The sequence below is a fragment of the Cryobacterium ruanii genome (assembly GCF_004404055.1).
GTDB classification, from domain to species: domain Bacteria; phylum Actinomycetota; class Actinomycetes; order Actinomycetales; family Microbacteriaceae; genus Cryobacterium; species Cryobacterium ruanii.
Window position 1 is genome coordinate 1 of record NZ_SOHK01000014.1, and the last position, 228,020, is coordinate 228,020.

Sequence of the window (228,020 nt, forward strand, 5' to 3'; positions counted from 1 at the left end):
AGCCCTCATCGCACTCGCCCGACGCCGCTGTGATGTTCTATTCGCCATGCTGCGAGACGGCACCCTCTACGAAACTGAACACCAACTCGCCGCTTGACAAAAACATAGGGGCACCCCCCATCAAAAACCCACCTTTTACTCCACTCGGGAGCCGCCGAGGCGGCCCTCCCGTCCGGGGTGTGACGGGCTCATCCCGCAGGTAATCCGACCGATGACCGCGGAGATGCGCCAGGCGACACAGCGTCCGCGTGTCACCGTCGGTCCTCTGCCTGTTCTCTTCCAGCTCTAGTTGGCGGAGTCTTCATCGCAGGCTCAGTAACTCAGCCGTGGCACGGAATCATCCGCCGGTCCTGAGCTGGGCCTGATGAAGGTGGCAGCGAGTTTCTCCGAGGCACGGGCGAGGATGGCCACGTCGGCGCCAACGAGCACGAAGTGGGCGCCCGCCGCCAGGTAACGCGCGGCGGTCCCGGGTGCGAAGGCATTGACGCCAACGGGTTTGCCGAGCGTCGCGACGGTGCGAATGCACTGCTCGACCGAGGCCACGACATCGGGGTGGTCCTGCTGGCCGAGCAGGCCCATCGATGCGGCGAGGTCGGACGGACCGATGAACAGGCCGTCGATGCCGTCGACGCCGGCGATCTCGGCGACGTTGGCCACGGCATCCGTCGTCTCGATCTGCGCGAACAGTGAGATCGTGTCATCGGCGCGGGCCAAATAGTCGTCGATACGGTTCCACCGGGAGGCCCGGGCCAAGGCGCTGCCGACGCCGCGAACGCCTAGAGGCGGGTAGCGCACCGCCGCCACCATGTCGCGAGCCTGCTCGGCGGTATCGACCATGGGGATGAGCAAATTCTGCACGCCGAGGTCGAGGAGCTGCTTCACGATGATGCGATCTCCGATCGGAGCGCGCACTAACGGCACGATCGGGTAGCCGTGCACGGCCTGCAGCTGGCTGAGCGTCGACTCGAGGCCATTCGGGCTGTGTTCCGTGTCGATCAGCAGCCAGTCCAGACCGCTGCCGGCGCAGATTTCCGCCACCAGCGCACTGCCGGAGCACACCCACATTCCGATCTGCGCACGCGTGGTCCCGGCGAGAACGGCGCGGAAGGTTGGCTCTGCTGCTACTCGAATCGGCATGTGATGGCTCCCAGCTGTCCATAGTCGGCGTGCACGGTGTCGCCCTGTTCGACCCACATCGGGCGGGTGAACGAGCCGGCCAGTATGATCTCCCCGGCTTCGAGGCGGGTTCCGTGCTGGACCAGCTTGTTCGCCAGCCAGTAGACGCCGGCAGCGGGGTGGTTCAGCACGGCCGCGGCTACCCCGGATTCTTCGATGGTCTGGTTGCGGTAGAGCAACGCCGACACCCACCGCAGGTCGATATCGCCGACCTTCACGGCAGTGCCGCCCATCACCATACCGCCCATGGCAGCGTTGTCGGAGATGGTGTCGACGATCGTGCGGCCGGCCATCTCGATGCGCGAGCTGAGGATTTCCAGCGCCGGAACCACGTAGTCCGTCGCATCGAGCACGTCGAAGAGGGTGCAGTTCGGCCCCGACAACGGCTTGCCGAGCACAAACGCGAGCTCGACCTCGATCCGCACGTTCGAGAAGCTGTCGAAACGGATGCTTGCACCGTTCTCGTACACCTCGTCGGCAAAAATGACACCATAGTCGGGTTCGGTGATGCCGGTCGCGACCTGCATCACCTTGGAGGTCAGGCCGATTTTGCGACCGATGAGCCGCCGGCCAGCCGCGATGCCGCGCTCCTTCCACAGGCTCTGCACGGCATAGGCGTCGTCGACGGTCATGCCGGGGTAGCGGGTGGTCAGAAGGGGGACCGTCGATCGGGTGCGGCTGGCCGCGACGAGTTCGTCGGCGATCTCTTCAATGACTGACTGGTCAAGCATGCGCATTGTCTCCTAGAGGGTGGTACCGAGTTTGAAGCCGGCCAGTTCGTCGTCTTTGCGAGTGTAGGAGAAGCCGTCGGCGCCGACGGTGACGGCCATTTCGCTCGATTCGGTGCGTTCGATGACCGGCTGGGGGTTGCCGTCGAGGTCGAGCACGAGCGAGGCATCCGTGTACCAGCTGGGCACGACGGGGTTGCCCCACCAGTCGCGGCGCTGGTTGTCGTGCACGTCCCAGGTGACGACGGGGTTGTCGGGGTCGCCGGTGTAGTAGTCCTGCGTGTAGATCTCGACGCGGTGGCCGTCGGGGTCGCGCAGGTACAGGTAGAACGCGTTCGAGACACCGTGGCGGCCCGGGCCGCGCTCGATCAGGTCACTCTTGCGGAGTGCGCCGAGCTTGTCGCAGATGTAAATGATGTTGTGCTTCTCGTGGGTCGAGAACGCGATGTGGTGCATGCGCGGCCCGTTGCCGCCGGTGAGGGCGGTGTCGTGCACGGTGTCCTTGCGGCGCATCCAGGCTGCGTAGGTGACGCCGTCTTCGTCTTTGATATCTTCGGTGACGCGAAAGCCCAGGTCTTCGAGATATTTACGGCCGCGCCCGACGTCGGGCGTGACCTGGTTGAAATGATCGAGGCGCACGAGCGCGCCCGGTCCCTGCAGGTCGTAGCGCCAGGCGAGGCGTTCCACGTGAGTAGTGGAGTAGAAGAACTCATATGGAAAGCCGAGCGGGTCTTCGACGCGCACGCTGTCGCCGATGCCCTTCACGAAACCGTCGGTGCGGCGCTCGGTGCGGCAGCCGAGCTCCCGGTAGTAGGCCTCGGCCAGGTCGACGTCTTCGGGGCCGCGCACCCGAAAGGCCATCGCGGCGACGGCGGCGACCGGCCCCTGTCGCAGCACGAGGTTGTGGTGGATGAATTCCTCGAAGCTGCGCAGGTAGATCTCGGTGTCGCTCTCCTCGGTGACGACGAGGCCGAGAATATCGACGTAGAATTCGCGCGACTTGGCCAGGTCGGTCACGACGATGTCCATGTAGGCGCAGCGGAGGATGTCGGGCGGGGTATTGATGGGAGTGGCGATCGGATCGGTCATGAGTTTCTCCTCGTTGAGGGTGACGCGGGGTGGGTGCGGGGGTGCTGCGGGGGCGAAGCGGATGCTGGGAACGCCTACTTGCCGCCGAAACGGGGCGTGTGCACGGGGGCGAGCGTGATGTGCACGGCCTGCGAGTCGGTGTAGAAGTCAATCGATCGGTAGCCGCCCTCGTGGCCGAGTCCGGAGGCCTTGACGCCGCCGAACGGGGTGCGCAGGTCGCGCACGTTGTGCGAGTTCAACCAGACCATCCCGGCATCAACCGACTGGGCGAAGTTGTGCGCGCGGGTGAGGTCGGTGGTCCAGATGTAAGCGGCCAACCCGTACTTCACACCGTTGGCCAACGCGAGTGCTTCGGCATCCGTTTCGAAGGGGGTGATGGTCACGACCGGGCCGAAGATCTCCTCCTGAAAGATGCGGGCGGTCGGGGCGACGTCGGCGAAGACCGTGGGGGAGACGTAGTTGCCCTCGGAGAGACCCTCGGGGCGGCCGCCGCCCGCGAGCAGGCGCCCCTCGGACTTGCCGATCTCGACGTAGCCCATGACCTTGGCGTAGTGCTCGGGGTGTACGAGTGCGCCCACCTCGGTCTTCGGGTCGTGCGGGTCGCCGACGACGATGCTCTGGGCGCGGGCCGCGTAGCGGGTGCAGAAATCATCGTAGATCGACCGCTCCACCAGGATGCGGCTCGACGCGGTGCAGCGCTCGCCGTTCAGCGAGAACACGCCGAACAGGGTCGAGTCGATCGCGGCGTCCAGGTCGGCGTCGGCGAAGACCACAGCGGGTGACTTGCCGCCGAGCTCCATCGACATGCCCTTGAGATTCGCGGCGCAGTTGCGGTAGATGGTCTGGCCGGTGGTGGTTTCGCCGGTGAAGGAGATGAGCGGCACGTCTGGGTGCTTGACCAGCGCGTCGCCGGCCTCCTCGCCGATGCCGTTGACCAGGTTGAACACGCCGTCGGGCACCCCGGCGGTGCGAAAGATCTCGGCCCAGAGACTCGCCGACAGCGGTGTGAATTCGGCCGGCTTCAGTACGACGGTGCAGCCGGAGGCGAGTGCGGGGGCGAGCTTCCAGCTTTCGAGCATGAACGGGGTATTCCACGGGGTGATCAGCCCGGCGACGCCGACCGGTTTGCGGTTGACGTAATTGATCTGGCGGCCGGGCACCTTGTAGGTGTCGTCGGCCTGCGCCACGATCAGGTCGGCGAAGAATCGAAAGTTCTCGCTCGCGCGCTGGGCCTGGCCGAGCGCCTGCGTGATCGGCAGCCCGGTATCGAAGGTCTCGAGCTCGGCGAGCCGGGCATCCTGCGCCTCAACGGCGTCGGCGATGCGGTGCAGCACTCGGGCGCGAGCCCGGGGCAGCATGCGCGGCCAGGGTCCGTTGTCGAAGGCGTCCTTCGCGGCGGCGACGGCCAGGTCGATGTCGGTCTGCTGGCCGGCGGCCGCAGTAGCGTAGGTCTGATTCGACACCGGGTCGAGCACGTCGAAGGTCTCGCCGCCGACGCTGTCGACGAACTTTCCACCGATAAAATGACGGATGCTGGTGGGCAGGTCAGCGGGGACAAAGTGCGTGGTCTGGACAGACGTCTGCGTCATGGTCGGGGACTCTTTCTTGTGGACGGTTCGGATACGTCGTGGGGGTGGTGCGATTTCTGAAAGGCGAGGAAGGCATCCAGTGTGCCGGTGCGGTGCGCGCGCGCGGCCAGCTCGAGCGTGAGCGCATCCGCGCCCGCCTCGATCAGCTGCAGCAGGTTCTCGTGCTCCGCCACTGACTCGCGGGCGCGGCCGGGCACGAAGCTGAAGGTGGAGTCGCGCAGCACCTGCATGCGGTTCCAACCGCGGTGCACGAGGTCGAGGATGTGCGGGTTCGGGCAGTTCTCGAACAGGATGGAATGAAATTCAAGGTTGAGTTCGGTGAACCGGTGCGGGTTGAGGTCTTCGAGGCAGGTGATCATTGCTTGGTTGACGCTGCGGGCGCGTTCGATGTCAGCAGCGGTGATGAATGGAGCGGACAACGCGGTTGCGACGCCCTCGACCACGCTCAGGGTCTGCATCGTGTAAAGGTATTCGGTCTCCTCGATCATGGCGACCTGGGCGCCGACGTTGCGCTCGAAGGTGACCAGGCCCTCCGCCTCGAGTCGACGGATCGCCTCACGCACCGGGACGGCGCTCACGCCCAACTCCTTGCCGATCGCGCCGAGCACCAGACGGTAGCCCGGGGTGAACGTGCTGTCGGAGATGCGCGCTTTGATCCATTGATAGGAGAGTTGGGACTTGCTGAGGTCGGTCGACGAGCCGGCTACTTCAGCCATTCCAGGTACCGTGCCTTCCACTTCGCGTTCAGCGGGTACAGCCCGTCGACGCCCTCGCCCGCAGCGACCATCTCGGCGATGAAGGTCTCCTCGCGCTCCTGCTCGATCGCATCGGTGACGACCTCGGCGATCAGGTGTGGCGGAATCACGACGATGCCGTCGGCGTCCCCGACGATCACGTCGCCGGGTTGCACGGCCGCGCCGCCGCACGCGATGGTGAGGTCGGTGTCCCACGGCACGTGCTTACGGCCGAGGACGGCGGGATGCGCGTTGGCGAAGTAAGTGGGCATCTCGAGGGCGGTTACGGCGGCGACGTCGCGAACGCCGCCGTCCGTCACCAGGCCGGCGGCGCCGTTGACCTGGGCGCGCAGGGCGAGGATGTCACCCACGGTGCCGGTGCCGGTCTCGCCGCGCGCCTCGATCACGAGCACATCATCGGGGCGGAGAGAATCGAAGGCGCGCTTCTGCGCGTTGTAACCGCCGCCGTGGGAGATGAAGAGGTCTTCGCGGTTGGGGATGAACCGCAGGGTACGGGCGAGGCCCACCAGGCGTGCGGTCGGTCGGGTGGACTGGAGCCCATCGATCGAGACGTTGTTGAGGCCGCGTTTGCGCAGCTGGGAGCTCAGCGTGGCGGTGCCGACCGAGTTGATTTTCGCCTTGAGTTCGTCGGTCAGAATGGTGGCGGGGGCAGTCGGCGTCGCCACCCCGGCTGCTTCTGCGGACCCCCACGCCTCAGCCCGCTGCAGATCGTCGATCTTCGGGTCGGCGCCGTATTCGGCCATCGCGATCGTGCCCGCGACGACCGGCGTGACCAGTCGGCCCGTGCTGGGCGCGCCCGGCGCGGTGGGGGCATCCACTTCAACCTCGACCACGTCACCGGGCCGCACGACGGAGGACCCGGCGGGCGTCCCGGTGAGAATCACGTCGCCCGGTTCGAGCGTCATCAGCTGCGAGAGATCGGCGACCAGTCGGCCGAACGGGAAGACGAGTTGCGCAGTGGTGTCGTTCTGTACGAGGTCGCCGTTGACCCAGGTGCGCACGCGCAGGGCATCCGCTTGAATGTCGGCGGCGTCGATCACGGTCGGGCCGAGCGGGGTGAAGCCGTCACCGCCCTTGGACTTCAGGTTCGAGCCCTTGTCGGCGTAGCGCAGGTCGTAGACGCCGAAGTCGTTCGCGGCGGTGATACCCGAGACGGCGGCCCAGCCCTCCTCCGGGCTCACCCGACGGATGCTACGGCCGATGATCAGGGCGATCTCGCCTTCGAAGGCGAGCAGTTCGGTACCGGCCGGGCGTTCGATCGGGGTGCCCGACGCGCTCACCGACGTGCCGGGCTTCAGAAAGTACGATGGCTGTTCCGGCACGCGGCCACGCTGAGCGATGCGGGACGGGTAGTTGAGGTGCAGGGCGATCACCTTGCCGGGGGTGCCGGTAAACGGTGTGGGGTTCTGCATGTCATGTCCTCTCGCAGCGCTGCGTGTGTATTTGAAATAATATACGATCCTGCCGGCAAGGCAACCCTTGTTCGCCGCAGTATGCACGCCTGCCGTCCACCACGCCAGCAGGGGCCTCGCGATCCACAGGCGCAGCCACAGGCAGTATCGGTGGGCGCAGCTAGGCTATTACCGTCAGATCGACGGGCAGGCACAAGCATGGGAGATGCAATGACAGTTGTTACCGACGCGCGCACGAACGAATCCGAGCTGCTCGCTCGAGTGCCCAATCAGCTTTATATCAACGGGAAGTGGATCGCCGCTACGGGCGGTCGCACCCTCGATGTCACCGATCCGGCCACCGGCCGGGTCATCAAGACCATCGCCGACGCGAGCGTGGCCGATGGTGCCGCCGCCCTCGACGCCGCTGACGGCGCGCAGGCCGACTGGGCCGCGACCCCGGCCCGCGTGCGCGGCGAAATCCTGCGTCGCGCCTTCGACCTGCTGCAAGAACGCAAGCAGGAGTTCGCCCTGCTCATGACCATCGAAATGGGCAAGCCGCTGCAGGAGGCGCTCGGTGAGGTTGCCTACGGCGGCGAATTCCTGCGCTGGTTCAGCGAGGAAGCCGTGCGGATCAGCGGTCGCTACGGTGCCAACCCCGAGGGCACCGGTCGTATGATCGTCACCCAGCACCCGGTCGGCCCCTGCTTCCTGATCACCCCGTGGAACTTCCCGCTGGCCATGGCCACGCGCAAGATCGCCCCGGCACTGGCCGCCGGCTGCACCGTCGTGGTCAAGCCGGCCGCGCTCACTCCGCTGACCACCCTGCACTTCGTGGCCCTGCTCGAAGAGGCCGGCCTGCCCGCCGGTGTGGTCAATGTCATCACGACGACGCAGTCCGGCGCGGTCTCCGAACCGATCATCGCCGACCCGCGCCTGCGCAAGCTCAGCTTCACCGGGTCGACCGCGGTCGGCAAGTCGCTCATCAAGCTCTCCGCCGAGAACGTGCTGCGCACGTCGATGGAGCTCGGCGGCAACGCCCCCTTCGTCGTCTTCGCCGACGCCGACCTCGACAAAGCCGTCGACGGCGCCCTCATTGCCAAGTTCCGCAACATCGGCCAGGCCTGCACCGCGGCCAATCGCTTCATCGTGCACGAGTCCGTAGCCGCCGAATTCGCCCGCCGGGTCACAGAAAAGGTCGAGGCGTTCCAGATCGGTCGCGGCACAGAGGCAGGCATCACCATCGGCCCGCTGATCGACGGCAAAGCCATCGCCAAGGCCGATTCCCTCGTGCAAGACGCGATTACCCGCGGCGCTACCCTGCTCACCGGCGGCGCTGCGATCGAGCGCGAGGGTACCTTCTACGCACCGACCGTGCTCACCGACGTCAAACCGGGCAGCGATATCCTGCGCGACGAAATCTTCGGCCCGGTGCTCGCGATCAGCACCTTCACCGACGAAGCGGATGCCGTGCGCCTCGCCAACGACACCGAGTTCGGCCTGATCAGCTACGTGTTCACGACCGACCTCGCTCGCGGCCAGCGCATGATCGACAAGCTGCAGACCGGCATGATGGGCCTGAATACCGGCGTCGTCTCCAACGCGGCCGCGCCGTTCGGCGGCGTAAAGCAGTCCGGACTGGGTCGCGAGGGCGGGCTCGAGGGAATTCAGGAATACCTCTCGACGAAGTACACCCTCACGCCCGTGTCCTAGCCGGTATGTCGTAGCGAGCTGTGCCGTAACCCGCGCTTCGAATCGCGGCAGGGTGCATCCGTTTTGCCTTCGAAGAGAGAATTAACGGGTTAAAAGGTGACCTCGCAGGGAGGACCACAGCAGGAAACGTCGGGTTTGCTGCTGTGGCTCCCTGCACCGGTGGGGAAACCGCTACCGAGTCGAAGGAAACTCACTATGATGGTGCGCGCGGAGGTCGACACCCGAACGGTGCCGCAGCCGCAGCCGCATCCCTGCCCGGTTCGAGTTTCGGCCCGAAGGACCCACCCCGACGTGAGCGCACCCACCGACGATGACTCGGCACTGGCCCGAGCCTTTCAGGACGGCGATGAGCAAGCCCTGGCTGCCGCCTACGCTCGCTGGTCGTCGCTGGTCTTCACGATCGCCGTGCGCTCCCTCGCCATCGCGGCTGACGCCGAAGACGTCACCCAGAAGGTGTTCATTGCGGCCTGGCGCGGCCGTGCCGGGTTCGACCCGGCCCGGTCTCGGCTGCCGGCTTGGCTGATAGGCATCACCCGGCACGTGATCGCCGACACCCACGAGGCACGCAGCCGACAGCGGCGCATTGAGCAAGCGCTCGCCGCGACCATACCCGCGCACCGCGCCGACGACAGCATCAGCGTGGTCAACCGGGTGCTGGTCGGCGACGAAATCGATCGGCTCGAGCCGGTCCCGCGCCAGGTGATGCGCCTGGCCTTCTTCGACGATCTCACCCAGGTGCAGATCGCCGACAGCCTCGGACTGCCGCTTGGCACCGTTAAGAGCCACATGCGCCGCAGCCTGAGCCGGCTGCGCACCCGGCTGGAGGTGTCGGATGATTCCTACTGACCGCGCCCACCTCGACTGCACCCACATAGTCACCGATGACCTGCACCTGCTCGCCCTGGCCGAACTCGACGTGAGCGACCGGGAACGCACCCACCTCGCGGCCTGCGCCGCGTGCGCCGGCGAATACCTGGCCCTGCGACAGGTCGTGCAACTCGGTCGCGCGGCCGGGCCCGACCGTCTGCTCACGCCGCCCGGGGGAGTCTGGGTGGGCATCCACGCCGAACTCGCACTGAGCGAGGCCGTGCGCACGCCGCTGCTGCCCCCGAAGCTTCGCTACCCGACGGACGCTGCGACCCGGCCGGACGCATCCGCTGCCGACCATGCAGAGCCGGCCGCTTTCGCACCGGTTCGCCGGCTGCCCCGCCGCCGGTGGGTGCCGGTCGCGGCGGCCGTCGGTCTGATCGGGCTGGTCGGTGGCATCGCCATCGGCGTGGCAACCACCGCCGGAGGCGCCGAGCGGGTCGTGGCCGAAGCGGCCCTCGACGCCCTGCCCGGCTGGAGCGCGAGCGGATCGGCCAGGGTCGAAGAAGCCGCCGACGGTCGGCGCTCGGTCGTCGTCGACCTCGACGCACCGGCCGGCGCGAGCCTGCGCGAAGTCTGGCTTCTGAAAGCGGATGCCTCCGGCCTGGTCAGCCTCGGATTCCTCGACGGGTCCATCGGCCGCTTCACAGTGCCCGCCGGTGTCGACCTCACCCAGTACCCGCTCGTCGACGTGTCGGCTGAACCCGCCGATGGTGACCCGGCGCACTCTGGCGACTCGATCGTGCGCGGCGAACTGCATACGGGTAGCTGAGAATTACTTCCTGTCGGTGCATCCGAAACCCGCGAGGCCGGGGAAGGTGTTACCAAGGGAAGCCAAGCGGCCTTCCGTAACGACCCATGGAGGTAGCAATGCGCAAGTCCATCGCCGTCGGAATATCCGCCGGCCTCCTCGTAGCTCTCGCTGGGCTCGCGCCGGCGCAGGCTGCCGTACCCGCGGCATCCGCTGCACCGGGCACCGCGTCGGTGTCGGTGCTGCATGCCATTCCCGGCCTCACCCTCGACATCTCGGTCGACGGCCGCGTGGTCGTCAACGACTTCGCACCGGGAACCCTGCTCGGACCGCTGAAAATCGCGGCCGGCACGCACACCGTCGACATCTCCGCGTCCAACCCCCTCGAGCTCGGCGGCAGCGCCAACGGCTCTCCGATGGCGAGCATCGCGCTGAGCGGCTCGAGCACCGTGACCGTCACGGCGAATCGAAGCTTCACGGCCGTCGCCCACCTGACCGACGCCGGCATGCCCACCGCCACGCTGTTCAATGACGACACCACGCCGCTGGCTACCGGACAGGGCCGCCTCACCGTGCGCCACGTTGCGGCCGCTCCCGCCGTCGACGTGCTCGCGAACGGCGTCGTGGCCGTTGCCGGCCTGACCAACCCCTCGGAGGCTGTGCTCGACCTGCCGGTCGGCACGATCAGCGCCGTCGTCGCTGCCGCCGGAACCACCGCGCCGCTGCTCGGCCCGGCCGATGTCACGATCGCTCCGCGCACCAACACCATCGTCTACGCCTGGGGCAGCCTCGCCGAGGGTAACCTGGCCCTGTTCGTGCAGACGGTGCGCACGCGGGCCGCCGCACCGGCATCCGTTTCGGTGCTGCACGCTATTCCCGGCGTCGTGGTCGACGTGTACGTCGACGACAAGCTGGTCATCAACGACTTCGAGCCCGGCACCCTCACGAAGACGTTCCGCATTCCGGCCGGCAGCTACACCCTCGCCATCACCGCAGCGGATGCCGCCGACGCGAGCGCCCCCGTGATCGGCCCGATCGACCTCGCGGTCGCATCCGGCCTGAACTACACCGCGGTGGCACACCTGAGCGAAGCCGGAGTTCCGACCGCTGCACTGTTCACCAACGACATGTCGGCACCCGGCGACGGCCAGGGCCGCCTGACCGTGCGCCACGTTGCTGCCGCGCCGGCCGTCGACGTGCTCGCCAACGGCGCCCCCGCCATCACCGGCCTGACCAACCCGAACGAGTCCGTGCTCGCGCTGCCGGTCGGTACCATTTCGGCAGCGGTTGCCGCTGCCGGCACGACCGCGGCGCTCATCGGCCCCGCCGACGTCGAAATCGCCTCGAGCACGAACACCATCGTGTATGCCTGGGGTAGTCTCGCCGACGGCACGCTCGCGCTGGCCGTGCAGACGGTGCCCACGAAGTAGCTCCGCCCCCGTAGTTCGAGCCACTGTTGCGCATCACTCCTGCAATCTGAGGCGTGTGCCCGATCGACCCCCGGAATTTCGGGGGTCGATCGGCCATAGCCTGGAAAATACAGGAGTTTTGCGCAGCATGGTGGAGCGAGCAGGAAGGCAGCGCGGGCAGGGTGGTGGGCGCGCCCGGGCGCGGAACCGCTGGCTAGACTTTGCGGATGCCCCTGATCGTGATCGACGACCTCAGCGACCCGCGATTGGTCGACTACGCCCACCTCACCGACGTGGCCCTGAAGAAGGCCCGCGGCACCGAACACGGGCTCTACATCGCCGAATCGGCCCTCGTGCTCGAGCGGGCCCTGCGCTCCGGGCATGTTCCGCGGTCGGTGCTCGCCCTCGGCAACACGGCCGACGAGGCGCTCGCGGTGCTCGGAGCCTACGCGGCCGACGTTCCGGTGTTCGTCGGCCCCGGAGAAATGCTCGCCGACCTCACCGGATACATTCTGCACCGCGGTCTGATCGCAGCGATGAACCGGCCGGAGTTGCCGGAAGCCGACGCCCTGCTCGCCGGTGCACGCCGCATCGTCATCCTCGAAAACGTGTCGGACCCCACCAACGTCGGCGCCATCTTTCGTTCGGCCGGAGCGATCGGAGCGGATGCCATTCTGGTCACGCCACGCTGCTCCGACCCGTTCTACCGCCGAGCAATCCGGGTGTCGATGGGTACGGCGCTGCAGGTGCCGTGGACCCGGGTCGGCGACTGGACCGAGACCCGCGCCCTGCTCACCCGGCACGGATTCCACGTGGCCGCGCTCGCCCTGACCCGGGACGCGGTCAGCCTGCGCGACTTCGACGGCACCCGGCATGAGCGCCTGGCTCTGCTGCTCGGCGCCGAGGGCGAGGGGCTCACGTCCGAGGCGCTCGCCGCATCGGACACGGTCGTGCAGATTCCGATGAAGCACGGCATCGACTCGCTCAACGTCGCCGCGGCGAGTGCCGTTGCGATGTGGGCGCTGTCCGGGTAGCTCGCACGCATTCGCTTCTCAGCGCTGGGGAGCGCCCGCCCAGCGGGCCTAGGCTGGGGGCATGAGCAATGAAGCTGTCATCATCGACGTTCTGCGCACCCCGTCGGGCCGGGGAAAGCCCGGGGGCGCCCTCGACGGCATTCATCCGGCCGACCTTCTCGCCACTGTGCTGCGCGAACTGGTCAGCCGCAACAACCTCGATCCGGCGCTGATCGACGATGTGATCGGCGGCTGTGTCAGCCAGGTCGGCGAGCAGGGCGCCAATGTCACGCGCACTGCCCTGCTGAGCGCCGGATTCCCGCACACCGTTCCTGGCATCACAATCGACCGCCAGTGCGGCTCCAGCCAGCAGGCGGCTGCCTTCGCTGCCCAGGCCGTGATGAGCGGCAGCGCCGACATAGTCATCGCCTGCGGCGTCGAGTCGATGAGCCGGGTTCCGCTCGGGTCTTCGGCCGGCGCGCAGGACCCGTTCGGCACACTCATGCACGAGCGCTACCCCGACGGCCTCGTCAACCAGGGCGTTTCCGCCGAACTCATCAACCAGAAATGGAACCTCGGCCGCGACGCCCTCGACAACTACGCTGCCCGCTCGCACCGGCTCGCCGCCGCGGCCGCCGAACGCGGCGACTTCGGCGGCGAAATCGTGGCCGTCACCCGCCCGGACGGCAGTGTGTTCAGCGAGGACGAGACGATTCGCGCCGGCACCTCGCATGCCTCCCTCGCCGGCCTGCGGCCCGCCTTTCGCACCGACGAATTGGCCGCCCGGTTTCCGAAACTCGGCTGGCACGTCACCGCCGGCAACTCCTCACCGCTGACCGACGGCGCCTCAGCCACCCTGATCATGAGCGCGAAGCGGGCCGCGCAGCTCGGTCTCAATGCCCGCGCCCGCTTTCACGGCTTCACGGTCGTGGGGAGTGACCCGCTGCTCATGCTGACCGGCGTGATTCCGGCGACCCAGCGCATCCTCGCGCGGGCCGGCCTCGGCATCGACGACATCGACGCCTATGAGATCAACGAGGCCTTCGCGAGCGTTCCGCTGGCCTGGCTGCGCGAGCTTCACGCCGACCCCGATTGCCTCAACCCGCGCGGCGGCGCCATCGCCCTCGGCCACGCGCTCGGATCCTCCGGCACCCGCCTGCTCGGCACCCTGCTGAACCACCTCGAAATGACCGGCGGCCGCTGGGGCCTGCAGGCCATGTGCGAGGGCGGCGGCATGGCCAACGCCACCCTGATCGAGAGGCTCTGATGCACGCCGTCAATATCCTCAGTAGCGGATGCTCCGCCCTCATCACCGGAGGCGCCTCCGGCCTCGGCCTGGCCTGCGTCCGCTCGCTGCACGAAGCCGGAGCCTCCGTGGTGCTGCTCGACCTGCCCGGCGCTCCCGGTGAGGAGATCGCCGCAGCCCTCGGCGACCGCGCCCGGTTCGTGGCCGGCGACGTCACGAGCGCCGGTGATGTGCAAACCTCCGTCGACGCCGCAGTGGCGCTGGCGCCGCTTCGCATCGTGGTCAACTGCGCCGGCATCGCGCCCGGCGCCCGCACGGTCGGCCGCGACGGACCACTGCCGCTCGAAGACTTCGAACGCGCGATTCGCATCAACCTCGTGGGCACCTTCAACGTCGTGCGGCTCGCCGCCGCGGCGATGCAGCACACCGAACCCGTGGGCGATACCGACCGGCAGGGCGGAGCCGAACGCGGCGTCATCGTCAACACCGCCTCGGTCGCCGCGTTCGACGGGCAGATCGGGCAGGCGGCCTACGCCGCATCCAAGGGAGGCGTCGCCGCGATGACCCTGCCGCTCGCCCGCGAATTCGCGCAAAGCCTGATTCGGGTGATGTCAATTGCGCCTGGCATCTTCGACACGCCCATGCTGCAGGGCCTACCGCAACCCGTACGGGATTCGCTCGGCGCCCAGGTGCCGCATCCGTCCCGGCTCGGCGACCCCAACGAGTTCGCATTCCTGGTGCGGCATATCATCGAGAATCCCATGCTCAACGGGGAAACTATCCGGCTTGACGGTGCAATTCGGATGCAGCCGAAGTAGAACGTTAGGGTCGAGGCAACGACTCATAAGGGAGAACCACCGCATGGCAGTCATCTTCGGCACGATTCTCGTCCTCGCCGGGTTCGTCTGCGGTATTGGCTACGCCGTTCGGTTGTCCCGTGCCAACCCCGGGGTTGTGATCCCGCTGTTGCGCACAGCGCCGAGCCAGCCGCGGGCATCCACTCTCTTAAATATCGGGGCGGTCGCCCTGGTGATCTGGGGTGCGAACCTCATGACGGCCGATGTCGGCCCCTGGGCGTTCGTGCTGCTGATCATTGCCGTTCTGGTGCCCTTCAACCTGGTTCGGTTCTGGCACAATCGGCGGGTCGCCAACGCTTCCTGACCGATCAGGCCGGCGCGCGTTCGGGGCAGGTCGGCTGCTGTTGCGTGATGCAGTGGATGCCGCCCCCGCGCGCGAACACCGGCCGCGCGTCGACCGACACCACGCGGCGCCCCGGATAGGCGGCGGCCAGCAGGTCGCGGGCCAGGGCGTCGGCCCGTTCCTCGCCGAAGCTGCAGGCCACGACGCCGCCGTTGACGACGAGATGGTTGACATAGTTGTAGTCCACGAACCCCTCGTCGTCACGCAGCACGGCGGGCGCCGGCAGGTCGATGATCGTGAATGATCGCCCGGCGGCATCGTGCGCATCGGCCAGCAGGGCACGAAATTCGCGGGTGAGCGGGTAGTCGGGATGCGCCGTATTGTTTTGCGCGTGCAGCAGAATCGTGCCCGGCGACGGCAGCGCGGCGACCATATCGATGTGCCCGCGGGTGCCGAAGCGTGCCTGGTCGCGAGTGAGGCCGCGGGGCAGCCAGACCACGTGCTCCGCACCGATCGTGCGGAGAAGTTCCGCTTCGACCGTGGCGCGCGTGGCAGTGGGGTTGCGTCCGGGGTCGAGTTGCACGGTTTCCGTCGCGAGCACGGTTCCCTCGCCGTCGACGTGGATTCCGCCGCCCTCGTTCACGAGCTGCGACGACACTACGATTGCCCCGGCAGCATCCGCTACGAAACGGCCGACCGTCGCATCGTGATCCCAGCTAGCCCAGTCCTGGCCGCCCCAGCCGTTGAAGGTCCAGTCGACGGCGCCGAGGCGGCCGGTTTCGTCGTGCACGAAGCTCGGGCCGATGTCGCGCATCCAGCTGTCGTTCAGTGGCGCCTCGATGATCTCGATCTCGCTGCCCAGGTACCGGGCGGCGTCGGTGCGGGCAACCGGGTCGACCACCATGGTCACCGGTTCGAAGGCGGCCACGGCGTGCGCGACGGCCGCCCAGGTGCGGCGTGCCTCGTCGGCTGACTCCGCGGTGTCACCGAGCGTGTACCCGCCCACGGGGAACGCCATCCAGACCCGGTCCTGCGGCGCGGTTTCGGCCGGCATACGCCAGGTCATGCGGTCGCCGATCCAAACGGATGCGCCGGGTCGACCGCCGTCGTCAAGGCCGCATAGCTGTCGGGCCGGCGGGTGGTCAGGAACGGGAACAGGGTGAGCCACTCCTCACGCTGGGCCAGGTCGAGGTCGGCCACGAGCGCTACGGATTCGCCGCGCGGCGCCTGTACGAGCACGCGCCCGAAGGGGTCGGAGATGAACGAGGAACCGTAGAAGGTGAGGTCGCCTTCGTCACCGTGCCGGTTGGGCACCACCATGAACAGCCCGCTGGTGATGCCGTTGGCCACGATGACCTGCTGCCAGATCGGCTGGGTGTCGAAGTTCGGAAACAGGGGTTCCGACCCGATTGCGGTCGGGTAGGCCAGAATTTCGGCCCCGCCGAGCCCATACAGCCGAGAGACCTCGGGAAACCACTCGTCCCAACAGGTCGGCAGACCCAGGCGAGCGCCGGCGACGGAGTACACCGGGTAGGCGTCCTCGGCGGGCCCCGGCCGAAAATAGGTGTCCTCGTAGTAGCCGGTGGTGACCGGAATATGGGTCTTGCGGGTGCGGCCGAGCAGCTCTCCGCTCGGCGACACCAGAATGGCTGTGTTGTAGCCGCGCGGGTCGAGCGGGTCGTCATCGTCGGCCGGCTTCTCGAACAGCGAGGCGTGCACGATGACGTTGTGCAGCCGGGCCTGGTCGACCGCGAAGGCGAAGGTGGGGCCGGTCGTGAGGTGCTCGGCATCCGCTTTGGAAATTCCGGTGGCCCGCACGTTGCCGGGGTACTTGCTGAGGGTCAGTTCGGGCAGAAAAATGATGCGGGCGCCGGCCTCGGCGGCCACACGGATGCCGTCGGCCAGCTCCGCCCGAAGGGTCGCTGCGTCGGCGTACCAACGATGCTGCACGAGGCCGACGCGTAGGGCCGCGCGGTCGGGCACGTGCAGCCGGGTGGGCGACGGGCTGGATGGGGCTTCGATCAGGCGCATGCTGTTCTCCCGGTGTCTTGAGCGTTCAACTACCCGCTTCAAACTATAGAACCGGCTACTCCGCGGCGTGCGCCTCCAAGAATGCGTACACTTCGGAGTCGTCCACTCCCGGAAAGGTACCGGACGGCAGCGGCGACAGCACGTGCGCGTGCAGCCGCGCGCTCGGCCAGGCCCGGCCGGCCCAGCGCGCCGACGCCTCCGAATTGGGGCGTCGGCAGCACGATTCGTGCGGACAACGCGACACCGTGCGCTGGGTGGTCTCCCTCCCGCGAAACCATTTCGCCTGCGCGAACGGAACGCCGACGCTGATTGAGAACTCGCCGGCATCCGTTGAACCGGTCTGCGTCGCCGACCAGAACGTGCCGGCCGGAGTGTCGGTGTACTGGTAGTACTCCGTGGTGCGGTTGGTGTGGGTGAAGGCGCTGCGCGCGCTCCACTGCTTGCAAACATACTGGCCCTCGATCGACCCGGTGACGTCCACCGGAAACGGCAGGTCATCGTTCTCGTACCCCTTCTGCAGGGCGCCGTCGCCGTTCACCCGCAGAAAGTGCAGCGTCATGTCGAGGTGACTCGTCGCGAGGTTGGTCAGCCGCAAGGCGGCCGCCTCGTGGGTCACACCGAATGTGTCGCGAAAGTCCTCCACCGAAAGCTCTCGTTCCTGCTTGGCGTTGGACAGAAAGGCAACGGATGCTTCCCGCGGCATCAAACAGGCCGCCGCGAAGTAGTTGATCTCGAGTCGCTGCCAGAGGAACTCGGCGTAGCTGCCGGGCCGTTCGTGCCCGAGCAGCCGGTGGCCCATCGCCTGCAAGGCCATCGACCGCAGGCCGTGTCCGCCGGGGATCGAGGCTGGCGGCAGGTAGATGCGCCCGTTGGCGAGGTCGGTGACCGACCGAGTGGAGTTCGGCAGGTCGTTCACATAGATGAGGCTGAAACCCAGCTGATCAGCCATGACGCTGACCTCTCGGTGGGTGAGCGCGCCCGATACGTGCCCGCTCGCCCGCACCCGCTCCTCCACGAGCTCCTCGATCTCGGGCACGTAGTTGTCCTGCTCGCGCATGCGCTCACGCAATTCGGTATTGGCGCGACGGGCCTCCTCCGGGGTCGCGATGGCCTCGCTGGCCCGGCGCGACAGTTCGCGGTGCAGGCCGAGCAGCGATTCTAGGGCGGGCAGCGGCATCCCCTTGGTCACCTTCACCACGGGCAGGCCGAGTGCGCCGTAGAGCGGATTCTTCTGGGCACGATCGAGTTCGATCTCGAGCGCTGCCCGATTGTTCGGCGCTTCCCGGCGCAGCAGCTCGGCAAGGTCGACCGACAGCGCGCCCGCGAGGTCCTGCAGGGTCGAGAGCTTCGGCTCGCGGCGGCCGTTCTCGATCAGCGACAGCTGACTGCCGGCCAGGCTGACGCGTTCACCCAGCTGATCGAGGGTCAGGCCGCGCTCGCCGCGAAAATGGCGGATGCGATGGCCAAGGGTGATCAGATCGGAAGCTTGAGGCGACATTCCTTAACAATATCTAAAGAACGTGAATTCTTAACTCGCAATAACAAGGTTTCTCCACATCGGAGGGGAGCATCCTTGAAATGTGGTCAAAATTAAGGCTACACACGATGTCATCCCGCAATGCAGCCCGACATTCCATAGATTTGCACCTATCCCAACACCAGGAAAGGCCAGAATATGACCCTCACCAACTCTTCCCTCCAGGCCAACGGGGATGCCTACCCGACGCGTACGGGCAGCATCGATCCCGACCTGCAGGCCTGGGTCGATGAGATCGCCCGTCTGACCGAACCCGACGCGATCGTCTGGTGCGATGGCTCCAAGCGCGAGGCCAATGAGCTTTCCAAATTGCTCATCGCCTCCGGCCAGCTCATCCGCCTCAACCCGGAATGGCGCCCCAACAGCTTCCTCGCCCGCACCGACCCGAAAGACGTCGCCCGCGTTGAGAACCGCACCTTCATCTGCTCCAACAATGAAGCGGATGCCGGCCCCACTAACAACTGGGCCGAACCGTCTGCCATGCGCGCCGAACTGCGCGGTGTCTTCGCCGCCAGCATGCGCGGCCGCACCATGTACATCGTGCCGTTCTCGATGGGCCCGCTCGGCGGTCCCATCTCGCAGCTTGGCGTCGAAATCACCGACTCCCCCTACGTCGTGCTCAACATGGGCATCATGACGCGTATGGGCGAGACCGTGTTGGCCATGATCGAAAACGGCGACCCGTGGGTGCGCACCGTGCACAGTGTTGGTTACCCGCTCGTAGACCAGTCCGGCATCACCCGCCCCGAGGTGGAGTGGCCCTGCAACGACGACAAGTACATCGTGCAGTTTCCAGACACCCGCGAGGTCTGGTCCTACGGCTCCGGCTACGGCGGAAACGCCCTGCTCTCGAAGAAGTCCTTCGCCCTGCGCATCGCCTCGGTCATGGGCCGCGACGAAGGCTGGCTGGCCGAGCACATGCTGCTCATCAAGCTGATCTCGCCGGAAGGCGGCGTGTTTCACCTGGCCGCCGCGTTCCCGTCGGCCTGCGGCAAGACGAACCTGTCGATGCTGCGCCCGACCATCCCCGGCTGGAAGGTCGAGACAATCGGCGACGACATCGCCTGGCTGCGCCAAGGCGAAGACGGTCGACTCTGGGCGATCAACCCCGAGGCCGGCTTCTTCGGAGTCGCCCCCGGAACCGGTGAAACCACCAACCCGACCGCTGTCTCCACCATGTGGGGCAACACCATCTTCACCAACGTCGCCCTGCGGGACGACGGAGACGTCTGGTGGGAAGGCCTCACCGATAAGGCTCCCGACCACCTGATCGACTGGCAGGGCAAGGACTGGACGCCCGACTCCGGCCGCACCGCCGCCCACCCGAACTCCCGCTTCACCGTTGCGGCCGCCCAGTGCCCGTCGATCGCCGACGACTGGGAAGCCGCCGGTGGCGTGCCGATCGACGCCATCGTGTTCGGTGGCCGTCGCGCGACCAACGTTCCGCTGGTGGCGCAAGCTCGCAGCTGGAAGCACGGCGTATTCATGGGCGCCACGATCTCGTCCGAGAAGACCGCTGCCGCTGACGGCATCGTCGGCGAGCTACGTCGCGACCCGTTCGCGATGCTCCCGTTCTGCGGTTACAACATGGCCGACTACTGGGGCCACTGGCTCAAGGTCGGCAAGGAACTCGGCACCAATGCCCCGGCGATCTTCCAGGTGAACTGGTTTCGTAAGGGTCCCGATGGCGGCTTCATCTGGCCCGGTTTCGGCGAGAACTCCCGGGTTCTCGAGTGGATGATCCGTCGCATCGAGGGCACGGCCGATGCCGTCGATACCCCGATCGGCCTGCTCCCGGCCGAGAACGGCCTGAACCTCGATGGTCTCGACCTGTCGAAGGAGGCCGTGGATCAGCTGTTCGCGATCGACCAGACCAGCTGGCTGGCCGAGTGCGACCTGACCGAGGAATACTTCGATAATTTCGGCGACAAGGTGCCGCCGGCACTGCGTGCCGAGCTTGCAAGTGTGCGCTACCACCTCAAGGTCTAGTCTCCGCAGTGCAAAAGACCCCGTCACAACCAATGACGGAGTTTCGTGTGTCGGTCTCGCGCAGCCGTAGGATGCCATAATGCAACACGACAGCGCTGCGCAGGTGCGCCGCGGCACGAACCTGCCGAGGATGGGCGATTTCAACCGTGCCGTCATGCTGGACTGCATCCGCCGCTCCGAGGGTGGGCTCAGCCGGGGTGCGCTCGGCCGGCTCACCGGGCTCTCGGCGCAAACCGTCTCCAACATTTGCCGCAAACTGCTCGACCAGGGAGTGGTGCGAGAAGCCGAGAAAGAGATCACTGGCCCCGGCAAGCCGCGCACGATTCTGCGACTGAATCCCGGCGCGGTACTGGCCGTCGGCGTGCACCTGGACCCCGCCGTGATTACCTTCGTCATCATCGACCTCGCTGGCGGCGTGGTGGCGCACTCCCGCCGATACACCCCGGACGCCGCCGATCCGGCCCGGACCATAGCCGAAATGTCACAAGAAATTGAACGGCTGATCCGCGACTCAGGCGTCGACCGCACGAGAATTACCGGGCTCGGTGTCGCCAGCCCGGGGCCGATCGACCCCGTGCACGGCACCGTGATCGACCCGCCAAACCTCAGCGGTTGGCACCGCGTTCCATTGCGGTCTGCTCTTGCCGAAAAGACCGGGCTCCACACAATTGTTGACAAGGACGTCACGGCCGTTGCGGTCGCTGAACACTGGTTTGGTGGCGCCAGCGGTGCCGGCAGTTTTGTCTTCTTCTATCTCGGCACTGGGCTGGGGGCTGGGCTTGTGCTCGATGGCGAAATCGTGCGCGGTCGTTCACACAATGCCGGCGAGATCGGGCACATCGTGACCGACCCCAACGGCGCCCTGTGCGCCTGCGGGCTCCGTGGCTGTCTCGCTGTTACCTGCACTCCCGCGAGCCTCGTGGCAGAAGCCGAGGCGCTCGGCCTCAAACTGACGGGCCCCGCGGCGTCGGATGTACCCACGTCGTCGGTCAATGCCGCCCACGACATCGACGTGAAATTCAGTGCATTGTGCCAATTGTCCGATTCCGGTGACCCCGCCGCTGAGGAGGTCCTCGAACGGTCGGCGGTCCGGGTCGCCAACGCCGTCTCGATGATCACCAACCTTCTTGACGTCGATCGAGTCGTATTTGGTGGCCCGTACTGGTCCCGGCTCCGGGAACGCTACCTCCGGCGCATCCCACCATTGCTCGACGGTCTCACGGCGGCCCGCAGCATTCATCGCGTTGGCGTGGTTGGTACGGGCGTGGGTGAAGATGTGGGCGCCATCGGTGCAGCCTGCCTCGTGCTGGACCACACGCTCGCTCCACGGGCAGCTTCGCTTCTCCTCGCTCCGCGCGCAGCTTCGCTTCTGCTCGCTGAGTAACGGCTAGGTAAATGTCTCTGCAAAGGCTTGTCGAATATATCCATTCGATTTATTATTACCACGTATAAGGCCACATGGCTGGCAGCTGCCCGTGGGGGGCATCTTCGGAGCAAAGGAGTACCATGCGTAGCAACGTACGTCTCGCAGTGTCCGTGTTGGCAGTGACCTCGATGGTCGCGCTGGTCGGCTGCTCGACAGCCGCAGATGGCGACGGTGGCACGCAGACCCTGAAGATCGTGTACCAGGAGACCGATTCCTTCACCGCACTCGACACCCTCTTCACGAAGATCAAACCGGAATTCGAGGCATCTCATGACGGTGTCACCGTGGAGTTGCAGCCGATCCAGGCGAATGATGACGACTACTCCACGAAGCTCGCGCTGTCGCAGCAGTCGGGCGAGACAGCACCGGACGTCTTCTATGAAGACACCTTCCGTCTGCGCTCCGACATCGACGCTGGCTATCTGCTCAACCTAGATGAGCACGTCGCCGGCTGGGACGACTGGTCGCAGTTCAACGAAGGAGCCAGGGCTGCGGGTATGGGTGATGACGGCAGCATCTACGCGGTTCCCCTCGGAACCGATACTCGCGCCATCTGGTATAGCAAGCCGGTGTTCCAAGCCGCAGGGATAGCCGTCCCGTGGCAGCCGGAGACCTGGGACGATATCCTCCAAGCCGCGCGTGCCATCCAGGACAGTCAGGCGGGCGTCGTGCCATTCAACATGTACGCGGGCAAAGGCACCGGCGAGGGCACCGTCATGCAGAGCTTCTACGAGCTGTTGTACGGGACTGGCGACCAGCTCTACAACGAAGACGAGCAGAAATGGGTTGTCGGCTCCGAGGGATTCAAGGATTCGCTCGGATTCCTCAAGACGCTCTACGACGAAAAACTTGCCGTGACTCCCGCCGAGGCACTTGACGCCAATGTCTGGAAGAAGGTCTTCGGCGAACTCTTTCCGCAGGGCAAACTCGGCGGTACGGTCGAGGGCTCGTATACCCCGTCATTCTGGCAGGAGGGCGGCTCCTACGCCTGGCCCGAATACGTCGACGACATGGGCGTCGCAGCCTTTCCCACCCAGAACGGGGACGCCCCGCAGGGCGTGAGTATGTCGGGCGGCTGGACTCTTGCCGTCGGAGCCAAGACTGAGAACGCCGACCTCGCATTCGAATTTCTCACTCTCGCGCTCAATCGGGAGAACGCACTCTGGTACGACATCAACAACTCGCAGATCGCGGTGCGAGCGGATGTTGCGAGCGAACCCAGCTACCTCGAGGCTAATCCGTTCGTGGCAGCGGTCACGGATCTCGTCTCGGTGACGCACTTCCGGCCGGCGACATCGGATTACCCGAAGATCTCCGCTGAGGTGCAGGCCGCAACGGAAGCGGTCATCACGGGGCAGCTCAGCGTTGACGACGCGGCGGCCGCCTATGACGCGGCCGTGGAAGGTATCGTCGGTTCAGACAAGGTCACCGACTAAAGATGACCGCGGAGCTGATCGTACCTGCCCCGGCGGGTTCGGCGCCCGCCGGGCGGGCCGGTCGGCGGCACAAGCCTGCGACGCCTTGGCGGCTGCTACCGGTCGTGCCGGCAATCGTGTTGTTGCTGATTTTCCTCGCCGGACCAGTCGTCTGGTCGTTCTACGGTTCCTTCACCAACGCGTCGCTCACCGGTGTGAACGCACAAAATCCGGCTTGGATCGGGTTCGACAACTATCTGCGGCTGTTCTCCGATCCGGTCTTCCCGCTCTCGCTCGGACTCACCGTGGTGTTCGTGTTGGCGTCGGCGATCATCGGACAGAACTTCCTCGGCCTCGGCATCGCCCTGCTCATGAACCGTGCCCATCGCTTTGTGGCTGGCGTGGTCGGCACCTGCGTCGTTGCGGCCTGGGTTCTGCCCGAGATCGTGGCGGCTTTCGTGGCCTACGCCTACTTCAGCCAGGACGGCACGCTCAACCAACTGCTCAACGCGCTCGGTATGACCGGCCCGAACTGGCTCTACAGCTTTCCGATGCTCGCCATCGTGCTCGCCAACGTCTGGCGGGGCACCGCGTTCTCCATGATGGTTTACCGGGCAGCACTCAACGATGTGCCGATCGAGATCACCGAGGCGGCAATGATCGATGGTGCCGGTGGTGCCAAACGCCTGTTCCTGATCACCATCCCGATGATCAGATCGAGCATCACCACCAACCTCATGTTGATCACCTTGCAAACGTTGTCGGTGTTCACCCTGGTCTGGGTGATGACCGCTGGCGGTCCCGGCAACCAGAGCACGATCCTGCCGGTGATGGCTTTTCAAGAGGCCTTCCGGTTCAGCGACATCGGCTACGGCACGGCGATCGCGACCGTGATGCTTCTCATCGGCGCAGTCTTCTCCATCGTCTACATTCGCGCGCTGCGCCCGAGTAAGGGATGAGGGTGACTATTCTCCCGGCGGTGACCCCGGTTTCGACGCGATTAGCAGCATCCGTCGCCTCCCCGAACAAAGCGGTGAGTGCGCTCCTCGCCAATGGAATCCTCGTGCTCATCGCGCTGTGTTTTCTGCTGCCGCTAGCCTGGCTGGTGCTGGCCTCGATTGATGAGCGGGCGAGCTATCAGACGCAGCTTCCGACGGCGCTCTCGCTGGAAAATTTTCGGGCAGTGCTTACCCCCGACCTGACCTTTCGGCCGCTCTGGAACAGTTTCTTGCTGTCGGCGGGCGCGTCGGTCGTCACCGTGGTGACGTCCATTCTCGCCGCATATCCGCTCTCCCGATATTCGACCCGCTTCAACAAGCCCTTCATGTATTCCATTCTGTTCGGGACCTGCCTACCGATCACGGCGATCATGGTTCCCGTCTACAGCCTGTTCGTGCGGTTGCAGCTGATCGATTCGATGGGTGCCACAATTTTATTCATGGCGGCAACCTCACTGCCGATGGCCATCTGGATGACCAAGAATTTCATGGATTCGGTACCGATCGGCCTTGAAGAAGCCGCATGGGTCGATGGGGCGAGCGCCATGACAGCGTTGCGTCGCATCGTCGTGCCGCTGATGCGACCGGGCCTCGGGGTGGTCTTCATTTTCGTGTTCATCCAGGCCTGGGGAAACTTCTTTGTGCCCTTCATCCTGTTGCTGTCGCCGAGTAAACAGCCGGCTGCGGTGAGCATTTACAGCTTCTTCGGACAGTTCGGGGCGATTGCCTACGGCCAACTCGCGGCGTTCTCGATGCTTTATTCTGTTCCGGTAATACTTCTCTACGCACTCGTTTCGCGCGGCATGGGAGCCTCCTTCTCCATGTCGGGCGCGATCAAAGGTTAGGGCCAGCATGCATGACGACAGCGCACTCGTCGAGGCTCGGCTGAATCGGTTCGTTCGCGAACGGCTTCAGCCGGCGATCTATCGGGCAACCTCCCCACTCACGGTTACCGCCTGGATGGCGCCGGGGGAGCCGGTCTCGTTTGCCGAGGCGGTCTCGCATCCGTTCACGCCGTTCGAGGTGGGCGAGGCGTGGGGTCGACCGTGGGGGACCGTGTGGTTCCACCTCACCGGAATCGTGCCGCCGGGGTGGGGCGACGCCGCCGACACGCGCATCGAGGTCGTCATTGACCTGGGGTTTACGACCGCCGTGCCGGGGTTCCAGGCCGAGGGCACCGCATACAGTCCGGATGGTCGACTTATCAAGGGCGTGGAATCCTTGAACCGTACGGTCAGTGTTACCGGCAGCACCATCGACCTCTACGTTGAGGCCGCCGCCAACCCCAACATCGCCGCCGACTTCAGTTTCACTCCGACCCGATTGGGGGATATCGACACCGCCGGGAGCGCGCCCATCTATTCGCTGCGGCAAGCGGATGTCGCCCAGCGCGACACACAGGCCTGGCAGCTCGTGCAAGACGTCTTCGCCCTGGACGGCCTGCGCCTCGAGCTGCCGGCCGCGTCGCCGCGGCGGGCGAATATTTTGCGCGCCCTGGAACGTTGTCTCGATCTGCTCGACCCCGACGATGTGGGCGGTACCGCTGCGGCCGGCCGGGCCGAGCTGGCCGAGGTGCTCGCGAGCCCGGCCAATGCTAGTTCGCACCGGGTGCACGCGGTGGGACACGCGCACATTGACAGCGCCTGGCTCTGGCCGGTGCGCGAGACCGTACGCAAGGTCGCCCGCACCTTCTCCAATGTGCTCGATTTGATCGACCGGCACCCTGATTTTGTGTTCGCGGCCTCGTCGGCGCAGCAATACGCCTGGCTGAAAGACCACTATCCGCAGCTGTTTGAGCGCGTGAAGCGCGCTGTCGCGGCCGGCAACTTCGTACCGGTCGGCGGTATGTGGGTCGAATCCGACACCAACATGCCCGGCGGGGAAGCGCTTGCCCGGCAGTTCCTGGCGGGCAAACAGTTCTTTATGCGCGAGTTCGGGGTGGAACCCCTCGAAGTGTGGCTGCCCGACTCGTTCGGCTACTCGGCGGCGCTGCCCCAGATCGTGCGAGCGGCCGGCAGCCGCTGGTTTCTCACCCAAAAGCTGTCCTGGAACGACACGAACCTGTTTCCCCACCACAGTTTTTTATGGGAAGGTCTCGACGGCAGCCGCGTCTTCACGCATTTTCCGCCGGTCGCCGACTACAACGCGCAGCTCTCCGGCCTCGAACTGGCCCGGGCCGAACGGCTGTTCGCGGAGAAGGGTGTGGCGAACACCTCGCTCGTGCCGTTCGGCTGGGGCGACGGCGGCGGCGGGCCGACCGAGGAGATGATCGCCGCAGCCCACCGCACCCGGTCGCTCGAGGGATCGCCCACGGTCGAACTATCGAGCCCGCGGCGCTTCTTCGAGGCGGCGGAGGCGGAGTATGCGGCGCCGCCGGTCTGGTCTGGTGAGTTGTACCTGGAGTTTCATCGCGGCACGCTCACCTCGCAGGCCCACACCAAGCAGGGCAACCGGCGCAGCGAGCACCTGCTGCGGGAGGCCGAATTGTGGGCCACGACGGCGTTCATCCGGGCAGGGACAGAATATCCACGCGCAGCCCTCGAAAACGCGTGGCAGACGGTGTTGCTGCAGCAATTCCACGACATACTTCCGGGGTCGTCGATCGCCTGGGTTCATCGGCAGGCCGAGCGCGAGTATGCGCGGGTCGTGGGGGTGCTGGAGGGCGTGATCGAGGCATCCGTTCGTGCGCTGTGCGGGCCGGGCGACGCTGCCGTCGTGCTGAACGCGGGGCCGTATGCGAGCGCCGGCGTGCCCGCGCTCGGCGGCAGTGTGCACGCCGACGCCACCCCGGCCGATGCAACGCCCACGGAGGTGACGATTTCCCGCACGCCCGAGGGCTGGGTGCTCGCCAACCGGCACGTGGTCGTGACGATCGACATGGACGGACTTTTCACGTCGGTTTACGACCGTCAGCACAACCGCGAGGTGGTGCCCATCGGAGCTCGCGCCAACCTGCTGACGCTGCACCGGGACACCCCCACCGAGTGGGATGCCTGGGATATCGACACCCCGCACGCGCGCCTGTTCGAGGCGCTCACCGATGCCGATTCGGTTGAGAAGCTCGAACAGCTTCCGGTCGGTCGGGTCGGTGTGCGCGTCATCCGGCGGTTTGGGGCTTCCTCGCTCACCGAAGAGGTGACGCTCGCGGACGATTCGACCGCCATCGACCTCACGTTCACGATCGACTGGCACGAGCGGCAGAAGCTGCTGCGGCTGAACTTCGCGCTCGACGTCAAGGCCGATCAGGCAGCCTCCGAGATTCAGTTCGGTCATATTTTCCGCCCAACGCATGCGAACACCTCCTGGGATGCTGCCCGCTTCGAGACTGTCGCCCACCGCTGGGTGCACGTCGGTGAGCCCGGCTTCGGCGTGGCGGTCGCCAACGATTCCACCTACGGCCACACCATCATGCGCACCGTCTTCTCTGCTTCAAAAACGGATGCTGCACCCCGCGCCGGCACCACAGTGTCGCTGTCCCTGCTGCGCGCCCCGCTCTATCCCGATCCGAGTGCCGACCAAGGCCGCCATGAACTGCGGCTGACCGTGCGTGTGGGAGCGAATATTCCCGATGCGATATCTGAGGGCTATCGGCTGAACCTGCGGCTGCGCACGCTGACCGGCATGGGCGCAACGCCGATCGAGCCGCTAGTCACAGCCAACAATCCCGCCGTCGTCATCGAGGCGGTCAAGCTGGCCGAAGACGGCAGCGGAGACGTGATTGTGCGGGTCTACGAGGCGCACGGAACCCGGGTCCACGCCCGGGTCATCCGCTCGTTCAGCGCCGTCGAGGCGTACGAGACCGACCTGCTCGAACGCCGCGTCGCCCCGGCCGCTCTGATCGCAACGGAAGACGCCGCCCTGACGCTGGAATTGCGCCCGTTCCAGCTGCTGACTCTGCGCTATCGGCTCACGTGACGCCGGTATATTTTTTCGACACGCCGTAACCCCATGGAGATCGACACGACGTGTCGCATTTCTCCCGGTATCACGTACCGGCGCAGCGGTTTAGACCAACAGCTGGTGTTTGGCCAGGTCGCGATAGAGGGGGGTCGAGACGACGAGCTCGGAGTGCGTGCCCACGCCGACGACCTGCCCGTGGTCGAGCACCACGATCTGGTCGCTATCGACCACGGTCGACAGGCGGTGCGCGATCACGATGAGGGTGCGGTCGGCCGCGACGGCGTCGATGGCCTCGCGCATCATCTGCTCATTCTTGCCGTCGAGGCTCGACGTCGACTCGTCGAGCAACAGAATCGGCGGCGCCGCGAGTAGCGCCCGCGCGATCGCGAGCCGTTGGCGTTCACCACCAGACAGCTTCACGCCCGACTCGCCGACCGCGGCTCCCAGGCCGGCCGGGTCACGGTCAAGCACCTCGCCGAGATTGACCGCGTGCAGCACGGCGATGCACTCGTCGTCGGTGGCGTCGGGGGTCGCAAGGGTGAGGTTGTCGCGCAGCGACCCGGCGAGCACGGGGGCGTCCTGCTCGACATAGCCGATCTGGGCGCGTAGCGCGGTGCGATCCAGCGAGCGGATGTCCAGCCCGCCGAGCCGCACGGTGCCCGCCGAGACATCGTAAAACCGTTCGATCAGGGCCAGGATCGTGCTTTTTCCGGCACCGCTCGGCCCGACGAGCGCCGTGCGCAGCCCGCGCGGAGCGCTGAACGAGACGCCCGTGAGGACCGGGCGATGCTCCGTGGGGGCGGGTGAGTCTGCGGCGTCTGCGGTCGGCTCGGCAGCATCCGTTGGTACAGCATCCGTTGGTACAGCATCTGCCTCGGCGTCGACCTCGACCGGCGCGGCGGCATAGCCGAAGTGCACGTTCTCGAAGCTGATCGCGGGGGACTCGGGGTTGACCTTCTCGTTGGCGGCGCCGACGGTCATGGCGAGTGGGGCGATCTCGCGGTCGAACTGGTCCTCGGCGGGCAGATCGATGATCTCCTGGATGCGGCCGAGCGCACCGAGCGCCGAGTTGACCGAGGTGATCGCGCCGAAGAACTGGCCGAGCGGCATGATCATCATGAATAGAAAGAGGATGAACGCCACCAGGTCGGCGATGGTGATGGCGTCGCTCGCGACGCGAAAGCCGCCGACGCCGAGCACCACGAGGAACGACACCTGCAGGGCGATGCCGGCGATCGGCACGACGAGGGCGCTGATCTTGGCTACCTGAATGCCCATGCGCCAGGCGCCGCGGGCGTCTTCTTCGATCACGGCGACCTCGCGTTCGGTCGCGTTCGAGGCGCGCACCGTGCGAATGGCGCTGATGGCACGCTCGACGCTGGCCGCGAGGTCACCTACCTTGACCTGGGCCGCCGTGCTGGCGGTGCGTATTCGCCGCGACAGCAGGATGACGGTGACCACCGACACCGCGATCACGAGTACGGTCAGGCCGAGCAGCACCGGGTCGATGATGAGCATCGCCACGAGCGCGCCGATGAAGGTGAGCGACCCGCCGATCGCTTCAACCAGGCCCTGGGTGAGAACCGCGCGCAGCAGGGTTGTGTCGCTGCCGACGCGGGAGACGAGGTCGCCGGTGCGGCGTGCGTCGAACTCGCTGATCGGCAGGCGCAGCAGGCGTCCGACCAGTTTGCGGCGGCTGGAAAGTACGACGCCCTCGCCGGTGCGCTGCAGCAGGTAGTGCTGGTATCCGCTGATCAGGCCCGAAATTACGACGAGCGCGATGAGCACACCGACGAGGGACCCGAGCGGATCGCCGGCCTGCACGATCGTGATGACCTGGCTCACGAGCAGCGGCTGGGCCAGGCTCGCGGCGGCGCCGAGCACGCTCAACACGATGACGACACTCAGCACCTTCTTGTGCTCGAACAGGTAGGGCAGAAGCTGGCTGAATTTTGCGCGTGGCCCGGCGGGTGTGGGGCGGCCACGTCGGCCGCGGGGAGGTTTCACAGCGGTCGGCCTAGCGGGTGAAGCAGGAGTTTCAGGCATACGGGTAGCGGTAGTCACTCGTAGATCTTAACCTCCATCGCTGCGAACAATCCCCAATGTCGTCCCTGCGGTCTACAGTGGGGAACTGTGCCAGAGCCTGTTATCGTCACCCGGAATCTCGTCAAGAACTACCGAAATTTCGTCGCCGTTGACGGCCTCAGCTTCGAGGTGGCGCCGGGGGAGTCGTTTGGGTTGCTCGGCCCCAACGGCGCGGGAAAGTCCACGACGATGCGCATGATCGGCGCGGTCTCCACCCGCACGAGCGGCGACCTCGCGGTGCTCGGCCTCGACCCCAACACGTACGGCCCCGAGGTTCGGGCGCAGCTCGGCGTCGTTCCGCAGGAGAACAACCTCGACCTGGAACTGAAGGTGCGGGAGAACCTACTGGTCTACGGTCGGTACTTCGGACTGCCGCGCGCCCGAGTGGCCAGCCGCGCCGACGAACTGCTCGAGTTCGCCCAGCTCGCCGACAAGGCCTCGGCCAAGGTCGACGACCTCTCCGGTGGAATGAAACGCCGCCTCACCATCGCCCGGGCCCTCATCAACGAGCCGCGCATCCTGCTGCTCGACGAACCGACAACCGGCCTCGATCCGCAGGCGCGCCACATTCTCTGGGACCGCCTGTTTCGCCTGAAGGAGCAAGGCACGACCCTGCTTCTCACCACCCACTACATGGACGAAGCGGAACAGCTCTGCGACCGCCTTATCGTCGTCGACCAGGGGCGCATCATGGCCGAGGGTTCCCCGGCTGATCTCATTCGTCGCTATTCCTCGCGCGAAGTGCTCGAGGTGCGCTTCGGCTCCACCCAGAACGCTGAGGTCGCCGGCCGCATCGAGGGGTTCGGCGAGCGGGTCGACGTGCTGCCCGACCGCATCCTGGTCTACAGCGACAGCGGTGAGAAAGAATTAGAGCGGATGACCGCAGCCGGCCTCCGCCCGATCACCAGCCTCGTGCGCCGCTCCAGCCTCGAAGACGTGTTCCTGCGGCTTACCGGCAGAAACCTGATCGAATGAGTGACGTGAGCGACAGCATCCGCTCGCAGGCGCTGACGGCGGCCGTCGCGCAGGCTGAGCGCACCCGGCGCTTTGGCAGTTGGTACGTGGCCGAGCACCGGTTTCGGATCATGCGGTCGTACGCCCAGACCGTGCTGTTCACCGCGATCGGCAGCCCGCTGGTCTACCTCTATGCGATGGGGGTGGGGCTGGCCAGCCTGGTTGACGGCAACCTCGGTGCCAACGCCGTCAACGGGGTGGGCTACCTCGCGTTTCTGGCCCCGGCGCTGCTGGCGAGTAGCGCGATCGCGGTCGCGTCCGAGGAATTCACCTACCCGGTCATCCTCGGCTTCAAGTGGAATCCGACGTTCTTCGGCATGAATGCGAGCTCGATCCAACCCGGCCAGATCATCAACGGCATCGTTATCTCGGTCGCGGCGCGCATGCTGCTGACCTGCGCCATTTTCTACGTCTTTATGCTGGTCTTCGGTGCGGTACCGGGCCCGCTCGGGTTCATCTCGGTGCTGGTGGCGCTGCTCACCGGCCTGGCTTTCGGTGCCCTAGTGATGGCCTACACGGCCACCCTCAAAGACGACACCGGCCAACTCGCCATGGTGCAGCGCTTCGTGATCCTGCCGATGACCTTGTTCTCCGGCACGTTCTTTCCACTCGACGTGCTGCCGCCGTACCTGCAGTGGATCGGCTGGATCTCGCCGCTCTGGCACGGCACCGAACTGTCCCGGGTCTTCGCCTATGGCTTGTCGGAGCCGATCTGGCTGAGCGTCGTGCACGCGGTGTACCTGACGGTGCTGTTGGTGATCGGCTGGATTTGGGCTCGCCGCCTGACCGTCAGGAGATTGAACAAATGACCGGGCCGCAGCTGTCCCCGTCGACGATCGCGGCATCCGCTCGCCCGCCGCGCCCGTTCGGAAGCCTGTATGCCGGCAATGCGCGCAGTGTGATGGCGCGCGGCTGGCGGGCGACCCGCAGCACCAACGCGCTCGTCGTGCTCAGCGGAATCGTCGAGCCCATCTTCTACCTGCTGTCGATGGGCCTCGGCCTCGGGGCCCTGATCGGCCAGGTGCAGACCGAAGACGGCCAGACCGTGACCTATGCGGCGTTCATCGCACCCGCCCTGCTCGCCGTCGCCGCGATGAACGGTGCCATCTACGATTCGACCTGGAATGTGTTCTTCAAGATGCAGTTCGCCAAGCTCTACGAGGGCATGCTGGCGACCTCGCTCGGCCCGCTCGACGTAGCGCTCGGCGAGATCTCGCTCGCCCTGGCACGCGGACTGCTCTATGCGACCGGCTTTTTGCTCGTCATGCAGGCGTTGGGGCTCAACCTGTCGTGGTGGGCTCTGCTCGCCCTGCCGGCGGTGTTGCTCATCGCGTTCGGTTTCGCGAGCGTCGGCATGGCGGTCACGAGCTATATGAAGACGTTCCAGCAGATGGACTGGATCAACTTCGTGCTGCTGCCGATGTTTCTGTTCTCGGCCACGTTCTATCCGCTCAGCGTCTACCCGCCGGGCATCCAGTACGTGATCCAGGCCTTGCCGCTCTGGCACGGCGTTGAACTGGTGCGCGCCCTGACCACGGGGCAGGTCGACCCGGGGCTGCTGTGGCACGTGCTCTACTACGCGGTGATGATCGTGGTCGGCTTGGCTGCGACAACGCGCCGTCTGCGCGCACTCTTCCTCAACTAGCACGCGAAAACGGGTGAACGGTTGCCACGACCGATTCGAAGCAGCCATTCACCACTCTCGCGATCAAGCAGTTAGCGGTGCAGGTCGAGGTCTTTGGTTTCGCGGCTCAGGACCAGGGCGACCAGGGTGATGGCGCCCATGATCGAGAGGTAGATGCCGACCCAGAACGGGCTTCCCCCGCCGACCGTCCAGAGCCAGACGGCAATGAACGGGGCCACGGCAGCGCCCAGAATCGAGCTGACGTTGTAGGCGAAGGCCGAGCCGGTGTAGCGCACGCTGGTCGGGAACAGCTCGGGCAGCAGTGCGCCCATCGGTCCGAAGGTCATACCCATGAGCGAGAAGCCGACGATGAGGAACAGCATCACGCCCGGGAATCCAGCGCCGAGCAGAGGCACGAAGAGGAAACCGAACACGATGATGAACAGTGTCACGATGATGAGCGTCTTGCGACGTCCATGCTTGTCGGCCCACGGGCCCGAGGCGAGGGTGAAGATTCCGAAGAACACCACTCCGGCAATCATCATGAGAATGAAGGTGTTGTAGGTGAAACCGAGTCCGGGCAACGGGGCATCCGTTGCGGCGCGACCGTAGCTGAGCGTGAACGTGGTCATCAGGTAGAACAGAACGTAGGTCGCGAGCATGATGAACGTGCCGAGGATGAGTTCACGCCAGTTTGACTTGAACACCGCCGCGAGCGGCAGCTTCTCGACCCGGTCGGCCTTGACGACCTTGGTGAAGACATCGCTTTCGACCAGGCGCAGCCGCACCCAGAGTCCGACGATGACCATCACGGCCGAGAACAGAAACGGGATGCGCCAGGCCCACTCGAGAAAGGCCTCGGACGGGCGGGTCGGGTCGGTTGACGGCAGCGCGAGGGCGAGGCCAAGGAACAGCCCGTTGGCAATGATGAAGCCGAGCGGGGCGCCGACCTGCGGGAAGGTGCCGTACCAGGCTCGTTTGCCGACCGGGGCGTTCTCGGTGGCGACGAGGGCCGCGCCACTCCACTCGCCGCCGAGGGCGAAGCCCTGGGCGAGGCGCAGGATGACGAGCATCAGCGGTGCCCACCAGCCGATCATGGCGTAGGTCGGAAGCAGGCCGATCAGGAAGGTCGCGATTCCCATCGTGAGCAGCGCTCCGACCAGGGTGGCTTTGCGGCCCTTGCGGTCACCGAAGTGGCCGAAGAACAGTGCGCCGATCGGGCGGGCGACCATGGCGGCGCCGAAGACGGCGAAGGAGGCGAGCAGCGCGGTGGTTTCGTTGCCGGTGGGAAAGAACAGGTGCGGGAAGACCAGGACCGCGGCCGTCGCGTAGACGTAGAAGTCGTAGAACTCGATGGTCGTGCCGATGAGGCTCGCCATGATGACGCGGCTCTTTGGGTTGAGAGGTGTCGTCGGCGTCGAAACTGATGCTGTGCTTGTGGACATGAGGGTGGAACGCTCCGAAAGGATGGCTGAGCGCCAACGAAACCCGCAAGTCGATCTGACTTCCCGCGGAAGCGTTCACGCACGAATGATGGTGTGGCCGTGTGTAGAGGTCACACAGCACCCTACCCCCGGGGCCATCTCCTGCTAAATCAGTTACTTCCAGAGCACCGCAATGACAACGTTCGCGAAGGTCAGGGCGCCGATAGCCCAGAGCACGAGTGACGACACGCTCGGCTTCTTTCGGTTGACGATCACGAGCACGGTGATGACGATGAGAACGAGCAGCTTGACGCCGATTTTGGCGTTGTCGATGTGGCCGAGTGAGCCCATCTCGATGACGCCGACGAGCAGAACACCGGTGACCAACTGGGTCAGCGCGCCGTGGAACATTGCGGCGACGATCGTTCCCTTGCCGGCAATGATCGGCTTGATCTGCACGAGAAAGCCGCCGAGCAGCGAGGCGAGGCCGACGAAGTGCAGAATGAGCAGAATATTGCGTAGAAGGTCCATGCATTCAGCCTAGGCACTCACGTGCGCCGCGATTACCCGATGTGTCCGCGCAGCTGACGCAGCACCAGGGCGGTGGCCAGGGCAGCGGATGCCGCCTCCTCACCCTTGTCTTCTTTCGAACCGGGAAGTCCGGCGCGGTCGAGGCCCTGCTGTTCGTCGTCGATGGTCAGCACGCCGAAGCCGACCGGCTTGCCGGTGTCGAGGGCGACGCGAGTGAGGCCATCCGTTGCCGCATTCGAGACGAACTCGAAGTGGGGGGTGCCGCCGCGAATGATCACGCCGAGGGCGATGACCGCGTCGGCCCCGTTTTCGAGCGCGACCTTGCAGGCAACGGGCAGTTCGAAGCTGCCCGGAACGCGCACGAGTGAGAATTCGGTGTGGCTGGCCTGCAGTACCCGGGTGGCGCCGGCGATGAGACCGTCGGTGATCACGTCGTGCCACAGTCCGGCCACGATCACGACCCGCAAGCCCCGTCCGTCAACATTGATGGTGGGTCCTGTTCCAGCCATTAGGCGATTCCATTCATGATTTCGGTGTTCGTGATGTGGTGACCCATCCGGTCACGCTTGGTCGCGAGGTACTCCTCATTGAATTCGCCGATACCGACGACGAGCGGCACCCGTTCGGTCACGACAACGCCGTGCAGCTCGAGCTGACGCACCTTCTCGGGATTGTTGGTGAGCAGTCGCACCGACGTCAATCCCAGATCGTGCAGGATGCTGGTGGCCGCGCCGTAATCGCGACTGTCAATGGGCAGTCCGAGAGCAACGTTGGCGTCGAGGGTGTCGAGGCCGTCCTCCTGCAGCGCGTAGGCCCGCAGCTTGTTGGTGAGGCCGATGCCGCGCCCCTCCTGACCGCGCAGGTAGACGACCACTCCGCCTTCCTCCTGGATGATGTCAAGCGAGGCATCGAGCTGCGGTCCACACTCACACTTGAGCGAGCCGAAGGCTTCGCCGGTGAGGCACTCGGAGTGCACCCGTACGATGGCGCCGTTGACCGGGTCGCCGGCGACGAAGGCCACGTGGTCGGCGCCGGTGGAGCGGTCGCGGTAGGCGCGCACCCGGAAGGCACCGTGCCGCGTGGGTACCGTCGTCTCCACCTCGAAGTCGACCCGCGGTGCCTCGATGAGTGGGGCAAGCGTCTGTAGGGCCTCGTCGGGATGGAACTCGTTGAGGTAGCTGATCAAGTCTTTAATAGTGATGACGAGCAGGCCCTCGCGCTCGCCGAGCTCGAGCAGGCCGGGGAGGCGCATCATCTCGCCGTCTTCGGCGACGATCTCGGCGATCGCGGCGACCGGAAACAGGCCGGCCAGTTTCATCAGGTCGACGCCGGCTTCGGTGTGACCACCGCGCTCGCGCACGCCACCATCGCGGGCGCGCAGCGGCAGAATATGGCCGGGGCGGTGCAGACTCGCCGGAGCCGATGCCGGGTCGGCGAGCACCCGCAGGGTGTGGGCGCGGTCGGCGGCGCTGATGCCGGTCGACAGGCGGTCGGCGGCGTCGACGCTCACCGTGTAATTGGTGCCGAGCGGGTCTTCGTTGTTCAGCACCATCACCGGCAGGTCGAGCTGGTCGGCGATCTCGTTGGTCATCGGCGCGCAGATGAACCCGGACGAGTAGCGCACGGTCCAGGCGATCCATTCCTGGGTGGCGAGCTGGGCCGAAATGATGACGTCGCCCTCATTTTCGCGGCCCTCGTCGTCGGCGACGATGACCGGTCGGCCGAGGCGCAGGGCGTCCAGTGCGGAGGGAATGTCGGCGAGACTCATGATGCGCTCCTTGGTGCGGTTGCGTGCTGGGGTTCTGGGGGTGAGGCTTGCGACGGCAGTGCGGCGGCGGAAATAGCCAGCATCCGTTCGATGTGGCGGGCCAGAATGTCGGTTTCGATGTTGACTCGGTCGCCCACGACGAGGCCGCCAAGGGTGGTCGCGGCGAGGGTTTCGGGGATGAGGGAGACCTCGAACCACTGGCTCGCCTCGGTGGCGGGGCTGATGTTGCTCACGGTCAGGGAGACGCCGTCGATGGCGATCGAGCCCTTGTCAACGATGAGCTTGGCAAGCCGGTGGCAGACGTTGAATCGCAGTACTCGCCAAGCCTCGCCGGGCGTGATGGCGAGCACGGTGCTGGTGCCGTCGATGTGGCCCTGCACGATGTGGCCGCCGAGGCGTCCGCCGACGAGGGCGGCGCGTTCGAGGTTGACCGGGGAGCCGATGCGGGCGTCGGACATTGTTGACATGGTCAGGGTCTGCTTCATGACGTCGGCGGTGAAGGTGTCGGGCGTGTGCTCAACCACCGTGAGACAGACGCCCTGTACGGCGATGGAGTCGCCGTGACCGACTCCGTCGACGACGAGCGGGCCTCGGATGGTGAGGCGGGCGGCATCCGCTGTGTGGTCGATACGCTCGATCTGGCCGAGCTCCTCGATGATTCCGGTAAACATGGGTGGTCCTTAGGTCGAAGCGGGTTGGGGCCGGGCCACGATGAGAACGTCGTCGCCGAGCCGGTCGAGAGACTGAATAGAAAGGCGGCGTTGCTCGCCGATTGCGCTCACGCCGATGTCGCCGAGCACCAGTCGGGGCCCGCCGATCAGTGTGGGCGCGAGGTAGATGAGGTATTCGTCGACCAGCGCCGCGGCGACGAAGGCGCTCGCCAGGGTCGGTCCGCCCTCGATGAACACGCTGCGCAGGCCCTGGCCGTGCAGATCGGCGAGCAGGGCTGGCAGATCGAGGCCGTCAAAAAACAACGGTTGTTTCGGGTGCGCGAACAGGGCAGCGGATGTCGGCAGCGCACGACGGCCGACGACCACGGGCACGGGCTGCCGGGCGAGCAGCCCGCCGTCTTCGTTCCGTGCGGTCAGCGCCGGGTCGTCGGCGAGCACGGTGCCGGTACCGACCAGAATCGTGTCGCGGGCCGCGCGGCGTCGGTGCACGTCGAGGCGGGCCGCGGCGCCGGTGATCCACCGGCTGGATCCGTCGGTCGCGGCCGCGCGACCGTCGAGACTCGAGGCCCATTTGAGCGTGACGAATGGGCGGCCGAGGCGGGCGGCAACGAGCCAGTCACCGAGAAATGTTTCGCCTTGCTCGACGATCACGCCGCCTTGCACCTCGATGCCGGCGGCGCGTAGCCGGTCGGCCCCGCCGCAGGAGTGCTTGCCGGGGTCGCTCACGGAGTAGATGACGCGGGCGACGCCGGCGTCGATCAGGGCCTGCGCGCACGGACCGGTGCGGCCGACATGGTTGCACGGTTCGAGGGTGACGACGGCGGTGCTGCCGCGAGCCGCGCCGGGGGCGAGCTTCGCGAGGGCGTCCACCTCGGCGTGCCGACTTCCGGCGCCGCGGTGCCAGCCTTCGGAGAGGGTCTCGCCGTGCCCGTTCAGGATGATGCAGCCGACCTGCGGGTTCACGCCGGTGGCCGGGCCGTGGCCGGCGAGTTCGAACGCGCGACGCATGGCACCCTGTAGGGCTGGACCGGTCAGGCCCGTGCCGACTGCCGCGTTCTCGATCATCCCGCCCTCATCCGTATTGGACGAGCTCCGGGGGTGTGGGTCTGTGCACGGGAAATACCGCACGCAAAATTCCGTTGGTCGGCAGTAGGGGCCAACCAACTCGTGCGCCTCCCGTCCGGACTGTGACCGTCGGTGCTGGAGTTTCACCAGCTCAACCGCTTCGTCCCTCAAACGTTCTCGAGCAACTAACGGGTCGCGGACTTTAACCGCCGGTTCGGAATTACACCGACCCCGGAGCACGTGTTCTATTACTAGTTATAGTGCAACACCCTGCGCTTCAGCGTATTCCGTTCAATATCTGTCAGGCAGTCTCGATCAGGGCGCGGGCGGTGCTTTCGTCGACGAACAGGTCGGTGATGAGCTGTGCGGCGAGGGCTCCGCGCAGGCTCGCGAGCTTGGAGTGCCCCGCCACGACGCAGATGCGGCGCGGGGTTCGACGCAGCACGGTGAAGTCCGGGCCGGTGGAGCGTTCGTTCAAGGCAATGCCGTCGGCCGATCCGTCGGCACGGTAGAACACGGTCGCTACATCGCCGACCACCCTCGCCGCGCTGAGCTCATCGAATTCGGCCTGCTCGAGGTAGCCGCCGGCGTAGACGCGGCTGATCACGCCGGAGAACGGGGAACCGAGGCCGAACAGGGCTATGTCCATGATGGCTTGCATGTCGATCAGGCGGCTGATGCTTCGCTCCCGCCACAGCGCCTGCTTGGTCGCCGGGTTGTCGAAGAATGCGGGCACTGGAAACTGCTGCACGTGCGCGCCGAAGGCTGTTCCGAAACGACCGAGAATCTCACTCGCGTAGCCGAGACCGGTCGTGCGCATGTTTCCGGCGCCGTTGAGTTGCACGATCTGCGAGTTGTGGGTCTGTTTCGGGGTCACGTGCCGGCTGATGGCGTTCATGGTGGAACCCCACGCAATGCCCATAGTCATGTTCGAGTCGAAGTATCGGCCGAGAATTCGTGCAACCGAGAGGGCCACCCGCTCGAGCCGATCGACGTCGCTCGCGCTGTCGGGAACCGGAACAACGTGCGCGGTGATCTGAAATCGGGCCTCGATCTGTTGTTCGAGGTGACTCGGGGCATCCAGCGGAGACTTGATCTGGATGTCGACCAGACCGGTCGCGCGGGCGTGACTGAGCAGGCGAGAGACCGAGGAACGGGAGGTGTGCAGCTCCTGCGCGATGGCATCCATCGTGAGGTCCTGCATGTAGTACAGGTGCGCCGCGGTGAGGGCGTCGCGGTTACGATCGGACTGCACTGGATCGGTATCGACGGTCATTGGACTCCTTGCACGTATGTTCATTCCGGTTGAGAAATTGTGTCGGACTGTCACACTGAATCTATTCATTTGGCTTGCCCCGCGCAAATTGCCGGGCAACCCCCGAGACAGAGGTGACAACAATGTCGTTCTTAAACTCACAGACGTCGGCCGCGATCTCCGATCGTCCGCGCGCCCGGGTGCTCATCATCGGTGCCGGCATCAATGGCATCGCTACCTTCCGCGATCTAGCTCTGCAGGGTGTCGAGGTGGTCATCGTCGAGAAGAACGACTACGTTTCCGGCGCCTCGTCGGCTAGCTCGCACATGATCCATGGCGGCGTGCGCTACCTCGAAAACGGCGAGTTTCGCCTGGTCAAGGAATCGGTCGAGGAACGCAACGGCTTGCTCAAGATCGCGCCGCATTACGTCAAGCCGCTGCAGACGACCATTCCTATCTTTTCCACCTTCTCCGGCGTGATGGCCGCGCCACTGCGGTTCTTCACCCACAAGCAGGGCGCCAAGCATGTTGAGCGTGGGGCCATGCTCATCAAAATCGGGATGATGATCTACGACTCTTTTTCCCGCGACGGCGGCACGGTGCCCCGCCACGAGTTCAAAGGCCGTACGAAAGCGCTCGCTGCCTTACCATTCCTGAACCCCGGCCTCAAATACACGGCCACGTATTACGACGCCGCGATGCACGACCCGGAACGACTCGCCCTCGATGTGCTGCGCGACGGCCTCGACGCCGGACCGCACGCCCGTGCCGCAAACTACCTTGAAGCTGCCGGTATGGACGAAAATGGCGTGCTTTTGCGCAATACGATCACCGGCGAAGAATTCCGATTGCAAGCGGACGTCGTTGTCAACACGAGCGGGCCGTGGACCGACCTCACCAACGACGTCCTGGGCCAGCCGAGTAGCTTCATGGGCGGTACAAAAGGCTCCCACGTGGTGCTCGACAACCCGGAGCTGCTCGCGGCGACCGGTGGCGGCGAGATCTTCTTCGAGCACGAAGACGGCCGCATCGTGTTGATCTACCCGCTCAAGGGCCGCGTTCTGGTCGGTACCACCGACCTTGAGCATGACATGGCCCAGCCGGCGCGCTGCACCGATGACGAAATCGATTATTTCTTCGAACTTATCGCGCACGTTTTTCCAACGGTGCTGGTCAACCGATCCGATATCGTGTTCCGCTTTGCCGGCGTGCGCCCGTTGCCGCGCCACGACGACGAGGCCCCGGGGTTCGTCTCCCGCGACTACCGCATCGAGTCGCGGTCGCTGCCCGGCGCCGCCGACGGCACCCTGCTCAGCCTGGTCGGCGGCAAATGGACCACTTTCCGCGCCCTCGCCGAAAACCTGAGCACCGACATACTCAAGTTGCTCGGCCTGCCGCGAACCGTCTCCACTGAGGGGCTCGCCATCGGCGGAGGTCGTGACTTTCCCGCGACTGAGGCAGCCCGCCAAATCTGGGTCACCGCGCACGGCGACGAGGTCGGCGCTGTCCGTGCGGCAACCCTGCTCTCCCGCTACGGAACACGCGCGAGCGAGCTAATCGACTTTCTGTCCGATTCGACCGGTGAAGCGGATGCCCCGCTCCAGCACAACTCCGCCTACACCCGCCGCGAGATCGAATTCCTGGCTTCTACCGAGAGCGTCGTGCGCCTGATCGACCTGCTGCTGCGCCGCACCAGCATGGCCTTCGTCGGCGCCGTGACCACCCCGCTGATCGAAGAGCTCGCGCTCGTCACTGCCTCCGTTCTCGGCTGGGATGCCGGGCGCCGGGCCGAAGAGATCAAGCTGGCGCGGGGCATCCTGATCGACGAGCACGGGGTTGAACTCGCCCCGGTCAGTGCGCCGGTCATCGATGTCTAGCCCCATCCTCATGCGGTGATTGGCGAGAATCTGCACGAATGTGCAGTGCAAATCGGCCATTCCCGAGCCAAGCGCCGATACATTTTCTACAGAACAACCCGTACGACAGCCGCCCTCGACAACATCGTCAGGTGGTTACAGCCTCATCAGAAGGGTCAATGTGGACAATCTCGGTGTCGTCTTTATGTCAGAGGTCGTGGGAACGGCCATCCTCGTGCTCCTCGGCTGTGGCGTGGTCGCCAACGTCGCACTCGCCAAGAACAAAGGTTTGGGCGGTGGCTTTCTCATGGTCACGATCGGTTGGGGCCTAGCGGTCTACGCCGGTGTGATTGCCGCCTACAACTCCGGTGCCCACCTCAACCCCGCTGTCACGCTCGGCCTCGTCGCGAGCGGTGCCGAAACCTTCGGCTCCGGTGTTCCTGTCAACGTCGCGTCGACGCTCGCTTACATCGGCGCGCAAATGATCGGTGCCATTCTCGGCGCCGTCGTCGTCTGGCTCGCCTACAAGCAGCACTTCGACCAGGAGCCAAACCCGGCCAATAAGCTCGGTGTCTTCTCGACCGGGCCAGCCATCCGCTCCTACGGCTGGAACCTCGTCACCGAGATCATCGGCACCTTCCTGCTCGTTTTTGTGGTCATCGGTTTCGGCCGGAACGGCGACGCCGGCGGCCTGGCCGCCCTCGGCGCGCTGCCGGTGGCCTTGCTCGTGATCGCTATCGGTGCCTCGCTCGGCGGACCGACCGGATACGCTATCAACCCGGCTCGTGACCTCGGCCCTCGCATCGCGCACTTCCTGTTGCCGATCAAAGGCAAGGGATCAAGCGATTGGTCCTACTCCTGGGTTCCCGTTGTCGGCCCCATCATCGGTGGTGTCCTCGCCGGTGCCTCGTCGGGTGTGCTGCTGCCCATCCTGGGGTGAACCTGCCGACATAGGCATAGGCATAGGCATAGGCATAGGCATCCGCATCCACTTTCGTTATCGTTTCAACATCGTATTTCTCACCTGGAATAACAAAGGAGTTACACATGGCCAAGTACGTTCTCGCCATCGACCAGGGAACCACGAGCTCCCGCGCGATCATCTTTGATAAGGCCGGGTCGATCATTTCGACCGGCCAGCTCGAGCACGAACAGATTCTGCCGCAGGCCGGCTGGGTCGAGCACGACCCGAAAGAAATCTGGGACAATACGCGTGAGGCCATCGGCCAGGCGCTGTCCAAGGCAAACATCACCCGCCACGACATCGCATCCGTCGGCATCACCAACCAGCGTGAAACCGCTGTCGTCTGGGACAAGAACACCGGCGTTCCCGTCTATAACGCCATTGTCTGGCAGGACACTCGAACCCAGCCCATTGTCGACCGCCTCGCGGCTGATGGCGGTGTCGAACGCTTTAAAAGCAAGGTCGGCCTGCCCTTGGCCACCTACTTTTCTGGCACTAAAATCGTCTGGATCCTCGAAAACGTGGCGGGAGCACGCGCGAAAGCGGATGCCGGCGACCTCTTGTTCGGCACCACCGATTCTTGGGTGCTGTGGAACCTGACCGGCGGCACCGAGGGCGGCGTGCACGCGACGGATGTCACCAACGCGAGCCGCACCATGTTCATGGACCTGGAGACCCTGCAGTGGGACGACGAGATCCTTCGCATCTTCGACGTGCCAAAGTCGATGCTGCCCGAGATCAGGTCGTCGTCCGAGGTGTACGGCACTGCGAGCGGACACAGCCTGCTGCGCGAGGTGCCAATATCCGGAATCCTCGGCGACCAGCAGGCCGCGACCTTCGGCCAGGCCGCGTTCGACCAGGGCGAGGCGAAGAACACCTACGGCACCGGAAACTTTCTGATCTTCAACACCGGCACCGAGATCGTCCACTCCAAGAACGGCCTGCTCACCACCGTGGGTTACAAGCTCGGCAGCGCCCCGGTGCATTACGCCCTGGAAGGGGCGATCGCGGTCACCGGCTCGCTCGTGCAGTGGATGCGCGACCAGCTCGGCATCATCAAGAACGCCTCCGAGATCGAAGACCTGGCTAAGACGGTCACGGACAACGGTGGGGCCTACTTCGTGCCGGCCTTCTCCGGCTTGTTCGCGCCGTACTGGCGCTCCGATGCCCGTGGCGCCCTCGTCGGTCTCACCCGCTATGTCAACAAGGGCCACATCGCCCGTGCCGCGCTCGAGGCCATTGCCTACCAGACCCGCGAGGTGCTCGACGCGGTCAACGCCGACTCCGGCGTGCCGCTGACCGAACTCAAGGTCGACGGCGGAGCCACGGCGAATGACCTGCTCATGCAGTTCCAGGCCAACATTATCGGCGTTCCCGTCGTGCGCCCGGTCGTTGCCGAGACCACCGCCCTCGGCGCCGCCTATGCGGCCGGCCTCGCGGTCGGCTTCTGGAGCAGTCTCGACGACCTGCGTGCCAACTGGCAGGAAGACGCCCGCTGGGAGCCGTCCATGGACCCGGAAGAGGTCGCCCGTCTGCTGCGTAACTGGAAGAAGGCCGTCACGAAGACCCTCGACTGGGTAGACGAAGACGTGCTCTAACTAGCTCAACCTCGTGGCCCGGCACTCGTCGGTCGAGTAGCCGACCTCCGCCGGGCCACCCGGCATAGCTCCTGCAATCTGCTGTCCCGTTGCGGCTGACCTGCGTGATTCCGCGCCAATTTCTGCGGCGTGTCAGAAATTGCAGGAGTTATGTGGCACGAGGGTTGTACACAGGGCCGCAAGTTATTCCACAGACTCGTCGAAGACCGATCGCATCGCCCGAAGAATGACGACGATCGGCGACATGACTACCTTTCTGAACTTTCTTTCTCGCGAGTGCCGGAGAATCAGCCGCCAGGACCTGCCGGACGGCGGACTGCGACCGAAACACATCACGGCGGCCGTGCACAGCAGTGCACTCATCCAAGCGCGACGCGACCATTATGCTCTTCCCGGAACCGACCGACACACGCTTGAAGTGGTGTGAGTGGGCGACCGCGAAGCCTGCGGCTCAGCGGAACGCGAGACTGGATTCTTTGCCTCCGATTCGCAGTTCACACCCCTGCGCATTCCGCAGATGTCCTTATGGCTGCCAACATAATTCAACGGGTAGCTCGGCGAGAGTCTCGATCCGGAGAATACCGAGGCGCGAGGCGTCGACTGCGTCAGTGGGAGAGATCGGGGCAGCGGATGCCGCGGCTCGGTCCAGCCAGACCCCCGTTAGCCCCGCAGTGGCCGCGCCCACAGCGTCCGTGCGAAGCCGATCGCCGACATACACCGCTTCCTCCACAGGCACGTCGAACAGCGCGCAGGCGTGCTGGAAGATGCGGGCATCGGGCTTGGCGAAGCCGAGAGCACCAGAGGTGACGACATGTTCAAACCGTTGGGTCAGCCCGACCCGCCGAATCTTCTCGCCCTGAAAAACCGGGTCGCCGTTCGTGATGAGGCCAAAGTGCACCCCGGGCAAAAGCTTCGTGAGCGCATCGAGGCAGGGGAGCGCGTCGTCGTGCAGCCGCCAACTGGCCCGATAGCTCAGGAAGTAGTCGTCGAACCAGGAGTCAGCCTCGGCGTCAGTCAGGGAAATGTGGAACGATGCCGCGAAATCCTGGGCCCGGGCGCGCCGCTGTCCGGCAAAGTCCAGAGCGCCTGCGAGGTAGGAGTGGTAGTGCTCCTCCTCGAGCGCGTCCCAGAGCACGGTCGCGGCCGTGCGGTCGCCGGTCGCGAATGCGCCGCCCAGCCGGTCGAGATGGAGCAGGATGCCCGCCGCGACCGCCCCTCGGTGCTCGAACAGGGTGTCGTCAAGGTCGAACAGCATCAGACGAGGCGGAGTATCTCGTCGGCGAGAGTGCAAAAAGTGCCCGTATGACGGGTCCAATCGGGCACTTTTTGCGCTCTCACGGCCAGGCACAGGCACAGTCACGCGGCCCGCGCCGACGCGACATTGCCCACGCGGCCCTCCCCGTGCGGCACATCGATGATTCCCTCCGCGAACGCCCAATCGGCGTCGCGGCGTTGAGCTTCGGGTATGAGCCCGCGGCCCCGGTGCGTGGCGCCCAGCCAAAAACCGATCGACCCCACGCTGTGAACGGATGCGTCGGCCGCCACGGATTCCCCAGTCAAGCGCAGCCCAATCACGCCGACCAGCTCCGCAGCCGAAAGCTCGCGTACCGCCCAGGTGTATTCCCGATCCGACACCCAACCGGCGGGAACATACTCGCCGAGGAATTCTTCGGCGTGCTCAGAGCGATAGGGCCACGGATTGGTCAGGTAGCGCTCGAAAACCGGGTCCTGGCAGTACTCGAAGACCCGGTCGGCGTCGCCAGCGACAGCCTCATCGAGCACCACCAAAGAAGACGAGAGGGGCAACGGACGCATCAGCGGCGGGGGAGGAAGCCCACGCGGTCGTAGACAGTGGCTAGAGTCTCGTTCGCCACGTCAGAAGCCGAAGCGGCGTTCTGCGCGAGTACCCGGTCGAGCTCGGCCGGATCATCGAGCAGTTCGGCGACACGATCACGGATCGGGTCGAAGGTGCTAAGGACAACCTCGACGAGCCCCTTCTTCAGGTCACCGTAGCCACGCCCGGCATACTCGTTCTCGAGCGATTCGATCGACCGAGACGCCAGTACGGAATAAATGGTGAGCAGATTGGCCACGCCGGGCTTGTTCTCGCGGTCGAAGACCACGCCGCCGTCGGCATCCGTCACCGCTCGCATGATCTTCTTCTTCGTCACCCCCGGCTCATCGAGCAACCAGATGATGCCCGCGTGCGACTCGGCCGACTTCGACATCTTCGAGGTGGGGTTCTGCAGGTCGTAGATCTTCGCGGTCTCCTTCACGATGGCCACCTCGGGAATCGTGAAGGTATCGCCGAACCGCGAGTTGAAACGCAGCGCGAGGTCACGGGTGAGCTCCACGTGCTGGCGCTGGTCCTCCCCGACCGGCACCACCTCGGTCTGATACAGCAGAATATCGGCGGCCATGAGCGTCGGGTAGGCGAACAGGCCCACCGTCGTCGCGTCGGCGCCGTGCCGCGCGGATTTGTCCTTGAACTGGGTCATGCGGCTGGCCTCGCCGAACCCGGTGATGGTGTTGAGCACCCAGGCCAGCTGGGCGTGCGCGGCGACGTGCGATTGCACGTACAGGGTCGACGCCGACGGGTCGATGCCGGCCGCAATGTACTGCGCGGCCGTGCCGCGGGTATTCTCGCGCAGCTTCGCCGGCTCCTGCGCCACGGTGATCGCGTGCAGGTCCACGATGGAGAAGAACGCGTCGTGCGTCTGCTGCAGCGACTTCCAGTTGAGCAGCGCACCGATGTAATTGCCGATCTGCAGGGACTCGGCCGAGGGCTGCATGCCCGAATACAGGCGGGGTTTGGTCATGAGTGAGCTTCTTTCGAAAGGTCATAATCGACGACGACGGGGGAGTGGTCGCTCCAACGTTGGTCGTACGCCGCTGCCCGGTCGACTGCATAATTCACAACGGACGCCGCCAGCTGCGGGCTGGCCAGATGGTAGTCCAGTCGCCACCCGGTGTCGGTATCGAAAGCCTTTCCGCGCTGGGACCACCACGTGTACGGTCCCTCGACCTCTCCGGCCCACTTTCTTCCGACATCCACCCACCCGAGTCCGGCACCCGCGTTGTAGCGTTCGTCGCCTTCGCCGCCGAGGATACGGTCGAAATACTCACGCTCCTCCGGCAGGAAACCCGCGTGCTTCTTGTTGCCGCGCCAGTTCTTGATATCGAGTGTGCGGTGCCCGACGTTCAGATCGCCGAGCACAAGGGTGAGTGGGCTGTACGCGGTCAGCTCGGGCAGCCGTGCGATCATGGCGTCCAAAAACTTATACTTCTCGACCTGCTTGGGGGTGTCGGTCTCGCCGGAGTGCACGTAGGTGCTCACGACGGTGATGATGCGGCCGTTAACCTCATAATCGGCCTCGAGCCAGCGGCCGGCGCTGTCGAACTCCTCGGCGCCGAGAGCAACGCGATGAATGGATGCCCCGGCACGACTCGCGAGGGCAACCCCGGCCCGACCCTTGGCGGTGGCAGGGTCGTGCAGAATGTTCCAGTCCGGCCCGAGCAGCCCTTTGAGGTCTTCGGTGGAGGCGCGCACCTCCTGGATAGCGAGGATGTCGACGTCGCGGGCATCCAGCCAGTCGCCCATCCCCTTGCGGTACGCGGCTCGCACCCCGTTCGTGTTGATGCTGGCAATGCGAAGGGGTTTGGCGGAAGACATGGGTCAAGTCTAGTTAGCGCGCGTGGGCCGCATCCGCGCGGGCATACTCCGCCACCCGGTCTTCGGCCGTGGCCAACCGCCGCCGGGCAGCCCAGCGCGCATACCAGGGCGACGCGTCGAGGTCGGCCCTCGCCGCGGCGAGCTCGGCCTGCGCGGTCAGCCGCAGGGCATCGTGCATCCGTTTCTCCTGGTTAGCGGCGGCCTCATCGGCGCTGAGCGATTGGGGCGGAATTCCCGCATCGTTCATGCCGACCGCGATCCAGGAGGCGGCGATCAGGGTCACGGTGCTGACCAGGTTGAACCAGACCAGCAGGCCGATTATGACGGCGAAGGTCGCGAGCAGTGGGTTGCGACTGGCGCCGCCGAGCAACGCGCCGCCGAGAATCTTCAGCACACCGAGGGCGACCCCGCCGAGCAACGCCCCGGCGAACAGGCGCCGCACCGGGATGCGCACGCGCGACAGCACTCGGAACAGGCCGGCGAGGGTGATCGTGTCGATGATGAGCACCACCGCGAGGCCGGTGCCGCGGGCCGAGGCCTCGTAGAAGAACGAGTCCTGGGGAATCTGGAACAAGCCGAACAGGCCACCCAGCAGTGCGGTGCTGGCGAGGGAGACGAGCGCCGACACGACCAGGGCGAGGCCGAACAGCAGCCCGAGGCCGAGCTCGCGCAGCTTGACCCAGACGAAGAACGTGGTCTGGGGAGGCATGCCGAAGACGGTGCGCACGGCCTGAGCGGTGGTCGACAGCCAGCCGAGGGCGGTCAGCAGCAGCCCGGCCAAGGCGATCGCGCCGGTCCAGGTGAGGATACCGGCGGTGGCGAGCACCGCAGGATCGATGATGCCTTCGGAGCCGATCAGCCCCGGAACGGACTGGTTGATGATCGCGTACAGGGCGTTCAACAGATCTTGGTTCGCGGTGAGGAATAGGCCGGCGATGGAGAACCCAACCCAAACGGCCGCGAAGATGGCGAAGATCGCCTGGTATGACATTCCACTTGCGAGGATGCTGCCGCCCACGTTGTTGAAGTGGTTCACGACCCGCACGGGGCGCCATGCGAGGATCCGTTCCACAAGCTCTTTCACCGTGCCAGCTTATTCGACCAAACAAAAACACCCCCGTCATATCGACGGGGGTGTTTTTCAGCAAACGGGCTGTTACGCCTTGCCACGCATAATGGCCTGCTTGACTTCGGCGATGGCCTGGGTCACCTGGATGCCGCGGGGGCAGGCATCCGTGCAGTTGAAGGTCGTGCGGCAACGCCACACGCCTTCCTTGTCGTTGAGAATGTCGAGGCGCACGGCCGCATTCTCATCGCGGGAATCGAAGATGAAACGGTGCGCGTTGACGATGGCAGCCGGACCGAAGTACTGGCCGTCGGTCCAGAACACCGGGCAGCTCGACGTGCAGGCGGCGCAAAGGATACATTTCGTCGTGTCGTCGAAGCGGGCACGCTGGGCAACGGTCTGCTGGCGTTCCTTGCCGTCGACCGGCTTGCTCTTGGCCATGAGAAAGGGCTGCACCGCTTTGAAGGAGTCGAAGAACGGCTCCATGTCGACGATGAGGTCCTTCTCGAGCGGCAGGCCCTTGATAGCTTCCACGTAGATGGGCTTCGTGACGTCGAGGTCTTTCATGAGCGTCTTGCAGGCCAGGCGGTTGCGACCGTTGATGCGCATGGCGTCCGAGCCGCAGATGCCGTGGGCGCAGGAGCGACGGAAGGTCAGCGAGCCGTCCTGCTCCCACTTGATCTTGTGCAGCGCATCGAGCACGCGGTCGGTCGGGTAGAGCTGCACATCGAAGTCCTGCCAGTGTGGCTCGTCGTCGACCTCCGGGTTGAAGCGGCGAATAATGAGCGTGACCGTGAAGGATTTGATCTCTTCGGGAACGACGGGCCTGTTGTCAATCGTGGCGGTACTCACTAGTACTTCCTCTCCATCGGCTGGTAACGGGTGATGACAACCGGTTTCCAGTCGAGCTTGATGTGGTCGGCGGCATCCGCGCTCATGGCATCACCCTTGAGGTACGCCATGGTGTGCTTGAGGTAGTTCTCGTCGTCGCGCACGAGATAGTCCTCGCGCTGGTGTCCACCGCGGCTTTCCTTGCGGTTGCGGGCAGAATAGACGACAACCTCGGCGAGGTCGAGCAGGAAGCCCAGTTCAACGGCTTCGAGCAGGTCGGTGTTGAACCGACGGCCTTTGTCTTGCACGCCGATGTTCTTGTAGCGCTGGCGCAGCAGGTGGATGGTCTCGGTAACTTCGGCGAGGGACTCGTCGGTGCGGAACACCTGAGCCTTCTTGTCCATTTCTTCCTGCAGGATCTTGCGCAGCACCGCGATGCGCTCGGTTCCGGTCGACGAGCGGATGCCTTCGAGCAGCTCGCGCACCTCCCGCGCCGGGTCCTCCGGCAGCGGTGTGAACGAGGCGGTCTTGACGTACTCGACCGCGTTGTTGCCGGCACGCTTGCCGAACACGTTGATGTCGAGCAGCGAGTTGGTGCCGAGGCGGTTCGAGCCGTGCACCGAGACGCAGGCGCATTCGCCGGCGGCATAGAGGCCCGGAACGACCTGCTCGTTGTTGCGCCAGACTTCGGCCTTCACGTTCGTCGGGATGCCGCCCATCGCGTAGTGCGCGGTAGGCATGACCGGAACCGGTTCGGTGACCGGGTCGACGCCGAGGTAAGTGCGGGCGAACTCGGTGATGTCGGGCAGCTTAGTCTCGAGCAATTCCTTGCCGAGGTGCGTGCAGTCCAGGTAGAGGTAGTCCTTGTCCGGACCGGCGCCGCGACCCTCAGCGACCTCCTTAAGCATGCAGCGCGAGACGATGTCACGCGGGGCGAGGTCCTTGATGGTCGGCGCGTAGCGTTCCATGAAACGCTCACCCGAGGCGTTCCGCAGGATCGCTCCCTCGCCGCGAGCGCCCTCGGTCAAGAGGATGCCCAGCCCGGCCAGGCCGGTCGGGTGGAACTGGAAGAACTCCATGTCCTCGAGCGGCAGTCCCTTGCGCCAGACGATGCCGACGCCGTCACCGGTGAGGGTGTGGGCGTTCGAGGTGGTCTTGTAGATCTTGCCGAAGCCACCGGTGGCGAAGATGAACGCCTTGCCCTGGAACACGTGCAGTTCGCCGCTCGACAGGTCGAGGGCGACCACAGCGGACGGCTGGTCGACACCGTCGACGTTGGTCATGACGAGGTCGAGCACGTAGTACTCGTTAAAGAAGTTGATGCCGCGCTTGACGCAGTTCTGATACAGCGTCTGCAGGATCATGTGGCCGGTGCGGTCGGCGGCGTAGCAGGCACGACGCACCGGGCTCTTACCGTGGTCGCGGGTGTGGCCGCCGAAACGACGCTGATCGATCTTGCCCTCTGGCGTGCGGTTGAACGGCAGGCCCATGTTCTCGAGGTCGATGACCGCGTCGATGGCTTCTTTGGCCAGAATCTCGGCGGCGTCCTGGTCGACCAGGTAGTCGCCACCCTTGATCGTGTCGAAGGTATGCCACTCCCAGTTGTCTTCCTCGACGTTGGCGAGGGCGGCAGCCATGCCGCCTTGCGCAGCACCGGTGTGCGAACGCGTCGGGTAGAGCTTGGAGATGACGGCCGTGCTGGCGTGTGGGCCTGCTTCGATGGCTGCCCTCATGCCGGCCCCACCCGCTCCCACAATGACGATGTCGTGCTGGTGGTAGTGCACGCCGTCCACGACGGTGGACTCCGGAGCCGCATTTGGGCCGGCGGGTGTGGTGGAAGAAGTCATATTTGTGAGTGCAGCTCCTAGAGGGACTTACAGAACGAGGCCACGAGGTCGGCGGGCGCACCGGCGGGGCAGGGATCAAAAGTAAACACCACGAGGGTTCCGAGCGTGATCAACGAGACAACGCTGACCAGGATCGCGACCTTCAGGATGCCGCGGCTGATCCGCGAGGTGGCGTAGTCGTTGACCAGGGTGCGCATGCCGTTGCCGCCGTGAATCAGGGCGAGCCAGAGCATCATGATGTCCCAGACCATCCAAAATGGGTCGGTGAACTTGCCGGCGACGAACGCGAAGTTCAGGGCGCTGACTCCCTCGCCGGTCATGAGGTTGACGAACAAGTGGCCGAAGATGAGCACGATCAGCACCACGCCGGAGACGCGCATGTAGATCCAGCCCCACTTTTCCCAGTTGACACCGCTTTTCTTTGCGCTGCGGGAGTCCGGGCTGCGGGGAGCTTCGATTGTTGAAGTCATGTCTGTCGACCCCTAGTGGCTGAACACGTTGATGAGGTGGCGCGGTACGAAGGCGAGCATGGTGACGACCCACAGGCCGATGACGACGTAGAACAGCACCCGCTGGTACTTGGCGTTCCAGAAGTCGATCAGGATGATGCGCAGTCCGTTGAAGGCGTGGAATACGATGGCACCGACGAGGGCGACCTCACCGAGCCCCATGATCGGCGTCTGGTACTGCGCGATAACCGCGTTGTACGCTTCGGGACTGACCCGTACGAGTGCCGTGTCGAGAATGTGAACGAGCAGAAAAAAGAAAATCGCGACGCCGGTGATGCGGTGCAATACCCACGACCACATGCCCGTGTTACCCCTATACAGGGTGCCGGCGGGGCGACGTGACGTCGTCTTCTGCTGAGAATCTAGGGTTCCTGCCGTCTGTGGCATGAACTACCCTCCCTGGCTGAATAGTGGCTCTTTTATGAGACCGAGAGTGCGCTATAAGCGCATGCGTTTATTCTACAAGCGCTCCGCCCACTCGTGCCGGTTAGGGTCTCCTAACGTTGCATTGAGGGTGGCACCTGCGTGTTGGCGCGCACCGCAAGTCGCTCGTCTATGGCCTGTTCGTAGTACTCGACCAGCTCGGCGCAGACCGTTGGCCAGGAGCGACCAAGCACCGCGCGACGCCCGGCTTCACCCATCCGCGCACGCAGCATCGGATCACGCACGAGCTGGCCCACCCAGTGCTTCAGATCACGGTCGTCGTCGGGTCGAAAGAGGTAGCCGTTCTCGCCGTGCGCCACGAGGTCGATTGGACCGCCCGCGTGCGGCGCCACTACGGGTAGCCCTGCGGCGTGCGCCTCCTGGATGGTTTGCCCAAACGTCTCCTCGGTGCCCGCGTGCACGAACACGTCGAAACTCGCGTAGGCGATGGCGAGTTCCGCCCCCGAGAGTCGGCCCAGCCAGGTGACCGGCATGCCGGCCAGCGCGCGTCTAATAGAAGGTATGCTCGGCCCCTCGCCGACGAGCGCGAAACGGATGCCCGGCACCCCGCGCAGTGCCCGCAGTCGCTCCACCTGCTTCTCCGGAGCCATGCGACCGACGTACCCGACGATGACGTCGCGCGCTGCGCCATCGAGGGGCGTCGGCGCGATCCGTTCCCGGAGCGCAGCGACGGCTGGATCGTTCCTCACATTCGGGTGAAAACCGGTGAGGTCGACGCCGCGGGTCCACAGGGCGAGCCGGGGTACGCCGAGCCGCAGCAGGGCGGCCATCGACGACGAGGACGGAACCAGGGTGCGGGTAGCTCCCTCATGCACCCATTTCACGAATCGCCAGGCCAGCGCAGTGGCGGGGCCAAGGTGGTTTCGGTGAGCGTAGCCGGCGACATCCGTTTGAAAGATTGCGACCGAGGGTATGTCCAGCCGATTGGCTGCGCTGATTCCCTGCGCGCCGAGCAGGAACGGCGAGGCGGCATGCAGCACGTCGGGGCGAAAGTCGGCGAGTAGCTTCTGCACCAGCGGGCTCGGCATGCCGACCGGGAATTCGCGGTAGTTGACGGCGGAGACGGTGTACACCGGGAATCCGGCGTATTCCGTCGGGGCGCCGGAGGGGGCGATGACCATGGCCTCATGTCCGGTGGCGGCCAGGTGCTCGAGCACCTTGCAGACGCTCGTCGTCACCCCGCTGATGGTGGGAAGAAAACTTTCGCTGATGACTGCGATCCGCATGATTCGAGGCTAAGCAGCGGCCATTACCGCCGGGTGACGGGCGCGTGAACAATCGTGTCCGGCTGTGGGCGGGACCGCCCGATAGTCTGGGCGAATGATTACGCCCAGTGAGCCCATCGACCGCCTGTACAGCGTGATCCCCGCCGGCGGCATTGGCTCCCGATTGTGGCCGCTGTCGCGAGCGGATGCCCCCAAATTTCTGCACGACCTCACCGGATCGGGCCACACCCTGCTGCGCGACACCTGGGATCGCCTCGTGCCGTTGTCGGGCGAGCAGCGCATCATGGTGGTCACCGGCCGTGCCCACCGCGCCGCGGTCGAGCAGCAGCTCCCCGAACTCACCGACCCTAACGTTGTGCTCGAGAGTGAACCGCGGGATTCCACCGCCGCGATCGGCCTCGCTGCCGCAATTCTGCAGCTGCGCGAACCCGGTGTGATCATCGGATCGTTCCCGGCCGATCAGGTCATCAAGGGCGACGCCCTGTTTCGTTCGGCGGTGACCGAGGCGGTCGCCGCGGCTGATGCCGGTTACATCGTCACCATCGGCATCCAGCCGACCGAGGCTGCCATAGGTTTCGGCTACATCAAGAGCGCTGCGGCGCTCGCCGTCGAGGGGGCCCCGACCGCCCTAGCCGTCGACTCCTTCGTGGAGAAGCCGAGCCCCGACGTTGCCGAGGAATACCTCGGCAACGGAAACTACCTCTGGAACGCCGGCATCTTCATTGCGCGCGCCGATCGTCTGCTGGCCGAGATCTCGGCGGCCGAGCCCGAGCTCTACGCCGGACTGATGAAGCTCGCCGAAGCGTGGGACACCCCGGCCCGCGGTGCCGTGGTAGATCAGGTGTGGCCGCGCCTGAAGAAGATCGCCATCGACTACTCGGTCGCCGAACCGGCCGCTGCCGCCGGCAAGCTCGTCGTGATTCCCGGCCAGTTCGACTGGGACGACGTGGGCGACTTCGCCTCGATCGCCAAACTGCACTCCGGCGGCCGCAAATCGAACCTCGCCATCCTCGGCGAGGGAGCCCGGGTGCTTGCCGACTCGTCGAGTGGCATCGTGGTCAGCCACACCGGCCGCATGATCGCATTGATCGGTGTCGAAGACATCGTCGTGATCGACACCCCCGACGCCCTGCTGGTCACCACGAGCGCGAACGCCCAGAAAGTGAAGGCCGTCGTCGACGCGCTCAAACTGTCGGGCTCCAGTGACGTGCTCTAACGCATGCGGCTAGAATTCCAATTCACGCTTAAGGGAGTGTTCATGCGTCGTTTGATCGCTGTTTCCGCAATCGCGGCATCCGCTCTGCTGGCCGGCTGCGCGCAGGCGCCCACACCCACCGCCACAACGGATGCGACGGCGCCAGACTATTGCGCCCGCATGGTCACGAATTCGGGCGGCCTCGACGATCGCTCCTTTAACCAGTCCAGCTGGGAGGGGTTGCAGGAGGCGGCCACGACGTACAACATCGACACCGACGCGATCGTATCGACGTCGGAGACCGATCTGGCACCCAACGTGAGCCAGGCCGTCGCCACCGGATGCCAGTTCGTGCTCACCGTCGGCTTCGAACTCGCCGACGCCACCCTCGCCGAAGCGACCGCCAACCCCGACGTGCACTTCGCGATCGTCGACGAGGTCGTCGACGCGCCGAACGTGAAACCGATCGTCTTCGATACCGCCCAGGCGTCGTTTCTGGCCGGATACCTCGCCGCCGGCGTGAGCAAAACGGGGATCGTGGCAACCTTCGGCGGCGGCAACCAGCCGCCGGTCACGCTGTTCATGGACGGTTTTGTCGACGGTGTCGCCATGTACAACGACAAGCACGACACGGCGGTTGAGGTGCTCGGCTGGAACAAGGACGCCCAGGACGGCAGTTTCACCGGTGACTTCGAAGACGTCAACAAGGGCAAGGCCCTGGCCCAGTCCTTCATCGACCAGGGCGCCGACATCATTCTGCCGGTGGCCGGGCAGGTCGGGCAGGGTGCGGCCGCTGCCGCGATCGAGACGCCGGGGGTTTCGATCATCTGGGTCGACAACGACGGCTATGTCACGCTGCCCACCCAGTTTCAGTCGGTCGTGCTCACCAGCGTGCTGAAGAACACCTCGGCCGCGGTCGTGGAGACCATCGGAGCTGACCTCGACGGCACCTTCGACAACTCGGCGTTCGTGGGGACCCTGAAAAATGGCGGCGTTGAGATTGCCGACTTTCACGACCAGGCCGCCCTTGTTTCGCCCGAACTCGTGGATGAACTCGACCAGATTCGAGCCGCTATTGTAGCTGGGATCATTGCCGTGGAAGGCCCCAGCACACCCCAGTAAGGGGAAAATTGTCCCCGCAATGTCGCGGCTTGGTAACGACTCGGTCGCACACCCATATTGCTCATCTGCGCAGTCGCACATTCGGTAACGTGGAGCGCACCACGCCCGTGCGATCTCGCTGGGCAGCACCCTGGAGGTCCTCTTGACAATTTCGACCCGTAAGACCGTACTTGCCGGTCTTGCAATGTTCGGCACAGTGGCGATGCTCGCGGCCTGTGCCCAGGCGCCCGCTACGACCGACGACACCAACTCCGCCGCCGCGAGCGACTTTCTGCCCTGCATGGTCTCGGACGAGGGTGGATTCGACGACAAGTCCTTCAACCAGCTCGGTTTCGAGGGACTTACCGAGGCTTCAGAGACCCTCGGCGTCAAGCCGATCACGGTCGAGTCCGCCACCGAAACCGACTACCAGTCGAACGTGCAGAACCTCGTGGATCAGGGTTGCAACCTGATCGTGACCGTCGGTTTCAACCTCGCTGCCGCAACCGTGGAGTCGGCCCTGGCCAACCCCGAGGTCAACTACGCGATCATCGACGACACTGCCGACCTGGACTTCAACGGTGAGATCGACGCTCCGAACATCAAGCCCATCGTTTTCGACACCGCCCCGGCTGCCTTCCTGGCGGGCTACGCGGCCGCCGGCTACAGCAAGACCGGCGTTGTCGGTACCTATGGCGGACTGCAGATCCCGCCGGTCACCATCTTCATGGACGGCTTCGCTGACGGTGTCGCCTACTACAACGAGAAGAACGGCACCACCGTTCAGACCGTTGGCTGGGATGTCGCCTCCCAGACCGGTTCCTTCACCGGTGGCTTCGCCGCCGGAGTCGACTCGCTCGCCAAGGCCCAGGGCCTGATCGACCAGAACGCCGACGTGCTCCTGCCCGTGGGCGGCCCGATCTTCCTGAGCGCGATTGAGGCCATCAAGAGCTCGGGCAAGGACATCGCCATGATCGGCGTGGACGCCGACCTCTACGAGACCTACCCCGACGGTGCTGACCTGTTCCTGACCAGCATTCTCAAGGGCATGAAGGTCGGCGTGGCCGAGGTGGTGGCCGGCGCTGGCGCCGATGACTTCGACGCCACCCCGTTCGTCGGAACCCTGGACAACGATGGCGTGGGCGTTGCTCCGTTCCACGACTTCGAGTCCAAAGTTGCCGCGACCATGGCTGACGAGCTCGACGCCATCAAGGCCGGCATCATCGACGGTTCGATCACTGTCGAATCGCCCGCCTCGCCCAAGCAGTAATACGCTGTAGTGACCTGGGGAGGCCGGATCGCCGGCCTCCCCATTTCATTTCCCCGTGCAGTGATCCCGCTGGCGCTACCCCCAGAATTCAGGATGAATGAAGCTCGAACTTCGCGGCATCACGAAGCGCTTCGGTGCGCTGGTCGCCAACAACAACATTTCCCTCACCGTAGAGTCGGGTGAAATTCACGCCCTGCTGGGCGAGAATGGCGCTGGCAAGTCCACCCTGATGAATGTGCTGTACGGCCTGTATATCGCCGAAGAGGGCGAGATCCTGCTCGACGACAAGGTACAGCAATTTGCCGGGCCGGGCGACGCCATGAACGCGGGTATCGGCATGGTGCACCAGCACTTCATGCTCGTTCCCGTGTTCACCGTCGCCGAGAACGTCGTGCTCGGCCACGAACAAACCACCTTCGGCGGTCGTCTCGATCTCAGCGCGGCCCGGGCCAAGGTACGAGAGATTTCTGACCGGTTCGGTTTCGACATCGACCCCGACGCACTCATCGAGGACCTGCCGGTCGGTGTGCAGCAGCGTGTGGAGATCATCAAGGCGCTCTCGCAGGATGCGAAGGTGCTGGTGTTCGACGAACCCACCGCCGTGCTCACACCGCAGGAGACCGACGAGCTCATGACCATCATGCGCCAGCTCGCTGCGTCGGGTACCTCGATCGTGTTCATCACCCACAAACTGCGGGAGGTGCGCGCCGTCGCGGACCGCATCACGGTCATCCGTTTGGGAACCGTGGTCGGTGAGGCCTCTCCGACGGCGACGAATGCCGAGCTTGCCTCGCTCATGGTCGGCCGCGCCGTCGAACTGACGGTGCACAAGAATGCACCCGAATTGCGCGGAACCGCGCTGTCGGTGAAGAACCTCTCGGTGATCGACGTTCGAAACCAGATCGTCGTCAACAACGTCAGCTTCGACGTGCAGGCCGGTGAAGTGCTGGCCATCGCCGGTGTGCAGGGCAACGGCCAGACCGAACTCACCGAGGCACTGCTCGGCCTGCAGCAGCACGTCACGGGGTCGATCGAACTCGATGGCAAACCGCTGCGCGGGTACAGCGTGCGGCACATTCTCGATTCCGGCGTCGGATTCGTGCCCGAGGACCGCACTGAAGACGGCCTCATCGCCGACTTCAGCATCGCCGAGAACCTCATGCTCGACCGCAGCTCCGGGGCACCGTTCGTGAAGGCCGGAAACCTGCAGCTGGCTTTCCGGGCCAAATTTGCCGCGGAGAAGATCACCGAGTTCGACATTCGCTCGCAGGGCAGCGAGATGGAAGCCGGCCGGCTTTCCGGTGGCAACCAGCAGAAGGTCGTGCTCGCGCGGGAACTGAGCCGCAACCTGCGCCTGTTCGTGGCGGCGCAGCCGACCCGTGGGCTCGATGTGGGTTCAATCGAATTCGTGCACACCCGCATCATTGAAACCAGGGACTCCGGCATCCCGGTCATTGTCGTTTCCACTGAGCTCGACGAGGTCGTCGCGCTCGCCGACCGCATCGCGGTGATGTATCGAGGAGAAATCGTGGGTATCGTTCCCGGCAGCACCCCCCGGGCCACACTCGGCCTTATGATGGCCGGCGAACACGCTCCGGTAGCGGAGGCCGCACTGTGAGCGGCCGAACAGTCACCACGCCGGCGCCGGTTCCGGGCGCCGTCAAGAAGGACGGCTCCGAACGGTGGTCCCAGGCCCTGCGTGACATCACCGGCGGCAGCGCCATGATCTCCGTGTTAGCGGTGCTGCTCGCCCTCGTGGTCGGCGCGGTGCTGATCGCGTTCACCACCGACCGGGTGCAGGAAACCGCCGGATACTTCTTCTCCCGGCCGACCGACCTGATCGGGGCCGTTTGGGAGGCCGTGGCTGGTGCTTACTCGGCGCTGTTCCAGGGCTCCGTCTACAACTTTCGTGCTCCGAGCTTCTTCAATGCCATTCGCCCCCTGACGGAGACCCTCACCTTTGCCACGCCGCTGATCGCTGCCGGTCTCGGCGTGGGCCTTGCATTCCGGGTCGGCATGTTCAATATCGGTGGCCGCGGGCAGATGCTCATCGCCGCCGGCGCCGCTGGCTGGGTCGCGTTTGCGGTGGAGCTGCCCGCCGGCATCCACTTGATTGTCGCGATTCTGGCCGGTCTGCTCGGCGGGGCGATCTGGGGTGGAATCGTCGGCCTGCTCAAGGCTCGCACCGGAGCCCACGAGGTGATCGTCACGATCATGCTGAACTTTGTGGCCCTGTACCTGATTCAGTTTCTGCTGCGCACCCCTGGCGCCCTGCAAGCTCCTGGCAGCAACAACCCGAAGACACCGGCCATGGCGGCAACCGCGGTGTTCCCCGACCTGTTCGGCCCGCGCTACAACCTGCACGCCGGCTTTCTCACCGTCATCGCGGCCACGATCTTCGTGTGGTGGCTGCTCAGCCGGTCCAACCTCGGCTTTCAGTTTCGCGCCGTCGGGCAGAACCCCAGCGCGGCTCGGGTCGCCGGCATCAACGTGAAAAACGTGTACCTGTACGCCATGGCCATCTCGGGTGCGCTTGTGGGCCTCGCCGGCATCAACCAGGTGCTCGGCACGGTGACCACCGGGTTCGGGGCCGGCATTGACGCCGGCATCGGGTTCGACGCTATCACCGTTGCCCTGCTCGGTCGTTCTAGACCGTGGGGTATCTTCGCCGCCGGCATTCTCTTCGGTGCTTTCAAGGCCGGCGGGTTCGCCATGCAGGCTGCTGAGGGGGTGCCGATCGATATCGTCGTGGTCGTGCAGGCGCTCATCGTGCTGTTCATCGCAGCCCCACCGCTGGTGCGGGCCATCTTCCACCTGCCGACACCGGGCACCACCAGAAAACCCAGAATTCGCAAGATCAACGAGGTGGTGGCGAAATGAGTACGATCACGCAAGATATCGCTCCGCTGCCGTCTTCGGCCCCGATCGTCAAGCTGACGGCGCAGGTTCGCAGCTGGAAGATTCCGATCACGTTCAGCGGCTTTGCCATCGCCTCATTGCTCCTGTTTGTCGGGCTCGGACGCGGGCAGCGCGGTGAGCTCAGCACCTTCCGCCTGTCGGAGACGCGTGACGTTATCCAACTGCCCGAGGTTGCCCTGCCGACCTTCGTGACCGGGGTACTGGTCGCCATCGTGCTCGTGCTCATGGCGGTGTCGTCGGCCTGGCTGGTCTATCGCCACCGCAAGATTCCGATCGTGTTGACCATCATGTTCGCATTGCTGTTTCTGATCGGCTTTCTGGCCTGGGCGGCGTCCGGCTCGACCATTCCGGTGCCCGGCCTGCTGATCGGCACCGTTACCCTCAGTGCCCCGCTCATTTTCGGCGCCCTCGGCGGCGTGCTGTCCGAACGCGCCGGCGTCGTGAACGTAGCCATCGAGGCGCAGCTGCTCGCCGGGGCTTTCAGCTCCGCCGTTGTAGCCTCTGCCACGGGCAACCCCTACCTCGGCCTGCTCGCGGCTATGGTGGCCGGTGCACTCGTGTCGATGGTGCTGGCTGCCTTCGCACTCAAGTACCTCGTCGACCAGGTCATCGTCGGTGTCGTGCTGAACGTGCTCGTTATCGGGCTGACGAGCTTTCTCTATTCACAGGTGCTCGCCCCGAGTGCCAACCTCAACTCGCCGGACGTCTTTCCGCGGCTGAACATTCCGCTGCTCAGTGAAATCCCGATCATCGGACCGGTGCTGTTTCGCCAGACCATCATCGTGTACGTCATGTACGTCGCTGTCGCCCTGGTGTTCTTCGGCCTGTTTCGCACCAAGTGGGGCCTGCGCGTGCGGGCCGTGGGTGAGCATCCGCAAGCCGCCGACACGGTCGGCATCAACGTCAACCGCACCCGATTCATTGCCGTCACCCTCGGCGGCGTCATCTCCGGATTCGGCGGGGCGTACTTCACTCTCGGCGCGGTCGGCGCGTTCAACAAGGAGATGACCAACGGCATGGGCTTCATCGCCCTCGCCGCGGTGATCTTCGGCCAGTGGCATCCGATCAAGGCCACCCTCGCGGCGCTGTTGTTCGGCTTCGCGACCAACCTTCAGAACGTGCTGGGCATCATCGGCTCGCCGGTACCAAGCGAATTCATGCTTATGCTGCCCTACGTCGTGACGATCTTCGCCGTTGCCGGGTTCGTCGGCCGCTCGCGGGCACCCGCCGCAGACGGAAAGCCGTACATCAAATGAGCATCGCTGTCGATTGGGCTGCACTGCGCTCGCAGGCCCTCGCTGCCATGAAGACCGCCTACGTGCCGTACTCGAAGTTTCCGGTGGGCGTCGCGGCCCTTGTCGATGACGGGCGGGTGATCAGCGGATGCAACGTGGAGAACGCCTCCTATGGACTCACCCTCTGCGCGGAGTGCGGTCTGGTGTCCGCGCTTCATCGCAGCGGTGGCGGCCAGCTCGTCGCGTTCACCTGTGTCGACGGGAATGGCGGCGTCCTCATGCCGTGCGGTCGCTGCCGGCAGCTGCTCTACGAACACTCCGCGCCGGGCATGCTGATCGAAACCGTGTCGGGCGTCAAAACCATCGACGAGGTGCTGCCGGATGCTTTCGGGCCGCGGCAACTCGCCGACTACCACGCCACCAGCTAGGGAGAGTCGAAGGTGACCACCATCGAACCGTTTGACGCCGTCGACCTGATCCACACCAAGCGTGACCGCGGCGAGCTCAGCGGACCGCAGATCAACTGGCTGATCGACGCCTACACGCGTGGGTACGTCGGCGACGAGCAGATGGCCGCCATGACCATGGCGATCTTTCTGAACGGCATGACCCGCAGCGAGATTCGCTCGCTGACCATGGCGATGCTCGCCAGCGGCGAACGCATGAGCTTTGCGGGGCTAGGCAAGCCGACCACCGACAAGCACTCCACCGGTGGCGTCGGAGACAAGGTCACCCTGCCGCTCATGCCCCTCGTCGCTGTGTTCGGTGCGGCCGTGCCACAGCTCTCCGGTCGTGGCCTCGGCCACACCGGCGGCACCCTCGACAAGCTCGAGTCGATTCCGGGCTGGCGCGCCAACCTGAGCAACGCCGAGATGCTCAAGCAGTTGCAGGAGATCGGCGGGGTGGTCTGTGCCGCCGGAAGCGGCCTGGCCCCGGCCGACGGCAAGCTTTACGCCCTGCGCGACATCACCGGCACGGTCGAGGCGATACCGCTGATTGCATCGTCGATCATGTCGAAGAAGATCGCCGAGGGCACGAGCGCGCTCGTGCTCGATGTCAAGTTCGGCTCCGGCGCGTTCCTCAAGGACATTGAGCGGTCGCGGGAGTTGGCCCGCACGATGGTCGAGCTGGGCGAGGATGCCGGGGTCGCGACATCCGCTCTGCTGACCAACATGAACGTGCCGCTCGGATTCGCCATCGGCAACGCCAATGAGGTGCGCGAGTCGGTCGAGGTGCTCGCCGGCGGCGGGCCAGCCGACGTGGTGGAGCTGACCGTTGCACTGGCCGAGGAGATGCTGTCGCTCGCCGGTATTACCGGCGTCGACGTGGGCGCTGCGCTCACCGACGGCCGGGCCATGGACAAGTGGCGTGCCGTGATTCGGGCGCAGGGCGGCGACCCGGATGCCGCGTTGCCGGTTGCGCGCGAAACCCACGTCGTGCTCGCCGAGCGCAGCGGCGTGCTGGTCGAACAGCAGGCGCTGCCGTTCGGCATCGGCGCCTGGCGACTCGGTGCGGGGCGGGCGCGCAAACAGGACCCGGTGCAGCATGCCGCCGGAATCGACTTGCACGCCAAGCCCGGTGACACCGTCGTGCAGGGTCAGCCGCTGTTCACGCTGAGCGCCGACGAGCCCGAGCGGTTCGCGCGGGCGCTCGAAGCCGTCGCGGGCGCTTGGCGCATTGGCGACCCGGGGGAGCCCGTGCAGGATGGTGGACCGCTGATCGCGGAGCGCATCGGGAACCGCTAACGCGGCGCCCTCGCGCGCATCAGTGATGGCGCGAGATGCCAACTATGGCCGCAGGTGTTCTGGTGAGGTGCCATTTTTGGCCTCGTGGCGAGCGTCCTGGGGCTAAAGGTGGCATCTCGCCTGGATCGGGCAGTGCTCAGCTGAGATCGCCAGGATGGCGCCCATAGCGCAGCCGCCATCCCATAAGGGTTCGGCCGCGAAGCGCACCCGGTGCCTAAGCTGGGGATATGCAAAAACGCACCCTCGGACGAACTGGCCGCACTGTTTCCGTGATCGGCCTCGGTACCTGGCAGCTCGGTGGCGACTGGGGCGCCGTGTCTGACTCCGACGCGACCGCAGTGCTCGCGGCATCCGCTGATGCCGGTGTCACCTTTTTCGACACAGCGGATGTCTACGGTGACGGCCGCAGCGAGCGGCTGATCGGGCATTTTCTGGCCCATGACGCGCTTGGTGCCGAGATCACCGTCGCCACCAAGATGGGCCGCCGCGTCGAACAACTGCCCGAGAACTTCGTTCTCGCCAATTTTCGGGAGTGGACCGACCGGTCTCGGGCCAACCTCGGTATGGACACCCTCGATCTCGTGCAGCTGCACTGTCCGCCAAGCGAGGTCTTCGACTCCGGCGAGGTCTACGACGCGCTCGACACCCTCGTCGACGAGGGTGTCATCGCCAACTACGGTGTGAGCGTGGAGACCTGCGATCAGGCCCTCGCCGCGATCAGCCATCCGGGCGTCGCCACCGTGCAGATCATTGTGAACGCCTTTCGGCTCAAGCCGCTCGACGAGGTGCTGCCGGCCGCTCGCGCCGCCGGGGTTGGCATTATCGCCAGGGTTCCGCTGGCGAGCGGGCTACTGACCGGCAAATACACCGTTGACACGGTCTTCGCCGAGAGCGACCACCGCAACTTTAACCGCGACGGCAGCCACTTCGACGTCGGCGAGACCTTTTCCGGCGTCGACTTCGAGGTGGGATTGCAGGCCGCCACCGAATTTGCCGCCCTGGTTCCGGCGGGCCTGACCCCGGCGCAGGCAGCACTGGCCTGGGTCGCTCAGATCGACGGCGTGAGCGCCGTCATTCCGGGCGCCCGTTCGGTAGCGCAAGCGCAGGGCAATGCCGCGGCGGGCGTCGCCGAACCGCTCGATGTCGCCTTCAACGAGGGCGTGCAGGACATCTACGACCGGCTTTTGCGGGAGCAGATGCACCCGCGCTGGTAGCTGTTAGCTCGGTAGGGCTCAGTCGAAGTCGTCGACAGCTAGGAGACCTGGACCTGGATCGGTTCGGTGTCGGGGATGGGGCTGATGTCCCGCCCGCGCAGGTCGGGGTGCCATCGGCGGCCGAGCGCGGGAATGATGCAGCCGAGGGCGGCGAAGCCCGCGGCGACGTAGATCGCCGACACCGGACCGGAACGGTCGATCGAGAATCCAGCGATGGCGGAGCCCATGGCGGCGCCGATCAGCTGGCCGGTACCGACCCAGCCGTAGGCTTCGGCGGTTTCGCTGAACTTCACGCTCGCCGAGACGATGCCGAACAACACGGCGAAGGCGGGAGCGATGCCGACCCCGGCCAGGAGCAAGGCCAGCGACAGCCACCAGAAGGTGAGCCACAGGCTCGCGAGGGCGAGCCCGACCGTGACGATGAGCATGCGGGCGGCCAAGGCCCACGGGCCGATCGGGGCGTGCCCGAGTGCGAGGCCGCCGATGAGCGAGCCAATTGCGAAGATGCCGAGTACCCAGCCGGCGTCGGCGCTGCCATGACCGAACACCGCGACCACCCCGGCTTCGACGGCGGCACAGGCCGCGACGAGCGTGAACCCGACGATGGTGCTGAGCAGAACCTCGGGCTTCTTGAGCACGACGCCGAGCTTGCGCCGGCTGCGCGGGATGCGTACCCGGCCGACCTCCGGCAGCGAGACGAACCAGATGCCGCCGACGACCAGAAAGAACGCGGCGAGCAGGATGCCCGCAGTCGTCGAAACCTGCAGCGCCACAAAGGTCGCGATCACGGGGCCGAGCACCCAGATGATCTCCTGTGCCGACGCGTCGAGCGAGAAGAGCGGGGTGAGTTGGCGGGAGTTGACGATCTTGGGGTAGATGGTGCGCACGGCTGGTTGTATCGGCGGCGTGGACAGGCCCGCGACGAATCCGATGAGCATGAGGCTCACGACCGACAGCGGAACCAGCGCCATGATGATGATCGAAACCGCGCAGATGAACATGGTCGCGATGATCACTGGCCGCATGCCGAGTCGGCCCATCAGTCGGCTGGTGAGCGGGCCGGCAATGGCTTGTCCGATGCTCATGGCCCCCAGCACCAGCCCCGCCGCGCCATAGGAATCAAAAATTTGCTCGATATGAATGAGAAAAGCGAGCGAGAGCATTCCGAACGGAAAACGGGCCGTCAGCTGCGCGCCGATCAGGCGAGATACGCCGGGCGTGCGCAGGAGCGTCCAGTAACTTTTCACAATAATTTTAGTCTACGGTCAGCTGGCAATTTCCTCCCGGGTCGGGCTTATTTAGGCAAGGCATGCCATACTAAGGTAATGCTTACCTTACCCGTCGGGACGGGCCCCGGCGCCACGGCGGTCGCAGACCGCCCGGCCTACCGTCCCTATCGCGCGACGGTGGTGGGCATCCGCGCTCTCAGCGATCACTTCACCCGGATGACCTTTTTCAGCAAACAGTTCGACACCTTCGGCACGGCCGGGTTCGACCAGCGCATCAAGGTTGTGTTGCCGCTTCCCGGTCGGGGTCTCGCCGACATCGGCGCTGACGATGAGCGTTCCATCGTCGACGGCACCTGGTATGCCCGCTGGCGTGCGCTGCCCGACGCCGAGCGTAACCCATTTCGCACCTACACGATTCGCGCGGTGCGACCGGAACAGCGTGAGATCGACGTCGACTTCGTCACCCACGCCGGCCACGGCCCACTCGGCCCCGCCGCGCGCTGGCTGCAGGCCGCAGGGATCGGCAGTGACGTTCTCATCGTCGGCCCCGACGAGCGCAGCCCCGGCCGCGCTGTCGGCCTCGACTGGCACCCGGCCGAGGCGACCGAACTGCTGCTGGCCGGCGACGAGACCGCCGCCCCCGCCATCTGCAGCATCCTCGAGAGCCTGCCCGCCGGTCGCCGCACGCGCGCCTTCATTGAGGTTCCCACCCAAGCGGATGCCCTACCCCTGGTTCTGCCCGCTGGTTGCGAGGTCACGTGGCTGGCCCGCGACGCCGCGCCGCACGGGGAACGCCTGGACCAGGCCGTGCGTGACTGGGTCGCCAGCAATCGCCCCCTGATCGATACGGCCGTCGCCCCCAGTCCGCAGCCGCTCGCGGAAGTCGACGTGGACTGCGACCTGCTCTGGGAATCACCGGGCGGCGAGGCCGGAACCGGCTTCTATGCTTGGCTCGCCGGCGAATCGTGCATGATCAAACTGCTGCGACGTTTTCTGGTGGGCGAGAGCGGCATCGACCGGTCGCGAGTAGCCTTCATGGGCTACTGGCGGCGCGGCCAATCCGAAGCTCAATGACCCTGATCCACCCGGGGTTCGCCAATCTCAAACCGGCCGCACCGGCGCGTATGCGTCCGCGCCGCGTCGTCATCGGGTTCGCCGTCGCCCTCGTGCTGCTCGGACTCAGCATTGTCGCGTCACTCCTGGTCGGTACCCGGGAGATCGCCCTCGGCACCGTTGTCAACGCGCTGGTCAACCCCGATCGCACGCTGACCGACCACACCGTCATTCTCGACCTGCGGGTGCCGCGCACGGTCGTCGGCCTGCTCTCCGGCCTCGCCCTCGGCCTGGCCGGCGCCCTCATGCAGGGTGTCACCCGCAATCCGCTCGCCGACCCCGGCCTGCTCGGTGTGAACGCGGGCGCCTCGCTGTTCGTCGTCGCCGGCATTGCCTGGTTTGGCGTCTCTTCCTCGCTCGGCTATGTCTGGTTTGCCTTCGCGGGTGCCGCCGTGGCCGCCACGATCGTCTACCTGATCGGCTCGCTCGGCCGCGAGGGCGCCACGCCGGTCAAGCTCGCGCTCGCTGGAACCGCACTGACGGCGGCGTTTACCTCGCTCATCACCATCGTGCTGCTCGCCGACACCGAGGCTTTCGACCGCTACCGGTTCTGGGCGGCCGGCTCGCTCGTGGCCCGCGGCCTCGACGCCGCCCTGCCCCTTGCCCCGTTCATTCTGGTCGGCGCGATCCTCGCTATCGTCGCCGCCCGCATGCTCAACGCTCTCGCCCTGGGCGACGACCTCGCCCGTGGTCTCGGCCAGAACCTCGTCGCCGCCCGCATCGTCTGCGCTGTCGCAATCGTGCTGCTGTGCGGCTCGGCGACGGCAATGGCCGGCCCCATCGTGTTCGTCGGCCTTGCCGTGCCGCACGTAGCCCGCTGGATAACCGGTCCCGACTACCGCCTCATCATTGCTTTCTCCGCTTTGTTCGGCCCGACACTGCTCGTCGCGGCAGACGTACTGGGCCGCCTCATCGCCCCGCCCGGCGAGATCGAAGCCGGCCTCGTCGTGGCCTTCCTCGGTGCGCCGGTGCTTATCGCCCTGGTGCGCCGCGTGAAACTGGCGGGCCTGTGACGACCAGGCCCAGTGACGGGCACGTGGATGCCGCCCCCCTGGCCGCCGCGCGCGCCAGCCGCAGCAGGCGTAACCGGGGCATCGTTCTCGTACTCGTCGGAGCTCTACTGGTACTGGCCGCCTTCAGCCTCGCCGTCGGGGCGTACTCGCTCAGCGTGCCCGACCTGCTGCGCACCCTCACCGGCCAGGGCACCCGGAGCGAGAACTTCATCGTGCTGTCCCTGCGCCTGCCCCGGCTGACCCTCGCCGTGCTCGTCGGGGTGGCGTTTGCGATCTCCGGCGCGCTGTTCCAGGCCGTACTGCGCAATCCGCTCGCCAGTCCCGACATCATCGGCGTGACCGGGGGAGCGAGCGCCGCCGCCGTCTTCGGCCTCCTCATCCTCGGCTTCGGCGCCGTCGCCACCTCCCTCGCCGCCTTCGCCGGGGCCATCGTCGTCGCCTGTGTCATCTACCTGCTGGCCTGGCGCAGCGGGGTGGTCGGCTACCGCTTCGTGCTGATCGGCGTGGGGGTCGCCTTCATGGTGCAGGGCCTGCTCGGCTACCTGCTCTCTCGCGCCGACCTGAACGATGCCAATGGCGCCCTGCTCTGGCTGGTCGGCAGCGTGAGCGGAGCCCGCTGGCAGGACATTTCGGTTGTGGCCGTGGTTCTTCTCGTGCTGCTGCCCGTCATTCGGCTGCTGAGCGGCCGGCTGCGCGCCCTGCAACTCGGCGACGATCTTGCGCGCAGCCTCGGCGTCGGCGCCGAGCACACCCGGCTCGTGCTGCTCGTGATCGCCGTCGCGCTCGCGGCGACGGCGACGGCAGCGGTCGGCCCGCTCGCCTTCGTGGCGTTCGTCGCTGCACCGATCGCCCGGCGTGTGGTCGGCACCGGAGGACTCGCCCTGCTTCCCGCGGCGCTGGTCGGCGCACTCATCACGACCGTGGCCGACTTCACTGCCCAGCACCTGCTGCCCGGGCCAATCGAGCTGCCCGCCACCAGCAACAAAACCGGAAAGGGCGCCTGATGCTCCACCTGCTGCGCGCCGAGGGTGTCAGCCTCGGTTACGACCAGACCTCCATCATCGCGAACCTCGACCTCGCCATCATGCCCGGCGCGATCACCGTGATCGTCGGTGCCAACGCCTCGGGCAAGTCCACCCTGCTCAAGGGCCTCGCGCGCCTTCTCACACCGGATGCCGGCCAGGTCACCCTCGGTGGCCGCAACATCAAGACGCTGCCCGGCAAAAAGGTGGCGACCGTCGTCGGCCTGCTGCCGCAGCAGCCCGTCGCCCCCGACGGCATCACCGTCGCCGACCTCGTCGGCCGCGGCCGCTACCCGCACCAGGGCTGGTTTCGGCAGTGGTCGAGCACCGACGACGAGATCGTCGCCGCAGCTATGGCCGCCACCAACACGCACGAGCTCGCCGCGCGCCGTCTCGGGGACCTCTCCGGCGGGCAGCGCCAGCGCGTCTGGATCGCCATGGCCCTCGCCCAGGACCCTGAGATTCTGCTGCTCGACGAACCGACCACCTTTCTCGACGTGACCCACCAGATCGAGGTGCTCGACCTGCTGCTCGAGCGCAACCGTGAGCGCTGCACGACCGTCGTCATGGTGCTGCACGATCTCAACCTCGCCGCCCGCTACGCCGACCACCTCGTCGTCATGTGCGCTGGGCGCATCGTCGCCAACGGCGCGCCGGCCGAGACGCTCACCGCCGAGATCGTGCGGCACGCCTTCGATCTTGAGGCGCGAATCGTTCCCGACCCGGTCTGTGGCGCCCCGATGGTGGTGCCGATCGGCCGGTTTCACGGGCGGGTGCCGACGGTATGCACCGAGGATGCCCCCTCGCAAGCGCACAAGAACGCCACAAATAAGGGTAGGCTACCCTTATAACGCAGGGCTGTCATGTCGCCCGCGCTCAACGAACTGGAGAACTTCGTGTCCCGACGCCTTACCCTCATGCTCGCTGCCGCCGCGAGCATACTTGCCCTGGGCCTGAGCGGTTGCACGGCCGCCAACGATGACGCGACCGACCCCGCGGCCGGCGCGGCGGCATCCGGCAGTTTTCCCATCACCATCGAGCATGCCTTCGGAGAAACGACGATCGACGAGCAGCCGACCCGCGTAGTCGCGTGGGGCTGGGGAAGCGCCGACGACGCGATCGCGCTCGGCGTCATTCCGGTAGCGATTCCTTTTCAGAGCTACGGTGGCGACGACGACGGCATACTGCCGTGGATTGCTGAGGCGCTAAAAGGCGAAGAAATGCCCCTCGTGCTGCCCGACAGCCAGGAGCCGCCCTACGAGGACATCGCCGCAGCCGCCCCCGACGTGATTCTCGCCGCCTACTCCGGTATCACCGAGCAGGAATACGACCTGCTCAGCGAAATCGCCCCGGTCGTCGCCTACCCGGGCGATGCCTGGGCTACCCCGTGGCGCGATCTCATTGAGATCACCGGAACCGCGCTCGGCAAGAGCGATGAGGCAGATACCCTGCTCGCCTCGATCGACGCCGAGATCGCCGACCAGGCCGCCGCGCACCCCGAGTTCGCGGGCAAGACCATCGCCCTCACGAGCGACAGTGCTGGAACCTTCTACGTCTACAAGAAGGAAGACCCCCGCGTCGACTTCACCCTTGACCTCGGCTTCGTCAGCGCTCCCGCCGTCGACGAGCTCGCGACCGACGAAGCGAGCTTCTATTACACGCTCAGCTATGAGCAGCTCGACCAGCTCGATAGTGACCTGCTGGTGAACTTCGGCTCGACCCAGGAGGAGTCCGACGCGTTTCTCGACGCGAGCTACGCCCAGGCCATGCCGCAGGTGCAGGCCGGCACGGTCGCGTCCCCGGTCGGCGCGGCGTTCATCAGCTCGGTCTCCCCGCCCACCGGACTCTCGCTGTCCTGGGGCCTTGACGACTACGTCGCCCTGCTCGCCGCCGCCGTCAAGTAGCTCCGCTCCACGCGGATGCCGCAGTGCCAGCCGGCCTGCGGCATCCGCTTGCTCGAATCTTCGCGGTCGTGGGTGCACTAAGCTCGACAGGTCTAACCAGCGTGTGGGTTCACTGGCGAACCCACGCATTTTCGACTAGACAGAGAAGGAAGTGCCATGCGCGCACGCTATATCGTTCCGGCATTCGCTGCTGCAGCCGTTCTGCTGCTGACCGGCTGTGTCGACAACTCCACCCCGGCCGCCACGACGCCCTCTGGTGAGGCCAGCACGATCGAAGCCGATGCCGCCGCGGTCGCGTTGCTCCCCGAAGACATCAAGAGCGCGGGCGTACTCGTGATCGGGACGGACGCAGCGTACCCGCCGAACGAGTTCAAGGATGAGTCGGGAGAACCGATCGGCTGGGGCATCGAACTCGCTGACGGCATCGCCGCCAAGCTCGGCCTCACGACCAAGTACCAGATCGCGTCGTTCGACAACATTATTCCGAGCATCACCGGCGGCACCGTCGACATCGGCGAATCCTCCTTCACCGACAACCTCGAGCGCGAGAAGCAGGTTGACTTCGTCAACTACTACAACGCTGGAATTCTTTGGGCGTCACCGGTCGGCAGCACCGTCGACCCCGACAACGCCTGCGGCCTGACCGTCGCCGTGCAGTCCAACACGGTCGAAGACACCGATGAGCTGCCCGCCAAGAACGCGGCCTGCGTCGCCGCCGGCAAGGAGCCCATCGACGTGCTGCCCTATGGCTCCCAGGACGAAGCGACCAACGCGGTTGTGCTCGGCAAGGCCGATGCCCTCAGCGCCGACTCTCCCGTCACCCTCTACGCCATCAGCAAAGCCGATGGCAAGCTGCAGCCCGCCGGTGAAAGCTTTGACACGGCGCCGTATGGCATCACGGTTGACAAGGGATCCGACCTGACGGCGGCCGTGCAGGCCGCCCTTCAGTCCATGGTCGATGACGGTTCCTACGGCAAAATCCTTGATGCCTGGGGGGTCACCGACGGTGGCATCGAGACCATCACCATCAATGCCGCGTCCAACGGCTAGAGCGTAAGCGACTTTCATCATGGCTAACACGGCCGCGCCCGGCGGCAAAACGGAGCCCGGAATCAAGGCGATTCGCCTGCGCCACCCGTGGCGCAACACCTTCGCGGTCGTGTTAGTGCTCATTGCCCTGTTGTTCATCGCCGATGCGGCGATGCGCCCGGCCTACGACTGGCCGGCGGTCGGCAAATACCTGTTCGACCAGCGCATATCGCAGGCGGCGTTCGTCACCCTGCAGCTCACGGTGTACTCGATGATCATCGCGATCATCCTCGGAGTGACCCTCGCCATCATGCGACTCTCACCCAACCCGGTGGTCAACAGCATCGCCTGGGTCTATCTCTGGGTGTTCCGCGGCACCCCGGTCTACGTTCAGCTGGTGTTCTGGGGTCTGATCGGCACGATCTACCAGTCCATCGACATCGGGCTGCCGTTCACCGAACCGTGGGTGTCCTTCCCGACCCGCGTCGCCCTGAGCGCGTTCGTGCTCGCGATCATCGGACTGGCCCTCAACGAGGCCGCCTACATGGCCGAAATCGTGCGGGCCGGCCTGCTCTCGGTCGACAGTGGCCAGGAAGAAGCGGCGACCGCACTCGGCATGAGCTGGTTCCAGACCATGGTACGCGTGGTTGTGCCGCAGTCGATGCGGGTGATCATTCCCCCGGCCGGCAACGAGGTTATCTCGATGCTCAAGACCACCTCGCTCGTAACGGCCATTCCCTTCACCCTCGAGCTCTACACGCGCTCCCGTGACATCGCGGCCGTGACCTTCGACACCGTGCCGATGCTCATCGTCGCTTCGATCTGGTACCTGTTCTTCACCTCCATTCTCATGGTGGGCCAGTACTTCCTCGAGAAGAGGTTCGCGCGCGGCATCGGCGACCGTCGTCCAGACAAGAAAACGGATGACACCACCGCAACGATCACCGGCGTCACCCCGGTCGTCGGCAGCGGCCGGCCCACTGTCGTGCTGCCCGCCGCCGACCCGCCCAAGGGAGACCACTGATGCGTGCAACCGTTGACATTCCCATGGTGGTGGCCGACCGCGTTTCGAAGAGTTTCGGCTCCAATGAGGTGCTCAAGAGCATCTCGCTCGAGGTCAAGCGCGGCGAGGTCATGTGCCTGGTCGGGCCCAGCGGCTCGGGCAAGTCCACCTTTCTGCGCTGCATCAACCATCTCGAAGTCGTTTCGGCCGGGCGCCTCAGCGTCGACGGGGAGCTCATCGGCTACCGCGAGACCAACAACAAGCTCTACGAGATGCGTCCCAAGGAGGCGGCCCGGCAGCGCCGGGACATCGGCATGGTGTTCCAGCGGTTCAACCTGTTCCCGCACATGACCGCCCTGCAGAATGTGATGGAGGCACCCATCCGGGTCAAGGGCCTGTCGAAGGCCGGGGTCGAGGCCAACGCCCGCGCCCTGCTGGCCCGGGTCGGTCTCGCCGAACGCGCCGATTACTACCCCGCGCACCTCTCCGGTGGCCAGCAGCAGCGTGTTGCGATCGCTCGCGCACTAGCCATGGAGCCCAAGCTCATGCTGTTCGACGAACCCACGAGCGCGCTCGACCCCGAGCTTGTCGGTGAGGTGCTCGACGTCATGCAGGGCCTCGCTCGCGACGGTATGACGATGATCGTGGTCACCCACGAGATGGGCTTCGCCCGCGAGGTGGCCGATTCTCTCGTCTTCATGGACGGCGGTGTCGTCGTCGAGAGTGGCGTTCCCACCGAGGTGCTCGCCAACCCGCAGCACGAGCGCACCCGCGCCTTCCTCTCCAAGGTGCTCTAGCCCCTTCTCCTCTGCACGGGCCCGGGCCCCGGTTCATAAGGTGGGCCCGGGCGGCGAACTACCCGGCGAGCACCTTCTGGATCCGCTGCAGCGACACCGACTCTGCAGCCTTGAGCTCTTGCGCGAACAGGCTGATGCGCAGCTCCTCGATCATCCAGCGGGCGCGCAGAACCGGCGCCGCGGCATCCGCTTGAAGCGGCATGGTGCCGCCGGCGTTCTCGAATCGGGTGGTCGCGGCCTGGGTCTCGTTCATCCAGACCCGGTCGCGACTGGGATTGTCGACCAGTTTCGGCACGCGCGCGCTGATGCCGCCGAGGTAGCGCGGCAGGTGCCGCAGCTGGGCGAGGCCGGTTTCGCTGACGAATCCCGGGTAGACGAGCGCACTCAGCTGCTGGCGAGCATCGCTGATTCCGGGCAGCAGAGCCATGCTGGTCGCAGCCTTAAGCGCCTTGTCGGCCACACGATGAGCGGTGAGGATGCGTGCGACCAGGCCCACGGTTTCGAACATGGAGTCCATAACGACCCCCGACACCCGGTCACGAATGGTGTCGAACTCGGCCTTCATGAACACCTGCCCGTCGGGGCGCACCCGAAACAATACGTCGTCGACCGCGGCAGCGAGGCAATCCTCAAACAGCGCCTGCGTGCTCTTGTACGGGCTCGTGGCGAGGCTGAGTTTCTCGGTGGCGGTGAGGTGCTGCTGCACGTACGCCGCCGGTGACGGCGTCGCGAGCAGCAGCAGCCGGCGCACCCCGCGGGGCAGCGCGCGGGCCTGCTCCAGCTCGGTGCTCATCATGCGAATAGAAACGGATGCGCCGTCATCGACGAGCGTCGGATACCCGCGAATCGTGTTGTCGCCCTGCTTGGTATCGAGAAAGCGGGGGAGTTCGCCGAGGTTCCAGGTGGTGAGGCCGCCCCGTTCGATCGCGTTGCTGGGTGCTGCGGCGCTCGTCGCCTTCGCGACGCTCTCCCGCACCCGCGTGCCAAGGCGGCGTTGTAGGTCGGCGAGGTTTTTGTCGGCGGCGACCGTGCGACCACGCTCGTCGGTGACGACGAAGGTCACTCGCAGGTGTGAGGGAACCCGGTCGAGTTCGAAGTCGCGCGCGCTCACCGGTACATAGGTGAGCTTCTGAATGAGTGCGGCGAGTGTCTCGGCGAAGGAGGCCTCCGGTACCGGCGTCGGCAGGGTTTCGACAATTCCGGGCTCGGCGGGCAGCTCGGCGAGCAGGCGGGAGGCCCAGTCGGCTGCCGGAACGACGTTGCGACGGATACTCTTCGGCAGCGACTTGATCATGGCGGTCACCAGTTCGGCGCGCAGGCCCGGCACTTGCCAGTCGAAACCGTTCGGCGAGAGGCGCGCGAGCAGGGCAAGCGGTATGCGCACGGTCACGCCGTCGTCCTCTTCGCCGGGTTCGAAGCGATAGCCGAGCGTTAGACGTTGGTCGCCCTGCTGCCAGCTCGGCGGAAACAGCCCCTCGTCGATCTCGGGGGAGTCCTCGGCCACGAGGGCGTCGGCGGTCATCGTGAGCAGGTCGGGGGTGTCGAACCTGGCCGTACGCCACCAGCCCTCGAAGCTCTTGGTCGACGATACCTCGGCTGGAATACGGCGCTGGTAGAAGTCGAAGACGGCTTCATCATCGAAGAGGATGTCCCGGCGCCGGGTGCGCTCCTCCAGCTCGGCGAGTTCCTCCCGCAGCTTAGCGTTGGCCCGTTCGAACGCCCACATGCCCGGGTCTCCCATTTGGCCGGGCCGTCCGCCCCGGCTCGCGCTCGAGCCGACGGCGGGTGCGCCGTCTGATCGGCCGGAGCCGCGGCCACTCGACGCTGTGCCACCGTCGGTTGAGATGCTGACGCGTTCGTTGCGGGACGGTCCGCGACCGCCGCGATCCGCTTCTTTCTCGGCCGCAGTCGATTGCGGTCCCGACGCCCGGTCCCACTCGCCCTCGACCAGCGCGTGCCGGATGAACAGCTCCCGGGCGTAGGCAGGGTCGATGCGCGAGAACTGCACCCGGCGGCGGGCCACGATCGGCACGCCGTAGAGCGTCACTCGTTCGTAGACGACCGCGGCGCCCTGCTTCATTTCCCAGTGCGGTTCGGAGTAGCTGCGCTTGCACAGGTTGCCGGCGAGGGGTTCGGCCCAGGCCGGGTCGACGACCGCGTTCATGCGGGCGAACAGGCGGCTGGTCTCGACCAGTTCGGCGCTCATCACGGCGCTCGGCTGTTTCTTGGCCAGGGTCGAACCGGGGAAAAGCACGAAACGTTGCTGCCGCGCGCCGACATAGTCCTTCTTGGCGACGTCCTTGAGCCCGATATGCGACAGCAGCCCCGCTAGCAGCGACCGGTGCACGCCGTCGGGGTTCACGCTCGGTTCGCCTCGCGGCAGCCCGAGCGGCTTGGCGAGCTGGCGCAACTGGCGCAGCACGTCCTGCCATTCCCGCACCCGCAGGTAGTTGAGATATTCGTTCTTGCACAGGCGTCGGAAGGCGCTCGAGCCCAGTTCGGATTGCTGCTTCTCGAGGTAGTTCCAGAGATTGAGCAGGCTGAGAAAGTCGCTCGTGGGGTCGGCGAACCGGGCGTGGAACTGGTCGGCCTGGGCGCGGCGCTCGAGTGGGCGCTCACGCGGATCCTGGATGGTCAGCCCGGCCACGATCGCCATGACCTCCCTGCTGGTGCCCTGCGTCTTCGACTCGATCACCATGCGGCCAAAGCGGGGGTCGATCGGCAGCTGTGCGAGCTGCTGGCCGATCCGGGTGAGGCGCGGCGTAACCGTGCCAGTTGCCAGGGCTGGCGCCGCGGCATCCGTTTCGGAACTCGCCGTGCTGCGGCCGCTCTTGGTGCGCCCGGCGCCTGCGGCTTCGATCGCGCCGAGTTCGGCGAGCAGGTCGAGGCCGTCCTTGATATTGCGGCTGTCCGGCGGGGTTAAAAACGGGAACGACGCGATATCGCCGAGGCCGAGCGAGATCATCTGCAAGATGACCGCGGCGAGGTTGGTGCGTAGAATCTCCGGCTCGGTATATTCCGGGCGGCGCAGATAGTCCTCTTCCGAGTAAAGTCGAATTGCGATACCGTCGCTTGTTCGGCCGCTGCGGCCGCTGCGCTGGTTACCCGAGGCCTGCGAAATCGCTTCGATCGGCAGTCGCTGCACCTTCGAACGCACGCTGTACCGGCTGATGCGGGCGGTTCCCGCGTCGATGACGTAGCGGATGCCCGGCACCGTCAGGCTGGTCTCGGCCACGTTGGTCGCGAGCACGATGCGCCGTTTCACCCCGGCCACGGTCGAAGGTCGGAACACCCGGTGCTGGTCCGCCGACGACAGCCGGCCGTAGAGCGGCAGCACCTCGGTGGGATTGCGACTGGCCGAGGAGGCGTACTTGCCCTGCAGCGCGTCGGCGGCGTCGCGAATCTCGGTCTCGCCGGAGAGGAAGACGAGCACATCGCCGTTGGATTCGCGCTCGAGCTCGTCGAGGGCCGCGGTGATGCCCTCGATATAGTCGCGGTCGACGGAGGGAGCGGCATCCGTCGTATCGTCATCACTGTCATCACCGCTACTGGCGATGCCGGGCTCGGCCACGAGCGGCCGGTAGCGGATCTCGACCGGGAAGGTGCGGCCAGAGACCTCGACGACCGGCGCCGGGGTTCCGTCCGCGGCCGCGAAATGCTTCGCGAAACTGGCCGGGTCGATCGTGGCCGAGGTGATGATGAGCTTGAGATCGGGGCGCTTGGGCAGCAACTGCCGCAGGTAGCCGAGCAGAAAGTCGATGTTGAGGCTGCGTTCGTGCGCTTCGTCGATGATGATCGTGTCGTACTTGCGCAGCATGCGGTCACGGTGAATCTCATTCAAGAGGATGCCGTCGGTCATCAACTTGATTCGCGTGTCAGCGCCGACCTTATCGGTGAACCGCACCTGGTAGCCGACGAGCTGCCCAACCTCCTGGCCGAGCTCCTCGGCGATGCGTTCGGCGATGGTGCGGGCGGCCAGCCGGCGCGGCTGGGTGTGGCCGATGTTCCGGCGGCCGAGTTCGATGCAGATTTTGGGCAACTGGGTGGTCTTGCCCGAACCGGTCGACCCAGCGACGATCACCACCTGATTGTCGGCAATCGCGCGGGCGATGTCGTCCCGACGCTGGCTGACGGGCAGTTCGGGCGGATAGGTGATATTCAGCGTTTCCATGAAGCCTCAATAATACTTCGCGCCAACCCGTGCCGTGAAAGCGCGCGCAGCGTGGCTTTTCAGGCGTGCTGTGCGCTTTCGCGGTGAGTGAACATTGGATGCTTGGGGGGGCGGACCGACAATAGGGGCCCATAGTGTTGGGTCATGACGAAATCTGTACCCACCATCACCCTCAACGACGGCCACACGATTCCGCAGCTCGGTTTCGGCGTGTTCAAGGTCGAACCAGACGAAACCACCCGCATCGTGGCTGACGCCCTCTCGGTCGGCTACCGCCACATCGACACCGCCGCCATCTACGGCAACGAAGAGGGCGTGGGCAAGGCGCTCGCCGCCTCGAACATCGACCGCTCCGAGCTCTTCATCACGACCAAGCTCTGGAACGACCGCCAGGGCACCCAGTCGGCCTTCGACGCGTTCGACGAGAGCCTGGAAAAGCTCGGCCTCGACTACATCGACCTCTACCTGATCCACTGGCCGGCGCCGGGTAACGACAAGTTCGTCGAGAGCTGGAAAGTCCTCGAGAAGATTCAGGAGTCGGGCCGCGCCCGCTCCATCGGCGTCTCCAACTTTCTGGTGCCGCACCTTGACCGCCTGCTGCACGAGACGAGCATCGTGCCCGCCGTCAACCAGATCGAGCTGCACCCGGCGCACCAGCAGCCTGAGGTCACCGCGTTCGCCCGCGAAAACGGCATCAACATCGAGGCCTGGGGCCCCCTCGGCCAGGGCAAGTACCCCCTGTTCGACGAAGAAGTTGTGACGAATGCCGCCGAAACGCACGAAAAGTCACCTGCACAAATCGTGATTCGCTGGCACTTGCAAAATGGCAACATCGTGTTCCCGAAGTCCAACCGGCTCGCGCGCATGGCCGAAAACTTTGACGTGTTCGACTTTGAACTCTCCCGCACCGAACTCACCATGATCTCTGCGCTCGAGCGTGCGGGGCGTGTCTCGGCGCACCCCAACGAGGTGAACTAGCCCGCAGCATCCGTGTGGCGCAGTGGTCCCGCAGACCGATGGTCGACGGGGCCACCGCTGTGTTTTGGACGGATCCGACCCGGCAGTGGCGTACATTGGGATGCGCTGTGTCTCAGGAGAGCGTGGCGCCCCGCAGAAAGTTCCCATGAATCCCATTGAGTGGCTGTTCGACGCCCAATTGCAGATCGGAACGCAGAGCATCCTCTGGCGCGAGGTCATCGGCAACGCCTTCGGCATCGCGAGCGCGGTCGGCGGCATGCGCCGCAAGATCTGGGCCTGGCCGGTCGGTATCATCGGCAACGCGCTGCTGTTCACAGTGTTTCTCGGCGCCATATTCGGCACGCCCAACCCGGTCAACCTGCTCGGGCAGGCCGGTCGCCAGATCATGTTCATCGTCGTCTCCATCTTCGGCTGGGTGCAGTGGCAACGAAGCCGCAACTCGGCCGTGCACGTTGCCGTGGCGCCGCACTGGGCAGGCACCCGTACCCGCATCCTGCTTGGTGTAGGCCTTGTCGCCGGCACCCTCGTGCTCACGCCTATCTTTCGCGCGCTCGGCTCGTTCGAACCGGTCTGGGCGGATGCCTGGATCTTCACCGGTTCCCTGCTCGCGACCTACGGCATGGCCAAGGGCTGGACCGAATTCTGGCTGATCTGGGTGGCCGTCGACGTGGTCGGTGTGCCGCTGCTGATCAGCGCCGGCTACTACGCCTCTGCCGTGCTGTACTTGTTCTATGGTGTCTTCACCCTCATTGGCCTTGTGGTCTGGGTGCGTGTGCAACGCCGCCGGAACGCTCTGCTCGGCATCGTCTAGCGTCAGGTACGGCTCGCCTTAGACGGCACCTTGGGAGCAGAATGGAGCATGCCCAACCGCCTGGCCGACGCCATCAGTCCCTACCTGCGCAGTCACGCCGACAACCCGGTCGACTGGTTCGGCTGGGGCGCGGAAGCCTTTGCCGCGGCCCGTGAGCGGGACGTTCCGGTGCTCGTATCGATCGGCTACTCCACTTGCCACTGGTGCCATGTCATGGCCAGGGAAAGTTTCAGCGATCCGGCGATCGCCGAGTACCTCAACGCCCACTTCGTCAGTATCAAGGTCGACCGGGAGGAGCACCCCGACGTCGACGCGAGCTACCTCGCCGCCGCGAGTGCCTTTACCGAGGGTCTCGGCTGGCCGCTCAACGTGTTCGTCACGCCCGATGGGCAAGCGTTCCACGCGGGAACGTACTTTCCGCCGGTGGCCCTGACGGGGCATCCGTCATTTCGTGACGTTCTGACCGCGGTTACAACAGCATGGGTCACTCGCCGCGCCGACGTTACGGCTGGCGCCGCCAGGGTGGCCGAGCTGCTCGCTGAGTCGGCGCGCGCGCTCGCGGCCGGCGCTTCACGCTCCGCGGCGGACGCGCAACCCAGCGCCGACGTTCTCGACCAGGCCGTAGCCGAACTGGTCGGCTACGAAGACCTCCGGTTCGGTGGCTTCGGCGGCAGCCCGAAGTTTCCGGTGGCCCCGGCACTCTCCTTTTTGCTCGGTCGCAGCGCTGCGAGCGGCGACGGACAAATCCTTGCCCTGCGCACGCTCAAGCTCATGGGCGCGTCCCCGCTGCGGGACCCGATCGAGGGCGGCTTCTTCCGCTACGCGGTCAACCGTGACTGGAGCGACCCGCACTATGAACGCATGCTCTACGACAACGCCCAGCTGCTCAGCCTGTACACGCGGGCCTGGATGATCACCGGGCAAGCGTGGGCCCGCGACGTCGCCGAGGGAATCGCCCGTTTTCTTTGCGAGGTGATGCAGCTGCCGAGCGGCGGGTTCGCGAGCGCCCAGGACTCCGAGAGCACCGTGGACGGCCGACGGGTCGAGGGCGGCTACTACGCCCTTGAACGAGGCGACCGCCAGCGGCAGACCCCGCCCGCACTCGACGAGAAGGTGCTGACCGGCTGGAATGGTCTGGCCATTCAGGCCCTGGCCCGAGCCGGCTTCGCCTTCGACCAGCCCCACCTCATCGACGCTGCCCGCCGCGCGGCCGACTATCTGGGTGAGCACCACGAGGGCGCCGACAGCGCCCTCGTGCGTGCCTCCGTTACCGAACGCAACTCCACAGCGAAAGCCACCCTGGAGGACTACGGCATGTACTCGCGGGGACTCCTCGAACTCGCACTGGTCACCGGCGAGGTGATCTACGCCATCTCGGCTCGTCACCTGCTCGATAGCACGCTCCCGGAGCGCGACGACACTCCCGGCTTCCGTCCGCCGCACGGCGCGGATCCGGTGCTGAGCGAGCAGGGACTGGTCAGCGCCATCGATCCCTCCGAGGGTGCCTACCCCTCGGGCCTGTCCGCCACCGCCGATGCCGCCCTGCTCCTGCACCGTCTCACCGGCGACGACCGCTATCGGCGGGCCGCGCAGGCCGGCCTCGGCCTCGTGGCGGCCCTCGCACCAACCCGCCCGCTCGCCTATGGCGCCGCCCTGCGCCTGTTCGATGAACTGAATGCCCCGATCGAGCAGTTTGTGATCGTCTTGCCAGACCGGCCCGCGCCGACAGTTCCGCCGGCCGGCTCCCCGCCCGCTGTGCGGCCTGCCGCCGCGTACCCCGTCACCCTGCACGACCTCGCCCGACGCCACGCGGCGGGGGTCGTCGCATCCCTGTCAGAATCCCAGGCGCGAGCATTCGCCGCCGCCGGCTTCGACCTGTTCACGGCCCGAACGGCGCCGAGCGGCTTGCCCACCGCCTACCTCTGCCGTGACTTCGTGTGCCAGCTGCCGGTCACCGACCCGGCGGAGCTAGCGCCCGTCGACGCCAGCGCCGTACTCCTGGCTGAAATCGCCGCTGAACAGCAGCATGGGTCCCGGCCGCCCGAACACTAGCATCGGGGTGCCACCCAGACCCCACACCCGGGTCCGCCGACAGGATCCCTCGGGGTTTCCAGAATATCTGGGCCGGGTTCCTGTCCATCCGATCGAGCATGGTCGTCGGCTCCATCTGGTACACCCGCGCCGCAGCGAAATCCCAACGGCGGGTCGTACACTAAGGACGAACGCCATGGCGTTTCAGCGGCTGCAGGTCGCTCGCCCAAGAACTTCGTCACTTCTGGACGGTCGCCGCTTCGCAAGAGACTCACTGAAGCATCCACGCCGACGCAGTCGGCCGCACTCTGCGGGTTCAGTCTTGGCTGGCCTGCGACGGAGTGCTCCACTTTTTCAAGGAGGACCATGACGACACGCGATATTCCGGCCACTCAACCGGATGCATCGGACCGGGGCCTCCCCGATTCGTTTGCCAACGACATTTTCGACACCGACGCCTTTCGCCCCGATTCCGTCGGATACGACTCGAGCGATCCGGAACCCCCCACCAATACCGGCCTGATCCCCACCCTGTCGCTCAGCAGTGAGCCCGAGTTGGTCCTGATCACACCGGATGCCCGCACCCGCCGCTTCAACCGCGATGATCTCGTCGTGCGAAAGGGCGAGATCGCCCTTATCAACGGCCATTACACACCGCACGAGTCCATGGTGAAGGACCTCGTCGCCGTGCACGACGTTCTCACCAACGCCGGCATCGAATTCCTGCTCGTGCGCGGCGATCACAACCGTCCGGTCATCGCCGTCGACCGCAGGCAGCGCAAGGAACTCACCAGGGTTCTCAGCCAGGCCTTCGCCAACGAGCCCTTTTACGCCAAGCCGCTCGACGGCAACGTGAACCAGCAGTTTCTCCTCGCCGACGGAGCGCTCACGACCCTGCGCAAGTCCAGCGTTTTTCGGGTCTACCGCCCGCGTATCGAACCAATCGGTCGCCTGCGCTACGGCGCCCAAACTGCGTTCCAGTTTGAACTGTGGCGTTTCGGCGAAGACGAGATCATCGCCCCGGTCGAGAACGCGCTCATGCGCACCCGACTGCCCCGCTCCGAGGCCCGTGAAACCACGATCGACCTGTACGGGCGCACCTGGCTGACCCTGCAGAACATGTTCGATGACCTGGCCAGCGACGTCTCCTTCGACATCGACCTCGTGTTCAGCTGGGTTGACGGCTCGAGCGATGAGTTCCAGAGGGAGCGTGCCAAGCGCATGAAGGCCTACGTGGTCGGCGAGGGTGACGACTCCGACGCTCGTTTTCGTCAGATCGATGAACTCAAGTACGCGCTGCGCAGCGTCTACATGTTCGCCCCGTGGATTCGACGTATCTTCATTGCCACGGACTCTCCCGTACCGGAGTGGCTGGCCGAGCATCCCCGCGTCACGATCATGCGCAGCGAAGACTTCTTCGTTGATACGAGCGTGTTGCCGATTCACAACTCGCACGCCGTGGAGAGCCAGCTGCACCACATTCCCGGGCTGGCCGAGCACTTTCTCTATTCCAATGACGACATGTTCTTCGGCCGTCCGGTGGGCCCGGAGCTGTTCTTCTCGCCGGGCGGAGTTACCAAATTTGTGGAGGCATCCACTCGTATCGGCCTGGGCGAGAACGACCCGACCCGCAGCGGGTTCGAGAACGCCGCACGCGTGAACCGGGCGCTGCTGCGCGGCCGGTTCGGCAAGGTCACCACCCGGCACCTCGAGCACACGCCGGCGCCGATGCGCAAGAGCGTTCTGCTGGAACTCGAGCACGAGTTTCCGGAGGACTTCAGTCGAACGGCGGCGAGTCGTTTTCGATCGGCGACCGATATCTCGGTCACCAATTCGCTGTATCACTATTACGCGTTGATGACCGGTCGCGCGGTGGCGCAGACGCAGGTGCGCTCGCTGTACATCGAGACGACCCTGCGCATCGCCCTGCGGCAGATGAATCACCTGCGCAAGCGTCGCGACCAGGACATGTTCTGCCTCAACGACGGCAGTCTCCCGGAAATATCGACCGAGGTGCGCCGCGCCGCGGTCACGGAATTTCTCGAGCTGTACTTTCCGATCGTGGCTCCCTGGGAACGAGCCAGCGTCGCAACTAGCGCAGAACCGGGATTGGCCGGGTCATTGGCGGCTCGTGCAATGCAGGCAAAGTTTCCGACGGCGTGATCTCGACGCCGGAGGCGCGCAGGCGGCGCGCGCTTTCGGCGGGATCGACATAGTTGAGCGTCGGATAGTGCCCGAGCGGCACGACGGAGTGCAGCACGGTGCCGGGGTAGACGTGCACAAGGTTGAACGCTCGGGCACCGTCGCGACCGAGGGTGCCGCCGACGGGAACGTTGAGGTCCTGCGTGTAACAGGTCGCTGACGACACCGACACGGGGATACCGGCGAACATAGCCATGGACGAGTAGTGCAGGTGTCCGGCGATGATGCTGCGAACGTCCGTGCCGCGCAGCACGTCGGCCAGCCGGTTCTGGTCACGAAGCTCCACGGCGGTGGCCAGGTCGAGCACGCTCGGGATCGGCGGGTGATGCATAGCCAGGATCGTTCCGTCGGGTGCCGGCACGCGCAGTTCGTCGGCGAGCCAGCGGAGCTGCTGGTCGGAGACCGCACCATGGTGGTGGCCGGGCACCGACGTGTCGAGAGTGATCAGGCGCAGACCGTTGAGGTCGTAGCACTGGTCGATCGGTTCCTCGCTCGCGGCCTGGTCGAGCAACTCGGTGCGAAAAACGGATCGGTTGTCGTGGTTGCCCATCACCCAGATGACGCGGGCGCCGAGACGGGCCGCTGCGGGTTCAACGATCTCGCGCAGAAGTTCGTATGCGCCTTGTTCGCCCTTGTCAGCAAGATCGCCGGTGAAGACGATGGCCTGGGGGCGGGCGCCGGAGGCCTCGACCTCGGCGAAGAGCCCCGCCAGATGGGCTTCAACATTGACGCTGCCATAGAGTTTCGAGCCTCCCGCCAGCAGGTGGGTGTCGCTCAGGTGTAGCAGGAAGTGGTCCGGCCGGGGGTGCTCAGCCGTTCGAATGCTCACGGAGCGTCCATTCGTTTGTCGTGGGCGTGCTCTGCGAGCGCGCTTTTACGATGTGTGCCCCTATTGGATCAGACGTTCTTGAACAACCGGTGTACGCCACGCGTTAATCCGACAATCCCCGGGGTAAATGGGCAAGTACCATTACTGAGCCGTTCTCGGGATCACTGACTCTAGGTTGGCCGCATGGCTCGATACGTACGCATTGACGAATTTGGTGGTGCGGAAGTGCTCAGCATCGTGCGCGATGAGCAATCACAGGCCGGGCGCGGCGAGGTGCGGGTGCTTTTTGCCGGACTCAACCCGGTTGACTATAAGGTCTTTCATGGCATGCTTGACCGTGCGCATCCGGCCCTTTAGAAGCTCCCTCGCAGAGGGAACGATCGGTTATGTCGCCGGAGCCGCGCTCACCACCCTCGCCTTCATCGTCCTGTACTTCTTCTTTGTACGCAGCCACGCCGGCCAGGAGGCCGACCAGCTCGCCTACGACGGTGCCGAATTCGGCCGTCGCAGCATTACCCCGTTCACCGGGCGGGTACTCGACTCGGTGCCGGACGTCGCCGTAGCGTTTGGAGTTGTCCTGACCGCGGTCATCGCGTTTGTGCGCCGCAACTGGCGCACTCTTATCGTCGCGCTCATCGCCGCCTCGGCCGCCACGGCCTCGGCCCAGCTGCTGAAATACGGCATCCTGGCCCGCCCCGATCTCGCAGTCGAGGGCTACGCGGGAAACTCATTCCCGTCGGGGCATACGACGGTGGCGGCTGCATCCGCGCTCGTGGTGTTTCTGGTCGCGGGTCCGCGTATGCGCCCGATGGTCGCCGGCTGGGGTACCGCCTTCGCCGTGCTGGCCGGCGTGGCGACGCTCGCCAACCAGTGGCACCGGCCGAGCGACGTGATTGCCGCCCTGCTTTGGGTGGCCCTGTGGGGCTGCCTCGCCGGGGCGGTGCTGGCCTGGCCACGCTTGGATGTCTCGCCGCGAATGGATGCTGTCACCCCAGCACGCCCGCGTCGGGCATTCACCGGGCTGCGGCAGTCCACGGTGCGCGTGATTCGCTGGCTTTCGATCGGGTGTGGCGCTCTCGCCGCTTTCGCCTTCGCCGCTACTCTGGTGTTGACCAGCAGCCTGTTCGAGCGCGTCGGAACTACCGGCACCGTGGTGGCCTACCTGGGCGGTGTCGCGGCCATCGTGACCGCGGGCCTCCTCCTTGCCCTCAGCGGAACCCGCCTGTTCGCCCGCTTGCCCTAGTTTTGCGCGGGAGGGGTGTACTCGATGGAAGTCGCGTGCGACACTGATTCATGGCCGTCACTCTGAGAGCGCTCCAGACCGTAGTACCCCCGACGATTCTTTTTCAGGAGCAGGTGCGCGACATCTTCGCCGCCCAGCCCGGACTCAGCCGGCTCGCTCAAAGGCTGGTCAGCACCAGTTTCAACGTGTCGGGTATCGAAACCCGGCATACCGTGATTGCCGAGCTCACCCTTGACAACGATGCGACCGAACCGCAATTCTTCGACGCCCGGCAGCAGCTCCTGCTCGTGCCGAGCACCCGGGTGCGGAACGAGCTTTACATTACCGAGGCCACCAAACTGTTCGTCGAGGCCGGCCGCCAGGCGCTCGCCGCCTGCCCGGACATTCGCGCTGAAGACGTGACCCACGTCGTGACTGTCTCCTGCACCGGGTTCTATGCCCCCGGACCCGACTACATGCTCGTGCGGGAGCTTGGCCTGAAGGTCAGCACCCAGCGCTACCACCTCGGCTTCATGGGATGCTATGCGTCGATGCCGGCCCTCCGCACCGCCAAGCAGTTCGTCGAAGCCGACCCGAATGCGGTCGTGCTCGTGGTCAGCGCCGAACTCTGCTCGCTGCACCTGCGCACCTCGAGTGACCCGGACACCATCGTCGCGTCCTCGCTGTTCTCCGACGGCGCTGCCGCCGGCATCGTCAGCGCTCGGGCGCCGCTGCCCGGCGAGAAGGCCCTCGCACTGGATCTGTTCGAAACGGTCATCACGCCGGTCGGCGAGGGCGACATGGCCTGGAAGATCGGCGATGAGGGCTTCGAAATGATTCTGAGCACCTACGTTCCGCACATCATCGACGAACACATCGAGGCCGCACTGGCCCCGCTGTTCGCCCGCGATGCGTCGATCACCGCACAGCTCGCCGCTCCTCTCCAAGCGGATGCCGTGTGGTCGCCTGTCGGCGCCACCATGGTCGCGCCGGTGCTCACCATCGCAACGCCCGCCTCGCTCAGCTCGGTGATCGAACACTGGGCGATCCACCCCGGCGGTCGCAGCATCCTCGACAAGACCGAAGCGAAGCTCGACCTGCGCGCCGACCAGCTGCTTCCCTCGCGCGAGACCCTGCGCACCAACGGCAATATGAGCAGCGCGACCATCCTGTTCGTGATGAAGGCCATACTCGACGGCCCGGCCACCGCCGACGGGGAACGCGTCTGCGCGATGGCCTTCGGCCCGGGCCTGACCGTGGAATCCGGCCTGATGACCGTTATCGAGGGCTGAGTGGCCCTGCCGTCACTGCGGGTGCGCGCGCATAGAGCGGTGGAGATCATGGATTCTTCGCTCTGTGACCCGGCCATGCTCACCCGCACGTACCAGGATTTTCGCGTGGTCAACGCTCTCGTCTCGGGCTGGTGGAGGATCTATCGCCGCAGCATCCGCCCTGATCTGTCCACCACAATCGAAACGACGCTGCTCGATGTCGGCTCCGGCGGCGGCGACGTCTCGCGGGCGCTGGCCCGCTGGGCGGTGCGGGACGGCCTGCGGCTCACGGTGACCGGCGTCGATCCGGATGCCCGCGCGCACGTCTTCGCGACCAGCCAGCCCAAGATTGCCGGGCTGTCGTTTCGCCGGGCGCTGAGCTCAGATCTCGTGGCCGAGGGCGCGCGCTTCGACATCGTCGTGTCGAACCACGTGCTGCACCACCTCAGCGTTGCCGAGTTGGGCGGATTGCTCGTCGATTCGGAGGATCTCGCTCGCCGTCGAGTGCTGCACGCCGACCTCGAACGCTCCAACTACGCCTATCTCGGGTTCGCGGCGGCGACCAAACCGTTCTTTCGGCACTCCTACATTCGCCCGGACGGGCTCACCTCGATTCGGCGCAGCTACACCGCCGCCGAGTTGCGGGCGGCGGCACCCGCCGGGTGGACGGTGTCGCGCGGATTGCCATCCCGGCTCGTGCTGAGTTGGACCGCGCCCGATGCGTGACGTCGTCATCGTGGGAGGCGGGCCGGTCGGCACGATGCTCGCCTGCGTGCTGGCCGTCGGCGGACTCGACGTGGAGGTGCTCGAACAACGCGAGACGCCATCGCTGCGCTCGCGGGCGATCGGCATCCACCCGCCGTCGCTCGCCGCCCTCGCCCAAATCGGCGTCGCCGACGCGCTGCTCGAGCGGGCCGTGCGCATTCGCGCTGGGGAGGTGCGCTGCGACGGCCGTCGGCTCGGCGCCCTGTCCTTCGAGCGGGCAGCACCGGAATACCCGTTCGTCGTGGCACTGCCGCAATATGAGACGGAAGCGCTGCTGCGGGCCCGGTTCGAGCAGTTGCGGCCCGGCCGGTATCGCAGCGGTGTGACCGTGACCGGGGTGCGTGATGGCGATGATGCCGCTCGGCTCGCAACAACCGCCGGCCCGATCGAAGCCCGCTCTGTGATCGGTGCGGACGGCGCGCGCAGCCGGGTACGCGAGCAGGCAGGCATCGGTTGGCGAGAGCTCGGCCGCCGTGAAACCTATCTCATGGGTGACTTTGCCGACCCAGGATCGAGCGATGCCAGCGCGGTGCTCTATTTCGAGCGCGGCGGCGTGGTCGAGTCCTTCCCGCTGCCCGGGGGCCGGCGTCGCTGGGTGGCGATGACCGATTTTCTGGCAGCGGATGCCGACAGCGCTGACCTGGCCGCGCTCATCCACCATCGAACCGGGGTGAATGTGGGCGAAACGCTCGGGGCAGCGAGCGCCTTCGCAGCGCAGCAGCGGCTCGCCGGGAGCATGCATTCTGGCCGAATCGTGCTGGTCGGCGATGCTGCACACCAGATTAGCCCGATCGGCGGGCAGGGTATGAACCTCGGCTGGCTCGACGCCGTTGCACTCGCGCCGGCGCTGCAGCGGGCGTTGCTCGAGCCAAGGGTGGCGGCATCCGTTTTGGGCGTTTACGACCGCACCCGGCGCAATGCTGCCCGCCGCGCCGCCCTGCAGGCCGGATTCAATATGGAAATGGGGCGACCGGCCCACGGCCTGCGGCTCGGTGCCCGCAACGCCCTCGTGCGTTCGCTCACGCTGCCGCCGGCCAACGAGCTCGTGGCCCGCGCATTCACAATGCGGTGGTTGTGACCGTGTACATCGAGTTGAATGGATGAGTGACCTCTGCAACTCTCATTCCACGGCTGCGCTCCGACCTCGCGGCCGCCCATTTTTCGATTCCCGGCCTGACCGGATTATGGGGCATCGAAGCGGATGCCGCCCTGCAGCGCAACCAGCGGGTTCCAGCCCGGCGGGCGCTCGCCACGCTCGCCACCAGACGGAGTCGCAACGAACCGGCCGCGACCCTGGCCCGGCTGTTCCTGCTCGGGGAACCGGTCTCTCGCGTTGACCTCGACGCCGCGCTGCCGGCGCTCGGCACGACCGGAGCCGAACAACTCGCACTCGTGGCCGCTGACGGTGAATCCGGCGTGCGCCCGCTCGTCGACCTGCGCCCATACGGCTTTATCGACGCGCACGGCGCCGGCAGCTGGTGGATCGTGAGCGATCTCGGGGAACTGGCGCTGGGGCATCCGCTCGGCGAAACCCACGTTCTCGGCATCGGCGGCGCCTCGCGCACCCTCAGCGGACTCGTGATACCGACCCCGGTCGCGCGCGCGCTCGACATTGGCACGGGCTGCGGAATCCAGGCGATGCACGCCTCGCGGCACGCCGAGCACGTCGTCGCGACCGATATATCGGTGCGGGCGCTAAAACTCGCGGCGCTGAACGCCGAGCTCAACGAGATCGACAATATCGAGTTTCGGCTGGGCAGCCTGTTCGAACCTGTGGTGGGGGAGCGTTTCGACCACATCATCTCGAATCCGCCGTTCGTGATCACCCCGCGGGGCGCCGAAGTGCCGAGCTACGAGTATCGGGACGGCGGAATGGTCGGTGATGCCCTGGTCGAGGCCGTCGTGCGCGGGGCAGCCGACCATCTCACGCCCAATGGTGTCGTCCAGCTGCTCGGAAACTGGGAATACCACGATGAAACAGATGCCTTCGAACGGCTCGAGCGCTGGCTCACGCCAGCGCCCGACGCGCGCGAGGCGTTCGCGCCTGCCGCATCCACTTCGCCGGCGCTCGACGCGTGGATCATCGAGCGCGAGGTGCAGTCACCGGGCGAATACGCCGAGACCTGGATCCGCGACGGTGGCACCCGCCTTGGCCCCGAGTTTGACCGGCTCTATAACGCCTGGCTGAACGACTTCGAGGCCCGCGGCGTGCGTCGGGTCGGGTTCGGCTACCTGCTGCTGCGGTTGCCTCCAGAGCTTACGCCCGCACCGACGCTGCGCCGCCTCGAACGGATGCCCGACGCCCTCGGCCACAACCCGGCCGGTCTCGGTGCGCACCTCTCCGAGTGCCTCGCCGCGCACGACTGGCAGGCGGGAACGGATGACGTCCACCTGTTGCGCACGCAACTTACCGTGGCTCCCGATGTCACCGAGGAGCGCCACTACTGGCCCGGACAGCAGGATCCGACCGTGATGACCCTGCACCAGGGCAGCGGATTCGGCCGATCGGTGCCGCTTGACACGGCCCTCGCCGGGCTGGTCGGCGCCTGCGACGGCGACCTCGCGGTCGGCGCCATCATCGGTGCGCTCGCGCAGCTGCTCGATGTCGATGAGGCCGCGCTGACCGCGGAACTGGTGCCGCGGGTGCGCGAGCTGCTCGTCGACGGCTTCCTGACGTTGCCGGAGACCGCTTGACGGCTCGCCCATCCCTCGTCGCGGCTGTCTGCCGTGGCGAATTGAGAGAATCCCGGGTTGGCGGGCACTCGAGCCCCTAAAAATTACGAGGCATTCCAACGCCGCCCGGCCGGATTTTCTGAATCGGCCCCCGGTCACATCCGGCAGAGCGTCATATTTCCTGCAATTTGACGGTGCGGCAGACGAGTTGGCGGAAGTCTGCGCATCCACTGCGCGCCGGTCACAGATTGCAGGAGTTATGCCGGGCTCGGGGCGCTAACCTGACGCCATGACTCCTGCACGCGTGCTCCCGGCCGCCCTCGACCTCGGCGGCCGCACGGCCCTCGTGACCGGGGCGGGCAGCACCACCGGCATCGGCTTCGCAGCAGCACGGCTGCTCGGCGAATTCGGCGCGCGGGTGATCCTCACCGGAACGACCGCGCGGGTATACGACCGCGCGCAGGAACTGATTGCCGACGGCATCGATGCCGTCGGAATCGTCTGTACCCTCGAGTCTGCCGTTGGCGCTGCGGAACTGCAGTCGGCGCTCGCCGCAGGCGGGTACCAGCCGACGGTCCTCGTGAACAACGCCGGCATGGTCGCGGTCGGCGACGCGGAGATGGGCCACGGTGACATTCTGACCAGCCCGGCTGAATGGGATGATGGCCTGGCCATCAACCTCTCCACGGCCTTCCACGCCACGCGCGCCGTGATCGGGTTCATGCGCGCGGCCGGCTGGGGCCGCATTGTGACGGTGTCGAGCGTGAGCGGAACGATCATGGCGAGCCGCGGCGACGTCGCCTACGCCGCGGCCAAGGCGGGGCTGGTCGGACTCGCCCGGGCACTCGCCGTCGACGAGGCCGCAGCCGGCATCACCTCCAACGCCGTGGCCCCAGGCTGGATCGCGACCGGGTCCCAGCTCACGAGCGAGGCCCTCGAAGGTGCGCTCGTTCCGGCCGGGCGCAGCGGCACACCGGGGGAGGTCGCATCCGTCATCGCGTTTCTCGCCTCCCCCGGGGCTTCCTATGTCACCGGGCAGGTGTTCGTTGTCGACGGCGGAAACTCTATAGCCGAGGAACGCCGCCAGTCCTAGCCCCTAGTTCTTTGGAGTGGCCCGGCGTAAGGCCAGGAACCCGCCCAAGCCCGCGACCGCGGCCGGCACCAACAGCCAGGCGAAGAGGCCCACGACGCCACGATGAAGAACACGAGCAGCTGCATCACGAAGAAAGAGAACAGGTGGTCAGGCAACTGACTACCTTGAGAAGAAAATGTCATCCCAGACGGTCTGCGGTAGTTTAGTTTCATGACTGGCGCCGGACTGCATCACCGTTCTGGGCCGGACCGATCGTGAAGCGGCGCACTTTTCTGCTCGGCACGGCATCGGGTTTTTCCGTGTTGGCCCTCGCGGCGTGCGTCGCGCCGGTGCCGGTGCCGACGCCATCCGCTTCGCCCAACACGCTCACACCCTCGCTGGTGCCTCAGCCGCTTACGGTCTCCCGCACCAACTGGTCGACCGACGCGTTCTCGCGGGGATCGTTCAGTTATGCCGCCGTTGGCGCCACGCCCGAGCATCGCACGGCCCTCGGCCAGACTGTCGACGCCCGCGTGTTCTTCGCCGGTGAGGCCGTGGCGGTCGACGAGCCCGGCACCGTGCGGGGCGCGCGCGCTTCGGCCCTGCTCGCGGCCAGCCAGGTGCAGGATGTCGCGGCGCCCGGCGAACGCATCACCATCGTCGGTGCTGGCATCGCCGGGATCACCGCAGCTCGGCAGCTTGTCGATGCCGGTTTCAACGTGGTCGTGATCGAGGCGCGCGATCGCATCGGCGGGCGCATCGACACCGTCAGCGGTGACTGGCCGTTTCCGATCGAACGCGGGCCGTCGTTTTTGCACGGCGCCTCCGACAGCTTTCCAAATGACGAGCTGACCGCCCTCGGAGTGACTCTGCTGCCCTTCGTGCGCACTCCCGAGGTGCGCACCCGCGCCGGTGTGGTTGTTGAAGTGTCCCCGCTCGGCGCCCAGGCCGTCGCGGGCGCCCTCGAGTGGGCGGCCGATCAGCAGCGGGACGTCTCGGTCGAACGTGCCCTGGTCGACTCGGGCGAAGCCAGACTGTCGAACACCCCGAACGCTGAAGGCTTGTCGAACGCCGACTGGCTCGAATACGAGATCGCTACCAGGTTCAAGGTTGAGACGGGAGCCACGCCGAGCCAGCAATCGGCCTGGTACACAACCAATATCGCCAATGCCGATGACGATCAGATCGTTGTGGGCGGATATTCAACACTGCTTACGGCTGACGCGGAGGGGCTCGAGTTGCTGCTCTCGAGCGTGGTCAACCGCATCGCCCACGACGACCGCGGTGTGAGTCTGCGCCTCGGCACCGGTGAGTCGTTGTCGGCGGATCGGGTTATCGTGACAGTGCCGCTCGGCGTGCTGAAGGATGCGGCGATCGAGTTCTCGCCCGCGCTGCCCTTTGCGCACCGGGGGGCCATCGCCGCTCTCGGCATGGGCGTGGTCGACAAGATCTGGCTGCGCTTCGACGTGCCGTTCTGGGATACCGCTGCCCGGCTCTGGACCATCGTCGGCGAAGACGCCGACTTTCCGGTGTGGGTCAACATGATGCCGCTCACCGGCGAACCCATTCTGATGGGTCTGGTCGCTGCCGAGAACGCAACCCGGTTGAGCGAACTCGACGACGAGGAATTTCTCGCAGCCGCACTCACCGCGCTCGAGCCGTTCCTCGCGGTTCCCGACGAATAGCTAGGCGCGCCAGGGCGGAAGCAGGTGGCGCGGCATCCGCTTCAAACGGGTAATCCAGGTGAGCAGCGCGGCAATGCCGGTGATGATCGCCACGATGATCAGGCAGTAGAACACGGTCTCGCCGGGGCCGCTCACCTGGCGGGCGTCGAGAAAAAAGTACGGGTACCACCCCACGATCGGTCCGCGAATCAGGGTGAAGACCAGCCAGAACACCGGGAACACGATGGCCCAGCCGAGGTACTTCCATGGCAGGCGGGCCTTGAACGGGTCGACGATCCAGTCGATGAGGGCGCAGACCGGAATCACGAAGTGCAGCAGCTGGCTCGACCACGGCACTTCGATCGAGTAGTTTGCCCCCGAGGACTGCCAGACGATGATTCCGTAGACCACGCCCGAAACCAGAATGTAGGTCGTCACCATGGCCCGCAACATGTCAAGCCAGGCCGGGTCGGTGGGCCTTCGCAAGGCTACTACGGCGGCCGCCACGAAGACGAAGACCGACGCGATGGCACTCTGCACCGTGAAATAGCTGAAGAAGTTCGCGATCGCAAACGTGGCCAGCCCGAGGGTGTACTGAAAATAGCCGATCAGTGCCACGAGGGCCGAGGCTGTCAGGCCCAGTCGCGCCACACCGAAAGCGGTGCGCGCTCTCATGCCCGACCTCCCGGCAGGGTCCGTGCGCGCGATCATAGGCTAACGCTACGCCAGCGCCGAGTAGCCTCCGACCTCAGCCGGTGATCTGAAACTCGCTCTCGCCCGTCGCGGCAACATCGCTCACCTCGAGCACGTTCGCGATGGCGTAGCGTGGGCCGGTTTGAAGCCATCGCAGCATGCGTGAAACGGATGCCTCCGGCCCCTCGATTTCGAGTTCCACCGTGCCGTCCGGGAGGTTGCGGGCATACCCGACGAGGCCGAGGTGGCGGGCCTGGGCCCGGGCTTCGTATCGAAACCCGACGCCCTGCACTTCGCCGCGTGCCAGCACTCGTTTGCGAATCACCTAGTTATTCTGCCCCGGGCGCGGCCACGACGCTAGCCTCACTGTTTCGCTGTCGGGCAGCCCGTCTGGAAGGCGATCGGCCGCGCCCTGCTGCTGGGGGGTGTCGCCGCTCTGGCTTATAGAACAAGTGTCCCAAGCTCAGACCCTGAAATCGAGTGTTCCACAGCTTTAGCAGGATTTCTGTCCGCCGGCGCCTTCGGGCAGCGGGGGCTCTTTTTCAGATCGAGTCGGGCAGACACTTGGCGGTCGAGGCTGTCACACTGGGCAAATGTCTCAGAAACCGTCTCTCGTCGCTATCACGGTGCAGGCCAAAGCCGCGGCTCTGATCGCGGCCGAATCGGCCGGCGTCTTCGTGAACGACGAGGGCAGCCTGGCCGGTTTTCTCGAGATCGAGGCCCTGTTCAACCGGGTCTGGCTGTTGCCGCCCGGCGAGAGCGCCATCCCTTGCGAACTGCTCCGCAGCATCAGTCATGCCGGCTGCAACGTGAGCGCGGCCCGCGATCAGGCTGGCAGAATAATCGGCGCCGCCGCCGCGATCGTTACCCCGCAGTCCCAGTCGATGTACTCCCTCATCGCCGGGGTGCTGCCCGGCATCAGCGACCGAGGCGTGGGCTTCGCCCTCAAACAGCACCAGCGGGCTTGGGGCCTGGCCCGCGACCTCACCGCGATGACCTGGACTTTCGATCCCCTGGTCAGCCGCAACGCCCGCTTCAACCTCAGCAAACTCGGCGCCTATGCGAGCGCGTACGCCATTGATTTCTACGGACCGATGCAGGGCGAGATGAACGCCAATGACGAGAGCGACCGGTTGGTCGCCGTCTGGCCGCTCACGAGCGCCGAATCCGCAGCCTGCAGCGAAGAACGCCCCATCCCGGTGAGGCGTCCCGTCTTTCAGCCGAAAGATGTGCTCCGACACGGCCCCGACGGCGACCCCGTACTCGTGGCGGCGAATAACGCCCTGTGGTGCCGGGTTCCCACCGACATCGTGGCGCTGCGCAAGCAGAACCCGCAGGTCGCGGCAGACTGGCGGCGCAGTATCCGTTCGACATTCACCGATGTATTCGCTTCGGGGCATATAGCCCGGGGGGTCAGCCGTGACGGCCGGTACCGGCTCGCACCAGGAGGAACAGAATGATAATCGAGACCATCGAGCTGCGTCGCGTGCACATGCCGCTGGTGCAGCCGTTTCGTACTTCGTTCGGTACCTCTACCGAGCGGGAAGTCACCGTGGTGCGTGTCCTCACAGCGGATGCTGAGGGCTGGGCCGAGTGCGCCGCCGACGCGCATCCGCTCTACAGTAGTGAATTTCTGGATGCGAGCGACCTGGTCATTCGTGACCACTTGGTGCCCCGATTGCAGGCACTCGGCGACCGACTCAGCGCCGAACTCGTGGTCACCGCGCTCGAGCCGGTCAAGGGTCACATGATGAGCAAGGCCGTGCTCGAAACGGCCATTCTCGACGCGCAGCTGCACACAACCGGCGTCTCGTTCGGCAGCCACCTCGGCGCGGTGCGCGACACCGTGCCAGCCGGGGTCTCGGTCGGCATCATGGACTCGATCCCGGAGCTGCTCGACGCCGTCGCCGGCTATCTCGCCGAAGGCTACCTGCGCATCAAACTGAAAATTGAACCCGGCTGGGACCTGGAACCAGTGCGGGCCGTGCGCGAACGTTTCGGCTCCGACCTGCTGCTGCAGGTCGACGCCAACACCGCGTACACTCTCGCCGATGCCCGCCACCTCGCTCGGCTCGACCCCTTCGACCTGCTGCTGATGGAACAGCCGATGAAGGAAGACGACATGCTCGGCCACGCCAACCTGGCCAAGCTCATCACGACACCGATCTGCCTCGACGAGTCGATCAAATCCGCCCGCGACGCCGCGACGGCGATCGCTCTCGGCGCCTGCAGCATCATCAACGTCAAGCCGGCCAGGGTCGGCGGCTACCTCGAGGCCCGGCGCATCCACGACGTCGCGGCGGCCCACGGCGTGCCGGTGTGGTGCGGCGGTATGCTCGAAACCGGCATTGGCCGGGCCGCCAACGTGGCCCTTGCCGCGCTGCCCAACTTCGTACTGCCGGGCGACACCTCGGCCTCCAACCGGTACTTCGCGCAGGACCTCACCGCACCGTTCGAGCTCGAGAACGGCCACCTGCGCGTACCAACCGGCCCCGGTATCGGCGTAAAGGTGCTGCCCGACGTGTTGGCGAGCGTTACCGCCAGCACCGACCGCATCCGTTTCAAGCCCGCCCGGGCCTACTCTGGAAGCAACGAGACCCTGGAGGAACAATGACCGTGTCGACCGCCGATTTGTACGACGAGCGTGGCGACGAGCTGCAATCCGTACCCTTGCAGTTTCAGACGATCGGTGGGCGAACCCGGTTCAGCGGCCCGATCCGCACGGTCACCTGCTTCGAAGACAACGCCCTACTCAAGTGGATCCTGTCCACGCCCGGTGACGGCGCCGTACTCGTCGTCGATGGCGGCGGCTCGCTCAACTCGGCGCTGATGGGTGACATGATCGCCGACCTCGCCGTCGTGAACGGATGGTCCGGTGCGATCATCAATGGTGCCGTGCGCGACCGGGTCGCCATCGGTGCCCTCCACCTCGGGGTGAAAGCCCTCGGCAGCAATCCACGCAAGAGTTCCAAGACCGGTTCAGGGGTAGCGGATGCCGTCGTCGAGTTCGCCGGCGTCGTCTTCACTCCCGGTCGCACCGTCTACTGCGACGAAGACGGAATTCTCGTCGAACGCTGAAGCGGGTGAAGCGCTGGGCGAATTCGCCCAGCGCTTCACGGCAAAGACCTACTGCTGAACGTCGTCGATGCTCACGACGACGAAGTTGGCGTCGAGGTCGACGTCGCGGTCGCTGCCGTCGTCGAGGGTGACCTCAACCTCGTAGAGGTGATCCCAGTCGTCGTCCCGATCGAAGTCGGTGACGCGACCGCTGCCGACCGCGGAGAGGGCTGCGGCTTCGGCACTGGCACGCTCACTCGCGGCCTGGTCGGTGGCGCTCGTGTCGGCCGTAGCGCTCGCAGTCGAGCTCGGTGCCGCTGAGCTGTCGTCTGATGAGCTGTTGTTTGACAAGTTGCTGCTGTCGTCGTTGTCGTAGTCGCCGACCCAGACCACGTCGAACGAATCGTTTAGCTCTACATCAACCGCGGTGCCGTCGTCGAGGCGCACCTCGAGGTCGTAGGCGCTTCCGCCGTCGTCGTTGCGGTTGGCGCTCGTCACCGTGCCCGGGCCCACTTCGGCCAGGGCGGCGTTGCTCGCGCGGTCGAGGGTCTCGCCGGTGAGCGGGCCGTCGTTGTCACCCATGTCGCTGACGGCCAGGGCAACGCCCGCGCCGCCCAGCGCGACTGCGACGCCTACAGCGGTCGCGATGAGTATGTTCTTCTTGTTCATGGTTCAGGTGCCTTACGTTGGTGCCCCCAGGCGCAGGAGACCGTATGGCCATGCCCGAGTTGCTGCCTCAGCCTAAGCGGGTCAAGGTACACCCCCTAACGTGCGTGCGCAAGCCGCAGCTGGTGCACCGGCTTGCCGATCGGGTGCCGCCCAGCGCGACAGGGCTCCTAACGGCCTTCACCTGCAAGTACCGCAAACGGGGGCTCTTGCGGTCATCCTCCGTACGGCTATATTCAAACTCCCGAACAGGAGAACCGTGACTATCGAAGCTCCGATCATGCGACAGCGCTGCCCGGCGCAGTCGATCATAGAAGTGCTCCTGCTGGAGCAGCGTCTGGTGGCGCCCCGCAATCCACTGCAACGGCTGATGGGCCGTTCCCCACTCGGCACCGACGGCGCGCGCTGCTTCGACGCTGCCCGCGCCGAAATCGCGGTGGGCCAGGCGCTGGCCGAACTGCCCAGCGAATGGATCGTCTTTCATTCCCTGCCGGTCGGCGACAGCGGCGCCGACGTTGACCACCTGGTGATCGGCCCCGGCGGCGTGTTCGCCCTCCACTCCGACCGGCAGGCGCGCAAAGCCGTGCAGGTCGCCGGGCGCAGCGTGCGGGTCGGTACCCGAAAAATTCCGTATATAAGGGAAGCTGAATACGAGGCCGTCAGTCTCACCACTCTTCTCTCCCAACGCATGCCGCGCGCCGCGTCCGTGCACGGCGTCGTCGTGCTTGTGGATACCAAGAGCGTGATCGTGAAGGCGCAGCCGTCGCGGGTCAAAGTCATCGAGGCCGTCGACCTGTGCGCGTGGCTCCAGGGACTGCCGGCGGTGCTGGCGCCACTTGGTCGGCTGGAAATTGCTGGGTTCGTCGAGAATCCCTTGCTCTGGCAGGCCCTCACAGCACTGGAGCCGGCCGAGATCCTGCGACGCTTCGGCGAGCTCGAGGCCGAAGTAGCCAGCGCCCGGCGCACCCGTCTGTTGTGGTTGCCGCTGGGAATCGTGCTCAGCACCCTCACTGCCCTGGAAATTCTGCTGACATTGCCCGGGCTCATGGGCGCGTTGTAGCACGACTGCCGGGCCGCAGTCCAGTTCTGAAAAGTAGACCTCGCCCGGTGTGTCAGCGACTGACGCTGCGGACTCGGAGGGTGCGACGGGTGCGACGACCGGTTCGGCGCCCGGAGTCGCGAGCTCGTCGGGGCGGTCCGACAGGATGCGCGTCATCGCATCAGGCTCGGCCGCCGTCACCCACAGCGCCTACGACGCTCTAGCCGGTCTCGGGTGCACGCTCCTTCACGGTCATGAGACTCCTTCTGACTTCAGATCCACGACCCTGCGAATATACGTTGCCCCGCCCGGCCGCCGCGAAACCCGGGGCGGCGGGCCCGCATCCGCTTGGTGAAGAGTCCCCCATTCTGGGGGTCTTGCAGTGAGGGTGGCACTGGCAAAATGTAGAACCCGGCGAGGAGCACTCATGACTCACACTCTCTCCACGCGGCGGCGTCTGGTGACGCCCCCGGAACTGCCTGAATCGCCTTGCACCGGAGCGCGTCGATCATCGACTGGCCCAGCTTGGCCGCTCGGCCTTGCGTCGCGTCAGGCTGCCGCTACGCCGACCGACCTGGCGCTGGTCCGTGCGCGCAATGAGAGTGCGGTCGACGAAGTGCTCGCGACGCTACCGGACCACTGGGCCGCCTTCGCCTCACCGGCGTTGGGAGGTGACGGAGCGAGCGCGGTGCGCCTGCTCGTTGGGCCAGGTGGAGTATTTGCGCTGTACACGCAGCTCTACGACGGGCGGATCGTCTGGGTGCACCGGCACACGTTGTTCGTCGTCGGGCAGCGCTCACCGAATCTGGTGCTTGCCGAATCCGGAGCGCGGCGCCTCACGCTTTTGCTGCGTGGGCGGCTGCCGCTGCGCAGTGCAGTTCAGCCGGCGCTGGTCGTGCTGGGCGCCCGCGCGCTGTGGGTCACCGGCCGTTCGGCGTCGGGAAAGATGGCGTCGGGCAGTACGGCTTCAGGACAGACCGGGGCAGGGCGGGCGACGCAGCGTCAAACGCCGCCCGTGCCCGTGCCCGTACTCAGCGCGGCGACGCTCAGCCAATGGCTGGCCGCGCGTCCGCAGGTGTTGCGCCCGATCGAACGCATGGAATTGGCCGCTGTGATCGACAACCCGGTGACCTGGGGTATTCGCCCGTCGATAGTGCCGCGATCTGACACGGGCGATAGCCGCTAGCGTTTGGCGGGCCCGTGGCCCTTGGCCGAGAGCAGGCGCGCGCGCACCGAGAACGCGCCGCCGATCACGAGCGAGACCACGGCCGCCGGAAGGATCACGTCGACGAACTGGTTGCCCGAGAGCAGATTGGCCAGCAGCAGCAGAACGGCCAGGCCGCTGAATCCGAGTCCCGTGATCGCGCAAACGTTGAAAGTCAGGTGCTTCACGAGCAGATCCAATCGGTGGGTTGGCTTTCAGGCTAGCCGACGTTGCCCTGCTTAGTGGGGGAGGCCGCCTTCGGGGTCGCACCCCTAGAGTGACAGCGGACGCTCCGCGCCAGCCTCGCACGTCGCTCCACACGCGAGTGAGAATTACTTAGGAATTGCTAACCAACGCTGCGACGCTGCCGATTGTCTGTACGGAAACGGCGGATGTCGGTGCCACGACAATACGGGGTGCGAACCCGTGGTGAGGCAAGTGAACGTGGCTATAACAATTCTCGGCGCTGGAGTACCAGCTTGTGACAGCGAGCCTGCACGCTTGTTGGCGTCGGTCGTACCCACCGCAACCGGTCGATTTGCGGGCCAGTCCGTCGTCGAGGAACTGCTCCGCCAACATGGCGATCGGCCACCGCGATCCCGACTCGCCCGCACCCTGGGCGCCTCGCCGCTCGATGTGAACGAGCTGAGCTGGTTGCGCGCCGCGCAGGCAGAAATGATTGTCGGGGACATCCTCGGACGGCTGCCCGAGGGCTACAGCGTCTATCATTCCCTGCCCATTCGCAATACGGCCTTCTGGGTCGATCACCTCGTCGTCGGCCCCGGTGGAATCTTCTCGATCAACTCGAAGACCCACTGGGACCGCGATTTGACCGGGTCGATGCGTTCGATTCCCATCGGCGAACACGCCATGCCCTACCTGCGCGATGCCCAGTTCGAATCGGCCCAGATCACCGCGCTGCTGGCCGCAGTGATGCCGGGGACGACCGTGGTGCAACCCGTGATCGTGCTGGTCAACCCGCACAAGATTCTGCTCGCCCGCAAACCCGATGCCGTGACGGTCATCGACTCGCCACGCCTGCGCCGGTGGCTCGTCGGACGCACGCAGGTGTTCAGCGCTGAGCAGCAGGCCGCGCTCACCGCCCTCATCGACGACCCGACAACCTGGCTGGAGGCCGGCCAGCCGCTCGCGCCGGCGCACCTGCACGCCCGGTTCACCGCGCTCGAACAGCAGGTCGCGGCTGCCCGCACCCGGCGCACGACGTTCACGGTTCTCGCCGCCGCGGCCGCCACGACCCTGTTCGCTCTCGCGACCTCGCCCCTCATCGTCACCGCCGTCGAGTACCTCGCGGCCCGCTGAGCCGCAGAGTCAGGCGAGGCGCTCGAGAGTCGTGCCCTCCCGCATCCGCTCGACGCGTACGACGTGGTCGCGCAGGTCGCGTACCCCGCGAGGGATAGCGAGTTCGGCGACATCCTGCCCCTTCGTCACGGCGTGTGACCGGGTGGGATGCCGGTAGTCCTCGATTGACGCGAAGGTACCCCGCCCGCGCGGTTCCTTGCTGTGCCGTTGCGCGAACCCGGAGTTGATCGCGCTCAGCTCGATCTCGTCTTCGTGGGCGGCGACCAGGCTCCTGGTATTCAGGGTGATCACGGTGTGGGCATCGTCGCGATAGGAGCGGGCGTTTAGCAGGTCGCGCAGCAACCGGGGCTGCAGGTGAAAGAAGACGCGGTCGTTGAGGGCCGCGTACCACTCCGTGAGGGTCATGTCTTCGAGGGCGTCCTCGAGCGACGCCTCATGGATGGCCTTTTGATGACGGATGACCGCGGTTCCGAATTCCGCATGCTCCAGCACGCGTGACTCACCGCGCCGCTTGCCGAGAATGATGGCCTGCGGGGCTCCCTGCCTGACACCCCAGCGGGTCACGAGCGCGGTCGGACTGAGCAGCCCGTGTCGCTCGATGGCGGGCCAGCTTTGGTCGGCGGCCACGTGGTAGAGCTCGGGGTAAAGACGAATCAGATCGCGGGACAACACGGTTCGAGCGTACTCGCCGCCGGCGCGGCGCCGAGCCACGCACAACTCACTGGACAAAATCACTCTGGTCGAGTGTCGCGAGCACCGTGCGGCAGCTCGTTGACGCCCGCGGCGCCATATTCACCAGGGCGATCTGGCTCAGTGAGATCGTCACCCGCGTGCACGCGCCGCTCCGATTTCACGGTGACGTGCGCTCGAAAGTTCTGCCCCGCAAAGGCCGCTTCGTTCAAAGGGGCGCGAACTGCGGCTCCCACGTGCCGGAGAGGAGCTATGGCTGGGTCGGGGCCCATTCGGCAATGATCTCGGCGCCGCTACCCGATTCGACGAAGTCGTCGATTCCGACGACTTCGCCGTCCAGCCCCACCCAGCGCCACCAAGAGCAGCTGCGTGCGGCCTCAATGGCCACCCGGGCGTGCACGGCGGGCGGCAGTACCTCATCGCGGTAGGCCTGAGAAGCCTCGGCAAACCACTCCATGCACGGCATCGATACCACGCGCACCGCGAGACCGTCGGCGCTGAGCCGTTCCGCCGCTGCCATTGCGAGGGAGACTTCGGCGAAGGCATCAGCAGTGACATCGATGGTGACAAGACTGCGTTTCAGAGTCATACTTCACACATTGGTATATTCATATACATAAGTCAATAAAGAGGAGCTTCAGTGGCACGCGCCATGTCGACCGGTTCAGGCGTCGTGCTCGACCTCATACGCACGGGCGCTGCAACCACCCGGCCGGCACTGATCGACGAGCTCGGCTGGTCGCGCATCACGCTGGCTCGCCGCCTCGACGAACTGCTCGCCGCCGGCATCATCATGGTTGCCGGCCAGACTGATTCTCGCGGTGGCAGACCGGCCGAAAGCTTCGCGATCAACAAAGACGCCGGACTGCTTCTCAGTGTCGATATCGGCGGCTCGCACACCCGCGTGGCCGTTACCGATCTGGTCTCGACGATCCTCATCGAAGACGAGGCCGATATCGGGCTCTGGGAAGGCCCCGACACCGTCTTCACGTGGGCCAATCAGGTCTTCGACTATCTCCTTCGCCGGCTCGGTAAGACCCGCGCCGACGTGCGCGGGATCGGCGTGGGCGTGCCCGGTCCGGTGGATGCCGCGACCGGCAGACTCGCCGCCCCCCAAATCGACGCACAGTGGAACGACGTGCTCGTGCAGAACTATTTTCCGGCCGACTTTGTCGCTATTTTCGCCGTCGACCGTGACGTGAACATCATGGCGGTCGCGGAATCCCGACTCGGATGGCCCGAAAATCGGGACCTCACCGTACTCAAGGTGGGGCTCGGCATTGGCTGCGCGTTCGTGCTTGACGGCCGGGTCTACCGGGGTGCCCGCGGCGGCGCTGGCGACTTCTCGCATAGCTTTCGCTACGGCACCGAGCTGTGCAGCTGTGGGCAGCATGGCTGCCTGGAGGCTGTCGCAAGCGGCTATGCGATTCGCCGCGAGCTCAATGCCCTCGGCTACCGCATTCGCACCACCGGCGATATCGTGGCGCTGTCGCGCATGGGCTCACCCGACGCTGTGCGGCTGCTCACCGCGGCCGGCGCCGAAATCGGGCAGGCCCTCATCGACGTTGCCGGCTTGCTGAACCCCGCCATGATCATCATCGGTGGCCAGCTCGCCGAAGCCGGCGACCCCTACCTGTCGTCGCTGCGCGATGCCGTGCTGGCGCGGGTGCGCGCATTTTCCGGCGCCGGTCTCACCGTGGAGCCGAGTCGTCTCGGTAAAAAGGCGGGCGTGCTGGGCGCCTCCCTCATTGCCCAGGATGCCCTTTTCGACGCCGACCGCATCAGTCGCCTCACTCGCTAGGGACTTTCGTCCCGACTTTAGATCACTTATAGACAAAAGTTTCGGATGCGGATTAGGCTCGGATCACGGCGCCAGAGTTTTGGGGCAGACGATGAGGTCTTGCGGTTTGAGGCCGGAATAAGGAGTTGACGGCATGACGGTCAATCTCGCTACCGAACTCGACGCGGCGTCGATACGCACCCACGTCACAGCGGTCGATTGGCAGGCCGCGATCAGGCTGGCCGGCGACGCGCTCGTTGCCGGTGGCGTCACCACCGACGACTACACGGCGGAGATGATCGCCGCCGTTGACAAGCTCGGTCCCTACATCGTCATTGCGCCCGGTCTGGCCATCGCCCACTCGCGTCCCTCACCCGCTGTGCTGCGCGCCGGGCTCAGCTGGGTCACTCTCGATGAGCCGGTGAACTTCGGTCACAAGAAGAACGACCCGGTGTCGCTTGTCATTGGGCTGGCCGCCCTCGACCACGAAGGCCACCTCGAGATGATGCAGGCCCTCGCGGGGGTGCTCATGAACGCCAAACTGGTCGCTGCCCTGAAGGCGGCTGACTCGCCGGCCGAGGTGCTCGCGCTCATGGCCAGCCGCGAACTGCAACGAAAGGCACACTCATGAAGATCATCGCGGTCTGCGGAATGGGAATCGGTACATCCGTTCTCCTGAAAATGAACACCGAGAAGGTGCTGCGAACGCTCGGCATCGATGCCGATGTTGAGGCCGCCGATATCGGTGTGGCTCGCGGCATGGCGCGCGACGCCGAGATTGTGCTCACCAGCGAAGAGCTCGCCGAGGAGATCGGCGACGTCGAGGCCCAAGTCATCGTCATCGACAACTTCTTCGACCTCGACGAGATCACCGAAAAGCTCACCAGCGCACTCGAATAGCCTTGTTTCGTCAACGCACGACTGAGTAGGAGAGGAAGCACCCCCTCATGGAATGGTTCTTAGTCATTCTGGATTTCATCGGCCAGCAGATTTTGAATGTGCCGGCCTATCTCGTGGGCATCATCACGGCCGTCGGGCTCATGGCCTTGCGTCGGCCGGTCGGCGCCATCATCGGCGGCAGCCTCAAGGCGGCTCTCGGCTTTCTCATTCTCGGTGCCGGAGCCGGTGTGGTTGTTGCCTCGCTCACCCCGCTCGGCGACCTGATTCTGCAGGTCACCGGCGCGCAGGGCGTGATTCCGACCAATGAGGTCATCACCGCCTTGGCGGCTGAAGAATTTGGAGCGACGAGCGCCTACGTGCTCGTGGTGGGCTTCATTGTGATGCTGCTGCTCGCACGATTCACCCCACTTAAGTATGTATTTCTCACCGGGCACCACATGGTTTTCATGGCCATGCTGCTCGCGGTCGTGCTCTCGGTCGGATTCGGCTCCGAGCTCAGCTGGCTCGTCGTCGTCATCGGCGGTGGACTGCTCGGCGTGATCATGGTGGTCATGCCAGCCTTCGCTCAGCCGTGGACCAAGCGCATCACCGGCGACGACACCATCGCCATTGGGCACTTCGGAACCCTCGGTTACATCGCCGCCGGCGCGGTCGGCCAAGCCGTCGGCCAGCGCAGCAAGAGCACTGAGCACGTCAACTTTCCGCAAAACCTGCGCTTTCTGCGCGACTCCATGGTGGCCACCTCGGTCTCCATGGTTGCCATCTACATGGTCTTCGCCATTTGGGGTCTTATCGCCCTTCCCCGAGCGGATGCCCTCGGCATCTTCGGCTCGCCCGACGCCGGTGCGTTCATCATGGCCGCTTTCGCCCAGGCCCTGCAGTTTGGCGTGGGTGTGGCCATCATTCTCTACGGTGTGCGAACCATTCTCGGCGAGCTTGTGCCCGCGTTCCAGGGCATCGCCGAGAAAGTTGTTCCCGGCGCCCGCCCCGCGCTCGACATCCCGATCGTCTTTCCGTTCGCGGCCAACGCCGTGCTCATCGGCTTTCTGGCTTCTTTCGCCGGTGGACTGATCAGCCTTGGCGTGCTGGCCATCTGGCTTGGCCCGATGTTCGGTCTCGCCCTGATTCTGCCCGGCATGGTGCCACACTTCTTCACGGGCGGCGGCGCCGGTGTCTACGGCAACGCGACCGGTGGTCGCATCGGTGCCATGGTCGGTGGTTTCGTCAACGGTATCCTGATAACCATTCTGCCAGCCATCCTGCTGCTCGTGCTCGGCGGCCTCGGCTTCGCCAACAGTACCTTCGGCGATACCGACTTCGGCTGGTTCGGAATGCTTATCGGCGTGAGCCTGCTCGGCGACAACACTGCCGTGGGTGTCATGCTCACCGTGGTCATCGGTGTCGTGCTCGTGCTTGCGGCCTGCCTGTTCCAGCTGAAGGTCGTCAACAAAGGCTGGCTGCCCGGCGCCAAGCACACCGCTTTTGTCGACGCGATCGACGCTGACGTCAAGGCCGCCGCTGCCGCAGCGAAGGCCGAGGCCAGGGCCGCACGTGCGGCCGCAGCCGCAGAGCTGGCCGACAAACAGGCGTAGTGGTTCGACGCTGGTCAGAGGGGGTCACGCCGGTCGGTTAGACCCCCTCTCATACAGCCGACGTGCCGGTCAGGGCACGAGCACGATCTTGCCCACGTGAGCGGATGATTCCAGCCGCCGGTGCGCATCCGCTGCGGTCGCGAACGAGAATCTGCCGTCGATCACGGGTCGAAATTCGCCCGACGTGATAAAGGGCCAGACCGCCGACTTGACCGCACGCACGATGGCGATTCTTTCGGCCAGGGAGCGCGCTCGCAGGGTGGTGGCCCAGTATCGGGCACGTTTCTGCATGAGGCGGGCAGGGTCGAACGTGGCTGGTTCGCCGCTCTGGTTGGCGATCACCATGATGCGCCCGTTGACCGCGATGGCCTCGATGTTGCGTGCCGCGTAGGAGCCGCCCATGATGTCAAGGATCACGTCGGCGCCGCGGCCGGAGGTTTCGGCCTTGATCTCGGCCACGAAGTCTTGCTCGCGATAGTTGATCAGGACCTCGGCCCCGAGGCTCTCGCACACCGCGAGTTTCTCCGCCGACCCGGCCGTCACGGCCACCCGGGCGTGCATCAACCGGGCCAGCTGAATAGCCGTTGTGCCGATTCCGCTGCCGCCACCGTGTACGAGCAGGGTCTCACCGGGCGCGAGCTCGCCGCTCATAAATACGTTCGACCACACCGTGGCCAGGGCTTCGATCAGGGCGGCGGCATCGATGAGGTCCATCGACAGCGGCACCAGCAGCGCCAGGCCTTCGTGCACCACGACCTCGGTGGCATAGCCGCCGCCGGGAAGCAGGGCACAGACCCGGTCTCCGATGCCGAAGCGGCTGACGTCATCGCCGATTTCGGTCACTACCCCGGAGACTTCGAGCCCCGGCCACTGGGGTGCGTCGGCGGGAGACGGGTATTTGCCCTGCCGCTGCATGACGTCCGCCCGGTTCACTCCCGCGGCAGCCACCTCCAAACGGATGTCGTGGGACCCGACCTCGAGGTCGGGCACGGTCGTCAGGGTGAGGGCCTCTGGCCCGCCGTGAGAGTTCACGATGATTGCGCGCATACCCGCAGCCTACGCGCAGGGTTGGGCCGGGCGCCGGAGATCGCTGCACGGGCCGTTATCACGCGGCTTCTCGCGCGCCTGCAGTCATCGACGCCAACAGAGGGTTTTTTCGCAGGAGACCCGGGCGCCCGAACCGCATCGGGCGTCGATGGCTTGACATTGCGACCTCACCGGATAGAGTAGGTACATTGTGTACGTACACACTATTCACGGGCATCGCCGCCCATTCCTAAGGAGATTCGCCATGGTAGCCGGATCCAAAATCGTCAGCCGAGTGCCTTTGTTTGACGGCATGAACCGCATTCCCGGTGGGCTGATGCTAATTCCGCTTATTCTCGGCTCGGTTGTCGGCACGTTCTTTCCCGGCTTTCTCACCCTGGGAAACTTCACCACCGCGCTGTTCCAAGCCAGCGCGCTTCCCCTGATCGGCCTGCTGATCTTTGCGACCGGCATGCAAATTACCCTGAAGACGTCCGGTCCGGTTCTTGCCACCTCCGGAGTGCTGTTGCTCTGTAAATCCATTCTCCCGGCCACCGTCGTCGTGCTCCTCGCCCAGATCGTGGGCCTCGACGGAATATTGGGTGTCTCGATTCTCGCCCTGCTCGTCACCATGGACAACAGTAACGGCGGTCTCTGGCTCGCCTTCACCGGGCGCTACGGTGACGCCCGCGACCGCGGCGCGTACATGGCTTCGGCCATCAACGACGGGCCCTTCTTCTCGATGCTCTTCCTCGGCGTCGCCGGCCTCGCCAACATCCCCTTCCAGCTGCTTCTGGCGGCCGTAATTCCGCTGCTGGTCGGCATTCTGGTGGGCAACCTCGACCAGAAGTGGACCGAGATCATGCGCCCGATTCCGAACATGATCATTCCATTCTTCGCCTTCGCGCTGGGTACCGGCATCAACCTGCAGAACGTGCTGGCCGGCGGACTCTCCGGCATCATCGTGGGCATCGTCGCCACCCTGTTCACCGGCGCGCTCGCCTACCTCGGCTACCGCTTCATTCTGCGCCGCGGCAATAAGTCCGGCATCGGCATCGCTTCGGCCACCACGGCCGGCAACGCGATCGCCACTCCGGCCATCATTGCCCTGGCCGACCCCACCTTCGCGCCCTACGTCGAGGTCGCCACAGCCCAGGTCGCGTCCGCAGTACTCGTCACTGCGGTGTTTGCGCCCCTGCTGGCCTCCTGGGTGCTCAAACGAGAGGGTGGCCTGGTCTCCAACGAGCCGGAGACCGAGTCGTCCGGCGACACGGTGTCGATACGCACGATCGAGCACTCGTGACCGGCCACCGCGGCATCCGTCACGATCACACCCGACGCCATGACTGAACCCCGCCCGAACGCCGTGGCGCACCCGGCCCCACCCGCAAGCCCGACGAACGCCGACCATATTGCCGTGGGTATCGTGGCCGATGATCTCACCGGTGGCGGTGATTCCGCGGTGCAATTTGCCCGCGACGGATGGCGCACCCGGCTCTTGCTGACCGCGCCCGACAGCGGGCTCGCGAGCCACGGTACGGTTCTCGCGGTGGTGTCCGATGCCCGTGCCCAGCCCGCGCTGCTCGCGCGGCCAAGCACGTCGGAGGCCGTGGTGGCGCTCGGGAATGCGGGTGTCAATCGGCTGCTGCTCAAAATTGACTCGACGATGCGCGGATCGGCCCACGCCCAAATTCTGGGCGCACTCGACGCCTGGCAGAAGCTTCACACCGCTGCCTTCGCTGTGGTGTGCCCGGCCTATCCGGCGATGAATCGAACCGTGCAGAACGGTCGGGTTCTCGTCAACGGCCAGGGCGTTGAGACCACGGCCGCGGGTACCGACCCGGTGACGCCGGTGACGACGAATCTGCTTTCGGAATTGGTGCCGGGAAGCGTGCACGTCGCCCTCGACAACGGAACCGCTTCGGACCACGCCAAGCAACTGCGCGTAGCGGCCCAGAACCCGACCCGCGTGGTCACGGTCGATGCGGCGACGGATGCGGACATCCTGACACTGGCCGAAGCGGTGGCCCTGCTCGGACCGGAGGCCATTCCCGTCGGGAGCGCCGGGCTTGCCGTTGCGCTCTCACGAGTCTGGTGCCATGACCTCGCCGTGCCCGCGGAGCCAGCGCCGGTGCGGGCTGCGCGTGTCGTTGTCGTGCTCAGTTCACTGCACGATATTTCCCGGTCTCAGTACGATCATCTCGTCGGAGTCACCCCGCCGCAACACGTGCGCACATTCGCGCCGAGCCTCAACGTGTTTCTCGAACCGGGTGCGATCGGCCTCTGGATTGCCGGTGAACTGGCTGCTACCCCGCACCTTCCCGCTATCGTGATCGTGGCGACCCCGTCGGAGCGGCCTGATGCAGCCACTGCCCCGACGACAACCGAAACGGGAACCGAAACGGGAACCGAAACGGCAGCCGAAACGGCGACCGTGATCATCGCCGACGGGCTCGCGACCATCACCGCAGCGCTGTTCGCACACCGTTCCGTGGGCGCCTTGGTGCTGATGGGCGGCGAGGGTGCGCGGGCCGTGCTTAATCGTTTCGATGCCGGCGCCATCGTGGTGACGGACGCGATCCGCGAGGGAATTCCGGTGGGTCTGATCGATGGCGGCCTGGCCGATGGCCTCACGGTTGTCACGAAGGCCGGCGGCTTCGGTGCCACCTCGTCGATTGCCGACATTCTTCCCCAACTCCTGGCTGACCACGTGCTCAGCCCCACAGCCAACCCGAACACTGGAGTACACCCATGACGCTTCCCATCCTTGCGCTCACTATTGGAGACGTGGCCGGAATCGGTCCCGAGATCACGGCCAAGACGCTCCTCGGCCACGGAGACGTTCGCACCCGCTGCGTTCCCGTCGTGATCGGCGATGAGGCGGCGATGCGCCGTGGCGTGCTCAATGTGGGCGGCGACCCGGCGGCTATTCGCGTGATCAAGAGTGTTGCCGATGCTCGTAACGAGCCCGGAACGATTGAGCTGTTGCAGACCGGTCCGTCGCTCGAGCACGTGGAGCAGGGTGTGCTCAGCGCGGCGGCCGGCGATGCCGCCTACCGTTTTGTGGTGGAAGCCTGCCGGCTCGCCCGCGCCGGCGAGGTACAGGGAATCGTCACCGCGCCGCTGAACAAGGCCGCGATGCATGCCGGGGGGCACAGCTGGCCCGGCCACACCGAGCTGCTCGCCCACGAGTTTGGGGTGAAAAATTTCTCCCTCGTGCTGTCGGCCGGGGACCTGTACTTCTTTCACCTCACCACACACGTGTCGATGCGGCAGGCGATCGAGAACCTCACGATCGAGCGCACCCTGACGGTATTGGAACTGGCTGGCGCATTCGCCAAGTCCATGGGTAAGCCCAATGAGGTCATCGGGCTCGCCGGACTGAACCCGCATGCCGGTGAAAATCGCCTCTTCGGAAATGAAGATGCCGACATTTTGGCCCCGGCCGTGGCCGAGGCTCGGGCTCGTGGACTCAACGTCGTGGGCCCCCTGCCCGGCGACGCCCTGATACCGGCAGCCGTGCGCGGAAAGTACGACCTGGTCGTGGTCTGCTACCACGACCAGGGGCACGCTCCCTTCAAGGCCGTCTACGGTGACGATGGAGTGAACATCACGGTCGGGCTGCCGGTCGTGCGCGTATCGGTCGACCACGGCACCGCGTTCGATATCGCCGGTCAGGGAATCGCCCGCGAGGCCAGCCTCGTGCTGTCGCTGGAGCGCGCCGCCGCACTCGCGCCCGGGTGGGACCACGTGTGGCGGGCCGCGCAGAAGGCCTAAGCGTCATGACCGGCCAAGCGGATGCCGCGGCAGCGCCGGTCGCGCGGCCCGGACGATGCCGTGCTCCGGCCTACGATGGAATGATGTGGCTAGATGAGGTGCCCGCCAGCGCGGTCGATTCGGCAAACGGCGCCCCGCTGCACAGCCAAGTGGGGGCGATCATCCGTTCACACATCGTGGACGGCGTGCTCCCGCCCGGGTCGCAGTTGCCCACCGAGGCCGAGTTGCAAAATCGATTTGGGGTGTCCCGTTCGGTCGTTCGTCAGGCGTTGGCCGCGCTCAGCGCCGACGGCCTCGTGCAACGCGGTCGCGGGCGCGGCAGCGTGGTGTCGCCGCGCGGAGAGCATCATCGTCTCGTGCAGCGCATGTCGGGACTGTCCACCCAGATCTCGGCCGAGGGTGCTGACGTCTTCACGACCGTGCTCGCATTAGCGCCCGAGCAGAATGCTGTCGCGTCGGCGGCGCTGGGCGCGGCTGAGGTCGTGGGTATCCGTCGCCTGAGATCTGCGGGCACCGGCCCCCTGGCGGTCATTCACACCTGGCTTCCCTCGTCGATCGGTGGCGGCCTCACGGCGGCCGAGCTGACGGATGCCTCGCTACACACCGTTTTGCGTTCCCGCCTGGGCGTGTCGATCGTCTCCGGGCGCCGTCAGGTGCGCGCAGTATCGGCAACGACGGCACTGGCACAGCTGTTGGAGATCGCCGTGGGGGAGCCGGTGCTGCTGCTCGAAGGCACAAGCCTGGACGAAAACGGCGTGCCCATCGAGCTGTTCTCCACCTGGCACCGCGCCGACCGGGTGGTTTTCGACCTCGACGTGGTCGGCGCAGACGTGTCAGCCTTGGCCCCCGCACCAGCAGACGCCGGCGACCGCCCCACTCGCGCTCAGCTGGCGGGCATGGCCGCAGCTCTGGCCCGTCAGCTGCATGACCTGTCGGTAGAAATGGCTCGAAGCGACTGACCAACGGTGATGTCCGTGGGCCTCGGACCCACCCGCTTACGGCCGTGATCGACATGAAAGGCACCGATTTGAGCATCATGACACACCGTCTCGCCGCCCTGATCAAGCGGATGAAGAGGGTCGAGTGCCATCGCAGCGACCGGCTGGCGGCTGCGTTCCCGCCCCGCTCGCGGACTCTCGTGCGTACCTGATGCGCCGGCGCGAGTCGGGCACTGGCGCGGTGGTGCTCGCGGTGGGCGCCACCATCACGGGCGGGCTGCCAGTGTTCCTGCTCGGCGCCCTGTTCGTGCAGATCCAGGGCGATATTCCGGCGCCGCAGTGGGTGCTCGGCGCGGCCGTGGCCAGTTACTGGGGTGCGGCCGCGGTGATGTCCCTGATGGCCGGGCGCGTGGTGTCATGGTTGGGCATCCGTTCGGCAACGCTGTTCGGGGTGGTAATTGGCGCGTTGAGCCTGATCGGAGGGGCTTTTCTGGTGCCGTCGTGGGTGTGGCTGCTGGTGTGGGCTGCGGTTGGTGGGGTGTGCAACGGCATCAGTCATCCGGCGGCGAATCAGCTGATCAACCTGCGTGTGCGGCGGGGAATGCTCGCGACGGCGTTCGGCATCAAGCAGTCGGCGATTCCGTTTGCCGCGTTCCTGGCCGGGCTGGCGGTGCCCGCGCTCGCGCTCACCCTGGGCTGGCACTGGGGGTTCGGGCTCGCCGGCCTGTTCGCGCTCGCCGTGGGCGCACTGTTCTGGTGGTCGGTGCCACGCGGTGAGCTGGCGCGCCTCCGGCTCGGTGGATCGCACGTGCCGTTGACCCCACCGCTGATGAAATATCTGTTGCTGATGACCAGCGTCACGACGCTCTCGGCCGCGGCCACCGGCGCCGTCACCGCGTATGCGGTGATCACGGGCATCGAGCGCGGACTGCCGTTGGCCGGGGCAGGCATTCTGTTGAGCGTGGGTGGCCTGCTCAGTGTCGTCGTGCGCGTCGTCGTCGGCAGAATCGCCGACCGGGCCAACAGCACGTTCGCACTCGCCACCGTAGCCGTCATGATGTGCATCGGCGGCGCCGGCGTATTACTGATGGCGGTCGACACCCAGTGGACGTTCGTGGCGGGCATGCTGCTGGCCCTCGGGATCGGCTGGGGTTGGCCGGGGCTCACGCACTTCGTGGTGTCCCGGGTGGCGGGGCCGGCCACCCCGAGCGCGACCGGCATCGTGCAGATCGGCACCTATGTCGGCAGCGGTGCCGGCCCCCTCGCCTTCGGACTGCTCTACGCGGCCGTGCCGGAGATGACGCTGTGGATCATTGTCGGCGCGGTGCAGATCCTGGCCGGGTACATCGCGTTCGTGCTCGCCCGAAAGACTCCGCCCGTGGTGCCCGTCGTCTAAGCCAGGGGCGATTCGCCAGCCACAGTAAACCCCCCTGGAATCATCAAGACCCTGCCGTTCCGGGACATTCTCACCGACCTTGGCGAACCTCAACTCCGATGAGGAGTTCCCCTCGATGTTGGCAGTCACGCGCGAGCGATTTTCGCGTTGACGCCGTGGGCCGCGCGGCGCAGCCACGGGTCACCGTCGCCGGACCACCGCACCAGGGACGCATCCGCTCGGCCACGATACGCGCCGGTCAGCGCCTGCACCAGGGGCAGCACCACATCGAAGGTGAGCGGATCCGCGAGCTCTGGCAGCCCCGCTCCGCGCAGAAACCCCTCAATACGCGTGAGGTCGGTGTTGTCGAGCCGGGTCACGTTCGATTGCAGCAGCACGATCGCCGCGAGGCGGCGTTCGAATACCGGCACATTCCACAGCTCGGAGCTCAGGGCGGTCACGTCGTCGTGCGTCATGTTCTTGTACCGGCGGGCCAAGTCGCGGACGGTTCCCCGCACGGCACCCACCGACGCGCCATAGAACTCGAGCTTGTTCCCCAAGCGGGCCTGCGCCTCAGCTGCCCGCTCCCAAGTGGCTTCGTATTGCAGCGTGCGGTCCACGAAGTCACCGGCGTCAGTCATCCATCTATTCTGCCGCGCGCACCGTGGCAGGACTGCGCATGGGTCATCCAGCGGATGCCCCGACCTCGCCGGTCGTGTGGCCTGGACGATGCCGCCCACCGACCTACGATGGAACAATGTGGCTAGATGTGGTGCCCGCCAGCGCGGTCGATCCGGCGAACGGCACCCCGCAGTACAGTCAGGTGGGAGCGATCATCCGTTCTCATATCGCAGGCCGGGGCAACAGCACGTTCGCGCTCGCCCGAAAGACTCCGCCCGTGGCGCCCGTCGTCTAAGCCAGGAATCAGCACGGCCACGAGTAGAAAGTGCTTCGCATTTCACCCCTTGCAGCTTGGCTCTCGGGTGCGCACGCGCCGGGCGTAGAGTGCGCGAATTAAACAACTCCTCGCCTGCTGGCGACGCGTTCGGTTGCCAGGAAACCGACCGTCAACGTCTCCGCGCGCCACCCGATCGACGTCAAAGGTTTTTGCTCAGCCGAGTCCGACAAGCATGCGCAGGGCGCTGAGCCCCTGCGGCGTACCGGGCCAGTGCCGGTCCAAGGCATCCGCTCCGGCGTGCCGCGTTGCAAACCTCAGCACCAACGCCACGATGATCGCGTCGTCCGCGTATCCGATCACCGGAATGAAGTCGGGCACCAGATCGATCGGTAGCAGCAGGTACACCAGGAGTACGACCAGCCAGATTCGAGCCCCGCGGGGCACGGTCGGGTCGGTGGCGAGGCGCCGCGTGAGCCGCAAAACGTCGGGACCGAGGCGGAGAGCGTCGACCAGTTTGATCTTCTCCGCCTGACCGCGGGAGATCCACAAGAGCGCCCCGATCAACGCTGACCACAGCAATACGAGGCCGCCGAGCACGCTGACCAGCACCTGCCACCATTCCATGTGCTCAACAGTAGCCGCGCCGGTCTCAGAGCTCGCCACACGCATTTTCAAATGCAAGCCGGGGTGCCCCAGGCCGCCGACATCTAACGTGACGTAATAGTGGTGCTCTCCCCGGCGTCCTCGACCTCGGAGCCCGATCGAGCGCATCAGTCCTATCGCAGTCGCGGTGATACCCCCATCGCGACGCTTCCGGGCTTTTTCCTTGGCGCGCGCGCCGTCGTCGAGAGGCTCACGCTGGTGACGAGATATACGCGCAGGTATCGCACCACGTTTCCCGATCTCCGGCTCGTGTCGCCGTGAGCCGACTCAGTGCACAAGCGCCAGCAGTAGCGCGACGCCGACGAACAGCATCCCGAAAGTGCGGTTGAGAATCAGCTGCCCGCGAGCCGTATTCGTGAAGCGCTGAAATGATCTCGCCGCCACCGCGAAGAACAGCCACATGACGACCACGTCGATCAGCACCACGGTGACTGTCATCACCACGTATTGGGGGAGCAGAGGCTGCTCGGGCCGAATGAACTGCGGCATGAACGCGAGAAAAAACACGAGCGCCTTGGGGTTCAGCAGGTTCACCCAGAGGCCGCGACGAAACATCGACCAGGCGGGTTCCCGAGCGCGCGGCGCAGCCATGTCCCGCGACGGGGCGGGCTTTTGCACAATTAAACGGATGCCCAGATAGACCAAATAGGCGGCCCCGGCATAACGAATGACGTTGAACAGAATCGGCGACCCTGCGACCAACACCCCGACGCCGAGCGCCACCACGATAATGTGCACGATGAGCGCCGCCTGCTGCCCGAGGATTCCCCAGATCGAGCGACGAAACCCGCTCGTGAGCGAATTGTTCATGGTGTTGATCGCGCCCGCGCCTGGGGTGAAGCTGATCAGCACGCCGGCTCCCGCGAGGGTCAGCCACAGGGAAAGTTGCACACGTCAGCGTAGCGCGGGTGGCATTGTGCCGATGGCACGACAGACTCCGGCATAGTCCGGCTTAAGCCCGCGCAAGTCGCGCAGCGACGCCCAGCGAAGCCACCTCCTTCGGTGGTGCTCCCTACTCGCGGCCGAACAGGTTGCCAAGCGCCGAGAGACCGGGGATCTCAAAGTTCGACCCCAGATCGGAGACCTGCTCGCCTAGTCCGGTCACGTACTCGCCCGCGCCGTCGGTGACGCCTTGGGTGGCTCCCTCGAGACCGCCGGCGAGGTTCTCAAAATCGACGCCGAATCCGGCCGCCTGTTCCAGGAGGGGCCCGGCCACATTGCTGAGCACTGCGCCACCGGCGACGGCGGCAAGAAGCCCGCCGGCACCGAGCCCGATTGCGGCGACTCCCGCTCCGGCAAGGGCGCCGGCGGCTCCTCGGCCGGACGGTCGGGCAAACAGTTTCTTCAGCAGGCCGGGGTTCTGTGCTTCACCGCGGGTGGCCGACCGGGCCAGGTCCTCGGGGCTGGTCGATGCCGGGTATTCGTTGGTGGGCAGCTCTGTGCGCAGCTGGGCGTCGACCTCGTTGCGTTGCGCCGGCGTGAGCCCCGCGAACGCATCACGGTGTACCTGCTCGAGTTGCTGGGGCTGCGCGGTCTGCAGCAGATAGTCGTAGCGGGCGATGGCCGCCCGGTCTTCTGCGCTCACAGCCGGCGACGAATTCGAATAAGAAATGGGAGCGGCATTTCGCTGCACGTTGTTCGCCGGGGGCCTGCTGTCTCCGGTGACCTTGTCGGCTGCGGTGCGCACCATCTCGCGCCAATCCGTTTTGCCTGACTTGCCGGAAGACGGCTGTCCCTTTTGCTCGAGGGCCTTCGATGCCATACGCAGAATACGCTGGAGGTTGCTCATTGGGGACCTTTCGGGTTGGCTGGTGGTTCTATTGTGCCAAGTCGCGCCTGAGCAAAACCTCCCAGCCACCCCGCCATCCGGCGACGAGCGCCCCCGGTGCAGAGCGGGGCAGCCAGAGTGACAGGTGCACGTGGCAGCGTAATGCGGGTGCGCGTCGACGCATCATTACAGCGGATGCATCGGCTGTGTAACCAGAACTGGCCGCGGCGTCGCGCTCGACGTACCCTGTCAGCCGACAACCGCAGTAATTCGGGTACGTTCACCCCATGAGCCGACGCATGAAAGAAACCGACTATATCGCGCCGAGCAGTTGCAGCATCGATGCGATCGGCACATCAAGCCGATTAACGACTACATCGACGAGATCAGCACGCCCGACCTCCGGGTTCCCTACGTCGCACCCATCCACGGCGGCATAAACGCTCGTACGGAACGGCCAGTGAGCGGTGTACTCGCCGCGTAGAAGTTACTCAAAGCCCGAGCGACCAGTGGTTCCCGCTAAATTGGCACTAAACCATCGGGGGACGCATGACAACACAGGCACCGGGTATGAGCGACCGGATCGCGGCCCAATCGGTCATCGAAGAGTTGTTCCGCCAGCAGCAGGACGTGCCACCACGCTCTGGCTTCGCCCGATTTTGGGGATACTCTCCGCTGGCAGCGGAGAGCGTCGCCTGGTACCGCGGCGCCCAGGGCGAGATCGAGGTCGGCAGAATTCTCAACCGCCTTCCGTCCGAGTGGCGAGTCTTCCACGCCCTGCCGATCGGCAAAGCCGGCGCTGACATCGATCACCTCGTGCTCGGCCCGGGCGGCATCTTCACCATCAACACCAAGCACCACCGCGGCAAAAAGATCTGGGTCGCCGAGCGGACGATTATGGTCAGTGGACAGAAACAGCCCTACCTTCGCAACTCCCAATTCGAAGCCATCCGCGTCACCAAAATGCTTCAAAAACGGATGCCGCAGCTCCCGGCAGCGCAGGCAGTAATCGCGTTGGTCGGCCCTACGCAGGTCACGATCAAGAAGAGACCCGACACCGTCACTGTTCTGGATGCGGTCAGTTTGCGCCGGTGGCTTCTTAAACAGCCAGCCTCTCTCGTCGAAGCCGATCTGGTCGAGCTTGCAGCGATAGTTGACGCGCCAGCGACCTGGGCTGCACTCACATCGCTACCGAATCTGAGTTTGATGGCGAAATTCGCTGTGATCGACCGCGATGTAAAAACAGCGCGCGTGCGGAGAGTCTCGTGGACCCTGGTCAGTTTCGCGACAGTTGCGACACTCGGGGTGTTCGTGGGCCTGCCTGTCTATAACAAGTTTGTCTTGGGAATCATCGGCGCTCTTTGAAGCCGCTGCGGCTGCTTTCTCCAGCAGTCGCTCGGGGTCGGGCGAGTCCCGATACGTGGCACGCAGCGTGTCCACTGCCATCCGCAGGATCTCTGTGTGGTCGTAGACCAGATCGTGGATCTCTGACACCGGTGTTAAATCGGCACGCGAAACGGATGCCGGCACCACCACCACGAGATGCGCCACTGCGATTGCTGAAACTCATCCATAGCTGGCGCGCCCGTGGTTCGCGTGCCCGGAATTCGCGAAGGAGCAGACGGCATTCGCTTTTCTGGGTCGCATCAGCGTGCGACTACCCGAAATTAGCGGACCTGCCGAACACCAGGTCTACCTTGCCCTGCTCGACCGCTGCCTGCTCGACCGGCAACTTTGACGGCATTCTCACCACGGATGAACGGGCCGAACTCGTCGACGTCGCCAACCTGCTCGACATTGCAGCGGATTCTCTGGATTCTGCGCTCGACCAGCCGGAACAGGCCATCGTCGTCGCATCGACCCGTCACTACATATCGCGACTATGCCCTCAACTCGTCCTGGTTCCGCTGAGAATCGTAAAATGCGACTCCCGGTCGCGAGCGCGGCCGGGAGTCGATACCTCAATGGGCGGCCAGGCGGGTCAAGCGTTCTACTTTTCACCCGTCACGGCGGCAGAGACGACGAGGGCATGATCGGTACGTACACCTGTCCTGGTCCCGTGGCTTACCTCAAGGATGAGGGCAAAAAACCGATCGCGAGCACCAGGGACCTCCAGCGAGAAATGCCCGCCGACGACTACATGAGCGCCAGTACCGTGCTGCGATGAGCGGCCTGTGGGCCTGCCGGCGGCGACAACGCCGGGGCGCTCTGATTCGCCAGAACCTCCCTAAATCAGCCCTGTCCGAGGGCCGCGGGCCGGCTACGTGTTAACTAAAGTGCGGAGTGCGGGTTGAAGCCCGACTCGCGCACTCAGGACGATTAGTGGAATGCACGGCCATTCAGCCGTGGGCCTCGCAACCGGATCGAACTCGTCGAGCTAGGGAGAGGACAGCCAGCATGCCGTCGACTTGGCAGCCATCCGCCTGGGGCAAGGCCCTCACCAGCTCCGGCGACTGGACACTCGTACTTCACGGCGACTCCGTCACGGTCACCCTGGGTGGCGTCGATATTGTGACCGCGGTTGCGGATGTTGAGGCTGTCGTCGTCACCCGCGGCCTGTTCTGGAGTCATATCCGGATCGAGGTGGGGGAGTGGGTGAGTCGGCTCTACGGCATCCGCTCGAAGGACGCTGCCGCTTTTGAACGAGCCTTCGCAGCGTCCCTCAAGGCGCTCAAACTGAGGCAGCGCACCGCGGGGTTCGATGCGGCGGCCCACCGAGCGACGCTTTAGCTAGCCGGGTTCACTGTCGCGCTCGCGGAACGCTTGCAGACCACGGTGTGAATCACCGCCGAATTCAGCACCGAATGGTCGGACCGCAAAGCTGCCATCGGGCGGATTAGACGATGGCCGTGAGATCGACCACGATGCCGTGTCCGTTTACCGAGACCACGATGCGGCGATCGGTCGCGCCGGTTGCCAGCAAATAGCTGCACAGAGCGAAGAGGAGCATTTATGCGGAAATCTGTGTCAACTACCTCCGGTCTCGCGGCAAGATAGAAGGCATGGCGCACCGTCAACCAAAGCCCTCCGATGCTGACCCCGCAGCTGCCCGGGCGGATAAGACGTGCGCCTCGTGTGGGCGGCGCATCGAGTGGCGCGCGAAGTGGGCCAAGAATTGGGATTCGGTGAAGTTTTGCTCGGCAGCGTGCCGGTCACACGGCGTCAACGCGACAGACCTGCAGCTCGAAGCGGCCATCGTCACACTGCTCCAGGCTCGGGCGCACGATTCCACGATCTGCCCCTCTGACGCGGCGCGAGCCATTGGCGGCGAGGAATGGAGCGACTTGATGGAGCCGGCCCGCCGAGCCGCACGTCGCATGGTCGCCCGCGGCGAATTGCAGATCACGCAGGGCGGAGTCGTGGTTGATCCGTCGACCGCGAAGGGTGCGATCCGGTTGCGCACTCCGCGGTAAGTGGTCGCCTTACGCTCGTGCTCCTCGACTGCGTCGACTAGCACTGAATCGAATCGACACGAAAGCACCTGAACATGACCGGAACATACATCCCTATCTGATCGTCTGGGATCGGTGCGGCCGGATTTCTGCCGAAGTCGGCGGTATCCGCTCCTGTGGAACGCAAGGGACGTGCGACGTGCGAGCTCTAGGGCGTGTCGACGATCTGCTTGCCGAGCGGCATGAGCGCGACCGGAATCAGCTTGAAGTTGGCGATGCCGAACGGGATGCCGATGATGGTGATGCAAAGCGCGATGCCCGAAAGCAGGTGCTCGAGGGCGATCCACCAGCCGGCCAGAATCACCCAGACGACGTTGCCGAGGAGCGACGCGACACCCGCGTTCGGTGTCTCAACCACGGTCTTGCCGAACGGCCAGAGCGCGTAGACGCCGATCCGGGCCGCCGCGATTCCCCAGGGGATGGTAACGATGAGTATGCACATGATGAGCGCGGCCACCATGTAGCCGATGAACAGCCACAAGCCCGAGAGCACGAGCCAGATGATGTTGAGGAGAGTCTTCATGGTGGCCCAATTCTCGCAGGTGGCGACTAGCCGATCAGGGTGAGCATCAGCCGCGACTCCTCGAGCGCCTCGACCTCGTGCTCGAGGCCGGCATCGAGCCGCAGCAGGGCGCCGGGCACGAGGTCGGTGACCTGTCCGCCGGCGGTAACGCGCAGGAATCCGTCGAGAGCTTGCATGAGCAAAATCTTGGGCGCTGAGTGCTTCTTGAGCACGAAGCCGGCCTCGAAGGTGAGCACGACGACGCGCACCCCGGGGGAAGCGAGAACCGTGCTGTGACCGAGCCGTCCGGGTTCAACCGCGGCGTCAGCCCGAACGTTCGCGATGTGGGTGAGGGGCAGCGTTGAATTCTCCATGATTCAACGCTAGACCCGTGGCCACCTATCTCTCGATCGATGGTGATTGCTAAAATGAGTGTTGTCTGGGAGCCAGCCCTGAGCAGCCATTTGAGTGTGTCGCTCGAAGGCATCGCTGGGTATCGTTGACCTATCGCTGTATATCGTTCGCACTACTTACAGGAGGCAATCATGGGCAATTCATTTCCAACAAGCGGGTTCAACGCTGGCAACATCGACGGCATCTGGCAGGCGATGGAGCAGTTCCGTTCGCGATTCGAAAAGCAGACCGGTACCCGCGCCGGCCGTGGTGAGGTGCGCACGGCGGTGCTGGCGCTGCTCGCTGAGCAGTCGATGCACGGCTACCAGATCATTCACGAAATCGAAGAGCGCAGCGGCGGCAGCTGGAAGCCTAGCGCCGGATCGGTCTACCCGACCCTGCAGCTGCTGGCCGACGAGGGCCTGATCAGCGCCGAAGAGTCCAATGGGCGCAAGATCTACTCCCTGACCGATGAGGGTCGCGCCGCTGTCGCTGACGCTGACATGAGCGCGCCGTGGGAAACTACTGCGTCGACTCCTGGTCACGGGCATGGCCATGCGGCATTGCCGAAAGCGGGGATCGAGCTTGCCCAGGCAGCGGCACAGGTTGGTCGCACCGGCTCGCCGGAGCAGATCAAGCAGGCCGTCATGGTGCTCGACGACGCACGTCGCAAGCTCTACTCGATCCTCGCTCAGGACTGACGGGGTGCCGCTGGCTCGTCGAGGTAGCTACGATTCGAATTCGGGCGCGGGAAACATGCGCGCCCGCTACCGCCGCATTCTGCGTTTTGCCAGCTGGTATCTGGCCATAACGTGGTGGTTCGAGTTGTTCCTGCCTCGCATCGGGCTGCTGAAAATTGCGGAGCGCACACGGTCTAAGCGGATGCAACGCTTCGCCAAGGGTTTTCACATACTCGCGTCCGACCTTGGTGGCCTCATGATCAAGGTCGGGCAGTTCATGTCTTCGCGCCTCGACGTGCTGCCGCCCGAGATCACCAGAGAACTCGAGGGACTGCAAGACGAGGTCGCCCCCGTGGCCTTTGCTGCTATTCGTGCAGCAGCCGAAGCGGAGCTGGGCATGCCGCTCGAGCGAGCCTTCATGTCGGTCGACGAGACGCCGGTGGCGGCGGCATCGCTCGGTCAGGCGCACCGCGCCCGACTGACCGCGCTTGATGCGGCCGACACGGGGCTCGACGGGGTCATAATCAAGGTGCAGCGCCCGGGAATCGACGCGATCATCGATGTCGACCTCGCTGCCCTGCGCAAGGTGGGTGGGTGGCTCAGCCATGTGAAACTCGTCTCCAACCGGGTCGACATGCCCGCGCTCGTCGAGGAATTCGCCCAGACCAGCCTCGAAGAGATCGACTACTTGCACGAAGGTGCCAGCTCTGAACGCTTCGCGGCCGCGTTTCCCGATGACGACCGGGTGAGCGTACCCGTCGTTGTCTGGGAGCGCACCACCCGCAAGGTGCTCACCCTCGAAGACGTGACGGCGATCAAAATCACCGACGTTGAGTCTCTGCTCAAGGCGGGCATCGATCCGGCGGAGGTGGCCCCACTCTTCGCGGAGGTCATGTTCGACCAGATGTTCACCAAGGGTTTCTTTCACGCTGATCCACACCCCGGGAACATCTTTGTCACCCCGGTCGCTGATATCGAACGCGGGTGGAAGCTGACGTTCATCGACTTCGGAATGATGGGCGAGGTCCATACCAGCACGCGCACCGGACTGCGCAAGATGCTGATCGCTGCTGCCTCGCGTGACGGGCGCGGCCTCGTCAGCGCCATGAACGACGTAGGTGTGCTGCTGCCTTCGGCGGAGACGACGGAGCTCGAACGGGCGATGACGACCCTGTTCGCCCGCTTCGGCGGCATGGGTTTCGCCGAGCTGCGAGAGGTCGACCCGCGGGAGTTCCGCGACTTCGCGGTGCAGTTCGGCGATGTCGTGCGGTCGCTGCCCTTTCAGTTACCCGAGAACTTTCTGCTGATCATTCGAGCGATGTCGCTCACCTCTGGGGTGGCCAGTTCGCTCAATCCCGCGTTCAACCTCTGGGACTCCGTCGAGCCCTACGCGGCGCAGCTGCTGCGGGACGAAAGCGGCAACCTCCTGCAGGACATCGCCAAACAGGCGAGGGAGACTGTCGGTCTCGCGGTTCGCCTGCCGAAGCGGCTGGATGAGTTCATCACCCGAGTCGAAGACGGCTTGGTGGGCGTCGCCAGCCCGGGTCTGGAGAAGCGGGTCGCCCGCCTCGAACGCACCACCCGGCAGGCGATCTCGGCGCTGCTCTTCGGTGCCCTGCTGATCGCCGGCGTTCTTGTGCGAGCGGATGATGCGGTGCTGGGCACCATACTGATCGTCGCGTCGGTCGCCCCCCTCGTGCACGCCCTATTCGCGGGTCGCCGCGGGTTCTGAGCCGGCGGACGAGCGGGCCAGCCAGCCGCCGTGCCCTACGGTCGGTTAGCTTTCGCAGCCCACTCCGTCGCCGTCCCGATCAAGGTGCCGGCCGTAGCCAGCATCGCCAGAATGCACCGGAGCTGCACCCGCTGCTCGTGCCGCAGTGCAGTTTTCGTAGGCAATTGCCGGAGCCGGCTCGACCGGGGCAGCCGGTGCCTGCTCGACCACGACGGGAGCCGGCGCGACGGCCACCGGAGCGGGTGCCACGACCACGGGCTCAGGCGCAAAGGCGGATGCCGTAGCCGGCTCATCGGGGCAGGCCGTCAGAATTCGGGTCATCGCGTCGTGCTCCGGCTGCGTCACCCACAACCCGTAAGTTGCCTTCACCGAAATCTGACGCGCAACGTAAGCGCACCGGTACGACTTCATCGGTGGCAACCAGGTGGCCGTGTCGCCGTCACCCTTGCTGGCGTTCGTGCGACCGTCCACGGCCAGCAGGTTGAGCGGGTCGTTGGCCAACGACACCCGCTGGGCCTGGCTGAGCTGCTGGGCGCCGGTCTGCCACGCATTCGACAGAGCCACCACGTGGTCAATTTGCACGAGCGACGATGTCGAGTTGCCACGCACAAAACTGATTGTTTTTCCCGTATACGGCCCAACCAACGTGCCGGTCAGAACCCGACAGCTGCCTGATTTCACAGTGCCGGTGAGGTCGCGCGCCAGGATATCGTTACGTGTGTCGCATCCGTTCTGGTCGACGTCGAGCCAGGCGGTGCCGAAGCCGCCGCTGCGATCGTATCCGGTTTTGGGTGCGCGGCCCTTCACCGGCAGGGTTGCGAGCAGCGCGATGGCCGTCATATCCGTCGCCGCGGTATCCGCAAGGACAATGCTCGCGGCTTGCGATGCCGGTGTGGTGGTGGCCGGATCGGCCGGCGCTTCTTCGGTGAATGGCAGCGGAGTCGGTGTCGGGCTCGGCGTCGAACTCGGCGTCGGTGCGGCAGTGGCAGTCGGAAGCGAAGTCGTGCTCGCCAGATTGGTGTCGACGGATGCCGGTGCCAGCGACGATGCGAAAATGCCAACAGTCAACGCCCCGGCCAGCGCGAAGGCAGCAACTTTTCGGGTCGGGATGACCGCCCAGGATTGACGACCGGTGGCTAAAACGTAGATGGCGGTAAGGGCGCCGATCGCGCTGACCATTGTGAAGAGGCCAAAAAAACCGCCGGTGGATGCGGCTGCGAGCAGCAGTACTTGGGACACGCCGAGCATGATCCAGGTGAGCGTTGAGAATTTGGGCCCGCGAAGGCGGGGTGGTGTGGACATGATGCTCCTTCGGCCGCGTAGCCATGACAACTCGAACTTATCGTGGCTGAGGAACACCCATGCGCCGATGCGCGTCGCCTCCTACAGCACGGCCTCACAGTGAAATGTCGCTTTCTTGCGCCATTCGGGGTGGAATTGCGGGTGAAGGAGGCGCCGGCGCCATGACCCTCACCGCCCCGCCCACACCCACCGCGCCAACACTCCCAGCCCGAAACGACTATGGCGCACCAAACCGAAGCGTGCCCACGTGTGACGAGAGCGCCCTGGCGGGCGGCGAGAGGTCAGTCCAACCGAACACCAGTGCCGTCGAACGGATGCTCGCAACCTTCGACGCCTGCTCCCACGTCGCCGGGAGGGTCTCGGTGTGCATGCGGTCCCCACTCCGTGCCATCTACTGCGGCGAAACCGTCGTGCTTCCTTTGCCCTGCAGTGTATTCGCGCACGTCGGCGAGGAAATCAGACCAACTGCTCCAGCCAGCTGCGCATCAGGGCGATGTCCGCGACGGTGATGCCCACTTCGGAGTGCGGCGGAATGAGCAGGGACGGTGTCTCCTGGGTGGCGTTGAGCACCTTCTCACCGTGAAGCTGCACGTCGGCATCGTCGATCCAGATGAACGGCGCCGGCACGTTCTGATCTTCCTCGATGCGCTGCGACTTCCACAATCCCGTCTCGCCATGAGTCTGACCGGGGTCGATCGGCGGGGTCGTGACGTCGAGCATGCGACCGCCAACCAACCCGTGCAGCTCGGGTACGAGAAGTTGGCGGGTTGCGTCGAGCTCGTTCCACGACGTGAGCCAGACCAGTTCAACTCCGTACTGCATGAGCAGGGAGTCGAGGGCCGTGATCAGCCCGGGAGCCCAATGCACGTCGTGAGTTGACGCCTGGCCGTCGCCATGATCGATGCTGATCGACGCGTTGGCCACGTCGCCCCAGGCTGGGTCGGGTTCGGAACGGGGGCAGAGGCATCCGTTGACGGATAGATAGAGCCGGGGAACGGTCATTTGCTCTGCCCGTCGTGGCGAGATTCGGGGCCGGCAATGGCGTTCTGCGCTTGGTGGTGCATTTTGCACATAGTGGTATCGCTCTTCTGCGTGAGATTTTGAATTGTATTTTCCCCAAATTTTGCTTCTGGTTTAGCTAAGCACGTGGCGTTAAACTGCGTCCCCCCACGAACTGGGTGAACTTTTGGTGCCGTGTCGCGGCGGCGATTACTGGCTTGTGTGCATGCCCGCGACGCGGGTCATGAGGTGCTGGGCACCATACTGATCCTCGCGTCGGTCGCCCCCCTGCTGCACGCGCTGTTCGCGGGCTGTCGCGGATTCTGAGCGCGTGGGTACTTGCCCGACGCAGCGATGAGAAAGCCCGACCAACCAGCGCGGTGGCATCCGTTTGGGGTGGACTACAGCGGGCCATCTTTGAGCGCGGAATCCGCTACTGAGCCATCGGACCGACTAGTCGTGTCTCGCAGTTTCGGCTAGCTCTCGCAGCCGACTCCGTCGCCGTCCCGGTCACGGTGCCGTCTGTAGCCAGCGTCGCCAGCAGTGCGATGGCCGTGGTGTCGGTCGCCGCGGTATCGGCGAGAACGATGCTCGCGGCTTCCGCTGCCGTCGCAGTGGTAGCCGGGTCGGCCGGCGCTTCCTCGGTGATTGCCAAGGGAGTTGACGTCGGGCTCGGCGTCGCTGAAGGTATGGCCGTCGCAGTCGGTTGCGAACTCGTGCTCGCCAGATCTGTCTCCACGAATGCCGGTACCAGCGACGACCCCACGATGCCGACAATGATTGCCCCGACCAGTGCTACGGCAGCAACTTTTCGTGTTGGGATGACCGCCCAGGATCGACGGCCGGTGACCAAGACGTAGATGGCGGTGAGGGCGCCTATCGCGCTGGCCGTCATGAACAGGGCAGAGAAACCGCCGGTCGACGCGGCCACGAGCAACAGCACGAGTGACACGCCGAGCATGATCCAGGTGAGCGTGGAGAATTGGGGACCGCGAAGGCGGGGCGGTGCAGACAAGGGACTCCTTCGGCCGCATAACCACGACCAGCGGAACGTATCGTTGCGTCATGGTGCGCGCACTCCCACCTTCGGGGGCCTGCACCTGTTCCCGGCCCGAAGCCCCGGTGGCTGCTCACACAAGCGGGCAAATGGTTGCTTCGCAGGTGTTGAATCGGTCGTTTGCCCGCCCTCGAAGGTCGTAGACAACTCTTATAAAATCTCACAGAACTTATGAGATTCTCTCGCTTTCAATAGCGATCTGAGGTAAAATTGTGGGTGAAGGAGGCACCGTCGCCATGACCCTCACCGCCCCGCCCGCATCCGACTCTCTGCCGGAGCCATCGTTCTCCCGGGTCGACGTCCTCGGTCAGGCCGGTGTGTTATTAGCGTCCGTTGTTGACGGGGTGCGGTTTGGTCAGCTCGACGACACCGAGGCCGTCGCGGTGATGGCGGCCCTGGAAGCGCTGGGCCGCAAGGTCGATGGGGCCAGACTTCGAGCCACCACCGACATCGGTGCCCGCGCCGAAACCGACCTGGGCACCGGCTCGCTCGCCTACAGGAACGGATGCCGCAACCGCGTCGACTTCATCAGCCAACTCGCCGGCATCTCCACCCGCGAAGCCAAACGGCGTCTGAAGCTCGGCGAGACCGCGGTGGAACGCACGCCGCTTGGCTTGCCGGTACCCGCCCGGTATCCGGTCATTGCCGACGGCCTGATCAGTGGCGACCTTGGGCTGGAGTCGGCGGAGATCATCGCCAGCACACTCACCGCCCTGCACGGCCGGGTCGGGCGAGACGACCTCGACCGGGTCGAACGCGCGCTCGTCGCGTCGGCGACCGGCGCGATCACCGCGGAGACAGCCGGGCTGCCCGGCGCGGGGATCCGTTTTGCGCCGGACCTGCTGCGGGCCCAAGCCTTGGAGTGGCAAGGGCGCCTCGACCCCGACGGCACCGCCCCCAATGACGACGCCGTCGAAGCGACAAGCACCCTGACGTTCGGGCTGCTCCGCAACGGGCTCTACCCGCTTCGCGCCGACGTCACCCCCGAGCTCCGCGGCATCATGGACACCCTGTTCGACACGTACCTGTCGGCGCGGTCGACGACCCCCAGGTTTGTGCCGACCGAACTGCTCGACGGCACGGCTGATGCTGACACGCAGGCCCGCATCGACGCCGGCGAGAGCATCCCTGCCAGCGAGGGGCTCGGCACGGAGCCGTTCAGCCCCGACCCGTTCAGCCCCGACCCGTTCAGCGGCGATGACAGATTTGACGGTGACCGCCGCACCGGTGGGGAGAAACGCGCCGACATCCTCCGCACCATCTTCGAATCCGCCGCCCGCGACCCACACACCCCGACCATGGGCGTCGACGCCCTACCGTGATGGTGCACATCAACGCCGTCGACCTCGAACAGGGCCGCGGCGTCGGCTGGATCGACGGCGTCGACGCCCCCCTCAGCTTCCGCCGCGTGGTTGAACTCATCTGCGCCGGCGGGTACCAACAGGTACTGCTCGGCCAGAACGGCAACGTCCTCAACCTCGGCGACAAACTTCGCTGCTTCACCCCCAGGCAACGCGCCGCGATTGCCGCCCGCGATGAGGGCTGTGTCATCCCCGGCTGCACCATCCCGGCCCGCTGGTGCGAAGTGCACCACGTCACACCCTGGCAGCAGAACGGACCGACCAACATTGGTAACGGCACCCTTTTATGCTGGTACCACCACCACACCATCGACACCGCCGGATGGAAAATCCGCATGGTCCGAGGAAGACCCCAGATACAAGGGCCACTGCTCTGGGACCCGACCCAAACCTGGCGACCAGCCCGCACCCACCGCGCCAACTCCCCCAGTCCCGAACCACCCTGGCGCACCTGACAGGTGTGCAGCAGCGCGAGGAGCGGTTCGTGACCGGACAGCATTGCGGCGGTTTTGAGTCAGACGGCCAACTCGACCATCCGGGACAACGCCAGCTGGGTGTACAACGCTGCGCCGTCTGCCAGTACGTCGTCATCGAAGGTCGCCGCGGGGGAGTGGTTGAAAGCGGCGGTGGCGGCATCCGCTTGTCGCGGCAGCGCCGAGAGAAACACGAAAGTTCCCGGCACCTCTGCCAGCACCCGTGAAAAGTCTTCGGAGCCGCTGAGCGGGTTGATCATGCGGGTGAATCGCTGGCCGCCGAAGAGCTCGCCCACGACCCGTTCGGCCCGGCCGGTTTCGCCTTCATCCGTGATGGTCAGCGGGTACTCGGTGACGTAGTCCACGGTCACTTCGAGGCCATGCGCCGCGGCGATTCCCTCGAGCAGTCGGGGCACGACGCGTTTCAGCTTGGCCTGCGATTGCGCGGTGTAGGACCGCACTGTCGCTTCGAGCCGCGCCGACTCGGGAATGATATTGCGCTTGGTACCGGCCTGCAACACCCCGACCGAGAGCACTACAGGGTCGAACATGTCGAACTGGCGGGTGACCATCACCTGTAACGCCGTGACCATCTCGGCGATCACCGTCACCGGATCCTGCGCCTGGTGCGGGGCAGAACCGTGCCCGCCCGCTCCGTGCACCGTCACTGTGAGGCTATCGCTGGCCGACATCAGGATGCCCGTGCGACTCATGAACTGCCCGTTGGGAGCGCCGGCCGACACCACGTGCAAGCCGTAGGCGGCGTCGGCGCGACGGCCAGCGGCGTCGAGCACGCCCTCGCGAATCATCACCCCCGCTCCGTCGAAGCCTTCTTCGCCCGGCTGGAACATGAGCACCACGTCTCCGACGAGCCGGTCGCGGTGGTGGGCGAGCAGGGTCGCCGCACCCGCGAGCATGGTTGTGTGCAGGTCGTGACCGCAGGCGTGCATGGCGCCGTCGATGCGCGAGCTGAAGTCAAGCCCGGTGTGCTCCTGAATCGGCAGCGCGTCCATATCGCCGCGCAGCAACACCACGGGCCGCACAGCGGATGCCTCGCCGCCCGTTCCGCGCAGGACCGCCGTCACCGAGGTGGCGTCGGTGCCGAGGGTGATTTCGTAGGGAAGCCCGCTCAGGGCCTCGAGTACCTTCTCCTGGGTGCGCGGCAGGTGCAGCCCGAGCTCCGGTTCCTGGTGCAGGCGGCGGCGCAGATCGGTGAGGTCGCCAGCGAGTTCCTGAGCGTCTGAGAGTACGGTCACGGCTTCTCCTTTGAGTACAACAGTGTGAATGCGACAGTGGATCCAGTCTGGGTCGCTCAGGCAGAGTCCACGAAAACGCACCCTGAGGCGCTTCCTGGTTTTTCCGCGCAAAATTCGTTGAGTTTTTTTTAGCCGAGACGACGCCCTCTCACCGATTGTTTTTTTCAGATAATTCGGCTCTGATCAGCTGTAGCGTTCCATTGACGGGGTCTACCAGCACCGGGGTAGTCGCACAGTATGTCATGTCAGAGCGCGCGCGACCGAATGTCAGGGCTTTCAAAGAAAATAGTGAGGTTTCATTCAAATAGTCCGGCCATGCTGGCGGCCTTGCCCGTGCCACCCCGAAGTGCACGGGCTCACCAACCCAGCGAACGGGCGTACCTAGCGTCCATCATTCGCGCCAGATGAAGGACATGCGCCCAAAACACACTGAAACGCCCCGTGCCCACCTCACCCGCCGAAACCTTGAAAACACCAGCAAACCCCGCACCCGCCGGCACGAGATTGCCGCTGCGACCGCGGCTGTGCTCGTCATCGCCGGCCTCGTCGCCGGTAGTGGATTCGCTGCCCAGTCCGCCGATGCCAGGCAGGACAGCATCGCCGCTACGGCGGCACGCGCTGAAAGCACGGGCCTGCAGAGCGACCAACTCGCCTTTTACGCGGCCCGCGGTGAGACGCTCACGCGTGACAGCGCATCCGCTGCCCTGACCGCGGCCAACGTGGTCATCGCAGCCAGCCACAGCAAAGTGGATGCAACGGCCCTCACCTCGGTAGCCAGCTCGCTTGCCAGCTACGGCATTCTGCCGATCGACCAGCTCAAGGAACTCACAGCCGAGACGAAGACCCAGACCGCCGCCGTTGCTGCGGCCACTGCCGAAGTTGACCGCGCCGCTGCCGCTGCTGCTGCGGCTGCCGCTGCTGCTGCGGCCGAAGTTGCTGCTGCTGAGGCCGCTGCGAAGGCCGCTGCTGAATCCGCTCGAATGCAATCCCTCGCCGGAGGCAACAGCGTCGACGGCGCGCGCGGCACGGCACGCTCGATGGCCGCGTCACAGTACGGCTGGGGTGAAGACCAGTTCAGCTGCCTTGACCGGCTCTGGCAAAAGGAATCCGGGTGGAACTACGCGGCCATGAACTCGAGCAGTGGCGCCACCGGAATTCCCCAGGCCCTCCCCGGCAGCAAGATGGCATCGGCGGGCACCGACTGGGCCACCAACGCCACCACCCAGATCAGCTGGGGCCTCGGCTACATCAAGGCCTCCTCCTACGGAACACCGTGCGCAGCCTGGTCGCATTCGCAGGCCGTTGGCTGGTACTGATTTCGAGAGTTGTCGGCGGTTTATGCCCCGGTCATGAGCGAATCGACGATGGGCAGGCTGTTTCGGTGCTGGCCGCCGCAGGTTCTGCGGCGGCCAGCCCGGGTGCAGGGCCCGGCGGTACGATGAGCGTGCAAGGGATTCCGTGGTTGAGATCATCGAGATCATTGAGTTCGACGAGGCACACCGACGTGCCCGTCGCGGGAACCCGAACACCTGGTTCGTCGTGCTGAACCGCATCCGCACGACGGTGAATTTGATGGAGGCGTTTTTTCGATGTCATCTGATTACACCCGAGCGGTTCTGTCCCCGTCGGGTCTAGTCCCATTAGGCCCAACGCTCGAAACGTTCCTAGTTGATTACTATGAGCATCTAACAGACGAGGATGCGGCGAACTACACCCCGGAGCTGCTCGAAGCCCGGGCGAGAGAGCACTGGCAGGTCGCGCAGCGCCGGGTGCCGAAGACGGCGACCATCGAGGTTCGCAACGAATCCGGTCGCGGCGTCGTGTATATCGTCACCGACGACATGCCGTTTCTCGTGGACTCGGTCACGGCCGAACTGGTACGTCAGCACTCGGCCATCCACCTCGTGGTGCACCCTTTGCTCATCGTGGCCCGCAGCAAAGACACCAACGATCTCGTCGACATCAACCGCATCCCGGCCAGCGCCGGCGTCTCGAGCGGTGACACCTCGGCGATGCCCAATATCGCGCACCTCATCGCCACCGGTGATGACGCTTCGCACCTCGAGTCCTGGATCGCGATCGAGATCGACACTGCGACCGATGAGGAACAGGAAAGCCTCGTAGCCGGGCTGACTGCGGTACTGGGCGACGTGCGTGCCGCCGTTGCCGACTGGCCACTCATGCGCACCAAGGCCATGCAGATCGCCAACGCCCTCGACACCATTGCCGGCGCCGAGCTGATCAAAGACCTTCGCCAGACGCAACAGCTGCTGCATTGGCTTGACGAGGGCAACTTCACCTTTCTCGGCTACCGCGAGTACAACCTCGAGACTCTCGACGGCGAAGACGTGCTCACCCTCATTGACGGTAGCGGACTCGGGCTGCTGCGTTCCGCCGATGATCGCCACCAAATTCAACACCTGACGGATGCCGGCCGGCAGAAGGCGCGTGAGCGCACGGCCCTGGTGATCACCAAGGCCAACTCCCGATCCACCGTGCACCGCCCCGCCTACTTCGACTACATCGGCATCAAGAGCTTCGACGCCGCCGGCGAGGTCAACGGTGAACAGCGCTTCATTGGCCTTTTCGCCGCAAGCGCGTACACCAGCTCGGTCACGGTCGTGCCGGTGCTGCGCGAAAAGGTCGAGGCCGTCATGACCGAGGTCGGTTTTCCGCCTGAGTCGCACAGCGGCAAAGACCTGCTCGGCATCATGGAGACCTACCCGCGTGACGAATTGTTCCAGATTGAGGTACCCGACCTGGTCACCGCGTCGCTCGCTATCCAGCGACTGCAGGAACGTCGCCGAACCCGCCTGTTCCTCCGGCCCGATATCTACGGCCGGTTCATGTCGGCGCTCGTCTACCTGCCGCGTGACCGCTACAACACGGCCGTGCGGCTGCGCATCGAGAAGGAACTGCAGGAGACGTTCAGTTCGGAATCGCTCGACTTCGAAGCCCGCATGACCGAATCCGCGCTGGCGCGATTGTTTTATCGCATCCGCTTGCCGAAGGACGTCCCAGCCGACTCCGTCGATGCTGCCGAGTTGGAACACCGCCTCGCCATGGCCGTGCGATCCTGGCCGGAGGGCATCAGCGACGAACTGCGAAAAACCCACTCGGTCGAAGAAGCCGAACGCTTGTCCGACGTGTGGGCTGAGGCTTTTCCCGACAGCTACCGGGTCGACTATGAAATCACCGACGCCCTCGAAGACATCGGCCGGTTCGAGGCCTGCGCCGCCCAGGTTGGGGCATCCGCTGACGCACACACCCGCCCCGGGCTGCACGTGTACCGGCCTCATAGCGCCGGCGACCCCGGCGAAGACGCTCGCATCAAGCTCTACATGACCGAACCGAAGAGCCTCAGCCAGATTCTGCCGTTTCTGCAGAACCTCGGGATCGAGGTGCTCGATGAGGTTCCGTTCGAAATTCAAACCAGGGATGGTCGCCGCTTCTACCTCTACGACCTCGGCCTGCACTACCCGGCCGGCGTCGACCCGGTCGCGACCGGCACGCTGCTGGCCGACTCCTTCGGCGCCGCCATCAGCGGAGCCATCGAATCTGACAGCCTCGACCGCCTGGTGCTGCAAGACGGCATGCCCTGGCACCGCGTGGTCATTTTGCGCAGTTACGCCAAGTACCTGCGCCAGATCGGAAACACCAACTCCTACGGCTTCGTGGCGAACGCCCTGCTGGCCAACCCGGCCGTCACGAGCGGCCTCGTTGCCCTGTTCGAGGCGCGGTTCGACCCCGACCTCGTCGATGACGAGCGGATGCTCCGCCTCACCGACGTGCGCGAACAGCTGCGGGTCGGGATGGAGCAGGTGGCCACCCTCGACGCCGACCGCGTGCTTCGCACGCTCATCACCCTGATCGAGGCATCGCTGCGCACGAACTTCTTTCAGTACAAGCCGTACCTGAGCATCAAACTCGACCCGTCACAGATCGGGCAGATGCCGTCGCCCAAGCCCATGTACGAGATCTGGGTGTACTCGCCGCGGGTGGAGGGCGTGCACCTGCGTTTCGGCAAGGTGGCTCGCGGCGGGCTGCGCTGGTCGGACCGCCGCGAAGATTTTCGCACCGAGGTGCTCGGGCTGGTCAAGGCGCAGACGGTCAAGAACGCCGTGATCGTGCCAACAGGCGCCAAGGGCGGGTTCTTCGCCAAGAAGCTTCCCGACCCCGGCATCGACCGCGCGGCCTGGATGGCGGAGGGTATCGACAGCTACAAGACTTTCATTCGCGGGCTGCTCGATCTGACCGACAACCTGGTCGCCGAGGCCGATGGCGAACACGTCGTGGCACCGCACCGCGTGGTGCGCCACGACGATGACGACAGCTACCTCGTCGTCGCGGCAGACAAGGGCACGGCGTCGTTCTCGGACATCGCCAACGGTCTGGCCGCGGAGTATAATTTCTGGCTCGGCGACGCTTTCGCCTCCGGAGGATCGGTCGGCTACGACCACAAGGAAATGGGCATCACCGCTAAGGGAGCTTGGGAGTCGGTCAAACGCCACTTCAGTGAACTCGGGGTCGACACCCAGACCGAAGAGTTCACCGTGGTCGGCGTCGGCGACATGTCGGGCGACGTTTTCGGCAACGGCATGCTGCTCTCGAAGCACACCAAGCTGGTTGCGGCCTTCGATCACCGGCATATTTTTCTCGACCCCAACCCCGACCCGGCACGCTCATTCGACGAACGTGCTCGGTTGTTCGAACTTCCTCGTTCCTCGTGGGCCGATTACTCAACCGACCTGATCAGCACCGGCGGCGGCGTCTTTCCTCGCCAGGCCAAGACCGTTCCGATCTCGGCGGAGGTGCAGGTCGTGCTCGGATTGCCGGCGGGCACCACCGAATTGAGCCCGCCCGAACTGCTGCGAGCCATTCTGCTGGCACCCACCGACCTGCTCTACAACGGCGGTATCGGTACCTACGTCAAGGCGAGCAGCGAGACCGCGGCGCAGGTCGGCGACAAGGCCAACGACACCATTCGCGTCGACGGTAAGGACCTGCGGGTCAAGGTCGTGGGGGAGGGTGGCAACCTCGGCTTCACCCAGCTCGGCCGCATCGAAGCCGCGCTCGCCGGCGTCATTCTCAACACCGATGCGATCGACAACTCGGCTGGCGTGGACTGCTCCGACCACGAAGTCAACATCAAAATCTTCGTGGACCGCATGGTCGCCGCCGGCAAGCTCGACCCTGCCGAGCGGGCCGAGTTCCTCGCCGAGATGACCGACGAGGTGGGGCGTCTGGTTCTGGTCGACAACGTCGACCAGAACATTCTGCTGCTCAACGACCGGGTGCTCGTGAACAACTGGAGCCCCAGCTACGAGCGCCTCATGAACTGGCTGGAGAAGTCGGGCGACCTGCAACGCGAGCTTGAGGCGCTGCCGACGACGGCCATCCTGCGCGAGCGTCTCGACCGTGGCCAGGGCCTGACCAGCCCCGAGCTGAGCGTGCTCGCCGCTTATGCCAAGATCGAGCTGGCTACCGCACTGCGCGACAGCGATCTGGCCGATGATCCGTGGTTCGGCAGCACCCTGCGCCGGTACTTCCCGAGTCACCTGGCGGAGCGTTTCGATGCCGAGCTGGATACGCATCCGCTTCGACGGGAGATCATCGCGACGGTCGTCGCGAACGACATGATCAACCTCGGCGGCATCACCTTCGCTTTTCGCACGATGGAAGAGACCTCGGCGAATCAGGCGACGATTGCAAGGGCCTTCGTGGCGCTGCGTGAGGTCTTCGAGCTGGACACGATGGTCGACGAGCTCAACGCGCTGCCGTCGTCCTTCCCGACCAAGAAATGGACGGCGATCCACCTCGACGTTCGCCGGCTGCTCGACCGGGCGGTGCGCTGGCAGGTCAACCACGGCGGCAACATGCCGGTCGGCGCGGTGATCGCCAAATACAAGCCGCAGGTCGCGCTGATGCGCGAGCACCTCGGTGACTACCTGCAGGGCACCGACCTGGCGCGCCTCGAAACACAGGAATCGAAGGCCCGGGAATGGGGCCTGCCCGACGATCTTGGTCGCCGCTGGTCGGAACTGTTCGAGGCCTACGCGCTGCTCGACGTGGCCAAGGTTGCTGCGCGAGCCAACGTGCAGGTCACCGAGGTAGCCGCCATCTACTACATGGTATACAACCGCTTCGGTGTCGATAACCTGCTCGAGCGCATCACCAAGCTGCCGCGCAAGGACCGCTGGCAGGCCCTCGCCCGAGCCGCCCTGCGCGACGACCTGTACTCGACCGTGGCCGATATGGCTCGGTCCGTACTCGACGAAACGGAGGTCGGTCCCGCCGACGAGCGCCTTCTCGCCTGGGAGGCCCTCAACGCCGAACAGCTCGGCCGGGCGCGCAGCGTGTTCGAAGAGGTCAACTCGCTCGCGCAAGACGACATGGCGTCGCTTTCGGTGGCCGTGCGCCTGCTGCGTTCCATCGTGCGCCGCTAACGGTCTAGGCACCCTGGAGCGACCGATCACGGGTGCTCCAGGGTCCTTGCCACAGCGCTTAGACGTCCCAATCCCGTGCTGGCAGGTTGTCGAGCCAATCGCCCAGCACGTTAGCCGTGCTGTCCGTGCTGGCGCGCGCGGGCACGGGCGGCGACGGCGCGCGCGGCGGGGACAGCTGATCGACATCGACGACCGCCGTGGCGATGACGGCGATCGGTGGAAGAGCTATGCCCGAGGCAGCGGATGCCCCGCCTGAAAAATCGGTTATTGGATTCAAAAATGTGTGGAACATCCGGAACACCTCACTCTATGCGGTCAAAACCGCCACCAGGGTCCGGGGTAGCTCTCTAACGCTACGCGCGCAGGTGAGTAAACATCAACAGTCCTGCGTGAACAACACGAAAACTTTCCCGCGTCGAACGGCCGTCTTGCCCGCGAAAGGAAAGCGAATATATCGTTTCGGGTGTAGCGAGAAGTATCCCGGATGCGGGGTCTTCTGCATGAAGGAACTTCGCGCGGCCGGGATCGTCTCCGGCCTCGGGGCAGAAAGCTCAAACCGACGGACAGCTAGGGCAGCGAGGCGATCGCGGAGGCGATGGCCAGCCACAATGGCATCGCACCGGCCATGAGGGCGAGGCCGACCCACTGCAACCGGATGTAGGCCGCGTCGGCGCCGCCGCGCTTACGGGTGCGCACGATGTCGACCACGGAATTGACCATCCCCACGAACATCAGTGGAGACACGGTCAACAGGGCAATGATATTGAGCGCATCATTACGCACTTCGAGGCAGACGGCGACGCCGAGCGCCCCGTACAGCACGAAGAGCGCCACGCTGACCCACAGCGAAACAGGCACGTGCCGCGTCGACGGCGTGACAGTTGCGTGCATGATGCGACCCCCCGTTGGTATCTGCGATTTCTGACAGTAGCACGGGGGGCAGTTCAGCGAGGCCAGGTCAGCTGATGCGGCCGAGCTGGGTGAGTTTTGTGCGTACTTCGGCGTCGCTCGGTTCGACCAGGTGGGTGTCATCTGGAAACACGATGACGGGAATGTTCATACGGCCACTGATAGCACGGGCGCGGTCGGCGCCGTCCTCGACGAGCAGCAGGTCGACGTAGTGGTAGTCCACCTCGAGGCGGTCGAGCAGCGACTTGGACCGGCGGCAATCGCTGCACCACTCCGCCCCATACATCGTGATGCGCGGCGCGGGGGCAGTCGTTTCAGTCATGCCCGCGATCCTAAGCGGCGCGCCTGTGCGCTGCGGGCGGGCTCCACTTTAGTCGTGCAGGTGATCGACCTGCCAGCCAGTGGACTGCTCGAGCAGATCCAGAATATTCTGAGCGGATGCCCGCGCCTCGGCCTGGCTGCGCGCGTGCACCACGTCGATGGTCAACGGCAGGCTCTCGCCGAACTTGGGAATCTCCACTTCGACCCGGCCGCCCTCAGGCAGGGCAATGAAAGCGTTTGCGCCGGTCTGCTGCTCGATTTTCGTGCTCAGGGCGGTGGCGATGGCCCACAGGGCATCGGGCTTGGTGCGCTGAACCTGGGCGACAATCGTGGCGGTGAAGGTCATGGCTCTCCGAACGTGAAGGGATGAGGACCTGATTAGTAAAGCAGTCCCCGTACCCTGAAGCCATGCCTTCTTATCGCGTCACCATGAGTATCGAAGCCCTGCACCCGGGAACCGCGCCCGCCTCGGTCGTGCCGAGGGCCGCCGCCAAGGCCGCCGAATTCACCACCGTTGAGGCCTCGGACCTCACGATCGTCGCCGGGGCAGCCCGGGTCATCGTGCGTTTCACAGCGGATGACGCGGGGTCGGCCCTGCAGATCGGCGCCGATGTGGTGGCCGACTTGCGGGTCGTCGCCGAGCTGCGGGCGTCGCTCGTGACCGAGCGGGTCAAGGGCACCTGGGTGCCGGTGTTCTGACGTGACGCACAAGGGCACGGGCGACACCGAGTCACCCGTGCCCTCATCATGCAGCGCCACGCTCACCTCCGGGCAAGGCCATGGCGGGCGTGGTCGCCGATGCTGCACATTGGGCTTCTCCCGTTGATCGGGCTCGCGAGTAGATGACGTCCCCAAGTCCCCCTTTGACGTGCCCCGGGCGTAATCCGCACATTCGTTTGTGCGCCCCTACCAAAATGGTTCCAACGAATAGGATCTGTCCGGCCCCAGACTAGGGGTACTCCGCCCGCTTGAAGTGCGGTTATACGACCGGGTCCATCGAACTCAGATGGCAGGCATCGTTCCGCATCTGCAACACGCGGTTCTCGCGCTCCCAACCGAGCGTCGACACCGTGGCAAGGCGAGGCTGGATGCTACCTGCGCATGTTCCAACTGGCCCCCGATGTTCAATTTCGACCCGCGTGACAGTCGTAGGCTGGACGCCTAGCCATCAAGTCTGAGACGGGTGCCATGAGGGTCATTAGTTACAACCTCCGCAAGAATCGTGCCAGCGGCGAACTCGTCGCGCTGAGCGAGCGTTACAGTCCCAACATTCTCTGCTTGCAGGAATGCAACACGATTGATCTGCCGGCCGAAGTGGGCAACCTGCACCTGGCCGATGCCACCCGGCGCAACAGGCTCGGCCTCGCCATCTACTACAACCGGGACCACTACACGGCGGTCAAGACGCAGGCCTTTGCGCTCAAGAAGTCGTTGCACGATCACCTCGCGGCTCCAGCGCATGAGCGCCTGATCGCCACCCGCCTGATCGACAACGACGCCCATCGGGAGTTCGTCGTCGCTTCCTTTCACGCCGCGCCGCTGACCGCCCTCAATTCCCTGCGCCGCAATCAAATCCGCACAGCCCACGAGGAGTTGAGCCTGCTCGGCCCGGGCCTGCCAACCCTCATGGTCGGCGACTACAACTACCCGATCTTTCAGGGCAAGCTCGGCAACAAGGTGAACCAGTCCGGATACGACCTCACGCTCAGCGACACACGCACCTACACCCGCTACAAATTCTTTCGCGGGCACTTCGACCTCGCGACCTCGATGGGGCTGGCAATCACCAATGTCGAGACCCTTCCGCAGGGCACGTCCGATCACATGCCCATTCTCGTGACGGCCACCTACCCCGACGAACAGACGATGCAAACGGATGCCGCCCACCACCTCGCCGGGTCCGCATCGGTCTCGGTCGAGGGCGCCGACTTCACCATCTAGCCGCGGAGTTCCTCGCCAGACTGATTGTTCACGTGGAGTTGTCGAAAAGCTGAGAACGGTCACCGCCACCACCCAAATGAACGTAACGTTAACAGGCGGTATGCACGTTCGGCTTTTCCGGGTGGCGCGAGCCGCGTAACGAAAGGCTTTCCCTCTTGGACGACGAATGCATCCACGGACTCGAGGGCCAATTGTGCGCCCTGTGCTATCCCAAAGTTGTCACTGAGCCGGCTACGCCGGTGAAGAAGACCCGGGCCCCGAAGCTGTCCTCGCTGCGCGACCCGCTGCCGACCGCTGCCACGTCGGTCGCGCGCACCGCTCGCCCGGTTCGCGTCGCAGGCGCTCCTCGCCCGGTGCGTACTGACATGGCCCCCGCTGACAACGTCGACGAGCAGCGCATTTATCACCTCACCCACATCAGCAACCTTGCGGCTATCCTTCGTGACGGTCGCCTGCTCGCCAACGAAGCCCTCACCGTGCGCCCCGCCGTGGACATCTCGGCCGCGGCCACTCGAAACCAGCGCCGGGAAGCGCGCGTCGCCGGCGACGACCGCAGCGTTGCCGAGTACGTTCCATTTTTTCTCTCCCCGAACGCGACCGTCTGGGAAAGCATTCGCGCCGAGCAAGCAGATCCGCGCCTCGCTCTCGACGCCCACGGCTCCGAGGCATTCGACTTCGTAATGCTGGTGAGCACGGTGAAGAAGATCAACGACGGACTCGCTGCTCTCGCTGCCGCGCCTGAAGCTGCGGCGCCTGAAGCTGCCGCGCCTGAAACGGCGGCGGATGCTGACGCCCCCGCCGATGAGACCCCCCGCGCTGCCGGCACCGTCGCTGTCACCAACGGGGACGCCGCCGGATCGCTCACCCGGTTCGGTGCCACGCCGGCCACCGCCGAACGCATGCTGCAGACCCTGCGTGCCGAGGCCGATGGCGCGATGATCCTCGACGCCGAGTTGCTCGTTCCCGACGCCGTGCCGATGGAACTGATCACGCTCGTCGGTGTCTGCAACGACAACGTGCGCGAGACCGTGCGCGGCATCCTGAAGGCCAGCGCGTTCAAGCCCAAGGTCGCGGTCTACCCACCGTGGTTCCACACCTCCGCTGACCCACAGTAACGAGAACCGCCTCCTTTTTTCTTGACGGGCCCCGGGCCTCGTCCCTGGGTCCAGTTTGGAAACGGGGCCCAGGGTCCTGAGGTGGGCCCATGATCGATCATGGGTCCGGTTTCCTCAGGTGGCGCTGGGCGCGGCTAGACGACGCCGAGCGGCAGCTGCTCGCCGACCGGCAGTTCCACCCGGATGCCGTCGCCCGGGTTCACGACGCCACCGGTCACCACAATGCCCATGATGCCGCCGCGGCGCTGAACGGTACCGGCGGCATCCGTTTTGACGAGCTGCTTCATCAGGCCTTTCTGGTACCCGTTGATGAGTGAGCACGGGCTGCGCATGCCGGTGATCGAGACCACGGCTTCAGCACCGAGGTGCAGCCGGGTGCCAAGCGGCAGGGTCATCAGGTCGATCCCGGCCGTCGTTACGTTCTCGCCGAGTTCTCCCGGCGCCACGATGTAGCCGGTGGGCGCGAGATCATCGAACAGCTCGGCGGCCATGAAATGCACCTGGCAGAGGTTGCGTGCCAAGGGATTACGCTTCTTCTCGTAGAGGTGCTGCACCGTGGCGCCGGCGTGCGAGTCGCCCTCCACGCCGATTCCGGCCAATAGACGGATGCTCCCCACCACCGGCTTACTGAACCGGTGCGCGTCGTCGCGGCTGACGGAAATCACCGTTCCGGCAGGCCTTTCGAATGTCATGCCAACGAGTCTGCCACAGCGCACGCACGTTCGAACGGATACCTACGACACCGACAGTGCAGGCGTCATCGTGTTTGTGTCAAGTGGTTGACGGTGCATGGCGCGCGGCCTACGTTGCATCAGTGGAAAGGTTGCCGATGACCAGTGTCGCTCCTAACAGTCATGACCAGAACGATGAAACCGAGGCGGTGTTCCCGCCGGCCGACGAACCCGCCGCGCACATCGTTCGACCGTACCGGGCTCTCGAACGGGAGCTAGAACGGGCCGTGCGCGACCGGGTGGAGGTCAACCTCCGTGTCACGGCGGCGGTCAACGCGATGCGCGACGGCGGCTGTTCCTGGGCCGACATCGCGCGCATCCTCGGCACCGCCCCGCAGACCGCGCACAAGAAGTACAGCAGGCCGCGCCCGCCGAAAGAAGCCTGAGTGACCGTTACGAACCCCGGAACCCCGGTAGCGGCCCGGGTGCCGAGGGCCGCACGTCGGGTCTGCGGCCCTCGGCTGGGATGATGGCATTGTGGCCCAGTTCAGTCTGCGGTGATATGGTCTCGGCAAATTCTCTCCATTGAAAGGACACCATGCGCGCCTCCCAAACACTCAGTGACAACCTGCAGTCGGTTCTCGTTGACCTGATCGAGCTGCATATTCAGGGCAAGCAGGCGCACTGGAGCGTCGTCGGCAAGAATTTTCGCGACCTGCACCTGCAACTCGACGAGATTATTCTCGATGCCCGGGAATTCTCCGACGAAGTCGCCGAGAGGATGCGCGCCCTCGACGCCATGCCCGACGGCCGCAGTGAGACGGTCACCAAAACCACGCACCTGCCGAAGTTCCCCGACGGCGAGGTCGACACTGCCGAGACGGTCACTCTCATCACCGAACGGCTCGATGCGACGGTCGACACCATACGCAAGGTGCACGATGAGGTCGACGAGGAAGACCCCACGAGCGCCGACATCCTGCACGCCTTCATCGAAAAACTCGAGCAGTACTCCTGGATGGTCAGCGCGGAGAACCGCAAACCGCGCAAGCGCTCCGTGGTGGAGTCCAAGTCCTGACCCACGCTAAGCACCTGCGCGACCACGTCGATGTGGAACAGACGAATGTGCAGCAGAAGAATGGGATCATGAGCACATGACTTTTCTCCCGAATGAATCACGCTACGAGTCCATGCCGTATCGGCGCGCTGGGCGCAGCGGCCTCAAACTACCCGCTATTTCGCTCGGTCTCTGGCAGAACTTCGGTGATGACAAGCCGCTCGCAACCCAGCGAGCCATTCTGCACCGAGCCTTCGACCTGGGCATCACCCATTTCGACCTGGCCAACAATTACGGACCCCCCGCCGGGAGCGCCGAAACGAACTTCGGCCAGATCTACCGCGAAGACTTCAGCGCCCACCGCGATGAACTCGTGCTCTCGACCAAGGCCGGCTACGACATGTGGCCGGGCCCGTACGGCAACTTCGGCGGCCGCAAGTACCTGCTGTCGAGCCTCGACCAGTCCCTCTCCCGCATGGGAGTCGACTACGTCGACATCTTCTACTCCCACCGCGCCGACCCCGACACTCCACTCGAAGAAACCATGGGAGCCCTGCACACCGCGGTCATGAGCGGCCGGGCCCTCTACGCCGGCATCTCCTCGTATTCGCCCGAACGCACCCGAGAAGCCGCGGCGATTCTGGCCGACCTCGGCACCCCGCTGCTGATTCACCAGCCCTCCTATTCGATGTTCAACCGCTGGGTCGAAGACGACCTTCTCGACACCCTCGAAGACGTGGGTGCGGGCTGCATCGCCTTCTCGCCGCTGGCGCAGGGTTTGCTCACCGACCGTTATCTCGGTGGCATCCCCGCAGACTCCCGGGTCGCCCGCGACGGCTCAGCGAACAAATCAATGGTGAACGCCGAAGCGCTGACGCACATCCGGGCATTGACCGAGATTGCCTCCGCGCGCGGTCAGTCCCTGGCCCAGTTGGCACTGGCCTGGGTGTTGCGTAACGCTGAGGTGACGAGCGCCCTGATCGGTGCATCATCGGTGGAACAGCTCGAAACCAATGTGGGAGCGCTGCAGAACCTCGATTTCACCGCCGAGGAGCTGACCGCTATCGACGTGCACGCCGTCGACAACGGCATCAACCTGTGGGCGGCCTCGAGCGCCGTCTAACTCACGGCTCGAGCAGGCCGCGGATGTCGTCGGCGGTGAGCGCGGTGCTGAACAGGGCATCGTCGTCGAGCACCGCGGCGAACATCTGCGCCTTCTGAGCTTTGAGCGCCATGACTTTCTCCTCGATGGTTCCGCTGGCGACCAGCCGGTAGACCATCACGTTGTGGGTCTGGCCGATGCGGTGGGTGCGGTCGACGGCCTGCGCCTCCGTGGCCGGATTCCACCATGGGTCGAGCAGAAAGACGTAATCGGCTTCGGTGAGGTTGAGACCGAAGCCACCGGCCTTGAGGCTGATCAGGAACACCGGCGCCGCTCCGCTCTTGAACCGGTCGATCACCTCGCTCCGCCGCAGGGTCGACCCGTCGAGGTAGCAATATGGAACGCCTAGGGCGTCGAGCCGGGCGGCGGCGAGCTTTAGGAACGAGGTGAACTGGCTGAAGATGAGCGCCTTGTGGCCCTCGGCGATGACGTCGTCGAGCTGCTCGAACAGGGCGTCGAGCTTGCTCGAGCGCACGCCCGCGTACTTTTTGTCGACCAGGGAGGCGTCGAGGCTCAGCAACCGCAGCAGGGTGAGCGAGCGAAAAATGATGAACCGGTTCTTATCGAGCTCCTCGATCAGCCCGTACAGCTTCTGCCGTTCGCGCTGCAGGAACGTGTCGTAGAGTTTCTGGTGTGCCGGGTTCAGCGCGATCCGCAGTTCCTGCTCCTGCTTCGGTGGCAGGTCGCGAGCGACGACCTCCTTGGTGCGGCGTAGCATCAGCGGGCGGATGCGCCGGCGCAGCTTCGCGAGCCGCTCCGGGTTTTCACCGCGGGTCACCGGCCGCACATAGTCCTCCAGAAACTTACGCGACGATGCGAACAGCCCGGGCGCAACGACGCTGAACAGCGACCACAGGTCCATCAGGTTGTTCTCGAGCGGCGTGCCCGTTATCGCCAGCTTGAACGGCGTGCTCAACTCTTTCGCGCAGGCGTAGGCCCGGCTCGTGCGGTTCTTCACGAACTGGGCCTCGTCCAGGATGAGGCCGGCCCAGGTCAACGACTGGTAGGCGTCGAAGTCGAGACGGAACAATGCGTAGGACGTGACGAGCACGTCGACGTCGGTGGCGGCATCCGCTATACGAGTGCGGCTTTTGGCCTCGGTCGCCGTGAGGGTCCGCACCCGCAGCCCGGGCGTGAACCGGGTCGCCTCATTGCGCCAGTTCGCCACAACGGATGTCGGCGCCACGACCAGAAATGGTCCAGGGTGCGGCGACCTCGGCCTCGAGCCGGTCGCGTGCACCAGCAGCGCGAGGGTCTGCAGCGTCTTGCCGAGACCCATATCGTCGGCGAGTACCCCGCCGAGCTGGTGTTTCCAGAGAAACGCGAGCCAGGCGAACCCCTCTTGTTGGTATGGGCGTAGGGTCGCGTGCACTCCGGCCGGAAGCGGGGTCGGCTCGATCCCGGCCAGACCCTGCAGTCCGGCGGCCGCCGCCCGCCACGACAGTGCCGGCACGGTCTCGTCGGCGAGATCCGTAAAATCGCTCCACAGGCTGGCCTGGTAGCGGCTGATGCGCAGACCGGTCTCCCATTCCGGCAGCGCTCGGGCCTCATTGATGAGGTCGTGCAGCTGCTCGAACTCGGGCTGCTGCAGCGAGAGATAGCTGTTGTCGACCAGTTTCAGGCGGGTCTGGCCCTTCGCGAGCGCCTTGAACAGCGGGCCGAACGGCACGGTGATGGTTCCGACCGTGACGATCACGCCGAGATCGAACCAGTCGCGTTGGTCCGTTTCCACCGTCGTGATCACGAGGTGGGGAGTTTCGGTGCGCTCGAAATTGTCGGGGAGCACCTCGGGAAAACGCACCGATGAATCCGAGCTGGTGACGGCGACCCTGCGCTGCAAGACCGGGTAGACCGTGCCGAGAAACTCGGCCGCGTCGGCGGCGGGAACCGTTACGGCATCGAGCTGCCCGATCAGGTGACGCTGCTCGCCGCTGAGCGGGTCGGCGGTCGGCGCAAGGGTGAACACCGTCGGGGCGCCAAAGCGCACGCCGTACACCCCATGGCCCGCGACGACTCCGGAGGCTTCGAGCGGGTGGTTTACCCCGTCGATGTGCAGGCGGGCCTGCAATAGCAGCGGGCCGGCATTCGATTGGGAGACGTCGAGGCTGATCTCGGCGAGCGACCCGACCCGCACGACGACATCCTTCCTGCTGCCGACGAAGCCGATGCCCAGCTGTTCCGCCTCGCGCAGCAGCGGCCAGAGCAGCGGGCTGGTGAAGTTGTCGAGGTAGATCCAGTCGGTTTCCTGGCTCGTGTATACCTCGCGCACGGCCTTGTAGAGTGCCGCGAACTGGGAGATCCACCGATGATGCTCGGGGTCAAGGTTGAATCGGTTCAGCTGAAACGTGAGGTGACTCCAGGTGATGTTGCTGCGCACCCAGTTGCCCTGGGCATTGTGGATGACCGGCCGCACGCCGAGCCGGTATTCGCCGTGACCTGGTTCGAACGCCTTCACCGCTTTGGCGGTCGGTCCCCGCCAGCGGTCGTCCGTGCGCGGAGTCTGCTCGCGCAGCTCGAATTGCAGCCCCATCGGCACTTTGGGTCCGGCGGGCAGGGCACGCGGCTGCCCGAAATTGCCGATCCGTGGCAGAGCGGATGCCTGCTGATCGGGCGGCAGCACCAGCCGCTTCCACGCGGGCGTACCCGCAGAATCCGACATTGCCCTAGCTGTCGCTCTCTGGCACGTTGAGGCCGGCGGCGTCGAGTACCCAGGAGTAGTTGAACGCGCGTTCATGCCAGGCGCTGTACCGACCGGAGACGCCGCCGTGGCCGGCTGACATTTCGGTCTTGAGCAGGGCATCCGCCTGCACTTCGCGCAGCCTGGCCACCCATTTTGCCGGCTCGACGTAGAGCACGCGGGTATCATTCAGACTGGTCACGGCCAGGATCGACGGATAGTCGACGGCGCGCACGTTCTCGACGGGGGAGTACGACTTCATATAGGCGTACACCTCGGCGTCGTGCAGGGGGTCGCCCCATTCGTCCCACTCGATGACGGTCAACGGCAGTGAGGGGTCGAGAATCGAGGTGAGGGCATCGACGAACGGAACCTCGGCGAGGATGCCGGAGAACAACTCGGGAGCGAGGTTGGCGACGACGCCCATGAGTAGTCCGCCGGCGCTGCCGCCCTCGGCGACGAGCTGGGCGGGGGTGGTGAAGCCCTCATCGATGAGGTGTGTAGCGCAGCTCACAAAGTCGGTGAAGGTGTTGATCTTCGTGGTGGTCTTGCCGTTTTCGTACCAGGTGCGGCCGAGTTCGCCGCCACCGCGCACGTGCGCGATGGCGAAGATCATGCCGCGGTCGAGCAGGCTGAGCCGGGCGATGCCAAACCCGGGATCGATGCTGTGCTCGTAGGAGCCGTAGCCGTAGAGCAGGGTAGGCGCCGGGGTGCCTGGCGTGACGAGGTCGCGGCGGTAGACCAGAGAGATCGGCACGCGGGTGCCGTCGGCGGCGGTCGCCCATTCGCGGCGTTGCTCGTAGAGGGCGGGGTCGTAGCCGCCGAGCACCGGTTGCTGCTTGAGTAGGCGTCGCTCACCGGTAGCCACGAGGAGGTCGTAGACGGTGGACGGGGTGACGAAACTCGTGAAGCCGAATCGAAGGGTCGGTTGCGTCCACTCCGGGTTGCCTGCCGATCCGACGGCGAACAGGGGCTCGTCGAAATCGAGTTCGGTTAGGCCGCTCGCGTCGTGACGGTCGATGGCGAGCCGGGTCAGACCGTCCCGGCGATACTCAACGACGAGAAAGTCGGCGAAGGCATCGACGCTTTCGAGGCGGATTTGTGGGTCGTGCGGCAGCAGCATCCGCTTGGCGCCTTGCGGGGCGTTTGCGCTGACGCTGACCAGTTCGAAGTTGACGGCGGTGCCACCGTTGTGCACGATCAGCAGGCGGTCTTCACCGTCGATGATGGCGTGCTCGACGTCGTATTCCACGTTGTCCTGGCGCGGCCAGACCACGGTGAAGTCGCCGGTGGGGTCGCTCGCGTCGAGCACCCAGGATTCGGTGGTGACGCTCGAACCGGCCTCGATCATGAGGAACCTTCGGCTGCGCGTGATGCCGATGCCCACCCAAAACCTTTCGTCGGGTTCGTGGAAGATGCTGGTATCGGCGTCTCGTGCCGTGCCGATCTCGTGCCGCCAGACGGTGTCTGGACGCCAGGCGTCGTCGACGGTCGTATAGAAAAAGTAGCGACCGCTCGGGTCGAACAGGGCGCCGGCGCTCGTGTTCGGGATGGCGTCTGGCAAATCCTCACCGGTCTCGATGGTGCGCACGCGGATCGTGTAGCGTTCGTCACCCTCGACGTCGACGGCGTAGAGCAGCTGGGTGCCGTCTTCGCTCAGGTCGAAGCTGCCGAGCGAAAAGAACTCGTGATCGGCGGCTTCGACGTTGTCGTCTAGCAGGATCTGCTCGCCGGGCACACTCTGGTTGGCACCGTCGAGAATGGGCGCGGTCCAGTCGTCCTGGCCGCTGATGGGTGCGCGACAGTGGATGCCGTATTCCTGGCCCTCGACGGTGCGGGTGTAGTACCAGAAGGCACCGCGACGCACCGGAACGCTCAGGTCGGTTTCCTGGGTGCGGTTCTTGATTTCAGTGAAGATCTGCTGCCGCAGGTTCTCCTGGTCGGCGGTGCGGGCTTCCGTGTAGCTGTTTTCCGCCTCGAGATGGGCGATGACCTCGGGGTTGTCCTTGTCGCGCAGCCACTCATAGTCATCGATGTAGACATCGTTGTGGTGCTCACGGCGGTGGGGCCTTTTCGCGGCGAGGGGAGCGACGAGGGGAGGTGTGATCGGGCCAGAGGTCATTCCCCCAGCGTAGTTTGCGCGCGGCCGCGCGAGGGATGTCGTCCTCAGGAACCAAGGCGTAGCCCATGCCGCCAGACGGCGCCGGTGAGGGGAACCCCGGGGCGGTAGGCCAGGTGTGAAATCGACGGAGCATTCAGAACCTGGAGGTCGGCGCGGCCGCCGACCTGCAGGGAGCCGACGGCATCCGCTCCCTGGTCGCGGTCGAGCGATCGGGCCGCACCGCGCGTGGCCGCCCAGACGGCCTCGCTCACGGTCAGGCCCATTTGCAGCACGGCGGTCGCCACGCAAAACGGCATCGATGTGGTGTACGAGGTTCCCGGGTTGCAGTTGGTGGCGAGGGCGATGGTCACTCCGGCATCGAGCAACCGCCGGGCCGGCGCAAACGGCTGCCGGGTCGACAGGTCGCAGGCCGGCAGCAGGGTGGCGACCGTCGTTCCGGCGGCCAGCGCGTCGATGTCGACCGGCTCTAGATAGTTGCAGTGGTCGACGCTCGCGGCGCCCAGCTCGGCCGCGAGTTGCACGCCACCGCTGAAACCGAGCTGATTGCCGTGTACGCGCAAGCCCAGTCCGCTGGACCTCCCGGCCAACAGCACCTCGCGGGTTTGCTCCACGTCGAACGCGCCCTGTTCGCAGAACGCGTCGATGAACTGAACATAGGGCCGCACGGCAGTGAGCATCGGCCCGGTCACGAGGTCGAGGTAGTCGCGGCGGTCGAGCCCGGCGGGCACGATGTGGGCGCCGAGAAAGGTCACGACATCGGCCACCCGGGCGGCAGCGCGCGCCGATCGCGCTTCACTCGCGACATCGAGCCCGTATCCGGTCTTCGTTTCGAGAAAGGTGGTGCCCTGCGCTTCGGCCTCGCGGCGCAGATGCCCTGCCGTGGCAACGAGCTGTTCCTCGGTCGCGGCCCGCGTGGCGTCGACGGTCGTGTTGATGCCGGCGGCGGCGTAGGGCTGGCCGGCCATGCGGGCTTCAAACTCCGCCGAACGGTCCCCGCCGAACACGAGATGCGTGTGCGTGTCGACCCAGCCGGGCAGAACGGCGCGACCGTCGACGTCCGTTCGGCGATCGGCTGCGGGAGCCTTCGCAGCGGCACCGATCCAGAGGATGCGACCGCCGCCGATGATAAGGGCCGCGTTGTGCATCCGTTCGCCCGAATCGTCGTGGGTGGTCAGCTCACCGATGCCAGTCACCAGCTCGGTGCTGGTGAATTGGGTCGCGGTCATCTGCCGAGCCTAACGAGTGCGTCGGCCATCATCATCGCCGGCCGTTCGCCGCCGACCAGCTGGCCACACTCAGCCACCAGGCGCCCGCCCACGAAAACGCGCAGAACATCGGCAGCCGTCGCGGTCAGGGGCAGCTGCCCGAGGAGAGACCCGATGGTGCGCACCCCGGTCGTGCTGATTTCGACGAGATCGCACGGGTCGCCCGGTTGCAGCCGGTGGCGTCCGAGTGCGAGGGCGGCATAGCCGGCGGTCGACGCGGCTGCCAGGAGTGCGGCGGGGGAGAAGCGTCCGCGTTGCTGCGAGGCGAGCCGTTCTGCCATCTCGAGACCGCGCATTTCCAGGAATGGGTCGATGACCGCGTTCTGATCGGAGCCGAGCGCAATCGGCGAGCCCGCCGTGGCAAGGGCGAGCGCCGGGCCGATGCCGTCGCCGAGGTCGGCCTCGGTGGTCGGGCACATCACCACGGTCACCCCGGCGTCACCGAGCCGGGCTCGGTCGGTGTCGCTGAGGTGCGTTGCGTGCACGACGCTCAGGCGCGCCGTGAGCGCCCCGAGCGACTCGAGCAGGCCGGTCGGGGTCAGACCGTAGGCCGCCAGGCAGTCCGTGTTTTCCTGCGGCTGCTCCGAGAGATGGACGTGCAGGGCAACCTCTCGAGGCAGCCCGTCGAGCACTTCCCGCATCGCGTCGGGAGGGACGGCGCGCACCGAATGCAGGGCAGCCCCGAGAGTCACCAGGTCGTCGCCCTCGAGCTGCGCGCGCAGGGATTGCCAGCGGGTCAGCCACGCGGTGGCAGTCCCGTCGCCGAACGCGCGTTGCTCTGTCGCCAGCTCCCGACCGATGCCGCCCTTCAAATAGATCGTGTCGAGCAGCACCAAACGGATGCCTACGGCCCGCGCCGCCGCCGCAAGCGCCAGTTCCATAGCGTGCGCTGGCTCATACGGTACGCCATCCGCGTGGTGATGCACGTAGTGGAATTCGCCGACGGCCGTGTACCCGCAGACGAGCATCTCTGCGAACACCGCGGTAGCCAGCGCCTGATAGTTCGACGGGTCGAGCTGGGCGGCGACCCGGTACATCCGTTCGCGCCACAGCCAGAAATCACCGTCATCTTCGTGGGTCTGGCCCCGCAAGGCCCGATGAAATGCGTGCGAGTGGGCATTGCCGAACCCCGGCACAACCGTTCCCAAGCGGATGTCCGCTGCCTGCGCAGACCCAACCTGAACGCGCGTGATGCGACCGGCCGAGTCGACTTCGAGCCGCACCCCCGCGACGGCGACCCCGTCGATCAGCAAGGACTCGCACCAGAAACTGGTCGACACCTCAGTCTTCCCACATCTCAGTTTTCCCACATCGGCACGCGCAGGCCGCGTTCGCGGGCCACGTCCTCGGCCCGTTCGTAGCCCGCATCGACGTGACGCATGACGCCGGAACCAGGGTCGTTGGTCAGTACACGCTCGATCTTCTCGGCGGCCAGCGCGGTGCCGTCAGCGACAATGACCTGCCCGGCATGGATGCTGCGGCCGATTCCCACCCCGCCACCGTGGTGAATCGACACCCAGGTCGCACCCGAGGCGGTGTTCAGCAGGGCGTTCAGGAGTGGCCAGTCAGCGATCGCGTCTGAGCCGTCCTTCATATCCTCGGTCTCGCGATAGGGCGAGGCGACTGAGCCGGAGTCGAGGTGGTCACGGCCGATCACGATGGGCGCGCTGAGCTCGCCGGAGGCGACCATTTCGTTGAACTTCAGCCCTGCAAGGTGGCGTTCCTTGTAGCCGAGCCAGCAGATGCGGGCCGGCAATCCTTCGAACTGCACCTTCTCTTCGGCCTTGGTGATCCAGCGGTGCAGCCCCGCATCGTTTGGAAACAGTTCGAGAATGGCCTTGTCGGTGGCCAGGATGTCGGCTGGGTCGCCGGACAGGGCGACCCAGCGGAACGGGCCCTTGCCCTCGGCGAAGAGCGGTCGAATGTAAGCGGGCACAAATCCGGGAAATTCAAAGGCCCGCGCGTAGCCGCCGAGTTTTGCCTCGGCGCGAATGGAATTGCCGTAGTCGAAGACCTCGGTGCCGGCGTCCTGGAATTCCACCATGGCTTGCACCTGCTTGGCCATCGCGGCCCGGGCGCGCACGGTGAACTCTTCCGGGTTCGCGGCCGCGTAGGTGTGCCAATCGTCGACGGTGACTCCCTCCGGCAGGTAAGACAGAGGATCGTGGGCGCTGGTCTGGTCGGTCACGATGTCGATCGGCACCTTGCGGGCAAGTAACTCGGCGAACACCGTCGCGGCATTGCCGACCAGGCCCACCGACAGGGCGCGGCGTTCGGCCTTGGCCGCGAGCACCCGCGCGATGGCGTCGTCGATGTCGTCGGTCATCTCGTCGAGGTAACCGTGGTCGACCCGGCGTTGAAGGCGGGCCGGGTCGACGTCGACGATGAGTACCACGCCGTCGTTCATCGTGACGGCGAGCGGCTGCGCACCGCCCATGCCGCCAGCACCGCCGGTCAGGGTCAGAGTGCCGGCCAGGGTGCCACCGAACCGCTTTGCGGCGACGGCGCCGAAGGTTTCGTAGGTGCCCTGCAGAATGCCCTGGGTGCCGATATAGATCCACGATCCGGCAGTCATCTGCCCGTACATGGTGAGTCCAAGGTGCTCGAGGCGGCGAAACTCGGGCCAGGTAGCCCAGTCGCCGACGAGGTTGGAATTGGCAATGAGCACGCGCGGCGCCCACTCGTGGGTGCGAAAGACGCCGACCGGTTTGCCCGACTGCACGAGAAGGGTTTCGTCTTTTTCGAGAGTTTCGAGGGTTCGCACGATCGCGTCGTAGCACTCCCAGTTGCGCGCGGCCTTGCCTGTCCCGCCGTAGACGACGAGGTCGTCGGGGCGTTCGGCGACCTCGGGGTCGAGGTTGTTCATGAGCATGCGCAACGGGCCCTCGGTCTGCCAGGTCTTCGCGGTGAGTTCGGTGCCGCGGGCGGCGCGAACGGGGCGTGCGCTGTGGATGGTGCTGGTCGTCATGCGTATCTCCCTCGATTACAGACTTTCCCGATCATTGAGGTTATCCGCTCGAGGTTGCAGCGAGCCGATGACCATGCAGCCGTGAAGTGATGCCGACGAGGTCGGGTGCGAGCGAAGGGCGTCTCCTGTCGAAGCCGAGCAGGGACCCGCTTCCCCCGGGCCTTGAAGGGTGCGCGAACGGTGATTACCCTGAGACCATGTGTCGAAACATTCATGTGCTGCATAACTTCGAGCCCGCCGCGACCGACGACGAGGTGCACGCGGCCGCGCTGCAATACGTGCGCAAGATCAGCGGATCGACGCATCCGTCGAAGGCCAATGAGGAGGCGTTTGAGCGTGCGGTACACGAGATCGCCCACATCTCCAGGCACCTACTCGAAGACCTCGTGAGCACGGCGCCGCCGAAGAATCGAGAGGTCGAAGCCGACAAAGCCAAGGCGCGCGCGCAGAAGCGATTCGCTGCCGCCTAGCGGCGATGCCGATCTGCGTAGAGCACCATGACGGCCGCAACGACGCTGGCTGCCAGGCCGAAGACCAAACCAAAGGCAATGGTGATTCCCGCATACGCGGCATCGTCCATCATGGTCAGAGCGACGGCGACCCCGACGGACAGCAGCAGCACACCGACGACCGCGCCGAATGCGGCGAGAAAGATGCGAACGCGCCGCGATTTCGTGAGGTGTCGATCGAACATCGCCACGGTGGCGAGGCCGCCAAACATAGCGGCCGCCCCAATGACGAGGCCGATCACGCCATAGTTCGCCATGGAGAGCACCACGAACCAAAACCGGAATTCGGTCTCGCCGCTGCCGGCATCCGTCATCACGACGGCCACGCCGGCCGCGAGGAGAAACCCCACGATCGGTGCGAACACCGCGATGCGCCAGTAACGGTGAATCATCATGGCTTCCACCCTATGGGGCGGTCGGCATCCGTTCAGTCGGTGTCGGGGTCGATAACCCGGTCCGTCAGGTGGGCGCTGTAGTAGTCGGATTGCTGCGACATGACCTCGCGCATCGACTCGTCCCGGCTCACGCCATACACGGGCTCATGAAGTTCAGTCCCCGTTGTATGGCCCAGATCTCATCGTGACGGTTCGGCGACAGAATCTGCGCCGGGTCGCCAACGGCCACCCAGCCGATCGGCACGACCGCCCCGTCGTGCAGCCGACTCTTGATCTGCACGACAGCGTTGATGCGCACCTCTGAGCGTTTGCCGACCACCGAACCGGGAAACAGCGCAGCGCCAGTCGCGATGAAGGCATCCGCTCCAATGGTCGATCCGTTCACGTGCGCGTGCGGCCCGATCATGACCGAGTTGCCCTCGAGAGACGGATGCCCCGCACTGCCCCGAATGACGGCGTTCTCCATCACAACCACATTGTCGCCCAACACGACCGGGCCGTCTTCGGCGGCCACGACGGCGCCGTGCAGGATGCGCGCCCCGGCCCCCAACCGTCACCTCGCCACTCACAACGGCGGTGGGCGCGATATCAGCGGACTCATGCACGGTCGGACGGTTTCCGCGATGTTCGACGAGCATGCACACACAATATCGACGCTGCCTGCCGCGCGGTCATGGTTTGCCAATGATTTTGCTACTTGGTGGTTTCAATGGCCCTTGTCGGCCCGGAAGAACCGCATTACTGTAATCACCACGTCGTGGCCAGCACTGGAAGGACACGAAAGATGACACTCGTTCGCGCTCTGAGGCCGTTCCGCGTTGTTCGTCGTACCCTCGCCGTGTTCACCTTGGGCGCCATGGTGATCGTTTCGTTCGCACTGCTGCCGAGCAACGTCGCCGACGCCGCGACCGTGCCCGTCTCAACCCAGGCCGTCGTGCAGACGGCGCCCGACCTGGCCAAGATCTGCGCGCGGTTGAAGATCACGGTCGCCAGAACCAGCTTGTGCAGCCACGGACCCGACCCGGTCGATGCATTCGGCGGTGGGGCCAGGCTGAAGCAGACATCCGCTGTGCAGGAACAGGGCGTGGCCGCTGCACCGGCCTCGGAACTGACCGCGCTGTGCAACGCCGATGGTGTGAGCGGTAAGCGCATCGAGGTGATCTACGGCGTTCCACAGGATCGCACCAACCGGTTCAGCGCGATGGTGGCCCCGCTGCGCGACATGATGCGGCAGGTCAATAACAACCTCGAGGCAGCGGATGCCGCAACCAGTCAGAATTATCGCTTTCTGTGCACGAATGGTGTGGATGTGACGGTGCGCAATGTGACGCTGTTACCGGTCGGAAGCGACGCCAGCTTCACCTTCGATGACTATGTTGCGAGCCTGCAGAACCAGATCGCGTTCGGTCTGGGACCGGTCGACTTCATCGCCAATGAGCGTCTCTACATCGCCTACATCGATCAGGTGCAGGATTCCTACCCCTTCGGCGGCCAGGGCGAGCTATCGATCGATGATCAGCCGAGTGCCGCCGCGAACGCCAACAATGACTCGCGGCCGCGCTACTCCATGTCGGCCTATCTGGACATGCCCGTGATGGCGCACGAAATCGGCCACAACATTGGGGCCGTGCAGGATTCGGCGCCGCACTCGAGCAAGGGTGGGCACTGCTACGACGAAGCCGACCTCATGTGTTACGACGACGGCGGGTTGTATTTTGCGCTCGGCGGCACGCTCACCTTCACCTGCCCGGGCGCGGACACCGCCATCGACTGTCACGACGAGGATTACTACTATCCCGGCACGCCGCCCGCGTCGAACTACCTCGCCACCCACTGGAACACCGCCAATAGCGGGTTCCTGACGCCGGTCGTCTCCGCAGCCACCCCGCCAACGGTCACGGGGAAGTCGCCGGTGAGCCAGGCCACCCGCGTCGCGCAGACCGCCAACGCGACGGCCACGTTCAGCGAAGCCGTGCAGGGCGTCTCGACGACCACGATGCGAATAAAGAATCCGGGCGGTACGGTGCTGTCGTCTGCGGTCAGCTACAACACGACGACGCGGGTCGCCACCATCAACCCGAGCGCGAGCCTCGCTGCCGACACCAAGTACAGCGTGAGCCTCACCGGGGGAGTCACGGGTATTCGTGATCTGTCGGGCAGCCCGCTGGTGTCGACGGGGTGGAGCTTCACCACCGGGCCGGCGCCCACGATCACCACGCGCACGCCGGGTAGCGGGGCCACAGGCGCGAGTCGCACCGCGAGTGTCTCGGTGACGTTCAGCGAGGGAATGGCCGGGGTAGCGGCATCCACTTTCAAACTGAAGAACACCGCAACCGGCGCGGCGATCACGGCCCTCGTCTCCCGCAACGGCACGACCAACCAGTGGATTCTGAACCCGAGCGCCACGCTCGCTGCCACCACTAACTTCACCGTCACGATCACCGGCGGCAGCACGGCCGTGCGCGACCTGGCCGGCAACCCCGTCTCCACGAGCATCTGGCGGTTCACGACCGGCAGCTAGGCTGAATCGATGACAGCATTGCCCGATCTGGTCTGCTCAGAATGCGCCACGCCCTACCCGGTGGAGAGCCTGGCCTGGCGGTGCGCCTGCGGCGGCGTCCTTGACGTTGCCGAGTTCGATTTTCAAGTGGATGCCGCGGCTCTGCGGCGCCGCGTTCCCTCCCTTTGGCGGTATGCCGAAGCCTTGCCGATCGAGGTCGACCCCGCCATCACACTGGGGGAGGGCTTGTCACCACTCATACCCTCCCGGTCGTTCGCCCACGTGCAGCTGAAACTAGACTTTCTGCTGCCGACGCTCTCGTTCAAGGACCGCGGCGCTGTGGTGCTCGCGACCCTCGCCACACGGCTCGGCGTTCGAAGTGCCATGGTCGACAGCAGCGGAAACGCCGGCACGGCGATGGCCGCCTACTTCGGTCGGGCGGGTATCGGCTGCACGGTGTACGTTCCCGAATCCACATCGCCCGGCAAGCTTGCGCAAATGCGTGCGCACGGTGCGACGGTCGAATTGGTGCCCGGTTCTCGAGCGGATACCGCCGCGGCGGCCCTGCAGGCGGCGGGACGGCCCGGTGTGCTGTACGCGAGCCACGTCTACCACCCCTATTTTCTGCATGGCGTCAAAACCTACGGCTATGAGATCTGGGAGCAGCGCGGGCGCACTCTGCCCGAGACCGTGGTGGTTCCGGTCGGCAACGGCACGATGCTGCTCGGCTGTTACCTCGCCTTCCGTGAGCTGGTCGCCGCTGGCCTCGCCGAGCGGATGCCGCGGCTCGTCGCGGTGCAGGCATCCGCTTGTTCGCCGCTCGAACAGGCCATGGCGCAGGGGCTCGACGCCCCCGAGCTCGTTGACGCAGGCGCCACGATCGCTGAGGGCATCGCCATCGCAGCTCCTCCACGCGGGAAGCAGATTCTGCGAGCCGTCCGCGCCAGCGGCGGCACCATCGTATGCGTCACCGACACGCAGACCGCGGCCGCACGGCGAGAACTCGCCGACGAAGGACTCTTCGTGGAGCCAACCTCCGCAGTCTCTTTCGCCGCGGTGCGCGCCGCCGTCGACGAGGATTTCGACTCCGTCAGTCCCACCTGGGCGGTGGCCGCGAGCTCGCTCACGGCCGGATCGGTCGTGGTGCCCCTCTGCGGTGCCGGCCTGAAATCATTCGCATGATGTCAGCCGCAGAGGCGGATGATGGCACCCTCTGTCCAGCCTGCGGCACCGAGATGATTGCGGATGGCATCGACACCGCCGAAGGCCTGGAATCCTGCCACCGGTGCCCGCGGTGCCGACTGGTGATCGTCCTACCCGGCTCATGGCCGGGACAGCACACTTCCTGACGAATAACTTTTCAAATGCAGAAGAAACGCACTTCTTCTGGCTCACATTCCTGAGAAGACCGGTTGTTCTTGCGCCAATCTTGAGTTAGCAGCCGAAAGTGGCCCGTTGAGTCAGTAGTCCCGGCTCAGCCCAACTCATACGTCGAAGGAATGAACATGACTGTCTACCAGAAAGACATCGAGGACATCGAAGCTCTCAAGCAGCAGGTTGGAAGCAGTTGGGACGCCATCAACCCCGAGTCCGTCGCCCGCATGCGCGCCCAGAACCGGTTCAAGACCGGACTCGAGATCGCGCAGTTCACGGCCGACATCATGCGCAAAGACATGGTTGAGTATGACGCTGACTCCTCTGTGTACACCCAGTCGCTGGGCGTCTGGCACGGTTTCATCGGCCAGCAGAAGATGATCTCGATCAAGAAGCACCTCAAGACGACCAACAAGCGTTACCTCTACCTGTCCGGCTGGATGGTTGCCGCTCTGCGCAGCGAGTTCGGTCCGCTCCCCGACCAGTCCATGCACGAGAAAACGACCGTTCCTGCTCTCGTCGAGGAGATCTACACCTTCCTCCGTCAGGCCGACGCCCGCGAACTCGACCTGCTCTTCACCGGTCTCGATAACGCCCGCATCGTTGGCGACGACGCCAGAGCAGCTGCGATCCAGACGCAGATCGACAACTTTGAGACCCATGTTGTGCCGATCATCGCCGACATCGATGCGGGCTTCGGTAACCCCGAAGCCACCTACCTGCTCGCCAAGAAGATGATCGAGGCTGGCGCCTGCGCCATCCAGATCGAGAACCAGGTGTCGGACGAGAAGCAGTGTGGCCACCAAGATGGCAAGGTCACCGTTCCTCACGAAGACTTTATTGCCAAGTTGAACGCCGTTCGTTACGCGTTCCTCGAGCTCGGTATCGAGAACGGCATTATCGTCTCACGCACCGACTCGCTCGGTGCCGGCCTCACGCAAAAGCTGGCCGTGACCTACCAGCCCGGTGACCTCGGCGACCAGTACAACTCCTTCCTCGACGTCGACGAGATCACCGAGGCCGACCTCGGAAACGGCGACGTCGTCATCAAGCGGGGCGGCAAGCTCTTGCGCCCGAAGCGCCTGGCCAGCAACCTGTTCCAGTTCCGCGCCGGAACAGGCGAGGCGCGCTGCGTGCTCGACAGCATCACGTCGCTGCAAAACGGTGCCGACCTGCTCTGGATCGAGACCGAGAAGCCGCACATCGGCCAGATCGCCGGCATGATGAACGAGGTTCGCAAGGCAGTCCCGAATGCCAAGCTGGTCTACAACAACAGCCCGTCGTTCAACTGGACCTTGAACTTCCGTCAGCAGGCATACGACGCACTCGTGGCCGAGGGCAAGGACGTGTCCGGTTACGACCGTGCAAAGCTCATGAGCATTGACTACGACGAGACCGAACTGGCCTTGAACGCCGATGAGAACATCCGTACTTTCCAGCGCGACAGTTCGAAGGAGGCTGGTATCTTCCACCACCTCATCACCCTGCCGACGTATCACACGGCCGCACTCTCAACGGATGACCTCGCCAAGGGGTACTTCGCTGACCAGGGCATGCTCGCCTACGTCAAGGGTGTGCAGCGTCGCGAAATTCGTGAGGGAATTGCCACGGTCAAGCACCAGAACATGTCTGGATCCGACCTCGGTGACAACCACAAGGAGTACTTCGCCGGCGCCGCAGCCCTCAAGGCCGGCGGCGTGAATAACACGAGCAACCAGTTCGACGAACCGGCTCTGAGCAGCCGCTGACCCCCACTGCATGAGCAGTACTGAGTGAGAAACACGGAACCCCCGGTCAATCGACCGGGGGTTCCGTGTTTTAACGCGTGAACCTGCGACCAGGTTTCGATGACAGAAGTGTGGCCGGGACGGTCGCGCATTTGCGTCGTCGGATCGTAATATGGGCAATCTCAACCGACGACTGGGAACCAGTCATTCAGGTCGTTGAATGGGCAAAACGTGGGCAAACGACGAACTGCCCGCACCGGCACCAACGGCTGAAGTGACTTAGATCCGCGTGATCGCAGGGAACTGGCAAGAGTTGTCACTTGACGAGCCATACCGGACAAATTGTCATAGCCGGACACTCGGAATTACGCGGATGTCACGTCGAAACCATCCACGATTCTTGCCACGCTACTTCGGACAAGCGAGGAAGACACCGCGTCTAGCGTTAAAGCGTCCGGCGCCAAGAGCCTGAGTGGCTCTCCTCACGGTGTCCACATGCGTTCAGAACTCATCACCGACATCGAAAGCGAGTCACCATGCGCGGGAAGGAGCTGCCTGCTGTCCGGGTGCGCTCCGGTAAGGGCTGTCCCCGACGCGCAGGCCTTTGCGTTTCTGTCATCACCGAAGTTCCATTCGTCCCCATGCACCCATCGTGCCGTATCCGGCCCACAGCCAATGACGGCACGTCCGCGAAAGACACCCACACGGATCGATGGTTCCCGTGCCGGCATCGAAAGAAACTGCAGGCTGGAGACTCAAAGTGAAACGGAAGAGATTTGGGTCGGCACGCCCCATGTCCGAACTAGGTGGCAGAAGTCCGAACTGGCGTGGCACGTGACAAGAGTTGTCACTTGACGAGCCATACCGGACAAATTGTCATAGCCGGACACTGAAGTTTTAGGGGGTGCGGCAGGCGCAATTGACGCGACGATTGCCAACCTACCCCGGACAGACACTGCGAAAATGGCCCCGTCATGGGGTATTCGGGATCACGCCGCATGTAGCCGTACGACATAGGATCGAAAAGACTAGTGAGGGGTCGGGCATTGGGCGAAATGGAACCACTGTGGGTTGTCGGGAACGAATACTTCGGATCGTCGTTCGCTAAGCGTGGGTTGGGCGGGACCACAGTTCCAGCTCGGCTAACGCGCGAGCCGCAGAACCGCGCCGACAAGAATGCTGTCGGCGTGCACATCGGCAGGGCTCAGGTCGGCTACTTGTCAGCTGCCAGAGCAGAGAAGATCGTCAGATGGATCGACTCAGTGGGCGGGTCGTTCGACACGACAGTGACATACCGCGACGGCGGTGCTGACGTCTTTGTCCCCGCTGATTGGGTTGCGACACCTCGAGCCGAGAAGGTCAATGTCCAGCAGACCAAGAAGTACCAGAGTGAACTCGTTGCATTGGGCGTGGGCGATCAAAAATGCAAGGTAATCGCCGATGGTGAGCAGCTGAACGTCGTTGTCGGCGAGGTCGTCGTCGGAAGACTGTACCCGAAGCAACTTGACCAGTCGACGCTCGACAAGATCGTTCACAACCGGCAACAGAAGCTGGTCATCGAGGACTAATCGTTTGCGGACGGAGTTTTCGCCCGGATCATAATCCCCGCGCCAAAGGCTCTACAGCCCCCCGCCTTTACAGCCAATCAATCAGCGGCCACAGCGTCTCCGATGCCCGAATCAACTCGGCCTCAGCCGGCGGGAGCAATGTCCTTTCTGAAAGGGATTTTCTCCCGTTAGTCGAGCGTGTCCTCGAGCCCATAGCTGCGCCAACTGGGGTTCGGTCCGCGCTTACGATTCCGGCGAGAAGGCCAGCTTCAAGCCGTGAATCACCGCGAAAAAGGGGGATCGATTGTCATACACAGACACGAAGGGGCCGCTGCGTTCAGGGCGACGGGTGATTGAGGGCGCTCTCGTTTTGTGCCTGATCCTCCCTCTTTTGGCGTGCTCAGGCTCGCGCCCGGATATCCGAGAGGAGGCCATGTTCGAGGCTCGGATCACCATAGAGAAGGTTTCCGCCCTCGCCGTCGACAGCGCTATTGGTCACAATCTCGACAGCTACTTGGATGCGGTGTCCACAGGAGATGTCTGGCCCAAGCCGGCATTCGCTACAATCCGCGAGGACACAGATGAACAGATCCCCGGCTGGGCTCACGGTGCGGCATTCGGGGCGGTAGTCGATCGATCACAGTCCTATCCGAAGGTGCTGGTTAGCTACGCCGCATCGGGGCAGAGCTCCACCGGAAGCGGATTCAATTCGAGGGTTGCCGACGTGTTGGTCTGCGTCAGCATCGAGGTCGAGTTCGTGGGCGACCGGGTTGATTCATACATGCCACCGTCTATCGCTGCCGTGGAATGCCCCGCCGACGTACAAAAATACTTTGGCGGAAACGAATTGGTCACGCTTGAGGAAGTGTTCGCAGCATCTCCATGACGTTGGCGATCTCACCGGAATCGTAGGGCTGGCTCGCTCGTTCGGGAAGAAACTCGCCGCATTCTCCTCAGAGGAAAGGAGGAGGCCGAGTCCTCCCTCAAGCGACGGCGACGCCTAGTTGCGCTGACCGCCGAGGTGTCCGAACTGGGTGGCAGAAGTCCGAACTAGCGTGGCACGCGACAAGAGTGCCCCCAGGCAGATTCGAACTGCCGCCCCTGCCTCCGGAGGGCAGTGCTCTATCCCCTGAGCTATGGGGGCCAGGGTGATCCAAGGTTAGCATCATGGCCCGGCCGCCGAGACCCGCCGCCCCGAATCCGCTAGCCCAGGTGCCGGCTAGCCCAGGTACCGGCTAGCCCAGGTGCCCGAGCACCGCCGACATCAGGCCTTCGGCTGCGCCGGGCTCGTTGTAGAACGCGGGGGAGCTCAAGGTCACCCAGTAGGTACCGGTGAAGACCTGCGCCTGGCCGCTGCCACCAACATAGGTGAAGAACCCGTCGACCGTCGGCGGGGTGCCGTAGGTCGGCACAGCCTGGCTGTCGGCATCCGCTTGCTGCTTGAGCGTGGTCATCAAAACATCGTTCGGGGCCACGAGCGAAAGCTCGATCAGCTCGCTACTGGACTGATTCGAATAGCCGCAGGTCAGGCCGTTGTACGTCGCGGCCGTCTCGGCCAAACCATTCGCGCTCGGCGAGTAGCCCGCAGCGGTGCCATAGTTCGGGTTGAAGTCGTAGACGTTCTGCAGGGTGAGCAGGTCGCCGCAGGTCTGCGTGATCGCTGATCCGGTCGCTTCCGGCGTTGGCGTCGGTGACGGCGAAGCGCTCTCGGCCGGGCCAGCGGATGCCTCGCTCGTCGCGGCCGCGGAATCCGAGGGCGTCGGCTCATCGCCAGCGCTGCAGCCGGTCAAAACGAGAGCGAACAGCGCGCCGCCGGCAAGCAGGAGGCCGGCTCGCCGGCGAGCAGGATGAGCGGCGGTACGAGCAAAAGAGGGGTAGACGCGTGTATCAGTCACGCGTTGACCTTACCAACAGGAGGGGGCCGCTACGATTGCCGAGTGACTCCTGCCGAACTCTCCCAGTCCCTCTTCAACCTCATTCAGGACGTCAGTGAACGCCGGCGTGAGGCTGACACCGGTGGGGTAGACCTCGGACTCACCCTCGCCGACGTCGCCGTCGAACGCCCGCGCAACCGCGATCACGGCGATTGGGCCTCGAGCATCGCGCTGAAGATCGCCAAACCCCTCGGCGCCAACCCGCGTGAAATAGCGGCAGAATTGGCCGCTGGCCTGGAACAGTTGGCGGACGTCGCATCCGTCGAAATCGCCGGCCCGGGCTTCATTAACATTCGCCTGGAAGCGGCGGCGGCCGGTGCCCTCGCCAGAACTATCGTCGACCAGGGCGCTGTTTACGGCACTGGACATCTCTACGACGGCCTCAAGATCAACCTCGAATTCGTCTCTGCCAATCCCACCGGCCCGATTCACATGGGCGGCGTACGCTGGGCCGCGGTCGGCGACAGCCTGGCCCGCGTGCTGGCGGCCGAGGGCGCCGACGTCACCCGCGAGTACTACTTCAACGACCACGGGTCGCAGATCGACCGCTTCGCCCGCAGCGTGCTCGCCAGCTACCTCGCCGAGCCCACCCCCGAAGACGGCTATGGCGGAGCGTACATCGGCGATATCGCCGCGAAGGTGCTCGCAAAGTACGACGGCGACGTTGCCGCCCTGCCGCGGGACGAGCAGCAGGAGGTGTTCCGCTCCATCGGCGTCGAACTCATGTTCACCGAGATCAAGGAGAAACTGCACGGCTTCGGCGTGGACTTCGACGTGTACTTCCACGAAGATTCGCTGCACGAATCCGGCGCCGTCAATCGCGCCATCGACCGACTGCGCGAGCAGGGCCACATCTTCGAAGCGGACGGTGCCATCTGGCTGCGCACCACCACCTTCGGCGACGATCGTGACCGGGTGATCATCCGCTCGAATGGTGAACCGGCCTACATCTCGGGTGACCTCGGCTACTACCTCGACAAGCGCGAGCGCGGATTCGACCAGTGCCTCATCATGCTCGGCGCCGACCACCACGGCTACGTCGGCCGCATGATGGCGATGGTCTCTGCCTTCGGCGACAAACCCGGCGTGAACCTACAGATTCTGATCGGCCAGATGGTCAACCTGCTCAAAAACGGCGAACCGGTGCGCATGAGTAAGCGCGCGGGCACCATCGTTACCCTGGACGACCTGGTCGACGCGGTCGGCGTCGACGCCGGTCGCTACGCGCTGGTGCGTTCGAACAGTGACTCGCAGCTCGATATCGACCTCGACCTGCTCGGCAAACGCACCAACGACAATCCCGTCTTCTACGTGCAGTACGCCCACGCCCGCACCTGCTCGGTCGCCCGCAACGCCGCAGCGAGCGGCATCGAACGCACCGCGTTCGCCCCGGAACTGCTCGTGCACGACAGCGAATCCGCCCTGCTCGGCGTGCTGCAGGAATTCCCTCGCGTTGTCGCCCAGGCCGCCGAACTGCGCGAGCCGCACCGCGTCGCCCGCTACATTGAAGAGGTCGCCGGCTACTACCACCGCTGGTACGACAACTGCCGCGTTATTCCGCTCGGCGAGGAACCGGTCACCGACCTGCACCGCACCCGCCTGTGGCTCAACGACGCCACCAGTCAGGTGCTCAGCAATGGTCTCGGCCTGCTCGGCGTCACCGCCCCGAAGCGCATGTGATCATGGCCAGAACCAAGCGTCGCGGTCTCGTCCCGCTCATCATCGCGGGCGTGCTCGTCATTCTGCTCATTGTCGCCTATTTTCTGGTCGACAGCGGGCTGCGCGCGTTCGCGCAGGACCGCGCCGAAACTGAGATCAGCAACCGGATGCCCGCTTCCGTCACCGGCGACATCGACGTCACCATCGGCGGTACTTCCGTCATTGCACAGTTCATCGCCGGAAACTTCGACCAGATCGAGCTGACCGCGCCGAACCTGGCGGTCGACGGCGTGCCGGCATCCGTTCATGTCACTGCCCGCGACGTGTCGACCAACACTGCCAAGGCCATCGGCTCGCTGACCGCCACGCTCGACCTTGACCAGGCCGCGCTCAACCAGCTCGTTCTGGCCTCCGGCACCGCTCCCGCCGACGCTGTCATGACGCTCGGCAAGGGCACCGTGGCATACACCGGCACCGTGGCGTTGTTCGAGTTCATCGTCGGTTACAGCGCAACGGCCACGGCCAGCGCGGCCGGTGACACGCTCAATTTCACCCCCACCGAGGTCACCGTCACCAGCGGCGTCGGTGACATCGACGCGACGCCCCTCGTCAACCTCATCCTGCAGCAAGCACCGATCGGGGTCTGCGTTGCGGGCTATCTCCCCGAGGGAGTCGAGCTCAGCGGCGTTGACATTTCGCCCGAGCGGGCACGCGTTACGCTGGAGTCGAGCAGTTTAAGGCTCACCGCGCAGTCGCTGACTACCCTCGGCAACTGCACCGACTAATTCGAACCTCGCCACCCGCGACGATAGAATACGATCAGGCACGCCCACCTACCCGGGCTGACCCATTTTCCGGCTTCAGGGACCAATCCGGGCTCGCTCGCTGAGATTCCCCTTCGACTCTCGTGAGGTATTTTCCGTGACACCCGCACCAAATCCGCTGGCGCCCGACTGGCTTCGCATACCCGCCGACGCCAATGCGCTCGCGCCTGGGCTCTGGCCCACCTCGGCTGTCCGCACCAGCACCGGCGAACTCGTACTCGGCGGCGTTACCGCGGGGGCTCTCGCTGCCGAATTCGGCACTCCCCTCTACGTCATCGACGAAGCGGATGCCCGCACCACTGCCGTCGACCTGCTCGCCGTGTTCCAGGCCGAGTTCGCGCGCATCGGCACGAGCGCCAAGGTGTATTACGCCGGCAAGGCCTTTCTCTCGACCGAGGTCGTGCGCTGGATGATCGCCGCGGGCCTGAACATCGACGTGTGCAGCGGCGGAGAACTGGCCGTCGCACTGGCCGGCGGAGCGGCCCCGGAGCGGCTCGGTTTTCACGGCAACAACAAGTCCCTGGCCGAACTCGACGAGGCCACCAGGGTCGGCGTCGGCACGATCGTGATCGACAGCGAGGTCGAAATCGGCCGCGTCGCCGAAGCCGCCGCCCGCAACAACCGGGTGCAGAACGTGCGCCTTCGCGTGAACAGCGGCGTGCACGCCCACACCCACGAATTTCTGGCCACTTCGCACGAAGACCAGAAATTCGGCATCGTGCTCACCGATGCGCCGAGGCTGGTCGGCTTGATCCGCGCCGAAGCGGCGCTCAATTTCGTCGGCCTGCACTGCCACATCGGCTCACAGATCTTCGACGCCGACGGATTCGCCGAGTCGGCCGCCCGGCTGCTCGACGTGCACGCGGCCCTGCTCGTCGATGGACCGGTGCCGGAACTCAATCTCGGCGGCGGCTTCGGCATCGCCTACACGAGCGCCGACGAACCCACCCCAATTCGTGAACTCGCCGTGGCCCTGGCCGACATCATCGCGACTGCGTGCGCGCGTCTGAACATTCCGCTGCCGGTCGTCGCGTTCGAACCCGGTCGCGTCATCATCGGTCGCGCTGGCGTGAGCCTGTATCGCGTCGGGACCACCAAAACCGTCGACGTGTCTGGCACCCCGCGGCTCTACGTCAGCGTCGACGGCGGCATGAGCGACAACGTGCGCCCGGCCCTGTACGGGGCCGACTATGCCGTGCGCCTCGCCGATCGTGCGTCGACGGCGGCGCCCGTGCTCGTGCGCATCGCCGGAAAGCACTGCGAGAGCGGCGACATCGTCGTCGACTCCGACTACCTGCCGGGTGATGTGATGCCCGGTGACCTGCTCGCCGTGCCCGCCACCGGCGCCTACTGCTGGGCGCTGTCCAACAACTACAACTACCAGGGGCGTGCGCCCGTCGTCGCTGTTTCAGACGGCAAGGCACGCATGCTCGTGCGCGGCGAAACGATTGCCGACCTGCTCGCGCGGGACACCGGGGCGCTTTTGCCCACCGAAGGAGAATCTTGAAGCTCGAATACCGCAACCTGCGCGTAGCCCTCCTCGGCGGTGGATCGGTCGGCGCCCAGGTGGCCCGCCTGCTGCTCGAACAGGGGCCGGAGCTCGCCAATCGGGTCGGGGCCACCCTCGAACTGGTCGGCGTCGCCGTGCGGGATGTGAACGCAGAACGCACCGTCGACCTGCCGCGCGAACTGTTCACGACCAACGCCGAGGAACTCATTCTCGGCGCCGACATCGTCATCGAGCTGATGGGGGGCATCGAGCCGGCCCGCAGCCACATTCTGCTCGCGATCAGCAGTGGAGCGGATGTTGTCACCGCCAACAAGGCGCTCCTCGCCCTGCACGGGCCCGAGCTGTTCGCGGCCGCGAACCAGGTCGGCGCCCAGATCAACTACGAGGCCGCGGTCGCCGGGGCAATTCCCATCGTGCGTCCGCTCCGGGAAAGCCTCGCCGGGGACCAGGTCAAGCGCATCCTCGGCATCGTCAACGGCACCACCAACTTCATCCTCGACCGGATGGATACCGAAGGGTCCAGTCTGGAGGACGCGCTGGCCGAGGCCACCGCGCTCGGCTACGCCGAGGCCGATCCGACCGCTGACATCGGCGGCTTCGACGCGGCCCAGAAGGCGGCCATTCTGGCGAGTCTGGCGTTTCATACGGCGGTGCCACTGGCATCCGTTTATCGCGAGGGTATCGAATTGGTCACGCCGGCCCAGATCGAGTCGGCCCGCAAGGCCGGCTATGTCGTGAAGCTGCTGGCCATCTGTGAACGCGTCACCGACGAGAACGGCGTCGACGGCGTGTCGGCACGGGTCTACCCGGCGATGGTGCCACGCAGCCACCCGCTCGCCGCGGTACACGGCGCCAACAACGCCGTCTTCGTCGAAGCGGAATCCGCGGGCAGCCTCATGTTCTACGGAGCCGGAGCCGGCGGAGTCGAGACCGCTTCGGCCGTGCTCGGAGACGTCGTCTCCATCGCGAGGCGCCACGTCGCCGGCGGGCCGGGAGTGGCCGCGTCGAGCTACGCCGCACTGCCGGTCTTCGATATCGGGCGGGTCACCACCCGCTACGCGGTGACCCTCGAGGTCACCGACGAACCCGGCGTGCTCGCGACGATCGCGAGCGTGTTCAGCAAGCGCAAGGTCTCGCTGGCGCTTGTGGAGCAGTCTATGACGCCGGCCGTGATGGCCACGAAGAGTCGCGCAGCCCGCTCGGCCACGGCTACCCTAGTGATCGGGACCCATGACGCAACGGAGGCCGCACTCGCCGCCACCGTGCAGGACCTGGTTACCAACAGTGTCGTCAGCGAAGTCGCATCCGTTTTAAGAGTTGAAGGAGTCTGATGTTTAGCCCAAGCGAGACCAGTACAGCCCAGACCAACCCCGGCCTGACCAAGCCAGGCGCGATTGTCAGCCGCCAGTGGCGCGGGGTGCTGAACGAGTACTCTGACCGACTGAACATTTCGGCCGCGACCCCGATCATCACCCTGGGTGAAGGCGGAACGCCGCTCATCCCGGCCGCCGCGCTCTCCGCACGTACCGGCGCCAAGGTCTGGATCAAGTTCGAAGGCATGAACCCGACCGGTTCATTCAAGGACCGCGGAATGACCATGGCCATCTCCAAGGCCATGGAAGACGGTGCGAAAGCCGTTATCTGCGCATCGACCGGTAACACCAGTGCTTCCGCTGCCGCCTATGCCACCCACGCCGGCATCACCGCCGCCGTGCTCGTTCCCGAGGGCAAGATTGCCATGGGCAAGCTCAGCCAGGCCGTCGCACACAATGCGCAACTGCTGCAGGTGCAAGGCAACTTCGACGACTGTCTCGACATCGCTCGCGACCTCGCCACCAACTACCCGGTTCACCTTGTCAACTCGGTCAACCCCGACCGCATCGAGGGCCAGAAGACCGCCGCCTTCGAGGTCGTCGAGGTGCTCGGCGACGCCCCCGACTTTCAGTTCGTTCCGGTTGGCAACGCCGGCAACTACACCGCCTACTTTCGCGGTTACAGTGAAGAGGCCGCCCGCGGCGCCACCACGAAGCTGCCGCGCATGTTCGGCTTCCAGGCCTCCGGCAGCGCCCCGATCGTGCTCGGCCACCGCGTCGACCACCCGGACACCATCGCGAGTGCGATCCGCATCGGTAACCCGGCATCGTGGGACCTCGCGCTGAACGCACGCGAGCAGAGCGATGGCTATTTTGGTGCCATCACCGACGACAAAATTCTCGAAGCTCACCGCATCCTCTCAGCCGAGGTCGGCATCTTCGTGGAACCGGCATCCGCTATCGGTGTCGCCGGCCTGCTGGAACGAGCCGAAGCCGGCTTCATTCCGAAGGGCTCGACCGTGGTCATTACGGTGACCGGCCACGGGTTGAAAGACCCGCAGTGGGCGCTGCGCACCGCCGATGGCTCCGACGTTGTGCCCACCATCGTTCCCGTCGACACCGCTGAAATCGCGAGCGTCCTCGGCCTGGCGAAGGCATGACCAGTTCCGTATCTCTCATCGGCCGCGCCGTCTCGGTGCAGGTGCCGGCCACGACGGCCAACCTCGGCCCCGGCTTCGACACCCTCGGTCTGGCACTGGCGAAGTATGACCAGCTCGAGGTGACCGTGCGGAACGTTCCCGGCGTGTTCGTCGAGGTGCACGGCGTCGGTGCCGGCCTGGTGCCCACCGATGAGAGCAACCTCGTTGTGCGTGCCATCATCCACACTTTTGAGGCCGTCGGTGTGCCGATGCCCGGGCTCGACATCGTTGCCCACAACGTTATTCCGCACGGGCGCGGCCTCGGGTCGTCCGGCGCGGCGATCGTGTCGGGCATCATGGCCGCCAAGGGGCTGCTCGAGGGCGTCGTTGACATCGACGCCGAGATGCTGCTCGTGCTCGCCACCGAGATGGAAGGCCACCCTGACAACGTGGCCCCGGCCCTGTTCGGCGGCCTGACCATCGCCTGGACCACCCCGGAGGGCCCGCGCCACAAAAAGCTCATGGTGCACCGCGGCGTCAAACCGCTCGTCTTCGTACCCGAGCAGGAAATGTCCACCGCCCTCGCACGCAGCCTGCAGCCGGCCTCGGTGCCGCACGAAGACGCCGTCTTCAACGTGTCGCGGTCTGCGCTGCTGATCGCTGCGCTCATTCAGAGCCCGGAGCTGCTGCTCGCCGCGACCGAAGACAAGCTGCACCAGAGCTATCGCGCCGCCGCTATGCCGGAGACGAACAAGCTCATCACCCTGCTGCGCGCCGCTGGTTTCGCGGCCGTCGTGTCCGGCGCCGGGCCCTCCATACTCGTGCTGGCGAGCGACCCAGGCCAGCGCCTGATCGCTGCCGAACTCGTCGCGGGCAACTCCGACACCCCGTGGCGCGCCCTGATGCTCGCCGTTGATATGCAGGGTGCCACCGTGCATCCACTGAGCTCGGACAGTATCGCGGAGAGCGCCGCATAGCGAACGTTTTATCGGGCCGACCTGCCGCGTGCATGTCGGCCCGACTGGCAGCCTGACTGTTTGTGGGGTGCTAGGGTTGACGTGCACCCGACAGAGACCGCATACAGCGACATCTTCTCCGGTGCATTCCCTGTACCTCACTGCTATAGCGATTTCGTGCGTGGCTGTGTGTGTTTTTCCCAATCCCCTCCACTTGTCGGATTGGATCACCCGCAGCGCATTTGTCGCTGCATACATCTCTCCTGGCCTGAATTTTTGTTCGGCAGGGGAAAGGAACCCCCTTCGTGACTGATGTCAACCTCCGCGCCACTGGCTCGGATCTTCCCCGCCTGAGTACCCTTCGCGTGTCCGAGCTTCAGGCTCTGGCCCTTGAACTGAAAATCCCAGGCGCTTCCAAACTTCGAAAAGGAGAACTCGTGGACGCAATCACCACGGCTCAGGCAGGCGCCAGCACCGCTGCTCCCGTCGAGGCCGCTCCGGTAGCTGCGCCCGCTCCGATCGAGACTGCTCCGATCGAGGCGGCTCTGAGCGAGGTCGCTCCAACCGAGAGCCTCGCTGACGCGATCGAAACGGCCCCGCGCAAGCGCGCACCGCGTCGCGCCAGCACCAGCACCGCCGCTCCCGCCAAGTCCCACGTCAATGCCGACGCCAGCACCGGATTCGGCATCATTCTGCCTGACGCTCCGGCCGCCGGTTCCCGAATCGCGCGCAACGCCCGCGGCGCGGCATCCGCCGTCGAGAGCACCACTTCCGACGCTGCAACGAACGGTAGCGCAACCAACGACAGCGCAACCAACGACAGCGCAACGAACGGTAGCGCAACCAACGACAGCGCAACCAACACCGACAAGCCGGTACGCCAGGCTCGGAGGCGCGTGCAGGTTGCACCGGTGCAGCTCGACAACGCGGTCGCCGTAGTCGCCGACTCCGCAGACGCACCCGTTGAAGCGCCGGTCGACGTGCCCGTTGAAGACGCACCGCCAGCCCGCCGTCCGACCCGTCGCGCTTCGTCGCAACGCGCCGTCGCCGGTGGATCCGCCGAGACGCCGGTCGAGGCGACCGCCGTGTTTGACGACGCAGCCGCCGAGGTTACCGTCGCCGATGAAGCAGCCATCGAACCAGCCGACGACTCGAACGACTCGTCGAACGATTCCACCGCACCCCGTCAGGGCCGCAGCCGCAGTCGCAGCCGCGGTGCTGACCGTGCGCAGAGCGCCGATCGCAACCAGGGCGAGAACGCAACTGTCGCCGACCGTCAGAACAACCAGAATGAGCGCGGTCAGAACGGCACCAACGACGAGGGTATGACACGGGCGCAGGGCCAGCGCCAGGCTCGCAACGAGCGCAACCAGGAGCGCGCCCAGGCCCAGGCCGACCGCAACCAGGGCCAGAACGACCGTGGTCAGGACCGCAACCAGGGCCAGAACGACCGCAACCAGGGCCAGAACGACCGTGGTCAGGACCGCAACCAGGGCCAGAACGACCGTGGTCAGGACCGCAACCAGGGTCAGAACGACCGTGGTCAGGACCGCAACCAGGGTCAGAACGACCGCAACCAGGACCGCAACCAGGTCCAGAATGACCGCGACCAGGGTCAGAACGACCGCGGCCAAGACCGCAACCAGGGCCAGGACCGCAACCAGGGTCCCGATCGGCTCGATGACGAACTGAACGGCCGCGGCAACCGCAACCGGTACCGTGACCGCAAGCGTCGCGGACCCAACCAGGGGGATGACTTCGAACCCGAGGTCAACGACGACGACGTTCTCATTCCCGTCGCCGGTATCCTTGACGTCCTCGACAACTACGCTTTCGTGCGTACTTCCGGCTACCTGCCCGGTGCGAGCGACGTCTACGTCTCGCTCGGCCAGGTGAAGAAGTACAACCTGCGCAAGGGTGACGCTGTCGTCGGCTCCATCCGCCAGCCGCATGAGGGTGACCAGTCCGGGCGTCAGAAGTACAACGCCATCGTCAAGGTCGACTCGATCAACGGTCAGACCGTCGAGGAAGCCGCGACCCGCGTCGATTTCCACAAGCTCACCCCGCTGTACCCCACGGAGCGCCTGCGCCTCGAAACCGAGCCGGGCAAGCTCACGCAGCGCATCATCGACCTCGTCGCCCCGATCGGCAAGGGCCAACGCGGCCTGATCGTGGCACCGCCCAAGGCCGGCAAGACCATCGTCATGCAGCAGATCGCGAACGCAATCGCCACCAACAACCCCGAGGTTCACCTCATGGTCGTTCTGGTCGATGAGCGCCCCGAAGAGGTCACCGACATGCAGCGCACGGTGAAGGGTGAGGTCATCGCCTCCACCTTCGACCGTCCGGCCGAAGACCACACCACGGTCGCCGAGCTCGCCATTGAGCGTGCGAAGCGCCTGGTCGAACTGGGCCACGACGTTGTCGTGCTGCTCGACTCGATCACCCGCCTCGGCCGGGCCTACAACCTCGTGGCTCCGGCCTCCGGTCGCATCCTCTCTGGCGGCGTCGACGCATCCGCTCTGTACCCGCCGAAGCGTTTCTTCGGTGCGGCGCGCAACATCGAGAACGGTGGTTCGCTCACCATCCTCGCCTCCGCGCTCGTGGAGACCGGCTCGAAGATGGACGAGGTCATCTTCGAGGAGTTCAAGGGCACCGGCAACATGGAACTGCGCCTGTCACGCCAGCTGGCTGACAAGCGCATCTTCCCTGCCGTCGATGTGAACGCATCGGGCACCCGCCGCGAGGAAATGCTGATGAGTGCCGATGAAGTCAAGGTCACCTGGAAGCTGCGCCGCGCCCTCGCCGGGCTCGAACAGCAGCAGGCACTCGAACTCATCCTCGGCCGTCTCAAGGAGACGTCGTCGAACGTTGAATTCCTCATGCAGGTTCAGAAGTCGATGCCGACCCTGAACGGGTCAGACAAGGATAAGTAATGTTCGAATCCGTCCTCACGCTGCTGGCCGAGCACGACGACCTGCAGTCGCAGTTGGCGGATCCGGAGCTGCACGCGAATCCGGCCCGTTCCAAGAAGGTCAACCGGCGTTATGCCGAGCTGAGTCGTATCATCGCGGCGTACCACGAGTGGAAAGAGGTTGACGATAACCTTGAGGCCGCTCGTGAACTCGCCGACGAAGATGCTGCCTTCGCCGAGGAGATCCCGGACCTCGTGGAGCAGCTGGAGGTCACGGCCGAAAAGCTGCGACGCCTGCTGATTCCACGGGACGAGCTCGATGCGCGCGACGTGATCATGGAGATCAAGATGGGGGAGGGCGGTGCCGAATCGGCACTGTTCGCCGCCGATCTGCTTCGCATGTACCTGCACTACGCCGAGTCGAACCGATGGAAGACCGAGATTATCGAGCAGACCTCGAGCGACCTCGGCGGCATCAAGGACATCCAGCTCGCCATCAAGGGCAACTCGAGCGACCCGGCCGAGGGCGTATGGGCGCACTTGAAGTATGAGGGCGGTGTGCACCGCGTCCAGCGCGTGCCGGCGACGGAGTCGCAGGGACGTATCCACACCTCCGCGGCCGGCGTGCTCGTGTTCCCCGAGGTCGACGAGCCCGAAGAGGTCGAGCTGCACCCGAACGACCTCAAGATCGACGTCTATCGCTCGAGTGGTCCTGGTGGCCAGTCGGTGAACACGACCGACTCCGCCGTGCGCATCACCCACCTTCCGACCGGAATCGTGGTCGCGATGCAGAACGAGAAGTCGCAGCTGCAAAACAAGGAAGCCGGCATGCGCGTGCTTCGTGCCCGGGTTCTGGCCCGGCAGCAGGAGGAGATCGACGCGGCAGCCTCTCTCGTACGCAAGGGGCAGATTCGTACCATGGATCGCTCAGAGCGCATCCGCACGTACAACTTTCCGGAGAACCGCATTGCCGATCACCGCACCGGCTACAAGGCCTACAACCTCGACGCCGTCATGAACGGAGCCCTCGGCCCCGTCATCGACTCCTGCATCCACGCCGACGAGGAAACCCGCCTGGCCGAGCTTGGCGACCCCGAGTAGCACTTAGCCCGCACGGGCCCCGTACCCGGAGTCCGTGCGGTGTGCGATCGATCAGAGGTAGTACTCGGGCTCCAGGGTGCCACCGCGCGCGGACTCCGCCGTCTCCGGAGTTTGCGGGCGAATGGTCGCCGGCACCCCCACGAGCAGCGACCGCGGCGGGGCGTCCTTGGTCACGACCGCGTTCGAACCGATCGTGCTCCAGGCGCCGATGGTGATCGGCCCGAGCACCTTGGCGCCTGCCCCCACAGTGACACCGTCATCGAGGAACGGATGCCGCCGGACCCCGCGCGCATGCCCGTGACGGCTCTTACCGCCCAGCGTCACCGCGTGGTACAGCATCACATCGTTCCCAAGTACCGCCGTCTCACCGATTACTACACCCATGCCGTGGTCGATGAACAGCCGGCGCCCGATGCTCGCCCCCGGATGGATCTCAATCCCGGTCAGGAACCGGGTGACCTGGGAAAGCAGGCGTGCGGGCAGGCGCAGCCCAGCATTCCACAGGCGGTTCGCGATCCGGTAGGACCAGACCGCGTGCAGCCCACTGTAGGCAAGGAACACCTCGGTGTTGCTGCGCGCAGCGGGGTCGTGGGTGCGCGCTGCCGCCATATCTTCGCGGAGGCGCGACAGCACGGTCAAGACAGGGGATTCATGTAGGGCAGACAGCGTTCTCTTAATCCAGCAGGTCTTCGTACAGCACGGTCGAAATGTACCGCTCGCCGAAGCCGGGAACGATGACGACAATGGTCTTGCCGGCGTTCTCGGGCAGTTTCGCCTGCTCGAGCGCGGCCCAAACGGCGGCGCCGCCAGAGATGCCGCCGAGGATTCCCTCGTCGGTGCCGAGTATGCGGGCCGTGGAGAGCGAGTCCGCCAGGGTCACATCGGCGATCGAGTCGTAGACCTGGCGGTCCAGCGTCTCGGGCACGAAGTTCGCGCCGAGGCCTTGAATCTTGTGCGGGCCGGGCTTGCCGCCGGTGAGGAGGGGGGAGTCGATCGGCTCGACGCCGATGACCTTGAGGCCTGGCTTCTTTTCCTTCAGGTATCCGCCAGCGCCGGAGATGGTGCCGCCAGTGCCGATGCCCGCGACGAGGATGTCGACGCTGCCGTCGGTGTCATTCCAGATCTCCACACCGGTCGTGGCACGGTGGACGGCCGGGTTGGCCGGGTTGGTGAACTGGCTGGCCAACACGGCACCGGGAGTGTTCGCGACGATCTCGGCGGCCTTCTCGACCGCACCGCGCATGCCGTCGGCACCAGCGGTCAGCACGATTTCGGCGCCGTAGGCGCGCATCATGACGCGGCGTTCCTTGCTCATGGTTTCCGGCATGGCCAGAATGACCGTGTAGCCGCGAGCTGCGCCGACCATGGCCAGGGCGATGCCCGTGTTGCCACTGGTTGCTTCAACGATGGTTCCGCCCGGCTTCAGCGAGCCGTCCTTCTCGGCGGCGTTGATGATGGCAACGCCGATGCGGTCCTTGACACTGCTGGAAGGGTTGTAGAACTCCAGCTTCGCGAGCACTGTCGCGCCGAGGCCAGCGGTCAAACGGTTCAGCTTGACGAGGGGGGTCCCACCGACGGCTTCGGTGATGTCGGAATAGATCTTAGGCACGTGAGCAACTTTCGTTCGGTGACGTTCGGCTGAATTCAATCAAATTTGGGCAGGTGGACCACCTCCAGCCTAGGTCTCCCGACCGACAACGCGTTGGTGCGTTACATTTCCTTACGTGCCTTCTTCAGAGTCTGCCCTGCCCTCGACCATCACCTCCCTGCGAAATCAAGCGATTGCCCGGCTGAGCGCCGCCGGAGTCGCCGACCCCGAGGTTGACGCCGACCTGCTGATCGGTCACGTGCTGGGCCAGAGCCGTGGCGAAGTGCAGGCCGGCAGCATTCTGGCCAAACCCGTCAGCGAAGCGGATGCCGTCGCCATAGATACCTTGCTCGCCCGCCGCAGTACCCGCGAACCCCTGCAGCACATCACTGGACGTGCCCCGTTCCGTTCCCTGTCTCTGAACGTGGGGCCTGGCGTTTTCGTGCCGCGGCCGGAGACCGAGCAGGTCGCCCAGTTCGCCATCGACGCGCTGCGGTCCATGCCCGATCCCGAGCCGATCGGCGTCGACCTTGGCACCGGAAGCGGAGCGATAGCCCTTGCCCTGGCCACCGAAGTGCCGCACGCCCGCATCTTCGCGATCGAGAATTCGCCCGAAGCCTTCCCGTGGACGACCCGTAACTTCGAAGAGGTCGCTGCCGGCAACGCCGTCCTCGCCTTCGGTGACCTTGCCGATGCCTTCACCGAACTCGACGGCACGGTCACCGTCGTCATCTCCAACCCTCCGTACATTCCAGCTGATGCTATTCCGCGCGACCCCGAGGTGCGCTTGTTCGACCCCGCCCACGCACTTTTCGGAGGCCCGGACGGCCTCGACGTGGTGCGCAGTGTGTCGGCTGCCGGCCTGCGCCTGCTGCGCGCCGGGGGTGTGCTCGTGATCGAGCACGGCGAGCTGCAGGGATCAGACATTCGAGCGCTGCTGAGCGCCGATGGCTGGCGCGCTGCGGCTACCCACCGCGACTACACGAGCCGCGATCGGGCTACCACCGCGCTGCATCCCTAAGCCGGTCCACGGGGAGCGGGGCCGGCATCCGCTCTTCACAACCGCGCTGGGTTAGGATTGCCGGAAATGACACGCATATACGATTGCACGAGCGAGTCGGACACGAGCCACTCGGAGTACCAGGCGCACATCACCCTGGCGCGCACGGCTATCGGCCGTGGGGCGCTCGTCGTCATCCCCACCGACACGGTCTACGGTGTCGCGGCTGATGCCTTCAACGCCGAGGCGGTGCAGCTGCTACTCGACGCGAAGGGCCGCAGTCGCCAGTCGCCGCCGCCCGTTCTCATTCCCGGGATCCCCACCCTCGACGCCCTCGCCGTCGACGTGCCCCAACCGGTGCGCGACCTCGTCGCCGCGTTCTGGCCGGGCGGGCTGACGGTTATCGTCAACGCCCAGCCGTCACTGGTCTGGGATCTCGGTGAGACCCGCGGCACGGTGGCCCTGCGCATGCCGAGCAATCAGGTCGCGCTCGATCTGCTCGCTGCGACCGGCCCGCTCGCGGTCTCGAGTGCCAATCTCAGCGGGATGCCCGCCACCCGTGACGCGCAAGCCGCCGAAGCGGCACTCGGCGAGAGTATCGAGGTCTACCTCGACGGCGGCACCGCCGGCAGCACCTACGAGAGCGTGTTCGGCCAGTCCGGAGACGGCTCCTCGACGATCGTCGACGCCACCGGTTTTGAGACCAACGGCGGTTTTCTGCACATCGTGCGCAGCGGCGTCATCTCCCGAGACGCGATCGCGGCCGTCGTCGGCGACGTACTCGCGGCCGCACCGGCCGTTCCCGGAGCACCGGTAGAACCAAGTGAGACGGATGCGTCCCCCGCGATCGCCGCCCCGTCTAAGAATGACGCGCCGACCGAAGTGCCGACCGAAGAGCCGACCGAAGTGCCGCACGAAACGGACGCCAGCCGGTAGCCCATGACTCTTTTCTTTCTGCTCGCGCTCGTTTCGGCGATCGTCACGTTCGTGCTGTCGATCGTGGTCTACAAACTCAGCCACAGGTACCGGCTGTACCCGAAGATTCGCGAACGCGACGTGCACACCCGACCCACCCCGCGCCTGGGCGGGATCGCCATGTTCCTTGGCATCCTGGTGGCCTTCGGTGTTGCTTATCTCACTGCGGGCGCCTTCGCGCCGCTCCGGCTGGTGTTCGCCGATCCGCAACAGATTCTCGCGATCCTGGGTGCGGCCCTCCTTATCGTGCTCGTCGGTGTCGCCGACGACATCTGGGACCTCGACTGGATGACCAAACTTGCCGGCCAGTTCATCGCTGCCGGGCTGGTCGCTTGGCAGGGCGTGCAGATCTACTCTTTGCCGATCGGCGGACTCACGGTTTGGAGCGGCTGGACGTCGATCGTAGTCACGGTCGTCGCCATTGTCGTGGTCATGAACATGATCAACTTCATCGACGGCCTCGACGGCCTCGTTACCGGGGTGGCCCTGATCGCCAACGGTGTGTTCTTTCTCTACAGCTACCTTCTCGTGCGGGACACCTCGCCGACCAACTACTTCAACCTCGCCTCGCTCATCGCCGCAATCCTGGTCGGCGCCTGCGTCGGGTTCCTTCCCTTGAACTGGCACCCAGCCAAGATGTTCATGGGCGATGCCGGCGCGCTGCTGGTCGGTTTGTTGATGGCGACCAGCGCGATCGCCATCACCGGTCAAATCGACCCAACGGCTACCAGCCGCTCGCAGCTGTTCCCGGCCTTCATCCCCATCCTGCTGCCGGTGGCGATCATGATCATTCCAATGCTCGACTTTGGGCTCGCGGTCATGCGCCGGGTGCACGCCGGTAAATCTCCGTTCAGCGCCGACCGAAAACACCTGCACCACCGGTTGCTCGATATGGGACATTCCCACCTGCATGCCGTACTGATCTTCTACGGGTGGACAGCCGCAGCATCCGTCGGGTGTCTGCTCTACTACATCCTGCCGGTCTACCTCGCCCTGCCGACCTGGTACGCAACCATCTTCCTGGTCACGTCGCTGCTCATCTGCACGATCGTCACGCTCGCCCCGCTCGGCCGGCGCAAGGCCGGGGAATGGGCCAGCCAATCGGCACCGGCGCAGATTGCCGTATTGGATCAGCTCGACCCGCTCGAAGAAGCGGCCACCTCGGAACTATCCGTCCCAGCACTATCAGCCCCAGCACCATCAGCCCCAGCACCGGCATCCCCTGCCAAGGAGAACGTATGACCAGCACCACCCCGCCAGCTTCCACTCCGCCCACTTCCCCCCAGCCCACATCCATTCCCGTACTGCGACGCATCCTGATCTACGGAGGCTGGGTCGCCCTCGCTATCGCCGGAGTGGGCTCCGTCATCGGCTACGTCGTCGACGGCGGCACCGGCGTGCTCAGCGCCCTGATCGGAACGGTCATGTCGGTCGCCTTCATGGGCATCACGGCCGGCAGCATCCTGCTCGCCAACCGAGTCGCCGGAAGCGAATCCGCTATCGGAGGCTTCTTCGGAATCATCATGGGTGGCTGGCTGCTCAAATTCGTCGTCTTCCTGGTGCTGCTCGTCGTGCTGCAGGACCGCGAATGGATCCAGCCGATGGTGCTGTTCCTCTGCATCATCGCCGGCGTGATCGGTTCCCTCGTGGTAGACGCGGTCGTGGTCATGAAGAGCCGCATGTCCTATACCAGCGACGTCATCCTGCCCCCCGCCCCGGTCGACGACTAACCCGTCAACCCTTCGTTCCCGCCCTCGATTCGGTGCAGCGCCTGATCTTTGCTAGAGTAAACAGCGATCCCACCCCGGTTTGCCATGCGTTTTTAGCGTCGCAAACCTGCCCATATTCGTCGTTGCGCGAGCAGAGCTCACCGCCCCGAAACAGGAGAAAGCGCTGCTAGAAATCGCCGTTAACCTGATGCTCCCGTCTGCCACCGGCGACGGTGAATTTCACGGTCCCTCCATCAATGAGTTCTTCCCCGATGTAATTTTCTTCGCGGGTACCAACTTCGAAATCAACCGCATCATTCTCATCCGCTTCCTTGCGGTCGCGGTGCTGATGCTGGTCTTCTGGCTCGGCACACGCCGCATGAAGATCATTCCGACCCGCGGCCAGAGCCTGGCCGAAATGGGACTCGACTTCGTTCGTGTCAACATCGCCGAAGACCTGCTCGGCAAGAAAGACGGCAAGCGTTTTCTGCCGCTCCTGACGACCATCTTCTTCATGGTGTTGTTCATGAACATCACGGGAATCATTCCGTTCCTCAACATCGCGGGTACCTCGGTGATCGGGGTTCCGCTGCTGCTCGGTGTCATCTCCTACGGAACGTTTATCTACGCCGGCGTTAAGAAGAGTCCCGCGAAGTTCTTCCGCAACTCCCTCTTTCCGCCCGGAGTACCGCCGGCCCTGTACATCATCGTGACGCCGATCGAGTTCATCTCGACATTTCTGGTGCGCCCAGTCACCCTGACACTGCGGCTGATGATGAACATGATCGTCGGACACCTTCTCCTCGTGCTGTTCTTCAGCGCCACCCAGTTTTTCTTCTTCACTGCGGATGGCGGGTTCAAGCTCTTCGGCGCTGGCACCCTCGTCTTCGGCTTCGCCTTCACGCTCTTCGAAGTGCTGATTGCCGTCCTCCAGGCTTACATTTTTGCCCTACTCACCGCCGTCTACATCCAGCTCGCGCTGGCTGAGGAACACTAGACACTTTAGGAATCCGGCATTTGCCGAATTCACCACTACGGAAGGAAACACACGTGGACGCAACAACCGTTCTCGCGGAAATCAGCGGAAATATCGCGACTGTCGGTTATGGCCTCGCAGCCATCGGCCCGGCAATCGGTGTAGGTATCGTCGTTGGCAAGACCATCGAGGGTGTCGCTCGTCAGCCTGAGCTGGCCGGTCGCCTGCAGGTGCTGATGTACATCGGTATCGCCTTCACTGAGGCGCTCGCCTTCATCGGCATCGCCACCTACTTCATCTTCACGAACTAGTCCTCTTCACTACTCAGTTAGGAGGCATGATGCTTCACGCAGTAATTGCAGCCGCTACGGAAGAAGCGGCGAAGAACCCGCTTATTCCAGAGTGGTACGACATTATTTGGTCGGCGGTCTGCTTTGTCGTGATTTTGTTCTTCTTCTGGAAGCTCGTGCTCCCGAAGATGCAGAAGCTTCTCGACGACCGTGCGGAAGCCATCGAGGGCAACATTGCCAAGGCCGACGACGCCCAGCGCAAGGCCGAAGCTGCACTCGTGCAGTACACGGCCCAACTCGCTGATGCTCGCGCCGAAGCCGGCGCCATTCGTGAGCAGGCCCGCACCGACGGCCAGCGCATTGTTGCTGAGCACAAGGAGCAGGCTGCCGCCGAAGCCGGTCGAATCGCGGCCAGTGCCAAGGCGCAGATCGAAGCCGAACGTCAGGCCGCCGTCGTGTCGCTTCGCAGCGAGGTCGGCACCCTTGCCATTGACCTCGCCTCGGGTGTCATCGGCGAAAGCCTGTCCGACGACGCTAAGGCCAGCGCCATTGTCGATCGTTTCCTGGCAGAACTCGAAGCCAGCGAGGCGGTAACTTCAACTGCCCGAACAACTCCATCAGCCGGAAAGATCTAGCAAATGGGAAGCGCCACCAGAGAAGCACTCGCCACATCGAGGGCGGCACTGTCCGTCCCCGGCGGCACGACTGATCTGGCGACGGGTGAAAGCCTCTTCGGTGCCGGTCGCGTGATCGGTTCGTCGTCCCAGCTGTTGTCGGCACTCGGCGATGCAGCAGCGGATGCCGCGGCCAAGGTCACCCTCGTACGTGCCGTCTTCGGCACCAGCGTTACACCTCGGGCGCTCGACCTGCTCGCAGCGGCCGTGTCGGAACGCTGGTCCAGCCACGACGACCTGCTCGCCGGGATCGAGGAACTGGGCCTGCGGGCGTCGGCACTATCTGTTTCGGCCGATACACCGGCTGCAGCAGGTACGTCTATCGAGCGTGAACTCTTCGCTTTCGGTAAGACGGTTTCCTCGGATGCCGCGTTGGAGTTAGCCCTGGCCAGCAAGCTCGGCAAGGTCGACGCCAAGGCAGCACTCGTCGACAAGCTTTTGACCGGCAAGGTTTCGGGTCAGACGCTCGCCATCGTGCGGCACCTGGTGCAGCAGCCCCGCGGCCGCCGCATCGGCGAACTGCTGCGACATGCAGCAGCCGTCGTTGCCGACCAGTCCGGCACCTCGATCGCCACCATCACGTCGGCGAGCGTTCTCACGCCCGCCCAGCTCGCCCGCTTGCAGAAGAACCTCCAGGAACGTCACGGACGTGCACTCACCATCAACCAGGTCGTTGACCCGGCATTGGTCGGCGGAGTTCGCGTACAAATCGGCGACCTGGTCATCGACGGCAGCATCGCAACCCGTCTTGCAGATTTGAGACTTCAGCTCGCTCGCTGATCCTTACGCAGTTTGGCAACCAGCAGCACCACAAACCCAGCAGTACCAGATGACTCAGGGCGGCAGCGTCCTCGAACAGACAGAACCTGTACAGCCGTACAGAAAAGGGAAGATGATGGCAGAACTAACGATCAGCCCCGATGAGATCCGTGGCGCTCTCCAGGACTTCGTGAAGTCCTACGAGCCGAACAAGACGTCAACGACCGAGGTTGGCTACGTCACCACGGCCGGCGACGGTATCGCCCACGTTGAGGGCCTGCCCGGCGTGATGGCCAACGAGCTCATCAAATTCGCTGACGGTACCCTGGGCCTCGCTCAGAACCTCGACGAAGACGAGATCGGCGTCGTCGTACTCGGCGAGTTCGGCGGCATCGTTGAAGGCATGGAGGTGCACCGCACCGGCGAGGTTCTTTCCGTACCCGTCGGCGACGGCTACCTCGGCCGTGTCGTCGACCCGCTCGGCGCCCCCATTGACGGACTCGGCGACATTGCGACCGAGGGCCGTCGTGCCCTCGAGTTGCAGGCCCCCGGAGTCATGAGCCGCAAGTCGGTCCACGAGCCGATGCAGACCGGCATCAAGGCCATCGACGCCATGATTCCCATCGGCCGCGGACAGCGTCAGCTGATCATCGGTGACCGCCAGACCGGCAAGACCGCGATCGCGATCGACACCATCATCAACCAGAAGGCCAACTGGGAGTCGGGCGACAGCAACAAGCAGGTTCGTTGCATTTACGTCGCGATCGGCCAGAAGGGCTCCACCATCGCTTCGGTGAAGGGTGCTCTCGAGGACGCCGGGGCGATGGAGTACACCACCATCGTCGCAGCCCCCGCTTCTGACCCGGCTGGTTTCAAGTACCTCGCCCCGTACACCGGTTCGGCCATCGGCCAGCACTGGATGTACGCCGGTAAGCACGTTCTCATTGTCTTCGATGACCTATCCAAGCAGGCCGAAGCCTACCGTGCGGTATCCCTGCTGCTGCGTCGCCCGCCGGGCCGCGAAGCGTACCCCGGAGACGTGTTCTACCTGCACTCCCGCCTGCTGGAACGTTGTGCCAAGCTCTCTGACGAGCTCGGTGCCGGTTCGATGACCGGACTGCCGATCATCGAGACCAAGGCCAATGACGTTGCCGCCTATATCCCGACCAACGTGATCTCGATCACCGACGGCCAGATCTTTCTACAGTCCGACCTGTTCAACGCCAACCAGCGCCCCGCTGTCGACGTTGGTATCTCGGTCTCCCGTGTCGGTGGCGACGCGCAGGTCAAGTCGATCAAGAAGGTCTCTGGAACGCTCAAGCTCGAGCTGGCCCAGTACCGTTCCCTTGAAGCCTTCGCGATGTTCGCCTCGGACCTCGACGCGGCCAGCCGTCGTCAACTCGCCCGTGGCGCCCGCCTGACCGAACTGCTGCGTCAGCCGCAGTACTCGCCGTATCCCGTTGAGGACCAGGTCGTCTCGATCTGGGCCGGCATCAACGGCAAGCTCGATGAGGTTCCGGTACCCGACGTTTTGCGTTTCGAGCGAGAACTGCTCGACTTCCTCGGTCGTAACACCGAGATCCTCAAAACCCTGCGCGAGACCAACGTTCTCTCCGACGAGACCGTCGTCGCACTGACCGCCGGCGTCGACAAGTTCAAGCTTGAATTCCAGACCGGTGAGGGCAAGCCGCTCGCCTCGGTCGGCAAAGAAAAGTTCGAGGCGATCGCGGTCGAAGACGTCAACCAGGAAAAGATCGTCAAGCACCGCCGCTAGTCCTCGCCGATTCGCGCGACGTAGAACCACTGACGAAACCAAACTGAAAGACAAGGAAGCAGACACATGGGAGCGCAACTTCGGGTCTACCGGCAGAAGATCAAGTCTGCCCAGACGACCAAGAAGATCACTCGGGCCATGGAGCTGATCTCGGCCTCGCGCATCCAGAAAGCGCAGGCGCGAGTCGCTGCGTCAACCCCGTACTCACGCGCGGTGACGCGCGCCGTTTCGGCGGTGGCCACGTACTCGAACGTCGAGCACGTGCTCACCACGGAGCCTGAAAAGATCGAGCGCGCAGCGGTCGTCATTTTCGCTTCCGACCGAGGCCTGGCCGGCGCGTTCAGCTCGCAGGTTCTGCGCGAGGCGGAGTCGCTCAGCGAGCTGCTCCGTGGCCAGGGCAAAGACATCGTCTACTTCTTGGTCGGCCGCAAGGCCATTGCCTACTTCAGCTTTCGCAACCGCGCGTCGGAGCGAGTCTGGACCGGCGGCACCGACCAGCCGCAGTTCGAGACGGCCAAGGAAATCGGCGAGGCGCTGCTTGAGTCATTCCTCACGGAGTATTCCGACGGCGGCGTCGAAGAAATTCACATCGTCTACAACCGCTTCGTCAGCATGGTCACCCAGGTGCCCGAGGTCGTTCGACTGCTTCCCCTCGAAGTCGTCGAAGGGGTCGAAGAACCCGGCGACAATAAGGTTCTTCCGCTCTACGAGTTTGAACCCGACGTTGAAACGGTTCTGGACAGTCTCCTCCCGGTATACATCGAGAGTCGCCTGTTCAACGCCATGCTGCAGTCGGCTGCGTCGGAGCATGCGAGCCGCCAGAAGGCAATGAAGTCGGCGAGCGACAACGCCGACAAGCTGATCACGGACTACACCCGCCTGTCGAACAACGCGCGTCAGTCCGAGATCACCCAGCAGATTTCCGAGATCGTGGGTGGAGCCGACGCGCTCTCATCCGCTAAGAAGTAAGACCAGAGAAGAGAGAGCTATGACTGACACCGCAACCGCGCCAGTCCGGGCGGAGGACACGGCCGGCTCTGTTGGCCGCATCGCGCGCGTCACGGGCCCCGTCGTCGATATCGAGTTTCCGCATGACTCGATCCCCGGCATCTATAACGCCCTGAAGACCACGATCACCATCGGTGATGACTCGAACGAGATCACGCTCGAGGTTGCACTGCACCTCGGTGACGACCTCGTGCGTGCCATCGCGCTGAACCCGACCGACGGACTCGTCCGCGGCCAGGAAGTGCGCGACACCGGCAGCCCCATCACGGTTCCGGTCGGAAACGTCACCAAGGGCAAAGTATTCAACGTCATCGGCGATGTGCTCAACGCCAAGCCCGGCGAGAAGATCGAGATCACCGAGCGCTGGCCCATCCACCGCAAGCCGCCGGCCTTCGACCAGCTGGAGTCCAAGACTCAGCTCTTCGAAACCGGTATCAAGGTAATCGACCTTCTCACGCCGTACGTTCTCGGTGGAAAGATCGGCCTGTTCGGTGGTGCCGGAGTCGGCAAGACCGTCCTCATCCAGGAAATGATCCAGCGCGTTGCGCAGGATCACGGTGGAGTATCGGTGTTCGCCGGAGTTGGTGAGCGCACCCGTGAGGGTAACGACCTCATCGCCGAGATGGAAGAAGCCGGCGTCTTCGACAAGACTGCCCTGGTGTTCGGCCAAATGGATGAGCCGCCGGGAACGCGTCTGCGCGTCGCGCTCTCCGCCCTGACCATGGCCGAGTACTTCCGCGACGTGGAGAAGCAAGACGTTTTGCTCTTCATCGACAATATTTTCCGCTTCACCCAGGCCGGTTCTGAGGTGTCGACCCTGTTGGGCCGAATGCCTTCCGCCGTGGGCTACCAGCCCAACCTGGCCGACGAGATGGGCATCCTTCAGGAGCGCATCACGTCGACCCGTGGCCACTCGATCACCTCCCTCCAGGCGATCTACGTTCCCGCCGACGACTACACCGACCCGGCACCGGCGACCACTTTCGCCCACCTCGACGCCACGACCGAGCTGTCGCGTGAAATCGCGTCGAAGGGCCTCTACCCGGCCGTCGACCCGCTCACCTCGACCAGCCGTATCCTCGACCCCCGCTATCTGGGTGCCGATCACTACAACACGGCTGTGCGCGTCAAGGCGATCCTGCAGAAGAACAAGGAACTCCAGGAGATCATCGCGATCCTCGGCGTTGACGAGCTCTCCGAAGAAGATAAGGTCACGGTTTCCCGTGCCCGCCGCATACAGCAGTTCCTCTCCCAGAACACCTACATGGCGAAGAAGTTCACCGGTGTCGAGGGTTCCACGGTTCCGCTCAAGGACACCATCGAGTCGTTCACGGCAATCGCGAACGGAGACTTCGACCACGTCGCCGAGCAGGCCTTCTTCAACGTCGGTGGCATCAACGACGTCGAAGAGAAGTGGGCTCAGATCCAGAAGGAGAACGACTAAGCATGGCGAAGTCGCTGTCCGTCAGCGTTGTGTCGGCCGACCATCAGGTCTGGACCGGCGAGGCGACGATGGTTGTAGCCAAGACCGTCGAGGGCGAGATCGGCATCCTGGCCGGTCACGAACCGATGTTGGCGATTCTGGCGCTGGGCGACGTTCGTCTCACCCTGCCCGATGGCTCGAAGGTCGTCGCCAGGGCTGAGGACGGTTTCCTGTCGATCGACAACGACACGGTTACCATCGTGGCCCGCAAGGCCGAACTCGTCGGTTCCTAACCCGCGGGTCTGCAACACTCGTGCTGATACTGCTTCCGCCGTCGGAGACGAAACGCTCCGGCGGCGAAGCTGTACCCCTCGACTGGAGTCTCCTGGCCCATCCGAGCCTGAACGCGAAGCGCCGAGTACTCGCAGGGGCGCTCGTCGCCCTGGCGCGGCATCCGGAAGAAGCCCGCACCGCCCTCAAACTGGGCCGCACGCAGCTGTTCGAGATAGACCGCAACCGTGAGCTGCTGTCGTCTGCGACGCTGCCGGTCATCGACCGGTACACCGGCGTACTATTCGACGGGTTGGATGCTGCCACACTCTCGGTCGGTCATCGCGAGTTCGCGCGTGCCCACCTGGCCGTGCACTCCGCGCTGCTTGGGCCGCTCGGTGCGCTCGACCCGATACCGGCCTATCGGCTGTCGCACGATTCGCGCTTGCCGAACCTGACGTTGGCACAGCACTCCTTAAAGGCGCACACCCTCAAACATCACTGGAGCGCCGTTGTTTCGACGGTGCTCGGCCAGACCGAGGGACTGCTGCTCGATCTCCGGTCAGAGGCCTACGTCGCTCTCGGCGCCCGCCCCCTACGACCTGACTCGCTGTATCTGCGGGTCGTCGCCGACGCCGGGGACGGACGCAAGCGTGCCCTGAACCACTTCAACAAGAAATCCAAGGGTGAGTTCACCCGGGCTTTGCTTGAGCAGCAGCATGATTTTCGCACCATGGCCGAGCTCCTCGACTGGGCACGATCGGTCGGAATACGCCTGGCACCCGGTGCACCCGGCGAACTTGAGCTCACCGTCGAGCAGCACCTCGTCTCAGCGGGCCGCGCTGCATCGTCGACGATCTACACCGGAAGTTATCTACACCGGGGTTAGGCTGGGCGCGTGAGTACAGACGCCAGCATCTTCCCCGCACCGGCAACCGTCAACGTTCCAATCCATCGGCAACCCGTCAACGTGACCGTTACCGGCGCGGGCGGGCAAATCGGATATGCGCTGCTGTTTCGCATCGCCGCCGGCGCGTTACTCGGGCCGACGACGCCGATTCGGCTTACCCTGCTGGAGATACCCCAGGGGTTGAAAGCCGCCGAGGGCACCGCTCTCGAACTCGAAGACTGCGCCTTCGATCTGCTTCGCGGAGTGACGGTCACCGATGACCCCGGCGTCGCGTTCGACGGGGTGAACATCGCACTGCTGGTCGGTTCCCGACCTCGGGGCCCTGGCATGGAACGAGCCGATCTGCTCGAAGCCAACGGACGCATTTTCGGCCCGCAGGGCGCTGCCATCAACGCCGGCGCCGCCGATGATGTGCGTGTGCTCGTGGTGGGCAACCCCGCCAACACCAACGCTCTCATCGCTGCTGCGCACGCTCCTGACGTGCCGCCGGATCGTTTCACCGCCATGACCAGGCTCGACCACAATCGGGCCGTCGGGCAACTCGCCAACCGTCTTGAAGTCCCCGTCGGTGCGATCCACGGGTTGACCGTGTGGGGAAACCATTCGGCCAGTCAGTACCCGGATGTTTTCCACGCGACCGCTGAAGGTCGAGCCGTTCGAGACCTCGTCGACGAACAGTGGCTGGCGCAGACGTTCATTCCACGAGTTGCCCAGCGCGGATCTGAGATTATCGCCGTGCGCGGGGGCTCGTCGGTCGGTTCCGCAGCCAACGCCGCCATCGACCACGTCGCTGACTGGGTCACCGGGCGTGGCACGGACTGGACCAGTGCCGGCGTCCTCTCCGACGGCTCCTACGACGTTCCGCCCGGTTTGGTGTGCTCGTTTCCGGTGCGTTCCGTCGATGGGCAGTGGCGCATCGTGCCAGGGCTGGAACGCAACGAATTCTCGCGCGGCCGCATCGCGGCATCCGTTGCGGAACTCGTAGAGGAGCGCGACGCGGTGCGGGCGCTAGGTCTTCTGCCACTCGGGCCCCGCTGAAGACACACGCGACCGCACACGTGCACCGCTACCGATGCAAAATTCCTTCATGATCAAGCAGCCACGCCTTGGTCGGGATGCCCTGGCCGGCGCTATAGCCGGTGATCTGGCCGCTCGAGGCGAGCACCCGGTGGCAGCCGATGATGATCGGCACCGGGTTGGCGCCAACCGCCCCGCCGATGGCACGGCCCGAACCGGTGCGGCCGATTGCGCTGCCGAGTGCCCCATAAGAGATGACATCGCCGAACTTGAGGGTCGCCAGCCGTGCCCAGACGCTGCGTTGAAACTCGGTACCGCGGGTCAAATGCACAGGAAGGTCGAAGGATGGCCTTGTTCCGGAGAAGTACTCGTCGAGTTGTTCGGCGGCCCGCCGCAGTACGGGGGAGGACGTTTCTGGAATCGTCTCGAGCGGCAACTGGCCGTCGGTTTCGATGGAGAGGGAGAGGATGCCCGCGTCGTCGGCGGTCAGTTCGAGACGGCCGATGGGGCTGGAGAGGCGAAGGAGCGCGTTCGCTGACGTTGGAGACGAGGAAGGTTGCGTCGGGATGCTGTCCATGATTCGACTGTAGCCGCCGCCTCGACGTCCACCTCGCGGGTTTCGGACATGGGTGCATGGCCAGCGAATGCCTGTGCCTGTGCAGGAGACCGCTGCGCGCCTATTCTGGAGGAATGGCTCAGATTGAATATCGCAGACTTGGCTCCTCCGGCCTGACCGTGTCGACGATCGGTCTCGGGTGCAACAATTTCGGTCGTACCGGAACCGCGTCGGAAAGCCAGGACGGCACGACAGCAGTGATAGATGCGGCCTTCGAAGCGGGGGTGACACTGTTCGACACCGCCGATATCTACGGCGCTGAGCGCGGACTGAGCGAAACGCTCATGGGCCATTCCCTCCGCGGCAAGCGCGACCAGATCGTGCTCGCTTCGAAGTTCGGCATGGACATGGGCGGGCTGAACGGTCCGGACTGGGGCGCACGTGGCTCGCGCCGGTACATCCGCCTGGCCGTCGAGTCGTCGCTCCGACGGCTGCAGACCGACTGGATCGACCTGTACCAATTGCACGTTCCCGACCCGTCGACACCAATCGAGGAGACTTTGGCCACGCTGCATGATCTCATCACCGAGGGCAAAATTCGTTATATCGGTCACTCGAACCTGGCCGGCTGGCAGATCGCCGAGGCCGAGTTCACGGCCCGGATGAACGGGCATCCACCCTTCATCTCCAGCCAGAACGAATACAGCTTGCTCGTGCGCGACGCCGATGACGAGGTGCTGCCGGCGGTCAACGCCTACGGCCTCGGCTTTTTGCCGTTCTTCCCGCTCTACAACGGCCTGTTCACCGGCAAGTTCTCCCGCGCAGGCGGACCGGCCGACAGCCGGATCATGATGATCCGGCGCCATCTCGCCGACGACGCTCCCTGGGACAAGATCGAGCAATACCAGGAGTGGTGCGACGCGCGAGGGGTGACCATGTTGGCGGCGACGTTCGCCTGGCTGCTGGCCCAGCCGGGGCTGACGAGCGTCATCGCGGGTGCCACAAAACCAGAGCAGATCACCCAGAACGCGGCCGCGGCAACGTCCTGGAGACCTTCTGCCGACGAAGTCGCTTACGTATCGAACCTCTTCGCCTGACCGCCCGGAGTGGCGTCAGCGTCAGAGTCGGCGATTTATGCGCAGGGCGCAATACTTCGGTCGAAGACGTGCCGGAAAGAGTGCACTATTGCATCAGTGGATGCTGCGCCGGCCCATTTGTCGGGCAGACCACCGTTTTCACTAGGAGTTTGCCGTGCTGTGGTCCCTGCTCGTGCGTTACCTGCGTCCATACTGGCAGCTGCTATCAGGGGTGGTCGTTTTTCAACTGGCCCAATCGATCGCCTCCCTCTTTTTGCCCACCCTCAACGCCGACATCATCGACGAGGGCGTAGCCACGGGTGACACCGGTTACATTCTGCGCGTCGGCGGCCTCATGTTGCTCATCACCCTCGCCCAGATCGGGTGCGCGATCGTTGCCGTATATTTCGGTGCCAAAGTCGCCATGAAGGTCGGTCGTGACCTTCGCAGCGCCGTGTTCAGCCGCGTTGGCGAATTCTCCGAGCAGGAAGTCACCCGGTTTGGAGCTCCTTCGCTCATCACCCGTTCCACCAACGATGTGCAGCAGATGCAGATGCTGGTGCTGACCACCTGTACCCTGCTGGTCTCGGCGCCGATCCTCAGCGTCGGCGGTGTGATCATGGCGATTCGCCAGGACGTGCAGCTGTCCTGGCTCATCGCTGCAAGCGTGCCAATCCTGCTCATCGCCGTGGGACTCATCATCGTGAAGATGGTTCCGCTGTTCCGCAAGATGCAAACCCGCATCGACACCGTCAACCGGGTGCTGCGGGAACAACTCACCGGCATCCGGGTAGTACGCGCGTTCGTGCGCGAAGACGTCGAGTTCGCTCGGTTTGCGAAGGCCAACCAGGATGTCACCGAGGTCGCACTGAGTTCTGGTCGCCTGATGGCGCTCATGTTCCCCATCGTCATGCTCGTACTCAACGTCTCGAGCGTCGCCGTGATCTGGTTCGGCGCGTTCCGTATTGAAGACGGTTCGATGCAGGTCGGCACGCTCATCGCCTTCCTCAGCTATCTCATGCAGATTCTCATGGCCGTCATGATGGCCACGTTCATGGCCGTCATGATTCCGCGTGCGGCTGTCTCAGCCGATCGCATCGGCGAGGTGCTCGCAACCGAATCGAGCGTCGTACCCCCGTCCAACCCGGTGAACGTGACGGTCGGCCAGGGTGAGCTTGAACTACTCGATGTTGGATTCGCCTATCCCGGCGCCGAACAGCCGGTGCTGCGCAACGTGAGCTTCATCGCCCGCCAGGGTGAGACCACCGCGATCATCGGCAGCACCGGCAGCGGCAAGACCACCCTGGTCAACCTGCTCCCGCGGCTGTTCGATGCCACGAGCGGCTCCGTACTCGTAGACGGCGTCAACGTGCGCGATCTGAGCCCCGACCTGCTCTGGGGCCACATCGGTCTCGTGCCACAAAAGCCCTACCTGTTCTCCGGATCCGTGCGCAGCAACCTGCTCTACGGCAAACCGGATGCGACCGACGAGGAACTCTGGGAGGCCCTCACCATCGCCCAGGCTCGGGAATTCGTCACGGAGATGGACGGCGGCCTGGACGCACCGATTGCGCAGGGCGGTACGAACGTGTCTGGTGGACAGCGCCAACGCCTCGCGATCGCCCGTGCCCTGGTGAAACGGGCGGAGCTGTACATTTTCGACGATTCGTTCTCGGCCCTCGACCTCACCACGGACGCCCGACTGCGGCTCGCCCTCAAACAGAGCACCAATGACGCCACCATGGTCATCGTCGCCCAGCGAATATCGAGCATCATCGATGCCGACCAGATCCTGGTGCTCGAAGACGGCCGCATCGTCGGCCGGGGAACTCACGAACACCTGCTCGAGTCGAACACCACCTACCAGGAAATTGTGTCATCCCAGCTCACCGCGGAGGACGCGGCATGAGCGAGACCCGTGCCGACGACACGCCGGCCCCGCGTCCGCAGCGCGGCGGTGGCCCCTTCGGCGGCATGAGCCTGCCGGCCGAAAAATCGATGGACTTCAGCGCATCGGGCAAACGCCTGCTCGGTAAGCTGCGCCCTGAGCGTCTTTGGCTGGCCCTCGTGCTCGCGCTCGCCGTGATCAGCGTCACCTTCTCCGTGCTCGGCCCGCGTCTGCTCGGCGAGGGTACCAATCTGATCTTCTCCGGCGTTGTGTCCAAGGGCCTGCCGAGCGGCAGCAGCCAGGCCGAGGTGATCGCGGGACTGCGGGCTGCCGGCAATACCACGCAGGCCGACATGCTCAGCGGCATGACGCTCACCCCAGGGCTAGGCATCGACTTCGCCATACTCTCCACCGTGCTGTTCTGGGCACTCGCACTGTATGCGCTGTCGAGCGTGTTCAGCTGGATGCAGGCTTACGTGCTCAACGGCGTCGTACAGCGCACGGTCTACCGGTTGCGTGAAGAGATCGAGGTGAAGATCAACCGGCTGCCGCTGAGCTATTTCGACAAGAAGCCGCGCGGTGAGCTGCTTAGTCGCGTGACCAACGACGTCGACAACATTTCGCAGAGCTTGCAACAGTCGCTCAGCCAGGTGGTGACCAGCCTGCTCACGGTCATCGGCGTGATCGTGATGATGGTCATCCTCTCGCCACTGCTGGCCCTGATCGCGCTCGTGACCGTTCCGCTGACCCTGGTGATCACCGCCTTCATTGCCAAACGTTCCCAGAAACTGTTCGTTGCCCAGTGGGCCAACACCGGGGAACTGAACGGTCAGATCGAGGAGACGTTCACCGGTCATGCCCTGGTCAAGGTGTTCGGCCAGCAGAAAGAGGTCGATGCTCGGTTCAAGGCCAAGAACGACGAACTCTATGAGGCTAGCTTCGGTGCCCAGTTCATCAGCGGCTTGATCATGCCGGCGATGACCTTCATCGGCAACCTGGTCTACGTCGCCATCGCCGTTATCGGTGGCCTGCAGGTCACCTCCGGTGCCATGCAACTCGGCGACGTGCAGGCGTTCATCCAATATTCCCGTCAGTTCACGCAGCCGCTCGCGCAGCTCGGATCGATGGCGAACCTGCTGCAGTCGGGTGTCGCATCCGCTGAGCGCGTCTTCGACCTGCTCGATGCCGATGAGCAAAGCGAAGACCCGGATCCTGCCGAGACGCCAGACGAGGTGCACGGTCGCCTGGTCTTCGAGAACGTGTCGTTCCGGTATGCCGTAAACAAACCGCTGATCGAGGAGCTCAGCCTGGTGGCGGAACCTGGGCAGACCATCGCCATCGTCGGTCCCACCGGGGCAGGCAAGACCACGCTGGTCAACCTCATGATGCGATTTTACGAGATCGACTCCGGGCAAATCCTGCTGGACGGCGTCGACGTCGCGACCATGACCCGGCACGACCTGCGCAGTCGTATGGGAATGGTGCTGCAGGACACCTGGCTGTTCGGCGGCACGATTCGCGACAACATCGCCTACGGCCGACCGGATGCGACGGAGCAGGATATCCTCGCCGCTGCCACCGCAACCTACGTCGACAGGTTCGTGCACTCGCTGCCCGACGGATACGACACCGTGCTCGACGACCAGGGCAGCAACGTGAGCGCCGGCGAAATGCAGCTGCTGACCATCGCCCGCGCATTCCTCGCGCAACCGAGCGTGCTCATTCTCGATGAGGCGACCAGTTCGGTGGACACCCGCACCGAGGTGCTCGTGCAGAAGGCCATGAGTGCCCTGCGGGCCGAACGCACGAGCTTCGTCATCGCCCACCGCCTGTCAACGATTCGCGACGCCGACCTGATCCTGGTGATGGAGTCTGGGCGCATCGTGGAGCAAGGCAACCACGTGCAACTCCTCGCCGCGAACGGTGCCTACCAGGCCCTGTACGCCGCACAGTTCGCCGCGCCAGTCGCCGACGAGGTCTAGAGCCTCCTCTGCGTCCTCCTCCCCAACGTGTCGCCTGCCCGATTGAACCCCAGATTCGGTTGAGCTTAGATCCGGGGCGCCGCGGGCGGGCACAGTGGCGGCATGCATCCCACCATTGTTAAAGCCCAGAAGGCCCAGGACTTTCTGGCACTCGTTCCCCAGCTGCTCGGTTTTACTCCTGAGACCAGCGCCGTGATGATCGCGTTTCGCGGCAACCGCACCTGCGGCGCCCTGCGCTTCAACCTTCCAGACGACGGCGCACCGCACAAGGTGTACAAACGCATCGCGACGACCCTCGCCGGGATGCTATGCAAGATTGCCGGAGTCGACGCCGTCATTCCGGTCATCTACACGGACGATTCGTTCGGCGGTACGCCCGGCATTCCAGGCGAACAGTTTGCCGAAATTCTGAACCGGAGACTCGAATTGAGCGGCTTTCTGCTGCGCGACTCCCTGTGCGTGGCAGCGGATGGCTGGGGCAGCTACCTCGATCCGGACTGCCCGGCGGGTGGGCATCCGCTCAGCGATATTGAGGAGTCGCCGATTTACGAGGCGGTGAACCAGGAATCAGCAACCGAAACGCCGCAACCGCTCGGCACGCTCCAGAATGGCCTGGACCCGATCGAGGTCAGTCTGGCGACCCGGGAACGCCTGGCCCGGATGTATCGGCGGTACCGGCATCTGCTTGCGCGGGCCGAGAACGCTCCAGAACTTTTCCCCACCCTGGGGTTTGTCTTAGATCCGGTAGCGATCGCCGAGGCGGCGCTCACCTGGCCGAATCCACCACCCGAAGAAGACGTCGCGGCGCTGCTCGTGCTGGTGCAGTCTCCGCCCATCCGCGACCAGATCATGCTGCAATTCGCGTTCGGACATGACGAAGGCCTGCGCGCTCGCGCGATCAACCGGCATTATGCATTGCTCCAGAACGAAACTGGGCGGAGCCTCGACGACCTGGTCGCCGAACAATTCAATGTCGGCGACCCGACCGCCAAACACACCAGCGACATCATGTTGGGCCTGCAGCCAGAACGTCCGGACATCGACCGGATCCGCATTGCGATCAGACTGCTGCGCTTCCTCGTTGCGATGGCACCGCGGTCGGCCAAACCGGCGCCGCTCTGCATGCTGGCCTGGCTGTCCTGGGCCCTTGGCAGCGGTTCCGTGGCCGGATTCTTTGTGGACCAGGCGCTCGCCATCGACTCGCAGTACAGCATGGCTACACTGCTGGACCTGCTTCTAAAGTCCGGGCACTTGCCGGAGTGGGCGTTCGCGATCCCGCGCGACGATGAGGAGGGCGACGACTACGAGAACGATAAGGACTTCGGCGAAGGCGCCGGTCTGAGCGACGATGCCCTGTGGTTCTTCGAAGGCGAGAACGACGAAGATGACGAGGAAGACGCCCGCGCCGCTGATCATTGAGAGGGGGGTGGAGAGCCACGGCGACTCGGCCTCCGTGTGGATTTCAGGCCGGGTCGCCGTGCAGCGAGGTGCTTTAGATGTACTTCGGTGCCTCCGACAGCACCCCGTGCAAGATGTCGCCGATCTCGGCGAACTCCTTGGGACCGATGGTCAGCGGGGGAGCGAGCTGAATGACCGGGTCGCCACGGTCATCGGCGCGGCAGTACAGGCCGGCCTCGTAGAGAGCCTTCGACAGGTACCCGCGCAGCAGCCGCTCCGACTCCTCATCGTTGAACGTTTCCTTGGTGCCCTTGTCCTTGACCAGCTCGATGCCGAAGAAGTACCCGGCGCCGCGCACGTCGCCGACGATCGGCAAATCGAGCAGTTTCTCCAGCTCCTTGCGGAACAGCGGCGAATTCTCGCGCACGTTCTCGTTGAGTTTTTCCTCTTCGAAGATGTCGAGATTGGCCAGCGCCACAGCGGAGGAGACCGGGTGGCCGCCGAAGGTGTAGCCGTGGTAGAAGGTCGTGTCGCCGTGTTTGAACGGTTCGTAGATGCGGTCGCTCACGATGGTCGCCCCGATCGGCGAATATCCGCTCGTCATGCCTTTGGCACAGGTGATCATGTCGGGCTGGATGCCGTAGGTCGTCGACGCGAACATGTTGCCGATCCGACCGAACGCCGTGATGACCTCGTCCGCGACCAGGAGCACGTCGTACTTGTCGCAGATTTCGCGCACGCGCTTGAAGTAGCCGGGGGGCGGCGGAAAGCATCCGCCAGAGTTCTGCACGGGCTCCAAGAAGACGGCGGCGACGGTTTCGGGGCCCTCGAACTCGATCATCTCTTCGATGCGGTTGGCCGCCCACAGGCCGAACATTTCGAGGTTGTCGCCAAGGCCGAGGCCGGGGCTCATCTCATCAGCGCGATAGAAGTTCGTGTTGGGAACGCGGAACCCACCGGGGGTGACCGGCTCGAACATCTCCTTCATGGCGGGGATGCCGGTGATGGCAAGCGCACCCTGCGGCGTGCCGTGGTAGGCGACGTTTCGCGAGATGACCTTGTGCTTGGTGGGACGACCCATCAGCTTCCAATAGTACTTGGCGAGTTTGAACGCGGTCTCGACGGCTTCACCGCCGCCGGTGGAATAGAACACCCGGTTGAGGTCGCCGGGAGCGTAGGAGGCGAGCCGGTCGGCGAGTTCGATCGCGTTCGGGTGGGCGTAGGACCAGATCGGGAAGAAGGCGAGTTCCTCGGCCTGCTTCGCGGCGACTTCGGCAAGACGCTTGCGTCCGTGGCCGGCGTTGACCGTGAACAGGCCGCTCAAGCCATCGATGTACCGCTTGCCCTTGGAATCCCAGATATGGTGACCCTGGCCTTTGACGATGATGGGAACTCCAGCTCCGGATTCCATCACCGACTGGCGGGAGAAATGCATCCAGAGGTGGTCCTTGGCCTTTTGCTGCAGCTCGGCGTTGTGGGCGTCGCTGTATGCCATCGGTGCATCGAGGGATGTCGTGAGAGTCATTTTTTTTACCGTGTTCCCCAGTTATAGAACTGTTTGTGGAGTTTGAGATAAACGAACGTCTCAGTGGAGAGGACTCCATCGAGATTGCGAATCTTGGAGTTGAGTAGTTCGAGCAGTTCGTCGTCGTCTTCGCAGACGACCTCGGCGAGAATGTCGAAGGTGCCGGCGGTGAGTACGACGTAGTCCACGGCATCGATTGCGGCCAGCTGTTCGGCCAGTACGCGGGTGTCGGCCGAAGCGCGAATGCCGATCATGGCCTGGCGAAAAAACCCCAGCTGCATCGGGTCTGTTACAGCGACGACCTGCATGACGCCGGAATCGGTGAGTTTCTGAACCCGCTGGCGCACTGCCGCCTCACTGAGACCGACGGCTTTGCCGATTTCCGCGTACGACCGACGTCCGTCAGCTTGCAGCTGTTCGATGATTTTTTTCGACACATCGTCAAGCTGCGCCGGCTTGGGTGAGGGACCACGCCTTTGTCCATTCATGCATCGATTCTGTCAGTCCAAGTGCACTTCGGCAAGCGAATCCGTCGCCCATAATGCAAATCACTGAGCATTTCACTTGTGAATCTGGGTGTAAATCAAATTGAAATAGGTACACTGGGCCGCATGAGCGCCCCCGAACTACGCAACTTCATCAACGGCCAGTACGTCGATTCCACAGCGTTGGATCGTTTCGACCTCGTCGACCCCGCCACTGAAACGGTCTACGGCAGCAGCCCGGTGTCGAATGCGACCGACGTGGACACGGCCTACCGCGCTGCGGCATGCGCTTTCGAAATTTGGGGAGAGACGACGCCGGCGGTGCGGCAGCTCGCGCTGTTTCGCATAGCGGATGCGATGGAGGCGCGGGCCGACGAATTCGCCGACGCCGAGTCGCTCGACACCGGCAAGCCGCGCTCCACCCTCGTCGACGATGAGATTCTGCTGTCGGTCGACCAGATTCGCTTCTTCGCCGGCGCCGCCCGCAACCTCGAAGGTCGCGCGGCCGGCGAGTACATGACCGACCACACCTCGTTCGTTCGGCGTGAACCGATCGGAGTCGTAGGCCAGGTCACACCCTGGAACTACCCCCTCAATATGGCGGTCTGGAAGTTCGCCCCCGCGCTCGCCGCCGGCAACACCACGGTGCTCAAACCGTCTGACACGACCCCGAGCGCAACCCTGCTTCTCGCCGAGGTTGCGGCGGAGTTTCTGCCCAACGGCGTGCTCAACGTGATCACCGGCGATCGCACGACCGGTGCGGCCATGATTGATCACAAGACCCCGCAGCTCGTGTCGATCACCGGTTCGGTGCGGGCCGGGATGGCTGTCGCCGAAGCCGCGTCACACGACCTCAAGCGGGTGCACCTCGAACTCGGCGGCAAAGCCCCGGTGATCGTGTTTGACGACGCTGATGTCGAGCTCGCCGTCGCCGGGATCGTCGCCGCCGGCTTCTTCAATGCCGGCCAGGACTGCACCGCGGCCACGCGGCTGCTCGTGCAGGCCGGTATTCACGATGAATTCGTCGCTGCCCTCGCTGCCTACGCCAGGGACAACGCCCGCACCGGAGCCCCCAGCGAGCAGGGAATACTGTTCGGGCCGGTCAACAACGTCAACCAGCTCTCCCAGGTGTCGGGCTTCGTCGACCGGCTGCCCGACCACGCCGTGCTCGAACTCGGCGGACATCGGGTCGGCAGCATCGGATATTTTCATGAAGCGACCATCGTGAGCGGCCTGAAGCAGACCGACGAGGCGGTGCAGCAGGAGATCTTCGGCCCCATGATGACGGTGCAGCGCTTCACCGACGAGGCCGAGGCCCTCCGCTGGGCGAACGACGTGCAGTACGGTCTGGCGTCGTCGGTCTGGACCCGCGATCACGGTCGCGCGATGCGCTTCGCCAAGCACCTCGATTTCGGTTGCGTGTGGATCAACACTCACATTCCCATCGTTGCCGAGATGCCGCACGGCGGTTTCAAACACTCCGGCTACGGCAAAGACCTCTCGATGTATGGCTTCGAGGATTACACGCGCATCAAGCACGTGATGAGCTACATCGGGCACTAGGTGCGGTGGCCGCGAGTGGTGGCGTTATTATGATTCAAGTCCTTCGGTGAACGTTGGAACGCCGGGGACGATTTCGTGCCCACACTCGGAAGGCACTATTCGTGACCCAGATCGGTCAAGGTTCGACCGAATTTCGTGTCGAACTGCCCAGCGTGGCAACGACGCTGACGCTGGCGTGGGCAGCTCTGACCGATGTCGGTCATCGCCGCGAGGTCAACGAAGACAGCCTTCTCGCCGCGCCACCGCTGTTCGCTGTCGCCGACGGCATGGGCGGTCATTCGGCCGGCGACGTGGCGAGTGCGGCCGTTGTGAGCCGGCTCGCCGAGCTCTCGGGAACGCTCGTAACCGAGGCCGGTTCGATTGACCGGGCACTCGCTCTCGCGGTGGAAGACATGGCGCAGGGTGTCGGGGTCACGGATCAGGGCACCGGAACCACGGTGACCGGCGTCGCGCTGGCACTCGTCTCGGACGCCGTCAGCTGGATTGTGTACAACATCGGCGACTCCCGGGTCTACCAGTTGACCGACGGTGTTCTCGAGCAGGTCACCAGCGACCACTCGGTCGTGCAGGAACTCGTCGACGCCGGACGCATCACCCGCGAAGAGGCAGACGTGCACCCGCACGGCAACATCATCACTCGCGCCGTCGGCTTTCACGAACCGCCGATTCCCGACTACCGCCTCCTGCCGATCCAGGCCGGCATGCGCATCCTCGTCTGCTCCGACGGGCTCACCAAAGAACTCACCTCATACGGAATCCGTCATTTTCTGCTCGAACAGAAGCTCGCAGCAGATGCCGTCGCGGCAATGGTCGAGGCCGCCCTGGAAAACGGTGGTCGCGACAATGTCACCGCGATCGTCGTCGATGTGTTGGCGGTCGAACCCTGCGCGGCGCCTGAACCCTGACCGCGCCGCTCATCGGAGGGGCCGCGTATTATGGAACGAGTGAATGAGACTCTGCCGCCGTGCCCAGAATGCTCCAGCGATCTGACCTATGAGATGGGCTCGCTGCTAGTGTGCCCGCTCTGCGCCCACGAATGGTCGAACGAACCGGTCGAAAAAGAGCAGGAGGCTGTCGTCAAGGATGCGTTCGGGATCGTGCTGACCGATGGCGACACCGTTTCGATCATCAAGGATCTCAAGGTCAAGGGCCAGTCGTTGTCGATCAAGGTCGGCACCAAGGTTCGCAATATTCGGCTCGTTGATCCGGTCGACGGGCACGACATCGACTGCAAGGTCGATGGGTTCGGTTTCATGCAGCTCAAGTCCAGCTTGGTCAAGAAGGTCTAGGTTCAGCCGATCGTGACGTGTCAGATTTGCGGGGCCTGGTTGCCGGTCGGCGCCATGTTCTGCGGTGAATGCGGAAGCTCCCGCACCGCCACGGTTCAGTCGCGCAAGCGCCCGGACCCTCGCCCGAACGACACGACGATCATTGCACGCCTGCCACGCCCGACCGTCATCATTTCCGTGCCGATACCCGCGGTTGTTCCGGTGCCGGTGCGTGCCGCTGCGGTCGTGACCGCGGTGCCGTCTCCCGCAGACGCCGCGGCGCCGATTGCGGCCCTGCCGACTCACGCGACCTTCGTGCTGAACTTCAGTGCCGGCCAACGCGTCTCGGTGCACGGTTCCGGCCTGATCGGACGCAAGCCCCTTCCCCAACCCGACGAAATCTTCGACGCCCTCATCCGGGTAGCGGATGCCGATCGTTCCGTCTCAAAGACCCACCTCGAATTCGGCCAGCACGACGGCGAATTCTGGGTCAGCGACCGGGTCTCGGGCAACGGCACGGTCATCCGACGCCCCGGCGAAGCGGCCGAGCAGCTCGAACCGGGGCGACGGTACGTTCTGCCGCGTGGCACCCGAGTCGAAATCGCCGACCATTCCTTCAGCGTCGCCTGACCGGGCACAGGCTCCTCCACCGCCGACGAGAACGCCGATCGAACACCGATAGGCCGATCGCGGTCGTTCCTTGACGGCCAATCTGGTCTGCTGGACGGGTGTCCACCGCCGATGAGACCCTCTCCCTGCCGCCCGCGCCAGCCGCGATGACGCCGGCCGGGTTTCCGATAATCGCCACGGTGGCGCCCCTCGCCACGGCCGGGCTGATCTGGATGATCACCGGCTCGGCCTTTGCGCTGATCTTCGCGGTCCTCAGCCCGGTCATTGCGGTGGCCAGCATGTTCGATTCGAAACGCTCGCGCCGCAATCGTCGCCGAGCCGAGACGGCCTCGCACACCGAGGCGGTGGCGCTGCTGCGCACGGTCATCGCTGAGCGTCAATCCCGCTGGCGCGACGAAGCCTGGCAACACACACCATCGGCCCACACTATTGTGCGCGGCGGTGCGGCGGCCGCACGCTGGCGGCAAACGGATGCCGCGCTCGTTGCGCTGGGAACAGGCCCGGTCGCGAGCGGCATCCGACTCGGCGGGGCGAGCGCCCCGAACGAGCACCGCGAGTTGCTGAAATGGGCTGCGATCGTGACGGGTGCTCCGATCGTCGTCGACCTGACGCACGGCCTCGGCATCGTCGGGCCAATTCCGCTCGCTGATGCCCTCGCCCGATCCGTACTCGTGCAACTCTGTTTCGCAGTGCCGCCAACCGACCTGCGTGTCTCCAGCGAGACCGGTCCGCAGACAAGCGACTGGGGCTGGGTGGCGCAGCTTCCGCACGCCACACCAACGTCGGGCCGCCTCACGATTATGTTGCGAACCGACACCGCCTCAAGACCGCGCACCGCCGCACACCCACGTTCCGAAGCAGATCGTGGGCGGCTTCTTCTGGTTCTGGCGTCGCGCCTCGAAGACCTGCCCCCCCGTTGCGGAACAGTCGTCTGGGTAGGCGGACCGGCGCGCGCACAGATCATCCGAGCGCCGAACCGAGCGCCGCCCATCGATTTCTGCCCGGAACTGCTGGCCCGCGCCGAAGCGGCCGACTTCGCCGTGACGCTTGCCGAGCAAGCCCGGGCCGCCGGGCTCGTCACAACGGCCGGGGCGCTCCCCGCCACGGTCTCCCTGACGGATCTGCTCCGGCTCGGCACCGGTCCCTCGGTGACCGGCTCGGCGATCGGCTCGGTGACCGGCTCGAGGTTCGACCGGGCGTCGGCCCCACCGAGCCTCGACTGCCTGATCGGTATCGGCCCAGCCGGGCCGGTGCGCATCGATCTCGTGCAATCCGGACCACATGCAGTGGTCGGGGGGACCACCGGTAGCGGCAAGAGTGAGCTCCTAACCACCTGGGTCGCAGCGCTGGCGGCGACCTATTCGCCCAGCCAGGTGAACTTTCTGCTTATCGACTTCAAGGGCGGCGCTGCCTTTCAACCGCTCGGGCGACTGCCGCACTGCGTCGGCCTCATCACCGACCTCGACCCGAACACGGCCGCACGCGCCCTGGCCAGTCTCGGCGCCGAACTTCGCTATCGTGAGCGGATGCTGAGCGCTGCCCGGGCGCGGGACGTGACCGACGTGAGGCTGGAGCATCCGCTGCCCCGCCTGGTCATCGTCATCGACGAATTCGCGACCATGCTCGGCGTGTTTCCCGAATTGCACGCCCTCTTCGTTGATATTGCCGCGCGTGGACGGTCGCTCGGCGTGCATCTGATCCTGTGCACGCAACGCCCGGCCGGGGTCGTGCGCGACGCGCTATTGGCCAACTGCAGCCTGCGCCTGTCACTGCGGGTGAACAACCGCGCCGATAGCCAGGCCGTGATCGGAACCGATGCCGCGGCCGCGCTGGCACCGAAACAGCCCGGCCGCTGTCTGGTCGCCACCGAAGCGGGCGAACCGATGCTCTGCCAGGTCGCGACGACCGGGGAAAGTGACATTGCGAGCATCGCGGCAGCAACTTCGACGGCCCCATCTCTGACGGCCTCATCTCTGACGGCCCCATCTTTGAAGGCTCCCCGCCGTCCGTGGCTCGACGCGCTCCCATCGATGGTCACCGCTGCCGATCTGGCGGCCGCAAACGCCGAGCTGCCGGGCTACCCCTTGGGCTTGCTCGACGAGCCGGAGCACCAGCGCTACCGCGTGTTCGCCTATTCTCCGAAAATCGACGGGCATCTGCTCGTGGTGGGCGGAGCCGGTTCGGGCAAATCCACGCTGTTGAACACGCTGACCCGTGCGGCCGACGAAAAGGCCCTGGTCCAGCTGGTCGTTGCCGACGTCGAATCAGCCTGGGACGCCCTCGCCAGTATCAGCGCACGGGTCGAGACCGGTCAGCAAACGGCGGCGTCACCCCGGTTGGTGATGTTCGACGATTTCGACTCCGTGTGCGCTCGCTGGCAGCCCGACCACCGGCTGGCCGCTGTTGACCTGCTCACCGGGCTGCTGCGCGACGGACCATCCGCCGGTGTGCACGTTGTCGTCGCCGTGCAACGGCACACGAGCCTCGTTCCCGGACTGGCCGCCCTGTGCCAGAGCACCCTGCTGCTGAAACTGCCCACCGTGCAAGACCACCTCGCCGCGGGAGGACAATCAGCCAGCTATCATCCCTCGCTGCCGGCAGGCGGAGGAGTCTGGCGCACCCTGCGCGTGCAACTTCTGGCACCTGTTCTGTCTCAGGCGCCGACCCCGCCCGCTTCGTCACTGTCGCCCCTGCCCTGCTGCGGCCCGCTTTTGATCGTGTCGGCCTCACCCGCGAGCACCGCCACCCGGCTGCGCGCTGTCCTGGGCCTGTCGGTGACCGAGCTGGCAGGAACGAGCGGGCCGGCGGCATCCGCCCTACAGGTCTTGGGGGAAGGCAGCCAAATGGATGCTGCCGGCCAGCTGGTCGTCGTCGGTGACGCCGAAACGTGGCAGGCGCACTGGACGCTGTTGGCGAAGCTGCGCGGCCAGACTGCGAGCGGCCAGGCCTCGGGTGCCCAGGCTACGAGCGTGGTCTTCGATCGGTGCAGCCTGTCGGATTTTCGGCTGCTCAGCCACCGGCGGGAGCTGCCGCCGCCGCTGGCTCCCGGGCGTGGGCGCGTCTGGGTGCTGCACTCGGACGGTGAGGTGACCCGGGCGATGCTGCCGGAACCCGACCGGTGACGCTACAGCAGAACCTCGGCCACCGGCCGGTACGGCAATCCGTGGGCGAGCGCCACGGGAGCACTGGTCAGCCGACCGGCGAAGGTATTGAGCCCCTGGGCAAGCGCGGCGTCCGCGCGCAGCGCGTTGACCCATCCGAGGGTAGCGAGGGCCCGCACATAGGGCAGCGTGGCGTTCGTCAGGGCATAGGTGGACGTGTGCGGCACGGCACCGGGCATGTTTGCGACGCAGTAGAACAAGGACTGGTGCACGGTGAACGTGGGATCAGCGTGCGTGGTCGGATGGCTGTCAGCGAAGCACCCTCCCTGGTCGACGGCGATATCCACGAGCACGCTTCCCGCTTTCATCCGCGACACGAGTTCGTTGCTGACCAGTTTGGGTGCCTTGGCACCCGGAATCAGCACCGAGCCGATCACCATGTCGGCCTCCGATACGGCCTTATCGATTTCGAAGCTGTTCGAGGCGATCGTCTTTACCCGGCCGAAGTGCAGCGCGTCGATCTCGCGCAGCCGGAACAGGTTGGTGTCGAGCACGGTCACCTCGGCGCCGAGGCCAAGCGACATCTGCATCGCGGCGGTGCCCGCGACACCACCGCCGAGCACGACGATCTTCGCCGGATGGGTACCGGGAACGCCGGGTACCAACAGGCCGGGGCCGCCGTTCGGCTTGAGCATGGCATTGGCTCCGACGATCGGCGCGAGGCGTCCGGCGACCTCACTCATCGGCGCCAGCAGAGGCAGGGACCGCGACGGCAACTGCACGGTCTCATAGGCGATCGCTGTGACACCGCTATCGAGTAGTGCCCGGGTCAGCTCGGGTTCGGCCGCGAGGTGCAGGTAGGTGAACAGAACGAGGTCGGCGCGAAAATAGCCGTACTCGCTCGCTACGGGTTCCTTGACCTTGAGTAGCAGATCGGCGGCTGCCCAGATGCTCGCGGCGTCCGGCAGAATCGTCGCACCGGCCGAGGCATACTGCTGATCACCGATTGAAGAACCGACGCCGGCGTCGGCCTGCACGAGAACCTCGTGACCGTGCAATACGAGGTCGTGCACCCCCGCCGGGGTGATCGCAACCCGAAACTCATTGTTTTTGACCTCGGTGGGGATGGCAATGCGCATGGTGCCCCTCTCTCGAAGAGTGCTCCTGTACCTAGGTGGTCAGCGCAGCTGCCCGCCACCACCCTAGTCTTGTACGAACCGACGATTTCGAAGGCGAGTGTGGCGAGTTTGTGCTGATTTCGTGACAAATCGATTGCAAGATCAATGTTTTGAGCTCTTTCGGGTGTTTCCACCACCGATATGTGCAATTATCGACCAACTCGCAACGCCGCGAGTCTAGACCCTGCGCGTGCCCAGAATGCTAGGAGAACCATGAAGAAGTCCAAGCCGCTGCCCGCCGATCCCATGATTCGCCAACTCATCCGTCAGGCGCAAAACGCCCAGATGGGTCGCCGCTCTCTCCTGGCCGGTGCCGGTGCCGGTGCCACGGCCCTCGCGCTCGCCGCCTGCTCCTCCGGCGCCGCGGTCAAACCCACCGCTGCCACTGACACCTCAGCCGCGGATAAGACCATTCGGTGGGACAACTGGGCCCTCTACGTGGACGTTGACGATGCCGGTAATTATCCCACCCTCGACGCGTTCAAGGCGCAGACCGGCCTCTCGGTCAAGTACACCGAAGCCGTCGACGACAACAACTCCTACTACGGCAAGGTGAAAGACCAGCTCGCCCTCGGCGACGACATCGGTGCCGATGCCGTGTGCCTGACCGACTGGATGGTCAGTCGCATGATCCGGTTTGGTTATACCCAGGAGCTCGACCACGCCAACATTCCCAACCTCGCCAACCTCCTGCCGTCGCTGCAGGACGTCGACTTCGACCCGGGTCGTGCCATGAGCGTGCCGTGGCAGGGCGGGTTCGCCGGGCTAGCCTGGAACAAGGAAAAGTATCCGCAGGGCCTGGCCTCTGTCGAAGACCTCTGGGCGCCGGAACTGAAGGGTCGCGTCGGTGTGCTCTCGGAAATGCGCGACACGATGGGCCTGATCATGCTCGACCAGGGTGTCGACATCTCGGGAACCTGGGGCGCAGAGGAATTCACCGCCGCCATCGACGAATTCAAGAAACAGGTCTCCGACGGCCAGATCCGCAATATCAAGGGCAACTCCTACAAGGAAGACCTCGCCAACGAAGACACCCTCGCCGCCATCGTCTGGTCCGGCGACATCGTGCAGCTGAACGCCGAAAACGGCGACAAGTGGGGGTTCGTCGTTCCCGAAAAGGGCGGCACGCTGTGGAACGATAACTTCGTGGTGCCGATCGGATCGCCCGGCAAGAAAAACGTCGAAAAACTCATCAACTACTACTACGACCCGGCCGTTGCTGCGGAGGTCGCCGCGTACGTCAACTACATCACCCCGGTCGTCGGTGCCAAGGAAGCGATGATGGCTATCGACCCGACCCTGGCCGAAGATTCGCTGATCTTCCCCGACGACGCCACCCTCGCCAACGCCTACGTCTTTCGTGGCCTTGACGGCAGCGAAGAACAGACCTTCAACGCACAGTTCCAGGCGATCCTGCTGGGTGCAGCCTGATGGCCGTCGGTGCGTTCGCTGATCGTGGGGCCGACCTGGAACTGGTCGGCATCGAGAAACGGTTCCCCGGGTTCACCGCCATCGAAAATCTCAACCTCACCATTCCAGCCGGGTCGTTCTTCGCCCTGCTCGGCCCCTCGGGCTGCGGCAAGACGACGACACTGCGCCTCGTCGCCGGACTGGAAGAACCCACGAGCGGCCACATCCTGATTGGGGGAACGGACGTCACGAATCAGAAATCCTTTCAGCGCCCGGTCAATACCGTGTTCCAGAGCTACGCTCTGTTTCCGCACATGACCGTGTTGGAGAACGTCGCATTTGGGCTACGCCGACGCAAGATCGGCGACCCGGTAGCCAAAGCACACCAGGCGCTGCACCTTGTGGAGCTCGATCACCTCGCCCACCGCAAACCACAACAGCTCTCCGGCGGCCAGCAGCAGCGGGTGGCACTGGCCCGCGCCATCGTCAACCGGCCCGCGCTGCTGCTGCTCGACGAGCCGCTCGGTGCACTGGACCTGAAGCTGCGGCGTCAAATGCAGCTCGAGCTGAAAACCATTCAGGAAGAGGTCGGCCTCACCTTTCTGCACGTGACCCACGACCAGGAGGAGGCCATGACCATGGCCGACACCATCGCCGTCATGAACAAGGGCCGTATCGAGCAGATGGGCGAACCGCAGCAGCTCTACGAACTGCCCAAGACAGCTTTCGTCGCTAACTTTCTCGGCCAGTCCAACCTGTTCACCGGCCCGGTCGTCTCCACCACGAGTACCGCCATCGCGGTTGACGTGTCGGGGCAGAAGGTCGTAGTGCCTTTGGAGCGCGCACACCGGGTGTCGGGCGAGGTCACGATCGGGGTGCGACCCGAAAAGCTCACCCTGCACGCCGTCGCGCCGACCCATGATGCCGGCCGCAACGTGATGGGCCCTGGCTCGGTCATCGACGTGTCGTTCAGCGGGGTCAGCACCCAGTACCTCGTAGCCGTGCCCGGAGTCGGCACCCTGGTCGTATTCGCCCAGAACATGGCCTTCGGCCCGGCTGCGCACGTCGGTGCAGAGGTCTGGCTCAGCTGGAATGTCGACCACGGCTTCGGGCTCGACGACGATCCGGCGGACGCCCCGCGGTTCGAGGCAGACCTGGACACCAAGACCATCGCACAGCAGCGACGGTCGTCGCTCCTGACGGAGCTTGAGGAGGCCTAGCGATGGCCTTCGCCGCGTTTTCTTCGACGACGCCGTCCTCCACGACCGACCCGATCGTTCGACGTCGCAGTCCGGTGGCGCTGTTCCTGCTGTTGCCGGGCATCCTCTATCTGGTGCTGTTTTTTCTCACTCCGCTCGTGTCGCTGCTGCTGACGTCGTTCCAGGCGCCGCGGGAGTTCGGCGACATCGGCCAGTTCGACTACGCTTTTCGCTGGCAGAACTATGTCGAAGTCGTCACGACCTACTGGCCGCACATTGTGCGATCGTTCAGCTATGCGCTCACCGCGACGTTTTTCGCGTTGCTGATCAGCTACCCGCTGGCCTATTTCATCGGGGTCAAGGCTCGCAAATGGCCGCTCCTGCAGAGCCTCATGCTCGTGCTCGTGATCGCGCCGTTCTTCATCAGCTTTCTGCTGCGCACCCTGGCCTGGAAGCAGCTGTTCTCGGACGAATCCTTCGTCGTGCAGTCGCTGAAAGCACTGTCGCTGCTCGGGCCGGAAGCCCACGTGACCGGCACCGCCTTTTCGGTCATCTTCGGCCTGACCTACAACTTCATCCCGTTCATGACCCTGCCGCTGTACACGACGCTGGAACGGCTCGACGTGCGCTACCTCGAGGCCGGCAGCGATCTCTACGCGAGCCCGTTCCACGTGTTCCGCAAGGTCACCATTCCGCTGTCCATGCCCGGCATCGTGGCGGGAACCCTGCTCACCTTCATTCCCGCCGCCGGCGACTACATCAACGCCAGTCGGGACTTCCTCGGTGGAACCGGCACTCAGATGATGGGCAACGTCATCGAGGCCAACTTCTTGGTGCTGCAAAACTTTCCCGCCGCCGCGGCACTGTCGATCATCCTGATGACCGTGATTCTCGTGATCGTCAGTATCTACGTCAAACGATCCGGAACGGAGGAACTGCTGTGAGACTCTCACTCGGCAAATGGTTGCTGCCCGTCTACAGCGGCCTGGCACTGCTGTTCCTCATGATCCCCATCGGTTATACCTTTCTCTACTCGTTCAACGACTCCCAGAAATCGAATATCACCTGGCAGGGCTTCACCCTCGATAAGTGGTTCAACGTCTGCAACGTGCAAAACGGGGCAGTCTGCCAGGCCTTCGGCAACAGCCTGTTCATCGGAGCCGTCGCCACAGTTCTGGCGACTACCCTCGGCACCATGATCGCCATAGCGATCGTTCGTTACCGGTTCAAGTTTCGGTCGCAGACCAGCCTGCTCCTGTTCTTGCCGATGGCCACCCCGGAGGTAGTGCTCGGCGCCGGGTTGGCGGCCCAGTTCTTGTCGGTGGGGGTGCCGAAGGACATGCTGACGATCATCCTCGCGCACACCATGTTCTGCATCAGCTTCGTCGTGGTCACGGTCAAGGCGCGCGTCGCGAGTCTCGATCCGGCGCTGGAAGAGGCCGGTCGAGACCTGTACGGTTCGGCCGCGCAAGTCTTCGCACGCATCACGTTCCCGCTGCTGCTGCCCGGCATTCTGGCGGCTGCCCTATTGTCGTTCGCGTTGTCCTTCGACGATTTCATCATCACGAACTTCAACTCCGGTGCGGTGTCGACGTTCCCGAAGTACATTTATATCTCGGCGGCGCGCGGTATCCCGGCGGAAGCCAATGTGCTCGCTTCTGCGGTGTTCATTATCGCGATCATCGTGGTTGTGACGGTGCAGGTGTCCGGCGCAGCCAAGGCCAGACGGCTGGCAAAGCTGAGTTGACCGATTCGGTCCCACCTGAAACTTGGACCCGCTGGTCAACCTGGCGGCCGGCCGGCGGCCACCAGTTGTGGCCTTAGCGCGGCCCGGTACCTGCGTGGAGCAGGTGTCGCCGTGACGGCGACCCACACGCAGAGCGCTGAGCACGGATGCCGTGTCGCGCCCGTGGCCGAACCGACTAGACGTAGCTCGCGCGAATCTCTCCGACCGGCTGGCCGCCGCCGGTGACGGTGAGGCCGAGCTCGGGCAGCAACTCTGCGACATCCGTTCGCGAGATGGCGCCCGCGTCGGCGAGCAGGCCCAGTGCGACCACCGCTGCGGCGCGCAGGTTGCCGTCGAGAATCTTCAGCGCCACGGTCGTGCCGTTCTCGGCGGCGGCGACCATGATGCCCTCCGCTCCACCCTTCACGAACAGGCCGAGCCGGTCGATCACGATGCTGTCGGAATGGCCGGCGCCGGCCACGACCCAGCCGTTGCCGCGTACCGCTTCGGCAAGAAAGCCGGCCTCGCGGTAGATCGCGAACGGTGAGTTGGACTTGCTTGTGGCGATGCGCGCGATTCCACGGGCCAGCCCGGTGAGGGAGATCGCGTGCACCGGTGCGCCGCAGCCATCGATGCCCGAAGCCGTCGGTCGTTCGCCGGTGAAGCGCTCGAGCACGTCCAGAATGCGCTTTTGCAGCGGATGCTCCGGCGCCAGGTAGCCCTCGATCGGCCAGCCGTTCTGCTGGCACGCGACGAGCATCGCCGCGTGCTTGCCCGAGCACTCCATGTAGACCGGAGCCTTGCCAGCGCCGAGGCGTACGAGGGTGTCGCGGGCAGCGGAGTCGATCGGCCAGGCCGCCGGGCAGGCGAGTGCCGTTTCGGGCACTCCGGCCCGGCTGAGTAGCCCGCGAACGAGATCGATGTGGGCTGCGGTGCCGCTGTGACTCGCGGTGGCGATGGCGGCATCCGCTCCCCGCAGGTCGACGCCGCTCGCCATGACGGCGACGGCCTGGAACGGTTTCATAGCCGAGCGCGGGAAGACCGGGCTGATCACGTCGCCGAGCGTGCGCAACACCTCACCATTGGTGCCGAGCACGATCGCCGAACCGGCGTGGCGGGACTCGACGAAGCCGCTGCGCTCGACGACGGCGAGCTCGACGGAGTCGTCGACCGTGAAGGTTTCCGTCACGGCGTCAGTGCGTCTGCGCGGTGAGGGCGGCAGCGTGGGCGGCCATGGCGTCGTCGATCACCGAGAGAGCGTCGGCGATCAGCGCATCGGACAGCGCGAGGCTCGGCAGGAAACGCAGCACATTGCCGTAGGTGCCGGCTGTGAGCAGCAGCACGCCGTGCTGGCCTGCGTAGGTCGAGATGGCGCTCACTGCGGCAGCGTTGGGGGTCTTTGTGGTGTCACCGGTTCCCGGCTGCACGAGCTCGATCGCCATCATGGCACCGTGCCCGCGAATCTCGCCGATAATGTCGTATTTGTTCTTCAGCGTGGTCAGGCCCGCGGTGAGGGACTTCTCGATGCGTCGGGCCTCGCCGAGCAGGTTATTGGCCTCGATGGCGTCGAAAACGGCGATCGCGGCGGCGCAGGAGACAGGGTTGCCACCGAAGGTGCCGCCAAGGCCGCCGGGCTGGGAGGCATCCATGATTTCGGCCCGGCCCGTGACGGCGGCGAGCGGGAAACCGCCCGCGATGCCCTTGGCAGTGAGCACGAGGTCGGGGATCCAGCCGAAGTGCTCGCTCGCGAAGTACTTGCCAGAACGGGCCATGCCGCTCTGAATCTCGTCGGCGATCATGACGACACCGTTGATGGTGCACCAGTCCTGCAGGGCCGGGAGGTAGCCATCCGCTGGCACCATGAATCCGCCCTCGCCCTGGATGGGTTCGACTACGAGACAGGCCAGGTCGCTCGCCCCGATCACCTTGTCGAGGTAGGCGACGGTACGCGCGGCCGCTTCGGCACCGGTCAGACCGTCGTGATAGGGATAGGAGCTCGGCGCGTGGTAGACATCGCTCGCCAGCGGACCGTAGCCGGTGGCGTATGGCATGGCCTTGTAGTTCATGGCCATGGTCAGCACGGTGCGACCGTGGTAGGCGTGGTCGAGCACGGCGACAGCGCGACGGCCGGTGAACTTGCGGGCGATCTTCACGCCGTTCTCGACGGCTTCGGCGCCGGAGTTGATGAGCACGCTCTTTTTCGGGAAATCTCCGGGGGTATGCTCGGCGAGCAGCTCGGCGACGCGCACGTACTCTTCGTACGGGGTGACGGTGAACAGGGTGTGGATGAAGTCCTGGGACTGGTCGACGGCGGCCGCGACGACGCTGCTCTCGGTGTGGCCGATCGTTGTAACGCCGATGCCGGCGCCAAGGTCGATGAACTGGTTGCCGTCGACATCGACGACGATCGCGCCGTTGGCCTTCTTGATGTAGACGGGCAGCATGGAGCTGACACCATCGGAGACGACCGCTCGGCGCCGTTCATGCAACGCCACCGAGATCGGACCGGGAATTGCGGTGAGGATCTTTCGTTCTTGTGTCACCACGTAAGGGGCGGCAGCGGCAGCGGTGGCGGAGTTTGTGAGGGTGTCAGTCATGATGCCTCCACTTTACCGATCCCATTCCCCACGACGCTGGTTGTGCTGTCAGAATTGATGAACCAGACAGCGAATCTCGAGGGGGAGCCATGATCGGCGAGCACAATTACGCGGTACGGGTGGACTGGACGGGCAATCAGGGCACCGGTACGAGCAGCTATCGTGCCTACGGCCGGCAGCACACGATCACTCCGCTCGGTAAGGGCGCCGAGGTCAAGGCTGTCATCAAGGGTTCGAGCGACCCGACCTTTCACGGCAATGCCGAACGGTGGAATCCGGAAGAGTTGCTGCTCGCCGCGCTCAGCCAGTGCCACATGCTGTCCTACCTGCATGTTGCGGTGCAAAACGGTGTGACCGTCGTGGCCTATACCGATTCCGCAATCGGCACGTTGCGGCAGCTCCCGGCCGGCGGAGGTAGTTTCGCATCTGCTACCCTGCGTCCGCGTGTCACGATCACCGACCCGACCCAGGTTGAATTTGCGCAGTCACTGCACGTCGAAGCAGCTCGCGAATGCTTCATCGCAGCGTCGATAAACTTTCCGGTCGGGCACGAGCCGGTCACCACCGTCTAAAAGATCGAAGCCGGTCCGAGCCGTGATTGAAGGCGAAGCGCACCGTCGGCTGTGAATTTGAGGCCATTTCAGCGTGGAAATTGCCGCCAGCTCACCACTCGGTGGCCGAAACTCATGGTTCCGCGAGTGCTTCCAAGATTGGGCATGGCGCGGTAGTGCGGTTTGCATAGTAGTGTGGGATGCGTTGAGGGCGTGCGCGAGCGCCGACCGATCAAAGGGGGTGCCATGGATACCACCCAGTTACTCAAGGGGGTGCTCGATATGGCCGTATTGGCCGTGATCGCCGAAGACGACGGCTACGGCTACGACATTGTCCGCCGGTTGCGCGCCGCCGGGCTCGATGAGGTTGGGGACGCCTCGGTTTACGGCACGCTGCGGCGGCTGTACAGCGCGGGAGCATTGTCGAGCTACGTCGTGCCCTCGGACGGCGGACCGCACCGCAAATACTACGGAATGAACCCGCACGGCCGAGCCATGCTCGACGAACAGCGCGCGAACTGGACCCACTTCGCCGGCACGCTCACCCGGTTGCTCGAGAAGCCGCAGCCCTCCGTCCACCTACCTACGATCGGCGACAACTCATGAGCGACACCGCCACGACCACCCAGTCCATTCGCGACTTCGCCCTCGCGGTTCGAACTGCCCTGAGCGACCTGCCCACCGACGACATCGATGAACTCACTGACGGCCTCGAGGCCGACCTGACGGAGCAGGCGGCCGATGGCGAGGCCGTCGGCTCGGCCTCGCCGGGTTTCGAGCTCGGTGATCCGGTCGCCTACGCCGAGGAACTGCGCGGCGCTGCCGGGCTTCCCGTGCGGGAAGCGAATGCCACAGCTCGGGTGCCGTGGCTGCGCCGGCTGCGCATCCGGGTTGGTGCTGGGCGGGCTGGCGCGACCCGGCGCATCCGCTCGAGCGCGGCCGGTGGCCAGATACTCGACTTTCTGCTGGAGTTTCGCCCGCTGTGGTGGGTGTTGCGCGGCTGGATCGTTTATGCGGTAGCGGAGGTCTTGGTGGGCGGCGCGATCAGCACCGTGCCGACCGACCCGATACGTTGGCTCGCCCTCACGGTCTTCGTGGTTCTGAGCGCGCAATGGGGTCGCGGCCAGTGGCTGCCCTGGCGCTGGCTCCCCGGCTTTCGAACCGTGGTCAGCGTGTGCGCGGTCCTGGTGCTGCCGTTGGTGTTGTTCGTCACGGCCCATCAGGCCAGTGCGCAGAACAGCGCGTACGTGGATTACAGCCCGTATGTCACTCCGGGACTGGTGCAGAGCGGCCAGGAAGTGACCAACGTGTTCGCCTATGACGCCGATGGTCAGCCGCTTACCGACGTGCAGTTATTCGACCAGGACGGGCGAGCTCTCAACGTGGTCAACGACCCGGCCAATACAAACTACCTACCCCAGCTCGATGCAGTCGGGGAGCAGGACATGGTCGTACCGAGCCTGTTGGTTCCGGCGGGCGGCGGTTGGAATGTGTTTCCGCTGCGGCTGGTTTCATCCGGCGATATTGACTACGCCAACGACTATCTCGGCCAGGCTCACCAAGCGGATGCCGCGCCAGCGCCGTTCCCGTACGCCCAAGTGCAGCCGCTGGTGCGGGTGCCCGAAGTGAGGGAACCGACATCAACGCCGCCAGCAACGCTCCAACCGGAACCGACGGCATCCGCTGCGCCGACGGCCGGATAATGATGCCCCGGGCCCACGCTGGGCTTGCGGTCATCAGCCGGTTGGCTAGTGACCTGCCGCCGATTAGTTTATCGACATCACAGACCAGGTAGCGGCGGAGTGCTTCGCGGGGTGGGCACCAACCTCGACGCGGCGCCGCTCCCGGGCTCCAGCCCGGCGAACTCGGCTGCGCAACGCGACTCGTGACCAGCCCACTCACGTAGCCGCCCTGACCGGGAAACACCGACCGCCGAGCCGGTTACGCGGGGTAGGCGGCGACGAGAGCGGTGAGGGCGTCTTCGAGCACGGTCGCGGCGTCGTCGATGAGCTCGTCCGAGATCACGACACTCGGCATGATGCGCAGCACGGAATCCCAGCTGCCGGCATCCAACGCAATGACGCCGTTCGTGGTGGCGTGCTTGATCACGGCGGTGAGGGCTTCCGGGTAGGGCTTCTTCGTGCCGGGGTGCACGAGCTCGACCCCGAACATGGCACCCTTGCCGCGCACCTCGCCGACGATGGAGAACTTTTCGGCCCAGTCGCCGATGCGCGCCCAGAGCGCGGCCTCGACCCGCTTCGCCTCGCCGAGCAGGTCATCCCGCTCGATCAGGTTGAACACCGCGAGGGCGGCAGCGGTCGAGACCGGGTTGCCGCCGAAGGTGCCGCCGATGCCGCCGGGCTGTACGGAGTCCATGATATCGGCGCGGCCGGTGACCGCCGCGAGCGGGAAACCGCCAGCGATGCCCTTGGCCGTCGTGACGAGATCGGGCACGACGTCGTGGTGCTCGATGGAATACCAGACGCCGGTGCGGGCGATGCCGGCCTGAATCTCGTCGGCGACGAACACGATGCCATTCTCGGTGCAGAATTCGCGGATGCGTTTGAAGTAGCCGGGCGCAGGAATGACGATGCCTCCGTCGCCCTGGATCGGCTCGACGAAGAACGCCGCGACCTCGGTCGCTCCAATGTGCGTGTTGATGTAGTCGATCGTCTTCTCGGCCGCTTCGAGCCCGCTCAGGCCGTCGCGGAACGGGTAGCTCGTCGGCACGCTGTAAATCTCGCCGGGGAACGGGCCCATCCCGGCGCGTTCCGGCCAGGGCCGGTAGGTCATCGTCATGGTCAGGTTGGTGCGACCGTGGAAAGCATGGTCGAGCGCCACGATCGCACGACGACCGGTGAACTTGCGGGCGATCTTCACCGCGTTCTCCACCGCTTCAGCGCCGGTGTTGACGAGTACCGAACGCTTTTCGAAATCGCCGGGGGTGATCTCCGCGAGCTTCTCAGCGACCGCCACATAGTTCTCGTAGGGCGTGACCGTGAACAGGGTGTGGGTCAGTTTCGCTGCCTGAGCGGATGCCGCAGCCGCGACCTCCGGATGCGCGTGACCGATCGTGGTCACCCCGATCCCGCAGCCGAGGTCGATGATCTGGTTGCCGTCGACGTCGACGAGAATGGCTCCCGCGCCGCGGTCCATGTAGATGTTGGCGAGGGTCCCGGCGCCGCGGGCGACCGTCTTCTCGCGGCGGGCCTGCAGTTCAACCGACTTAGGGCCGGGAAGAACCGTCACGAGTTTGCGTTGCTGGGGCACCGAATACGTTGCAGTCATTACTCCAGCCTAAGACGGTCGGCCGGGTCTGCCGACCGAGGAAAAGCTCGCGGCTACAGGCGTTCGCGCGGAAAGACCCGGTGGGCGAGGCGATTCAGGGTGCCGACCGGTGGGGATTCGTTGTAGGCATTGGCTAAGTCCTGGCCGGACAGGCCGTGAATGGCGGCCATGATCTCATCCGTGGCCTGCCGGCGGGCTTTGCCGGATGTGGCCTGGCCGTGGTGGCTGAGGTCGAGCGGCTCGCCGAAAGCGACCGTGACCTTGCGGATACGGGGCACTTTGGTGCCCACCGGCTGGATCTCCTGCGTTCCGATCAGTCCGACCGGAACGACGACGGCGCCCGTGGTGAGGGCCAGCCAGGCGACGCCCGTGCGGCCCTTGTAAAGACGACCGTCGAGTGAGCGCGTTCCCTCCGGATAGATCGCGAAGGCGCCCTCGGCGTCGAGCACCGCCCGGCCCTCGTCGAGGGCCGCCTGGGCGGCCTGTCCGGCGCCGCGTTCCACGCCGATCGCGCCGATGGCGGTGAAGAACGTGCGCGATACCCAGCCCTTGAAGCCGGTCCCGGTGAAGTACGTCGACTTCGCTAGAAACTGCACCCGTCGGGTTGCGACGAGCGGAATGACGATGCTGTCGATGAAGGACAAGTGATTGCTCGCCAGAATGACCCGGCCGGTGGCCGGAATGTTCTCCCGGCCGAGGATGCGTGGGCGAAACACGACGCGAGCGACGGGTGCCATGATGCCATAGCCGAGAAAGTAGACGAATCCCGGACGCTTCACACGGTCCGGTTCGCCCTGCAGATCGGCAGGAACGTCGGGGGTGACGGCCGCGGAACCGCTCTCGCTGGTGGTGGTCGCGTCATCGTCTTTGGGTTCTGCTCTGGCACCAGTCACCCGTTGACACTACGCCACGCGCGCCCTGCACCTAGCATGGAGGGGTGCAGAGAGTAATCATCCTCGGGTCTACGGGCTCGATCGGAACCCAGGCCCTGGACGTCATTCGCGCAAACCCGGAACGGTTCGAGGTGGTCGGTCTCGCGGCCGGCAGTAACCGTGACCTGCTCGATGCGCAGGCCCTCAACTTTCAGGTCGAGCACACTGCTTTAGGAGCGGATGCTGCCGAGCAGCTCGTGCGGGATATCGACGCCGACGTCGTGCTCAACGGCATCACCGGTTCGGTCGGTCTGGGTCCGACGCTCGCGACCCTGAAGGCCGGTCGAACTCTGGCCCTGGCTAATAAGGAGTCGCTCATCGTCGGCGGTGACCTGGTGAAATCGCTCGCGGCGCCCGGCCAGATTGTGCCCGTCGATTCCGAACACTCCGCTATCGCACAGGCATTGCTCGCTGGAACCCGGCATGAGGTGCGGCGACTCGTGCTGACGGCATCCGGCGGGCCGTTTCGCGGTTTCACGCGGGAGCAGCTTGCCCGGGTCACGCCGGCGCAGGCCCTCACGCACCCGACCTGGAATATGGGCCTGGTGGTGACGACGAACTCGGCGACCCTTGTCAACAAGGGTTTGGAGATCATCGAGGCGCACCTGCTCTTCGACGTGGAATATGACCGCATCGACGCCGTCGTGCACCCGCAGTCCGTGGTGCACTCGATGGTCGAATTCGTAGATGGTTCAACGATCGCGCAGGCCAGCCCCCCGGACATGCGGTTGCCGATCTCGCTCGGGCTGGACTGGCCGAACCGGGTCGCCGCGGTCGGCGCCCCAATCGACTGGACGGTGCCGCACAGCTGGACCTTCGAGCCGCTCGACGACGCGGCCTTCCCGGCGGTCCAACTGGCTAAGAAGGTCGGTCGAATAGGTGGCACCTACCCCGCGGTGTTCAATGCGGCCAACGAGCAGGCCGTTGCGGCTTTTCACGCCGGGCGTATCGGCTTTTTGGACATCGTCGACACGGTGCTGCGCGTGGTCGAAACCCACGAACAGGGGCCGGAGCTTACCCGGGAGTCGCTCGCCGATGCCGAACGTTGGGCGCGCGCTGCGGCCGATACGCTGATCGCGGCACATTAACAAACCGGTGGCACTCGCGCGCTAGTTGCACTCGCCGGCCTTGACCCTATCCCGGTCCTCGAGGCAGTCCTCCCTGGCCTCCTTGGCGTCTTCCGCGGCGTTTTTCGCGGCGTCCCTGGCTTTTTCGGCGTCTTCCTGTGCCTGCTCGGCATTCTCCTGGGCGTTTTCTTGGTTTTGCTTCTCGGCGAGGGCGGCTGCTGCGGCCGCTGCCTGCGCCGCCGCTTCGGCGGCAACGATGGCGGCATCGATTTCAACGGTCAAGTCGTCGCGAACCAGGTTGATCGCGGATTGGATGGCTGCCGATCGTTCGGAGCTGACCTGGCCGGAAGCCGCCGCCGTACGCAGGTTCGACTGCATGGCCGTGAGCAGCGACTGGGCGGTCGCGAAGTCTCCGGCGGCTGCCGCCTCACTGATCTCCAGGATCTCACCCTGCAGATTCGCGGCCGTGGTGGCCTGCAGATCGACAGGGTCGGACGTGCAGCCAGCCAGGGGCAGGAGGAGCCCGACGGCTACGACGACGGTGGCGGCCAGGGTCAGACGATTGCGTCGAGTCACGGGTTCACACTTTCTTGCAGCTCTTGAAGGTGGGTGCCGAGGGTGCCGTCGACGGCCGGATAGCTCGGTGGCACCACGGTGTTATCGGCGGCGGGATCGGCGGGGTTGAGAATGACCAGGGCAGCGATGGCGATCAGGGCGAACCCGGTAGCGAGGAAGACAAGCAGCCGCCGGCTCGCGGGACGGCGCGGCTTGATTGGCGGGCCTGCGCTGGCGCTGGCGGCGGGAGTGCTGGCGGGAGTGCTGGCGGGAGTGCTGGCGGGAGCATCCGCTTTCAGAATCTCGGTCGGGGCGGCGTCGGTAGCCGCCAGCAGCAGAGTTGGCGCGGGAGGCACGTCCGGTAGCAGCAGGGTGGGCGCAGGGGTCGAATCGGGCAACAGCATGGTGGGCGCGGTGACGGTGACGGCGGCGGTAGCGCTGGTGGCAAGCGCTCGCAGCAGCAGGGAAGCCTCGGCCGCCGTGGGCCGGTCGGCAGAATCGCGGGCAGTCATGGCCGCGAGTACCTCTGACCAGTCCCGGCCGAGGGTGCTCGGAATCTCCGGCTGCCGCTGCAGGCGCGCCATCGCCGACTCCACGGCGGTTCCGGGGTACGCGCGCGCCCCGGTGAGGCACTCGAGCAGGACCAGGCCGAGGGAGTAGACATCCGTCGGCGCTCCGATGGCACCGCCGAGGGCCTGCTCCGGGCTGAGATAGCTCGCGGTGCCGATCAACGACCCGGTCGCGGTGAGGCGGGTCTCGTCGAGCAGCCGGGCAATGCCGAAGTCGGCGAGTTTGGCGTGCATGCCGCGACCGGGAAAACCAGACGGCGCCAGCAAGACGTTGGCCGGTTTGACGTCCCGGTGAATGATGCCTCGCTCGTGCACGTAGTGCAGTGCTTCGGCGAGGTCGGCGCCCATCCCGGCCACGTCGACACTGGCTACCGGGCCTTCGCCGATGCGGGTACGCAGGTCGGGGCCGTCGACGAGTTCCATCACGATAAAGGTGCGTGGGACGCCGTCGACGGTTGCGGTGCCGGCATCGAACAGGGTGACCAGGGCGAAATGGTTCAGGCTTGCGAGAAGTGCTATCTCACCGCTCTGGCGTTCGGGCTCGGAGGCACCGCCATCCGCTTTAAAGAGTTTGACGGCAACCGTGCGGCCGAGCGCGGTGTCGGTCGCCCGATAAACGGAAGCCATCCCTCCGGTGCCGATCAGGCTCTCGATGGCAAAACGTTCGACTAACAGGCCGCCGACCGGGCCGAGGGGAGGTGAAATAGGCAGCTGTTGCGTGGGAATGTTTTCGTGCGACATGGGGACCTCCTGATGCGTCCGTGTTCTAGCAAAGCACATGCACCCCCTCATTGGGTGGTCGGCAGTCACAGCCAGCCGGTTTGCAGCTTGGTGCGGTTACTCTACGAAAGTGGAAACCGTATTGCTGTTCATCCTTGGCGTCGCGATCGTCGTAGTCGGTCTCGCCGTGTCAATCGGCCTGCATGAAATCGGCCACCTCGTGCCCGCGAAGCTGTTTGGCGTGAAGGTTACCCAGTACATGATCGGCTTTGGGCCGACGATCTGGTCCCGCACTAGGGGCGAGACGGAGTACGGCGTCAAGGCGCTGCCTCTCGGCGGTTATATCGCCATGATCGGAATGTTCCCTCCCTCGAAGAAGGGCGGAGCTCCGCGCAGTACCACGACCGGATTCTTCGATCAGATGGTGCAGGAGGGTGCGTCGGAGAAGAAGACGAGCGCACTGTCGACCCTGGTCGACGATGCCCGCCAGGCCAGCGCGGAGACGATCGGCGCGGGGGAGGACCACCGCGCGTTCTACCGACTACCAGTCTATAAACGTGTCATCATCATGCTCGGCGGGCCGACAATGAACCTGCTCATCGCGATCGTGATGTACGCCATTCTGCTGATGGGATTCGGCTCCCCACAGATCAGTACGACCATCGGCAGCGTCAGCGAGTGTGTGCTGCCCGCCTCGAGCGACCGGCAAACCTGCGCGGCCACCGATGAAGCCTCACCGGGTGCCGTTGCCGGGCTGCGGCCGGGCGACCGCTTGGTCAGCATCGGCGGAACCGCCATCACCAACTGGGAACAGTCGACCGAGATCATCCGCCAGGCACCCGGGCGCACCCTCGCCGTGGTCGTCGAGCGTGATGGCGTCGACGTAAACCTCTCCCTCGCCCCGAAACTCACCGAACGCTACGTCTACACCGCCGACAACAAGATCACGACGGATACCGCTGGTGCGGCGGTTACCGAACAGGTCGGTTTCGTCGGCATCGGAGCGGCGAGTGAGCTGGTGCCAGAGCCGGCCACGGCCGTGTTACCCGCGGTCGGCGATAACATCGCCGGGGTCGCGCACGTGATCCTCAACCTCCCCGACCGGCTCGTGGCCGTGGCCAATGCCGCGTTCGGGCCGGGGGAGCGCGACCTGAACGGTCCGATCAGCGTGGTCGGCGTCGGCCGGGTTGCCGGAGAAATCGCGAGCATCGATACCATCCCGGTCGCCTCCAAGGTTGCGAGCCTGCTCGGCCTGCTCGGCTCGCTCAACATCGCCCTGTTCGTCTTCAACCTGGTGCCCTTGTTGCCGCTCGACGGCGGCCACGTCGCCGGGGCGCTGTGGGAAGGCATCCGTCGATTCTTCGCGAAGCTGTTCAAGCGGCCCGACCCGGGGCCGGTCGATATGGCCAAGCTCATGCCTCTCACGCTCGCGGTTGTGGTTCTGCTCGGTGGCATGAGCCTGCTGCTCATCTACGCGGACATCGTCAAACCGATCAACCTTTTCGGGTAGCAGACAGCTACCGGGACAGCAGCAGCGCTTCGCCCTGGCCTCCGCCGCCGCACAGGGCGACGGCGGCCTTGCCGGAGCCGCGCCGAGCCAGTTCGAGCGCGGCATGCAGGGCGATGCGCCCACCGCTCGACCCGATCGGATGACCGATCGCTATCCCACCGCCGTGTATGTTCACGACATCAGCGGATACTCCGAGCACCTTCGATGACTGCGCGACGACCGAGGCGAACGCCTCGTTGATCTCGATCAGGTCGAGGTCCGCTACTGTCCACCCCTGGCGGCTCAGGGCGTGGCCGATGGCGTTTGCCGGCTGGGAATGCAGAGAATTGTCGGGACCGGCGACCTGACCGCTCGCCTCGATCACTGCGAGCCACGGCAGTCCGTGCTTCTCGGCCCAGGCACGGCTGGTGACGACGACCGCGCTTGCGCCGTCGCTCAGGGGGGCGGCGTTGCCGGCGGTGATGCTTCCCGCCGGGTCGAAGGCGGGGCGCAACCGGCCGAGCGTCTCGGTCGTGCTCTCGGCGCGCACGCCCTCGTCGGTGCTGATCAGCAGCGGCTCACCCTTTCGCTGAGGAACGCTGATCGGGGTGATCTCGTCGCTGAACAGGTCGCTCGCTGCGGCCGCTGCGGCCCGCTGGTGCGAGGCGGCTGCGATTTCGTCCTGCTCGAGCCGGGTCTGGCCGAGCTCCACGTTGGCGCGCTCGGTCGAGAGGCCCATGGAGAGGCCGTCGAAGGCGTCGGTGAGCCCGTCGTGGGCGGCGTGGTCGAGGGCGGAGACGGTTCCGTAGGCCCAGCCCTGGCGGGATCCGGGCAGCAGGTGGGGAGCCCGCGACATGGACTCCTGGCCACCGGCTACGACGACATCCGCTTCACCGAGGCGCACTAGGCGGGCGGCATCGATGACCGCAGCCAGACCCGAGAGACACACCTTGTTGAGCGTCATGGCCGGCACACTCCACGGGATGCCGGCAGCCACGCTGGACTGCCGGGCCGGGTTCTGCCCGCAGCCGGCTTGCAGGACCTGCCCCATGAGCACGAAGTCGACCTGCTCCGGAACCACGCCCGCGCGGGCGAGGGCACCGACAATGGCGGCGGTGCCGAGGTCGACGGCGGTGAGTGACGAGAGCTGACCATTCACGCGACCCTGCGGGGTGCGTGATCCGGCGAGGATTACGACGTCGATTTCGGTCATCGGGACTCCTTTGTCAATGAGGTGCTGCATACCACCTTCCCAGCATATTGGGGCGTGCCGCGGATATATTCACGGGGCTCGGGACAGCGCCGTCGCCGCACGGGCGGTGACGGGGCTAATTCCGTTTTCGTCGCCCGGCTGCCAAGCGATGATCGGGGTTCCGACCCGACCAACCCGCGCACCGTCTACCAGACCACCGACGTCAAGCCATCGTTCAGCTCGGAACATGACGACATCTGGGTGGAGTCGATGCTGACCACGGCGACCGGCAGTGGAAACCATCCGGGGGATCGACCGTGTTCGAGAATTGGCCCGGCTTCGCTTCCGGCGGCAGCGGCGTGCTCAACACCATGACGCCCGGCCACTGCAACACGAACGGCATCGTCGACCTGGCCGACTGCGGGCGCTCGCTGCACCTCGAACACCCCGCGGCGTTCCTGGAGGCGCTGCTGGCCCGGATGGCGCGGTGATCCGGAACGGGCATTCAGGTTGTTGGGTACTACGACAACTAAGCTGGTTGCGTGGCTGCAATCAACTTGGGGATGCCCAAAGTACCTGAGGTACTCGCTCCCAGACGTAAATCCCGTCAAATCAAGGTCGGAAAGGTTTTGGTCGGCGGCAACGCTCAAGTGAGCGTGCAATCGATGACGACGACCCCGACCACGAACATCAACGCGACGCTCCAGCAGATCGCTGAACTCACGGCGACCGGCTGCGACATCGTGCGCGTCGCGGTACCGACGCGCGATGACGCCGAGGCCCTGCCGATCATCGCGCGGAAGAGCCAGATTCCGGTCATCGCGGACATCCACTTTCAGCCGAACTATGTCTTCGCCGCGATCGACGCCGGGTGCGCAGCCGTGCGGGTGAACCCCGGCAATATTCGCAAGTTCGACGACCAGGTCGGCAAGATCGCCGCCGCAGCTAAGGCGGCCGGCGTCAGCCTGCGCATCGGCGTCAACGCCGGTTCGCTCGAGCCGAGCCTCATGCAGAAGTACGGCAAGGCCACCCCGGAAGCGCTCGTGGAGAGCGCCGTCTGGGAGGCGAGCCTGTTCGAAGAGCACGACTTTCACGACTTCAAGATCTCGGTCAAGCACAACGACCCGGTCATCATGGTCAAGGCCTACCGTCTGCTCGCCGAGCGCGGCGACTGGCCGTTGCACCTCGGAGTGACCGAGGCCGGCCCGAGTTTTCAGGGCACGATCAAGAGCGCAACGGCGTTCGGTCTGCTGCTCGGTGAGGGCATCGGCGACACCATCCGCGTGTCGCTCAGTGCTCCGCCGGTCGAGGAGATCAAGGTGGGCCTGCAGATTCTGCAGTCGCTCAACCTGCGCGAACGCAAGCTCGAGATCGTCTCCTGCCCCAGCTGCGGCCGGGCCCAGGTGGATGTCTACAAGCTCGCCAACGATGTCACCGACGGGCTCGAGGGCATGACCGTGCCGCTGCGGGTTGCCGTCATGGGGTGCGTCGTCAACGGACCTGGCGAGGCCCGCGAGGCCGACCTCGGTGTCGCGAGCGGCAATGGCAAGGGGCAGATCTTCGTGCGCGGCGAAGTCATCAAGACCGTGCCAGAGTCCGAGATCGTGGCAACGTTGATCGAAGAGGCCAACCGTCTCGCTGCCGAGATGCCGGCCGCCGAACTCGGCAGCCCCACGGTCTCCGTCGGCGCTAAGTAGCGTCTCCTGGGCGGTTACATTGCCGTGGGGAAGCGGATGGCGGCGCGCGCGTAAGGCGGATGGCGGCGCGCGCGTAAGGTAGACGGGTGCCTACACGTCTTTCCAACTACTTCCTCCGTACCCTTCGCGAAGACCCCTCCGACGCCGAGGTGACCAGCCACCGCCTGCTCGTGCGGGCCGGCTACATCCGTCGCCAGGCTCCCGGTATTTTTGCCTGGCTGCCGCTCGGCCTGCGGGTGAAGGCAAAAGTGGAGCGCATCATCCGTGAAGAAATGCACGCCGCCGGTGCTCACGAGGTGCACTTCCCGGCGCTGCTGCCCCGCGAGCCCTACGAACTGACCGGCCGCTGGGACGAATACGGCGAGGGACTCTTCCGCCTGAAAGACCGCAAGGGCGCCGATATGCTGCTCGCGCCGACCCACGAAGAGGTTTTCTCGCTGCTCGTGAAAGACCTGTACAGCAGCTATAAGGACCTGCCGCTGTCGATCTACCAGATCCAGGACAAGTACCGCGACGAGGCACGCTCGCGCGGCGGACTGCTGCGCGGCCGCGAGTTCACCATGAAGGATGCCTACTCCTTTGACTACACCGACGCCGGCCTCGATGTCAGCTACCAGCTGCAGCGCGATGCCTATGAGCGCATTTTCGCCCGCTTCGGCCTCGAGTACGAGATCGTGCAAGCGGATGCCGGCGCGATGGGCGGCTCCAAGAGCGAAGAGTTCTTGCACCCCACCCCCGTCGGCGAAGACACCTTCGTGCGCAGCGCGGGCGGTTACGCGGCGAACATCGAGGCGTTCCGCACCCTCGTTCCGGCAGGCCGCGATTTCAGTGCGCTGCCCGCCGCGCAGGTCTTCGACACCCCGAACACCCCGACCATCCAGACGCTGGTCGACAAAGCCAACCTTGAACACCCCCGCCCCGACGGCCGGGAGTGGACCGCGGCCGATACCCTCAAGAACGTCGTGCTCGCACTGACCAGCCTTGACGGCACGCGGGAACTCGTGGCGATCGGCGTTCCCGGCGACCGCGAGGTCGACCTCAAGCGGGTCGAGGTTGCGTTCGCTCCCGCCGAGGTCGAGGCCGCCAACGAGGGCGACTTCGCCAGGAACCCCGGCCTGGTCAAGGGCTACATCGGCCCGTGGAGCGCGGATGGCGCGGTTCTCGGCGCGAAGTCGACCACGGGTATCCGCTTTCTGGTGGACCCGCGCGTTGTTGCCGGAACCGAATGGATCACCGGCGCCAACGAAGACAATCGCCACGTGTTCGGCCTCGTCGCCGGCCGCGACTTCGCGATCGACGACGTGGTCGAGGCCTCCGACGTGCGCGCCGGCGACCCGGCCCCCGACGGTACCGGCGCGGTCGAACTCATCCGCGGCATGGAGATCGGGCATGTCTTCCAGCTTGGCCGCAAGTACGCCGAGGTGCTCGGCCTCAAGGTTCTCGACGAGAACGGCAAGCTGGTCACCGTCACGATGGGCTCATATGGCATCGGCGTGACCCGCATCCTCGCGGTCATCGCCGAACTCAATAACGACGCAAAGGGCTTGATCTGGCCCGAATCGGTCACGCCGTTCGATGTGCACGTGATCGCCACCGGGCGCGATGAGATCGTCTTCCACACCGCAGAGGCCGTCGTCGCCGCGATCGAGGCCACCGGCCGAGAGGTACTCTACGACGACCGCCGCAAGGTCTCGCCCGGCGTCAAGTTCGGCGACGCCGAACTTATCGGCGTGCCGTGGATCGTCATCGTGGGGCGTGGCGCCACCGACGGCATCGTCGAACTGTGGAACCGCCGCACCGGCGATCGTGAGCAAATCGACGTCGCCGACGTCGCCAGGCACTTCGCGTAACCCTTCTGTCGAGAGCGGATGCTGCCGGCGGCCCAGCCGGCAGCATCCGCTCTGTAGCGAACCCGCCGGAACCGGCCCAGCCCGGGCGGGTGGGTGACGGGGCACCGCAGTTTCGGGTACCGTAGTATCCAGCCCGCTGCGCGGTTTCGCGGCGGCAAGATCTGAATAGAGGAGGCCGGCCATGGACATCGACCTCAGTGTTTTGCGGCTATTGGAGCGCGAAAAAGAGATTCCCTTCGAGGAACTCGTGCGAATCATCGAACAGGCGATTCTGACCGCCTACGTCAAGCACATCCAGCAAGACGTCACGAAGCTTGAAGCTTCGAAGATTGCTGAAGCCAGGCACGATACCCAGGATGTGCCCGAAGCGCGCGTCGTTCTTGACCGCAAATCCGGGCATGTGGATATTTACATTCCCGAGCACGACGACGAGGGCAACGTCATCGGCGAAGCCGTCGACAACCCGACCGACTTTGGTCGCATTGCGGCCTTCGCTGCCAAGCAGGTCATCAACCAGCGCCTGCGCGACTTGGCCGACGACGCGGTGCTCGGCGAGTTCAAGGGCCGCGAGGGTGACATCGTCGCCGGAATTATCCAGCAGGGTCCGAACCCGCGCATGATCCACGTCGACCTCGGCACCATCGAAGCGATCATGCCCCCCGAAGAGCAGGTTCCCACCGAGACCTACGTGCACGGCGCGCGCATTCGCGTGTTCGTCACGGCCGTCGGTCGCGGGCTCAAGGGGCCGCAGATCACCGTGTCGCGCACCCATCCATCGCTCGTGCGCAAGCTCTTCGCACTCGAGGTACCCGAAATCGCCAGCGGAGTCGTCGAGATCGTGTCGCTCGCCCGCGAAGCCGGCCACCGCACTAAGATCGCCGTGCGCGCGACCGAGCCCGGCGTCAATGCCAAGGGTGCCTGCATCGGCGAACTCGGCCAGCGCGTGCGCGCCGTGACCGTTGAGCTGAACAACGAGAAGATCGACATCGTCGACTTCTCACCCGACCTCGCGACCTTCGTCGCGAGCGCCCTGTCTCCGGCCAAGGTGACGAGCGCCTATGTGATCGACGAGTCGATCAAAGCTGTTCGTGCCCTCGTGCCCGACTACCAGCTCTCGCTCGCGATCGGCAAAGAGGGCCAGAATGCTCGCCTCGCGGCCAAGCTCACCGGCGCGAAAATCGACATCCAGCCGGACAGTATTCTGGAGGACGCCGAATAGGGGGTACGATGGGATCCGTAAGAACGTGTATTGGCTGCCGTTCGCGCGCCCCTCGATCCTCACTTTTGCGGATCGTTGCTGGGGATTCAGAAATTGTGGTGGATGAAACCGCCTCAATGCCCGGTAGAGGTGCGTGGCTGCATGCCCGTGAATCGTGCTTTCAGGACGCCGTAAGGCGACACGCTTTCGGGCGTGCCTTTCGCGTGATCAGGTCACTGGACGCGAAACAACTAGAGAACAGGCTGAATTGGCTTATGGATAACTAATGAGCGGCTCGAAATGAGACCCGTCCGTTATTAACGGTCTGCCCCTTTCCGGGTGCAGACCCGGAACAGGAGAATTGTGGCTGCGAAACCACGCGTACACGAGATCGCTACCGAGCTCGGAGTCGACAGCAAGGTAGCCCTTGCGAAATTGAAAGAAATGGGCGAGTTCGTCAAGGGACCGTCTTCCAGTGTTGAACCGCCGGTAGCGCGTCGCCTTCGCGCTGCACTCGAGGTCGAAAGCGCGGCCGCCAAGGCTGCTACGCCCGCGCCAGCTGCCGCTGGTACTGCCGCGACGGCAACGCCCGCCCGTCCGAGCCACGGGGCCAAGCCCGGTGCTCGTCCCGGCCCCAAGCCGCGAACCGAACCGGTCGCGCCCGTCGTCGCCGAGTCTGCTCCGACAGCGGATGCTGCGCCCCTTCCGGTCGTGCCGCTCACCGTCGCCGAGCGCCAGACCCAGGCCGCCGAGAAGGCCGCTGCCGCCGAGAAGGCCGCTGCGGCCGACAAGGCTGCTGCCGCGGAAAAGCCGAGCACCGACACTCCCGAAGCGAAGACCACGGCAGGATCGGCTACGCCGGTCAAGCCGGGAATGCCTCGTCCAGGAGCAGCGCGTCCGGGGAACAACCCGTTCGCCAGCAACCAGGGCATGGGCCAGCGTCCGACTCAGCCGCCGCGTCCGGGGAACAACCCGTTCGCAAGCGCGCAGGGAATGGGCCAACGCCCGGCAACCCCCACCCCGAGCAACATTCCGCGCCCTCCGGCACCTCGTCCGGGTGCCCCGCGCCCCGGCGGACCCGGCCAGGCTGCACGCCCGACCGGTTTCGGCCAGCGTCCAGGCGCCTTCCAGCGTCCAGGCGGCGCCCCGGGTGGAGCCGGCGCCGCCCGCCCCGGCTTCACGCGCCCCGGCGCTCCGGCCGGAGCCCCAGGCTTCG

General features: G+C 65.1%; 207 protein-coding genes, 1 tRNA gene, 1 pseudogene and 1 riboswitch. Of the genes and pseudogenes, 135 read left to right on the forward strand and 74 right to left on the reverse strand.

The window, feature by feature from the left end; all coding sequences use genetic code 11:
• Window positions 1–312: 312 nt before the first annotated feature.
• From E3T47_RS08615 to E3T47_RS08640, 6 genes are all read right to left on the reverse strand, one after another.
• Entirely contained in the window at window positions 313–1,137 is an 825-nt protein-coding gene (locus E3T47_RS08615) for an HpcH/HpaI aldolase family protein (protein ID WP_134555684.1), read from the reverse strand.
• Window positions 1,122–1,907: a 2-oxo-hept-4-ene-1,7-dioate hydratase gene (gene hpaH / locus E3T47_RS08620; RefSeq protein WP_134555685.1), complete on the reverse strand. Its 786-nt coding sequence runs from the start codon at window positions 1,905–1,907 to the stop codon at window positions 1,122–1,124. Before hpaH ends, E3T47_RS08615 begins: the two co-directional genes overlap by 16 nt.
• Window positions 1,908–1,919: 12 nt before the next feature.
• Complete coding sequence (gene hpaD / locus E3T47_RS08625) at window positions 1,920–2,993, reverse strand: 3,4-dihydroxyphenylacetate 2,3-dioxygenase (protein ID WP_134555686.1); 1,074 nt, start codon at window positions 2,991–2,993, stop codon at window positions 1,920–1,922.
• Between the two features lie 74 nt (window positions 2,994–3,067).
• The gene (gene hpaE, locus E3T47_RS08630) at window positions 3,068–4,582 is read right to left on the reverse strand and encodes a 5-carboxymethyl-2-hydroxymuconate semialdehyde dehydrogenase (RefSeq protein ID WP_134555687.1); all 1,515 of its coding nucleotides are present in this window, start codon (window positions 4,580–4,582) and stop codon (window positions 3,068–3,070) included.
• Window positions 4,579–5,298: a GntR family transcriptional regulator gene (locus tag E3T47_RS08635; protein ID WP_134555688.1), complete on the reverse strand. Its 720-nt coding sequence runs from the start codon at window positions 5,296–5,298 to the stop codon at window positions 4,579–4,581. Before E3T47_RS08635 ends, hpaE begins: the two co-directional genes overlap by 4 nt.
• Window positions 5,286–6,749, reverse strand: coding sequence for a fumarylacetoacetate hydrolase family protein (locus E3T47_RS08640; protein ID WP_134555689.1), 1,464 nt, complete (start codon window positions 6,747–6,749; stop codon window positions 5,286–5,288). The genes E3T47_RS08635 and E3T47_RS08640 overlap by 13 nt, the downstream gene beginning before the upstream one ends.
• Window positions 6,750–6,959: 210 nt before the next feature.
• Between E3T47_RS08640 and E3T47_RS08645 the strand changes: the two genes are divergently transcribed.
• The 9 genes and pseudogenes from E3T47_RS08645 to E3T47_RS08680 all read left to right on the forward strand — a co-directional run bounded on the left by E3T47_RS08645 (window position 6,960) and on the right by E3T47_RS08680 (window position 14,888).
• A complete protein-coding gene (locus E3T47_RS08645) occupies window positions 6,960–8,441 on the forward strand; it encodes an NAD-dependent succinate-semialdehyde dehydrogenase (RefSeq protein ID WP_134555690.1) in 1,482 nt (493 codons plus the stop codon).
• Between the two features lie 195 nt (window positions 8,442–8,636).
• Window positions 8,637–9,287, forward strand: a complete 651-nt coding sequence (locus E3T47_RS08650) for an RNA polymerase sigma factor (protein WP_241982103.1) — start codon at window positions 8,637–8,639, stop codon at window positions 9,285–9,287.
• Window positions 9,274–10,080, forward strand: coding sequence for an anti-sigma factor (locus E3T47_RS08655; RefSeq protein ID WP_134555691.1), 807 nt, complete (start codon window positions 9,274–9,276; stop codon window positions 10,078–10,080). Before E3T47_RS08650 ends, E3T47_RS08655 begins: the two co-directional genes overlap by 14 nt.
• A gap of 98 nt (window positions 10,081–10,178) precedes the next feature.
• A pseudogene (locus E3T47_RS16875) lies at window positions 10,179–10,655 on the forward strand (DUF4397 domain-containing protein); the annotation flags it as partial.
• Window positions 10,656–10,862: 207 nt separating this feature from the next.
• Window positions 10,863–11,489, forward strand: a complete 627-nt coding sequence (locus tag E3T47_RS16880) for a DUF4397 domain-containing protein (RefSeq protein ID WP_479684277.1) — start codon at window positions 10,863–10,865, stop codon at window positions 11,487–11,489.
• A gap of 206 nt (window positions 11,490–11,695) precedes the next feature.
• Window positions 11,696–12,502: a TrmH family RNA methyltransferase gene (locus tag E3T47_RS08665; RefSeq protein WP_134555692.1), complete on the forward strand. Its 807-nt coding sequence runs from the start codon at window positions 11,696–11,698 to the stop codon at window positions 12,500–12,502.
• Between the two features lie 61 nt (window positions 12,503–12,563).
• Complete coding sequence (locus tag E3T47_RS08670; RefSeq protein ID WP_134555693.1) at window positions 12,564–13,748, forward strand: thiolase family protein; 1,185 nt, start codon at window positions 12,564–12,566, stop codon at window positions 13,746–13,748.
• Window positions 13,748–14,545 carry a 3-hydroxyacyl-CoA dehydrogenase gene (locus E3T47_RS08675; protein ID WP_166805673.1) on the forward strand — a complete coding sequence of 266 codons (798 nt, stop codon included), beginning with the start codon at window positions 13,748–13,750 and terminating at the stop codon, window positions 14,543–14,545. Before E3T47_RS08670 ends, E3T47_RS08675 begins: the two co-directional genes overlap by 1 nt.
• 43 nt (window positions 14,546–14,588) lie before the next feature.
• A complete protein-coding gene (locus E3T47_RS08680) occupies window positions 14,589–14,888 on the forward strand; it encodes a hypothetical protein (protein WP_134555694.1) in 300 nt (99 codons plus the stop codon).
• 4 nt (window positions 14,889–14,892) lie between these two features.
• On the opposite strand, the gene E3T47_RS08685 is transcribed toward E3T47_RS08680, so the two are convergent.
• From E3T47_RS08685 to E3T47_RS08695, 3 genes are read right to left on the reverse strand one after another with little or no spacing between them, the layout of a single operon-like run.
• The gene (locus E3T47_RS08685; protein WP_134555695.1) at window positions 14,893–15,933 is read right to left on the reverse strand and encodes an agmatine deiminase family protein; all 1,041 of its coding nucleotides are present in this window, start codon (window positions 15,931–15,933) and stop codon (window positions 14,893–14,895) included.
• Entirely contained in the window at window positions 15,930–16,898 is a 969-nt protein-coding gene (locus tag E3T47_RS08690) for a nitrilase-related carbon-nitrogen hydrolase (protein ID WP_134555696.1), read from the reverse strand. The genes E3T47_RS08685 and E3T47_RS08690 overlap by 4 nt, the downstream gene beginning before the upstream one ends.
• Window positions 16,899–16,953: 55 nt before the next feature.
• On the reverse strand, window positions 16,954–18,396 hold the full coding sequence (locus E3T47_RS08695; protein WP_134555697.1) for an XRE family transcriptional regulator: 1,443 nt from the start codon (window positions 18,394–18,396) through the stop codon (window positions 16,954–16,956).
• A gap of 177 nt (window positions 18,397–18,573) precedes the next feature.
• On the opposite strand from E3T47_RS08695, the gene E3T47_RS08700 reads away from it, so the two are divergent.
• From E3T47_RS08700 to E3T47_RS08725, 6 genes are all read left to right on the forward strand, one after another.
• Window positions 18,574–20,424 carry a phosphoenolpyruvate carboxykinase (GTP) gene (locus E3T47_RS08700; protein WP_134555698.1) on the forward strand — a complete coding sequence of 617 codons (1,851 nt, stop codon included), beginning with the start codon at window positions 18,574–18,576 and terminating at the stop codon, window positions 20,422–20,424.
• A gap of 79 nt (window positions 20,425–20,503) precedes the next feature.
• Window positions 20,504–21,808 carry an ROK family transcriptional regulator gene (locus E3T47_RS08705; RefSeq protein ID WP_241982106.1) on the forward strand — a complete coding sequence of 435 codons (1,305 nt, stop codon included), beginning with the start codon at window positions 20,504–20,506 and terminating at the stop codon, window positions 21,806–21,808.
• A gap of 122 nt (window positions 21,809–21,930) precedes the next feature.
• Window positions 21,931–23,286, forward strand: coding sequence for an extracellular solute-binding protein (locus E3T47_RS08710; protein WP_134555699.1), 1,356 nt, complete (start codon window positions 21,931–21,933; stop codon window positions 23,284–23,286).
• A 2-nt stretch (window positions 23,287–23,288) separates the two neighbouring features.
• A complete protein-coding gene (locus E3T47_RS08715) occupies window positions 23,289–24,224 on the forward strand; it encodes a carbohydrate ABC transporter permease (protein WP_134555700.1) in 936 nt (311 codons plus the stop codon).
• A complete protein-coding gene (locus tag E3T47_RS08720) occupies window positions 24,221–25,108 on the forward strand; it encodes a carbohydrate ABC transporter permease (RefSeq protein WP_134555701.1) in 888 nt (295 codons plus the stop codon). Before E3T47_RS08715 ends, E3T47_RS08720 begins: the two co-directional genes overlap by 4 nt.
• A 7-nt stretch (window positions 25,109–25,115) precedes the next feature.
• On the forward strand, window positions 25,116–28,178 hold the full coding sequence (locus E3T47_RS08725) for an alpha-mannosidase (protein ID WP_134555702.1): 3,063 nt from the start codon (window positions 25,116–25,118) through the stop codon (window positions 28,176–28,178).
• Between the two features lie 90 nt (window positions 28,179–28,268).
• On the opposite strand, the gene E3T47_RS08730 is transcribed toward E3T47_RS08725, so the two are convergent.
• Window positions 28,269–30,209 (reverse strand): ABC transporter ATP-binding protein, encoded by a 1,941-nt coding sequence (locus tag E3T47_RS08730; RefSeq protein WP_134555863.1) that lies wholly within the window; start codon window positions 30,207–30,209, stop codon window positions 28,269–28,271.
• Between the two features lie 87 nt (window positions 30,210–30,296).
• On the opposite strand from E3T47_RS08730, the gene E3T47_RS08735 reads away from it, so the two are divergent.
• Genes E3T47_RS08735 through E3T47_RS08745 form a run of 3 tightly spaced genes read left to right on the forward strand, consistent with a single transcriptional unit; the run spans window position 30,297 to window position 32,907 of the window.
• Window positions 30,297–31,223 carry an ABC transporter ATP-binding protein gene (locus E3T47_RS08735; protein WP_134555703.1) on the forward strand — a complete coding sequence of 309 codons (927 nt, stop codon included), beginning with the start codon at window positions 30,297–30,299 and terminating at the stop codon, window positions 31,221–31,223.
• Window positions 31,220–32,071: an ABC transporter permease gene (locus E3T47_RS08740; protein ID WP_134555704.1), complete on the forward strand. Its 852-nt coding sequence runs from the start codon at window positions 31,220–31,222 to the stop codon at window positions 32,069–32,071. The genes E3T47_RS08735 and E3T47_RS08740 overlap by 4 nt, the downstream gene beginning before the upstream one ends.
• On the forward strand, window positions 32,068–32,907 hold the full coding sequence (locus E3T47_RS08745) for an ABC transporter permease (protein ID WP_134555705.1): 840 nt from the start codon (window positions 32,068–32,070) through the stop codon (window positions 32,905–32,907). Before E3T47_RS08740 ends, E3T47_RS08745 begins: the two co-directional genes overlap by 4 nt.
• Before the next feature lie 71 nt (window positions 32,908–32,978).
• On the opposite strand, the gene E3T47_RS08750 is transcribed toward E3T47_RS08745, so the two are convergent.
• The 7 genes from E3T47_RS08750 to E3T47_RS08780 form a co-directional block, all read right to left on the reverse strand.
• Window positions 32,979–34,331 carry an MFS transporter gene (locus E3T47_RS08750; protein ID WP_134555706.1) on the reverse strand — a complete coding sequence of 451 codons (1,353 nt, stop codon included), beginning with the start codon at window positions 34,329–34,331 and terminating at the stop codon, window positions 32,979–32,981.
• 153 nt (window positions 34,332–34,484) lie between these two features.
• Window positions 34,485–34,841 (reverse strand): hypothetical protein, encoded by a 357-nt coding sequence (locus tag E3T47_RS08755; protein WP_134555707.1) that lies wholly within the window; start codon window positions 34,839–34,841, stop codon window positions 34,485–34,487.
• Window positions 34,842–34,873: 32 nt separating this feature from the next.
• Complete coding sequence (ribH, locus tag E3T47_RS08760) at window positions 34,874–35,350, reverse strand: 6,7-dimethyl-8-ribityllumazine synthase (RefSeq protein WP_134555708.1); 477 nt, start codon at window positions 35,348–35,350, stop codon at window positions 34,874–34,876.
• Window positions 35,350–36,609: a GTP cyclohydrolase II gene (ribA, locus tag E3T47_RS08765; protein WP_134555709.1), complete on the reverse strand. Its 1,260-nt coding sequence runs from the start codon at window positions 36,607–36,609 to the stop codon at window positions 35,350–35,352. Before ribA ends, ribH begins: the two co-directional genes overlap by 1 nt.
• The gene (locus E3T47_RS08770; protein ID WP_134555710.1) at window positions 36,606–37,280 is read right to left on the reverse strand and encodes a riboflavin synthase; all 675 of its coding nucleotides are present in this window, start codon (window positions 37,278–37,280) and stop codon (window positions 36,606–36,608) included. Before E3T47_RS08770 ends, ribA begins: the two co-directional genes overlap by 4 nt.
• Before the next feature lie 9 nt (window positions 37,281–37,289).
• Complete coding sequence (gene ribD, locus E3T47_RS08775; RefSeq protein ID WP_241982108.1) at window positions 37,290–38,345, reverse strand: bifunctional diaminohydroxyphosphoribosylaminopyrimidine deaminase/5-amino-6-(5-phosphoribosylamino)uracil reductase RibD; 1,056 nt, start codon at window positions 38,343–38,345, stop codon at window positions 37,290–37,292.
• 99 nt (window positions 38,346–38,444) lie between these two features.
• Window positions 38,445–38,588, reverse strand: a riboswitch (FMN riboswitch).
• Window positions 38,589–38,646: 58 nt separating this feature from the next.
• Complete coding sequence (locus E3T47_RS08780; protein ID WP_134555711.1) at window positions 38,647–39,621, reverse strand: sugar-binding transcriptional regulator; 975 nt, start codon at window positions 39,619–39,621, stop codon at window positions 38,647–38,649.
• Between the two features lie 122 nt (window positions 39,622–39,743).
• Between E3T47_RS08780 and E3T47_RS08785 the strand changes: the two genes are divergently transcribed.
• The 3 genes from E3T47_RS08785 to glpK all read left to right on the forward strand — a co-directional run bounded on the left by E3T47_RS08785 (window position 39,744) and on the right by glpK (window position 44,018).
• Window positions 39,744–41,477, forward strand: a complete 1,734-nt coding sequence (locus E3T47_RS08785; RefSeq protein ID WP_134555712.1) for a glycerol-3-phosphate dehydrogenase/oxidase — start codon at window positions 39,744–39,746, stop codon at window positions 41,475–41,477.
• A 184-nt stretch (window positions 41,478–41,661) separates the two neighbouring features.
• A complete protein-coding gene (locus E3T47_RS08790) occupies window positions 41,662–42,396 on the forward strand; it encodes an MIP/aquaporin family protein (protein ID WP_134555865.1) in 735 nt (244 codons plus the stop codon).
• 107 nt (window positions 42,397–42,503) lie between these two features.
• Window positions 42,504–44,018 carry a glycerol kinase GlpK gene (gene glpK / locus E3T47_RS08795; protein ID WP_134555713.1) on the forward strand — a complete coding sequence of 505 codons (1,515 nt, stop codon included), beginning with the start codon at window positions 42,504–42,506 and terminating at the stop codon, window positions 44,016–44,018.
• Window positions 44,019–44,541: 523 nt separating this feature from the next.
• Here the strand turns inward: glpK and E3T47_RS08805 are convergent.
• From E3T47_RS08805 to E3T47_RS08850, 10 genes are all read right to left on the reverse strand, one after another.
• Window positions 44,542–45,273, reverse strand: a complete 732-nt coding sequence (locus E3T47_RS08805; protein WP_134555715.1) for an HAD family hydrolase — start codon at window positions 45,271–45,273, stop codon at window positions 44,542–44,544.
• Window positions 45,274–45,374: 101 nt separating this feature from the next.
• Entirely contained in the window at window positions 45,375–45,833 is a 459-nt protein-coding gene (locus tag E3T47_RS08810; protein ID WP_134555716.1) for a GNAT family N-acetyltransferase, read from the reverse strand.
• Window positions 45,833–46,837 carry a tryptophan--tRNA ligase gene (trpS, locus tag E3T47_RS08815; protein WP_134555717.1) on the reverse strand — a complete coding sequence of 335 codons (1,005 nt, stop codon included), beginning with the start codon at window positions 46,835–46,837 and terminating at the stop codon, window positions 45,833–45,835. Before trpS ends, E3T47_RS08810 begins: the two co-directional genes overlap by 1 nt.
• Window positions 46,834–47,691, reverse strand: coding sequence for an exodeoxyribonuclease III (locus E3T47_RS08820; protein ID WP_134555718.1), 858 nt, complete (start codon window positions 47,689–47,691; stop codon window positions 46,834–46,836). The genes trpS and E3T47_RS08820 overlap by 4 nt, the downstream gene beginning before the upstream one ends.
• 13 nt (window positions 47,692–47,704) lie before the next feature.
• A complete protein-coding gene (locus E3T47_RS08825; protein WP_134555719.1) occupies window positions 47,705–48,775 on the reverse strand; it encodes a YihY/virulence factor BrkB family protein in 1,071 nt (356 codons plus the stop codon).
• A gap of 72 nt (window positions 48,776–48,847) precedes the next feature.
• Complete coding sequence (locus tag E3T47_RS08830) at window positions 48,848–49,609, reverse strand: succinate dehydrogenase iron-sulfur subunit (protein ID WP_134555720.1); 762 nt, start codon at window positions 49,607–49,609, stop codon at window positions 48,848–48,850.
• Complete coding sequence (gene sdhA / locus E3T47_RS08835; RefSeq protein WP_134555721.1) at window positions 49,609–51,435, reverse strand: succinate dehydrogenase flavoprotein subunit; 1,827 nt, start codon at window positions 51,433–51,435, stop codon at window positions 49,609–49,611. The genes E3T47_RS08830 and sdhA overlap by 1 nt, the downstream gene beginning before the upstream one ends.
• Window positions 51,436–51,452: 17 nt before the next feature.
• Window positions 51,453–51,905, reverse strand: a complete 453-nt coding sequence (locus E3T47_RS08840) for a succinate dehydrogenase hydrophobic membrane anchor subunit (protein WP_134555722.1) — start codon at window positions 51,903–51,905, stop codon at window positions 51,453–51,455.
• Window positions 51,906–51,917: 12 nt separating this feature from the next.
• Window positions 51,918–52,331, reverse strand: coding sequence for a succinate dehydrogenase, cytochrome b556 subunit (sdhC, locus tag E3T47_RS08845; protein ID WP_134460461.1), 414 nt, complete (start codon window positions 52,329–52,331; stop codon window positions 51,918–51,920).
• A gap of 110 nt (window positions 52,332–52,441) precedes the next feature.
• A complete protein-coding gene (locus E3T47_RS08850; protein ID WP_134555723.1) occupies window positions 52,442–53,614 on the reverse strand; it encodes a glycosyltransferase family 4 protein in 1,173 nt (390 codons plus the stop codon).
• A 94-nt stretch (window positions 53,615–53,708) separates the two neighbouring features.
• On the opposite strand from E3T47_RS08850, the gene E3T47_RS08855 reads away from it, so the two are divergent.
• From E3T47_RS08855 to E3T47_RS08895, 9 genes are all read left to right on the forward strand, one after another.
• The gene (locus E3T47_RS08855; protein WP_134555724.1) at window positions 53,709–54,830 is read left to right on the forward strand and encodes a mannose-1-phosphate guanylyltransferase; all 1,122 of its coding nucleotides are present in this window, start codon (window positions 53,709–53,711) and stop codon (window positions 54,828–54,830) included.
• Between the two features lie 42 nt (window positions 54,831–54,872).
• Window positions 54,873–55,931: a BMP family lipoprotein gene (locus tag E3T47_RS08860; RefSeq protein WP_134555725.1), complete on the forward strand. Its 1,059-nt coding sequence runs from the start codon at window positions 54,873–54,875 to the stop codon at window positions 55,929–55,931.
• Between the two features lie 142 nt (window positions 55,932–56,073).
• Window positions 56,074–57,180, forward strand: coding sequence for a BMP family lipoprotein (locus E3T47_RS08865; protein WP_134555726.1), 1,107 nt, complete (start codon window positions 56,074–56,076; stop codon window positions 57,178–57,180).
• A 97-nt stretch (window positions 57,181–57,277) separates the two neighbouring features.
• Complete coding sequence (locus E3T47_RS08870) at window positions 57,278–58,798, forward strand: ABC transporter ATP-binding protein (RefSeq protein WP_134555727.1); 1,521 nt, start codon at window positions 57,278–57,280, stop codon at window positions 58,796–58,798.
• Window positions 58,795–60,060 (forward strand): ABC transporter permease, encoded by a 1,266-nt coding sequence (locus E3T47_RS08875; protein ID WP_241982110.1) that lies wholly within the window; start codon window positions 58,795–58,797, stop codon window positions 60,058–60,060. Before E3T47_RS08870 ends, E3T47_RS08875 begins: the two co-directional genes overlap by 4 nt.
• Window positions 60,057–61,355 (forward strand): ABC transporter permease, encoded by a 1,299-nt coding sequence (locus tag E3T47_RS08880; protein WP_134555728.1) that lies wholly within the window; start codon window positions 60,057–60,059, stop codon window positions 61,353–61,355. Before E3T47_RS08875 ends, E3T47_RS08880 begins: the two co-directional genes overlap by 4 nt.
• Window positions 61,352–61,762 carry a cytidine deaminase gene (locus E3T47_RS08885; RefSeq protein WP_134555729.1) on the forward strand — a complete coding sequence of 137 codons (411 nt, stop codon included), beginning with the start codon at window positions 61,352–61,354 and terminating at the stop codon, window positions 61,760–61,762. Before E3T47_RS08880 ends, E3T47_RS08885 begins: the two co-directional genes overlap by 4 nt.
• A 12-nt stretch (window positions 61,763–61,774) precedes the next feature.
• Window positions 61,775–63,079, forward strand: coding sequence for a thymidine phosphorylase (locus E3T47_RS08890; protein WP_134555730.1), 1,305 nt, complete (start codon window positions 61,775–61,777; stop codon window positions 63,077–63,079).
• 227 nt (window positions 63,080–63,306) lie between these two features.
• Window positions 63,307–64,293, forward strand: a complete 987-nt coding sequence (locus E3T47_RS08895; protein WP_134555731.1) for an aldo/keto reductase — start codon at window positions 63,307–63,309, stop codon at window positions 64,291–64,293.
• A 38-nt stretch (window positions 64,294–64,331) separates the two neighbouring features.
• Here E3T47_RS08895 and E3T47_RS08900 read toward each other — a convergent pair whose 3' ends face one another.
• The gene (locus E3T47_RS08900) at window positions 64,332–65,540 is read right to left on the reverse strand and encodes an MFS transporter (protein WP_134555732.1); all 1,209 of its coding nucleotides are present in this window, start codon (window positions 65,538–65,540) and stop codon (window positions 64,332–64,334) included.
• Between the two features lie 78 nt (window positions 65,541–65,618).
• Between E3T47_RS08900 and E3T47_RS08905 the strand changes: the two genes are divergently transcribed.
• The 8 genes from E3T47_RS08905 to E3T47_RS08940 all read left to right on the forward strand — a co-directional run bounded on the left by E3T47_RS08905 (window position 65,619) and on the right by E3T47_RS08940 (window position 73,403).
• Complete coding sequence (locus E3T47_RS08905; RefSeq protein WP_134555733.1) at window positions 65,619–66,596, forward strand: siderophore-interacting protein; 978 nt, start codon at window positions 65,619–65,621, stop codon at window positions 66,594–66,596.
• On the forward strand, window positions 66,593–67,648 hold the full coding sequence (locus E3T47_RS08910; protein ID WP_174844660.1) for a FecCD family ABC transporter permease: 1,056 nt from the start codon (window positions 66,593–66,595) through the stop codon (window positions 67,646–67,648). The genes E3T47_RS08905 and E3T47_RS08910 overlap by 4 nt, the downstream gene beginning before the upstream one ends.
• On the forward strand, window positions 67,645–68,652 hold the full coding sequence (locus E3T47_RS08915; protein WP_134555734.1) for a FecCD family ABC transporter permease: 1,008 nt from the start codon (window positions 67,645–67,647) through the stop codon (window positions 68,650–68,652). Before E3T47_RS08910 ends, E3T47_RS08915 begins: the two co-directional genes overlap by 4 nt.
• Complete coding sequence (locus E3T47_RS08920) at window positions 68,652–69,521, forward strand: ABC transporter ATP-binding protein (RefSeq protein ID WP_134555735.1); 870 nt, start codon at window positions 68,652–68,654, stop codon at window positions 69,519–69,521. Before E3T47_RS08915 ends, E3T47_RS08920 begins: the two co-directional genes overlap by 1 nt.
• A 12-nt stretch (window positions 69,522–69,533) precedes the next feature.
• A complete protein-coding gene (locus tag E3T47_RS08925) occupies window positions 69,534–70,574 on the forward strand; it encodes an iron-siderophore ABC transporter substrate-binding protein (RefSeq protein WP_241982112.1) in 1,041 nt (346 codons plus the stop codon).
• Window positions 70,575–70,730: 156 nt separating this feature from the next.
• Window positions 70,731–71,624, forward strand: coding sequence for an ABC transporter substrate-binding protein (locus tag E3T47_RS08930; RefSeq protein WP_134555736.1), 894 nt, complete (start codon window positions 70,731–70,733; stop codon window positions 71,622–71,624).
• 19 nt (window positions 71,625–71,643) lie between these two features.
• Window positions 71,644–72,627: an amino acid ABC transporter permease gene (locus E3T47_RS08935; RefSeq protein ID WP_134555737.1), complete on the forward strand. Its 984-nt coding sequence runs from the start codon at window positions 71,644–71,646 to the stop codon at window positions 72,625–72,627.
• Window positions 72,628–72,650: 23 nt separating this feature from the next.
• Window positions 72,651–73,403 (forward strand): ATP-binding cassette domain-containing protein, encoded by a 753-nt coding sequence (locus E3T47_RS08940; RefSeq protein ID WP_166805683.1) that lies wholly within the window; start codon window positions 72,651–72,653, stop codon window positions 73,401–73,403.
• Window positions 73,404–73,461: 58 nt separating this feature from the next.
• Here E3T47_RS08940 and hrpA read toward each other — a convergent pair whose 3' ends face one another.
• Window positions 73,462–77,574, reverse strand: coding sequence for an ATP-dependent RNA helicase HrpA (hrpA, locus tag E3T47_RS16390; protein WP_166805674.1), 4,113 nt, complete (start codon window positions 77,572–77,574; stop codon window positions 73,462–73,464).
• Between the two features lie 144 nt (window positions 77,575–77,718).
• Here hrpA and E3T47_RS08955 point away from each other — a divergent pair, with 144 nt between their 5' ends.
• The 4 genes from E3T47_RS08955 to E3T47_RS08970 all read left to right on the forward strand — a co-directional run bounded on the left by E3T47_RS08955 (window position 77,719) and on the right by E3T47_RS08970 (window position 83,557).
• A complete protein-coding gene (locus E3T47_RS08955; RefSeq protein ID WP_134555739.1) occupies window positions 77,719–78,552 on the forward strand; it encodes an aldo/keto reductase in 834 nt (277 codons plus the stop codon).
• Between the two features lie 145 nt (window positions 78,553–78,697).
• The gene (gene pnuC / locus E3T47_RS08960) at window positions 78,698–79,363 is read left to right on the forward strand and encodes a nicotinamide riboside transporter PnuC (RefSeq protein ID WP_134555740.1); all 666 of its coding nucleotides are present in this window, start codon (window positions 78,698–78,700) and stop codon (window positions 79,361–79,363) included.
• A gap of 48 nt (window positions 79,364–79,411) precedes the next feature.
• Window positions 79,412–81,415, forward strand: a complete 2,004-nt coding sequence (locus E3T47_RS08965) for a thioredoxin domain-containing protein (protein ID WP_134555741.1) — start codon at window positions 79,412–79,414, stop codon at window positions 81,413–81,415.
• Between the two features lie 345 nt (window positions 81,416–81,760).
• The gene (locus E3T47_RS08970; RefSeq protein WP_134555742.1) at window positions 81,761–83,557 is read left to right on the forward strand and encodes a stealth family protein; all 1,797 of its coding nucleotides are present in this window, start codon (window positions 81,761–81,763) and stop codon (window positions 83,555–83,557) included.
• Here E3T47_RS08970 and E3T47_RS08975 read toward each other — a convergent pair.
• Window positions 83,487–84,425, reverse strand: a complete 939-nt coding sequence (locus E3T47_RS08975; RefSeq protein WP_134555743.1) for a phosphodiesterase — start codon at window positions 84,423–84,425, stop codon at window positions 83,487–83,489. The two genes, E3T47_RS08970 and E3T47_RS08975, sit on opposite strands and share 71 nt — an antisense overlap.
• 183 nt (window positions 84,426–84,608) lie before the next feature.
• On the opposite strand from E3T47_RS08975, the gene E3T47_RS15890 reads away from it, so the two are divergent.
• The 8 genes from E3T47_RS15890 (at window position 84,609) to E3T47_RS09010 (ending at window position 93,113) form a co-directional block, all read left to right on the forward strand.
• A complete protein-coding gene (locus tag E3T47_RS15890) occupies window positions 84,609–84,782 on the forward strand; it encodes a hypothetical protein (RefSeq protein ID WP_166805675.1) in 174 nt (57 codons plus the stop codon).
• Complete coding sequence (locus tag E3T47_RS08980; RefSeq protein WP_166805676.1) at window positions 84,748–85,668, forward strand: phosphatase PAP2 family protein; 921 nt, start codon at window positions 84,748–84,750, stop codon at window positions 85,666–85,668. The genes E3T47_RS15890 and E3T47_RS08980 overlap by 35 nt, the downstream gene beginning before the upstream one ends.
• 50 nt (window positions 85,669–85,718) lie before the next feature.
• On the forward strand, window positions 85,719–86,939 hold the full coding sequence (locus E3T47_RS08985; protein ID WP_134555745.1) for a type III polyketide synthase: 1,221 nt from the start codon (window positions 85,719–85,721) through the stop codon (window positions 86,937–86,939).
• Window positions 86,940–87,644 carry a class I SAM-dependent methyltransferase gene (locus tag E3T47_RS08990; RefSeq protein WP_338419388.1) on the forward strand — a complete coding sequence of 235 codons (705 nt, stop codon included), beginning with the start codon at window positions 86,940–86,942 and terminating at the stop codon, window positions 87,642–87,644.
• Window positions 87,637–88,761 (forward strand): FAD-dependent oxidoreductase, encoded by a 1,125-nt coding sequence (locus tag E3T47_RS08995; RefSeq protein ID WP_134555747.1) that lies wholly within the window; start codon window positions 87,637–87,639, stop codon window positions 88,759–88,761. Before E3T47_RS08990 ends, E3T47_RS08995 begins: the two co-directional genes overlap by 8 nt.
• 26 nt (window positions 88,762–88,787) lie before the next feature.
• A complete protein-coding gene (locus E3T47_RS09000; protein WP_134555748.1) occupies window positions 88,788–90,377 on the forward strand; it encodes a DUF7059 domain-containing protein in 1,590 nt (529 codons plus the stop codon).
• A gap of 268 nt (window positions 90,378–90,645) precedes the next feature.
• Window positions 90,646–91,449: an SDR family oxidoreductase gene (locus E3T47_RS09005; RefSeq protein WP_134555749.1), complete on the forward strand. Its 804-nt coding sequence runs from the start codon at window positions 90,646–90,648 to the stop codon at window positions 91,447–91,449.
• 254 nt (window positions 91,450–91,703) lie between these two features.
• Entirely contained in the window at window positions 91,704–93,113 is a 1,410-nt protein-coding gene (locus E3T47_RS09010) for a flavin monoamine oxidase family protein (RefSeq protein WP_134555750.1), read from the forward strand.
• Here the strand turns inward: E3T47_RS09010 and E3T47_RS09015 are convergent, their stop codons facing one another.
• Together E3T47_RS09015 and E3T47_RS09020 are read right to left on the reverse strand one after the other, a co-directional pair.
• On the reverse strand, window positions 93,114–93,767 hold the full coding sequence (locus E3T47_RS09015) for a Pr6Pr family membrane protein (RefSeq protein ID WP_134555751.1): 654 nt from the start codon (window positions 93,765–93,767) through the stop codon (window positions 93,114–93,116).
• Window positions 93,768–93,840: 73 nt separating this feature from the next.
• A complete protein-coding gene (locus tag E3T47_RS09020) occupies window positions 93,841–94,110 on the reverse strand; it encodes an acylphosphatase (protein ID WP_134555752.1) in 270 nt (89 codons plus the stop codon).
• Window positions 94,111–94,378: 268 nt separating this feature from the next.
• On the opposite strand from E3T47_RS09020, the gene E3T47_RS09025 reads away from it, so the two are divergent.
• From E3T47_RS09025 to rraA, 3 genes are read left to right on the forward strand one after another with little or no spacing between them, the layout of a single operon-like run.
• Window positions 94,379–95,245: a chorismate synthase gene (locus tag E3T47_RS09025; protein WP_134555753.1), complete on the forward strand. Its 867-nt coding sequence runs from the start codon at window positions 94,379–94,381 to the stop codon at window positions 95,243–95,245.
• Window positions 95,242–96,399: an o-succinylbenzoate synthase gene (menC, locus tag E3T47_RS09030; protein WP_134555754.1), complete on the forward strand. Its 1,158-nt coding sequence runs from the start codon at window positions 95,242–95,244 to the stop codon at window positions 96,397–96,399. The genes E3T47_RS09025 and menC overlap by 4 nt, the downstream gene beginning before the upstream one ends.
• The gene (gene rraA / locus E3T47_RS09035; protein ID WP_134555755.1) at window positions 96,396–96,863 is read left to right on the forward strand and encodes a ribonuclease E activity regulator RraA; all 468 of its coding nucleotides are present in this window, start codon (window positions 96,396–96,398) and stop codon (window positions 96,861–96,863) included. The genes menC and rraA overlap by 4 nt, the downstream gene beginning before the upstream one ends.
• A 48-nt stretch (window positions 96,864–96,911) precedes the next feature.
• On the opposite strand, the gene E3T47_RS09040 is transcribed toward rraA, so the two are convergent.
• Window positions 96,912–97,511, reverse strand: a complete 600-nt coding sequence (locus E3T47_RS09040; protein WP_134555756.1) for a PepSY domain-containing protein — start codon at window positions 97,509–97,511, stop codon at window positions 96,912–96,914.
• A 256-nt stretch (window positions 97,512–97,767) separates the two neighbouring features.
• Here E3T47_RS09040 and E3T47_RS09045 point away from each other — a divergent pair, with 256 nt between their 5' ends.
• Entirely contained in the window at window positions 97,768–98,568 is an 801-nt protein-coding gene (locus E3T47_RS09045; protein WP_134555757.1) for a nuclease-related domain-containing protein, read from the forward strand.
• A 406-nt stretch (window positions 98,569–98,974) separates the two neighbouring features.
• Window positions 98,975–99,733 (forward strand): hypothetical protein, encoded by a 759-nt coding sequence (locus tag E3T47_RS09050; RefSeq protein ID WP_134555758.1) that lies wholly within the window; start codon window positions 98,975–98,977, stop codon window positions 99,731–99,733.
• Here the strand turns inward: E3T47_RS09050 and E3T47_RS09055 are convergent.
• Window positions 99,730–99,939, reverse strand: coding sequence for a hypothetical protein (locus E3T47_RS09055; protein WP_134555759.1), 210 nt, complete (start codon window positions 99,937–99,939; stop codon window positions 99,730–99,732). The genes E3T47_RS09050 and E3T47_RS09055 overlap by 4 nt on opposite strands.
• 256 nt (window positions 99,940–100,195) lie before the next feature.
• Here E3T47_RS09055 and E3T47_RS09060 point away from each other — a divergent pair, with 256 nt between their 5' ends.
• On the forward strand, window positions 100,196–101,071 hold the full coding sequence (locus E3T47_RS09060) for a nuclease-related domain-containing protein (protein WP_134555760.1): 876 nt from the start codon (window positions 100,196–100,198) through the stop codon (window positions 101,069–101,071).
• Between the two features lie 9 nt (window positions 101,072–101,080).
• Here the strand turns inward: E3T47_RS09060 and E3T47_RS09065 are convergent, their stop codons facing one another.
• A complete protein-coding gene (locus tag E3T47_RS09065) occupies window positions 101,081–101,782 on the reverse strand; it encodes a DUF7002 family protein (protein WP_134555761.1) in 702 nt (233 codons plus the stop codon).
• A gap of 229 nt (window positions 101,783–102,011) precedes the next feature.
• Window positions 102,012–102,350 (reverse strand): transketolase-like TK C-terminal-containing protein, encoded by a 339-nt coding sequence (locus E3T47_RS09070; protein ID WP_134555762.1) that lies wholly within the window; start codon window positions 102,348–102,350, stop codon window positions 102,012–102,014.
• Window positions 102,351–102,401: 51 nt separating this feature from the next.
• Between E3T47_RS09070 and E3T47_RS09075 the strand changes: the two genes are divergently transcribed.
• The 4 genes from E3T47_RS09075 to E3T47_RS09090 all read left to right on the forward strand — a co-directional run bounded on the left by E3T47_RS09075 (window position 102,402) and on the right by E3T47_RS09090 (window position 106,033).
• Window positions 102,402–103,562, forward strand: coding sequence for an ROK family protein (locus tag E3T47_RS09075; protein ID WP_134555763.1), 1,161 nt, complete (start codon window positions 102,402–102,404; stop codon window positions 103,560–103,562).
• Window positions 103,563–103,695: 133 nt separating this feature from the next.
• Window positions 103,696–104,172 carry a PTS sugar transporter subunit IIA gene (locus E3T47_RS09080; RefSeq protein ID WP_134555764.1) on the forward strand — a complete coding sequence of 159 codons (477 nt, stop codon included), beginning with the start codon at window positions 103,696–103,698 and terminating at the stop codon, window positions 104,170–104,172.
• Complete coding sequence (locus E3T47_RS09085; protein WP_104198216.1) at window positions 104,169–104,441, forward strand: PTS sugar transporter subunit IIB; 273 nt, start codon at window positions 104,169–104,171, stop codon at window positions 104,439–104,441. Before E3T47_RS09080 ends, E3T47_RS09085 begins: the two co-directional genes overlap by 4 nt.
• Before the next feature lie 47 nt (window positions 104,442–104,488).
• Entirely contained in the window at window positions 104,489–106,033 is a 1,545-nt protein-coding gene (locus E3T47_RS09090; protein ID WP_134555765.1) for a PTS ascorbate transporter subunit IIC, read from the forward strand.
• A gap of 69 nt (window positions 106,034–106,102) precedes the next feature.
• On the opposite strand, the gene E3T47_RS09095 is transcribed toward E3T47_RS09090, so the two are convergent.
• A complete protein-coding gene (locus tag E3T47_RS09095) occupies window positions 106,103–107,080 on the reverse strand; it encodes an NAD(P)H-quinone oxidoreductase (RefSeq protein WP_134555766.1) in 978 nt (325 codons plus the stop codon).
• A 244-nt stretch (window positions 107,081–107,324) separates the two neighbouring features.
• Here E3T47_RS09095 and E3T47_RS09100 point away from each other — a divergent pair, with 244 nt between their 5' ends.
• The 5 genes from E3T47_RS09100 to E3T47_RS09120 all read left to right on the forward strand — a co-directional run bounded on the left by E3T47_RS09100 (window position 107,325) and on the right by E3T47_RS09120 (window position 113,170).
• A complete protein-coding gene (locus E3T47_RS09100) occupies window positions 107,325–108,362 on the forward strand; it encodes a 2-keto-3-deoxygluconate permease (RefSeq protein WP_134555767.1) in 1,038 nt (345 codons plus the stop codon).
• 39 nt (window positions 108,363–108,401) lie between these two features.
• On the forward strand, window positions 108,402–109,814 hold the full coding sequence (locus E3T47_RS09105; protein ID WP_134555768.1) for a four-carbon acid sugar kinase family protein: 1,413 nt from the start codon (window positions 108,402–108,404) through the stop codon (window positions 109,812–109,814).
• On the forward strand, window positions 109,811–110,836 hold the full coding sequence (gene pdxA / locus E3T47_RS09110) for a 4-hydroxythreonine-4-phosphate dehydrogenase PdxA (RefSeq protein WP_134555769.1): 1,026 nt from the start codon (window positions 109,811–109,813) through the stop codon (window positions 110,834–110,836). Before E3T47_RS09105 ends, pdxA begins: the two co-directional genes overlap by 4 nt.
• A gap of 5 nt (window positions 110,837–110,841) precedes the next feature.
• On the forward strand, window positions 110,842–111,795 hold the full coding sequence (locus E3T47_RS16560; RefSeq protein WP_206751336.1) for a GntR family transcriptional regulator: 954 nt from the start codon (window positions 110,842–110,844) through the stop codon (window positions 111,793–111,795).
• Between the two features lie 124 nt (window positions 111,796–111,919).
• Window positions 111,920–113,170, forward strand: a complete 1,251-nt coding sequence (locus E3T47_RS09120) for an MFS transporter (protein ID WP_134555771.1) — start codon at window positions 111,920–111,922, stop codon at window positions 113,168–113,170.
• A gap of 125 nt (window positions 113,171–113,295) precedes the next feature.
• On the opposite strand, the gene E3T47_RS09125 is transcribed toward E3T47_RS09120, so the two are convergent.
• The gene (locus E3T47_RS09125) at window positions 113,296–113,790 is read right to left on the reverse strand and encodes a DNA alkylation repair protein (RefSeq protein ID WP_134555772.1); all 495 of its coding nucleotides are present in this window, start codon (window positions 113,788–113,790) and stop codon (window positions 113,296–113,298) included.
• Window positions 113,791–113,906: 116 nt separating this feature from the next.
• Between E3T47_RS09125 and E3T47_RS15895 the strand changes: the two genes are divergently transcribed.
• Complete coding sequence (locus E3T47_RS15895) at window positions 113,907–114,065, forward strand: hypothetical protein (protein WP_166805677.1); 159 nt, start codon at window positions 113,907–113,909, stop codon at window positions 114,063–114,065.
• A gap of 195 nt (window positions 114,066–114,260) precedes the next feature.
• On the opposite strand, the gene E3T47_RS09130 is transcribed toward E3T47_RS15895, so the two are convergent.
• The 3 genes from E3T47_RS09130 to E3T47_RS09140 all read right to left on the reverse strand — a co-directional run bounded on the left by E3T47_RS09130 (window position 114,261) and on the right by E3T47_RS09140 (window position 116,499).
• A complete protein-coding gene (locus E3T47_RS09130; protein ID WP_134555773.1) occupies window positions 114,261–114,671 on the reverse strand; it encodes a YkvA family protein in 411 nt (136 codons plus the stop codon).
• A 306-nt stretch (window positions 114,672–114,977) separates the two neighbouring features.
• Window positions 114,978–115,601, reverse strand: coding sequence for a LysE family translocator (locus E3T47_RS09135; protein ID WP_134555774.1), 624 nt, complete (start codon window positions 115,599–115,601; stop codon window positions 114,978–114,980).
• Between the two features lie 121 nt (window positions 115,602–115,722).
• Complete coding sequence (locus tag E3T47_RS09140; RefSeq protein WP_134555775.1) at window positions 115,723–116,499, reverse strand: hypothetical protein; 777 nt, start codon at window positions 116,497–116,499, stop codon at window positions 115,723–115,725.
• A 528-nt stretch (window positions 116,500–117,027) separates the two neighbouring features.
• On the opposite strand from E3T47_RS09140, the gene E3T47_RS09145 reads away from it, so the two are divergent.
• From E3T47_RS09145 to E3T47_RS09160, 4 genes are all read left to right on the forward strand, one after another.
• Window positions 117,028–117,843: a nuclease-related domain-containing protein gene (locus E3T47_RS09145; protein WP_134555776.1), complete on the forward strand. Its 816-nt coding sequence runs from the start codon at window positions 117,028–117,030 to the stop codon at window positions 117,841–117,843.
• Window positions 117,844–118,175: 332 nt separating this feature from the next.
• A complete protein-coding gene (locus tag E3T47_RS09150; RefSeq protein ID WP_134555777.1) occupies window positions 118,176–118,511 on the forward strand; it encodes a hypothetical protein in 336 nt (111 codons plus the stop codon).
• A 364-nt stretch (window positions 118,512–118,875) separates the two neighbouring features.
• On the forward strand, window positions 118,876–119,208 hold the full coding sequence (locus E3T47_RS09155) for a hypothetical protein (RefSeq protein ID WP_134555778.1): 333 nt from the start codon (window positions 118,876–118,878) through the stop codon (window positions 119,206–119,208).
• A 272-nt stretch (window positions 119,209–119,480) separates the two neighbouring features.
• Entirely contained in the window at window positions 119,481–119,891 is a 411-nt protein-coding gene (locus E3T47_RS09160) for a DUF2256 and DUF3253 domain-containing protein (RefSeq protein ID WP_134555779.1), read from the forward strand.
• A 187-nt stretch (window positions 119,892–120,078) separates the two neighbouring features.
• Here the strand turns inward: E3T47_RS09160 and E3T47_RS09165 are convergent, their stop codons facing one another.
• Window positions 120,079–120,453, reverse strand: a complete 375-nt coding sequence (locus E3T47_RS09165; RefSeq protein WP_134555780.1) for a YccF domain-containing protein — start codon at window positions 120,451–120,453, stop codon at window positions 120,079–120,081.
• 26 nt (window positions 120,454–120,479) lie between these two features.
• A complete protein-coding gene (locus E3T47_RS09170) occupies window positions 120,480–120,806 on the reverse strand; it encodes a cupin domain-containing protein (protein WP_134555781.1) in 327 nt (108 codons plus the stop codon).
• A gap of 171 nt (window positions 120,807–120,977) precedes the next feature.
• On the opposite strand from E3T47_RS09170, the gene E3T47_RS09175 reads away from it, so the two are divergent.
• Window positions 120,978–121,526 carry a PadR family transcriptional regulator gene (locus E3T47_RS09175; protein WP_134555782.1) on the forward strand — a complete coding sequence of 183 codons (549 nt, stop codon included), beginning with the start codon at window positions 120,978–120,980 and terminating at the stop codon, window positions 121,524–121,526.
• Window positions 121,527–121,581: 55 nt separating this feature from the next.
• A complete protein-coding gene (locus tag E3T47_RS09180) occupies window positions 121,582–123,237 on the forward strand; it encodes an ABC1 kinase family protein (protein WP_134555783.1) in 1,656 nt (551 codons plus the stop codon).
• Window positions 123,238–123,282: 45 nt separating this feature from the next.
• Here E3T47_RS09180 and E3T47_RS09185 read toward each other — a convergent pair whose 3' ends face one another.
• The 3 genes from E3T47_RS09185 to E3T47_RS09195 form a co-directional block, all read right to left on the reverse strand.
• Window positions 123,283–124,539, reverse strand: a complete 1,257-nt coding sequence (locus tag E3T47_RS09185; RefSeq protein ID WP_241982114.1) for a GmrSD restriction endonuclease domain-containing protein — start codon at window positions 124,537–124,539, stop codon at window positions 123,283–123,285.
• 456 nt (window positions 124,540–124,995) lie between these two features.
• Complete coding sequence (locus E3T47_RS09190; RefSeq protein ID WP_134555784.1) at window positions 124,996–125,541, reverse strand: HAD domain-containing protein; 546 nt, start codon at window positions 125,539–125,541, stop codon at window positions 124,996–124,998.
• 473 nt (window positions 125,542–126,014) lie between these two features.
• Entirely contained in the window at window positions 126,015–126,605 is a 591-nt protein-coding gene (locus E3T47_RS09195) for an excalibur calcium-binding domain-containing protein (RefSeq protein WP_134555785.1), read from the reverse strand.
• A 226-nt stretch (window positions 126,606–126,831) separates the two neighbouring features.
• Here E3T47_RS09195 and E3T47_RS09200 point away from each other — a divergent pair, with 226 nt between their 5' ends.
• On the forward strand, window positions 126,832–127,917 hold the full coding sequence (locus E3T47_RS09200; RefSeq protein WP_134555786.1) for a DUF222 domain-containing protein: 1,086 nt from the start codon (window positions 126,832–126,834) through the stop codon (window positions 127,915–127,917).
• Window positions 127,917–128,411, forward strand: a complete 495-nt coding sequence (locus E3T47_RS16565) for an HNH endonuclease signature motif containing protein (RefSeq protein ID WP_277871819.1) — start codon at window positions 127,917–127,919, stop codon at window positions 128,409–128,411. The genes E3T47_RS09200 and E3T47_RS16565 overlap by 1 nt, the downstream gene beginning before the upstream one ends.
• 59 nt (window positions 128,412–128,470) lie before the next feature.
• On the opposite strand, the gene E3T47_RS09210 is transcribed toward E3T47_RS16565, so the two are convergent.
• Window positions 128,471–129,685: a M20 metallopeptidase family protein gene (locus E3T47_RS09210; protein WP_134555788.1), complete on the reverse strand. Its 1,215-nt coding sequence runs from the start codon at window positions 129,683–129,685 to the stop codon at window positions 128,471–128,473.
• Between the two features lie 413 nt (window positions 129,686–130,098).
• On the opposite strand from E3T47_RS09210, the gene E3T47_RS16060 reads away from it, so the two are divergent.
• The 3 genes from E3T47_RS16060 to E3T47_RS09220 all read left to right on the forward strand — a co-directional run bounded on the left by E3T47_RS16060 (window position 130,099) and on the right by E3T47_RS09220 (window position 136,131).
• Window positions 130,099–131,001 carry an aggregation-promoting factor C-terminal-like domain-containing protein gene (locus tag E3T47_RS16060; protein WP_174844661.1) on the forward strand — a complete coding sequence of 301 codons (903 nt, stop codon included), beginning with the start codon at window positions 130,099–130,101 and terminating at the stop codon, window positions 130,999–131,001.
• 142 nt (window positions 131,002–131,143) lie between these two features.
• The gene (locus E3T47_RS15900; protein ID WP_166805678.1) at window positions 131,144–131,320 is read left to right on the forward strand and encodes a hypothetical protein; all 177 of its coding nucleotides are present in this window, start codon (window positions 131,144–131,146) and stop codon (window positions 131,318–131,320) included.
• On the forward strand, window positions 131,275–136,131 hold the full coding sequence (locus tag E3T47_RS09220) for an NAD-glutamate dehydrogenase (RefSeq protein ID WP_134555789.1): 4,857 nt from the start codon (window positions 131,275–131,277) through the stop codon (window positions 136,129–136,131). Before E3T47_RS15900 ends, E3T47_RS09220 begins: the two co-directional genes overlap by 46 nt.
• A 58-nt stretch (window positions 136,132–136,189) precedes the next feature.
• On the opposite strand, the gene E3T47_RS09225 is transcribed toward E3T47_RS09220, so the two are convergent.
• From E3T47_RS09225 to E3T47_RS09240, 4 genes are all read right to left on the reverse strand, one after another.
• Entirely contained in the window at window positions 136,190–136,423 is a 234-nt protein-coding gene (locus tag E3T47_RS09225) for a hypothetical protein (protein ID WP_134555790.1), read from the reverse strand.
• Window positions 136,424–136,698: 275 nt separating this feature from the next.
• Window positions 136,699–137,022, reverse strand: coding sequence for a hypothetical protein (locus E3T47_RS09230; protein ID WP_134555791.1), 324 nt, complete (start codon window positions 137,020–137,022; stop codon window positions 136,699–136,701).
• Between the two features lie 67 nt (window positions 137,023–137,089).
• The gene (locus E3T47_RS09235; RefSeq protein WP_134555792.1) at window positions 137,090–137,362 is read right to left on the reverse strand and encodes a glutaredoxin family protein; all 273 of its coding nucleotides are present in this window, start codon (window positions 137,360–137,362) and stop codon (window positions 137,090–137,092) included.
• 48 nt (window positions 137,363–137,410) lie between these two features.
• On the reverse strand, window positions 137,411–137,707 hold the full coding sequence (locus E3T47_RS09240; protein WP_134555793.1) for a hypothetical protein: 297 nt from the start codon (window positions 137,705–137,707) through the stop codon (window positions 137,411–137,413).
• 62 nt (window positions 137,708–137,769) lie between these two features.
• Between E3T47_RS09240 and E3T47_RS09245 the strand changes: the two genes are divergently transcribed.
• From E3T47_RS09245 to E3T47_RS09255, 3 genes are all read left to right on the forward strand, one after another.
• Window positions 137,770–138,060, forward strand: a complete 291-nt coding sequence (locus E3T47_RS09245) for a hypothetical protein (protein WP_134555794.1) — start codon at window positions 137,770–137,772, stop codon at window positions 138,058–138,060.
• A gap of 489 nt (window positions 138,061–138,549) precedes the next feature.
• Complete coding sequence (locus E3T47_RS09250) at window positions 138,550–139,302, forward strand: endonuclease/exonuclease/phosphatase family protein (RefSeq protein ID WP_134555795.1); 753 nt, start codon at window positions 138,550–138,552, stop codon at window positions 139,300–139,302.
• Between the two features lie 239 nt (window positions 139,303–139,541).
• Complete coding sequence (locus tag E3T47_RS09255) at window positions 139,542–140,417, forward strand: DarT ssDNA thymidine ADP-ribosyltransferase family protein (RefSeq protein ID WP_134555796.1); 876 nt, start codon at window positions 139,542–139,544, stop codon at window positions 140,415–140,417.
• A gap of 134 nt (window positions 140,418–140,551) precedes the next feature.
• Here E3T47_RS09255 and E3T47_RS09260 read toward each other — a convergent pair whose 3' ends face one another.
• Window positions 140,552–141,109: an MOSC domain-containing protein gene (locus tag E3T47_RS09260; protein WP_134555797.1), complete on the reverse strand. Its 558-nt coding sequence runs from the start codon at window positions 141,107–141,109 to the stop codon at window positions 140,552–140,554.
• Window positions 141,110–141,246: 137 nt separating this feature from the next.
• On the opposite strand from E3T47_RS09260, the gene E3T47_RS09265 reads away from it, so the two are divergent.
• From E3T47_RS09265 to mgrA, 3 genes are all read left to right on the forward strand, one after another.
• Complete coding sequence (locus E3T47_RS09265; RefSeq protein WP_134555798.1) at window positions 141,247–141,534, forward strand: helix-turn-helix domain-containing protein; 288 nt, start codon at window positions 141,247–141,249, stop codon at window positions 141,532–141,534.
• A gap of 152 nt (window positions 141,535–141,686) precedes the next feature.
• The gene (locus E3T47_RS09270; RefSeq protein ID WP_134555799.1) at window positions 141,687–142,166 is read left to right on the forward strand and encodes a Dps family protein; all 480 of its coding nucleotides are present in this window, start codon (window positions 141,687–141,689) and stop codon (window positions 142,164–142,166) included.
• A gap of 76 nt (window positions 142,167–142,242) precedes the next feature.
• The gene (mgrA, locus tag E3T47_RS09275; protein ID WP_134555800.1) at window positions 142,243–143,268 is read left to right on the forward strand and encodes an L-glyceraldehyde 3-phosphate reductase; all 1,026 of its coding nucleotides are present in this window, start codon (window positions 142,243–142,245) and stop codon (window positions 143,266–143,268) included.
• Between the two features lies 1 nt (window position 143,269).
• Here the strand turns inward: mgrA and E3T47_RS09280 are convergent, their stop codons facing one another.
• The 5 genes from E3T47_RS09280 to hutU are packed head-to-tail and all read right to left on the reverse strand — an operon-like array spanning window position 143,270 to window position 152,339.
• Window positions 143,270–145,966, reverse strand: a complete 2,697-nt coding sequence (locus E3T47_RS09280) for a DEAD/DEAH box helicase (RefSeq protein ID WP_241982118.1) — start codon at window positions 145,964–145,966, stop codon at window positions 143,270–143,272.
• 4 nt (window positions 145,967–145,970) lie between these two features.
• On the reverse strand, window positions 145,971–148,106 hold the full coding sequence (locus tag E3T47_RS09285; protein WP_134555801.1) for a S9 family peptidase: 2,136 nt from the start codon (window positions 148,104–148,106) through the stop codon (window positions 145,971–145,973).
• Between the two features lie 44 nt (window positions 148,107–148,150).
• Window positions 148,151–149,332, reverse strand: a complete 1,182-nt coding sequence (gene hutI / locus E3T47_RS09290) for an imidazolonepropionase (protein WP_134555802.1) — start codon at window positions 149,330–149,332, stop codon at window positions 148,151–148,153.
• A complete protein-coding gene (locus E3T47_RS09295; protein ID WP_134555803.1) occupies window positions 149,329–150,651 on the reverse strand; it encodes a formimidoylglutamate deiminase in 1,323 nt (440 codons plus the stop codon). The genes hutI and E3T47_RS09295 overlap by 4 nt, the downstream gene beginning before the upstream one ends.
• Window positions 150,652–150,668: 17 nt before the next feature.
• The gene (hutU, locus tag E3T47_RS09300; protein WP_134555804.1) at window positions 150,669–152,339 is read right to left on the reverse strand and encodes a urocanate hydratase; all 1,671 of its coding nucleotides are present in this window, start codon (window positions 152,337–152,339) and stop codon (window positions 150,669–150,671) included.
• Between the two features lie 197 nt (window positions 152,340–152,536).
• Between hutU and E3T47_RS09305 the strand changes: the two genes are divergently transcribed.
• A complete protein-coding gene (locus E3T47_RS09305) occupies window positions 152,537–152,809 on the forward strand; it encodes a DUF2277 domain-containing protein (protein ID WP_134555805.1) in 273 nt (90 codons plus the stop codon).
• Here the strand turns inward: E3T47_RS09305 and E3T47_RS09310 are convergent.
• Together E3T47_RS09310 and E3T47_RS09315 are read right to left on the reverse strand one after the other, a co-directional pair.
• Window positions 152,806–153,243 carry a hypothetical protein gene (locus E3T47_RS09310; protein ID WP_134555806.1) on the reverse strand — a complete coding sequence of 146 codons (438 nt, stop codon included), beginning with the start codon at window positions 153,241–153,243 and terminating at the stop codon, window positions 152,806–152,808. The two genes, E3T47_RS09305 and E3T47_RS09310, sit on opposite strands and share 4 nt — an antisense overlap.
• 127 nt (window positions 153,244–153,370) lie before the next feature.
• Window positions 153,371–153,793: a gamma carbonic anhydrase family protein gene (locus E3T47_RS09315; RefSeq protein ID WP_241982120.1), complete on the reverse strand. Its 423-nt coding sequence runs from the start codon at window positions 153,791–153,793 to the stop codon at window positions 153,371–153,373.
• Window positions 153,794–154,027: 234 nt separating this feature from the next.
• Between E3T47_RS09315 and E3T47_RS09320 the strand changes: the two genes are divergently transcribed.
• The 5 genes from E3T47_RS09320 (at window position 154,028) to E3T47_RS09340 (ending at window position 161,277) form a co-directional block, all read left to right on the forward strand.
• A complete protein-coding gene (locus E3T47_RS09320) occupies window positions 154,028–155,764 on the forward strand; it encodes an Ig-like domain-containing domain (protein WP_166805679.1) in 1,737 nt (578 codons plus the stop codon).
• Between the two features lie 9 nt (window positions 155,765–155,773).
• On the forward strand, window positions 155,774–156,925 hold the full coding sequence (locus E3T47_RS09325) for a threonine synthase (RefSeq protein ID WP_134555808.1): 1,152 nt from the start codon (window positions 155,774–155,776) through the stop codon (window positions 156,923–156,925).
• 323 nt (window positions 156,926–157,248) lie between these two features.
• Window positions 157,249–158,865 carry an isocitrate lyase gene (locus E3T47_RS09330; protein ID WP_134555809.1) on the forward strand — a complete coding sequence of 539 codons (1,617 nt, stop codon included), beginning with the start codon at window positions 157,249–157,251 and terminating at the stop codon, window positions 158,863–158,865.
• A gap of 1,034 nt (window positions 158,866–159,899) precedes the next feature.
• Window positions 159,900–160,412 (forward strand): HIRAN domain-containing protein, encoded by a 513-nt coding sequence (locus E3T47_RS09335; protein WP_134555810.1) that lies wholly within the window; start codon window positions 159,900–159,902, stop codon window positions 160,410–160,412.
• Window positions 160,413–160,824: 412 nt separating this feature from the next.
• Complete coding sequence (locus tag E3T47_RS09340; RefSeq protein ID WP_134555811.1) at window positions 160,825–161,277, forward strand: hypothetical protein; 453 nt, start codon at window positions 160,825–160,827, stop codon at window positions 161,275–161,277.
• Between the two features lie 186 nt (window positions 161,278–161,463).
• On the opposite strand, the gene E3T47_RS09345 is transcribed toward E3T47_RS09340, so the two are convergent.
• Window positions 161,464–161,535, reverse strand: a tRNA-Arg gene (locus E3T47_RS09345).
• A gap of 91 nt (window positions 161,536–161,626) precedes the next feature.
• The gene (locus E3T47_RS09350; RefSeq protein ID WP_134555812.1) at window positions 161,627–162,286 is read right to left on the reverse strand and encodes a hypothetical protein; all 660 of its coding nucleotides are present in this window, start codon (window positions 162,284–162,286) and stop codon (window positions 161,627–161,629) included.
• Between the two features lie 42 nt (window positions 162,287–162,328).
• Here E3T47_RS09350 and argS point away from each other — a divergent pair, with 42 nt between their 5' ends.
• From argS to prfA, 8 genes are all read left to right on the forward strand, one after another.
• Entirely contained in the window at window positions 162,329–164,005 is a 1,677-nt protein-coding gene (gene argS, locus E3T47_RS09355; RefSeq protein ID WP_134555813.1) for an arginine--tRNA ligase, read from the forward strand.
• A gap of 2 nt (window positions 164,006–164,007) precedes the next feature.
• Entirely contained in the window at window positions 164,008–164,769 is a 762-nt protein-coding gene (locus E3T47_RS09360; protein WP_134555814.1) for an LmeA family phospholipid-binding protein, read from the forward strand.
• Window positions 164,770–164,905: 136 nt separating this feature from the next.
• Complete coding sequence (gene lysA / locus E3T47_RS09365; protein ID WP_134555815.1) at window positions 164,906–166,315, forward strand: diaminopimelate decarboxylase; 1,410 nt, start codon at window positions 164,906–164,908, stop codon at window positions 166,313–166,315.
• Entirely contained in the window at window positions 166,312–167,649 is a 1,338-nt protein-coding gene (locus E3T47_RS09370) for a homoserine dehydrogenase (RefSeq protein WP_134555816.1), read from the forward strand. Before lysA ends, E3T47_RS09370 begins: the two co-directional genes overlap by 4 nt.
• The gene (thrC, locus tag E3T47_RS09375; RefSeq protein WP_134555817.1) at window positions 167,649–168,791 is read left to right on the forward strand and encodes a threonine synthase; all 1,143 of its coding nucleotides are present in this window, start codon (window positions 167,649–167,651) and stop codon (window positions 168,789–168,791) included. Before E3T47_RS09370 ends, thrC begins: the two co-directional genes overlap by 1 nt.
• Window positions 168,788–169,747 (forward strand): homoserine kinase, encoded by a 960-nt coding sequence (gene thrB / locus E3T47_RS09380; RefSeq protein ID WP_134555818.1) that lies wholly within the window; start codon window positions 168,788–168,790, stop codon window positions 169,745–169,747. The genes thrC and thrB overlap by 4 nt, the downstream gene beginning before the upstream one ends.
• Before the next feature lie 284 nt (window positions 169,748–170,031).
• Window positions 170,032–172,662, forward strand: a complete 2,631-nt coding sequence (gene rho, locus E3T47_RS09385) for a transcription termination factor Rho (protein WP_134555819.1) — start codon at window positions 170,032–170,034, stop codon at window positions 172,660–172,662.
• Window positions 172,662–173,741: a peptide chain release factor 1 gene (prfA, locus tag E3T47_RS09390; RefSeq protein ID WP_134555820.1), complete on the forward strand. Its 1,080-nt coding sequence runs from the start codon at window positions 172,662–172,664 to the stop codon at window positions 173,739–173,741. Before rho ends, prfA begins: the two co-directional genes overlap by 1 nt.
• A 51-nt stretch (window positions 173,742–173,792) precedes the next feature.
• On the opposite strand, the gene epsC is transcribed toward prfA, so the two are convergent.
• The gene (gene epsC / locus E3T47_RS09395) at window positions 173,793–174,380 is read right to left on the reverse strand and encodes a serine O-acetyltransferase EpsC (protein WP_241982122.1); all 588 of its coding nucleotides are present in this window, start codon (window positions 174,378–174,380) and stop codon (window positions 173,793–173,795) included.
• A 34-nt stretch (window positions 174,381–174,414) separates the two neighbouring features.
• The gene (gene cysK, locus E3T47_RS09400) at window positions 174,415–175,350 is read right to left on the reverse strand and encodes a cysteine synthase A (protein WP_134555821.1); all 936 of its coding nucleotides are present in this window, start codon (window positions 175,348–175,350) and stop codon (window positions 174,415–174,417) included.
• Between the two features lie 136 nt (window positions 175,351–175,486).
• Here cysK and prmC point away from each other — a divergent pair, with 136 nt between their 5' ends.
• From prmC to E3T47_RS09470, 14 genes are all read left to right on the forward strand, one after another.
• On the forward strand, window positions 175,487–176,350 hold the full coding sequence (prmC, locus tag E3T47_RS09405) for a peptide chain release factor N(5)-glutamine methyltransferase (protein WP_134555873.1): 864 nt from the start codon (window positions 175,487–175,489) through the stop codon (window positions 176,348–176,350).
• Between the two features lie 66 nt (window positions 176,351–176,416).
• Complete coding sequence (locus E3T47_RS09410) at window positions 176,417–177,265, forward strand: L-threonylcarbamoyladenylate synthase (protein ID WP_134555822.1); 849 nt, start codon at window positions 176,417–176,419, stop codon at window positions 177,263–177,265.
• A 3-nt stretch (window positions 177,266–177,268) separates the two neighbouring features.
• Window positions 177,269–178,546, forward strand: a complete 1,278-nt coding sequence (locus tag E3T47_RS09415) for an MraY family glycosyltransferase (protein ID WP_134555823.1) — start codon at window positions 177,269–177,271, stop codon at window positions 178,544–178,546.
• On the forward strand, window positions 178,543–179,034 hold the full coding sequence (locus tag E3T47_RS09420; RefSeq protein ID WP_134555824.1) for a Cg1360 family ATP-synthase-associated protein: 492 nt from the start codon (window positions 178,543–178,545) through the stop codon (window positions 179,032–179,034). Before E3T47_RS09415 ends, E3T47_RS09420 begins: the two co-directional genes overlap by 4 nt.
• Window positions 179,035–179,221: 187 nt before the next feature.
• On the forward strand, window positions 179,222–180,010 hold the full coding sequence (atpB, locus tag E3T47_RS09425; protein ID WP_134555825.1) for a F0F1 ATP synthase subunit A: 789 nt from the start codon (window positions 179,222–179,224) through the stop codon (window positions 180,008–180,010).
• 53 nt (window positions 180,011–180,063) lie between these two features.
• The gene (gene atpE, locus E3T47_RS09430) at window positions 180,064–180,300 is read left to right on the forward strand and encodes an ATP synthase F0 subunit C (protein WP_092448748.1); all 237 of its coding nucleotides are present in this window, start codon (window positions 180,064–180,066) and stop codon (window positions 180,298–180,300) included.
• A gap of 29 nt (window positions 180,301–180,329) precedes the next feature.
• Window positions 180,330–180,914 (forward strand): F0F1 ATP synthase subunit B, encoded by a 585-nt coding sequence (locus E3T47_RS09435; RefSeq protein WP_134555826.1) that lies wholly within the window; start codon window positions 180,330–180,332, stop codon window positions 180,912–180,914.
• A 3-nt stretch (window positions 180,915–180,917) separates the two neighbouring features.
• The gene (locus E3T47_RS09440; RefSeq protein WP_134555827.1) at window positions 180,918–181,733 is read left to right on the forward strand and encodes a F0F1 ATP synthase subunit delta; all 816 of its coding nucleotides are present in this window, start codon (window positions 180,918–180,920) and stop codon (window positions 181,731–181,733) included.
• Between the two features lie 115 nt (window positions 181,734–181,848).
• Window positions 181,849–183,486: a F0F1 ATP synthase subunit alpha gene (gene atpA / locus E3T47_RS09445; protein WP_134555874.1), complete on the forward strand. Its 1,638-nt coding sequence runs from the start codon at window positions 181,849–181,851 to the stop codon at window positions 183,484–183,486.
• Between the two features lie 66 nt (window positions 183,487–183,552).
• Complete coding sequence (locus E3T47_RS09450) at window positions 183,553–184,455, forward strand: F0F1 ATP synthase subunit gamma (protein ID WP_134555828.1); 903 nt, start codon at window positions 183,553–183,555, stop codon at window positions 184,453–184,455.
• Window positions 184,456–184,474: 19 nt separating this feature from the next.
• Complete coding sequence (gene atpD, locus E3T47_RS09455) at window positions 184,475–185,938, forward strand: F0F1 ATP synthase subunit beta (protein WP_092109402.1); 1,464 nt, start codon at window positions 184,475–184,477, stop codon at window positions 185,936–185,938.
• 2 nt (window positions 185,939–185,940) lie between these two features.
• Window positions 185,941–186,210, forward strand: a complete 270-nt coding sequence (locus E3T47_RS09460) for a F0F1 ATP synthase subunit epsilon (RefSeq protein ID WP_134555829.1) — start codon at window positions 185,941–185,943, stop codon at window positions 186,208–186,210.
• A gap of 20 nt (window positions 186,211–186,230) precedes the next feature.
• Window positions 186,231–187,076, forward strand: a complete 846-nt coding sequence (locus E3T47_RS09465) for a YaaA family protein (protein WP_134555830.1) — start codon at window positions 186,231–186,233, stop codon at window positions 187,074–187,076.
• A 60-nt stretch (window positions 187,077–187,136) separates the two neighbouring features.
• Window positions 187,137–188,135, forward strand: a complete 999-nt coding sequence (locus E3T47_RS09470) for a malate dehydrogenase (RefSeq protein WP_134555875.1) — start codon at window positions 187,137–187,139, stop codon at window positions 188,133–188,135.
• Between the two features lie 28 nt (window positions 188,136–188,163).
• On the opposite strand, the gene E3T47_RS09475 is transcribed toward E3T47_RS09470, so the two are convergent.
• Window positions 188,164–188,691 (reverse strand): methylated-DNA--[protein]-cysteine S-methyltransferase, encoded by a 528-nt coding sequence (locus tag E3T47_RS09475; RefSeq protein WP_134555831.1) that lies wholly within the window; start codon window positions 188,689–188,691, stop codon window positions 188,164–188,166.
• 113 nt (window positions 188,692–188,804) lie between these two features.
• Here E3T47_RS09475 and E3T47_RS09480 point away from each other — a divergent pair, with 113 nt between their 5' ends.
• The 4 genes from E3T47_RS09480 to E3T47_RS09495 all read left to right on the forward strand — a co-directional run bounded on the left by E3T47_RS09480 (window position 188,805) and on the right by E3T47_RS09495 (window position 195,035).
• Window positions 188,805–189,767 (forward strand): aldo/keto reductase, encoded by a 963-nt coding sequence (locus tag E3T47_RS09480; RefSeq protein ID WP_134555832.1) that lies wholly within the window; start codon window positions 188,805–188,807, stop codon window positions 189,765–189,767.
• Window positions 189,768–189,921: 154 nt separating this feature from the next.
• Window positions 189,922–191,655 carry an ABC transporter ATP-binding protein gene (locus E3T47_RS09485; protein WP_134555833.1) on the forward strand — a complete coding sequence of 578 codons (1,734 nt, stop codon included), beginning with the start codon at window positions 189,922–189,924 and terminating at the stop codon, window positions 191,653–191,655.
• Window positions 191,652–193,616, forward strand: a complete 1,965-nt coding sequence (locus E3T47_RS09490) for an ABC transporter ATP-binding protein (protein WP_134555834.1) — start codon at window positions 191,652–191,654, stop codon at window positions 193,614–193,616. Before E3T47_RS09485 ends, E3T47_RS09490 begins: the two co-directional genes overlap by 4 nt.
• A 102-nt stretch (window positions 193,617–193,718) precedes the next feature.
• A complete protein-coding gene (locus tag E3T47_RS09495; RefSeq protein ID WP_134555835.1) occupies window positions 193,719–195,035 on the forward strand; it encodes a DUF4192 domain-containing protein in 1,317 nt (438 codons plus the stop codon).
• A 73-nt stretch (window positions 195,036–195,108) separates the two neighbouring features.
• On the opposite strand, the gene E3T47_RS09500 is transcribed toward E3T47_RS09495, so the two are convergent.
• Together E3T47_RS09500 and E3T47_RS09505 are read right to left on the reverse strand one after the other, a co-directional pair.
• Window positions 195,109–196,539 (reverse strand): aspartate aminotransferase family protein, encoded by a 1,431-nt coding sequence (locus E3T47_RS09500; protein WP_134555836.1) that lies wholly within the window; start codon window positions 196,537–196,539, stop codon window positions 195,109–195,111.
• Window positions 196,540–196,544: 5 nt separating this feature from the next.
• Window positions 196,545–197,027: an Lrp/AsnC family transcriptional regulator gene (locus E3T47_RS09505; RefSeq protein ID WP_134555837.1), complete on the reverse strand. Its 483-nt coding sequence runs from the start codon at window positions 197,025–197,027 to the stop codon at window positions 196,545–196,547.
• A gap of 123 nt (window positions 197,028–197,150) precedes the next feature.
• Here E3T47_RS09505 and E3T47_RS09510 point away from each other — a divergent pair, with 123 nt between their 5' ends.
• The 5 genes from E3T47_RS09510 (at window position 197,151) to E3T47_RS09530 (ending at window position 203,607) form a co-directional block, all read left to right on the forward strand.
• Window positions 197,151–198,587 carry a gamma-aminobutyraldehyde dehydrogenase gene (locus E3T47_RS09510; RefSeq protein ID WP_134555838.1) on the forward strand — a complete coding sequence of 479 codons (1,437 nt, stop codon included), beginning with the start codon at window positions 197,151–197,153 and terminating at the stop codon, window positions 198,585–198,587.
• Between the two features lie 101 nt (window positions 198,588–198,688).
• Entirely contained in the window at window positions 198,689–199,492 is an 804-nt protein-coding gene (locus tag E3T47_RS09515; RefSeq protein ID WP_338419389.1) for a PP2C family protein-serine/threonine phosphatase, read from the forward strand.
• Between the two features lie 30 nt (window positions 199,493–199,522).
• Complete coding sequence (locus tag E3T47_RS09520) at window positions 199,523–199,876, forward strand: zinc ribbon domain-containing protein YjdM (protein ID WP_134555839.1); 354 nt, start codon at window positions 199,523–199,525, stop codon at window positions 199,874–199,876.
• A gap of 12 nt (window positions 199,877–199,888) precedes the next feature.
• Window positions 199,889–200,485 carry an FHA domain-containing protein gene (locus tag E3T47_RS09525; protein WP_134555840.1) on the forward strand — a complete coding sequence of 199 codons (597 nt, stop codon included), beginning with the start codon at window positions 199,889–199,891 and terminating at the stop codon, window positions 200,483–200,485.
• Window positions 200,486–200,583: 98 nt separating this feature from the next.
• Window positions 200,584–203,607, forward strand: coding sequence for an FtsK/SpoIIIE domain-containing protein (locus E3T47_RS09530; RefSeq protein ID WP_134555841.1), 3,024 nt, complete (start codon window positions 200,584–200,586; stop codon window positions 203,605–203,607).
• A gap of 2 nt (window positions 203,608–203,609) precedes the next feature.
• On the opposite strand, the gene ald is transcribed toward E3T47_RS09530, so the two are convergent.
• The gene (gene ald, locus E3T47_RS09535) at window positions 203,610–204,725 is read right to left on the reverse strand and encodes an alanine dehydrogenase (RefSeq protein ID WP_134555842.1); all 1,116 of its coding nucleotides are present in this window, start codon (window positions 204,723–204,725) and stop codon (window positions 203,610–203,612) included.
• 252 nt (window positions 204,726–204,977) lie between these two features.
• On the opposite strand from ald, the gene E3T47_RS09540 reads away from it, so the two are divergent.
• From E3T47_RS09540 to E3T47_RS09555, 4 genes are read left to right on the forward strand one after another with little or no spacing between them, the layout of a single operon-like run.
• On the forward strand, window positions 204,978–206,195 hold the full coding sequence (locus tag E3T47_RS09540) for an ABC transporter substrate-binding protein (RefSeq protein WP_134555843.1): 1,218 nt from the start codon (window positions 204,978–204,980) through the stop codon (window positions 206,193–206,195).
• A complete protein-coding gene (locus tag E3T47_RS09545; protein WP_134555844.1) occupies window positions 206,195–207,394 on the forward strand; it encodes an ABC transporter ATP-binding protein in 1,200 nt (399 codons plus the stop codon). The genes E3T47_RS09540 and E3T47_RS09545 overlap by 1 nt, the downstream gene beginning before the upstream one ends.
• 2 nt (window positions 207,395–207,396) lie before the next feature.
• Window positions 207,397–208,317 (forward strand): ABC transporter permease, encoded by a 921-nt coding sequence (locus tag E3T47_RS09550; RefSeq protein ID WP_134555845.1) that lies wholly within the window; start codon window positions 207,397–207,399, stop codon window positions 208,315–208,317.
• Entirely contained in the window at window positions 208,314–209,120 is an 807-nt protein-coding gene (locus E3T47_RS09555; RefSeq protein ID WP_174844662.1) for an ABC transporter permease, read from the forward strand. Before E3T47_RS09550 ends, E3T47_RS09555 begins: the two co-directional genes overlap by 4 nt.
• A gap of 175 nt (window positions 209,121–209,295) precedes the next feature.
• Here E3T47_RS09555 and E3T47_RS09560 read toward each other — a convergent pair whose 3' ends face one another.
• Window positions 209,296–210,288: an asparaginase gene (locus E3T47_RS09560; protein ID WP_134555846.1), complete on the reverse strand. Its 993-nt coding sequence runs from the start codon at window positions 210,286–210,288 to the stop codon at window positions 209,296–209,298.
• Between the two features lie 4 nt (window positions 210,289–210,292).
• Window positions 210,293–211,696, reverse strand: a complete 1,404-nt coding sequence (gene gabT, locus E3T47_RS09565) for a 4-aminobutyrate--2-oxoglutarate transaminase (RefSeq protein WP_134555847.1) — start codon at window positions 211,694–211,696, stop codon at window positions 210,293–210,295.
• An 89-nt stretch (window positions 211,697–211,785) separates the two neighbouring features.
• Between gabT and E3T47_RS09570 the strand changes: the two genes are divergently transcribed.
• The 3 genes from E3T47_RS09570 (at window position 211,786) to E3T47_RS09580 (ending at window position 213,950) form a co-directional block, all read left to right on the forward strand.
• Entirely contained in the window at window positions 211,786–212,268 is a 483-nt protein-coding gene (locus E3T47_RS09570; protein WP_134555848.1) for an OsmC family protein, read from the forward strand.
• 225 nt (window positions 212,269–212,493) lie between these two features.
• Window positions 212,494–212,853: a PadR family transcriptional regulator gene (locus tag E3T47_RS09575; protein ID WP_134555849.1), complete on the forward strand. Its 360-nt coding sequence runs from the start codon at window positions 212,494–212,496 to the stop codon at window positions 212,851–212,853.
• Window positions 212,850–213,950 (forward strand): hypothetical protein, encoded by a 1,101-nt coding sequence (locus E3T47_RS09580; RefSeq protein WP_134555850.1) that lies wholly within the window; start codon window positions 212,850–212,852, stop codon window positions 213,948–213,950. The genes E3T47_RS09575 and E3T47_RS09580 overlap by 4 nt, the downstream gene beginning before the upstream one ends.
• Before the next feature lie 238 nt (window positions 213,951–214,188).
• On the opposite strand, the gene E3T47_RS09585 is transcribed toward E3T47_RS09580, so the two are convergent.
• A complete protein-coding gene (locus tag E3T47_RS09585; RefSeq protein ID WP_134555851.1) occupies window positions 214,189–215,535 on the reverse strand; it encodes an aminotransferase class III-fold pyridoxal phosphate-dependent enzyme in 1,347 nt (448 codons plus the stop codon).
• Between the two features lie 53 nt (window positions 215,536–215,588).
• Window positions 215,589–216,428: a lysophospholipid acyltransferase family protein gene (locus tag E3T47_RS09590; RefSeq protein WP_422386482.1), complete on the reverse strand. Its 840-nt coding sequence runs from the start codon at window positions 216,426–216,428 to the stop codon at window positions 215,589–215,591.
• A 44-nt stretch (window positions 216,429–216,472) separates the two neighbouring features.
• Between E3T47_RS09590 and dxr the strand changes: the two genes are divergently transcribed.
• Window positions 216,473–217,555, forward strand: a complete 1,083-nt coding sequence (gene dxr, locus E3T47_RS09595; RefSeq protein ID WP_134555852.1) for a 1-deoxy-D-xylulose-5-phosphate reductoisomerase — start codon at window positions 216,473–216,475, stop codon at window positions 217,553–217,555.
• 21 nt (window positions 217,556–217,576) lie between these two features.
• Here the strand turns inward: dxr and E3T47_RS09600 are convergent, their stop codons facing one another.
• Both E3T47_RS09600 and E3T47_RS09605 read right to left on the reverse strand, forming a co-directional pair.
• Entirely contained in the window at window positions 217,577–218,110 is a 534-nt protein-coding gene (locus tag E3T47_RS09600) for a mucin-associated surface protein (protein WP_134555853.1), read from the reverse strand.
• Complete coding sequence (locus E3T47_RS09605) at window positions 218,107–219,399, reverse strand: serine/threonine-protein kinase (RefSeq protein ID WP_134555854.1); 1,293 nt, start codon at window positions 219,397–219,399, stop codon at window positions 218,107–218,109. Before E3T47_RS09605 ends, E3T47_RS09600 begins: the two co-directional genes overlap by 4 nt.
• A gap of 109 nt (window positions 219,400–219,508) precedes the next feature.
• On the opposite strand from E3T47_RS09605, the gene E3T47_RS09610 reads away from it, so the two are divergent.
• Window positions 219,509–220,888: a M50 family metallopeptidase gene (locus E3T47_RS09610; RefSeq protein WP_166805680.1), complete on the forward strand. Its 1,380-nt coding sequence runs from the start codon at window positions 219,509–219,511 to the stop codon at window positions 220,886–220,888.
• 7 nt (window positions 220,889–220,895) lie between these two features.
• Here the strand turns inward: E3T47_RS09610 and E3T47_RS09615 are convergent, their stop codons facing one another.
• Window positions 220,896–222,080 (reverse strand): acetyl-CoA C-acetyltransferase, encoded by a 1,185-nt coding sequence (locus E3T47_RS09615; RefSeq protein WP_134555856.1) that lies wholly within the window; start codon window positions 222,078–222,080, stop codon window positions 220,896–220,898.
• Between the two features lie 296 nt (window positions 222,081–222,376).
• Between E3T47_RS09615 and E3T47_RS15905 the strand changes: the two genes are divergently transcribed.
• The 6 genes from E3T47_RS15905 to E3T47_RS09640 form a co-directional block, all read left to right on the forward strand.
• A complete protein-coding gene (locus tag E3T47_RS15905) occupies window positions 222,377–222,550 on the forward strand; it encodes a hypothetical protein (RefSeq protein WP_166805681.1) in 174 nt (57 codons plus the stop codon).
• A gap of 51 nt (window positions 222,551–222,601) precedes the next feature.
• Window positions 222,602–223,756 carry a flavodoxin-dependent (E)-4-hydroxy-3-methylbut-2-enyl-diphosphate synthase gene (gene ispG / locus E3T47_RS09620; RefSeq protein ID WP_174844663.1) on the forward strand — a complete coding sequence of 385 codons (1,155 nt, stop codon included), beginning with the start codon at window positions 222,602–222,604 and terminating at the stop codon, window positions 223,754–223,756.
• Window positions 223,757–223,842: 86 nt separating this feature from the next.
• Window positions 223,843–225,606, forward strand: a complete 1,764-nt coding sequence (locus E3T47_RS09625; RefSeq protein WP_134555857.1) for a proline--tRNA ligase — start codon at window positions 223,843–223,845, stop codon at window positions 225,604–225,606.
• Between the two features lie 181 nt (window positions 225,607–225,787).
• Window positions 225,788–226,825 carry a transcription termination factor NusA gene (gene nusA / locus E3T47_RS09630; RefSeq protein WP_134555858.1) on the forward strand — a complete coding sequence of 346 codons (1,038 nt, stop codon included), beginning with the start codon at window positions 225,788–225,790 and terminating at the stop codon, window positions 226,823–226,825.
• Window positions 226,826–226,833: 8 nt separating this feature from the next.
• The gene (locus tag E3T47_RS09635; RefSeq protein ID WP_134555859.1) at window positions 226,834–227,091 is read left to right on the forward strand and encodes a YlxR family protein; all 258 of its coding nucleotides are present in this window, start codon (window positions 226,834–226,836) and stop codon (window positions 227,089–227,091) included.
• 76 nt (window positions 227,092–227,167) lie between these two features.
• Window positions 227,168–228,020: translation initiation factor IF-2 N-terminal domain-containing protein (locus E3T47_RS09640; RefSeq protein WP_174844664.1), on the forward strand; the 853-nt coding region annotated here is incomplete at its 3' end.

Excerpts from the sequence above, each read along its gene's own strand:
- E3T47_RS09200 (WP_134555786.1), top strand. The coding sequence starts at position 126,832 with ATGACCCTCACCGCCCCGCCCGCATCCGACTCTCTGCCGGAGCCATCG.
- E3T47_RS08710 (WP_134555699.1), top strand. The coding sequence starts at position 21,931 with ATGCGTAGCAACGTACGTCTCGCAGTGTCCGTGTTGGCAGTGACCTCG.
- E3T47_RS08720 (WP_134555701.1), top strand. The coding sequence starts at position 24,221 with ATGAGGGTGACTATTCTCCCGGCGGTGACCCCGGTTTCGACGCGATTA.
- E3T47_RS08910 (WP_174844660.1), top strand. The coding sequence starts at position 66,593 with ATGACCCTGATCCACCCGGGGTTCGCCAATCTCAAACCGGCCGCACCG.
- E3T47_RS08955 (WP_134555739.1), top strand. The coding sequence starts at position 77,719 with ATGACGAAATCTGTACCCACCATCACCCTCAACGACGGCCACACGATT.
- E3T47_RS08870 (WP_134555727.1), top strand. The coding sequence starts at position 57,278 with ATGAAGCTCGAACTTCGCGGCATCACGAAGCGCTTCGGTGCGCTGGTC.
- E3T47_RS08675 (WP_166805673.1), top strand. The coding sequence starts at position 13,748 with ATGCACGCCGTCAATATCCTCAGTAGCGGATGCTCCGCCCTCATCACC.
- E3T47_RS08935 (WP_134555737.1), top strand. The coding sequence starts at position 71,644 with ATGGCTAACACGGCCGCGCCCGGCGGCAAAACGGAGCCCGGAATCAAG.
- E3T47_RS09585 (WP_134555851.1), bottom strand. The coding sequence starts at position 215,535 with ATGACTGCAACGTATTCGGTGCCCCAGCAACGCAAACTCGTGACGGTT.
- E3T47_RS08725 (WP_134555702.1), top strand. The coding sequence starts at position 25,116 with ATGCATGACGACAGCGCACTCGTCGAGGCTCGGCTGAATCGGTTCGTT.
- gabT (WP_134555847.1), bottom strand. The coding sequence starts at position 211,696 with ATGACTGACACCCTCACAAACTCCGCCACCGCTGCCGCTGCCGCCCCT.
- ribA (WP_134555709.1), bottom strand. The coding sequence starts at position 36,609 with ATGAGTCTCGCCGACATTCCCTCCGCACTGGACGCCCTGCGCCTCGGC.
- E3T47_RS08645 (WP_134555690.1), top strand. The coding sequence starts at position 6,960 with ATGACAGTTGTTACCGACGCGCGCACGAACGAATCCGAGCTGCTCGCT.
- E3T47_RS09605 (WP_134555854.1), bottom strand. The coding sequence starts at position 219,399 with ATGTCGCACGAAAACATTCCCACGCAACAGCTGCCTATTTCACCTCCC.
- mgrA (WP_134555800.1), top strand. The coding sequence starts at position 142,243 with ATGACTTTTCTCCCGAATGAATCACGCTACGAGTCCATGCCGTATCGG.
- E3T47_RS09325 (WP_134555808.1), top strand. The coding sequence starts at position 155,774 with ATGACAGCATTGCCCGATCTGGTCTGCTCAGAATGCGCCACGCCCTAC.
- E3T47_RS09475 (WP_134555831.1), bottom strand. The coding sequence starts at position 188,691 with ATGGACAGCATCCCGACGCAACCTTCCTCGTCTCCAACGTCAGCGAAC.
- E3T47_RS09420 (WP_134555824.1), top strand. The coding sequence starts at position 178,543 with ATGACCAGCACCACCCCGCCAGCTTCCACTCCGCCCACTTCCCCCCAG.
- E3T47_RS09175 (WP_134555782.1), top strand. The coding sequence starts at position 120,978 with ATGGGCAATTCATTTCCAACAAGCGGGTTCAACGCTGGCAACATCGAC.
- E3T47_RS08780 (WP_134555711.1), bottom strand. The coding sequence starts at position 39,621 with ATGACCGTCGATACCGATCCAGTGCAGTCCGATCGTAACCGCGACGCC.
- E3T47_RS09005 (WP_134555749.1), top strand. The coding sequence starts at position 90,646 with ATGACTCCTGCACGCGTGCTCCCGGCCGCCCTCGACCTCGGCGGCCGC.
- E3T47_RS08705 (WP_241982106.1), top strand. The coding sequence starts at position 20,504 with ATGCAACACGACAGCGCTGCGCAGGTGCGCCGCGGCACGAACCTGCCG.
- E3T47_RS09155 (WP_134555778.1), top strand. The coding sequence starts at position 118,876 with ATGCCGTCGACTTGGCAGCCATCCGCCTGGGGCAAGGCCCTCACCAGC.
- E3T47_RS09105 (WP_134555768.1), top strand. The coding sequence starts at position 108,402 with ATGACTGAACCCCGCCCGAACGCCGTGGCGCACCCGGCCCCACCCGCA.
- E3T47_RS08690 (WP_134555696.1), bottom strand. The coding sequence starts at position 16,898 with ATGCGCCTGATCGAAGCCCCATCCAGCCCGTCGCCCACCCGGCTGCAC.
- pnuC (WP_134555740.1), top strand. The coding sequence starts at position 78,698 with ATGAATCCCATTGAGTGGCTGTTCGACGCCCAATTGCAGATCGGAACG.
- menC (WP_134555754.1), top strand. The coding sequence starts at position 95,242 with ATGATAATCGAGACCATCGAGCTGCGTCGCGTGCACATGCCGCTGGTG.
- E3T47_RS08665 (WP_134555692.1), top strand. The coding sequence starts at position 11,696 with ATGCCCCTGATCGTGATCGACGACCTCAGCGACCCGCGATTGGTCGAC.
- E3T47_RS08750 (WP_134555706.1), bottom strand. The coding sequence starts at position 34,331 with ATGTCCACAAGCACAGCATCAGTTTCGACGCCGACGACACCTCTCAAC.
- E3T47_RS09025 (WP_134555753.1), top strand. The coding sequence starts at position 94,379 with ATGTCTCAGAAACCGTCTCTCGTCGCTATCACGGTGCAGGCCAAAGCC.
- E3T47_RS08770 (WP_134555710.1), bottom strand. The coding sequence starts at position 37,280 with ATGTTTACCGGAATCATCGAGGAGCTCGGCCAGATCGAGCGTATCGAC.
- E3T47_RS09460 (WP_134555829.1), top strand. The coding sequence starts at position 185,941 with ATGGCGAAGTCGCTGTCCGTCAGCGTTGTGTCGGCCGACCATCAGGTC.
- ribH (WP_134555708.1), bottom strand. The coding sequence starts at position 35,350 with ATGGCTGGAACAGGACCCACCATCAATGTTGACGGACGGGGCTTGCGG.
- hrpA (WP_166805674.1), bottom strand. The coding sequence starts at position 77,574 with ATGGAAACGCTGAATATCACCTATCCGCCCGAACTGCCCGTCAGCCAG.
- E3T47_RS08790 (WP_134555865.1), top strand. The coding sequence starts at position 41,662 with ATGTCAGAGGTCGTGGGAACGGCCATCCTCGTGCTCCTCGGCTGTGGC.
- E3T47_RS08820 (WP_134555718.1), bottom strand. The coding sequence starts at position 47,691 with ATGTCTTCCGCCAAACCCCTTCGCATTGCCAGCATCAACACGAACGGG.
- prfA (WP_134555820.1), top strand. The coding sequence starts at position 172,662 with ATGTTCGAATCCGTCCTCACGCTGCTGGCCGAGCACGACGACCTGCAG.
- E3T47_RS09090 (WP_134555765.1), top strand. The coding sequence starts at position 104,489 with ATGGAATGGTTCTTAGTCATTCTGGATTTCATCGGCCAGCAGATTTTG.
- E3T47_RS08940 (WP_166805683.1), top strand. The coding sequence starts at position 72,651 with ATGGTGGTGGCCGACCGCGTTTCGAAGAGTTTCGGCTCCAATGAGGTG.
- hpaH (WP_134555685.1), bottom strand. The coding sequence starts at position 1,907 with ATGCTTGACCAGTCAGTCATTGAAGAGATCGCCGACGAACTCGTCGCG.
- E3T47_RS09520 (WP_134555839.1), top strand. The coding sequence starts at position 199,523 with ATGGAACGAGTGAATGAGACTCTGCCGCCGTGCCCAGAATGCTCCAGC.
- sdhA (WP_134555721.1), bottom strand. The coding sequence starts at position 51,435 with ATGACTTCTTCCACCACACCCGCCGGCCCAAATGCGGCTCCGGAGTCC.
- E3T47_RS08850 (WP_134555723.1), bottom strand. The coding sequence starts at position 53,614 with ATGCGGATCGCAGTCATCAGCGAAAGTTTTCTTCCCACCATCAGCGGG.
- E3T47_RS09190 (WP_134555784.1), bottom strand. The coding sequence starts at position 125,541 with ATGACCGTTCCCCGGCTCTATCTATCCGTCAACGGATGCCTCTGCCCC.
- nusA (WP_134555858.1), top strand. The coding sequence starts at position 225,788 with ATGGACATCGACCTCAGTGTTTTGCGGCTATTGGAGCGCGAAAAAGAG.
- E3T47_RS09280 (WP_241982118.1), bottom strand. The coding sequence starts at position 145,966 with ATGTCGGATTCTGCGGGTACGCCCGCGTGGAAGCGGCTGGTGCTGCCG.
- E3T47_RS08680 (WP_134555694.1), top strand. The coding sequence starts at position 14,589 with ATGGCAGTCATCTTCGGCACGATTCTCGTCCTCGCCGGGTTCGTCTGC.
- E3T47_RS09165 (WP_134555780.1), bottom strand. The coding sequence starts at position 120,453 with ATGAAGACTCTCCTCAACATCATCTGGCTCGTGCTCTCGGGCTTGTGG.
- thrB (WP_134555818.1), top strand. The coding sequence starts at position 168,788 with ATGACCAGTTCCGTATCTCTCATCGGCCGCGCCGTCTCGGTGCAGGTG.
- hutU (WP_134555804.1), bottom strand. The coding sequence starts at position 152,339 with ATGACGACCAGCACCATCCACAGCGCACGCCCCGTTCGCGCCGCCCGC.
- E3T47_RS09580 (WP_134555850.1), top strand. The coding sequence starts at position 212,850 with ATGAGCGACACCGCCACGACCACCCAGTCCATTCGCGACTTCGCCCTC.
- E3T47_RS09070 (WP_134555762.1), bottom strand. The coding sequence starts at position 102,350 with ATGACTCTGAAACGCAGTCTTGTCACCATCGATGTCACTGCTGATGCC.
- E3T47_RS09410 (WP_134555822.1), top strand. The coding sequence starts at position 176,417 with ATGACACGCATATACGATTGCACGAGCGAGTCGGACACGAGCCACTCG.
- E3T47_RS09040 (WP_134555756.1), bottom strand. The coding sequence starts at position 97,511 with ATGAACAAGAAGAACATACTCATCGCGACCGCTGTAGGCGTCGCAGTC.
- E3T47_RS08840 (WP_134555722.1), bottom strand. The coding sequence starts at position 51,905 with ATGACTTCAACAATCGAAGCTCCCCGCAGCCCGGACTCCCGCAGCGCA.
- E3T47_RS09185 (WP_241982114.1), bottom strand. The coding sequence starts at position 124,539 with ATGTCCACACCACCCCGCCTTCGCGGGCCCAAATTCTCAACGCTCACC.
- E3T47_RS08615 (WP_134555684.1), bottom strand. The coding sequence starts at position 1,137 with ATGCCGATTCGAGTAGCAGCAGAGCCAACCTTCCGCGCCGTTCTCGCC.
- E3T47_RS09195 (WP_134555785.1), bottom strand. The coding sequence starts at position 126,605 with ATGACGCAACGATACGTTCCGCTGGTCGTGGTTATGCGGCCGAAGGAG.
- E3T47_RS08930 (WP_134555736.1), top strand. The coding sequence starts at position 70,731 with ATGCGCGCACGCTATATCGTTCCGGCATTCGCTGCTGCAGCCGTTCTG.
- E3T47_RS09330 (WP_134555809.1), top strand. The coding sequence starts at position 157,249 with ATGACTGTCTACCAGAAAGACATCGAGGACATCGAAGCTCTCAAGCAG.
- E3T47_RS09085 (WP_104198216.1), top strand. The coding sequence starts at position 104,169 with ATGAAGATCATCGCGGTCTGCGGAATGGGAATCGGTACATCCGTTCTC.
- hpaE (WP_134555687.1), bottom strand. The coding sequence starts at position 4,582 with ATGACGCAGACGTCTGTCCAGACCACGCACTTTGTCCCCGCTGACCTG.
- E3T47_RS09360 (WP_134555814.1), top strand. The coding sequence starts at position 164,008 with ATGGCCAGAACCAAGCGTCGCGGTCTCGTCCCGCTCATCATCGCGGGC.
- E3T47_RS09320 (WP_166805679.1), top strand. The coding sequence starts at position 154,028 with ATGACACTCGTTCGCGCTCTGAGGCCGTTCCGCGTTGTTCGTCGTACC.
- E3T47_RS09450 (WP_134555828.1), top strand. The coding sequence starts at position 183,553 with ATGGGAGCGCAACTTCGGGTCTACCGGCAGAAGATCAAGTCTGCCCAG.
- E3T47_RS09140 (WP_134555775.1), bottom strand. The coding sequence starts at position 116,499 with ATGAGCAACCTCCAGCGTATTCTGCGTATGGCATCGAAGGCCCTCGAG.
- E3T47_RS09015 (WP_134555751.1), bottom strand. The coding sequence starts at position 93,767 with ATGAGAGCGCGCACCGCTTTCGGTGTGGCGCGACTGGGCCTGACAGCC.
- E3T47_RS09245 (WP_134555794.1), top strand. The coding sequence starts at position 137,770 with ATGCCTTCTTATCGCGTCACCATGAGTATCGAAGCCCTGCACCCGGGA.
- E3T47_RS15890 (WP_166805675.1), top strand. The coding sequence starts at position 84,609 with ATGGCTCGATACGTACGCATTGACGAATTTGGTGGTGCGGAAGTGCTC.
- thrC (WP_134555817.1), top strand. The coding sequence starts at position 167,649 with ATGTTTAGCCCAAGCGAGACCAGTACAGCCCAGACCAACCCCGGCCTG.
- E3T47_RS08745 (WP_134555705.1), top strand. The coding sequence starts at position 32,068 with ATGACCGGGCCGCAGCTGTCCCCGTCGACGATCGCGGCATCCGCTCGC.
- E3T47_RS08695 (WP_134555697.1), bottom strand. The coding sequence starts at position 18,396 with ATGTCGCCTCAAGCTTCCGATCTGATCACCCTTGGCCATCGCATCCGC.
- atpB (WP_134555825.1), top strand. The coding sequence starts at position 179,222 with ATGCTCCCGTCTGCCACCGGCGACGGTGAATTTCACGGTCCCTCCATC.
- E3T47_RS09220 (WP_134555789.1), top strand. The coding sequence starts at position 131,275 with ATGTCATCTGATTACACCCGAGCGGTTCTGTCCCCGTCGGGTCTAGTC.
- E3T47_RS16060 (WP_174844661.1), top strand. The coding sequence starts at position 130,099 with ATGCGCCCAAAACACACTGAAACGCCCCGTGCCCACCTCACCCGCCGA.
- E3T47_RS08855 (WP_134555724.1), top strand. The coding sequence starts at position 53,709 with ATGATTACGCCCAGTGAGCCCATCGACCGCCTGTACAGCGTGATCCCC.
- E3T47_RS09570 (WP_134555848.1), top strand. The coding sequence starts at position 211,786 with ATGATCGGCGAGCACAATTACGCGGTACGGGTGGACTGGACGGGCAAT.
- E3T47_RS08985 (WP_134555745.1), top strand. The coding sequence starts at position 85,719 with ATGGCCGTCACTCTGAGAGCGCTCCAGACCGTAGTACCCCCGACGATT.
- E3T47_RS08740 (WP_134555704.1), top strand. The coding sequence starts at position 31,220 with ATGAGTGACGTGAGCGACAGCATCCGCTCGCAGGCGCTGACGGCGGCC.
- E3T47_RS08920 (WP_134555735.1), top strand. The coding sequence starts at position 68,652 with ATGCTCCACCTGCTGCGCGCCGAGGGTGTCAGCCTCGGTTACGACCAG.
- E3T47_RS09480 (WP_134555832.1), top strand. The coding sequence starts at position 188,805 with ATGGCTCAGATTGAATATCGCAGACTTGGCTCCTCCGGCCTGACCGTG.
- E3T47_RS09285 (WP_134555801.1), bottom strand. The coding sequence starts at position 148,106 with ATGACCTCTGGCCCGATCACACCTCCCCTCGTCGCTCCCCTCGCCGCG.
- atpA (WP_134555874.1), top strand. The coding sequence starts at position 181,849 with ATGGCAGAACTAACGATCAGCCCCGATGAGATCCGTGGCGCTCTCCAG.
- E3T47_RS09505 (WP_134555837.1), bottom strand. The coding sequence starts at position 197,027 with ATGAATGGACAAAGGCGTGGTCCCTCACCCAAGCCGGCGCAGCTTGAC.
- E3T47_RS08730 (WP_134555863.1), bottom strand. The coding sequence starts at position 30,209 with ATGCCTGAAACTCCTGCTTCACCCGCTAGGCCGACCGCTGTGAAACCT.
- E3T47_RS09550 (WP_134555845.1), top strand. The coding sequence starts at position 207,397 with ATGGCCTTCGCCGCGTTTTCTTCGACGACGCCGTCCTCCACGACCGAC.
- E3T47_RS09235 (WP_134555792.1), bottom strand. The coding sequence starts at position 137,362 with ATGACTGAAACGACTGCCCCCGCGCCGCGCATCACGATGTATGGGGCG.
- E3T47_RS09225 (WP_134555790.1), bottom strand. The coding sequence starts at position 136,423 with ATGTTCCACACATTTTTGAATCCAATAACCGATTTTTCAGGCGGGGCA.
- pdxA (WP_134555769.1), top strand. The coding sequence starts at position 109,811 with ATGACGCTTCCCATCCTTGCGCTCACTATTGGAGACGTGGCCGGAATC.
- E3T47_RS09575 (WP_134555849.1), top strand. The coding sequence starts at position 212,494 with ATGGATACCACCCAGTTACTCAAGGGGGTGCTCGATATGGCCGTATTG.
- E3T47_RS09415 (WP_134555823.1), top strand. The coding sequence starts at position 177,269 with ATGACTCTTTTCTTTCTGCTCGCGCTCGTTTCGGCGATCGTCACGTTC.
- E3T47_RS09340 (WP_134555811.1), top strand. The coding sequence starts at position 160,825 with ATGTTCGAGGCTCGGATCACCATAGAGAAGGTTTCCGCCCTCGCCGTC.
- E3T47_RS09240 (WP_134555793.1), bottom strand. The coding sequence starts at position 137,707 with ATGACCTTCACCGCCACGATTGTCGCCCAGGTTCAGCGCACCAAGCCC.
- E3T47_RS08685 (WP_134555695.1), bottom strand. The coding sequence starts at position 15,933 with ATGACCTGGCGTATGCCGGCCGAAACCGCGCCGCAGGACCGGGTCTGG.
- E3T47_RS09270 (WP_134555799.1), top strand. The coding sequence starts at position 141,687 with ATGCGCGCCTCCCAAACACTCAGTGACAACCTGCAGTCGGTTCTCGTT.
- E3T47_RS16565 (WP_277871819.1), top strand. The coding sequence starts at position 127,917 with ATGGTGCACATCAACGCCGTCGACCTCGAACAGGGCCGCGGCGTCGGC.
- E3T47_RS08995 (WP_134555747.1), top strand. The coding sequence starts at position 87,637 with ATGCGTGACGTCGTCATCGTGGGAGGCGGGCCGGTCGGCACGATGCTC.
- glpK (WP_134555713.1), top strand. The coding sequence starts at position 42,504 with ATGGCCAAGTACGTTCTCGCCATCGACCAGGGAACCACGAGCTCCCGC.
- E3T47_RS08805 (WP_134555715.1), bottom strand. The coding sequence starts at position 45,273 with ATGCTGTTCGACCTTGACGACACCCTGTTCGAGCACCGAGGGGCGGTC.
- E3T47_RS08640 (WP_134555689.1), bottom strand. The coding sequence starts at position 6,749 with ATGCAGAACCCCACACCGTTTACCGGCACCCCCGGCAAGGTGATCGCC.
- E3T47_RS09335 (WP_134555810.1), top strand. The coding sequence starts at position 159,900 with ATGGAACCACTGTGGGTTGTCGGGAACGAATACTTCGGATCGTCGTTC.
- E3T47_RS09130 (WP_134555773.1), bottom strand. The coding sequence starts at position 114,671 with ATGGAATGGTGGCAGGTGCTGGTCAGCGTGCTCGGCGGCCTCGTATTG.
- E3T47_RS08925 (WP_241982112.1), top strand. The coding sequence starts at position 69,534 with ATGTCGCCCGCGCTCAACGAACTGGAGAACTTCGTGTCCCGACGCCTT.
- E3T47_RS08860 (WP_134555725.1), top strand. The coding sequence starts at position 54,873 with ATGCGTCGTTTGATCGCTGTTTCCGCAATCGCGGCATCCGCTCTGCTG.
- E3T47_RS09615 (WP_134555856.1), bottom strand. The coding sequence starts at position 222,080 with ATGACCGAAATCGACGTCGTAATCCTCGCCGGATCACGCACCCCGCAG.
- E3T47_RS09495 (WP_134555835.1), top strand. The coding sequence starts at position 193,719 with ATGCATCCCACCATTGTTAAAGCCCAGAAGGCCCAGGACTTTCTGGCA.
- trpS (WP_134555717.1), bottom strand. The coding sequence starts at position 46,837 with ATGACCAAACCCCGCCTGTATTCGGGCATGCAGCCCTCGGCCGAGTCC.
- E3T47_RS08755 (WP_134555707.1), bottom strand. The coding sequence starts at position 34,841 with ATGGACCTTCTACGCAATATTCTGCTCATTCTGCACTTCGTCGGCCTC.
- hutI (WP_134555802.1), bottom strand. The coding sequence starts at position 149,332 with ATGACCGCGACCCAATTCACCAGCACCGAGCTGGTGACTGGCATCGGT.
- E3T47_RS08880 (WP_134555728.1), top strand. The coding sequence starts at position 60,057 with ATGAGTACGATCACGCAAGATATCGCTCCGCTGCCGTCTTCGGCCCCG.
- E3T47_RS09310 (WP_134555806.1), bottom strand. The coding sequence starts at position 153,243 with ATGATGATTCACCGTTACTGGCGCATCGCGGTGTTCGCACCGATCGTG.
- E3T47_RS08715 (WP_134555700.1), top strand. The coding sequence starts at position 23,289 with ATGACCGCGGAGCTGATCGTACCTGCCCCGGCGGGTTCGGCGCCCGCC.
- E3T47_RS08885 (WP_134555729.1), top strand. The coding sequence starts at position 61,352 with ATGAGCATCGCTGTCGATTGGGCTGCACTGCGCTCGCAGGCCCTCGCT.
- E3T47_RS08895 (WP_134555731.1), top strand. The coding sequence starts at position 63,307 with ATGCAAAAACGCACCCTCGGACGAACTGGCCGCACTGTTTCCGTGATC.
- E3T47_RS09170 (WP_134555781.1), bottom strand. The coding sequence starts at position 120,806 with ATGGAGAATTCAACGCTGCCCCTCACCCACATCGCGAACGTTCGGGCT.
- E3T47_RS09440 (WP_134555827.1), top strand. The coding sequence starts at position 180,918 with ATGGGAAGCGCCACCAGAGAAGCACTCGCCACATCGAGGGCGGCACTG.
- E3T47_RS09260 (WP_134555797.1), bottom strand. The coding sequence starts at position 141,109 with ATGACATTCGAAAGGCCTGCCGGAACGGTGATTTCCGTCAGCCGCGAC.
- E3T47_RS16560 (WP_206751336.1), top strand. The coding sequence starts at position 110,842 with ATGACCGGCCAAGCGGATGCCGCGGCAGCGCCGGTCGCGCGGCCCGGA.
- E3T47_RS08635 (WP_134555688.1), bottom strand. The coding sequence starts at position 5,298 with ATGGCTGAAGTAGCCGGCTCGTCGACCGACCTCAGCAAGTCCCAACTC.
- E3T47_RS08655 (WP_134555691.1), top strand. The coding sequence starts at position 9,274 with ATGATTCCTACTGACCGCGCCCACCTCGACTGCACCCACATAGTCACC.
- E3T47_RS08785 (WP_134555712.1), top strand. The coding sequence starts at position 39,744 with ATGTCGTTCTTAAACTCACAGACGTCGGCCGCGATCTCCGATCGTCCG.
- E3T47_RS09125 (WP_134555772.1), bottom strand. The coding sequence starts at position 113,790 with ATGACTGACGCCGGTGACTTCGTGGACCGCACGCTGCAATACGAAGCC.
- E3T47_RS09510 (WP_134555838.1), top strand. The coding sequence starts at position 197,151 with ATGAGCGCCCCCGAACTACGCAACTTCATCAACGGCCAGTACGTCGAT.
- E3T47_RS09265 (WP_134555798.1), top strand. The coding sequence starts at position 141,247 with ATGACCAGTGTCGCTCCTAACAGTCATGACCAGAACGATGAAACCGAG.
- E3T47_RS09435 (WP_134555826.1), top strand. The coding sequence starts at position 180,330 with ATGCTTCACGCAGTAATTGCAGCCGCTACGGAAGAAGCGGCGAAGAAC.
- E3T47_RS09545 (WP_134555844.1), top strand. The coding sequence starts at position 206,195 with ATGGCCGTCGGTGCGTTCGCTGATCGTGGGGCCGACCTGGAACTGGTC.
- E3T47_RS09050 (WP_134555758.1), top strand. The coding sequence starts at position 98,975 with ATGACTCACACTCTCTCCACGCGGCGGCGTCTGGTGACGCCCCCGGAA.
- E3T47_RS08980 (WP_166805676.1), top strand. The coding sequence starts at position 84,748 with ATGGCATGCTTGACCGTGCGCATCCGGCCCTTTAGAAGCTCCCTCGCA.
- E3T47_RS09095 (WP_134555766.1), bottom strand. The coding sequence starts at position 107,080 with ATGCGCGCAATCATCGTGAACTCTCACGGCGGGCCAGAGGCCCTCACC.
- E3T47_RS08970 (WP_134555742.1), top strand. The coding sequence starts at position 81,761 with ATGACGACACGCGATATTCCGGCCACTCAACCGGATGCATCGGACCGG.
- E3T47_RS09250 (WP_134555795.1), top strand. The coding sequence starts at position 138,550 with ATGAGGGTCATTAGTTACAACCTCCGCAAGAATCGTGCCAGCGGCGAA.
- atpD (WP_092109402.1), top strand. The coding sequence starts at position 184,475 with ATGACTGACACCGCAACCGCGCCAGTCCGGGCGGAGGACACGGCCGGC.
- E3T47_RS09230 (WP_134555791.1), bottom strand. The coding sequence starts at position 137,022 with ATGCACGCAACTGTCACGCCGTCGACGCGGCACGTGCCTGTTTCGCTG.
- E3T47_RS09635 (WP_134555859.1), top strand. The coding sequence starts at position 226,834 with ATGGGATCCGTAAGAACGTGTATTGGCTGCCGTTCGCGCGCCCCTCGA.
- E3T47_RS09500 (WP_134555836.1), bottom strand. The coding sequence starts at position 196,539 with ATGACTCTCACGACATCCCTCGATGCACCGATGGCATACAGCGACGCC.
- E3T47_RS08965 (WP_134555741.1), top strand. The coding sequence starts at position 79,412 with ATGCCCAACCGCCTGGCCGACGCCATCAGTCCCTACCTGCGCAGTCAC.
- E3T47_RS08810 (WP_134555716.1), bottom strand. The coding sequence starts at position 45,833 with ATGCGTCCGTTGCCCCTCTCGTCTTCTTTGGTGGTGCTCGATGAGGCT.
- E3T47_RS09145 (WP_134555776.1), top strand. The coding sequence starts at position 117,028 with ATGACAACACAGGCACCGGGTATGAGCGACCGGATCGCGGCCCAATCG.
- E3T47_RS08670 (WP_134555693.1), top strand. The coding sequence starts at position 12,564 with ATGAGCAATGAAGCTGTCATCATCGACGTTCTGCGCACCCCGTCGGGC.
- ald (WP_134555842.1), bottom strand. The coding sequence starts at position 204,725 with ATGCGCATTGCCATCCCCACCGAGGTCAAAAACAATGAGTTTCGGGTT.
- E3T47_RS09180 (WP_134555783.1), top strand. The coding sequence starts at position 121,582 with ATGCGCGCCCGCTACCGCCGCATTCTGCGTTTTGCCAGCTGGTATCTG.
- E3T47_RS08650 (WP_241982103.1), top strand. The coding sequence starts at position 8,637 with ATGATGGTGCGCGCGGAGGTCGACACCCGAACGGTGCCGCAGCCGCAG.
- sdhC (WP_134460461.1), bottom strand. The coding sequence starts at position 52,331 with ATGCCACAGACGGCAGGAACCCTAGATTCTCAGCAGAAGACGACGTCA.
- ribD (WP_241982108.1), bottom strand. The coding sequence starts at position 38,345 with ATGATCGAGAACGCGGCAGTCGGCACGGGCCTGACCGGTCCAGCCCTA.
- rraA (WP_134555755.1), top strand. The coding sequence starts at position 96,396 with ATGACCGTGTCGACCGCCGATTTGTACGACGAGCGTGGCGACGAGCTG.
- E3T47_RS09540 (WP_134555843.1), top strand. The coding sequence starts at position 204,978 with ATGAAGAAGTCCAAGCCGCTGCCCGCCGATCCCATGATTCGCCAACTC.
- hpaD (WP_134555686.1), bottom strand. The coding sequence starts at position 2,993 with ATGACCGATCCGATCGCCACTCCCATCAATACCCCGCCCGACATCCTC.
- E3T47_RS09100 (WP_134555767.1), top strand. The coding sequence starts at position 107,325 with ATGGTAGCCGGATCCAAAATCGTCAGCCGAGTGCCTTTGTTTGACGGC.
- E3T47_RS08700 (WP_134555698.1), top strand. The coding sequence starts at position 18,574 with ATGACCCTCACCAACTCTTCCCTCCAGGCCAACGGGGATGCCTACCCG.
- E3T47_RS09490 (WP_134555834.1), top strand. The coding sequence starts at position 191,652 with ATGAGCGAGACCCGTGCCGACGACACGCCGGCCCCGCGTCCGCAGCGC.
- E3T47_RS08905 (WP_134555733.1), top strand. The coding sequence starts at position 65,619 with ATGCTTACCTTACCCGTCGGGACGGGCCCCGGCGCCACGGCGGTCGCA.
- E3T47_RS15895 (WP_166805677.1), top strand. The coding sequence starts at position 113,907 with ATGTGGCTAGATGTGGTGCCCGCCAGCGCGGTCGATCCGGCGAACGGC.
- E3T47_RS09160 (WP_134555779.1), top strand. The coding sequence starts at position 119,481 with ATGGCGCACCGTCAACCAAAGCCCTCCGATGCTGACCCCGCAGCTGCC.
- E3T47_RS09305 (WP_134555805.1), top strand. The coding sequence starts at position 152,537 with ATGTGTCGAAACATTCATGTGCTGCATAACTTCGAGCCCGCCGCGACC.
- E3T47_RS09080 (WP_134555764.1), top strand. The coding sequence starts at position 103,696 with ATGACGGTCAATCTCGCTACCGAACTCGACGCGGCGTCGATACGCACC.